This is a genomic window from Lysinibacillus sp. FSL M8-0216, assembly GCF_038595555.1.
Lineage (GTDB): Bacteria > Bacillota > Bacilli > Bacillales_A > Planococcaceae > Lysinibacillus > Lysinibacillus fusiformis.
The window spans coordinates 4611261-4806583 of the sequence record NZ_CP152007.1; the positions used below are offsets into that span (position 1 = coordinate 4611261).

Sequence of the window (195323 nt, forward strand, 5' to 3'; positions counted from 1 at the left end):
TTAAGCTTGTACAAAAGGATATAGATATTTATGAACAATATTTCAAGGAAAAGCCACTTTGGTTTGCTACTCGGAATCACCAGTATTCACAAGACTTACAAAAATCTCTGTTTCAGCAACAAATGAATTTGCTATCTCCATCCCTTATTTGGCAGGGTGAGAAAACACCAAAACTCCAAAAAGGGGACTTTGTCTTTGTTCCATTACACCAAGATAGCTCAATTACTTTTAAAGAACTTAATACTTTAATACAGCAACATAAGTTTATGTCAATTGAGGAAAATATATTTGGCTATAAAGTACAAACTAAAAAATCTCCATAAAAAAAATTGCCTCTATTTTGTAGGAGGCAATTTTTTTTGCATTTAAGCATTTTTTGCTTGTTCTTGGCGCGCTTTGCGACGTGCTTCTAAATTTTGACGATCCTCATCGGATTTTGCATTATATTTTGGCAATACTAGTAATTGATATGCATTAACCGCCAATAACGGGAATAATAATAACGCGACGTATTCATTGATATTTTCATCACGACCCATTAATGCAATTGTCCATTCCAGAGTTGTAATGACAATCATGAAGAACAGAGCAGAAATGAATACATGTTTTTTCCCTGTTAACTTTACTTTTTGAACGGCCGTAGCTATGGCTCCAAAAATGAGGACGATTAATAATCCAACATAAAACAACCAACTTTGTCCATCCTTTACACCAGGTACAAAACGGAAGAAAATAATATCAAAAATAGTAATTGCAATGAGTAAAAGCTGCACCCAATTCCACAATGTAAGTGTTCTAAAGATATTTACACCTACTTGATGGAGTGTTAAATAAGCGAAAAAGCCAGCCTGTGCAATAACACTCATTGTAAATCCTAAGAAGACCATCCATAACAGTCCAGCGAAAAATTCTCCCCAATGACCATTTGCTATGTATGGTTGGAAGAAATCCCAGCGAATAAATAAACTAAAAACTCCGTTGACTACCCCACCAACGAGCATTGCAAAGAAGAAAAACTTTGCCCAATTTCGTATCGTCACAACTAAAAGTCCCCCAATTTCTCAATATATCTGTCCTTATTTTATCAATGCATTGTTAAAAAAGCTATTTCTCATCTTTCCCAATACATAAAGTCATCAGAAATGTGAACAATAATTGAAAGAGTCTATCTATAGAAAGGACTGATTATTGATGCGAAAATTCACCTTATTACTGATTCTAATGCTATTTCTTTCTGCCTGTTCACAAGATAAATCCTCTACTATGTCCTATGATGAAATAAAAAAAATTATGATTGACTCTTTACAAACAGAGGACGGTAAAAAGGCATTGCGACAGCTTTTAGAAGAGCCAAGTTTCCGTGAGCTGTTGATTTTAGAGCATGATGAAGTGAAAAAAGCTACTGAGGAAACATTACTTTCCAAGGAAGCTGAAGACTTTTGGAAGAAAACCTTTGAAGATCCAAAGTTTAAGGAAACCGTTGCAAAAAGTATGCAAAAACAGCAACAGGATATTATGAAGGATTTAATAAAAGATCCAACTTTCCAAAAGGATATGGAAGCCTTTTTTGGACAGCCTGATATGCAGAAACAGCTAGAGACTATCCTTAAATCATCCAATATGCGAAAGCAAATGGAGGAAGTAGTGAAGGAAACGATCGAAAGCCCATTAATGCAATCAAAATGGCAAGAGTTAATTAAAAAGAGTGGCGAAACAACTTCATCTGGAAGTGGCGATAAGAAAGAAGCAAGTGGTGGAAGCGGTGGCAGCACTGATAAGGAGCAAAAAGGCACTGAATAACTGTGGATTAAAAAAACGGATTTCCTCCAAAAGGATGGAAATCCGTTTTTTATTATTTATTTAATTTTTCAATGATTGTCGTCGCGATGTCTAAATAAATTTGTCCGGTAGTATGGTTTTCAGCATATACAGATGGTGCAAAATCAGCATCAGTCCAATCTGGTTGACCAAGTGGAATTTGGCCAAGTAGTTCCGTACGAAGCTCTTCTGCTAGTTTAGGACCTCCGCCTTGCCCAAAGACAAACTCTTTTTCACCTGATTTCGATTGGAACCAAGCCATGTTTTCAATAACACCTAAAATTTCATGGTCCGTTTGTAGAGCCATGGCACCTGCACGGGCTGCAACAAATGCTGCTGTTGGGTGAGGCGTTGTGACTACAATCTCTTTTGATGAAGGTAACATTTGATGAATATCTAATGCAACATCGCCTGTGCCAGGTGGTAAATCTAATAATAGGTAGTCAAGCTCTCCCCACTCTACATCACGGAAGAATTGATCTAATACTTTACCTAGCATCGGGCCACGCCATACAATAGGAGCATTATTTTCTACAAAGAAGCCCATTGAAATCATTTTTACACCAAAGCGATCTACTGGGAAAATACGATTATCGACTACTTTAGGCATATCCGTTACACCCATCATATCGGGCACACTAAAACCGTAAATATCTGCATCGATTAAGCCCACTTTTTTGCCTAGACGAGCTAGGGCAACAGCTAAGTTAACCGAAACTGTAGATTTACCTACTCCACCTTTACCCGAAGCAATTGAAATCACTTGAACTGTGCTAAGCGGTGATAAAATATCCTGTGCTTCAGATTCTGTTGCTGTGCCACGGAAGCTTTGAAGCTTTTCTGCTGATAGCTCTTCAAAACGAATACCAACCGTATTTACACCCGCTTCTTTTAACAACTCAACAATCTTCATTTGTAGTTGTAATTGTTCAGGTGTATTCAATTTAGCAATCGCAACTTTTACACTGACATGATTTTTTTCTTCTTTTATTGCTACGTTTGTAATTCCATCTGTTTCTGCAAGCGATTTATGTAAAAATGGATCTTGTAGTTGTCCTAGTATTTCTCGTACTTGTTGTTCAGTAATCACGACGAACACTCCCCTTATATTTTCTCCATGTTAGTATATCATAAATGATTTAATTTACGTTGTGATGTTGCTCTACTCAACTTTGGCTAATAGATACTCTTCTATACCTTCAACAATTGCATCTGCCATTTTTTCTTGGTAGTTCTTATCTGTTAATAATGCTCGCTCTTCATCATTACTAATAAATCCTGTCTCTACTAATGCCGCAGGTACTTCTGCTTTTTTCAGTAAATAAATCTGCTTAATAGACAATGCTTCTCGGTCTGTATTTTTTAAATTAGTACGAATTGACTCTTGAATACTTTTTGCAAGTATCTCACCGTCAGCATGTCCTTCCTTATGATAAAACACCTGTGCGCCACGCCATTTTGTTTCCGGAATAGCATTGGCATGAATGGTAATAAACACATCTGGTTTTTCTTTCTCTACAATATCCTTTCTTAAAAAGATATCTTGTTTTTTACGCTCTCTTAACGTTCCATATTTTTCTGATGGCGCGTGTTCATCAATAACATCACCACTTTTTGTTCTTGTCATGATGACTGTTGCGCCTTTCTTCTTCAATTTCTTCTCCACATGCTGTGAAATTGCAAGTGTAATATCCTTTTCAATGACTTCGCCCTTTGAAGCTCCTCCATCCTCTCCACCATGCCCTGCATCAATGACAATTTTTATGCCACCAAGTGGGTCTGGTAAAAAGAAGTTACGGTCCGAAGCATTTGTTTCATATGCCACGAACACTATACTCATAAGCATAATTACTCCTAGTGCCAGCCAGCGCTTCACCCATATCCACCACCCTTTTACATTTAGTGTACGAAGTTAGTGGATAAACTATGCCAGAAAGAAAAAAAAACTCACAAGTATTCAACTTGAGAGTTTTTAATTTATTTTATATAGAGGGAGGATAAACAATTTTATTGCAGTGTAAATTCTGGTTTAAATTCCCCTTCATATGGTTCATGCTCAACAAACACAGTTATCTCATTTCCATCTTTATCTTTACCTGTTCGTTTATACGTAAACTTCTTCTCATTCATTTCAGTAATTTCTAGAGCCACACCATATTTATTATCACCAAGTGAAACGTGAGCTCTGATTTTATTGTCATGAATGACGTCAAAGTAGCCATAGTCGCCGCGACTCTCGCCTGTTTCAGGGTTAAAGAATTCATATTTATTCGTTTCTGCATCGTATTTTGCAATACTAATGAAATTTGAATTAAATTCGGTTACATCATTACCATCTTCATCTAAAGCAACTGTGCCCTGCCACAATGTATTCGCTAAAATTTCATCACCATCTACATCAGTTACGATATCGCCTGTAGTCGCATTAAGAGTTTTGTCTGGATCTGTAAATGTAAGCTCTTTTTCCTGATAAGGGATATGCTCTACAAAGACTTCTACATCGTTTCCAGCAGCATCTTTGCCCATTCGTTTATAAGTGAAAATATCTTTGTTTAATTCTGTGATCTCTACAAGCGCTTGATAATTTTTGGACTCAGAAATTAAGATTCTTTGTTTTCCATCATTTGTAATGAAAAATGTTCCCTTATCATCACGACTTTCACCAGTAGTAGCATCAAAGAATTCGTAATGACCTGTCTTCACATCATATTTAGCCAAGCCAATAAAGTTTGAGTTTTCCTCAGTTAAATCATTGTTATCTTTATCGTATACTTTTGTACCTTGCCAGTTTGTAGCACTAAGAATAGTAGCCATTTCTTGACCCTTTGTTAGTTCCTCCTGTGCTTGTTCTTTCGTTGTATTATCTGTAGCTGCACTTTCCGTTTTTGTTTCCTCACTATTTGTAGTGTTGCCTTTCGCAGGCTCCTTATCTTGACATGCTGCAAGTAGTGCCATTGCTGCAACAGATATAATCAATAATTTTTTCATACCTACTTACCTCCATTTTTGCTTTATTTTTTTAGTTACACCAGCCTATCTCTTGAAAGGCTTGCTGTAGCTTTCATAATTTATATTAAAATGAATTGTTAAACTCCCTCTAAATAATTTCTTAAAAAAGCATAAACTTATCCGAAAATATTTTTAATAATTTTAAATCTGTGCAGAATTAACAATTATTATGCTAAGAAGACTATTTAAACGTTTTATAAATATACTAAAGAACGTGTTCTACTATATGTAAAAGCTAAGCGTAGTATATTTTTTTCATATTATTCGGGCAAGATGTTACGTGTTACCATATTTTTATAATATGGAAAGAGAAGGTGATAGAGATGAGCGATCATTTGGTTATTGCCGCTGCGAATGGAGAAACTGATAAAGTCCTAACACTTCTACAAGAAGGGGCCGATATCAATGCCACCGATCAATTAGGCAGAACAGCGGTATTAGCAGCCACTTATTATAATCAGGTGGAAACAGTAAGGGCTCTTATTCAGCATGATGCGGACATAAATATTCAAGATAATCATCTAGAAAATGTACTCCTTCATGCAGGGGCATCAGGTTTTCTAGAAATCGTGAAACTAGCCATCGCTGCTGGTGCCAATACGAAATTGACGAATCGCTTCGGAGGAGTGGCCATTATCCCCGCTGCAGAACGGGGTCATGTAGAAGTAGTTCGTGTCCTTTTGAACCATTCAGATATTGATGTCAATCATATTAACAATTTACATTGGACAGCTTTAATGGAGGCCGTCATTTTAGGGAATGGCGGTGAGAGACATCAAGAAATCGTTCAACTATTAGTGGATTATGGGGCAAATTTGAATATTACTGATAGAGATGGAGTCACACCGTTACAGCATGCAAAACAATTAGGTTTTCATAAAATAGAGTTAATTTTAAAAGAGGCTGAGTCATAAAGTTCTAGGAAGAGTTAATATAAGCTGCGAATGGGTAGGTGTTAGCCGAAGATCGAAATCATGTGTCTGGTGGCGACCATACGCAACATCCTGAGTTTGCATTAGCACGTTGGGCAGCTAAACATATGTCCGCTAAGGAAAGAAGTATCACAACGGTTTATACTTCCGGTGAGCATTGCCCTATGTGTGCAGCGCACATGGTTGGGTTGGGTTGTTTTAGGGAGAATTGTTTATGCTAGCTCGTCCAAACAACTTGCACAATGGTTGAAAGATATGGGCATCACTACTGCATGACGTGTTCGTCATTTATCTATTCAAGAAGTGATTCGAGATACACCTATTGATGGTCCAGCTCCTGAACTAGCTGAACGGGTACATCAGCTCCATCGACAATTTCATCAGAAATAATATTGAGCAATCTTCGGACAACAACTCCAAAGATTGCTTTTTATAATGGCTACTCTTTTCATACAAAAAGACCCTTTCCACAAAAGTAGAAAGAGTCTTTGATAGAAAAATTTGAAATTAACGTTTTGAGAACTGAGGTGCACGACGAGCGCCGCGTAGACCTGGTTTTTTACGTTCTTTCATGCGTGAATCACGAGTAAGTAATCCAGCTGATTTTAATGCAGCACGGAAATCTGGGTCTACTTGAAGTAGAGCACGAGCGATACCGTGACGAACAGCACCAGCTTGACCAGTGTATCCACCACCGTTAACGTTTACGTGGATATCATAGCTTCCTGTAGTTTCAGTAGCTACTAATGGTTGTTTAATTACTTCACGTAATGCAGCGAATGGTACGTATTCTTCGATTTCACGTTTGTTGATAACAATTTTACCTGTACCTGGTACTAAACGTACGCGAGCTACAGAGCTTTTACGGCGACCAGTGCCGATGTATTGAACTTGTGCCAAAGTAATATCCTCCTCTTAATTTATATTATCCGCGAAGCTCGTATGCTTCTGGTTTTTGTGCAGCATGTGGATGCTCTGTTCCAGTGTAAACATTAAGTTTAGTGAACATTTTACGACCTAAAGAGTTTTTAGGAAGCATTCCTTTAACTGCTAATTCGATCATTCTTGTTGGGTACTTGTCTAGCATTTCACCAGCAGTACGAGTTTTTAAACCACCTGCGAATTGAGTGTGGTGACGGTAAAGTTTACCTTCTAATTTGTTACCAGTTAAATGGATTTTGTCAGCGTTGATGATGATTACGTGATCACCTGTGTCAACGTTTGGTGTGAATGTTGGTTTATGTTTACCACGTAAGATTGCAGCTACTTCAGAAGCTAAACGTCCAAGAGTTTGGCCTTCTGCATCAACTACTAACCATTTACGGTCTACTTCGTGACCTTTAGCCATGAATGTTGTACGCATGTATATATCCTCCTAATCGATTCGATTACCGTTATTTTTCATTAAACTACACTATAAGTTTTCGGGGCTTATTTGTGGTGGTAATGAAAATACCATCTGTTATCATATAATGAATGACTTTTAAAGTCAAGCAATTTCATTAAACACCTGGTAAAGTTGTTTCGAGGTTGAAAGTGACACTAATAGAACACTTTTTCTAAGTACAAACCTTGTGGTGGCGCGGTTTTTCCAGCTTTATCCCGATCTTCTGAAGCAACTACCAGTGCTATATTTTCAATCGTCCGGCGATCAATACCAACTTCCCACAATGTACCTGCAATAATTCGCACCATATTATATAAGAAGCCACTGCCTTCAATAACCATATGAAGCTCTTCCCCATGCCACTCAAATTGTAGTGAGGTTACTGTCCTTACTTTATCCTGAACACTTGTATTGGATGCGCAGAAGCATGAAAAGTCATGTGTCCCAATGATAGCTTGAGCAGCCTTCTGCATGGCAACTACATCCGGTTTGACCCCGTTTGTCTCAACTGTATAATGTCTCCTAAATGGATTTTGAATAGGCTCACAGGACCAAATATAACGGTATCGCTTCCCAGTTACACTATAGCGTGCATGAAAATCATGTTCTACTTCTTCTACAGACATTACGCGAATATCTCTAGGGAGCTGCACATTCAAAGCTTTGCGATACTTGTCAGCTGGAATGGCTAGTGGTGTATCAAAATGCAATGTTTGCCCTGTTGCATGAACCCTAGCATCTGTACGTCCACTTGCGGTTACCTTCACCTTTTCCTCTTTATGCATAATGGCTAATACACGTTCTATTTCTGCCTGCACGGTGCGTTCCCCAGGCTGTACTTGATAGCCTGAGAAAAGTGTGCCGTCATAGCTAATAATTACTTTTAATCGTCGCATAAAGCATACTCCTTTAGCTTCTATAGAAGAATAGCAATACACCTATTGCTACTAATAATACAAGCGCAAATGTATCACCCATATCCCATTTTAGCCTACGATATCTAGTACGCCCTTCCCCTCCGCGATAGCCTCTTACTTCCATCGCTGTGGCTAAATCTTCAGCCCGTTTAAATGCACTGACAAAAAGAGGTACTAGTAATGGCACTACAGCTTTAATACGGTCTTTTATTGGGCCTGAGGATAGATCAGAGCCTCGTGCCATTTGTGCTTTCATAATCTTATCTGTTTCATCCATTAAAGTTGGAATGAAGCGTAAAGAAATCGACATCATTAAAGCTAATTCATGGACAGGTACTTTCAATACCTTCAGAGGATTTAAAAGGACTTCAATACCGTCTGTAATGGAAATCGGTGACGTTGTTAAAGTTAAGATAGATGTTATAAATACTAATACTAGAAAACGTACTGAAATATAAATCCCTCGTCTAATCCCCTCATCGTATATGGTAATATACTTCGAGTCAAAAACGGGAACGCCTTCCTTCGTCATAAAAATATGAAGCAAGAAGGTAAAGGCCATTAAAAAGAGAACCGGTTTAAGACCATTTATCAAAAAATACAAGCGAATTCGTGATATTAATACAACAAGAAGCGTGAATGCCAAGAGCATAGCATACGTCACTGTATTATTGGCCAAAAATACTATAATAATAAAAGCAAAAACAAAGATTAGCTTAGAGCGTGGATCCAGTTTATGAACGGGAGAATCTCCAGGTAAGTAGCGTCCAAAAATCATTTTTTCCATCATGATTCCGCACGCTCCTCTCCTAGCACTTGAGCAATTTCAGCTGCAAGTTCTTCTTCGGTTAAGCAAACTTTTGATAAGGGTTTCCCCATCATTTGCTCTATCTTTTGTTGAAAGCGTACAATGCGTGGTGGCTCTAAGCGGAAGCTCTTTAATGTATCAACATCCTTAAATATATCTCGCGGTGTTCCACTTAAAACATTTTTACCTTCATGCATAATCACAATATTATCAGCATATCGAGCAGCATCTTCCATGCTATGCGTCACTAGAATTGTTGTCAGGTGACGTTCCTGATGAAGCTGATAAAACATATCCATAATTTCTTTCTGACCACGTGGATCTAAGCCTGCGGTAGGTTCATCCAACACAATTACTTCAGGCTCCATCGCTAAAACACCTGCTATCGCTACTCGACGCATTTGACCTCCCGATAAATCAAACGGAGATTTATCTAGAACGTCTTCTGGTAACCCCACTAAGCTGACAAGTTCTCGTGCCCGATCTTCGGCTTCCTTTTCTGGTACGCCAAAGTTCATGGGACCAAACATAATATCCTTTAACACCGTTTCTTCGAATAATTGATGCTCAGGGAATTGAAAGACGATGCCGACCTTTTGTCGTACAGCTTTTAAATCCTTTGCTTTTTTTCCGGCTACAACTACACGATCCCCGATATGTACTTCTCCTGAAGTAGGTTTTAAAAGCGCATTAAAATGCTGGAGAATAGTTGATTTACCGGAACCCGTATGACCAATAATTGCTTGATAGGTGTGTGATGGGATATCGAATTTTACATCGAATAGTGCCCGTTTTTCAAAAGGCGTCCCTTGTGCATAAGCATAGCTTACTTGTTGAAGTTTGATGTCCATAAATCATTCACCAACTCTTCTTCTGTCATATGTTGTCCCATTAATGGAACACCTTCCTTTTGCAATAGCTTTGATAACTTTAGTGCAAATGGCAAGTCTAGTCCAAATTCCACTAGCTTGTCCCCAAGAGCAAATATTTCAGCAGGGATACCTTCTGCAAACTTCTTCCCATCATTCATAAAGAGTACACGATCTGCTAGCATCGCCTCTTCTAAATCATGGGTGATGGATAGGACAGTAAGTCCTGTTTCAGCACGTAAAGTTTGAACAGTTTGTAATACCTCTCCACGTCCCTGCGGATCTAGCATAGAAGTAGCTTCATCTAATATAAGAAGCTTCGGCTTTAACGCAAGTGCTCCTGCAATCGCGACACGTTGCTTTTGCCCTCCCGATAAATGGTGTGGCTCATGATCTAAAAAGTGGCTCATTTTTACTTGTTCCAGTGCCGCATGAACACGCTGTACCATTTCTTCAAAAGGCACGCCGTTGTTTTCCAATGCAAACGCAACATCATCCTGTACGGTTGCACCGACGAATTGATTGTCTGGGTTTTGAAAAACCATACCCATGAGAGAACGGGACTCCCAAAGGTTTTCTTCACTTAATGGTTCTCGTAAAATGCGGACATCTCCTTTTTGAGGAAATAGCAAACCATTCATCAACTTTGCTATGGTCGATTTTCCAGAACCATTATGTCCTACTATAGCAATCCATTCTCCCTCTTCAACGGCGAAGCTAACATTTTCGACAGCATTACGACTAGTTGGTTCTTCTGGTGTATATGAAAAAGTCACATTATTTAAAGATAAAATTTCAGGCATTTCTAGAACTCCTCTCTACATGCTCAGCTCTACTAACTAACTTACACTTTTTTATGTATGAATTCTACTACAATCCTTATGTCGATAAAAGTAAAATACTAAAATAATGAAACGATCTCGTCATGCTGTGATTGGGGAAAACACGAAACCCATATATTAAAAAAAGCACCACAAATTGGCGCTATCCTTAGTAATAAAAAAGCGCGCACCTCATTCAATAGAAATGCGCTAGTCGTTACATTTTCAAGAAATAAGGGTGCTCAAGCCCTTATCTCTCCTGAATGAGGTGCGGAGAGCTAAACGAGACGCCACACCTTAGTGTCCGCTCATCATAACGCTCAGCTTAATTATTTGTCGTATAAATCATTTATAAAGAAAGAGGGTGGTGATTCCCACCCTCTTCACCACAAGTTTTCTCTTATGATTAAACTAGTTCAATCACAACTACAGGTGCACCGTCACCACGACGAGGACCTACTTTAAGAATACGAGTGTAACCACCTTGACGCTCCGCATAACGTGGTGCAACATCATCAAATAACTTTTGAAGTGCAAATGATGTTGATTCGTTACCTTCTGCATCAGTCGTTGTTACTAGTTCACGACGGATGAATGCAGCAGCTTGACGGCGTGCATGTAAATCTCCGCGCTTACCTAAAGTAATCATTTTTTCAACAGCTTTACGTACTTCTTTAGCGCGAGCCTCAGTAGTTTCGATACGCTCGTTGATGATTAAATCAGTAGCTAAGTCACGTAACATCGCTTTACGTTGAGAACTTGTACGACCAAGTTTTCTGTAACCCATGGATGTTTCCCTCCTTTATAGAAAAAAATCTGACCTTGTTAGTTTTGTTTAAATCGCTTAGTCTTCTTTGCGTAACCCTAAACCAAGCTCTTCTAACTTCGCTTTTACTTCTTCTAGTGACTTACGTCCAAGGTTACGAACTTTCATCATGTCATCTTCTGACTTATTCGCAAGTTCTAGTACTGTGTTAATACCAGCGCGTTTTAAGCAGTTATAAGAACGAACAGAAAGGTCAAGTTCTTCGATAGTCATCTCTAAAACTTTTTCTTTTTGATCTTCTTCTTTTTCAACCATGATTTCAGCAGTTTGTGCCTCATCTGTCATGCCAACGAAGATGTTAAGATGCTCGGTTAAAATTTTTGCTCCGAGCGAAATCGCCTCTTTCGGACCGATGCTGCCATCTGTCCACACATCAAGAGAAAGTTTATCGTAGTCAGAAGACTGACCTACACGAGTATTTTCCACTTGGAAATTGACGCGTGATACTGGAGTGTAAATAGAGTCGATCGGGATCACGCCGATAGGAAGATCCTCACGTTTGTTTTGATCAGCAGGAGTGTAACCACGGCCGCGTTGTGCGTACATACGCATACGTAAATGACCGTTTTTAGCGATTGTTGCAATATATAGATCAGGGTTTAAAATTTCTACATCACTGTCATGTGTAATGTCAGCAGCCGTAACTGTACCATCGCCTTTTACATCAATCTCAATAACTTTTTCTTCGTCAGAGTAGATTTTAAGAGCTAGTTTTTTCACGTTCAAAATGATTGAAGCTACATCTTCTACTACGCCTTCTACAGTTGAGAATTCGTGAAGAACGCCATCAATTTGAATGGACGTGACAGCAGCTCCTGGTAATGAAGACAGAAGGATACGACGTAAAGAATTACCCAAAGTGTTTCCATATCCGCGTTCAAGCGGTTCTACAACAAACTTTCCATACTTGGAATCTTCGCTGATCTCCACCGTTTCAATCTTTGGTTTTTCAATTTCGATCATTTTATTTACCCTCCTTCAAAACATCGAATGTATAGGTTCTTTCCATCATAGATTCGATCGTCAATGACGTATCGTTTATTATCTGCACAAGACAGTCTGTACAAAAAATGATGTTCTCATACAATATGAGACGCACCCATTACACGCGACGACGTTTTGGCGGACGGCAACCATTATGAGGAACTGGAGTAACGTCTTTAATAGCAGTTACTTCTAAACCAGCAGCTTGAAGTGCACGGATTGCAGCTTCACGACCAGCACCAGGACCTTTAACAGTTACTTCCAACGTTTTCAGACCATGTTCAAGGGATGTTTTAGCAGCAGTTTCTGCAGCCATTTGAGCAGCGAATGGTGTAGATTTACGTGAACCACGGAAACCAAGAGCACCAGCACTTGACCAAGATACAGCGTTACCTTGCATATCTGTAATCGTTACGATTGTATTGTTAAATGTAGAACGAATGTGTGCGATACCAGATTCGATATTCTTTTTCACACGACGTTTACGAGTTTGTTGTTTACGAGCCATGTTAAGAAGGAACCTCCTTTACCAATTATTTTTTCTTGTTCGCTACAGTTTTACGAGGACCTTTACGCGTACGCGCATTGTTCTTCGTATTTTGGCCACGAACAGGTAAGCCACGACGGTGACGGATACCACGGAATGAACCGATTTCCATCAGACGTTTAATATTTAATGAAGTTTCGCGACGTAAGTCACCTTCAAGTTTGTAAGAATCTAATTGTTCACGGATTTTGTTTAACTCATCTTCAGTTAAGTCGCGTACGCGTGTATCTTCTGAAATACCTGCGTCAGCTAGTACTTTCTGAGCTGTAGTTTTACCAATACCGAAAATGTACGTTAATGAAATTACCACGCGTTTGTCGCGAGGAATATCAACACCAGCAATACGTGCCATGTACGTTGTGCACCTCCTTTAGAATTAACCTTGTTTTTGTTTATGTTTAGGATTTTCACAGATTACCATTACTTTACCGCGTCGGCGAATTACTTTACATTTTTCGCAGATCGGTTTCACAGATGGTCTCACTTTCATCTAACCTAACCTCCTTAGTAGTCCGGAGCGCAAAAGATTATTTAAAACGGTATGTGATACGACCGCGAGTTAAATCATAAGGAGATAACTCGATAGTAACCTTATCTCCAGGTAGAATACGGATAAAGTGCATACGAATCTTACCAGATACGTGTGCTAGAATCACATGTCCATTTTCTAATTCTACCTTAAACATCGCGTTTGGCAAAGTCTCAACAACTGTCCCTTCGACTTCAATTACATCATCTTTCGCCATCTACTCTGTCTCCTCTCTATATGCAAATTAAAGTTCTCATCGTTACATCAAACGGATATCTGCTGCAACTATAGAAGCAACCTCGTTTCAACATATGTTTGGATTGTATGAGAGATGTTTGAAAGACGCTCGTCTGGTTTCGCTTCACACAATCCACGGAATATCCAGAACCTATAAGGGCACTGTAACTCCCATGTTTACACGAATACCGGAATGTCTTTGATGAGATATTCATACCCGTTACACAGATGCTTCCACGAAACCCATTATACTCCTCCAAAAGATATGTTGCACTTTTTAGAAGAAATATATACCGGGCACAATATGCTTTTGCAACTCTCAAAAAAATTATGTTTCGTTGTTGCTCCCGCATGCCTCCCGCGGAAGCAGTATTCTGCGCCCGGAGCCGGGTATCAGCTGCGGCTGCCCTGTAAAAGAGCATCAAGATCAGCAAACACTTTGTTTATATCTTGCTGTCCATCTATATTAGTTAACACACCTTTTAATTGATAGAAATCAAGTAAAGGTTGTGCTTGTTTCATATTAACTTCCAGACGGTTCGCAACCGTTTCAGGATTATCATCGGCACGTGTGTAAAGCTCGCCACCATCTTTATCACATTTTCCTTCCTCAGCTGGAGGATTGAAAACTAAATGATAGGATGCGCCACAAGTTTTACAAATGCGTCGACCTGAAAGACGAGCAATTAACTCATCCTTTTCAACTTGAATGTTTAAAGTATGTTCTATTGCCTTACCAAGATCAGCAAGAATGCTATCTAAAGCTTCAGCTTGAGGAACAGTACGTGGGAAACCATCTAATAGGAAGCCCTTTTCACAATCAGGTTTAGCAAGTCGCTCACGAACAATACCAATCGTTACTTCATCCGGTACTAGAGCACCTTGATCCATAAACGACTTAGCTTGTAAGCCAAGTTCTGTACCTTCTTTAATAGCAGCACGGAACATATCGCCTGTAGAAATATGAGGAATCGCGTACTTCTCAACAATTTTATCTGCCTGAGTACCTTTACCAGCACCTGGCAGACCCATTAAAACGATATTCATTAGGAAATATTCCTCCCACCAAAGGTTTGCTGATTTAAGGAAACGATGGAACGTTCCCTAAAAACCAACATTATTTCATAAAGCCTTTGTAGTGACGTTTAACAAGTTGAGATTCTAGCTGTTTCATCGTTTCCAGCGCTACGCCGACTACGATAATAATACTAGTACCACCGATTTGCACTGAGGCAGGTAAATTCATAAAGTTAATGAATAAAATCGGCATTACAGCAATAACAGTTAAGAATATCGCACCAACAAATGTTAGACGATATAACACGCTTGTTAAATACGCTTGAGTGTTTTCACCAGGACGAATACCCGGAATATAAGCACCTTGTTTTTTCAAGTTGTCTGCCACATTTTCAGGATTCACTTGTACGAATGCATAGAAATATGTGAACGCGACGATCAATGCAACGTAAATAATCATTCCAACAGGTTTCGTATAATCAAACGTGTTTTCAATGAAAGTTGTTACGTCATTTTGACCAAAGAACGTAGCTAACGTACGTGGTGTAACAATAAACGCTACTGAAAAGATTACCGGAATAACCCCTGCAGCATTTACTTTTAAAGGTAAATGTGTTTGTTGACCACCAGTTTGTTGATTACGTCCAGTAACTCGTTTTGCATATTGAATTGGAATTTTACGAAGTGCTTGTTGCACGTATATAACTCCAACTACAACTGCGAGTAAAACCAATACAAGCAATGCAAGGACTACAATATTGATAAATAATTTATCACCAGCACCCTCGATTTGCTGTGCAAAGATTTGGTTCATTCCTGTAGGCAATGCTGCGACGATACCTGCGAAGATTACAACAGATATACCATTACCAACACCATGTGCAGTAATTTGCTCTGCAAGCCATACAAGGAAAGCTGTCCCCGCTGTCAATACAATGGCGATTGTAACATATGTTAGAATCCCTTCTTCTTTAATCAATGATCCGCCATACATTCTATTAAAACCGAATGACATTGCGAATGATTGGATGAAAGCAAGAATAATAGTAAAGTAGCGAGTGAATTGTGCAAGTTTACGTCTTCCGACTTCACCTTGCTTTGCCCATTCAGCAAACTTCGGTACTACGTCCATTTGCAATAACTGAACAATAATTGAGGCTGTGATGTAAGGCATAATTCCCATCGCGAAGATAGAGAAGTTCTTTAAAGCACCACCGCCAAAAGTATTCAGGAAACCAACGAGGTTAAACTCATCAGTTGCCTTTAATACATTTGCGTCAACGTTAGGCACTGGAATGAATGTTCCAATACGGAAAACGATTAACATTAAAAGTGTGAAAATGATTTTATTTCTTATATCTCGAACACGCATAAAGTTAGAGATTGTCTGAAACATTAAATCACCTCAGTAGTTCCGCCGGCATTCTCGATTGCTTCTTTAGCTGAAGCTGAGAATTTATGAGCTTTTACAGTAAGCTTTTTGTTAAGAGTTCCGTTGCCAAGAACTTTAATTCCAGCTTTTTCATTACTCACAAGACCAGTTTCAAGTAATAATGCAGTTGTTACCTCTGCACCGTCTTCGAAACGGTTTAAAGCATCAAGGTTAACGATCGCGTATTCTTTACGGTTAATGTTCGTAAAGCCACGTTTTGGTAAACGACGGAATAATGGGTTTTGACCGCCTTCAAAGCCTGGGCGTACACCGCCACCAGAACGAGCGTTTTGACCTTTATGACCTTTACCTGCTGTTTTACCGTTACCAGAACCGATACCACGACCAACGCGGTTGCGTTGCTTACGAGAACCTTCTGCTGGTTTTAACTCATGCAGTTTCATAGTGGGTGGCACCTCCTTGTTCATTAATTAGAAATTAAATTTCTTTTATAGTAACTAAGTGAGCTACTTTATCAAGCATACCGCGAGTAGCTGCGTTATCAGCTTTCTCTACAGTTTGGTGTAATTTACGTAAACCTAGAGCTTCAACAGTTTTGCGTTGAGCAGGTTTAGTACCAATCACAGATTTAGTAAGGGTGATTTCTAATTTGTTAGCCATATTATCTTTCCCCCCTTATCCTAATATTTCTTCCACTGATTTACCACGTAATTTTGCTACGTCCTCTACGCGTTTTAATTCAGTTAAACCTTGAACAGTTGCACGCACCATGTTGATTGGTGTGTTAGATCCAAGAGATTTTGAAAGAATATCAGTAATACCAGCAAGTTCTAATACTGCACGTACTGGACCACCAGCGATAACCCCTGTACCAGGAGCAGCAGGTTTAATTAGGATTTCTCCTGCACCGAAGCGACCAAGCACTAGGTGTGGAGTTGTTCCACCAACACGTGGCACTTCTACTAAGTTTTTCTTCGCATCTTCAACAGCTTTACGGATAGCATCTGGAACCTCTTGAGCTTTACCAGTACCGAAACCTACATGACCGTTTCTATCGCCAACAACAACAAGTGCTGTGAAGCGGAAGCGACGTCCACCTTTAACAACTTTAGCAACACGGTTAATAGTAACTACGCGTTCTTCAAGTTCTCCAAGTTTGTTTGCGTCAATTCGACTCATGAAATGTGTCCCTCCTTCTTATTAAAATTCTAAACCATTCTCACGTGCAGCTTCAGCTAAAGCTTTCACGCGTCCATGATATAAGTAACCACCACGGTCAAAAACTACAGCAGTAATATTTTTTTCCGCAGCGCGTTTCGCGATTGTTTCACCGATTTTTGATGCAGTTTCAACATTGCTACCAGCACCTTCAAAACCTTTTTCTTGAGAAGATGCGCTAACAATTGTTACGCCTGCTACGTCATCGATAAGTTGAGCGTAGATGTTCTTGTTAGAACGGAATACGTTTAAGCGTGGACGCTCAGCAGTACCCGAAATTTTAGAACGTACTCGCGCATGACGTTTTTTACGAACTTGATTTTTATCCTGTTTCGTAATCACAAGGGTCACTCCTTTCTAATGCTTAAGCAGCATTATTTACCTGTTTTACCTTCTTTACGACGAACGTATTCGCCTTCGTAACGGATACCTTTACCTTTATATGGCTCTGGTGGACGAACGTCACGGATGTTAGATGCTAGAGCACCAACGCGCTCTTTGCTAATACCTTTAATGATGATTTTAGTGTTAGAAGGAACTTCAATTTCAAGACCATCTTCAGGTGTGAACTCTACTGGGTGAGAGTAACCTACGTTAAGTACAAGTTTTTTGCCTTGTAATTGCGCACGGTAACCAACACCGATAAGTTCTAAAGCTTTTTCGAAACCTGCAGAAACTCCAGTAACCATGTTCGCTAGAAGCGCACGAGTAGTACCGTGGTTTGTGCGGTGTTCTTTTGATTCAGAAGGACGTGATACTGAGATTACGTTACCTTCTTGCTCAATTTTCATATCTTGGTGGAAAGAACGAACAAGTTCGCCTTTAGGACCTTTAACAGTAACAGTGTTGTCAGCTGCAACAGTAACAGTTACGTTAGCTGGTACCTCGATAATTTTTTTACCTACACGAGACATTTAGTTGCACCTCCATTCATTTATTGCTAATTACCAAACGTATGCTAGAACTTCGCCGCCAACTTGTTTAGCGCGAGCTTCTTTATCTGTTAATAAACCTTGTGAAGTTGACACTAAAGCGATACCAAGACCGTTCAGTACTTTAGGAACTTCATTTGTTTTTGCGTATACGCGTAGACCAGGTTTAGAAATACGTTTTAAGCCAGTGATAACACGCTCGTTATCTTTACCATATTTTAAGAAGATACGGATAATACCTTGCTTGTTGTCTTCCACGTATTCTACGTCACGTACGAAACCTTCACGCTTTAAAATTTCAGCGATTTCTTTTTTCACGTTGGAAGCTGGTACTTCTAACTTCTCGTGACGAACCATGTTCGCATTACGAATGCGAGTAAGCATATCTGCAATCGGATCAGTCATTGTCATTACATTTACCTCCTTCCCAAATTAGGGGATTACCAGCTGGCTTTTTTCACGCCAGGAATTTGTCCCTTATATGCAAGTTCTCGGAAACAAATACGGCAAAGTTTGAATTTGCGATATACAGAGTGTGGACGGCCACAGCGTTCACAACGTGTATATTCTTGCACTTTAAACTTTTGCTTACGTTGTTGTTTAACGATCATAGATTTTTTAGCCACGTTTTCGCCCTCCTTGTTTGATTACTTTTGGAACGGCATACCGAATTGTGTCAATAACTCGCGAGCTTCTTCGTCAGAGTTCGCTGTCGTTACGATCACGATGTCCATACCGCGTACTTTTGAAACTTTATCGTAATCGATTTCTGGGAAAATTAATTGCTCTTTAACACCTAGAGTGTAGTTACCGCGACCATCGAATGCTTTTTTAGAAACACCACGGAAGTCACGTACACGAGGAAGTGAAATTGAGATTAATTTGTCCAAGAATTCATACATACGCTCACCGCGTAATGTAACTTTAGCACCGATAGGCATACCTTCACGTAAACGGAAACCAGCGATCGATTTTTTCGCTTTAGTTACTACTGGTTTTTGACCAGTGATAATTGTTAATTCTTCTACAGCTGCATCTAATGCTTTAGAGTTTTGAACAGCATCACCAACACCCATGTTGATAACGATTTTGTCAACTTTCGGCAATTGCATAACTGATTTATATCCAAATTTGCTCATAAGAGCAGGAGAAACTTCGTTTAAATACTTTTCTTTTAGGCGGCTCATGTGTGTACCTCCCTTCTTTTATTTACTAATTAGTCGATTACTGCACCTGATTTTTTTGCAACACGAACTTTTTTACCGTTTTCGATTTTATAACCTACACGAGTCGGCTCGCCAGATTTAGGATCGATTAGCATTACGTTCGAAACGTGAATTGCAGCCTCTTGGCTTACAATCCCACCTTGTGGATTCAATTGGTTAGGTTTAACGTGTTTTTTCACGATATTAACACCTTCAACAAGAACGCGATCTTGTTTAGGGAAAGCAGCTAGGATTACTCCTTCTTTGCCTTTGTCCTTACCAGTGATAACCTTAACCTTGTCACCTTTTTTTACATGCATGCTGTCGCACCTCCTTGATTGGCACTATCATGAAATTAAAGAACTTCTGGAGCTAGAGAAACGATTTTCATGAAGTTGCTGTCACGTAATTCACGTGCAACAGGTCCGAAAATACGAGTTCCGCGTGGTGATTTATCATCACGAATAATTACACAAGCATTTTCATCAAATTTGATGTACGTACCGTCTTTACGACGAACGCCTGATTTAGTACGAACGATAACAGCTTTAACAACGTCACCCTTCTTGACAACGCCACCTGGTGTTGCTTTCTTAACTGTACAAACAACGATATCACCGATGTTAGCAGTTTTACGGCCAGAGCCACCAAGCACTTTAATTGTAAGAACTTCACGTGCACCTGAGTTGTCAGCAACTTTCATACGACTTTCTTGTTGGATCACTTAGGTTACCTCCCTTCGGAAATGGTTGTTCCGAAATAGTTATTAAATAATAACCGCTTTTTCTACAACTTCAACTAGACGGAAACGTTTAGTAGCTGATAGCGGGCGAGTCTCCATGATACGTACGATATCACCGATTTTCGCTTGGTTTTGCTCATCATGAGCTTTAAACTTTTTAGAGTATTTTACACGTTTACCGTAAAGCTTGTGCTTTTTGTGAGTTTCAACTAAAACAGTAACAGTTTTGTCCATTTTATCTGAAACAACGCGGCCCGTGTAAACTTTGCGTTGGTTACGCTCAGTCATACTTGAAAACCTCCTTTATCAGTTATTTGCACTGATTTCTCTTTCACGAATAACAGTTTTCATACGCGCGATTGCTTTACGCACTTCACGAATACGAGCTGTGTTTTCTAATTGACCAGTCGCCAATTGGAAGCGAAGGTTGAAAAGCTCTTCTTTCAGTGATTTCACTTTTAATTCAATTTCAGAAGTGGCAAGGTCACGGATTTCATTAGCTTTCATTAGATTCACCACCAGTTTCTTGACGTTTTACGATCTTACATTTAACAGGAAGCTTATGTGATGCTAAACGAAGTGCTTCGCGTGCGATCTCTTCAGATACACCAGCAATTTCGAACATAATTTTTCCTGGTTTTACTACTGCTACCCAACCTTCAGGAGAACCTTTACCAGAACCCATGCGGACTTCTAGAGGTTTTTTAGTGTAAGGTTTATGTGGGAAGATTTTAATCCAAACTTTACCGCCACGTTTCATGTAACGAGTCATCGCGATACGTGCAGATTCGATTTGACGGTTAGTAATCCAGCTAGCTGTTTGAGCTTGTAAGCCCCATTCGCCGAAAGATACTTCCTTGCCGCCTTTCGCTTCGCCACGCATGTTTCCGCGGTGTTCACGACGGTATTTTACGCGTTTAGGCAATAACATATTATTTGCCTCCTTCCACAGATTTCTTCGTAGGAAGAACTTCACCACGGTAGATCCATACTTTAACGCCTAATTTACCGTAAGTAGTGTCAGCTTCTGCGTGTGCATAATCAATGTCAGCACGTAGAGTATGAAGTGGAACAGTTCCTTCACTATAGTGTTCAGCACGCGCGATATCAGCGCCACCTAAACGACCAGATACTTGTGTTTTAATTCCTTTTGCACCAGCACGGATTGTGCGTTGGATCGCTTGCTTTTGCGCACGACGGAATGATACACGGTTTTCTAATTGACGAGCGATGTTTTCAGCTACTAGACGAGCGTCAAGATCTGCACGTTTAATTTCAATGATGTTGATGTGTACACGTTTACCAGTTAACTCGCTAAGGTATTTACGAAGATTTTCAACTTCAGTACCACCTTTACCGATTACCATACCTGGTTTCGCAGTGTGAATTGTAATGTTTACACGGTTTGCAGCACGTTCGATTTCCACTTTAGAAACAGAAGCGTCTTTAAGAGCCGTTTCAATATATTTACGCACTTTGATGTCTTCGTGAAGTAGAGTTGCATAGTCTTTTTCAGCGTACCATTTTGACTCCCAGTCACGAATAATACCAACGCGTAGTCCTATTGGATGTACTTTTTGACCCACGGATTAACCCTCCTTCTTCTCAGATACCACTAGAGTGATGTGGCTTGTGCGTTTGTTAATTGCGCTTGCACGTCCTTGCGCACGTGGACGGAAACGTTTTAAAGTTGGACCTTCATCAACGAACACTTCAGAAACTACTAAAGAGTTGATGTCAAGATCGTAGTTGTGCTCAGCATTAGCAACTGCAGATTTTAATACTTTCTCAACGACTGGAGACGCCGCTTTTGGAGTATGACGTAAAATTGCAACTGCCTCACCAACTTGCTTGCCTCGGATTAAGTCTACAACTAGACGTACTTTGCGAGGAGCAATGCGTACTGTACGAGCGATAGCTTTAGCTTGTGTCATTAGGATTTACCTCCTCTCAAAATTAGCGTCTTGTTTTCTTGTCGTCTGCACCGTGACCTTTGTAAGTACGTGTCGGTGCGAACTCACCAAGTTTATGGCCTACCATATCTTCTGTTACGTATACAGGAACATGTTTACGTCCATCATATACAGCAATCGTTAAACCGATAAAGTTCGGAAAGATTGTAGAACGGCGTGACCAAGTTTTGATAACTTGTTTTTTCTCAGAAGCCTCTTGTACTTCCACTTTTTTTATTAAGTGGTCATCGACAAAAGGTCCTTTTTTCAAGCTGCGACCCATGTAGGAACCTCCCTCTGTGATTCCACCACGGCTCTCACATAGAACCGTAGTTTAACCACTTTATTTTTTACGACCACGGATGATAAATTTATCCGATTTGTTTTTCTTCTTGCGAGTTTTGTAACCAAGTGCTGGTTTACCCCAAGGAGTCATTGGTGATTTACGTCCGATTGGAGAACGTCCTTCACCACCACCGTGTGGGTGATCGTTAGGGTTCATTACAGAACCACGAACTTCTGGGCGTTTACCTAACCAACGGCTACGACCTGCTTTACCGATGTGTACAAGTTCGTGTTGTTCATTACCAACTTGACCGATTGTAGCGCGGCAAGTAGCTAACACTAAACGTACTTCACCAGATTGAAGACGAACGATTACGTACTTTCCTTCACGACCAAGTACTTGAGCAGAAGTACCAGCAGAACGTACTAATTGTCCACCTTTACCAGGTTTTAACTCGATGTTATGGATTGTAGTACCCATTGGAATGTTTGCTAATGGTAAAGCGTTACCTACTTTAATATCAGCATCCGGACCAGAAACGATTGTTTGACCAACCTCTAGACCTTTAGGTGCTAAGATATAAGCTTTTGCTCCATCAGCGTAATTGATTAATGCGATATTCGCAGAACGGTTTGGATCATATTCAATAGTAGCAACTTTTGCCGGAATGCTATCTTTAACACGTTTGAAATCGATAACACGGTATTGCTTCTTATGACCACCACCATGATGACGAACAGTGATTTTACCTTGGTTGTTACGACCAGCTTTGCGTTTAGTTGGTTCAAGCAATGATTTCTCAGGCTTGTTAGTTGTAATTTCCGCAAAGTCTAATGACGTCATGTTACGACGACCATTAGAGGTAGGTTTATACTTTTTAATCGCCATTGTGTTTTCCCTCCTTCTTGAGTGTTCAAATCATAAATCCACTATGGATTACATTTCGAATAATTCGATTTCTTTGCTATCAGCAGTTAATTTAACAATCGCTTTACGACGTTTGTTAGTGTAACCACCGTAACGGCCAACGCGTTTGAATTTACCTTTGTAGTTAAGAACGTTTACTTTCTCAACATTTACACCAAAGATTTCTTCTACAGCGTCTTTTACTTGAGTTTTATTAGCGCGAGTGTCTACTTCGAAAGTATACTTTTTCTCTGCCATAAGTTCTGAAGAACGCTCAGTAATGACCGGACGTTTTAAAATATCACGTGCTTCCATTATCCAAGCACCTCCTCAACTTTTTCTACTGCAGATTTAGTGAATACAACTTTTTCGTGACCTAAAAGATCAAGAACGTTGATTCCATTTGCAGTTAAAACTGTTACACCAGGGATGTTACGAGCAGATAATGCTACGTTTTCATCTAGGTCAGCAGTTACGAATAAAGATTTTTTCTCTAAAGAAAGATCTTTAAGGATTTTTGTGAATTCTTTTGTTTTTGGTGCTGCTAGAGTTAGAGCATCAAGAACTAAGAAGTTTTGTTCTACTACTTTAGCTGATAAAGCAGATTTAAGAGCTAAGCGACGAACTTTTTTAGGTAATTTATAAGAATAGCTACGTGGAGTAGGACCGAATACGATACCACCGCCGCGCCATTGTGGAGAACGGATAGAACCTTGTCGAGCACGACCAGTTCCTTTTTGACGCCATGGCTTACGACCACCACCAGCAACTTCAGAACGGTTTTTAACCTTGTGATTACCTTGACGTAGAGAAGCGCGTTGAGCTACTACTGCGTCGAATAATACTGCTTCATTTGGCTCGATTCCGAAGATCGCATCGTTTAATTCGATTTCACCAACTGAAGCACCTGTTTGACTAAGTACAGATACTTTTGTCATTCCTGTTTCCTCCTTTCCTTAAGTGATTACTTAGCTTTAATTGCAGTTTTTACTGTAACTAGAGCTTTTTTAGAACCAGGAACATTACCTTTAACAAGTAGTAAGTTACGATCTGTATCAACTTTCACGACTTCTAAGTTTTGGATTGTAACTACATTGCCACCCATTTGACCAGGTAATTTCTTTTGTTTAAATACGCGGTTCGGAGCAACTGGACCCATTGAACCAGGACGACGGTGGTAACGAGAACCGTGGGCCATAGGACCACGAGATTGTCCGTGGCGTTTAATTACACCTTGGAAACCTTTACCCTTAGTAACACCTGTTACATCGATTACATCGCCTTCTGCGAAAATTTCTACTTTGACTTCTTGACCAACTTCGTACTCTTCCACGTTCACGTTGCGGAATTCACGAATGAAGCGCTTAGGAGCAGTGTTCGCTTTTGCTACGTGACCTTGTTGTGGTTTGTTAGAAAGCTTAACGCGCTTATCTTCGAAACCAACTTGAATTGCTTCGTAGCCGTCTGTTTCAACAGTTTTCTTTTGAAGTACTACGTTTGGAGTAGCTTCGATAACTGTTACCGGGATTAAATCGCCGTTTTCAGCGAAAACTTGTGTCATACCAATTTTTCTACCTAAGATTCCTTTAGCCATTTGTCACACCTCCTGTAAGTTTTAAAAAGTTATATTGTTTTTACCATTAAAGTTTGATTTCGATATCAACGCCAGATGGTAAATCAAGTTTCATTAACGCATCAACAGTTTGTGGTGTTGGGTTAACGATATCGATCAGACGTTTATGCGTACGCATTTCGAATTGTTCACGAGAATCTTTGTACTTGTGAACAGCACGAAGAATTGTGTACACAGACTTCTCAGTTGGAAGTGGAATCGGACCTGATACACTTGCACCTGAACGTTTTGCAGTTTCCACAATTTTCTCAGCAGATTGATCTAAAATACGGTGATCATACGCTTTTAAACGAATACGAATCTTTTGTTTTGCCATTATTTTCCCTCCTTCTCGCCTATTTTCTAGACATTCTCCACGAAAATTTTCCCACACACCGCCATGGCAAAGCGGCCGGGTGTGTCGGCAACCTCTCGCTTCATCGCAGTCAAAGACCAACATTCAACATTATATACAATAAAAAAAGAATAAGCAAGTCTTTTCGCTAAATTCTTTTAAATGTTGCAGATATTCTTAGTACTACTATTACTTCGCTTTGTTAAGCCGTTTATTAGTATATAAAATTTCACTCCATATTGCAACACCTAAGGTTATCAAGCAACAATGTCGAACATTTCAAATAACTATGAAGTCTTTTTAAATAGTAGTACCCCTTTAGTACCCCTTCTTACTTCTATAGAAAGAACACACATGCAATCCAACCAAATAGAATTAGTGGAATGTTAATGAATATAAAAGTAGGAACACAGGTGTCCCAAATATGATGATGTTGTCCATCTACATTTAATCCTGCTGTTGGACCTAATGTAGAATCTGATGCTGGAGAGCCTGCGTCGCCTAAAGCTCCTGCTGTACCTATTAAACAGAGGATCGCTAATGGGCTCATTCCTAACCCTTGTGCAAGAGGAACAAATAGTGTCGCGATAATTGGCACTGTTGCAAAGGAAGAACCAATCCCCATTGTCACAACTAATCCTATGACTAACATAATAAATACCGCTAAACTTCTATTTCCTTTTAAAATAGTTATAGAGCTTGTAATTAAGCTATCCACATGTCCAGTAGCATTAATGACCGCAGCAAAGCCATTTGCGGCAATCATAACAAATCCTATAAAGGCCATCATCTTCATTCCTTCAGATAGAATGTCATCTGCCTCTTTCCATTTCAGCGCCCCTGTAAAATACATAACCATAATACCTGCAAAGGAACCAACAATCATAGAATCTGTTAACACTTGAGCACATAATGATACGACTAATGCAAAGGCTGTGGAAAACATCACAAATTTGCTGACATTAACATGAAGAGAATCAGCCTCTATTTCATTATTTTTATAATGCCTTGGCTTACGATATACAATAAAGGCTGTAAATAATCCAACCAACATACCTAGCACTGGAATCGCCATTGCCACTGGAACATCACGTGAGGATACTACCATCCCAGCCTCAGACACCTGTGTAGCAACGATATCTTGAAAGATCGCTCCAAAGCCAGCTGGTACAAAGCTATAAGTACCGATTAAGCCCACTGCAATTAAGGTTGCCACTAGACGTCGATCGACCTCTAGCATATTTAAAATTTTTAAAACAGGAGGAATCAATAGTGGAATAAAGGCGATATGAATAGGTATGACATTTTGAGATAAAATGGACATCAAGAAAATAAGGAAAAAAATTAAGACCTTTACTAAACCTTTGCGATTGCTTTCACTATTTAAAATCTTTAGCATCCCTGTAATCATCAATTCAGGTATCCCTGTTTTGGCAATGGCGATGGCAAAGGCGCCAAGTAAGCCATAGCTTAATGCTATCGTTGCACCTGCCCCTAACCCTTCTGTAAATGATTCTACTGTTGCCTCAATGCTCATTCCGCTTGTAAGGCCGCCTACAAACGCTCCTAGCACTAAAGAAAGAACGACATTGATGCGAAGTAGGCTTAATATTAACATAACGGCTACCGCCACTATTACTGCATTCATTGTTACACTCACTTTCATACACTAAATTACTAACATGTTAAAGATTATTATTCTAATAATTGAAAGTCAAGGTTTTTCATCGTTCGAAGCAATAAAAAAAACAGTATGATCTATTTAGCATCACACTGTTTCTAAGTTTTACTTATTTAATTGTTACAATGATTCTCGAACGACTTTTTTATAATAGCCTACCGACAGAATGGCAAAAATCGTATACAACGCTATATAACAGCACATTGCAATCCACAAGGGTGCCGTTAACTCTGTACCAAATAAAAACCATCCTGATTTAACAGCAAAATAACTATGCAATAGTCCAATTATTAAAGGGACTCCAAAATTAAAGGCTTGTTTCATATATATGCCTCTCATAATATCTTTTTCTGCAAAGCCAATTTTTCTGAGGATTGTATAGGAACCACGCTCTTCCTCTGCCTCAGACATTTGTTTGAAGTACAGAATGCTACCAGTTGTCATTAAGAAGGCTAATCCTAAAAAGGCAGTTGTAAAAATAGTGAGACCTAATGATTCAATATTATCTTTACGCTTCTCTTCATATGAAGATTGAGTATATTGCTGTGTTTTACCTTCATGATCTTTAGTTATAATCACCCCGGCATTTGTCTGTACATATAATTTTTCTGCCATTACTAAGTCTTCTTTTGAATTAATAGTAATAGATGATTGTTGATGCCAAGGGTAATGCTCTGATTGCGTAGTTAGACTTTTAAACAGGTCATCTGTTATAACAAAGATGGGCCCGCCACCTCCAGCTGTAACAATACCACTAATAATACTTTTATCGTGTACATCTACAACATGAAAAGTTTCTTCAAGCTCCCCTGCAGAAACTACTACATCACGATCTTTCTCTAATGGGAACATCTCAGCCATATACCCGCCATAGTTTGTTAAAATCACTTCATTTCCTGATAGCGAGGCTTCAGGAACACTCTTCTTGTAATCAGAAAGTGGAATCGTATAAATTGTTCCTTCCATATCATATAAAGGATTATCCTGCTGCTTTTTAGACATTAATTGTCCTACGGAAGCTGTTACTCCCTGCAAACGATAATCTATCTTATCGTAGACTATGTTATTTTCCTCTAACGCATGTAAGAAAGACATCCCCTGCTCTTCTAGCAAGATAAAATCACCTGGTACTTGGCTATACGCTGATGCTTCTGAGGAATAGTAGGAGATATAGGATAATGTCGTCACACCTAGAGATACACCTGTTAATACGGTTATAAGCGTTAATGACTTAGCATTGCTCTTCATACGATGCATAATAGGCGTTAATGCCAATACATCCTGAATGGAAAGATGGCCTTTTTTCTTTAAGCGAATTGTGTTCATAATAAACGCTACAGAGAATCGAAAGACCAGAAATGTTCCACCAATTGTAGTAGCTAGAATAATAATCATATTAATAAATAGGTTACCGGCTGATTCAATATCAAACAGCTTTGTTGAAGCATAGTAGCCATAAACAATTAAAACTAGCCCCATAAAGCCTATGGCCATTTGTAATGCACTAAAACGTCTTACACGTTCATCTGCTTGTTTAGCTGCTGTAAATAGTGATAGTAAAGAAACGCGATGGATCATCCAGGCCATTTGTATAAGGACAATCAACAAAAGTATAGTAAATACAATCATGGATTGCTGTAATGCCTGCGTACTAAATGTCATGGTTACAAGAGCTTCTTTCTCAAGTACACGCAATAAAATCATTGCAAACACACGTGAACTAAAGAAACCGGCCAGCATACCTAAAATTACAGCTCCTACAAATAGTAGAATATTTTCGATTGCTAATAGGCGTACAATCAATCCCTTGGTCATGCCAATCAATTGGTACAAGCCTATTTCCTTACTACGACGCTTCATAAATAAATGATTGGCGTACAAGACGAAGAACAAGACGATAAAATATAAAATATAAGTTGCTGCTTTAAATCCAGCTGTCGCCGTTCCACTCATTTGAACAGCATCCCATACTGCAGAATTATTTTGTAATGTTACAAAGGAAAAATATAAAGTAACGCTAAAAATAAGCGCAAAGAAATATAAATAGTAGTGCTTCATATTTTTCTTCATGCTTCTTAACACTAGCTTACTAAGACTCATAACCATCACCGCCTAGCACACTTTGCGTATGCATGATTTCCTGGAAAAAAGCCTGTCTTGATTTATCCCCTTTATAAAGCTCACTATAAATAAGACCATCCTTTAAAAATAAAACACGTGTACAGAAACTTGCAGCTACTGCATCATGCGTAACCATCATGATTGTCGCTTCTTTTGTCTCATTAATATTTTGTAGATTTTGAAGCAAGGCTGTTGCTGATTTGGAATCTAATGCACCAGTAGGCTCATCTGCAAATACCAATGATGGATTTGTAATAAGTGCACGCGCAGCGGAAGTACGCTGTTTTTGCCCTCCGGATATTTCATTGGGATATTTATTTAAAATTTCTGTTATGCCTAGTAAGGATGTTAACTCCTTTACACGGCTTTCAGCAACTGCTTTAGGCAATTTACTGATTGCTAAGGGGAGAAGAATATTTTCCTTTACGGTTAATGTATCTAATAAATTATAATCTTGAAATATGAAACCTAATTGCTCTCTACGGAAGTTGGCCAAAGCCTTTTCCTTCATTCCCCGTAAATTATGACCGTTTATTTCAATGACTCCTTCTGTTGCAAAGTCGATTGAACATAAGACATTTAAAAGTGTTGTTTTTCCTGATCCAGAAGGTCCCATAATACCTACAAATTCACCTTTATTTACTTCCAAATCAATACCCTTTAACACTTCCTGAGCCGTTGATTTCTTTCCATAAACTTTTTTTATTTTACGACCAATTAACACTGTCACTGATAAACGCCCCTCTCTATATTCCAAGTGTACCCTGTTGCACCTATTCATTCGTGCGTTTTACATGACAATATAAAAAGGTAGGTGACATTTTCGTCATCTACCTGTTAGTTTGACATATTCATTTTGTAATGGGAACCGTAGCGTAAATAATGAACCCTCACCTACATTCGATTGAACATTTATACGGATACCTATTTTTTGCGCCACATTATATGCTAAGTAAAGACCCATACCAGTAGACTGAGTAGATTCTCTCCCTACGTTACCTGTATATGACTTTTGAAAAATTCTAGGTAAATCCTCCGAAGGTATGCCAACACCCATATCTTTAATATGTAATAAAGTAGCACCTGCTGGGTCAAGTTCAGTAAAAATCGTTACCTCTGAATTGGCTGAACTATATTTTATGGCGTTCGAGAGAATTTGACGTACAATAAATGCTAGCCATTTACCATCTGTCATCACCTTTTCAGTCAGTTCATCTACTTCAAAACCAATTCCCTTTTCTATACACCAGGCTTGCATAGCTCGAATCTCTTTATAAACAATTGGTTTCAACTCAATTTCAGTTAAATAATTGTCCTTTTCTATAGAGGTAAGTCTAGTTTGGTGCAGCTGTTGATCGACTAACAGATGTAGTCTTAACCATTCATTTTCTAATTTTCGACGTGTGGATAAATCCTCCACATGGTCTAACATTAGATTAATAGTTGTTAAAGGTCCTTTTACTTCATGAACCCATGCCAGCAACTCATCTGAATACTCTTGGAGCTGCACTTTGGCCTGATTCAATTCCATATTCTTTTCATGAAAGACATCCTCCATTTTTCGAAAGCCCACTTCTTGAAAAGGTGATAATGATAAGCTACTTTTATGGGCTTCATCAAGATGACTATCCATATTTCCCAGGAAATCATTTAATTTCCCAACTTCAGCGAAAAAGCGCCATACGAAAAAGAGTGCGAAACTAACAAGCAAACTAACATTTACATACCAAATAGACACACTATTTAAACCAACATCTAAAGAAAATAGCATGTTTAATAGTACCATTATAAATGCAAAAAAACCGATCCATGCAAAGCGCTCTTTTATAAATAATAGTAACAAATTAGTTCACGTCCCTTGGGTTACTGCTATATAGCCAAGTCCCTTTTTGGTTAGAATCACTTCATGTAGGCCAATATCCTCTAGCTTTGCACGTAAACGGTTAACATTCACCGATAAAGTATTATCGTTTACAAAACGTTCATCATCCCACAGTTTTCGCATTAATTCATCTCTTGAGACGATATGATTAGCCTGTTCCACTAAAATGCGCAATATAAAGAGTTCATTTTTTGTTAAGGAAGCTATAGCTGCATCACACATAATTTCACTCCTTGCATAATCAATAACGGCTTCGTTAAAGCGTGTAACATCCATCTTTGCTTCAACATAGTCATATGTTCTTCGTAAAATAGCCTGTGCTTTAGCGAGTAATACTTCCATATGAAAGGGTTTTTGTATAAAATCATCTGCCCCCATTTGCATGGCCATCACCATATCCATTGGATGATCTCGCGAGGATAGAAAAAGGATTGGCACATTGGAGAGATGACGAATTTCTCGACACCAATGAAAGCCATCATAGGCAGGCAACTGAATATCAATTAGCACAAGATGTGGCTTCACTTCTATAAAATCATCCATCACCTTTTGAAAATTTTTAGGTCCAACAACTTGTAATGACCATTGTGCAAAACGTTCTTCTATCATACTAAATATCGACGGATCATCTTCTATCAGTAAAATTTTCATCTCCATATTCAATCCCTTTCTGCTTAATTATTTAACCTAGATGACATGCTGGCTGTTATGTATTCATACACTAATTAAAACCTTAATTAGTTTTATTTTAACATAAAAAACCAATCTGTAAGCGTCCCTACAGATTGGTTTGACTATTAGCGAAAGCTAAAATTATTTTTGGATAGAAGCAACTACGCCAGCGCCTACAGTACGGCCACCCTCACGGATAGAGAATTTAGTACCTTCTTCAAGAGCGATTGGAGCGATAAGTTCAACTGTCATTTCGATGTTATCACCAGGCATTACCATTTCAACGCCTTCTGGTAAGTTACAGATACCTGTTACGTCAGTTGTACGGAAGTAGAACTGAGGACGGTAGTTAGAGAAGAATGGAGTATGACGGCCACCCTCTTCTTTTGATAAAACATAAACTTCAGCTTTGAAGTTAGTGTGTGGAGTAATTGAACCTGGTTTAGCTAATACTTGACCACGTTGGATTTCTTCACGAGCAACACCACGAAGTAAAGCACCGATGTTGTCACCAGCTTCAGCATAGTCTAATAATTTACGGAACATTTCTACACCTGTTACAGTAGTAGATTTAGCTTCTTCAGCGATACCGATGATTTCAATTACGTCACCAACTTTAACTTGACCACGTTCAACACGGCCAGTTGCAACTGTACCACGACCAGTAATAGAGAATACGTCCTCTACTGGCATCATGAATGGTTTGTCAGTTTGACGTTCTGGAGTTGGGATGTAAGAATCTACAGCGTCCATTAATTCAACGATTTTTTCTTCCCATTCTGCTTCGCCTTCAAGAGCTTTAAGAGCAGAACCTTTGATTACAGGAATATCATCACCTGGGAAGTCATATTCAGATAGTAGGTCACGGATTTCCATTTCTACTAATTCTAATAATTCTTCGTCATCAACCATATCACATTTGTTCATGAATACTACTAAGTATGGAACACCTACTTGACGAGATAAAAGGATGTGTTCACGAGTTTGTGGCATTGGGCCATCAGCAGCAGATACTACTAAGATACCGCCGTCCATTTGTGCAGCACCAGTGATCATGTTTTTAACATAGTCAGCGTGTCCTGGGCAGTCAACGTGTGCATAGTGACGAGTTTCTGTTTCGTATTCTACGTGAGAAGTATTGATTGTGATACCACGCTCTTTTTCTTCAGGAGCGTTATCGATGTCAGCGTATGATTTAGCTGTACCACCCATTTTTTTAGAAAGAACTGTAGCGATTGCAGCAGTTAAAGTAGTTTTACCATGGTCAACGTGTCCGATTGTACCAATGTTAGCATGCGTTTTAGAACGGTCAAATTTTTCTTTAGCCATTAGAGATTGCCTCCTCAAAATTATATGTTTTATTTTTGAAATTTATAGAATGAATGCTGATAGAGAACGGGCCCATCCCCTATCCTGCAATCATAGCTTACAAATTAGTTATACTTTATGCAAGATGAAAATTCAATTATTCACCTTTATTTTTTTTGATGATTTCAGCAGCAATTGATTTTGGTACTTCTTCATAATGATCGAATGTCATTGAGAATACACCACGACCTTGCGTTGCAGAACGAAGAGTCGTTGCATAACCAAACATTTCTGCTAAAGGAACCATAGCACGAACAACTTGTGAGTTACCGCGAGCATCCATACCCTCAACGCGTCCGCGACGAGAAGTAATGTTACCCATGATATCACCAAGGTATTCTTCTGGAATTACAACTTCTACTTTCATCATTGGTTCTAAGATAACAGCATCACATTGTTTAGATGCTTCTTTAAGAGCCATAGATGCAGCAATTTTGAACGCCATCTCATTCGAGTCAACGTCATGGTAAGAACCGAATACTAATTTCGCTTTAATATCGATTAGAGGGTAACCAGCTACTACACCGCGGTCAAGAGAGTCACGAAGACCAGCTTCAACTGCAGGAATGTATTCACGAGGAATTACACCACCAACGATAGCGTTTTCGAATTCAAAGCCTTTACCTTCTTCATTTGGAGAGAACTCAATCGTTACGTCACCATATTGTCCACGACCACCAGATTGGCGAGTGAATTTACCTTGAACTTTTGCAGAGCCACGGAATGTTTCACGGTAAGATACCATTGGAGCACCTACGTTAGCTTCTACTTTAAATTCACGGCGCATACGGTCAACTAAGATATCAAGGTGAAGTTCACCCATACCTGAGATGATTGTTTGTCCAGTTTCTGTGTCAGTGTGAGCACGGAAAGTTGGATCCTCTTCTTGAAGTTTTTGTAAAGCTTGACCCATTTTATCTTGGTCAGCTTTTGATTTTGGTTCTACAGAAAGAGAAATTACTGGCTCAGGGAATTCCATTGATTCAAGAATAACTAGGTTTTTCTCGTCACAAAGAGTATCACCAGTAGTAGTATCTTTAAGACCTACTGCTGCTGCGATGTCCCCAGCGAATACTTTAGAAATCTCTTCACGAGAGTTAGCGTGCATTTGTAGGATACGACCTACACGCTCACGTTTACCTTTAGAAGAGTTTTGTACGTATGAACCTGAATCTAATGTTCCAGAGTACACACGGAAGAACGTTAATTTACCTACGAATGGGTCAGTCATAACTTTGAATGCAAGAGCTGAGAATGGCTCTTCATCAGAAGATTTACGTTCTAACTCTTCGTCACCATCAACAGAAGTACCTTTGATTGCTGGTACATCTACTGGAGATGGTAAGTAATCGATAACAGCATTTAACATTGGGCGTACACCTTTGTGTTTGAACGCTGTACCACAGATTACTGGGTAGAATTCTACTGCGATTGTAGCACGACGGATTGCCGCTTTAAGTTCCGCAACAGAAATTTCTTCGCCTTCTAAATATTTTTCCATGATATCTTCATCAACACTTGCAACAGCATCGATTAATTTTTCACGGTATTCTTCAGCTTGTGCGCGGTATTCTTCAGGAATTTCTCCCTCAGTTACTGCTGTACCTTTTTCGTCACCATAGAAAGTAGCTTTCATTTCAACCAAGTCAATGATTGCAGAGAACTGATCTTCAGCTCCGATTGGTAATTGAATAGGGTGAGCGTTTGCTTGTAAACGATCATGTAGAGTTCCTACAGAATATAAGAAGTCTGCTCCTGTTTTATCCATTTTGTTAATGAATACAATACGTGGAACACCATAAGTTGTAGCTTGACGCCATACAGTTTCAGTTTGAGGCTCAACACCAGATTGAGCATCTAGTACTGTAACAGCACCGTCAAGTACGCGTAATGAACGTTCTACTTCTACAGTGAAGTCTACGTGTCCAGGCGTATCGATGATGTTTACACGATGGCCTGCCCATTGGGCTGTTGTTGCTGCAGAAGTGATTGTAATACCACGTTCTTGCTCTTGCTCCATCCAGTCCATTTGAGAAGCGCCTTCATGAGTTTCACCGATTTTGTGAATCTTACCAGTGTAATAAAGGATACGCTCAGTTGTTGTTGTTTTACCAGCATCAATGTGAGCCATGATCCCAATATTACGAGTATTCTCAAGTGAGAATTCGCGTTTCATAGGAAATTTCTCCTTCCATATTGGGGTAAAGACGATAAAGACTGTATAAGAGACCTTGTGCTAACCAATCCGTTAACACATAGGTTATATTACCAGCGGTAGTGAGCGAATGCTTTGTTCGCTTCTGCCATTTTGTGCATATCTTCACGTTTCTTAACTGATGCACCAGTGTTGTTAGAAGCATCAAGAATTTCGTTAGCTAAACGCTCTTCCATAGTTTTTTCACCACGAAGACGAGCATAGTTAACTAGGTAACGAAGACCTAAAGTTGTACGACGTTCTGGACGAACTTCAACCGGTACTTGGTAGTTAGAACCACCAACACGGCGAGCGCGTACTTCAAGAACTGGCATTACGTTATTTAGAGCAGCTTCGAATACTTCAATTGGATTTTCACCAGAACGTTCTTTAACAATTTCGAACGCACCGTATAAAATCTTTTGAGAAGTACCTCTTTTACCATCAACCATCATTTTATTGATTAAACGAGTTACTAGTTTTGAACTATAAATTGGATCTGGTAACACGTCACGTTTGGAAACAGGACCTTTACGAGGCATGTGTTTTCCTCCTTTCGAATAAATATCGATTATTTTATAAGTTAGCCTTTTTATATTCGTCAATCAAATATCAAATCTGCTAGCAAGATTCGATATTTGTGACAATTAGTATAAGGCTCAGTTTTAAATAACGTTATTGAACGTTAAATTATTTTTTTTCTTTAGGGCGTTTTGTTCCGTATTTAGAACGTGATTGTAAACGACCGTTTACACCAGCTGTATCAAGAGCTCCACGTACGATATGGTAACGAACACCCGCTAAGTCTTTTACGCGTCCGCCACGGATAAGAACAACACTGTGCTCTTGTAAGTTGTGGCCTTCACCTGGGATATAAGCTGTAACCTCAATTTGGTTAGTTAAACGTACACGAGCGTATTTACGTAACGCTGAGTTTGGTTTACGAGGTGTCATTGTACCAACACGAGTACAAACACCACGTTTTTGAGGAGATTTAACATCAGTTAAAGATTTTTTAAATGAGTTATATCCTTTGTTTAACGCTGGTGATTTTGATTTCGTGCTTTTAGATTGACGAGGCTTACGTACTAATTGGTTAATTGTAGGCATCGATTTTTCCTCCCTTCATTTATTCCTTGTTAATACCACACATCCAGGTGGTTCATTTTTTGGGTAAAAACAAAGTCTTTGTGTTTAATACACAAAAACTACTCTCCAGTAATTGCAACTACCGCAGCTCCAACGTGGATTCCACAGGCCTTGCCCAGTTCCTTTTTGGACTCAACAAGAATAACTGGTATACCGATTTCTCTCGCGAAAGATATGGCCAAATCGGTTACCCAATTGTCTGCGTCAAGTGCCACAAGGAGTTCTTTCACTGAACCGGCTCGCATTGCTTTTACTGCTTGCTTTGTACCTATGATTGTTTGACTAGTCCTTACTTTATCATAAGACATTTTCATATCCTCCGAAGTATAGACAGTTAACTATCAACCTTCAATATATTATCATTACCATTTTATACTGTCAACTAATATCTTTAAAAAGTCCGAAGAGATGGCGTAATTCCATCTCTTCGGCACTATTTTTAATATTTATTCAGCAGAAACGACTTCTGTGTCAAGCTCATCTTTTTCGATGCGGATTTGACGGTAACGTTGCATACCAGTACCTGCAGGAACAAGTTTACCGATAATTACGTTCTCTTTTAATCCAAGAAGCTCGTCACGTTTACCCTTAATTGCTGCATCTGTTAACACACGTGTTGTTTCTTGGAACGATGCTGCAGATAAGAATGATTCTGTTTCAAGAGAAGCTTTTGTAATACCTAGGATTACAGGACGACAAGTAGCTGGGTTTTTGCCATTCATAACAGCATCTGCGTTAGCCTCTGCAAATTGGTGGATATCTAGTAATGAACCTGGTAATAAATCTGTATCTCCAGCTTCAATTACACGTACTTTACGAAGCATTTGGCGAACCATTACTTCGATATGTTTATCTCCAATTTCTACCCCTTGCATACGGTATACTTTTTGAACTTCTTTTAATAAATATTCTTGAACAGTTGAAACGTCTTTGACTTTTAACAATTGTTTTGGATCGATAGAACCCTCTGTTAGAACCTGACCACGCTCTACATTATCACCTTCGATAACTTTTAGACGTGCATTATAAGGCGCTTGATACTTACGAGTTTCTACGTCACCTTGAACAGTGATTTCTTTTAAGCCCTCACGGATTTCTGTGATATCTGAAACAGTACCTGCGATCTCTGAAATAACAGATTGACCTTTTGGATTACGTGCTTCAAAGATCTCTTGGATACGTGGAAGACCTTGTGTAATATCGTCCCCGGCAACCCCACCTGTATGGAATGTACGCATTGTTAACTGTGTACCCGGTTCACCGATTGATTGAGCAGCAATAATACCAACTGCCTCTCCTACCTCAACCTTTTCACCTGTTGCTAAGTTCATGCCGTAACATTTTTTACATACGCCATGTTTTGTATTACATGTAAATGCTGAACGGATAGTCACTTCTTCAATACCAGCTTCGATAATTGCTCGAGCCACATCTTGATCGATTAAACCATCTTTGTTTAGAATCACTTCACCAGTTTCAGGGTGTAAGATTGTTTTCTTCGTATGACGACCAACAATACGCTCATCTAGAGCCTCGATTAGCTCTGTGCCTTCCATTAATGCACCAATTGTTAAACCACGGTCAGTACCACAGTCATCTTCGCGCACAATTACATCCTGTGCAACGTCAACAAGACGACGTGTTAAGTAACCTGAATCGGCAGTTTTTAGGGCTGTATCGGCAAGACCTTTACGAGCACCGTGAGTTGAGATGAAGTACTCTAATACTGTTAAACCTTCACGGAATGAAGATTTAATTGGTAGTTCGATGATACGACCAGCCGGGTTGGCCATCAGACCACGCATACCTGCTAACTGTGTAAAGTTAGACGCGTTACCACGGGCACCTGAGTCAGACATCATGAAGATTGGGTTTGTTTTCTCAAGAGACTTCATCAGTTTCGCTTGGATTTCATCTTTGGCAGCACTCCAGCTTGAGATAACACGGTCATAACGCTCATCCTCTGTGATGAAACCACGGCGGAATTGCGCTTGAACTTTATCTACTTTTTCTTGAGCTACTGCTAAAATTTCACCTTTGTCAGGTAATACGACGATATCAGATACACCTACAGTAATACCAGCACGTGTTGAATACTTGAATCCAAGGTTTTTCATGCGGTCAAGCATTTTAGATGTTTCAGTAATGTGGAAACGTTTAAATACTTCAGCAATGATATTTCCTAAGAACTTTTTACGGAATGGATTTACAACTGGTACAGATTCAAAATGCTTGCGCAATACAGCTGTACGTTGTGCGTCAATTTTCCCTTTTTCATCAAGGCTATTATAAGCACTATCTGATTCAAGCTCTTTTAGTGTGTCTTCGTCAATTGTTAATTTCGCAAAGTATTTTTCTGGTGTCACTTGCTCTAAGTTAAAATCAGTCGGCTCATTGATATAAGGGAATGATTCAGGCAAGATTTCGTTAAAGATTACTTTACCGACAGTCGTTAATAGGAACATATTATTTTGTTCCTCTGTGAATGTTGGGTTATTTAACGAACTAGCTTTAATAGCAATACGTGTATGCAAATGCACATGACCTGTATCATATGCGATTAAAACTTCGTTTGGACCGTAGAAAATAGTACCTTCTCCACGTGCATTTTCACGTTCAAGCGTTAAGTAGTAGTTTCCTAATACCATATCTTGCGAAGGTGTTACTACTGGTTTACCGTCTTTTGGATTCAGGATGTTTTGCGCAGCAAGCATTAGAAGACGAGCCTCAGCTTGAGCTTCAGCAGACAATGGTACGTGAACCGCCATTTGGTCACCATCGAAGTCAGCGTTATATGCTGTACATACTAATGGGTGAAGACGAATAGCACGACCTTCTACTAGTGTTGGTTCAAATGCTTGAATACCAAGACGGTGTAGCGTTGGTGCACGGTTAAGTAATACTGGATGCTCACGGATAACATCTTCTAATACATCCCAAACGTCGTTGTTTAAACGTTCGATTTTTCGCTTAGCAGATTTAATGTTATGAGCAAGACCACGTTCTACTAGTTCCTTCATAACGAACGGCTTGAATAATTCAATAGCCATTTCTTTAGGTAGACCACATTGGTACATTTTTAAGTTTGGACCTACTACGATAACGGAACGACCAGAATAGTCAACACGCTTACCAAGTAGATTTTGACGGAAACGACCTTGTTTACCTTTCAACATATGTGAAAGTGATTTTAGTGGACGGTTACCAGGACCTGTTACAGGACGTCCGCGACGACCATTATCAATTAACGCGTCAACAGCTTCTTGTAACATACGTTTTTCGTTTTGTACGATGATGCTTGGAGCACCTAAATCTAATAAACGTTTTAAACGGTTATTACGGTTGATAACACGACGGTATAAATCGTTTAAATCTGAAGTTGCAAAACGTCCACCATCTAATTGCACCATTGGACGAAGCTCAGGTGGAATTACAGGAAGTACATCTAAAATCATCCATTCAGGTGAGTTACCTGAGTTACGGAATGATTCAACAACCTCTAAACGTTTGATAGCACGAGTACGTCTTTGACCTTGTGCAGATTTTAACTCTTCTTTTAAAGAATGCGTCTCATCCTCTAGGTCAATTTTGCCTAATAATTTTTTAATTGCTTCTGCACCCATTGCAGCTTCGAATGTATTTCCGAATTTTTCGCGGTATGCACGGTACTCTTTTTCTGAAAGTAACTGTTTGCTTTCTAAATTCGTCGCACCAGCCTCAATCACAACGTATGAAGCAAAATAAATAACTTCTTCAAGTGCACGCGGTGACATATCTAAAATTAGACCCATACGGCTAGGAATACCTTTGAAGTACCAGATATGAGAAACTGGTGCAGCTAATTCGATATGACCCATACGTTCACGACGAACTTTAGCACGCGTTACTTCAACACCACAGCGGTCACAAACTACACCTTTATAGCGAACACGTTTATATTTACCACAATGACATTCCCAATCCTTAGTTGGCCCAAAAATACGCTCACAGAATAAACCATCTTTTTCTGGTTTTAACGTACGGTAGTTAATTGTTTCAGGTTTTTTAACCTCACCATATGACCAAGAGCGAATCTTGTCAGGGGATGCTAAACCAATTTTCATATATTCAAATTCATTAACGTCTATCAAGGAGCCTACCTCCCTCTAGTATAGGTCTTTATAAAGACTCTTTACGCAGCTCGATAATCGTTTGCAAAGAATTTCCTCTTTGACAAAGGATTAGAAATAGAATGATTTATTAAAAGAAAAAGCCAGGCAGGGCGTTAAATCCTGCCCGGCTAATTTGAAAAATAAGTTTGACCTTATTCACAATTGTGAATGTTGGTTTCCATTATTCAAAAGACTCTACTGGCTCTTCTTGAGTATCTGGCTGTGGTGCGATGTTAAGTGCATCAGCTGGTTGAAGATCTTCTTCTTCGTCTAAATCACGAAGCTCTACTTCTTCATCATTAACTGTTAGCATCTTAACGTCCATACCAAGAGATTGAAGTTCTTTAATCAATACTTTGAATGACTCAGGAACGCCTGGCTCTGGTACACTTTCACCCTTAACGATGGCTTCATATGTTTTTACACGACCAACAACGTCATCGGATTTAACTGTTAAGATTTCTTGAAGGGTATAAGCGGCACCGTATGCTTCAAGTGCCCATACTTCCATCTCACCAAAACGTTGTCCACCAAATTGCGCTTTACCACCAAGTGGTTGCTGCGTAACAAGTGAGTAAGGACCTGTTGAACGCGCGTGAAGTTTATCGTCAACCATGTGAGCAAGTTTGATCATATACATGATCCCAACAGATACACGGTTATCAAATGGTTCACCAGAACGGCCATCATACAGGATTGTTTTACCGTCACGGTTCATCCCTGCTTCTTCCATCGTTTCCCAAACGTCTTCTTCATTTGCACCATCAAATACTGGTGTTGCCATGTGGACGCCTAGATAGCGAGAAGCCATACCTAAGTGTAATTCTAAAACTTGTCCGATATTCATACGAGAAGGTACACCAAGTGGATTTAACATGATATCTACAGGCGTGCCATCTGGCATGAATGGCATATCTTCTTCTGGCAAGATACGAGAGATAACCCCTTTGTTACCGTGACGTCCGGCCATTTTGTCCCCAACGCGAATTTTACGTTTTTGAACAATATAAGCACGAACTAATTGGTTAACACCTGGTGGTAATTCATCGCCATCTTCGCGGTTAAATACTTTAACATCCAGAATGATACCGCCAGCACCGTGTGGTACACGTAATGATGTATCACGAACCTCACGAGCCTTTTCACCGAAAATAGCATGTAATAAACGCTCTTCAGCCGTTAATTCTGTAACTCCTTTAGGCGTTACTTTCCCTACAAGAATATCACCATCGCGTACTTCCGCACCGATACGGATAATACCACGTTCGTCTAGGTTACGAAGTGCATCTTCACCGACATTTGGAATATCACGAGTGATTTCTTCAGGTCCAAGCTTTGTATCTCGAGACTCTGACTCATATTCTTCAATATGAACAGATGTATAAACATCATCTTTTACAAGGCGCTCACTCATAATAACAGCATCCTCATAGTTAAAGCCGTTCCAAGTCATGAATGCAACAAGTACGTTACGTCCAAGAGCTAATTCGCCTTTTTCCATTGATGGACCATCTGCTAAAATATCGCGAGGCTTCACGCGTTCGCCAACTTTTACAAGTGGACGTTGGTTATATGAAGTACCTTGGTTTGAACGAATGAATTTTTGTAATTTATATTTTGTTAAATCGCCTTTAACCTCTTTGCCATCTACAACTTCAATGCGGCGAACATGGATAGAGCGAGCCTCAACGTGCTCAACAATACCATCATACTTCGCTACTACAGCTGCACCAGAATCACGTGCATCCACATGTTCCATACCCGTACCAACGAATGGTGCTTCTGGGTTAAGAAGTGGAACTGCTTGACGTTGCATGTTTGCACCCATAAGTGCACGGTTAGAGTCATCGTTTTCTAAGAATGGGATACACGCAGTCGCTGCAGAAACTACTTGTTTAGGAGATACGTCCATGTAGTCCATTTGAGCTTTATTGAATACTGTGTTATCACCACGGAAACGACCTACTACTTCGTCCTTTGCAAAACTGCCATCTGGATTTAATAGTGAGTTTGCTTGTGCTACGTAGTAGTTATCTTCTTCATCAGCTGTTAGGTAATCAATTTGTTCCGTTACTTGACCTGTTTCGTGATCAATACGACGGTAAGGCGTTTCGATGAAACCAAATTTATTTACTTTAGCGAAAGAAGATAATGAGTTGATTAAACCAATGTTTGGACCCTCTGGTGTCTCGATTGGACACATACGACCATAGTGAGAGTAGTGAACGTCACGTACTTCGAAACCAGCACGCTCACGTGTTAAACCACCAGGCCCTAATGCAGATAATCGACGCTTATGCGTTAATTCTGCTAATGGGTTTGTTTGGTCCATGAATTGTGATAATTGAGAGCTTCCGAAGAACTCTTTAATTGACGCAATTACTGGACGGATATTAATTAATTGTTGTGGTACGATAGCCGCTGTGTCGTTAATAGACATACGCTCACGTACTACACGTTCCATACGAGACAAACCGATACGGAATTGGTTTTGCAGTAACTCACCTACAGAACGTAGACGACGGTTACCTAAATGGTCAATATCATCTGTTGCTCCTACTTGATAAAGCAGGTTGAAGAAATAGCTTACTGAAGACAGTACGTCAGCAGGTGTAATATTCTTCACTTCTTCATCGATATAGGCATTACTAATGATATTAATTTCTTTTTGTGCTTCATCTTTGGGTGCATAAATTTTAATAGATTGGATTGTTACATCATCCTCAAGTACTCCACCAACTTGTGATAAAGTACGGAAACCAATACCTTTCGAAGAATCTTCTAGGTAAGGTAGGATTTTATCTAAAGTACGGCGATCAAGCACTGTACCTTTCTCTACTAAAATTTCGCCTGTTTCTGGATCTACAAGCGTTTCAGCAATCGTTTGGTTGAATAAACGATTTTTAATATGAAGCTTTTTATTCATTTTGTAGCGTCCAACATTCGCTAAATCATAGCGTTTTGCGTCGAAGAAACGAGAGTATAATAAACTTTTCGCACTTTCAACTGTTGGTGGCTCACCTGGACGTAAACGCTCGTAGATTTCTAAAAGTGCTTTTTCAGTACTTTCAGAGTTATCTTTTTCTAACGTATTACGTAAATACTCGTTATCACCGATAATATCGATAATTTCTTGGTCTGAGCCAAAACCTAATGCACGAAGTAATACGGTTACTGGTAACTTACGAGTACGATCGATACGTACATAAACTACATCTTTTGCATCCGTTTCATACTCTAACCATGCACCACGGTTTGGAATCACTGTAGCTCCAAAACCTTTTTTACCGTTCTTATCCGTTTTATCATGGAAATACACACTTGGTGAACGAACTAATTGTGAAACGATAACACGTTCAGCACCATTGATAATGAACGTACCTGTTTCAGTCATTAATGGGAAGTCACCCATAAAGACATCTTGTTCTTTCACTTCGTCTGTTTCTTTGTTGTAAAGACGTACTTTCACGCGTAATGGAGCTGCGTAAGTAACATCTCGCTCTTTACACTCATCAACATCATATTTAGGATCACCTAATGAATAATCGATGAATTCTAATGAAAGATTACCTGTAAAGTCCTCGATCGGCGAAATGTCACGGAACATTTCACGTAAACCTTCTTCAAGGAACCACTCGTAAGACGCCGTTTGAATCTCAATCAGATTTGGAAGCTCAAGCACCTCTTTAATACGCGCAAAGCTTCTACGCTGGCGGTGTTGTCCGTACTGAACTAGTTGACCTGTCAACTCATTCACCCCTCAATAAAGCGATATTAGGTCTTTGCAAAATCATACAAATAGTGTATGATTTCGAAAGACAAAAAGAAAACGAGTCTTCAAAAAGATCTCATTTTCGGTTAACTAAACTTATCTTGGCAAGTATACCCATATTAAAACAATTCTATACAAAAAGGGCATACGACCTCAAAATAATATTTTTGCATTTTATCATATTATCATAGCCGATTTGTCAAGTCAATAAATTATACATATTTCATTTATTTTTTTGCACGTACTATCCAGTATCCTTTTTTCTTCTCTACAACATCGACTTCGGAAAATTTACCTTCTAGGTAACTTACTGTCGATGGCGCTCCTTGTTTCTTCTGAATCACTACCCAAAGCTCTCCAGATGACACTAGTCTATCATAAGCTCCATCGTAAAAGCGGAAAATCGTTTCCTTCCCTGCACGAATTGGTGGATTCGTTAAGATAGCTGCTGCTTCTATATCTTTATCAACCATCGATAGGCCGTCACTCACAAATATTCGCACATTTTGAACACCGTTCACTTGCGCATTTTTTTGCGAAAGCGCAACTGCACGTTCATTTATATCCATCATACAGACGGTACGGTCTGGATTTGCTTTGGCTATGGATAATCCTATCGGCCCATAACCACAACCTATATCAAAAATCGCACCATCAATATTAGGCATTTGAAAAGCGTCTATTAAAACACGGGATCCAAAATCTACTTCGCTTTTACTAAATACACCTGCATCCGTTTCAAATGAAAACGAATGCCCTAGTAATTTGAATGTCCAGTGACGAGGTTTACTCTCAGTTTGAGGATTACTTGTATAATAGTGATCTGACATTTTCACGCCTCCTCAGAATGAAGAAAAAAGCTCGCCAATATGACGAGCTTTCCTTTTGTTTAAAAGTAACGCGAGATTACTTAACTTCTACAGATGCGCCAACTTCTTCAAGTTTAGTTTTGATTTGTTCAGCTTCATCTTTAGAAACGCCTTCTTTAAGAGCTTTAGGAGCGTTATCTACTACTTCTTTAGCTTCTTTAAGACCTAAACCAGTGATTTCGCGAACCACTTTGATTACTTTAATTTTTTCTGCACCAGCAGATGCTAATACTACGTCGAATTCTGTTTTCTCTTCAGCTGCAGCAGCACCGCCAGCAACTACTGCTACAGGAGCAGCAGCTGTTACACCGAATTCTTCTTCGATAGCTTTTACTAAATCGTTTAATTCAAGAACTGTCATAGCTTTGATAGCTTCTAAGATTTGCTCTTTGTTCATTATAATTTCCTCCTAATTGGATAATGTTTTATTTTTTTGCGGTCAGGCCGCGGAAGTTTTTGGACGTATTAAATTACGCGCCTTGTTCTTCTTTTTGTTCTGCAACAGCTTTTGTTGCAAGTGCGAAGTTACGCACTGGAGCTTGAAGTACAGATAAAAGCATAGAAAGTAGACCTTCGCGTGATGGAAGTTCTGCAAGTGCTTTAACATCTTCAACAGAAGAGATTGTACCTTCGATAATACCAGCTTTAATTTCTAAAGCTTCGTTTTTCTTAGCGAACTCGTTGATGATTTTAGCAGGCGCTACAACATCTTCATTTGAGAACGCAATTGCGTTAGGACCAACTAATACGTCGTTGATTCCCGCAAGACCAGCAGCTTCAGCAGCACGACGAGTTAAAGTGTTTTTGTATACTTTGAACTCAACGCCAGCTTCACGAAGTTGTTTACGAAGCTCTGTTACTTGTGCAACATTAAGACCACGGTAATCCACTACTACTACAGAAGAAGCGCTTTGGAATTTCTCAGTAATCTCTTGAACTTGTACTTGTTTGTTTTCGATTGCTTTGCTCATGATGACACCTCCTATTAGAATGGGTCATTTATACCGACAAAAGAAAAGCCCCTACGTCAAATAGACACAGAGGCTGAAAGTCATCATCTTTAAATAAGAATCTGAATTCCGATGTCCTCGGTAGGAACATTAAGTGACAAGTCACTCCTACTGTCTACGGTACAAATGGATAATTCACAACAGCAATGATTATATCATGTAACCATTGCCATTGTCAATATATATATTTAAATTATTTTACTACTACGTTAGCAGCGTCAATTTTAACAGCTGGGCCCATTGTAGTTGTAATATTTACAGATTTCATGTAAGTACCTTTAGCTGCAGCAGGTTTTGCTTTTTGAACTACATCAAATACAGCTAAGAAGTTTTCTACTAATTTTTCTGCAGAGAAAGAAACTTTACCGATAGGAGCGTGGATGATACCAGCTTTATCAGCACGGTATTCTACTTTACCAGCTTTGATTTCTTCGATAGCTTTTGTTACATCGAAAGTAACTGTACCAGTTTTAGGGTTTGGCATTAAGCCTTTAGGTCCTAATACACGACCAAGTTTACCAACTTCACCCATCATGTCAGGAGTTGCTACGATTACATCGAAATCAAACCAACCTTGTTGGATTTTTTGGATGTACTCTGCATCACCTACATAGTCAGCACCAGCAGCTTCTGCTTCTTTAAGTTTTTCACCTTTTGCGAATACTAATACGCGTTGAGTTTTACCAGTACCGTTTGGTAGCACTACTGCACCACGGATTTGTTGGTCGTTTTTACGAGTATCAATACCTAAGCGAAAAGCAACTTCTACAGTAGCGTCGAAGTTTACTGTGCTAGTTTTTTGAGCAAGTTCGATTGCTTCTTGTGCATTGTATAGTGAGTTACGATCAATTAATTTAGCTGCATCTTGCAGTTTTTTACCTTTTTTAGCCATTATATATTTCCTCCTTGATTGTGGTTATAGCGGATTTTACCTCCCACGAATAAAGGTTGCGTGTTCACAAAGAAACTTCGCAACCTTCCAAAAAACAAAACATCAAGTAACTGGGATTAGTCTTCGATAACAATACCCATGCTTCGTGCAGTACCTTCTACCATTAACATAGCAGCTTCTACTGAAGCAGCGTTAAGGTCTGGCATTTTAGTTTCAGCGATTTCGCGAACTTTATCACGTTTAACCGTTGCCACTTTTTTACGATTTGGTTCACCAGATCCAGATTGGATACCAGCTGCTACTTTAAGTAGAACCGCTGCAGGTGGAGTTTTTGTAATGAAAGTGAAAGAACGGTCTTCGAATACTGAAATTTCAACTGGAATAATAAGACCAGCTTGATCAGCAGTACGCGCGTTGAATTCTTTACAGAATCCCATGATGTTCACACCCGCTTGACCTAATGCAGGACCAACCGGTGGAGCTGGGTTAGCTTTACCAGCAGGGATTTGAAGTTTTACAACTTTAATAACTTTTTTAGCCACGAGACACACCTCCTTAAGTCCGTGATGTGGTAATTGGGTTGCCCCTCCCACTCAATATCTGTCTGTCAGCTAAGTGCCGATAACATTAAAATTATCATTACAGACGTCAAACAAAAGTATGACAGTCTGACCTATGAAATGATACCACTTTTAATTTTTTTAAGCAAGTGGTAATTAACAAAATCTGCGAAACATCTACCAATTGGCATGTCACAGTTCTAGTAATTGTACTATAATTTTTGAATTTGTTCGAAGTCTAGCTCCATAATTGTTTCGCGACCAAACATATCAACAGACACTTTCACTTTTCCTTTTTCTGTGTCAATTTCTTCAACACGTCCTTGGAAATGAGCGAATGGCCCTTCTAATACTTCAACCGCTTCACCAATAGAGATATCTACTTCGACAACTTTATCAGTCATGCCCATTTGCTGTAGTAGACGATCCGCCTCTTCTGGTAGTAAAGGTGTTGGTTTTGCTCCTCCACCAGATGACCCGATAAATCCTGTTACACCCGGCGTATTACGCACTACATACCAAGAATCATCTGTCATAATAAGCTCTACTAATACATAACCTGGGAAAACTTTACGCATCATTGTACGCTTTTTCCCATCCTTCATTTCTGTTTCCTCGTGTTCAGGAACAATCACTCGGAAGATTTTATCTTGCATTCCCATTGTTTCTACACGTTTCTCTAGGTTTGCTTTTACTCGGTTCTCATACCCTGAATACGTATGAACAACATACCAATTTTTCTCCATAACTACTAGGACTCCTCGTCCGTCCCTCCCTTACAAATAAAAGTGAAAATGAATCGCGATATGCTAGATGCATTTCTTACTCTTTTCACAAACATCTCATGTAGACATAGCCCTTCCCTATTAAGAAAGCCTGATGATATGTATCGAAACTAGCATAGTCATCTATTGCTACTATCATACTTATCATAATGAGATTATCTTACTGCCATTCACTTCACCCATATCACTCGCCCATAAAGATGGAATTGTCTGCTGAATGAAGGTAAAACAAACGAAAAAACCCGTTATTGCATTGGACGGGCTATTTCATAAGTATTAACATGCTATTTACTAAATTATAAATCTAAGTACCAGCGGAATAATGATGAAATACCTAAGTCAACTAACACAAAAAATAAAGCCATAACGACAACAGTTGAAATAACAACGACTGTATATTTAGTCAACTCTTTACCTTTTGGCCAGCTTGTTTTGCGCATTTCTGACATTACATCACTGAAAAAGCCTTTGATCTTGCCCATTCTAGCTTAACCTCCGAATCAATCAATCTGTCTATTTACATATCATTTTATAGCGTTTGTTTATGCACTGTATGTTCATTGCAATGCGAGCAAAATTTTTTTAATTCGAGGCGTACAGTGGAGCCTTCTTTAGCCGGGAACGTGTAATTTCTCGATCCACATTTCTCGCAATTTAGCACGACTTTTTTTGCCATATACTCACCTTTTTCGGCACTTTGTCTTTTTAAGACTAACACCTATATTTGTCAATGTCAATAATGCCTCTGCCCTCTAAGACATTTCCTCAAGGACTAAATGTCGCTCTAATTTACGCTTCACTCGCTGCAAAGCATTATCAATCGATTTCACATGACGATTTAATTTTGCAGAAATTTCATGATACGATTGGCCATCTAGATATAGGGCTAAAACCTGTAACTCTAGTTCACTTAAAATCTCACTCATTTTCTCTTCTAAATAACCAAACTCTTCTCTATGAATTATTAATTCTTCTGGATCATCCATGATAGCGCCTGTTAAAACATCCATGAGCGTTCGGTCTGATTCTTCATCAAAAATGGGCTTGTCCAAAGAAATATAAGAGTTAAGAGGTATATGCTTTTGCCTAGTAGCCGTTTTAATAGCAGTAATAATTTGCCTTGTAATACATAACTCAGCAAAAGCTCGGAAAGAAGCAAGCTTATCCCCTTTAAAATCACGAATCGCTTTATACAAACCGATCATGCCCTCTTGCACGATATCTTCCTTATCAGCACCAATTAAGAAATAGGATCTTGCCTTCGCTCTAACTAACAAACGGTATTTCGTAATTAAATAATCCAACGCATCTGTATTACCTTGATGCACCATTTCAATAAGTTCTTCATCATTGAATCGTTCAAAATCTTGTGTCACTTGTACAATGCTATTTTTAAACATGGTATCACCTCAGCCACAACAGATAATTAGGAACAGTATAACGGAATTGGAAAATATGCGTCAATCAATCATTTCAATCCACGTCTCCATTTTTCGAATGCTATCGCCACATCTGGCTTTAATTCTATACGTGAAGGTGGTCTACTTTCTTGTTTCCTTTTCACATCGTGCGATATTTTATGCTGGATAATGCTTGTATCTATTTCTAGTTCTCTAGCTGATTTTCTCAAGGCTCCATTACCAAAAATAACACTTTGCTCTGCCATATCGGAAGTTGCTACGTGTATTTGTACATTTCTAGCCTTAAGTTCATGCGTCATTTTTTCAATACGTTCATCTGCCGTTTCATTTTTCCGAGTATAAATGACTTCAACATCACTTTCTAAATAAGATTGCTCTACGCCTGGAACTAGATGTGCGTCAAAAACAATAATTACGCGCCAACCCATAGCTGCTTTATATTCAGCCATAAGTTCTATCAACCTTTTGCGAGCATCCTCAAAATTTGTATCCCGCAATGGTCGAAGCTCTTTCCAGGACCCAATCATATTATAGCCATCCACTAGCAAAATGTTTTTCATTGTTACTCAATCGCTTCTTGACGTTTACGATACACTTCGTACATTAATAGCGCTGCAGCTACTGAGGCGTTCAACGATGTCACATGTCCTACCATCGGTAAATGATACAAGAAGTCACATTTCTCTTTTAACAAACGCCCCATTCCCTTACCTTCACTACCGATAATGATAGCCAATGGTAATGTTGCATCCATTTTTCGATAGTCTACAGAGCCCTTTGCATCTGTACCAGCAATCCATACACCTCGTTCTTTTAGTTCATCTACTGTTTGAGCTAAATTGTTTACACGGACTACAGGAACGTGTTCAATAGCGCCTGTTGATGCTTTCGCCACGACAGCTGTTAAACTCACTGAACGGCGCTTAGGAATAATAATACCGTGCGCTCCTATTGCATCAGCTGTTCTCATAATAGAACCTAGATTATGTGGATCTTCAAGCTCATCTAAGATTAAGAAAAAAGGATCCTCTTGTTTTTTTGCGGCTGCAGCAAATAAATCCTCTAGTTCAGCATACTGATAAGCTGCAACAGAAGCAACAATCCCTTGATGATTTGCACTTGATAATTGATCGACTTTCTTTTTCGGAACAAACTGAACGATCACTCCACGTTCTCTAGCTAAATCTAGCAGTTCGTTGACACCCGATTTTTTTACACCTTCTGCAATCCATACTTTATTCATATCGCGTCCTGAACGAAGTGCTTCTAACACTGGGTTTTTACCTGCAATAATTTCTCCATTTTGTTCTGTCATTATAATTCTACACTCCTTTCGATTCCTCGATGATTTGAATAGCATATGCAATGATTTCATAGACACGTTCAAGTTCATTTAATAAATATAAACTACCAAGTACCGCCTCAAAACCTGAGCTATTTCGATAAGTTTGAACATCTGTATTTTTTGGTACAGAGCCGGACTTGGCATTACGTCCACGGCGGAACACTGCCAACTCCTCCTCTGTTAAATAATTTTCATCCATCATACGATGAACAATCATAGATTGTGCTTTTGCCGAAACGTAACGTGTTGCCTCTCGATGAAGTGTATTCGGTTTAACTCGACCTGAACGTAGTAAGTGTTCTCGTATCTTTTGCTCCAATACGGCGTCACCCATATAGGCTAACGCCAACGCATTTAATTGCTTAACATCTTCATTGCGAAGTTTATCCAACTTAATTACCCTCGTTTCCATCTAGTTCCTTGTCGCGTATCTTCTAAAATGATACCTTGGGCTTGCAAATGGTCACGAATCTCATCAGAACGAGCAAAATCACGATTTTTACGTGCCTCTACACGTTCTTGTAGTAATGCATCAATTTCTTCGTCTAATAATTCCTCTTCTTTTGCAAATTTAATACCTAAGACGTCACCTAGTACTTCAAAAGTTTCAATAAAAGTTTCTAGCACTTTCTTGCAAGTATTCGTTTCGTTTAAATAAATATTAGCAATACGAGCTAACTCAAATAATACCGAAATTCCGTTAGCAGTATTAAAATCATCATCCATTGCCTCTTCAAATTGCGCTTTTTGTTCAGTAATTTTATTAAGCCACTCATCTGAGTGATCGCCTAAGCTTACCGTAGTCGTAAGGCGATGCTTCACATTGTTGTAGGCTGTACGAATGCGCTCTAAGCCAGCTGCAGCTGCCTCTACTAAATCCTTCGCAAAATTAATGGGATGGCGATAATGTACCGATAACATAAAGAACCGTAGTACTTGTGGATCAATTTGTTTACGAATATCATTCACCAGAATAAAATTCCCAAGAGATTTAGACATCTTTTCATTATCAATATTAATATAACCATTATGCATCCAATAACGTGCAAATGTTTTATCATTATGAGCTTCTGATTGTGCAATTTCATTTTCGTGGTGTGGGAAAGTTAAATCCTGTCCACCAGCGTGAATATCAATAGTATCTCCTAAATGCTCACGAGCCATTACAGAACATTCAATATGCCACCCAGGACGGCCATTCCCCCAAGGACTTTCCCAGAAAATTTCTCCTGGCTTCGCTGCCTTCCATAAAGCAAAATCCAATGCATCATCTTTTTTCTCGCCAGCTTCAATACGTGCACCAATTTTTAAATCATCCACTAATTGATGTGATAATTTACCATAGCCATTAAACTTGCGCGTGCGGTAATATACATCACCTGCTGACTCATAAGCATAGCCTTTTTCAATTAAGATTTGGATAAACTGAATGATATCAGTCATATGCTCCGTAACGCGTGGATGAACATCTGCCTTTTTGCATCCTAATGCAGTAACATCTTCAAAGTACGCAGCAATAAAGCGCTCTGTTAACTCATGCACTTCTTCACCAAGCTCATTGGCAGCCTTAATAATTTTATCGTCTACATCCGTAAAGTTGGATACAAACTTTACATCATAGCCTTTATATTGGAAATAGCGACGTACTGTGTCATAAACTATAACAGGACGTGAATTCCCGATATGGATATAGTTATAAACGGTAGGACCGCAGACATACATTTTCACTTTGCCTTCTTCTAGCGGCACGAAGGTTTCTTTTTGTCGTGATAATGAGTTGAAAATTTGAATACTCATTGTGTCTCTCTCTCCTTTTGTAAGCGTTCAATTTCTTGCTTTAATTCAATGATCTGCTTCTCAAAAGCTTGACAGCGATCTTCCACAGGATCAGGTATATTTTGATGATCTAGCTTTTTCTCTAGACGAACTCCATCCTTAATCACTATTTTACCAGGTATACCGACCACGGTGGCATTTGGCGGCACCTCTTTTAAAACAACTGACCCCGCACCAATTTTACTATTCTCGCCAACTGTAATAGAACCTAATACTTTAGCCCCGGTTGCTACAAGGACATTATCCTCTAATGTAGGGTGGCGTTTCCCCTTTTCTTTCCCTGTACCCCCTAGAGTTACACCTTGATATAATGTAACGTTATCACCAATTTCACATGTCTCACCAATGACAACACCCATTCCATGGTCGATAAAAAAGCGGCGGCCAATTTTCGCGCCAGGATGAATTTCAATACCAGTAAAAAAGCGGCTTATTTGTGAAATGGCACGAGCCATGAAATAAAAACGTTTCTTAAAGAACCAATGAGCCACTCGATGTGCCCATGTGGCATGCAAACCGGAATATGTTAATATCACTTCTAAAACACTACGCGCTGCTGGATCATTTTCAAAAATGGTTTCCACATCTTCTTTCATCCTTTTAAACACAAAAACTCCCCCTTTTTATGTTGGTCTTGCTCAAATTCCTAGAAATCCTTCACACAGAGCTGTCACTGTAGTCAATTTTCTGTAGAATTCTCTGCCTAAGATGATGTGGCATGTTTGTTTGAAATGCCTCCCTCTTCATCAATGAATGAATGAAGATAAAATAAAAAACGCCCCTATCATCCCTAAAAGGAATGACAGAGACGCTTGAATTTGCGTGGTTCCACTCTGATTGAAGGCAAAAAGCCTCCCACTCTGGACGTTCTTTAACGAGAACGAATCGATAAAGCCTACTATAGTTCAGCTTTATGCTCAAAGGTGCATTTCAGTTTTGCCTAGACTCAGACCACTTTCAGCCGGTGATGGTCCTCTCTTTAGAGCATGCGCCACTTACTTCTCCTTATCAACGCTTTACCAATGTAAATACATTTTACAACGAACGAATCAATTGTCAATGAATTTCTATTTATTGCGCAAATTTTTCTACACGATCAATTGCTTTCTCTTTACCAATTAAGCAAATAGCATTTGGGAGCTCAGGTCCATGTGTTTCACCCGTTGTGACAACACGGATTGGCATAAATAAATTTTTACCTTTATGACCTGTTGTTTTCTGCACAGCTTTTATAGCTGCTTTTACTGCATCTGGCGTAAATTCTTCTAATTCTTCAAGTTGCGTCTTGAATGCAGCCATTACCTCAGGTACTTGTTCTCCTGCTAAAACAGCTTTAGCTTCTTCATCATATTCAATATGGTCTTTAAAGAATAGGCTAGATAATTCAACAATCTCTGAACCAAAGCTCATTTGGTCATGGTAAAGCCCAATTAAATCCGTTGCCCATGCATGTTGCTCCGCTGTAAGTTCCTCTGGTAAGAGTCCAGCTTTTTGTAAATGTGGTAAAGATAAAGCAACCACTTCTTCTAAAGATAGTTTTTTAATATATTGATTATTCATCCATGTCAACTTTTGTTTATCGAACATAGATGGTGATTTAGAAAGACGCTTTTCATCAAAGATTTTAATAAATTCTTCTTTAGAGAAAATTTCCTCTTCCCCTTCTGGAGACCAGCCAAGTAAAGCAAAGAAGTTGAACATTGCTTCTGGAAGATACCCTAAATCCTTATACTGAGTGACAAATTGAATAATGGATTCATCACGTTTTGATAGCTTTTTACGGTTTTCATTAATAATTAATGTCATATGACCGAAGCGTGGATACTCCCAACCAAATGCATCAAAAATCATCATTTGTTTTGGCGTATTAGATAAATGCTCTTCACCACGGAAAACATGAGAAATCTCCATAAAGTGATCATCTAGAACTACAGCATAGTTATACGTTGGAATTCCGTTTGCTTTTACAATTACCCAGTCACCAATGTCTTTAGATTCAAATGTAACTTGTCCACGGACTAAATCTTCAAAATCATACGTTACATTTTCTGGTACGCGCATACGAATTGTGTATGGCTCACCTGCTGCTTCTTTAGCAGCAACTTCCTCAGCAGATAGATGACGGCATGTACCATCATAAGTAGGAGCTGCTACACCTCTCGCTTTTTGTTCCTCACGAGATGCTTCCAGTTTTTCTGAAGAACAGAAGCATTTATAGGCTGCACCTTGCTCTAATAGCTTTTCAGCGTGCTCTTTATAAATATCAAGACGCTCCATTTGACGATAAGGCGCATAAGGTCCACCTATATCAATGGACTCATCATATTCAATACCTAACCATTTTAGGTTATCTAGCTGAGATGCTTCTCCACCCTCTACATTACGTTCAATATCCGTATCTTCAATACGTACAATGAATTTACCGTTATGATGTTTTGCATATAAATAATTGAATAATGCTGTACGCGCCCCACCGATATGTAAAAAACCTGTTGGAGATGGCGCGTAACGAACGCGAACTTCTTTCGTCATATTAAAAGCCTCCTAAATTTTCGATCAAAATTGACTTTGTTCATTTTACCACTCTGTAACTGGAAATAAAAGCGGAGTTCACTCACATTTATTTCTTCATCAAAAGAATCGTTGCCATCGCTGCTATACCTTCCTCACGACCGGTAAAACCTAGACGTTCAGTTGTAGTCGCTTTGACATTTACCTGTGACGGCTCAGCATGTAACAATTCTGCAATACGATTTTGCATTTGCTCAATATATGGTGCCATTTTCGGTCGTTGAGCCATAATTGTACAATCGACATTGCCTAGAATATATCCTTTATCCTCAACAATTTTCCAAATGTATTCTAATAATTTAGCTGAATCCGCGTCCTTAAAAGCTGGATCCGTATCTGGAAAATGACGCCCAATATCTCCTTCTCCAATTGCTCCTAGCGCTGCATCTGTCACTGTGTGTAATAAAACATCTGCATCTGAATGTCCAACTAATCCTTTTTCATGTGGAATAGTAATACCACCGATAATTAATGGACGCCCTTCTTCAAATGCATGTACATCAAAACCTTGTCCAATTCGAAACATAAGATAGAGAGACTACGTTAGCAATACATGTGGATTTTATTGCTCCTAGATTGCCTATAATGCAGTCTCATTCACCTTCCTTCACTGTTATCTATTTACTCACTACTATACCCTCACATTTTAACATATTTCCTAGGAAATTGAGCTGATAGCAATTAGTGAGCATTTTCTTGTACCGTTAGATCCATTACACCTTACCACCTAGGTGTGATTGCTTCTAGTTTTTTCAAGCTAACACATCATTATTCGCATTGATGTCGCGGTCCATTATTACAACAGGGATTTGAACGACAGCTAAAAAACAAGCATATCCTCTTCATCATTTCTTGCTACATCAATATAAAATCTCATTAGCAACTATCACTAATGAGATGTTTAAACTAATAACTATTCGTTTAGTTGCAATGCGCGTTTTCGTAAAATAGCTTCTCCGAATAGTAAATCCTCTTGTGTCGTCATTTTCACATTTTCGTAGCTGCTTTCTACAATATGCACCGTGTGACCAAGACGCTCGACTAGCATTGCTTCATCGGTACCAAGAAAACCTACTTTTTCAGCAACATCCTCTGCCTCAACAATTAAATCAAACCGAAAGGCTTGCGGCGTTTGAATCATCCATAGGCTGTCCCGATCTACCGTTTCCTCAATGACACCATTTCGAACTTTTTTCATTGTATCTTTGGCTCGGACACCTGCAATAGCTGCACCAAAGTCGTGGGCACTTTGAACAAGATTTGCAATAATATCATGTGTAATAAAAGGCCGTGCCGCATCATGAACAAGTACAATGTCTACCTGTTGCATTTCCTTCATACATGAATGTACAGAATGCTGTCGTTCAGCCCCACCATCAGGTAAACCTTTGACTTTCGTAATGCGATATTCATCGAGTAATTCTTGAATATAGATACGCTCCTCCGGTTTTACCGCTAGCCAAATACCTGTGCAAAAGGGATCTTGTTGAAAGACCTCTAACGTGTGTATCAGTATAGGCTTCTTTAAAAGTTTTAAAAATAATTTATTTTGTCCTGCCCCCATACGTTTACCGCTTCCTGCGGCAGGTAAGACTACTTCATACTGCATTTTTTCACATCCTAATCGTCCTTCGGCTTCGCAAATATCATACGACCTGCTGACGTCTGCAATACACTCGTTACTGTTACTGTTATGGCCTGTCCTATATAGCTACGACCGCCTTCCACAACAATCATCGTACCATCGTCTAAATAAGCGACCCCTTGATTATGCTCTTTCCCATCCTTAATGACTACCACCTGCATATCTTCACCTGGAATCACGACAGGTTTTACGGCATTCGCTAAGTCATTTATATTTAATACTTTCACATGATGTAGCTCACAGACTTTATTAAGGTTAAAATCATTTGTGACAATCTGAGTATCGTTACCCATTTTTTTTGCCAGTCGTACAAGTTTTAAATCTACCTCTTGCACATCCTCAAAATCCTCATCTGTAATCTCTACATTTGTCTTACGTTCATCCTGTAACTTTTTTAATATATCTAAACCTCGACGACCTCTTGTACGCTTTAATGTATCTGAAGAATCGGCAATATGCTGAAGTTCTGTAAGGACAAACTGAGGCACCACTAGAACCCCTTCGATGAATCCTGTTTCAGAAATATCTGCGATACGACCATCAATAATGACACTTGTATCTAACAATTTGTAACTTCCTCGCACTTCTGGAATTTCAGCACCCTCAGCAGCTTTTTTCTTCGTATGATTACTACGTAAAGTAAAAAGCTGTATTAATTCATCCCTTTTTCTAAAACCTAGACGGAAGCCTAAATATCCTAATACAAATGACAGGATAATAGGGAGCACCTCTGTAACAACGGGGAACTGCACACTATTAATAGCAAAGCCTAAGAAATACGCTACAATTAGCCCTATTATTAGGCCAAGCGTACCGAATAATAAATCTCCGACAGGGACCTTAAACAGGACCTCTTCCATCCAGCTAATGAGCTTCACAAAATAATCGGAAAACGCAAATGACAATGTAAACAGTAAAAGCGCTCCTAATGCTACTGATACGTAAGGATTATCAAGCCAAGGATTAGATGATAAATGAAGCAATTCGTATAATGGCGGTAAGAAAACAAGGCCCAACGCTCCTCCAATCAGTAAAAAAGCAATTTGAACAAATTTTTTCACAAGCTGTCACCTCCTATTGTTAGTTAAGATTATACATAGTTTACTGTAGAAAATCCTTCATCAGCCCATCAAATTATCATTATTTAATCTCTATTTTCCATCTCACCTTCACCATGCATTAACTAGGACGCCTATCCCTTTACTTGAGTTTCCTCTTTTTCCTTCAAAAATGAAGGAAAATGCATGTCAGAATAATATCTAACATGCATGGTTTTTCCTATAACTCTCTAAAGCAGGCATTTAATGCATCCTTTATCGTTTCTACCCCGATAATTTCAATCCCTTGTGGAAAATCCCATCCACCTATATTGGATGTAGGAATGAATACTCTTTTAAAACCAAGCTTCGCTGCTTCAATGACACGTTGCTCAATACGGGATACTCGGCGCACCTCTCCTGTCAGACCTACCTCACCAACAAAGCAATCCGTTGCTCGCACAGCCTGATCCTTAAAGCTAGAAACGATGCTTGTCAGAACAGCTAAATCGATGGCGGGTTCGTCCAATTTCACACCACCAGCAACTTTAATATATGCATCCTGCGCTTGTAGCATGAGACCCATACGCTTTTCAAGTACGGCCATCAGTAATTGCACTCTATTTTGATCAACCCCTGTTGCCATCCGCTTAGGGTAATTAAAGCTGGTAGGCGTTACGAGCGACTGAATTTCAACGAGAATTGGCCTTGTTCCCTCCATTGAGGCAACAATCGTGGAGCCCGCAGCTCCTTGTGAACGCTCCTGTAAAAACAGCTCAGATGGGTTCAAAACCTCTTTTAGCCCACCCTGTAGCATTTCGAATATAGCAATTTCATTTGTAGAGCCGAAGCGGTTCTTTTGACTTCGTAAAATACGATGATTATGATGCCTTTCCCCTTCAAAATACAGGACTGTATCCACCATATGCTCTAAAATACGAGGCCCTGCTATTTGCCCCTCTTTCGTAACATGCCCAACTAAGAAGATCGCAATTCCTTTTGTCTTAGCAATTCGCATAAGCTCAGCTGTACACTCACGGACCTGTGAGACACTACCTGGCGCACTTGTTACCTCTGGATGAAAGACGGTTTGTATGGAATCAACAATGACAAATTTCGGCTGTACTTCCTCAATCGTTTGATTCAAAAACTCAAGATTTGTTTCAGAATAAATATACAGCTCTTGTGAAATTACCCCCAAACGCTCCGCACGTAGCTTCGTTTGACGGATAGATTCCTCACCAGAAATATACAGCACACGATGACCTTTATTAGAGAGCAAGGCTGAAACTTGTAGTAATAAAGTGGATTTCCCAATCCCTGGATCACCACCTATTAATACTAGAGAGCCAGGCACAATACCGCCGCCTAATACACGGTTCAGCTCGCCCATTTCTGTCGCTACACGGGACTCTTCACTAGCCTCCACCTGAATGATAGGGATTGCCTTTTGAGTAACAGTAGCAGAATGCTGGAAAGCCCCACGTGGTCCTTTCGCAATCACTTCTACTTCCTCCACCATCTTATTCCATTCCCCACACCCTGGACATCTTCCCATCCATTTTGCTGATTCATAGCCACAGCCTGAACATACAAATTTCGTTTTTTTCTTTGCCAACTTTCTTTCACCTCGAATATTTGTTCTTATATTAATTGTACAAAAAAAAAGACAGCTTGGCACTTAATGCCTCACTGTCTTTCGTTCGAAATTATTTAGAGATAGAAACTCCCTCTTTTTTCTTCACAATAAATTCATCGTTTACATAATCAATGACAACATGATTACCCTTCTCCACATTACCTTTTAGTAATTCTTCTGATAATCGGTCTTCCACTTGTTTTTGTAGTGCTCGACGTAGTGGACGTGCACCGTATTGAGGGTCATAGCCCTCCTGTGCGATTTTTTCAAGCGCTGCATCGGTTAATTCTAGTGAAATATCTTGTTCTTTCAAACGTTTTGTTAGAGCATTCCCCATCATCGCAATGATTTCTTTTAAATGCTCTTTTTCTAATGAATGGAAGACAATCATTTCATCGATACGGTTTAAGAATTCTGGGCGGAATGCTTTTTTCAATTCTTCAAGCATCGTACTCTTCATATCGTTATGTTTAGAATCTGCGCCACCAACATTAAAACCAAGACTTTTTTGATATTTAAGTGCATCCGCGCCAACATTTGAAGTCATAATGACTACTGTATTGCGGAAGTCTACTACACGACCCTTAGAGTCCGTTAATCGTCCATCTTCAAGAACTTGCAGTAGAATATTGAAAACATCAGGGTGTGCTTTTTCAATTTCATCTAGTAAGACAACAGAATATGGTTTACGACGGACTTTTTCAGTCAATTGACCACCATCGTCAAAGCCTACATAGCCTGGAGGCGAACCTACTAAACGAGAAGTCGAATGTTTCTCCATGTACTCAGACATATCGACACGAATCATAGCATCTTCGTCACCAAACATCACTTCAGCAAGTGCTCTTGCAAGCTCTGTTTTACCAACACCTGTAGGACCTAAGAAAATAAATGAACCGATTGGTCGTTTTGGATCTTTAAGGCCCGCTCTTGCACGACGGATCGCACGTGAAATAGCTTCTACCGCTTCGCCTTGCCCTACAACGCGTTTGTGTAGCTCTTCTTCAAGTTGTAATAATTTCGAAGATTCTTCAGAAGCGATTTTAGCTACAGGAATTCCTGTCCACATCGATACAACTGCTGCAACATCATCTACAGTCACTTTGGACTCGGCCTTGCCTTGCTCTTCTTTCCAATTCTTGCGTGTAGCTTCAATCTCATCTTTAAGCTTTTGCTCAGTATCTCTAAGTGCTGCAGCCTTTTCAAACTCTTGACCTGATACAGCAGCATTCTTTTCCGAGCGAACATTTTCAAGCTTATCTTCAAGTGCCTTTAAGTTTGGTGGCACCGCAAATGAACGTAAGCGAACCTTTGAACCCGCTTCATCGATAAGGTCGATTGCTTTATCCGGTAAGAAGCGATCTGAAATATATCGATCACCCATTTTTGCCGCTGCTTCAATTGCTTCATCTGTAATTTTCACTCGGTGATGTGCTTCATAGCGGTCACGTAAACCTTGAATAATGAGAATAGCTTCTTCCACCGTTGGTTCATCCACTTGGATCGGTTGGAAACGACGCTCTAATGCTGCATCTTTTTCAATATATTTACGATATTCATCAAGCGTTGTCGCACCGATACATTGAAGCTCACCACGGGCTAAGGACGGTTTTAAAATATTTGATGCGTCAATCGCACCTTCTGCACCACCTGCACCGATTAAAGTATGCAATTCATCAATAAATAAAATGATATTGCCGGCTTGGCGAATTTCATCCATTACCTTTTTCAAACGGTCCTCAAATTCACCACGATATTTTGTACCAGCAACGACAGTTCCCATATCAAGCGTCATCACTCGTTTGTCTCGAAGAATTTCTGGTACTTCATTATTAATAATTTGCTGTGCTAACCCTTCAGCAATTGCTGTTTTACCAACACCTGGCTCACCAATTAGGACAGGGTTATTTTTTGTACGACGCGATAATACCTCGATAACACGTGTAATTTCCTTGCTTCGACCAATAACAGGATCTAACGTACCTTCACGGGCAATTTGCGTTAAATCACGGGCTAAACTATCTAATGTTGGGGTATTCGCCGCTTGTGCCGCTTGTTGACCAGACTGCGCGTTATCATTATTTCCTAATAATAATAAAACTTGCTGACGTGCTTTATTTAAGCCTACACCTGCATTATTTAAGACGCGAGCTGCTACACCTTCACCTTCACGTATAAGTGCTAACAGTAAATGCTCAGTACCGATATACGAATGACCTAATTTACGTGATTCGTCAACCGATAGTTCAATTACTTTTTTCGCTCGTGGCGTATAGTGAACTATTGGACCAACATCTTCTTTCCCTTTACCGACTAATTCTTCAATACCAGCTTCAATCATTTGAGGACTAATATCAATAGCTTCTAACGCTTTTGCAGCAATACCGCCGCCTTCACGTATAAGCCCTAATAAAATGTGCTCTGTACCAATGGATTCGTGCTTCCAACGAATAGCCTCTTCCTGAGCAAGCTGTAATACTTTTTGCGCGCGTTGTGTAAAACGATTAAACATCATATAAATCCTCTCCTTTTTCCCCATTATTAGGCTTATTCGTGTGTGTTTGAAATAATGCCTCACGAAGCATTTCAGCTCGTACACGATCACGTTCAGCAGGCGGTAATGCCTCACCTGCATAATGCTGTAAAAAACCTGGTTGCATACTGACGACACACTCATTTAAAGTTGTTGCGAGTATACCGTCAATCAACTGTAGGTCGACTCCTAAACGAACATTCGAAAGACAGGTAGCCGCTTCCTCACTCGTTAAAATTCTTGCATACGTAAGGGTACCTAAAGCTCGATAAACTCGATCTTCTAAAGCCAGCTCGGCCTTTTCCATCAATCTACCTCTCGCGTGCCGTTCTTTTTGGATAATTTTTTCAGCAACACTTTGTATATCTGCTAAAATATCTTCTTCTGTCTTTCCAAGTGTAATTTGGTTGGACACTTGATAAACATTACCTAAATTTTCGCTTCCTTCACCATATATACCTCTTACGGTCATACCTAGGCGTGTCATCGCATTTATAATTTGATTCATCTGTCCCGTTAACGTAAGAGCAGGTAAATGCATCATCACAGATGCTCGTAGCCCAGTACCAATATTCGTAGGACAGCTTGTTAAATAGCCAAACGTATCTCGAAAAGCATAAGGTAATACCTTCTCTAGAATACGGTCAATTCTATTCGCTTGTTCATAGGCATTTTGAAGCTGGAAACTCGCTGTCATACATTGAATGCGTAAATGATCCTCTTCATTCACCATAATACTCACGGATTCATCTTGTGACAGAAGCACGGAGCCCACCTGCTCTTTTTTGGCAAGCTGCGGACTAATCAAATGCTTTTCTACAAGAATTTGACGTTGTAAAGGTGTTAGATCATTGATAGCAAAATATGCATAATCATTTTGAAGGGTTGGACTATCGCTTACTGCATGTGTAACTGCCTGTTCCACCTGTAAAGCCTCGTTCTCTGAAAACGATAGTGGAAAACGATAGCCATCTAAATTTCGAGCAAGGCGAATTCGTGTACTAATGACAATATCAGAATAATCGTCTTCGATACCCATCCAAGTAGGTGTCGCACGCTCTAAAAATGATTCAATTATCAAGACACATCACCACCTTCAAATTGTAGCTGCTTCTCAAGCTCTTTGACTTCATCTCGAAGCTTTGCTGCCTCTTCGAATTGCTCTTCATCTACAGCGAACTTCATACGTTTACGGATATCCTCTATTTGCTTTTTAATGACATACACATTGCTATGGGCACCAGGCATTTTCCCAATATGTTGGGGGCCCGCCTGTATGCGGTTAAAGAGCTTAGGTAAATGCTCACTAAAAGTGTCATAACAGCTTGGGCAACCAAACTTACCTTCTTTTAAAAATTGCTTATACGTAAATTCACATTGTGGGCATGTTTGCTGTTGTGGCTGTGTTTGTTGTTTTTCTCCTACCTTTTGCCATGTAGGTGAGCCAAACCAGTTTGATAATAACTGTTGTATGGAAACTGGCTCTTGTTTAAACTCTGCATGAAATGGATGGAACTGTGAGGCGCAGACGTCACAATAATGGTGCTCCACCTTTTGCCCATTTTGAACTTGTGTTACAGTAACTGTCGCATTACGTTGTTTACAATGTTCACATATCATTTCCATCACCTCACTATTTCTGTTGCTCATATTTTATAGTTGTCAGCATCGCCCGTAATATTTTTGCACGAATTATATCTCTTAGAGGGAGATGTAAATCGATTGTTGAGCGATCAATTGCTGCTAACATTAATTTCGCTTCTCGCTTTGAAATTACCTGCTCATCGATAAGTCGATATACTAAATCTTCTGCCATTGTTTGCGATGCTCCACCTTCAATATGCTGGAGAACATCGTCGATTAAATCAATCTGTGAATTCGCGCGGACACGTAAAATTCGAATGTATCCACCACCACCTCGCTTGCTCTCCACAAGGTAACCTCGCTCGGCGGTAAATCTTGTATTAATGACATAATTTATTTGTGATGGTACACATTGAAATTTGTCTGCAATTTCACTACGTTTTATTTCAATATGCCCTTCTCCACCTAATTCAAGTACTTGCTTTAAGTAACCTTCTATGATGTCTGATATATTACGCATTTTAGGAATACACCTCGCTTGCTTCACTGACTTTGACTATCTTTGACTTTCTTTGAGTATATTATACAAAACGCTTGAAAATAATTGCAATGATTTCGCCTAGAGAAAAATGAAAAGGCTAAAAAACTATATTCAAGCGTAGAAAATAGCACTAATTAGTCGTTATCGAGCATATCTTTTTGCTTCCTACACCTAATGTACCCTTTTTATCCATAGAAAAAACGCAAGAATATGCAACTAGCATATACTTGCGTCTATAAAAATTATACCCAACGACCCACAATTGGATAACGCCAAGGCTCATCAGTTAATGCTTTGACGATACCGATAATTGGTACTACAAATAGCATAATACCGAAAACAATTAAAAATGGAATGCCAATAATGAAAATGCTTAAGAATCCAGAAACAGCAAGTAAAATTGCCATGACAAGTTGGAAAAGAATAGCTTGAATAGAAATTGCCTTCACTTCCTCATCCGAACTAACTAAAAAGAAGATAATGGGAACTAACCATGGCGCAAAAAACGAACTTGCGTGTATGATTACTTTAGACCATTTACTCTCCATATATATCAACCCTTTCTTTATACGTTATCTATCGTTTTATGTACTACTATTTACGGAACTATACCCGTAATAGTTTCAATTTAAAGTGAGTTTTTTTAAAAATTTTTGAAAGGTCGTGATGAGAAATGGAATTCAACCACACATTAGCAAATGAATATGAAAAGGGGATTCGCCGTACTCTACCAAGCTATGATGCAATGCTTCGTTTAATACAAACTTTTTATCGTTCCACATTACATGAGCATGCGGATATATTGGTTGTTGGTGCAGGTAGTGGCAATGAAATTTTACAGCTAGCAGATGGAAGACCAAGTTGGTCATTTACAGGTATTGATCCGTCAGAATCCATGCTTGATATAGCAAAGGAGCGTCTCCAATCTTTACCGAATGATCTGTCATTCTATCAAGGAACCTTGCTGGATACCCATCTACCTGCTATAAAATTTGATGCAGCTAGTTGTGTACTCGTCCTTCATTTTATTCAAAGCTATGAAGATAAGCTATCGACCTTAAAAGAAATTTGGAACCATTTACAACCTGGCGCACCGTTTGTCCTAGTTTCGAAATACGGTCAACCCGGTACTATTGAAACGGAACTGCAATTCGATTTATGGCGTTCCTATTGGCTCCAACATACAAAGCTTTCCGTAGCTGATGTTGCAGAAATGGAAAAATCCATCCGGGCCCTGTCATTTATGCCCGAGGAAGCGATTTTAACATTATTACAAGAAGCAGGTTTTATAAAACCTTCTCGATTTTTTGCCACTACTTTGTTTGGTGGATGGGTATGCTTTAAAGAAGAACATTAAATATATTTTGTAGTAAAAACTTTGAGGTGAAAGCTGTGATAAGCACCATTGGCATTACAAAAAAACAACAATTACTAAAAGATTTCCCTTTGGAATCCATACATCAACAAGAATTCGAATGGTACTGGGTCGATTTTAATTGCCCTACTGCAGAGGAAGAATCTTTGCTAGATTCATTTTTTCATTTTCACCCACTAGCTATTGAAGATTGCTTAATGCGATTACAACGACCCAAACTCGATTTTTATGACGATTTCCATTTTTTCGTCATTCATCGATTAAACGAGCTGACCTTAGCTGCAGAAGAGGTTAATATTTTTGCCTCAAATAAGTATATTGTGACATTCCATAAGAACCCAGTTCCCGAAATTGAAAAGGTACAAAAGATGTTAGAAAGCCAGCCAAAAAACTGGGAACGTGGCACAGTCTACTTAACGTATCAAACCATTGATAAAATCGTTGATAGTTATTTTCCACTTGTTTATAAAATTGAAGATCATTTAAATGCACTTGAAGGCGAGCTTACATACCAAAGCAATGTAAATGCCATGAAGATTGTCTTCGAGTTTCGTAGTGATTTGCTCGATTTGCGGCGTGCCATTTTACCAATGCGTGACCTTTTATATCGAGTACTTAATTCTTACCGCTTTTCATTAAACAAATCTGAAAGAGCTTATTTTGGAGATATATACGACCATCTTCTTAAACTGACAGAAATGGTTGAATCAAATCGAGAGCTGACAGCAGATATGCGAGATAGCTATATGGCTATGAGCTCAAGCCGCATGAACGGCATAATGATGACTCTAACAATCGTCTCAACGATCTTCATTCCACTAACCTTTATTGCTGGTGTTTATGGGATGAACTTTGATAATATGCCCGAGCTGCATGGACGATACAGCTATTTTATTGTCCTCGGTATTATGATTATTGTTGTAATCGCTATGCTTACTATCTTTAAACATAAAGGCTGGTTTAAATTATTTAAGCCTTAATTCCCACAAAAAGCTGCTCGTTTAACAATCAAACGAGCAGCTTCATTTATTACTATTAGTAAGGACCTCGGTCGTCAATTTTATTGTCACCCTGCTGTGGGAATAAAAAGTATGCTAAAACCCCTGACCCTAGAGCGGCGCAAATTGTAATTAATAGCTGTTCAATATGTGGTACTTCCGCATAGTAGTTTCGTAGCATGTAAACGGAACCTATTGCAACAATGACCATGACTGGAATAACGAATTTAAAGCGTTTTTTCTCCATATAGTACCTCCTCCTATAATCTTTCACGTTCAATTTTTCTCACCTTAAACAGTTCGTATTTTACAGGTTTCCCAATTTAAATTCAAATTTACTTCGCCTCACTAATCGGACTGCCAATAAAGTAAAAAAATAAAGAAATAACCAAATTTTTAACCAAATATTCAGCAAATAATAGTAAAATAGATTTAATACCAATTATTTATCAAATTTACAGACCTAACAAATTCAGAAGTGCATTTTACTCACAATTATTATGGATATTAAGAATGGAGCAAACAATAATGAGTTGGTTTTCAAAAAACAGCAGTTCCAGCTACTCAATTACATTAACACCTGAAAATTTTAAGGGCCATGTACAATTAGATGTTTTAAGTCATCCAAACCTTCAAAAGCAATTACAGCTTTTAAATTTAACAATTGAGGATTTAGCCATTATTAAGCAACTACAACCGTTAGCTAAGGATCTAATTCCTGCAATGGTGGAGCAATTTTATGCAGCCATTAGCTTGAGCCAAGATTTAGTAGACATTATTAATAGAACCTCGCATATAGATCGTTTAAAAGTTACGTTACATAAGCATTTAAGCGATATTTTTGAAAGTCATATTAATGACGCCTATATCGCTGAAAGAAAAGCCATTGCTGAAACCCATGTTCGAATTGGCTTACAATCCAAATGGTATATAGCATCCTTCCAATCCCTTACTTCTACGTTCACAAATTTTGTGAATGAAGTGGATATCTCAAAGCATGATGCCATTCGTGCAATTAACGCGTTTTGCAAAATCATTAATTTTGAGCAACAGCTTGTGATCGAGGCATACGAAAAAGAGGAAGATCGTATTCGAACAGCCGCTGATCAAACGAAAAACGCCCTTGTTACGACAATTCAAAGTACAGCTGAGGAGCTTAACGCCATTAGTGAAGAGACAGCTGCATCGTTGTTAGTCATTTCCTCGCAAACGGATGATATTGCAGAGGCAACCAAGCAGGGATTAAGCTTCGTTGCAGATACACAGGAGAAATCAAGACGTGGGCAACATCAGCTGAAAGAGCAAAATGATTTAATCCAAGTTATTTTACAAAGTGTCAACAGCCTTGAGATAACTATGAATCAGTTACGTACCTCCTCTCAAAAAATTTCTGAGATTGTAGGACTTGTCACGGGCATTGCTGATCAAACAAATTTATTAGCTTTAAATGCGTCTATTGAGGCAGCTCGAGCAGGGGAACATGGAAAAGGCTTCGCGGTAGTAGCAGAGGAAGTACGGAAGCTTGCTGAAGAAACGAAAAATGCCGTGCAAAATGTGTCACATCTCATTAAAGAAACTGAAAGTAATATTACAACAATGGCAAATTCAGTTATTAATGTTGATCAAAAAATTCAACATAGCGTCAATACGCAAGAAAACCTATCTAAATCATTTAATGATATAGCTGATGCCGTATCCGGCATTCAACAACAGTATGTTCATACATCTAGAGATATTTCAGCCATTTCTAATTTAATTACTGAGCTATCACAAGGGGCTACACTTGTTTCCTCTTCTTCTGATTCACTTATTAATGTAGTTAATGAATTGAATATGTAATATAACAAAGGGAGCTTCACCTAAAGCGGTGGAGCTCCCTTTAACCTTAATGTGGCAATGCACGCTTTTGTTTACGATGCTCTCGTCTTGCAGGCCCTGTTTCAAATAAACGTTTTTCCTCATCTGTTTCAGGATAAATGGCAGGTACAGGTACCGGTTTTCCTTCTTCATTTACTGCAACCATTGTTACAAAGGATTCTGTCGTTAATTTTTCCTCACCAGTCTCTATATTGCGAGAAATAACGCGAACATAAACCTCCATTGAAGAACGTCCTGTAGAGGAAACTATACTTTCAATTTCAAGAATATCTCCTACATGGGCAGCCGATAAAAAATCAACTGAGTCTATTGAAGCTGTGACTACAAGTCCCTTCGCATGTTTCATCGCTGTAATAGCAGCAATTTCATCAATATAAGCTAACACTCTTCCACCGAAAATGGAATTGTGATTGTTTGTGTCTGGAGGTAATACGAGACGTGATTGAACCGTACGTGATTGGCTCATGGGTACAGCATTGTTTGTCATATTTCTTGTAACTTCCCTTCATGTATGTTCTTTCGTCATCGTATCGTAGAAAAAGAGCTTATGCAAATTTAGAACGATTTTTTCATCGTAATAAATTTCATGTCTGTCATTTCCTCAATGGCCCATTTAATTCCCTCTCGCCCATAGCCACTCATCTTCACACCACCATATGGCATATTGTCTACACGGAATGTCGGAACATCATTTATAATGACAGCACCTGCCTGTAATTCATCGGCTGCATATAAGGCATCTGGTAATACATTCGTGTAAATACCTGCATTTAAGCCAAGGTCCGACTCATTGACAAGTCGAATTGCGTCATCTAATGTTTCATATGAAACAATTGAGACGATTGGCGCGAAAGTTTCCTGACAAACAATTTTCATATCAGCCGTCACATTCGTCATAACAGTCGGCGTTAACGTCCGTTCTGTAAATACTCCTCCAGTTGCAATAACTGCTCCTTGTGCCTGTGCTTCTTCAATCCACTCTTTAATTCGTCCAACCTCATTCGGGTTGATCATAGCACTTACATCTGTGTTTTTATCTAAAGGATCTCCTACTACAAGCTTTTTAGTTTCCGCAACAAATGCCTCCGTAAATTCATCAATAATAGAAGAATGTACATAAATGCGTTGTAACGAAATACATACTTGTCCAGCAAAGTTAAAGGCACCGCTCACACACCGACTTATAATTTTAGTAAAAGGCGTCGATGGTTCGACAATGACAGCTGCATTAGAACCAAGCTCTAAAGTTACTTTACGTAAACCAACTTTTTCTTTAATGCCTAATCCAACTTTACCACTGCCTGTAAACGTCACCTTTTTGACGTGAGGATGTGTAACCAAAGTATCGCTAAGCTCACCACCACTTCCTGTCACAATTTGCAACGCTCCATCTGGCAAACCTGCTTCACGGAAAATCTCTGCCATAACGAGAGAACTTAATGGTGTTTGAGTTGCTGGCTTTAAAACAACTGTATTACCTACTGCAAATGCCGGCCCTAATTTATGGGCCACTAAATTAAACGGAAAATTAAACGGTGTAATAGCAGAAATTACCCCCAATGGCTCTCTCTTTGTCCAGCCTATACGATCTCCTGCTCCAGGTGCCGCATCCATCGGTACAGTTTCGCCTTTTGGTTGTTTGGCACCCTCTGCTGCAAATTGATAAGTGGCAATGGTACGATCAATTTCCGCTAACCCTGCCGTCAAAGGCTTTCCTGCCTCTAACGCTAAAATCTCTGCAAATTCTTCTTTTCGTTGTCGCATTAAATCGACAACTTTATATAAAATTTCGGCACGCTCGTAGGCTGTCGTCTTTTTAAACGAAAGGAATGCTTGCTGTGCACCATCGATTGCTCTCTCCACATCTTGTATAGATGCCTTTGCCACTTGAGCAATCACCTCACCACTATATGGTGATTTTAGCTCATAGCTTTCCTTTGCATCTTGCCATTGACCGTTAATCCACAGTTTTGTTTCCTTCATCCTTCAAATGCACCTCCAATAATTGTTCTCCCTCATTCTATCACGAAGAGCTCGAACTCGATGCAATAGCGGCTGCACTAACTGCCGCTATCATTGCAGCATGCTGAGCTTGAATTAATAATTCAATAGATGACATAATCGTCATAGACAGTGATTTTTGTACTTTCGCCATATCATAAATGGCGATTTGTACAGCCATAAAGAGAACAAATTCACGATGCCATTTTAATAATTTTAAATCCTTTAATTCATGATATAAATGTATAACTTCTTGCAATTGGTGATGAGTAAGATCTAGTAAGGCTAAAAATCCAAGTAAGGGATAATGCATGGCCTTTACTTTGACATCTTGATTTTTTAGCACATCTCGAATGGTCACGACATTGGGCACTAGTTGACGATCAAATTGTGGAGATAGGAAGGTTAATACTTGTGACAACCATTGCAGCTCATTTCCTGCATTAAAATTATATGTTCGTAATTCTTTATAATAGCGATTCATCGTTTCTGCACGTATTTCCACATCATCAGATGGACTACTTAGTAACACAGCGTATGGAATATCTTCATAGGATGTTAAAAATGGATGATGTTTACGAATGGCATCAAATAAAGCTCTAGCTGCATATGCATGCGCGTTTTTATCCTTTTCGTCCTCTGTCAAAAACTGAGCAGCAATATAACTAAAGTTACCGCTTCTAAATTTCGCTTCCTTTAATGCATTCACATTCGTTAATAAATTCATTACTGCTTTTTCAGCATCCGCATGCTCCATTAAATTAGCAGCTATGCTATAGCCTACCGTAGTTCTTAAGGGAGACATCCACGAGGATTGCTTCTTCATTTCCTGTAAAATATGTTTGTATTGGACCGCATCAAATGTTTTCCCTGACGCAACAAACGTACTAGCTATAGCTAAAACAATTTTACGATCCACTGTCCATCCCGCAGCCTTCGAAACATCTTCTACGGTATTTGTAAATTGATTTTCTATCATCACGTAATCCATATTTAGCACGCTCCTTTTCCCATTTTACGTTACATAATGCGAGAAAGATTAATCCCATTTGTAACAATTAACATAAAAAGTAAACTTAATTTAATATATGTTACCCCATTTTTTTGATTTAATAGGAAATATTAAACAAATACGAAAGGAGGAACTACTGTTGATCGCAAAAACCACTCGGAAGTTAATATTTACCGTGACCTTAAAAGAACGTTTACAGCTATTTTTATTTTTACGAAATTCGTCTAACAATATAGCTTTACATACCCTTTTTTCTAAAAATTAATGCAAAAAGACAGCGGCAAAGTTTTTTGCCGCTGTACAAATGACTCGTTATATTAATCCTAGCTCCTGTAACTCCTCTGATGTGAAGGCTCTCGATCTTGTTAAAAAACGTTTTCCTTCAACGCCCTCTAATGAAAACATCCCACCTCTACCTTCCACTACATCCAGTATGATTTGAGTATGTTTCCAATAATCATATTGATTTTTATGCATATAAAATGGAGCTCCACCTATTTCGCCCAAACATATATCCTGATCACCTAATAGCAAGTCTCCGTCTGGATAACACATAGGGGAAGAACCATCACAGCATCCGCCTGATTGATGAAACATAACAGGCCCATGCTTCTCTTTTAATAGCTCGATGAGTGCCAGCGCTTCTGCCGTGGCTAATACACGTTCAATCACGCTCATGCACCTCCCTATGGATTAGAAGAAACCAAGTTTATTTTCGCTATAGCTAACTAATAAATTTTTCGTTTGTTGGTAATGAGATAGCATCATTTTATGATTTTCACGACCAACGCCTGACATTTTGTAGCCACCGAATGCAGCATGTGCAGGATAAGCATGGTAGCAGTTTGTCCAAACACGACCTGCCTCTATTTCACGACCGAAGCGATAGGCTGTATTAATATCTCTTGTCCAAACACCTGAACCTAAGCCATACAGTGTATCATTCGCAATTTCTAATGCCTCTTCTTTCGTTTTAAACGTAGTAACAGCTACAACAGGACCAAAAATTTCCTCCTGGAAAATACGCATTTTATTATGTCCTTTAAAGACAGTAGGTTTAACGTAGTAGCCATTTTCAAAGCCTTCCCCTACATTATTTTTCTCCCCACCGATTAGACATTCTGCACCTTCTTGCTTACCGATATCTAAATAAGAAAGGATTTTTTCCAGTTGCTCGCTTGAAGCCTGCGCTCCCATCATTGTGTTTGGATCAAGCGGATTACCAACTTTAATAGCTTCTACTCGTTGTAGTACACGTTCCATAAATTTATCATAAATAGATTCTTGAATAATTGCACGTGAAGGGCATGTACATACTTCCCCTTGGTTCAGAGCAAATAATACGAAACCTTCGACTGCTTTATCTAAAAATTCGTCGTCCTTATCCATAATATCCTCAAAGAAGATATTAGGTGATTTACCACCAAGCTCTAATGTAACTGGGATCAGGTTTTGAGACGCGTATTGCATAATCAAACGACCAGTTGTCGTCTCACCAGTGAAAGCAATCTTACCGATACGTGGATTAGATGCAAGCGGTTTCCCAGCCTCTAAGCCAAAACCATTCACAATATTAATGACACCTGATGGTAATAAATCTTCTATTAGTTCCACAAGCACCATAATGGATGCTGGTGTTTGTTCTGCAGGTTTTAATACGACACAGTTTCCAGCAGCTAGTGCTGGCGCAAGCTTCCATACAGCCATTAATAACGGGAAGTTCCAAGGTATAATTTGACCCACTACCCCTATTGGCTCATGGAAATGATAAGCAACTGTATCGTTATCAATTTGGCTTACAGAGCCTTCTTGAGCACGTAAAGCTCCAGCAAAATAACGGAAATGATCAATGGCAAGAGGGATATCTGCATTTAAAGTTTCACGTACCGCCTTACCGTTATCCCATGTTTCGGCAACGGCTAGCTTTTCTAAATTTTGCTCGATACGGTCCGCAATTTTAAGTAAAATGTTTGCACGTTCTGTCGGTGATGTTTTTCCCCACGCATCTTTAGCAGCATGTGCTGCATCAAGTGCCAGTTCAATATCCTCAGCTGTGGAACGTGCTACTTGTGTAAAAACTTGTCCAGTAACAGGAGTGACATTATCAAAGTATTGACCCTTCACTGGAGGTGTCCATTCGCCACCAATATAATTATCATATTTCTGTTTGAATTGAACGACCGATCCTTCAGTGTTTGGAAATGCATAAACCATTTCACTTCTCCCCTTTACACAATTTAATGAGACTATCTACAAAAAACATTATTTTATAGCGAAATAACCATATTTTCATAGAAATCCTCTCATCTAATATATTGTCAGAAAAAAATAATAATTTCAACTTTTTAAAAAATTTTTCAAGCAATTTATTTTTACTAGAAAAGTATATAGAATTCACGGTTTGTATAACGTTAAGGTATACTTAAAAATAATATTAGATTTAGGAGAACAATATGCGTATTAATAAATATTTAAGTGAAACAGGCATTATATCACGTCGTGGCGCTGATAAGTGGATAGCCGAAGGAAAAGTTACAATTAACGGCGAACCTGCGACAGTTGGAAGTCAGGTTGAGAATGGCGACATTGTTTGCGTTGATGGAAAAGAGGTAAAGAAAGAACAAAAGCTTGTCTATATAGCTTTAAATAAGCCGGTCGGCATAACAAGCACAACGGAACGCCATATAAAAGGCAATGTCGTTGATTTTGTAAATCATCCTTTACGAATTTTTCATATTGGGCGTCTCGATAAGGAATCGGAGGGGCTATTGTTATTAACTAATGATGGCGATATCGTCAATAAAATTCTTCGCGCTGAAAACCATCATGAAAAAGAATATATTGTTCAAGTAGATAAACCTATAACAGAGCAATTTATTAACAAGATGGGCGCAGGTGTAGATATTCTAGATACAACGACCTTACCTTGTTATGTTGAAAAGATCTCAGACAAAGTTTTTAATATCATTTTGGAGCAAGGCTTAAATCGTCAAATACGCCGGATGTGTTCAGCTCTTGGCTACACGGTAAAGCGTCTACAGCGTATTCGTATTATGAATATTAAGCTTGGAAATTTAAAAGTAGGCCAATGGCGGGACCTAACTGATAAAGAGCAGGCAGAGCTATTCAAACTACTGAATTACACACCAAAATAAGTATTAGAGGAGGGCGAGGACGATGATTTCCATTCAAAGCACAGAACAGTTAACAGGTGTACAAATTTGCGGAGATTTTTGGGATTTAGATGAGCTAATCAACGCTATTTACAAAGTAACTGGTGATGCCAATAAATACTATGATTATCAAGGTCCTCGACTCCGTATTTTAAGCGTTTGCTATAAACTGAGACATGCTATGCTTGGGGAACACCAACTAGAGTTTGTGAGTAACGGTGTTAACAAGAACACCCTCACACAACATGAACTTATTTTCCCCAATAAAAACATCTATTTCGCTACAGATATTCTTTGGCCTGAAATTATCTTTAGCGCTATCGCTTTAAACGATTTCATCGATCTACACCTGACAATAAACAATGCATCTATTTGGAATCATGAGATAGCGACGATTCGTAAATTGCAAGCTGCTATTGCAGATTGTTTAGAACAGGAAGTGAAAGAAGAGGATTATGGAGTCTTTTTAACAATGCTACAGGCAAAAAGCCCTTTAACCTTCCTTTTCGCCACACAGTATGTGGATGTTCTGAATTTAGAATATATCCAATTAAATAAAGAAGAACGTAAAGCTCAGCTAGCTGCATTTGCATTACGCTTACTTGTAGAGGATCATGAATATGTAGCACTTAAATCACTCCTAATGGAAGCCGCGATTGCCACGAAACAACCTTTACACGCCATACAAATGCAGCTTAGCTATCCGGAAGAAATTTTATGGTAAACAAACAACGCCGTCTCACAATGAATGAGACGGCTTATTTATTATTTAATCGTTTGGTAAGCCATTTTACGAATTACAGCCTCATGCTGAGGGTAATCTGCTAAAAGCTCGTCCTGTGTAAACAATTCGAAATCCTCAAAGTCAAAGCCTGGGGCAACCATACATCCCACTAAACTAAACGTATCTGCTTCCTCCACCGATGATCCAAATATCGTATTTTTAGGGACCACAATTTGTGGTATCTCCCCCGCTACTACGTTCAAGCCAAGCTTCTTCGCTTCATATGTTCCATCTGGAAAAATCATATGGACTGTAAGCGGACTACCGGCATGGTAATACCATAGCTCATCTGACTGCAAACGATGTAGATGTGAAATGTCCTGTGAGCGAAGTAAGAAATAAATACTCGTATAAATAGGTCTCTGAACATCTCTTACTGCAATATCTTCTGCAGCCCGAAATGAAGAAATATAATATCCGCCTTCAGGATGTTCGGCTAAATTTAGTTGTTGAATAAAATATTGTGCTGAATAGTTCAAAAAACATCACTCCTTTTTTCCACCTTACCAAAGATGAATAGTAAAATGCTACCTTCGATTATTCAGTAGGAAGAACAACGAAAAAGGGCCTCTCCTTGTTGAGACGCCCCTCTCCATTATAAACCACCCAAATAAGCTGCTTTTACTTCTTCACTTTCTTGAAGCTCTTTAGCTGAACCAGATAAAACAATACGCCCTGTTTCGAGCACGTATGCACGGTTAGCGACAGACAGTGCCATATTGGCATTTTGCTCAACAAGCAATACTGTTGTCCCCTCTTTATTCACCTGTTCAATAATATTGAAAATATTTTTAACCATAAGCGGCGCGAGCCCCATTGAAGGCTCATCCATTAATAGCAATTTGGGCTTTGCCATTAAGGCACGACCCATCGCAAGCATTTGCTGTTCCCCACCAGACAATGTTCCTGATAGTTGTTTACGACGCTCCAATAGTCTAGGGAATAACTCAAAAACATGGTCCATATCTTTTTTAATTCCTGCTTTGTCATTACGCAAATAGGCACCAAGCTCTAAATTTTCTTCTACGGACATATTGGCAAAAACACGACGTCCTTCTGGAACGTGGGAAATCCCCGATTTAACAATAGTTTGGGCTGCTTTCCCCGCAATAGAGAAGCCTTCGTATTCAATAATGCCACCTTTTGGTTTTAATAAGCCTGACAATGTTTTTAACAATGTACTTTTCCCAGCTCCGTTTGCACCGATTAATGTGACAATTTCACCCTCATTTACTTCTAAAGAGAGGCCCTTCAATGCTTGAATGTTACCATAATAAACATCTATATTTTGTACTTTTAGCATTAGCCGATAACCTCCTCACCAAGGTACGCTTCAATTACCTTTGGATTGTTGCGAATTTCTTCTGGTGTCCCGTCAGCAATTAATTGTCCATGATCGAGTACATAAATACGCTCACAAATACCCATTACTAAGCTCATATCATGCTCAATCAGTAATATCGTTAAACCAAACTCCTTACGTATAAATGCAATTAATTCCATTAAATCATGCGTTTCCTGCGGATTCATCCCGGCAGCTGGTTCATCCAATAATAATAGCTTTGGATTTGCCGCTAATGCACGGGCAATCTCTAATCGTCTCTGCATTCCATATGGTAAATTTTTAGCTAACTCGTTCATATAGACATCTAAACCAAAGATTTTTAAAAACTCTATGGATTGAAGCTCCATTTCGGCCTCACCCATGAAATGCGTGGGTAAGCGAAAAATCGATGACCACATCGAATGCTTAGCAAGCGAATGGTTGGCTACTTTAACATTGTCTAGAACAGATAGCTCTTTAAATAGACGAATATTTTGGAATGTACGGCTTATTCCCTTTTGTGTTACTTGGTAAGGTGCAAGCCCGTTTAATTTCTGTCCGCCAAATGTGATGGTCCCCTCTGTTGGTGTATATACCCCTGTCAGCATATTAAAGCTAGTCGTTTTTCCAGCACCATTGGGACCGATTAAACCCACTAATTCACCTTGATTGAGATACATATTAACACCCTGTACTGCCTTTAAACCACCGAATTGAATCCCCATGTTTTCAACATTAATAAGAAGGTTTCCAGTCATTATTTTGTACCTCCTTTTTTACCAAACTTAAATAAATCCGTAATTTCTTTTGTTCCCATTAATCCTGTTGGGCGATAAAGCATTACGATAATTAGTACTAAACTGTAAATAATCATACGAGTCTCTGGGAAGTTTGCTAGATACGTCGATACGATCGTTAAGAAAACCGCAGCGATCACGGAACCTGAAAGACTTCCTAAGCCACCAAGTACAACGTAAATTAAAATATCAAATGATTTTAAGAAACCGAAAGTTGTCGGCTGAATAATGTAAAAGTTATGGGCAAAAATTGCACCTGCTAGCCCAGCAAAGAAAGATCCAATCGCGAACGCGACAACCTTATAGTAAGTTGTATTAATTCCCATCGCATCTGCTGCAATCTCATCTTCGCGAATAGAAATACATGCGCGACCATGACGCGAATTTGTAAAGTTTGAGATGACAAGAATCGTTAATACGACACCAAAGAATGCATACGTCCAGTTAGATAAATATTTAACCTGCATCCCTGCAGCACCGCCAACATAATCCGTATTTAAGAAAATAATACGAATGATCTCCGCAAATCCTAAAGTCGCAATTGCGAGATAGTCCCCTTTTAAACGAAGTGTCGGAATACCTACAATTAGACCTGCGATAGCTGCTGCCGCTGCTCCTAATAAAATCGCCAATGGGAATGGTAACATGAGCTTCGTCGTAATAATCGCTGACACATAGGCTCCAACAGCTAGGAACCCGGCATGCCCAATCGAAAATTGACCTGTAACCCCAATTACAATATGCAAACTAACAGCTAGCATAATGTTAATACACATCGTAATCAGCATATTTTTATAGTACATATCAATGACTTCGGTCGTAATCAATAATTGCACAACTGCATAGATGACTAGCGCTAATACGGCATAGCCCCAGAAAACTTTAGACTTTTTCATATAACCGCTCACCTACACTTTCTCACGGGCATTTTTACCAAAGATACCCGATGGTCTGAATATTAAAATCAAAATTAAAATAACGAATGCCGCTGCATCTCTCCATAAAGAGAAGCCAAGAGCACTTACTAAAGATTCTACAACGCCTAGTAACATACCACCGACCATAGCGCCAGGAATAATCCCAATCCCACCAAGAACAGCTGCGATAAACGCTTTAACTCCTGGTATAACACCCATTAACGGGTCAATTTTCGTATAATACACACCGAAGATAACACCGGCTGCACCAGCTAAAGCCGAACCAATTGCAAATGTTGCAGAGATTGTATTATCAACGTTAATCCCCATTAAACGTGCTGCATCCGCATCATGAGAAACGGCACGCATGGCTTTCCCGATTTTTGTTTTATGTACGATGAATTGTAAAAGAATCATCAGTACAACAGCGACTGATAAAATTAAAATAGAGGTACTACTAATTTGTACGCCTAAAATATCAAAAGACTTATTTTTGAACACTTCAGGATACGCTGCCGGTTGAGCCCCTCTGAAGAAAATCGTTGTATATTCAATTAATAACGATACGCCGATCGCTGTAATTAATGCCGCAATACGTGTTGCATTTCGTAATCGTTTATAGGCGATCCGTTCAATTAAAACACCAAAAATTGCGCAAATGAGCATCGCCAATAATAATGCTGGGAAAAAGCCAAGCTCCCATTTAGCAATTGCGTAAAAGCCGATAAATGAACCAATCATGAAAACGTCACCATGGGCAAAGTTAATCAGCTTGATAATACCGTATACCATCGTATACCCTAGCGCTATTAACGCGTAGATACTTCCTAGTGAAATACCATTCACAAGTTGCTGTATCCATTCCATACGCATTCACTCCTTTGAATTTTCTGAAAAATGAGAAATTTGTACATGCATCGATACTAAAAAGTTATGTTTTATGCTGCTATTCTAGTTATCTAAAACAGAAAAAAGGAAGGCGTGTTTACCCGCCTCCCCCTTGCTTACAAAACATTAAGGATTAACTTTAGAGTTGAACACTTGTTTACCGTCTTTAAATTCAAGAACTGTTGCTGTTTTAATTGGGTTATGGTTTTCGTCAACTGAGAAAGTACCTGTTACTAAAGAAAGATCTTTTGTTGCAGCTAATTCATTTTTAATAGCTTCCCCATCTGTAGAACCTGCACGTTTAATGGCATCAGCAATGTAGTAAATAGAGTCATATCCAAGTGCGTTGAACGCATCAGGTGCCTTATCACCATTTGCCGCTTTAAATGCCTTTACAAAGTCTTGAATTTTTGGGTCTGGATCTTCTGCAGAATAGTGGTTAGTAATATACGTATTATTTAATGCATCCTTGCCCGCTAGATCCACTAAAGTTGGTGAATCCCAACCATCAGCCCCCATTAAAGGTACATCAATACCCATTTCACGGGCTTGTTTAACAATTAAACCAACCTCTTCATAGTATCCAGGGATAAAGATAAAGTCTGGATTCGATGCTTTAATATTTGTTAATTGTGTACGGAAGTCTGTATCCTTGGCTACATAAGCTTCTTCCTTCACAATTTTTCCACCACTTTTAGTAATCGTTTCTTTAAAGGACTTTGCTAAACCTTTTGCATAATCAGATGCGTTGTCAGCAAAAATAGCTACGTTTTTTGCACTTAGCTCACCTGAAGCGAAGTTAGCTGCCACAATCCCTTGGAATGGGTCAATAAAGCATGTACGGAATGCATACTCGTTAACGCTGCCATCCTCATTTACCGTAATATTTGGGGCAGTCCCAGAACCAGTAACAATCGGGATTTTATTTTGATTGGCAATTTGAACCGTTGCTACTGTATTTCCTGAAGTTGCAGGAGCTAGCATTGCTACTACTTTATCTTGCGTTGCTAGTTTAATAGCTGCAGCTGTAGCCTCAGAGTTTTCGGATTTATTATCTACTTTAATCAGTTCAATCTTCTTACCATCAATACCACCAGCATCATTTATCTCTTTTACAGCCAATTCTGCGCCCAGACCGATTGAAGAACCATAAGATGCTACATTCCCTGAAAGCTCTAGGTTTGCACCAATTTTAATTGTATCGCCATCAGATGAACCACCGCCTGATGATGGGCCACCACCTGAACTTGAATCGTCTCCGTTACCACAACCAGCAAGTACACCAGCAAGTAAAGAAGATGCTACTAATAGTGAACCGAACTTCTTAAGCTTTTTACTCTCTTTCATAATTAGATTCCCCCTGAAGATTTCTAAAATATTAGATATTTCTGATAATTATAAACAAATAAATTCATTTCCTCAATAGCAAAAATAATTATTTATAACTACCTAAAAACGACAGAACAATATTATTCATTTATGACTTTTACATTGTAAAACATTCTTTATATTTAGTCTAGAGTGATTTTTCAGTATAATTAGTTATTTAAGAATTATCTTTCAATTCTTTTATAGTGTAGTACAAAACTATCATATGCAATTATTTTTTTAAGATAAGGTTTTGGCTGTCCTTCATTTTTATTAAATTATTTCCCTGAAAATAAGTGTAGAAAAGAGAAAAAAGCATGGAGACGATTGCCCCTATGCTTTCTTTAATTCGAACACACAAAGGCGTTCATTCATATTAGTTTCATTTTCTAAATGCACTTCATGGAGCAATTCAAATGGTGTCCCCTGATGTAAAAACTGTAAATAATCATAGGGAGGATAGTATAAAATTATATGAATATCTCGCATGTTTTGCTCATAGGATTGCCAAATGTTCTGAATAACTGTGCGGAAAATATGAATGGAAAAGGGATTAAAAAAGAAAAACACATTATCACGCGGCTTTATTTCATATGCCTCTGCTATCGTATGAATAAATGTAATAGGTGCATGTGAACGCTTTTTTTGAAGATAGCTTCGTTTATTTTCTTCTGCCTCAGCATAAAATCCAGCATCCATCTCTATTCCGATCGTTGGAATATGAAATTGATGATGAACATAAATGGGTACCCTTCCCTTTCCACAGCCCATATCAATAAACACAGGGTCGTTAGGCATCTCATAGATAGCAAATAATTGTTCAAGCCCATTATAAGGGGTTGGTTCATAACGGTGATAGTGGGCAAGCTTTGGGAAACCATATTGTTCTCCCACGGTCTTAATATGCAAATATTTATCAAACTGTTGTTCATTCATATGAAAGGACTCCTAAGAACAGAATGCTTTATTTTAGCACGAGAAAAAGCAAAAACCATACCCAAAAGTTTGGATATGGTCATTTTTTTATCGGCCTCTACGCTTAAATCTATAAACAAAGAGAAGTGAAAGAAGTAATAACACGAAGGATGCAATGATAGTAATCACTGTAGTCTTATCAATTGTAGCGGCTGGATCGGCGATTTCATTATTAGCACCAGGCATACCCATTGGCGCTCCGTTTTCATCCGGGCGCTGCATAGGCCCACCATTTTGACCTTCTCCCCCCATTGGTCCATTGCCTTCTTTGTTAAACGTAGGACCTTGTGATGGATCAAAATCCTCTGGTAGCTGACTCGGATCACTATTATCAGGCATCCCTTTCATTTCTCCATCTTCATTTGGAACCGGCATCGTATTATCTTGAGCAGTTATCGATGCCTCCACAACAAGCTCCCCAGAGAGCTGTTTTAAAATAGATTCAGAGCGCTGCTTTGCAAACTCAGGTAAACTATTCTCACCTTCAACTGCCTCTAAAAACTGTTCCGTCGTAGAAAATTTAGTTGGATCCGCTTCGACATAGGTTGTTAAAAGCACCGCTAATTTTTTTGTCCTGGATTGTACATAATCCTCTGTTAAATAATTCGTCGTTAACTCTTCTAAATAACCTTCATATTGAGCGCGATATTTCTCATTAGTAAGTAAGGCTTTTAGTAGTGGCCGTTCCTCCAAAGTTGTACCAGAGACAGGAGTAGTCACACTAAAATTAATAGCACTTTCGGCCATTAGGTTTCCTGACATGCCCATATCCATGTTAAACTGGCCATTCTGTTGTTGCCTATCGACACCCGCTTGATCCGTTTGTCCATTGTTCTCCATTGGTGAACTTTTTGAATTAGAAGCATCCACTGGCTTTTGACGATCTTCTCTACCCATTCCCATTCTACCGCCACCTGCTCCAAAGCCACCAAAGGACATATTGTAATCCCAAGGGATAATTGAAAAATTGCCATTCTGTTCGTATAAATAATAGTTATGCTTCATATTCCCTTGATAACTATCTAAATTTACAAGTGCCGTATTGACGGCGAAATAACGTAGCATTTCATCGACATCCAAATATTTTTCAATGTCTCCACCATTATTAATTGCATCCAGCATTTCCACAAATTTGGATTGATTAATATTATCTTTATTTGTTTTTAATCCAATACCTGTATAATCCGTCATATCGTCACTTATATATTTTAAATCACTGCCTGTCCCATCTGGCTTAAATAAAAAGCCATTATTGGAGCCATAGTTATTAGCTAGGAACGTTTCATCCACTGCTTCTACGCCTAAAAACAAACCCCGCTCCTCACCATTTACTGTGACATACATATAGGAATGTGCTGGCGTTGGTAAGCCCATTTGCTCCATTAATTCATAGGATATATACTCTCGCATTAATGTAGAGTCACTATAATTATTATTTAAATTTAACTTTTTCAAGCCATATAAGCTTTGAGTATCATCATAATAATCAAAATCAATTTTTAAGCTATAACGATCTGAGTCACTGTTGATGACGGATCGTAACGTTAAGTTTCCTTTAGTGCGTATAGCCACATTCTCAATTTTCTTGCCGTTTACTGTAATATCCGCCTGTTTTAACTCTTCATCTGCCGCATTTTCCAGCATGTCAGCCCAATCTTCCTCGGCTATCTCAATATCCACTGTAGTAACTTTGTTTTTATTAAAAACTATATTCTCATAAGAGAAATTGGTATTCTTAGTTTCAATGCCTACATTCGGAAGTACAGCATATATCACGACAAAGAGAAGGAGAAGAATTGCCATGCACAGGTAGACAATTCGGGTTTTAATCATCACTGACACCTCGCTTTGGAATCCTTTTTGTGAACGCAGTCATTATGCTGTAAAGTTCCCGTCATAGCTTAGCATAATGGCAGATTTTACACCCGGCACTTTTGTAAGCAGATCCATTAGTTTAGCATCGTTTTGTTTGACGCGAATTTCATACGTAGTTTCCATCTCCTCATTGTTCATAATCGACTTCGATTTGAGGGCGAATTTTTTTGTTTGTGCAGCTATAATTCGCTCCACCTCTTGAGATGCTAGCTCTTCCTCAAACTTTACAATTAATAAATAAGGATTTTCTACTGTGATTTTATTGACAAATACTAACAGCACAAGACCAATTAACACAGCTCCAATAATGACTAAAGGAATAAACCCTGCCCCACATAAAATACCTGAAACAATGGCCCAGAAAATGTAAACTAAATCCATAGGATCCTTAATAGGCGTTCGGAAACGCACAATGGATAATGCACCAACCATACCAAGAGATAGAAGAACATTCGAACTGATCCCCATAATCACGAGTGCTGTCGCCATTGTCATAATGAGCAATGCAATATTGAATGAATGAGAGTAAATCACTCCATTAAAGGTTTTCTTATAAACTGCGTAAATGAAAAGTCCAATGAAAAATGCTACGACCAAACCAATAATTGAATCGATTAATGAAAAAGATGTTGTTTTTTCTAAAAAATTAGATTTAAAAATATCACTAAATTTAATTGTATCCATCGTTCGTTCTCCTTTTATTAGCCATACATACGACTAAGTTGATATTTTGAATATGCCTCGGCACGTGTATCTACAGACTGAAGTAAATATTTGATGATGTCCGGTAAATAGTCATCGTATTTCACCTCTAAAATCACTAGGTTTTGCTCTAGTACATCCACCATGGGTAAGCTTGGATTAAACATATCTGTATTGCGTAAGCTGGATTGCACCTTACTATCAAAAGTTACTCGCACATTACCAAATGGGTAAATATACGCCTCTCGCTCATAATCTACTACTGTTGTTGGTCTAAGCTGGCTGTAACTCATCTCTTGATATAAGTCCCTAATCAGTCCTCGCTCATCCACCTCCATCCATGAAATATCTCCAAGGCGCATTTTTTCATATTCAGCTTGAGATATTGCACACTTCGTTTTAAAGGTTAAATTATTCCGTTTACTCTTACGCTCAAGATTGATAATGGCACTAGATTTACCGTATATTCGTACGCGGTATTTATCTCGATTAATATAGCCTTCCTTTTTCTCATTGAGCACTTTATTCGCAAAATTGTCGAAGTACGTACTCCGAATTAAATATTTCCCCTCCGCCCCCGCATGCATGTCCAGCTGCATAATATACTGTAGCTTTGCTTTTAATAACGCATAGTCTGGATAGGAAATCGCCTGTTTAATTTCTTGACGACCATTTGGATTAAATGAGGTTACTATAGGCATTTACATCACACTCCCTACTAAATTTCATTGTCGTATAGCGGCTGAAGCCCAACGATAGCAAAAGCATCTTTTTGCTCGTTTCTCGTCTACACTGTTTACTATAAAGAGCGTTTGTGTCAGGCAGATGTCAACTTTCCATTTTCTTCACTGATATTTTACAAATCATTTCTGGCCTGTTGTTTCCATGAAGCCCATTAAAAAAGCTACCACGCCTTTACGACGTAGTAGCTTTTTGCAATAGTAATTCAAAAGAAGTTCCTGTGGCGTGACTTTCGATTAATTTTAAGTCACCACCAATAGATTGTGCCATCATTTTACTAAGAGGTAATCCAAGACCTAACCCTCGAATGGCATATTTTTTATTCTCTCCTCTATAAAAACGCTCAAATACAAATGCCTGATCCTCTACAGGAATACCTCGCCCTGTATCCGTTACAATAATTGAGACCGTATCCCCTTGCTCTTTAAGTGTTAGCGTTACAGATCCTATATCCATCGACTGTTTCGCATTGGTTAATAAGTTGGTCATAATTTGCTGAATACGGACAATATCAACATGTACATGGATGGCAGGATCAACTAAGTGCAAGTTTACATGAACACTGTCATCTTCCTGCATTACTTCCCACTGTGCGACCGCCTCCCGCAGAAGCTGATTGACGTTTACAGGCTCAAGCTTCACCGGAATCGCATCTACTGCAAAGTGGTTAAAAGCAAGTAAATCACCAACCATTGTTTTCATTTTTGTCGTTTCGACCACAGCCATATCAATAAATTCCATTGCATCTTGTCCTGTTACAACGCCATCCTTTACAGCTTGTAATAGCCCACTTATAGAAGTGACGGGTGTTTTCAGTTCATGGGTGACGCCTGCCAATAATTCTGTTCTGGTTTTCTCCAGTTGTTCAAGTTTTTGAGCCATATTTTCAAAGGAAGTTACAAGCTCATATACCTCTTTTTCCTTACTATCCTGAGGTAAATCGACTGAATAGCTACCCTCCTGCACTTGTTTTGCTGCTGCTGCTACTTGTTTGATGGGACGTGCTAAACGTTTGGATAAAAAATAGATAGCAACCCAGCCTAATAAAGCCAACGCCCCAATCAAAATGGCAAGCTGACCATAGGCTTGATTCACTCTTGTTAAATTTTCTTTCTTCTCCACTACTAACACCCAGCCAATTAGCTCCTGACTATTTTCTATTTTTCTTTTGACCACATATTGAACGGGCTCTAATCCTATCGTTAATTCCTTTGTACCTTCTTCACCATCTAACATACTCACTACATTTTTAGCACTACCTGGTGGTACAGGGCGGTTACTTGTTATGATATTGCCCTTTGTATCGACTACATACAGGATAGGATCAATTTCTCTCATAGTAAAACGTTCCCGATCCCTAATGAAACCAGGAATACCGTTAAACGGCCCATTACTGAGTCCCGAATTATCGGTTAAACGATAGACCGTCTCATCCGCTAAAAACTCCATCATCTCTAGTCGATTTTCAAACGTCGTATGGCGAATCCAAGCTGCCGAAATCAAGGAAATTATAGCTAAACCTATAAATAGTGTAAGTAAGTAACGGCTTGTCCAATATTGAAGTAAAGATATTCTTTTATTTCTTTTGAACACTCAGCTGATACCCCAATCCACGTAGTGTCTTTATTTCGCCCTCTGCTTCATCCCAATCCATCAATGCTTTACGAAGCCGTTTCACTGCTAAGTCTACCGCTCGATCACTTCCGTCATACTCCCAGCCCCAAACATGATCAATGAGCTGATCACGCGTAAATGTTTGGTTCGGATGGTCAGCTAAAAATAAAAACACCGATAAATCTCTAGGCGTTAATAGTATTTCCTTCCCTCCTAGAAACACTCTATGTGCCTTCCTATCAATTTCGAGAGAACCGTAACGCTTTAAAGAGGATGAATCGGTGCTTCCTTCAGCCCGTCTTAAAACGGCCTTCACTCTCGCAACAACTTCATCTGCAATAAAGGGCTTTGCAATATAATCGTCTGCCCCTTGGTCAAATCCTTCTAAACGGTAATTCACCTCACCTAAAGCGGTCAACATTATAATGGGACAAGCACTGAATTCTCTAATTTCCTTTAAAATAATCCAGCCATTTTTCTCAGGCAGCATAATATCTAGTAACACTAAATCTGGTTGGGTCTCAATAAATTTATCTAAAGCCTCACCACCACTAAAGCATTGTGTTACATCATAGCCGACCTTTTTCAAATAAACGTTTAACACCTGGCTAATTGCATATTCGTCTTCTATTACTAATATTTGCGCCATTTTTGTTCACCTCGCGACTAACTAGCTCTTATGTTTATTATAGCACTGGATTATGTCAGTTAAATGTCAGCGTATAAGCAGAAGTATACTTACGATGAGAATATATTGAGGACTTCTATTGACAATGTCTTCTTAAGCCACTTATCATTGATTGCGAATGATAATCAGTGATAATTCATTCAAAAACCTAGTAAATGAAAATAAGGGGGGAAAAGCATGATCATTGTTACAAATCGTATTCAAGTGAAGCCAGGTTTTGCAGCAAGAATGGCTCCAAACTTTACAAAACCAGGTCCTCTACAACAATTTGAAGGCTTCCATAAAGTAGAGGTATTAATTTCAACGGATGATCCTACTTATGACGAAATGAGTGTTAATATGTATTGGGAATCCAAGGAGCATTTCCAAGCATGGCGTAATAGCGATGCATTTGCTGCAGCCCATCACCGTCCAAGTTCAGGCTCTGAAGGGGAAAAAACGGATAGCCCAATTATCGGTAGCAAAATAGTAGTTGCTGAATTAGCAACTTCCATCGAAGCTTTACGTTCATAAACACACTAAATATTTATACATGATCTTCTGATTCTATCTAAAAAGCCCTGCATGTTGGCATACAATGCAGGGTCTTTTTCATTAAGGTAGTTTGTACAACATCTTTTTATAAATGATTAGTCCTAATACAGGGAAATATTTTTCATCATCGTGCTAAAAAAATAACAAGAAAATAGCCTAACACGGATAGACAAACTGAACCAATTAAACCAGCAACAAACGCCCTTACTCCAAGCTCCTTAAACGTTTTAATCTCAACATTTAATCCAAGACCTGCCATCGCCATAGCAATTAAAATGTAAGCAATATTTACAAGGGCTTGCGCCACATTAGCCGGTATAATACCTAATGAATTAATCGCACTCATTGCTAAGAAACCTACTATAAACCACGGTATGATTGACAATGAAAATGCTTTTTTCTCTTCCCCTTTAGCCGTTTTTCGATAGAAAATACCGATTATAAGGGCTACTGGAACAAGCAGTGCGACACGCGTTAACTTTACAATGACCGCTATATCAATGGCTTCATCTCCACCTGCGGATGCCGCGGCAATAACATGAGCAATTTCATGTAAGGTACCACCTGCGAAAATGCCATACTCTGTTGGTGTTAAGTTCATTACAGCATAAAGTACTGTATAAACAAGTGTAAATACTGTACCTAATAATGCAACAATGGCTGCCCCCACAGCAGTTTCCTTTTCATTTGCTTTAATTTGAGGTGCAATTGCCACGACAGCTGCAGCTCCACAAATGGCGGTTCCACAAGCCGTTAGTATCCCTAGCTTTTGATCTACGTGGAAAATTTTTGTTAGACCATATACTACAATTAATGCAAATAATAAATTAATGACGGCAATCAAAAAAACATTAGCGCCAGCGTGATAAATATCAGCTAAATTTAAACGCATCCCCAATAAAATAATACCGAATCGTAATAGCTTCTTACTGGAAAATGAAATTCCCACTTGCCAGGAATCCTGCACTTTAAATGCTGCGCGCCAAGCCATCCCTAATATAATAGCAATGACCAATTGCCCTAATATTGAAAAGAAAGGAAAAGTAGCAATATATTTTGCAACTAAGGCTATCAAGAGTGTTAGTAATATTCCCTTTAGAAAGTTTGGATGAAGTGCGTATTTTCCTTTGTTCTGTCCATTAACCATGATGTTCACTTCTTTCTCCTTTGTTGATTACTACTTTATAAAAAAGCTCATGATTAGTAAAATACATATATATAATTGTTATTATTAATATTTCTAATTACAGGGGTGTAAAGATGCAATATGAGGCTTTAAAAACGTTCATCACACTGGTAGAGGTCAATAATTTTACAAAGGCCTCAGAAATACTTCATATTTCACAGCCGAGTGTCAGCCTACACATTAAGAACCTTGAGCAGGAATTACAAACTACTTTATTTATTCGTTCGCCAAAATCTGTACAAATTACACCAACTGGTGAAATTCTCTATAAACGGGCTAAGCAGATTATGGCGATAACTGAGGCAGCTAAGGATGACATTGCAGCCTATCATCAAGAAGTACAAGGGACACTTGTCATAGGTGCTAGTTTTACCATTGGAGAATATATATTGCCTCCCATTATCGCTAGCTTGCAACAACGCTTCCCACAACTTGAGCTTCAAATTATTATTGGTAATACGAAAGAAATCATTCAATATACAAAATTATTGCAAGTTGATATTGGCCTGATAGAAGGACAAGCCCACGACAATGAACTTTTGATTAAGCCATTTATGCAGGATGAGTTATTTATTGTCAGTGCAAGTAATCATCCATTGACAAAGCAATTGCCTATTACTGCGGACAAGCTTCAACAGCAAAGCTGGGTTGCGCGTGAGGAAGGCTCCGGCACACGTTATTATTTAGATCATTTATTTAGAGCTAATGGTTTACTGGTCCAATCACTGTTAACCATTAGCAGTAATCAGGGCGTTAAAGAAAGCGTTATGCAAGGACTTGGGCTTTCCCTACTGTCTGCGTGTGTCATTGAGCGTGAGTTGAAAAATGGTGATATGGCGATTCTCTCCCTTGAAGGACAGCATTTTATGCGGACATTTTCTTATCTTTGTTCGCCAACTATGAAAAATAAGCGGAATGTCGATATTTTAATTGAAGCATTATCAAAAAAAGCTTAGCTGACTTTTCCCGTCGCTAAGCTTTTTTGATGGTTCTTCTAGTATTAAAACGTTTATGTTCAATGATTTCGACAAATTTGGTCGCCGCTCGAGAAAGGGGTACGGTCTTTAAAAAGCACATACCTATACTCCTTGGCGGAATTTTCCCATTTAAAGATAATTCGTATAGAAGTCCTCGGTGGAGATAATCCTTTGAAAACTCCTTTGTAACACATGCGATTCCTAAATTACTACGGGCAAATTCTAATACAAGATCATGTGAACCTAACTCAAACTCAGGTTCAATATGGACCCCATTGGATAATAAGAAATCCTCTACGTATTTGCGGGAATTGGATTTTTTCTCCAGGAAAATAAGCGGGAATTTTAACAGGTCCTCATAGCTTAAACTTTTAGAAGCCAGTGTCTTATATTTCTCCCCACAGACAAAAATATCTTGAATATCCGTACATACCGTTAACTGTAATGTCGAATCCTCTATAGGAAAATTACAAAAACCGATATCCACCTCACCTGATTTAATAAAATTACAAATTTCTGAGGTAGTACCATTTAGCATTTCCAACTTAATATTCGGATACATCGTATGAAATGCCTCTAAATAAGGCATAAGGAAAAAACGTGAAATCGTATCTCCTACGCCAATCTTTAGTTGCCCAGTTGTTAAATTTTTAAATTCTAATAACTTTTCTTCACCCGCATCTAACAGTCCTAAAGCCGAATTTGTATATTCAAATAGCAGACTGCCCTCTGTTGTCAAAGTGACCCCCTTAGGCGTCCGATTAAAAAGACGTGTACCCAGCTCCTTTTCCAGTTGCATCATCGCTTGACTAACAGCAGGTTGAGTCATATATAAATCCTTGGCGGCTCTTGAAAAGCTATTATTTTTAGCTACAACACTAAAAACACGGTATAAATCTAATTTCCCTATCATATAAGCACCTCTTATAGCTAGTATATGAACTATTAATTTTACTTATATCATGAGTGAGGCGTATAGTAAAACCATATGGATTTTACATCACTTTACGAAAGTTAAATGAGGAGAGATTAAGTTGGAACGTGTAATCGGTACAGTTGTAAGAGGTCTTCGTGGTCCTATTATTAACGAAGGCGATCATATTGAACAAATCGTTTTAGATACGGTGTTAAATGCTGCGAAAGTAGAAGGTTACGCTATTGAAGATCGAGATATTGTGACCGTAACTGAGTCAGTTGTAGCACGTGCACAAGGGAACTACGCAACAATTGATGATATCGCTGTGGATGTGGCCGCGAAATTTGGCAATGATACTGTAGGAGTTATTTTCCCTATTTTAAGTCGAAATCGTTTTGCTAACTGTTTACGTGGTATTGCTAAGGGCGTTAAAAAGGTTGTCTTAATGCTAAGCTATCCATCTGATGAAGTTGGTAATCATCTTGTCGATATCGATGAGTTAGATGTAAAAGGCATTAATCCTTGGACAGATACATTAAATGAAGTGGAATTTCGCGAGCATTTTGGCTATAAAAAGCATACATTTACTGGTGTAGATTATATTGAATACTATAAAGAATTAATTGAAGCAGAAGGGGCTACATGTGAGGTCATCTTCTCCAATAACCCAAAAACAATTTTAGATTATACAAAGAGTGTTCTAGCATGTGATATTCACTCACGTTTCCGCACAAAGCGCATTTTAACAGCAAACGGTGCTGAAAAAGTTTACAGCCTTGATAATATTTTAGCTGAATCCATCAATGGTTCTGGTTTCAATGCTGAATATGGACTACTTGGCTCTAACAAAGCTACAGAAGATAGTATTAAGTTGTTCCCACATACTTGCCAGCCAATTGTTGACGGTATCCAAGCTAAAATCAAAGAAGCTACAGGAAAAACTGTAGAAGTTATGATTTACGGAGATGGTGCATTCAAAGATCCTGTGGGTAAGATTTGGGAGTTAGCAGATCCTGTTGTTTCTCCAGCATTCACAGCCGGATTAAACGGAACTCCTAACGAGGTTAAATTAAAATATTTAGCAGACAATGACTTTGCTGATCTTCGAGGAGAAGAGTTAAAAGCTGCTATTTCTGAATACATTCAAAATAAAGATGAAGATTTAACAGGTCAAATGGCTGCACAAGGAACAACACCGCGCCGCTTAACTGACCTTATCGGCTCTCTATCTGATTTAACATCAGGTTCAGGGGACAAAGGAACTCCTATGATTTATATTCAAGGATATTTCGATAATTACACTAAATAATATAAAAGAACTCTCGTACTAGTGACGGGAGTTCTTTTTTGGATGGAGGATGACAGGAATCGAACCTGTAATCCCTAGATGAAAGGGATATGCAGCCTAGCAACTTCCTCATATATACTATGGTTGATTTATTCTATAAAGTATTACATTTTTCTCAGTCCTTTTCATAAATGAGTGTAATTACGTTTATTTTAAACGGTTAGGTATTACTTTTTCTTGTAGCCAATGCTCACTTGTTTGAACATGGTGAGGTCTCACAAATTTGCCCAAATTATATTGGAAATCATCATAATGAAAGGATGCGGCATTTCGAATGACATAACCCTCTTGCTCACCATCAAACATTGATTTCCCAGTAAACATTCGTTTTATTTTACGCTCATCAAAAATCCCTCTGTATAAAACAGGCACCGTTTCAACACCTAATTTTTCCGCAAAGGCAACCGTCTCATCCCAACTCAAACAAATATTATCTTCATTCCAAATACTAAATAAATAAAAATAACTTGTTAATGCCTGATAATATATAGAATGCTTCGCGTACATATTTTCTCCACATAATCGCCAACTATCTGGGATCTGATAAGAAAAACTAGCATGGAATGTTTTGACCCAATGTCTAGAAGGATGGTTAGCTGAATGGATGCTTCTAGCATGCATATAGTCCTTGTACAGCGTTGTTCCTTCTCCATCTAACTTTTCAGTGACAACAACCTCTTTCCCAATAAAATGATTCACATTTTTAGCAACCTTGTCATCATGAGTATAGCTTCTGCTCCATGGTAAATGGTAGCTTCTTGGGTATTTCATTAATTTCGTCATATTTACACTTCCTTTCTTTACTGTTTATTTAGCAAATTGGTCGGCCTCACGGAAAAAGTAAAGCCTAGTTAATAAATCCCCATCTAATAAATGATAAATTTCACTTCCCCCTTGATCGCCACCATACTGGATTAGCATATGGAATTGTACTAAATAGACAACCTTTAATACAAAATCCTCTTCAAAACCCAATTCCAATAAAAAATGACAAGCCCTCTGTGCCGATACATTTTCATGGCCAAAATAGCCAAATCGTTGTTGCAACGGTTTATACTTCTTACAAAATGGCTTACCCACATCATGGAATAATGCTGCTATTTGTAATGCCAGCTTATCACTTTCCGAATAGTATTCATTGATATAGGCAAAGACAAAATAAGTATGTTGACATAATAGGAATTGGTGATGTGGATTTTCTTGATTGAAATGATAAATCTCTTTAAAAAGTGGGATTGCTCGAAGTGTTTGAAAAAGCTCCTCATAATTGGGCTCACGTTGAATAAGCGAAATAAATTGTTGTTTGGAAATTGCATAGGGGCTAGATTCATGTACGATATGCACTTCATCAAACCCTTCTCCCGCCGTCGGAAATTCTAAATGCTTACTCATTTTTTCCATTACCACTAACGGTACATTTCTCTTCCGTTGTTGGTTTCTAGCTACACATATGGAATAGGGCGTGTCAAAATAATAGCATTCCTTCCTAACCGAGCTTGGCAATTTACGTAGTGCAAATATCCTCCGCTCCCGTTCAATATTGGTAGCATCTACAATGACCGTATAACCCTTTGCCACAAGGTCATTAAGACGCTCATATAATGTACGAAAGACCTGACGTGATTTCTGTTTTGTTGCGTCACCAAATAACTCTTGACGTATAGCGTCACTAGAAAGAACAACGGCATTTTCTCTTTTCGCAAGCTGCTTCACAAATGTACTTTTTCCACTTCCAGGTAATCCAACTGTGAAAATTACCTTCATCTCTTCTCACCTCCCTTCCAGTTTCTATATCGTATAAGATAAACAATCCTTTAGTGCTTTTCAATATATCCTTACAAGCAATTTAAAAGGCATGAGTCATGTACTAAATCGCACTCATGCCTTCTATATGAATTATTTTTAGCTTACTTCACCCTTATGGACATAGTGTTCGTGCAATATTTTCAAAGTAACGAACACCATAAATTAGAGCTTCTTCATCAATTTTAAAACGAGGATGGTGTAATGGGTACGCTTCTCCAAACTCTTCGTTATGTACCCCTATAAATTGCATCGATGAAGGAACAACTTCTGAAAAATCTGCGAAATCCTCTGTACCAAACATTGGTCCAGGTAACTCCTTCACACCTGTATCTCCCACAATCTCTCCAGCTATACGGCGGGATAACCCTGTTAACTCTTTATCATTTGTAACAGAGGGACATCCTAGCTCCCATTTAATTTCTACCTTTGCACCGTGCATGGAAGCAATACTTGTAGCTATCTTTTCTAAATGTTTACGCGCATCTACACGAATCGTAGAATCTAGTGAACGAATCGTTCCACCAAGCTCTGCTGTATCAGCAATAATATTTAAGGCCGTTCCACAATGAAATTTTGCCACCGTTAAAACAGGCGCATGTGTACTCGGTACTTTACGTGACACAATTGTTTGCAGAGCTACAACTATTTCAGAACCAATAAGTAATGGATCTATAGCGACCTCTGGTGTAGACGCATGGCCGCCCCTACCGTAGATTTTAATTTCAAAATCATCTGCCGCTGCAGTAAATTTACCGTCTTTCATTGCAAATTGTCCTACCTCATAATCAGGGCTCACATGTAGAGCAAAGGCATAATCGACATTTTCTACAATTCCTAGGGCTACTAGTTGAGCAGCTCCTCCAGGAGTCACCTCTTCAGCATGCTGAAAAACAAATCGAATTTCTCCACAAAAATCAGTCCCACGCTCAGCCAATGCTTTTGCTGCGCCAAGTAGCATCGCTGGATGGGCATCATGACCACACGCATGCATGACTCCAGGATTGGTTGATTTAAAAAGTAAATCCGTTTCTTCTTCAATCGGCAATGCATCAATATCAGCTCGCAGTAAAATGGTATGCCCCTTATTTTCTTTTTTCGTCCCCTTTAAAAATGCACATACACTCGTCTCTGTTAAACGCTTCACCTCTAAATGTGGAAACGTTACTAGTTGATTATAAATATATCGGGCTGTCTCATGCTCCTGATGTGATAATTCTGGATACATATGCAAATGCCGACGCCATTTAATTACCTGTTGTTTTAAATCAATTGTTTCTACCAATCTAATCACTCCTACTATATGATTTATATTATTAAAATGGTCCATAGTTTATGAGATGTGCAATGACTAATAAGACAATTGCTAAGCATGTCTGTATAAGGAAATAAGGAAATACCCATCTAACCCATTTTGAAAATGGGATACCTGCAATTGCTAATCCTGCTAATAAAACCCCACTCGTTGGAATAACCATATTTGAAATACCATCACCAAATTGGAAAGCCAGTACAGCTGTTTGCCTAGTTACACCAATTAAATCTGCTAAAGGTGTCATAATCGGCATTGTTAACGCTGCTTGTCCACTTCCAGATGGTACTAAGAAATTTAAGCAGAGCTGAAGTAAAAACATCCCTACTGCATTTATTGAAGCTGGTAGAACACTTACGGCATTAGAAACAAAATGCAGAATAGTATCAATTAATCCTCCATTCGTCGTAATCACTAAAATGGTTTGGGCAAATCCAATGATTAGAGCCCCTTCTACCATATCTCGAGCTCCCGTAATAAAACCTTCAGCCATTTTATTCGGTCCAATCTTACATATAATAGACATAATAATACTGCTTAATAAAAAGATTCCGCCAATTTCACTTATATACCATTGGAATTTTATTACCCCTACAATTAATGCAACAAAATTACCTAATAGTACAAATAATGCTAGTAAATGTCGTGTACTTATTTTAAAGTCCAGATCAATCTTTATACTTTCCTCCGGATTAAACTTTCCATAAACCCCTTTCGATGGGTCGCTCTTTATTTTTTTAGCATGTCTATATATAAAAAGGACTGTCAAAATATAAAAAGCGGCAAACACGACTATTCGATATGACATCCCTGAATACATCGGAAGCTCGGCAATTGTTTGAGCGACACCAATGTTAAAAGGGTTTGTAATGCCCGATGTAAAGCCCGTTGCTAATGTACCGAGCATAACGATAGCAAAGCCTGTCATTGCATCCATACCGAGTGCCATTGTTAAAGGGATAATGATGGCTATATATACTAGCGTATCCTCTGCAGAGCCAATTAATGTTCCTAAACTAGCAAATATTAATACGAGAATAGGGATTAATACGTACTCCTTTTTCCCAAACTTAGAGGCCATCACTTTAATAAACGAATCAATGGCACCCGTTTTTTGCATGATCCCTAAAGCTCCACCAAATAGAAAGACAAATAAAATGATGGGAGCACCCTCAAGCATCCCCAAATGCACACTATTAAATATTTCTAGGAAGCCAACAGGATTTGAGCTTATGTATTGAAAGGATTCCGGATCAACAACCATTCTCCCATTACTCTCAACTCTTTCATACTGTCCCGCTGGTAAAATATACGTTAATAGCGACATCACTAAAATAATAATAAACATTAATACAAATGCATTAATTCCCTGTATACGTGGTTCAGCTTCTTTTTTTTCTTGATGCAGGTTTACCATAACCGTCTCCCCCTACTATTTATTATTCTTTAAACCGAGACATAGACAACGTAGCAATTAGGCAAGTGATTACACACCATATTTTCCGTCACACGGAAAACTGTTCCGATTAACGGAAACTTTATACACAAGAATAAAAAACAGAATTTAAAATGTCAATATATTTTGATAATTCTAATAAATATATTTCTACTAATAGGACACTTAATTAATAATCATTTCTTTAAAAACAGGAATAATTACGGACTTTTCTACATATAAAAAAGACTGCTCCACCTTTTCGTAGAGCAGTCCATGCATATCAATATTTTATTACCTTATACCATTATTGTATCATAAATTTACAAAAATTACTAGACTATACTTCTTACCGAAGTAGATGTATGATAAATTTCCTGATTCAATCACCATACAAAATCTCCTTGAGATAATTACGTTTGAAGACTTTCGAGTTATTCAAAGGATCAGTGTTCAGCCATTGAAAAGGAATCACAATTACCTACATCCCACCATCTATATAGGTAAGGGTTCATGCCGAGCGAAGATAAAAACTATGGAGAGGAATGTGAGTAGACATTGGAAAATCAAAATGAGTGGATGGAAGAAAAGCAGCACCTTAAGCATTGTTTAAATATCATTGATGACAAAATGAAGGAATTACTGCTTCAAGAAAAAGGCTTTAAAGAAAATGCTGTCGCCATCAAGAAAACTTTCTGGAACGATGTCAGAGTCAATTTAGATACTGCTGAGGATGTTGATGAAACATTTTTTGCTATTAAACAACAAGTAGAGCTACTTTCAGATTCAGAACTTGCACAGCAAAGGGCCATTCGAAATGTAAAGGTTTATGAACGTTTACAGCAGTCACCCTATTTTGCACGAATCGATTTTTTACAAAGTGAGCATCCTGAACCTCTAAAAATTTATATAGGTGTTGCCACACTTTTGGATGAGCAAGATGAAAACATCATCATTTATGACTGGCGTGCACCCATTTCCAGTATGTATTATGATTGCACTCCTGGTGAAGCTTCCTACGAAACTACAACGGAGGATATTCACGGTGAGATGCTGCTTAAACGGCAATTTATTATTAAAAATGGTCAGCTACAAACCATGTTTAATACAGGCCTAACCATTGGTGATGACTTATTGCTCGATATCCTTGCACAAAATGCAAACGAACATATTCGCAGTATCGTTGCAACCATTCAAGCGGAACAAAACAAAATTATTCGCCATATCCACTCACGTTACCTCATAGTAGAAGGTGTTGCGGGTAGTGGTAAAACGGCCGTCGCACTCCAACGAGTGGCTTATTTATTATACCGATATCGTAATGAAATGACAGCAGATCAAATTTTACTAATTACGCCTAATCAACTTTTTAATCAATATGTCCATACCGTCCTACCTGATTTAGGTGAAGACAATATGCAACAACTAACGTTTATTGAATATGCTGAAAAACGTTTAGGTCGTCAGTTCCAATTAGAATACCCTTATGAGCAGCTTGAAGATCTATTAACAGAAAAAGATGAAGCTCAATATGTAACAAAATTAAATAGCATTTCATTTAAAGCAAGCCTGACTTACAAACAATTGATCGACCAATATGTAAGCTATTTGTCGAATAAAGGCTTATTATTTAAAAATATTGTTTTTCGTGGAGAACGAATTATTACTGCACAGGAAATTACTGAATTCTTTTATTCTTTCCCATCCTCCTTGTCGATACCAAATCGCCTACAATTAGTGAAGGAATGGTTATTACAGCAATTAACGAAAATTGAAAGAGCTGAACGTACGAAGGATTGGGTAGAAGAAGCGACTGAGCTATTAGACAAGGAAGACTACTCCAAGTCTTACAGTGAGCTCTTATATGAAGGACGCTATACAGAAAACTCATTTGATGATTTTGATCATGAACGCAAAAAATTAGCGCGCCAAATTGTAAAAAAACATTTTAAACCTTTACGAAACTCTGTCAATCAATTAAGATTCGTTCATATATTAGGTACCTATCGTCAACTCTTTGATATATCTAATTCTCTCTATCAAGAATTTCAGCAGCTTGTCCCAGACAATTGGGAGGACATTTGCCAAAACACCCTTCCTAATTTAGCAAAACGATTAATTGCTTATGAAGATGCAGCTCCGTTTTTATATTTACAGGATAAAATTGAAGGTCAGCAAACAAATACGACAATTCGCCATGTATTAATTGATGAAGCACAAGATTATTCTCCATTCCAACTAACCGTCTTACAGCAATTATTTCCTAAAGCGCGTATGACAATCTTAGGCGATGGCCATCAAACTATACATCCGCATACCTTTGATAATCCTTCACTGCTCGACCCTCAATTATATGGTGAGCATGCTGAAAAGATGATTTTAACGAAAAGCTATCGTTCGACAAAGCAAATCATTCAGCTCACGGCTAAAATTTTAAATGATGGTAGTGAAGTAGAGGCGTTTAACCGAGATGGTCTAGAACCTTCGATTACAATTTTGCCAAATGAATTGGAGTTAAATAAACAAATTATCCAGAGCATCAACACCCTATCTCATAAATTTGAAACGATCGCTGTTATTTGTAAAACTGCAGCGGAATGCTCAGCAGTGTTTGAACAATTAAGCAATCACGTTGATATTCAACTTATTACACACAACACTAAGCAATTTAAAAAGGGTATATTATTACTCCCCGCCTATATGGCAAAGGGGATCGAATTTGACGCGGTCCTGATCTATAATGCATCAGCCGCCAACTATTCACGAGAAACAGAACGTAACTATTTCTATACAGCCTGTACAAGAGCTATGCACGAGTTACACATTTATTCCATCAACAAATTAACGTACTTCCTTCAATGATAGGGAAGTGTTGAATGTACGAAGTGATTTCCATTCAGGGCTACAAAGCTCCAGACGACACCCCTGTATACATTGGAGCTTAGTCCGAATGGAAATGATCCTCGTTAAATATAGAACGTATAGTCTTCTGGAATGACACGTTTTAAAAATTTCTTCGTCCGTTCCTCTTTCGGGCTAACAAAAATATCATGAGGGCTACCTTCCTCTACGACAACTCCTCCATCCATGAAGATAACACGGTTTGCTACGTCTTTTGCAAAACCCATTTCATGCGTCACCACAAGCATTGTTGTCCCCTCAGCAGCAATATTTTTCATGACCTGTAGTACCTCGCCTACTAGTTCGGGGTCAAGTGCAGACGTTGGCTCATCGAATAAAATAATATCTGGATTCAACGCTACCGCCCTTGCAATCCCTACCCGTTGTTGCTGACCTCCCGATAACTGACTTGGATATGCGTCATATTTTTCAGATAAGCCTACTTTATCAAGAGCCCTTTTGCCAATTTCTACTGCCTCTGTCTTAGGAACTTTTCGTCCAATAATTAGCCCTTCTGTGACATTTTCTAATGCCGTTTTATTCGTGAAAAGATTATAGTTTTGGAAGACAAATGCCACACGCTGGCGAATTGCATGTACGTCTTTTTTCTTTACATGTTGAAAATCCACTTCAATATCTCCAAATGTCGCATGTCCTTGATCCGCTTTTTCTAAAAAATTGATACAGCGTAATAATGTTGTTTTTCCTGAGCCACTAGGACCTAGAATAACGACTACATCACCTTGATCGATAGCTAAATCTACACCCTTTAAAATTTCATTTTCACCAAATGATTTATGAATATTTTTAATTTCTAACATGCTCATTCACCCCTTAGGCATTGGCCGCTTTGTATTTGCTTAAATATTTTTCATAACGCTTGAACAAGTATTCGACTGTGCTACATAAAATTAAATACACAATAAAGATATCAAGATAGGCTTCCACATAATTGTAGCCGACATTTGCAGCTACCTTTGCCTTCAATGTAATTTCAGGTAGAGACATTGCGTACCCTAAGGAAGTTGCTTTAATCAAATTGACTGTCGCTGTACAAATATTCGGTAGCGCAACAACTAATGCTTGTGGAATAATGATTCGGGTATACGCTTGGAATGTTGTCAAACCTACTGAGTATGCTGCCTCCAATTGTCCCTTTTCAATGGTACTTAACGCCGAACGAAATACCTCTATTAATATAGCTGTTGAACTGAATGCAAACACAATAAATGCATACCATATTGGATTGATTTTATATATATCATATGGAATTTGATATTTTTCAAAAATAATTTTTAACATAAGCGGAATACTACTATAAATAATGAAAATTTGTATAATAATTGGTGTTCCTCGCACAAAGGATACGTAGATCTTTGCTAAATGATGTACAACTGGAATTTTGTTAATCCTCGTTAACGCCAGTAAAAATCCTAGTGGAAGCGCAATGAACAGAGCAACAACTGTGACAAGGAGTGCGATGGGAACACCTGATAGTGCAATGAAAAATGTTTCAAGTAAAAATTGATAATTCATGGTTACGCCTCCTTACGTTGTTTCTAAGGTCTTTTTACCCCTGCCAAATATCTTTTCTAATATAGTAAATATCTTTTCAATAATAATAGATAATACCCAATAAATAATAGCCAAGGCGATATAAATCTCTAAGGCATGAGCATTAATATTACTAGCTATAATTAAATTGGCCTTCCCTACAATATCAATTAATCCGATCGTATAGGCCAAGGCACCTTCCTGTAATAAAGCAATCATGCCATTTCCAAAGTTGGGTAATGCAACGACAAGTGCCTGGGGGAAAATAATTCTTCGGTAGGCTTGTATGGGCGTTAACCCTACACTAACAGCCGCTTCAAACTGCCCTTTCGGAATGGCTAAATAAGCCGATCGCATCACCTCTGACATAATTGCTGCAAATTGTAATGTGAATGTTACTACCACGAAAATAGCCGTTTCAATGGAATGGAGATTGAGACCAAAGTTTTCAGCTAATGCGGGTACACCATAATAGACAAGAAATAATAAAACAATAGATGGTGTACATCGCATAATCGTCGTATACAGGTTCGCTAATTTTCTTAATAGCTTGACCGAAGAGAGCTTAGCTGCCGCTAGTAATAAGCCAAATATTGTGCCTAAGACGATAGAGGACCCTGCAACTAAAAACGTGATTTTTAAAAACGGTAATAAGACGGGGATCGCGCTCCAAATATAGGTCGCGTCAAAATATTTATCCATTTCCTCACCAACTTTTGTTTTATGAATAAAGACTGCTGAGCGTGCCAGCCTCAACAGTCCTAATAATGGTCAATATGCTTTAAATTAACGATTAACAGTTTCTAACACTTCAAATAAATCACGGCCATAGAATTTCGTGCTCAATTCGTTTGTTTTCTTCTGTTCTTTAATTTGAGCGATGGCTTTATCGTAAGCATCCGCAAATTCTTGTTCTTTTTTATTGAAAAGAGGCCATGTTTTAATCACAGAAAATTCATTATAGACTACTTCATCTTTTAAGTTATTATAGGGTCCATCTTCTGCAAGTACTTGCTGTTTAAATGGTCCTTCAATCATAACGCCACCATCGACGCGCCCTTCATTTACCCACTGCACAACGTCAACTGTAAATGCGTCACCCGCTTGAAGCTTTACTTTATTGTCAGGGTTGGCCGTATTATATTCATCAATAATTGTGTATTGCGCATTATTAGCTGCAATAGGTGCCAACGAATAGCCCTTTTTCGCAAAATCAGCTAATGTCTTTATCCCTTCATCTTCTTTACGTAATACTAGGCCTGCACTACTTAATCCTAAAAATTCCTTTGGGAAAATAAATTTCTCTGTCCGTTCCTGTGTAAAGAATGCGTTTTTCACCCCAACCTGATATTTCCCTTGCTCTACACCAATTAATAAATCATCACTTGTCGTTCCTACATATTCAAATTGATAGTCTGGTAATAATTCATCTACTAATTTCATTACCTCTACGTCATAACCTGTTGGATTTCCATTATCATCTATATAACTAATAGGCTTTGAGGCCTGATCATAGGCAACTTTGATTGTACGAACTTCGCCACCATCATCTGAATTCTTATCAGCTGACTTTCCAGAATTACAGCCCGCTAAAAGTGCGACAGAAGCCAATCCAATCGCAGCTAATTGAAATATCTTATTCTTCTTCATGTAACATTTCTCCTTATTATCCACATTATTATTGATGGTCATTTAATTTCTGCTGTTCGATAGCAGCCGTAGCTAATTTAATTATGGTCATATCATCCATTGGTGGGTTATGAAGCCCCGCACGTACGTTTCGATAATAGCGCTGTAGCGGATTTGACAATTGTAAGCTTTTCGCCCCGACTACACGCATCGCCTTATCAACAATGTCAATTGCGATATTCGTTACGGTATGTTTAGCAACAGCCATCTCATTTGTTAAAATGGCGCGTCTTGCTGGATTATCGTATGCCTCAGCTACCCCATATAAGACAAAGCGTGCTTGATGAAGCTTTAACTCGATGTCTCCTAAAAGCTGTTGAACATTTGGTAATGTACTGATCGGGGCATTCAAGCTATTAGGTTGATGATGATTAGCGAAATGTACCGCATAGTCACGGGCAGCTTGTGCAATTCCTAGGTATGTGGCCGGGATATGGAGAATCCAGCCATTTATTTTACCGCCACTAGGATGGTTTGGTAATTCGACTAAGTGATCTTTAGCCACAACGACATCATTTAATACGAGATCATGGCTGCTAGTACCTCGCATGGCAGACATTTCCCAGTTTTCCTCAATGGATAATCCTATTGAATCTTTATGGATGAGGAAGAACCCAATTTGTTGCTTCTCTTCAATCCAAGCCGAAGTGAGGAAATAATCTAATACTGGGGAAGCTGTAGTAAAGATTTTGCGTCCATTTATGCGCCATCCGTCTTTTATAGAAACAGCATTTGTTCCTGGTCTCCCCCCACGTGTTGGGCTCCCAGTTGCTGCTTCACTTACAGCCCTATTAATCATGGCACCTTTCTTTATTTCCTCTGCAAATGCCGTTAATAAATCCTCCGTCCATAATTTTGTGGCATATATTTCGCCCACAACGCCTAATGTCCATCCGAGGGAGAGCGAGGCATTCTCGTCATAGCTTGCTAATGTTTCTTGTATAAGCACCATGTCATAGACTGATAGACCCTCTCCTCCATATTGTTTCGGTAAAGTAAGTTGCGGATAACCAATTTGCTGGAGTAGTCGATGTGCTTCAAACGGGAAACGAGATTGTTCATCTACCTCAGCTGCCTCGGCCTTTATAGGATTTGAGATGGCTTCTAACTTATCTAACCAAAATCGCTGTTGCTCCGTTTTAACAAATAAATTCTTCAAAAAATCTCCTTCTTCCCAATATATATAAATCTTATATATTTACTAAGGATTAATGATAAAAAAAATCCCGCGCTACAAATTTGTAGTGAGATAACATGTGGTACTGAATTTTCTGATTCGTTGACATTTATATTACTTATCACCTTTAAAAATGTCAATGGGTGAAATTCAAGTTTTTTTGTCTGTTTAATATGGTTTAGATCTATTCGAATTTTTATGCACCAAGCTTTGTTTACAACATATGCTAAGACTATGAGAGAGGTGTATATATGACTAATAACATAAATTCTCCGCAAGGTGCGGGCATCGCATCCCATTTAGCACCACAGGTTATTCAAACTAAATTTGGAGATATTAATGGGGATGGCTTCTTTGAAACTATTTTTTTAATGGGGACTCAAAAGCCTGGTAGCCCTTTATGGGAAAACATAACCTTAACCATTTTTTATGGGCAAACAGGGCGAATCGAACAAATCCCACTAAAAGAAAATGTGGGCTATCACCCAACCATTTTTCTAGGAGATTTTACTGGTAATCATATTGAGGATATCATGGTTATTTCTGATACAGGAGGTAGCGGAGGAATTATTAACGGGGAAATATTCTCCTCTACGAATAATCAGGTGCATTCCATTTTTGACACAGAATCATTTAATACTAAGCTCCAATATACTGTCAATTATGCCAACAACTATAAGGCAGTTGTTCAAAGTAAGGCTCCTGCAAAAAAATATATACTTGATTTACAATATAAAGGCCCGGAATATTTAGCAGAAATCTATCATCCAGATGGGACATTAAAGCAACCGATTGAAGGCTGGGTTGACCCAATTAGCGGATTATATCCTGTTGATTATGATCGGGATGGGACCTATGAAATTTTAGCGTATCAAGAGATTGCAGGTAGGTACCATGCTGATGGCTTAGGATATGTGGAAAATATATTAAAATGGAATGGCCACGAATTTGTAGTAGATCGACAAACGGTTAGTATTTTCGGAGAAGATTTATCATAGAGGACTAACTCACATTTATATAAGAAGATATTAAACAGGAATCTGCTTATTTTTGCCTACTTCACGACAAAAATAAGCAGATTCATTCATTTATTATTATTTTTCAACTAATGCAAAGTAGTTGCTTTCTGGATCAGCAAAATTAAAAACTCTACCCATTGGCATCATGACTAAATCGCCCACTTTAATGCCCTTTGCCTGAAAATCCTGATACATTTCTTCAATTTGGTCAGCGTAAAACATAATAGAGGGTGTTCCTAAATTTAATTCTGGCTGCATTTTAGCAATGATTTCTTTATTGTGTAGCACAAAGGATGTTTGAGCTTCCTTCGACGGTGCAATTTCAATCCAACGCATTCCCGCCTCTTCCTGCTCGTTTTTAATAATAAACCCTACTTTTTCTGTCCAAAATTTCACTGCAGCATCTTGGTCGTTAACATATAACATGACTTGTCCAATTTGATGAATCATGACTCTATCCCCTCCTCTTTTATGAATTTAGTATACAACAAATCAAAGCATTATATAGCTTCTAACAAATCTGTTTAGCGAAATTTCTAAAAATTAATAATAATATCTATTAGGGCTTACCTTTTACTTTATTTCTGTTAGAATGAGAATTATTTACCTTATAGGGAAAAGTATAGAATAAAAAATGTTATGTGAGGATAATACAAGTGAAACAACTAAGTGTCAGAAAAAAGCTTATTTTTTCGTTTTTAGCAATGCTTCTCATTCCAACACTGTTAATTGGAATAGTGTCGTACCAAAGCGCTGAAAAGCAAATTTCAGAAGAACAGCAAGCTAGTGCAACTGAAAGCGTGCGCATACTCAATACAAATATTACGAACACGATTGAACCAAAATTGAAAGATGTGGAATATTTCTCAAAAAAGTTTAATCAATCTTATTTGCAGGAAAATAAAATTCCTGAGCTTAAATCCCTTCTACAGGAATATGTGAATATGCACCCTGAAGTTGACCTTATTTATATTGGTACTGCTGACGGGAAACTACTGGATGAACCTGTTCAAGTGTATGCGGATGACTTTGACCCTCGTACAAGACCTTGGTATAAGCAGGCTTTAGAAAATAATGGCCAAGTCTCAATTACCGCACCTTATGTTTCAAAATCTACAGACGATATTGTCATTACCATCACTCAAGCTCTACCAGATGGTTCAGGTGTAATAGGAATAGATTTAAATATCTCTACATTAAGCGACATTACGAATGAAATACGCATCGGCGAAACAGGCTATGCCTCTCTTTTAGATAACAATAAAATCTATATTGCTCAGCCTGATACGGAAAGTGGTACTGAGGCAACAGAAAACTATATCGCGAAAGTTTATGAACAAGAAAGCGGGACGATTATTGAAAGAGATCGTCATTTACAGTTTGTTACTAATGAGCTTACAGGTTGGAAGGTTATTGGTACAATGTTTACCGCAGAAGCAGCAAAAGCAGCTGCCTCCACATTAAATATCAACTTAATAATCATTGTTGTCTCAATTGTAGTTGGTGTGATTTTCATGCTCTTTATGATTAAATCTGTTGTTAATCCAATCAATAAGCTGAAACATAGCGCCTTAAAAATTAGTGAAGGCGATTTAACTGAGTTTATAGATATTCATTCTAAGGATGAAATTGGACAACTTGGTGAAGCCTTTATCTCTATGAAGGTGAGCTTGAAAAAACTGATTCGCAACGTGGACCAAAGCTCGCAGCATGTACAAACATCTGCTCAAGATTTATCTGCAAATGCTGAGCAAAATATTGCTGCCTCTGAGCAGGTTGCTGACGCCGTACAACAGATGGCTATCAGTACAGAGAAACAAACTACTGCTATTGACCAAAATGCGATTTCCGTGGAGGAAATTGCTAAAGGGGTTGTGGAAGTTGCAGATAGTTCTATGCAGGTATCTGATCTTTCTAGCCACGCTATCCAATTGGCAGAGGAAGGCGGTCAAGCTGTCGAACAAACCGTTAGGCAGATGAATTCGATTCATGAGTCTGTTACACAATCAGATACAATGATTAAGACACTTTATGATCGCACAAAAGAAATTGGCTCCATTTTGGAAATGATTAGTGCGATTTCAGACCAAACAAATTTACTTGCCCTGAATGCTGCTATAGAGGCAGCAAGAGCAGGAGAGCATGGAAAAGGCTTTGCCGTAGTGGCTGACGAAGTTCGAAAGTTAGCAGAGCAATCACATCACTCAGCAGAACAAATTTCTGCACTCATTACAACTATTCAACAAGATACCGCTAAATCTGTACAAACAATGGTAAAAGCATCTTCAGATGTCCAAGAAGGTTTACAACTAACGGAGGAAACGAATAAAAAATTTGCGAATATTATTGCAAGCCTTCGAAACATCGCACCAAAAATGGAGGATATTTCGGCTTCCGCTCAAGAAATGTCAGCAGTCGTGGAGGAAGTCTCTGCTACAGCCATTGAACTATCAGACCATGCTAAATTAAATGCAGCAGCTACAGAGGAAGTTGCAGCTTCAACTGAACAAACTTTATCCTCGATGCAGGACATAGCTTCTGCTGCTAAAACGTTACTTGATATGGCTGATGAATTACAGGGTCATGTAAATCGTTTTCACTATTAAGGTACCTCATTTAAAAATCTGGGTTCAGCACTTCTTGAGCCCAGATTTTCCTTTTGTCTAAAACTACAAAATAGGACATTTTTCTTTAAATATCCCCAAAACATAACTTTATTTTCCAGATTTTTCAGAAAATTATGTTGATTATTCTCCATTTTCCTCTTAGAATCAGATTACAACATGAAAGACTAATTCCATGTACAACCATCATTAGCCTTCGTTGTCCCATGATCTACAAACTAATCATGACTTATTAAGGAGGAATACCCTATGAAACAACTTAGCTTAAGAAAGAAACTCATCTTTGCATTTTTAGTCATCCTTCTCGTTCCTGCACTTATGATCGGCTATACCTCCTTTAAAAGTACTAAAAGTCAAATTTTAAATGAGCAACAAGCAAGTGCTATGGAAAGTGTCAGAATGCTTAATACCAATATTACAAATATGATTGCGCCTAAAGTACATGATATTGAATATTTTGCAAAAAAGTTAAATCCATCTCATTTACAGCCAGAGAATCGTCAGGAATTGAATAATCTTTTCCAAGAATATGTTCATACACATCCGGAGGTAGAATTGCTATATATAGGTACTGCAGATGGTGGCATGATTGATGCACCTGTCCATGAGTATGCTAGTGATTATGATCCGCGTGTTCGACCTTGGTATACGGAATCGATTGAAAACAAGGGACATGCATCGATTACTTCTCCTTATCTATCAAAATCTACAAATAATATCGTAGTGACCGTTATGCAAGCTCTCCCTGATGATTCAGGTGTTATTGCCTTAGATTTAAATATCTCTGTTCTAAGTGCACTAACAGATGATACACGTATTGGGAAAACTGGCTTTGCGGCCATACTGGACAGTAATCAGCTATATGTAGCACAAAGGGATAAAGAAAGCGGAACCGAAGCTACAGAAAAATATATATCCAAGGTTTATGAACAACAGGAAGGCATCATTATTGAAAAAAGCCGTCATTTACGCTTTGAGACAAACGAACTGACAGGATGGAAGGTTATCGGAACAATGTTTACCGTAGAGGCTACAGATGCTGCCTCCGCAACCTTTAATATCACCTTACTAATCATTGCAGTTTCCATCATTGTTGGCATTATTTTTATGCTTGCTATGATTAAATCCATTGTTAGCCCTATTAAGCGATTACAGCAGAGCGCACTTAAAATAAGTGATGGGGATTTAACGGAATATATTGATATTCATACGAAGGATGAAATTGGACAGCTTGGTGAGGCATTTGTCTCCATGAAAGTAAACTTAAAAAAGCTCATTCGCAATGTTGATCAAAGCTCTCAGCATGTTCAAAGTGCTGCACAAGGTCTTTCAGCAAATGCTGAGCAGAATATCGCTGCTTCTGAACAAGTGACAGAGGCAATGCAGCAAGTAGCTATTAGTACAGAAAAACAAACAACAGGAATCGATCAAAATGCTATTTCCATAGAGGAAATTGCAAAAGGAGTTGTAGAGGTAGCAGATAGTGCACTACAAGTCTCTGATTTATCCAGTCAGGCTATCCATTTAGCAGTGGAGGGTGGACAATCTGTCGAACAATCGGTGAATCAAATGGTATCCATCCATGAATCTGTAGCACAGTCTGATAGCATGATTAAATCACTATTCGATCGTACAAAAGAAATAGGCTCCATCATCGAAATTATTAGTAACATTTCAGACCAAACAAATCTTCTTGCTTTGAATGCAGCGATTGAAGCAGCACGAGCTGGCGAAAATGGCAAAGGCTTTGCAGTTGTGGCAGATGAAGTACGTAAATTGGCAGAACAATCTCATCAGTCAGCAGAGCAAATTGCCTTGCTAATTACAGGCATTCAACAAGATACGGCTAAATCTGTTCAAACCATGATGAAGGCTTCTGCAGATGTCCAAGAGGGCTTACAGCTGTCTGAGGACACAAAGAAGAAATTTATAAGTATTATTGAGAGCTTACGAAACATTGCTCCTAAAATGGAGGATATATCTGCTTCTGCTCAGGAAATGTCTGCTGTAGTGGAAGAGGTTTCGGCAACGGCCATTGAACTGTCGGATCATGCTAAACTCAATGCAGCAGCATCTGAAGAAGTAGCCGCTTCAACTGAACAAACATTGTCCTCGATGCAGGAAATCGCATCATCTTCTAAAGCATTACTCGATATGGCGGATGAATTACAGGGCTATGTCAATCGTTTTCATTACTAAAAATAAAGCACGGTGAATGATCACCGTGCTTTGAATTGTATTAATTATTCATTTACCTCATGGCTAAACTGCCACTCTACACCAAATTTATCTGTAAGGGAGCCGTAACATTTGCTCCAAAAAGTTTCTTGAAGCTCCATAACAACTTTCCCACCATCTTTAAGCTTATCAAATGCTTTTCGCATCTGCTCTTCATCATCAGAAACAACTGCTAATGTAACATTGTTTCCAACCGCATATGGTGAGCCTGGAAATGTATCTGAGAACATAATTCTACTACCGAATACGGAAAGTCGTGTATGCATTACAAGATCTTTTGCTTCCTCTGGTAATGGATAATCAGGGTTTTGTGGTGAATCCCCAAACGTCATAATTTCAGCCTTGTCCGTACTAAAAGCATCTTCGTAAAACGCTACAGCTTCTCGACAATTCCCGTTAAAAATTAAATATACCTCTACCGCCATTTCCAACACTCCCTTGACATTTTTTGAAACAATTATATTGTACATGGATTATAAATCATAACACAAACTAAAAGATAAATAATTCATCTATATCATAAGAAATATAGCCTTATCTTCAAATTTTTTATTTATTTTAGCAAAAGCTTTGACATTTCCTCAAAAATCATGTAAATTACCAAATGGCGAACAATTTAAAATAAATCTTTAAAAATATTCGTATTTTAGGAGTGTATATAATGGATAACGTATTTGACTATGAAGATATTCAACTAATTCCCGCAAAATGCATCGTAGAAAGCCGTTCAGAATGTGATACTTCCGTTACTTTAGGAGGGCATACTTTTAAACTTCCTGTAGTACCTGCTAATATGCAAACAATTATTGATGAAACTCTTGCTAAGAAGCTGGCTGAAAACGGTTACTTTTATATCATGCACCGCTTCCAACCAGAAGCACGTATCAACTTTATTCAAGATATGCATGGCAGTGGTCTAATTGCTTCTATTAGCGTTGGTGTAAAAGAAGAAGAATATGCGTTTATTGAAGAATTAGCAGCTACAAATGTAGTACCTGATTTCATTACAATTGATATTGCACATGGCCATTCTAATGCTGTTATTCGTATGATTCAGCATATTAAAAAACACTTACCAAATAGCTTTGTTATTGCTGGTAACGTGGGAACACCAGAAGCTGTACGTGAGCTTGAAAACGCTGGGGCAGATGCGACAAAAGTTGGAATTGGACCAGGTAAAGTTTGTATTACTAAAATTAAAACAGGCTTTGGTACAGGTGGCTGGCAGTTAGCTGCACTTCGCTGGTGTGCAAAAGCTGCTACAAAGCCAATTATTGCTGATGGTGGTATTCGTACACACGGTGATATTGCTAAGTCTGTACGTTTTGGCGCTTCAATGGTGATGATCGGTTCTTTATTCGCGGGTCACGAAGAGTCACCTGGTCAAACAATCGAAGTCGAGGGTAAAAAGGTAAAAGAATACTTCGGCTCTGCTTCAGAATTCCAAAAAGGCGAACGTAAAAACGTCGAAGGAAAGAAAATGTATGTTGAGCATAAAGGAAGCATTAAAGATACATTAATTGAAATGCAGCAAGACTTACAATCTTCTATTTCTTATGCAGGTGGCACAAAGTTAGAAGCTATTCGAAATGTTGATTATGTAATCGTGAAAAACTCTATCTTCAATGGCGATAAAGTGTACTAATACGTTACAACCCCACTTCAGGACAGAACAATCTGAAGTGGGTTTTTTTAGATCATTTCATTATCCCCATTTCTTTATAAACACCGTGCCTACAATACAAAACAAAATACTCTATTTATTATCAGAATTTTCTATTTTATTAGATAATTTTATATTATACTATAACTATACTGTATTACTTTAGAGGAACGGAGGTCTTTTCTATGATTAAATCAGTGCGTAATAAGTTGGTCGCTTTAGCCATTATTGTTATTCTCATATCTACAGTGCTGGTTGGAACAGTGAATTATTTTGTAGCAAAAGGCGAGATGGATCAGGTAGGTAGACAAAGTCTTAAGAATGGCACACTAGGCATACTTGAATTAATTGCACAATTAGATGGACAGGTTCAAAATGGAAAATTAACATTAGAAGAAGCACAGGAAAGTGCCAGAACACAGATTGTTGGTAATAAAATTGAAGATCAAAAGCGATCTATCGATAACCCTGTAAAATACGGTGATAATTTTTATTTCTATGCCTTTAAGGATAATGGTATGGTTGAAACACACCCCTCTCTTGAAGGTCAAAATATATCCGACTTACAAACGAGTGATGGACGCTATTTTGTAAAGGAAATGATTGAAACGGCACAAGCAGGTGGCGGATATGTGCGGTATGACTGGGCACTACCCTCCAATCCAGATATTATTGCTCCAAAAATTACTTATGTTGAAATGGACAAGCATTGGGGATGGATCATCGCGGCTGGTACATATGAAATGGATTTTAATGCAGGCACTAAAAATGTTTTATATTACACATTTGGTACAACCATCCTAGCTACTATAATTGGTGTCATGCTTTTTTGGTTCTTCTCTGGACAGATGACCGCCTACATACGAAAAATTATGGTGATCACATCGGATATTGCGCAAGGTAAGCTCACAGGAGAGGACATTCCCGTTACGACAAAGGATGAACTTGGCACACTAGCGAAGAATGTCAATAATATGAAGCAAAGCTTGCATGAGATGGTCAACAATACAAAGGACAGTGCCTCCCAAATGAGAGTTTCTTCAGAAATGCTTAGTGCGATTACAGAGGAAACGACCGCCTCAGCTGATGAAATCCATCAAGCTATCAACGACATTTCTAAAGGGGCTGTTGTGCAAGCAGAGGAGGCAGAAATGGCTAGTAGTAAAGTGGAAACACTATCATCTCTGATTTCCAATGCTACAAGTAAATATAATGACATTACCGAAAATATGAATACTATTAATCAATCACAAGAAAATGGTAGACAAAAAGTAGATCTATTACTGCAAAATTCTCATGAATTCACGCAAGTAATCGAAGAGTTAAGAACTAATTTTTCAAGTTTAACAAGCCAGATGAAAGAAATTCATCAAGTAGTACAAACAATAACTTCCATTTCAGAGCAAACAAATTTATTAGCGCTAAATGCAAGTATCGAAGCAGCTCGTGCAGGTGAACACGGTAAAGGATTTGCTGTAGTAGCAGAAGAAGTACGAAATTTATCAGAGGATACAAATGAAGCTACTAATCGTGTCAAAAATCTATTACAGCGCATTGAGATTGATACGGTCAATTCAGATACAAAAATGATACACACTCTTCAGCTTTCACAAAGTCAGGCAATGTCGATTACAGAAGTAAAAGGAGCTTTTACTTTCCTAGCCGATTCTATTCAGGACATAACCGAGCACCTTGTTTCTCTTAATGAGGGTATGAGTGAAATGGCAGAAAACCGTGTAGTGGTCATTCATGCTATTAATGAAATAGCAAGCGTGGCCACAGAATCTGCTGCTGCAACAGAACAAATTAATGCATCCATTGATGAACAAAAGTCAGCCGTTACGTCTATCATGCACTCCTCACAGGAGCTCCATACAGAGGCCGAGCGCATGTATGAATTAGTAGAACGCTTTACATGACATGTGACATCCTATAAAAAAGAATGCTACGAATTGGTCGTAGCATTCTTCTTTTCATTATAGTTTGTTAATAACTGCGTGGATTGTTTCCTTTAGTTCTGCATCATAGCTAGAAAGATCAACAAGGTTTCCTACACGCTCACGTAATACTGGGCGTTCAATTACTAGCTTCTCATCAAGTACTTGAACAAGTAGTTCGATAATAAGACGATCACGAACAACTAACGCTTCTTCTAAACGCTCTGGTGTAATTTTCGCATCTGTTTTTGCTGATTTTGCCATTTCAAAAACCCCTTTTAAATTTTATATTCATGCACATCTATTTTAGCATACCACTAAATTATTTTAAAAACTTTCTTTCGCAAAAAATACCAAAACTTTACAATTACTAAAAGAAAGATTTACGACAATTTGTTATATTCATATCATAATACACTCGTATTTTGCCATATGATAAATATGTTTAGGCTCACTATACAAATACGATTGGAGGAGTTATATGAATCAAAAAAATTCAACCTATATACAGCTCATTAAAGCTGTACCAAAGTCTTTGCAACTTTTTCTGAATGTTTGCCTAGTCCTCTTAGCACTCATACTAGCGTTTTTACTCTTTAAGGAGCTAATAGAATTTCTTAAAATATTGCTCTTCTCTAACGAAGGTGGCGATTACAAGCTATTCCTTGCCAACATCCTTATATTTTTCTTGTACTTTGAGTTCATTACGATGATTATTAAATATTTTAAAGAGGATTATCATTTTCCGCTTCGATACTTTATATATATAGGTATCACAGCTATGATTCGATTAATTATCGTTGAGCACGATCATCCTCTTAATACGTTAATTTATTCAGTTATTATTCTCATACTCATCATTAGTTACTTTATTATTAATATTACACCACTTGAAAGACCGACACGATCATCTCTATTTATGAAAAAGGAACATTAGCCCAGCACAACTATTCTAAAACGCCGTCATACATTTTGGTTTTTCAAATACAAAGAAAAATTGCTGTAAAGCCTGTAGATATTGCTCCTGACTGATTTTTATTTGCTGCAGCATATACAGTTCTTGGACCGTTATGACTCCCATTACCAGTGAGGAAAGCTCAGCCACATCTACAACTACTTCCACATCATAGTGACCACTTTCAATAATGTTCATCGTGCCTTCAACCACCTCGATAATGAGTTGCTGATTATTTTCAGCAAGTAATGAGTCCGAAACTGTTAATTTAAATGTCAGTGTTACACCATTAAAATGGTGTGCCGTTAACTCTTCAAAAAAACCTTTTACATTAATAATGCGGTACATCAGTCCAACCCCTGACACGGCATTTTCATGGTAAACACTAGGAATTAAATGATTTGTACCATTTCTGACATCGCCTAAAAAGAAATGAACATTGTCTTCTTGTGTATTCCACTCAATGCGGTTTACTTGATCTGCCTGACTGTTTAAAAATGTACTCAGCTCTAACAATGCCTGCGGTGTCTCATATATCCATTCTTTAATGACTAAATTATTCAACATAAAATTGCTCTCACCTTGCTTTTTAAATGAAAAAACGATATAGCCTTGTACGGTATCATCCTCTTTCATCGCAATCACATAGTTTTCGTCGTTTTTAAAAATAAAGGAAAGCTCTGATTTTGTTTTGAGAAACATTCCATGCTTTTGAGACGCTACCCTGTTATAACAATCTGTTAGCTGCTGTTGATCTTGCACTGTTAAATATGAAAGGTGCTTCTTCGTTGGGCCTTTAGGAAAGCTTAAGGGCTCTACTAAATATTGATACATTCTCGGTCCATATCCAAACCCCATTTTTTTATAAAAATCTGGCCTAAACGGATACAAAGCGACAAAGTGAATATCCTTTGCTAAAAAAAAGTGAAAGAATTGATGGATTAACTCCTTCGCAACTTTTTCCTTTTTATGTAGTAAATCAACTGCAACAAGCCCTACTCCGCCAATCGGTATCATTTTAGAGAAAAGGTTCATTTGAAAATCATGTAATCGCATGCCGCCAATTAGTTTGTCATCATCCCAAAGTCCAAAATAATTTAGGGATTCATCATGATTCTGATTATCCATAAAAAGATTTTTTAACTGCTCTTTTGTTGTCTGAGCTCCGTTCATTCTTCCAGGGTAGGCTCCTACAACGATACTCGCAAAAGTTAAAAAATCTTGCTCTTTTACTAATCTCTCTACCACTCTCATTGTTTCCCCTCCATTTTCAAAGTATGATATGACGTTCATATTCATTTTCCACCCATAATAACATATATTACCACGTCATATAAATGAACAATGAACATGATTAAAGGAGGAATAAAGAAATGACTTTAATTGATGCGTATATCGATGAAGTATCTAAAAAACTACATAAAAATAAACGTGAAAACATAAAGCTTGAGCTAAAAGCTACTATTGAAGATATGTTGCCAGAGCCATATTCAGAAGCAGATATAATGGAAGTGCTAAAAAAGCTTGGTAGCCCTGCAAAAGTGGCAGCAAGCTATCAAGATACGCCACGTTATTTAATTGGTCCAAACGTGTTTGATCTATACACTAGAACCATTAAACTCGTATTTCCTTGGGCAATTTTTATAACGATCATTGTTCAAGTAATTCAGAGAATTTTCCTCTATTCAGGAGAAGAAGCCTTGCTCTCCACTATCATTTCAGCATTCTCCATGACGATTGTGGCCATTATTTCTGTATCATTTCATGTTTTGTTTTGGATCACCATTTTTTTCATCGTCATCGAACGCTCTAATACGGATAAAATTCAAATATTGCCTTTCCTGAATGACCCTAAGGAGTGGACACCTGAAAGTTTAAACATTAAAAACATTCCTAAAGACAAACTCATCACTTTAAGTGATATAATTTTTAGCTTTGTAGGGATTATTATTTTTACCTTTGTTTATTGGAATGCCAATCGTCTTTTAGGTATATATACAACAAATGGGAATGGTAGCTTAAAGTTTGTTATGCCAATCTTTAATCAAAATATTTTACAATCCTATGCTCTTTTCTTTATGCTCTGTGTCATTCTTAGTCTTACTTTAACATTTTTAAAATGGCGTACGGGGCAATGGACCATGACGATTGCTATCATCAATGCATTGCTTCAAAGTGCGGGAACTATTGTATTTATTGTCATCGCTGTTCATCAAGATTTTATCCATAGTGCCTCCATTCCGTACATTGCCGCAATCGTAGAAAGCAACACAGCAAAGGTCTCCTCTATTATAGATAAGATCCTACTTGCCAGTATGTGCATTGCTGTTTTAGCCAATGCATTTGATATATATCAAGGATTTAGAAAAGCTAAAATACCAGCCTCTAAAAGTGATAAATTGAAAATTTATGATTGAAAGCTCTTCTTTCAAATCGCGAAAATACCTTTCTCCTCTAATGTTTTGTATAATAATAAAGTTGGAAGTAATTTATATACACGAATAATAATCTGCACAATTCAATTAGAGTAAGGGGAAATAACTATGACCATTCTTCTAGTAGATGACAATCAAGTCAATTTATTTGTCATTGAAAAAATACTGAAAAATGCAGGTTATGAGCACTGTGTTTCTCTTTCATCTGCTAATGAGCTATTTGATTATTTACAATTAAATGAACCAAATCCAACAGGAAGCTCAGTTGATTTAATTTTATTGGATATTATGATGCCTGAAGTAGATGGTATAGAGGCCTGCAAACGTATTAAACAAATTGAAAGATTGAGAGATATTCAAATTATCTTTGTTACAGCGCTCGAAGATAAAAACAAACTCGCAGAAGCATTAGATATCGGGGGCGTAGATTATATTACAAAACCGATTAATAAAACGGAATTGCTTGCTAGAATACGAGTTGCCCTACGTTTAAAAGCTGAATTAGATTGGCACACTCAACATGAAAAAAAAATACAATACGAATTGGATTTAGCTACTCATGTGCAAAGAAGCCTGCTTAGTCCACCGTTAAATGAAAAGGATATTCGTCTAGAAGTCTCTTACCTACCATCCTCTAACTTGGCAGGTGATATGTACTATTGGCATAAAATAGATGATCATCGTTATGCCATTATTTTATTGGACATGATGGGCCATGGTATATCTGCAGCGCTAGTTTGTATGTTTATCTCCTCGGTTTTAAGAGAGGCTGTTAAACAATTAAACGACCCTGAACTTGTTATTAAAGAACTGAATCGTTATATGACCCTGTTGCAAGATGGCAAGGATGAAAATCTTTATTATTTCACAGCGATTTATTTAGTGATTGATACGAAACAAAAAACAATCGAATACATAAATGCTGGTCATCCTGCGGGGTACGCATTAATTGATGAGGAAACTTGTGTTCCATTAAATCAAGGTAGCTGTGCAGTCGGCTTTTTCGATGAAATTAATGTCAAAAAACAATATATACAATACGAAAAAAATGTACAAATTGTTATGTTTACAGATGGTGTCTTAGAGGCAATGGGACCTTGTGAAATAGAATCAGAAAAGCATTTGCAAACGCTAACATCCTCTAAATGGGACTATGCTCAACCCCTCATCGACAACCTATTACCTAAGGACAAACAAAACAATCAACCGGATGATATGTGTGTCTTAATGATCCAAGCCCGTGCTGCTGATTAAATAAAAAGAAAGAGGCTACCTCCATCCTAGGTAGCCTCTTTCTCTTTAATCTATTTTTTGATAAATCCTTTCATTCCCAACAACTTCCCTATAATTCGAAATAACCTCTTCAAAGCGCAATGTTTCCTTATCGCCTAAACATAAAAACCCCTTGTCACTTAGGCTTTCATAAAACAAATGATGGACCTGACTTTGCAGCTGAGGTGAAAAATAAATAAGGACATTTCTACATAAAACAACATGAAATTCATTAAATGATTGATCTGTCACTAGGTTATGCTGGGCAAAAATAATATTCTTCAATAATGTTGGATGGAAATAAGCATATTGATAATCTGTCTTATAGTATTCCGAAAAAGCATGGGCTCCTCCTGCAAGCATATAGTTTTTCGTATATGCCTGCATTTTATGAATTGGAAAGACACCCTTCTTCGCCTTTTCTAATACTTGCTCATTCATATCTGTTGCATAAATTACAGCCTTGTCTATAAGCCCTTCCTCTTGAAGCAAGATGGCCATAGAATAAACTTCCTCACCAGTTGCGCAGCCAGCATGCCAAATCCGGATTTCTTGGTATTCTCGTAAGGCGGGGATCACTTTTTCACGAAATGCCTTAAAAAAACTAGGGTTGCGGAACATTTCCGTGACATTGATTGAAAAATCATTTAACAGCTGCTCTAAAAATTCCTGCTCATGAATAACCTTTTCCTGAACACGAGAAATGGTTGGAATGCTATTTATTCTCATCCTATTAAAAATTCGACGTGAAATGGAAGAACGGTTATATTGCCGAAAATCATAACCTGATAAACGATAAATAGCCTCTAATAACAAATCAATTTCTAAATTTGTTTGCTTATTCAATTGTATATTTTGCTCCAATGGCTCAAAATGTTCCATCTTTATAAACTCCCTTTAGAAACTAACCATACTCTTAAAACGGATATTAATTGATCTAAATTTAATGGTTTACTAATATAATCAGATGCACCAGCTTGCAATGATTTATCACGATCATTCTTCATAGCCTTCGCCGTCAGAGCGATAATCGGTAGATCTGTCCGCTTCATTTGTTGGCGAATAATAGTCATTGCTTCATAACCATCCATATTCGGCATCATAATATCCATAAGCACTAAATCAATCTCATGATGAGCTTGCAAAACCTCTAAACATTCCAGTCCATCTTTAGCCACTAAAATGTTCATACCTCTTGTTTCAAGTGCCGTTTTCAAGGCATAAATATTACGGTTATCATCGTCGACGATTAAAATATTTTTCCCTTGGAAAACCTCTACCTCATGTTTTAAAGCTTCCCTATTATCCTGCGCCGGCTCTTCTCTAGGTGCCTCTTCCTCCATTGTCACAGCTACCTCATTTAAAGCAGCAAGCTTATCGCAATGATCTTCTTCAACTCCATTTGGTAAGCTTGGAATCGTTAACGTAAAGATACTACCTTGTCCCTCTTCACTTTGCAGTGTAATCCAACCACCGAGTAGTTTCGCAAACTCCTTACAAATTGAAAGACCCAGTCCTGTTCCACCATATTTTCGAACAGTAGCCCCATCTGCTTGCTGGAATGACTCAAAGATCAATTGATGCTTGTCTTTTGGAATTCCTATACCGGTATCTGAAACAGTAATTTCTAGCCAATCAGCGCTAATATCTTGCATATTGCTTGTAAGCTGGCTCTGTGCAAGCTGGTTAATGGCTAAAGTTACAGATCCATGTTCCGTAAACTTAAAGGCATTTGATAATAAGTTCTTTACTATTTGCTGGAATCTCTTTTCATCTGTATAGAATACATCGACAACATTATCTGCCTTTGAAATATGGAAATCTATATTTTTCTTCATTGCGACAGGTGCAAAAGTATGCTCAATTTGAACAGGTACTTCGCTCACATTTACTTCATTAAAAATGATATCTAGCTTCCCTGCCTCCACTTTTGATAAATCTAAAATATCATTAATCAACGCAAGCAAATCCTCACCTGATGAATGGATTACCTTCGCAAATTCAGCTTCCTCATCTGTTAAGTGGTCTTGGTTATTTTCTGCGAGCATCTCTGACAAAATTAATATGCTATTTAAAGGCGTTCTAAGTTCATGTGACATATTCGCTAAAAACTCCGATTTATAATTAGAATTAAGTATAAGCTGTTCTGCACTTTCCTCTAATTCCTGCTTCGCCTTCTCTAGCTCGCGTGATTTGGTCTCTGCCTCTTTCGTTCGCTCTTCAAGCTGCTCGTTAATCATCGTCAGCTCTTCTGTCTGCATTTGTAATTCCTCAGATTGTGTTTGAAGTTCTTCTGATTGAACTTGTAACTCCTCGGTCATCGCTCTTGATTCATTCAATAATCGAACAATTTCCATCCGCCCTAATACACCGTTGACGGTTAAGCCAAAGGTTTCAGTAACCTGCTTCATTAGCTCCTGCTGTAATGCATTAAATTTTGTCATTGTAGCTAACTCAACAACGGCAATGACTTCATTTTCAAAAATAACAGGAATCAATAAAATATGTTGTGGTCTTATTTCACCTAGCCCTGTTCTAATTAAACGATAATCTTGCGGAATATTATCATAAAATAACACTCTTTTTTCTAATGCACATTGACCAATTAAACCTTGTCCTACCTTAAAGCTCTCCCTACCGACACCATCTTCTCCGTCAGCAAAAGCAGCCTTTTTCATAAATAGTACTTGTTCCTCTGCCTCTTCCCGAACATAGAATGCTCCAAGAGATGCCTCAGTTTTCTGTGCCATTTCTGATAGGAAAGTTTCAGCCAATTTCGTAATAGCTGAAATACCTTGATATTTTGTTACGATATCAGCAATATTCGTTTGTAACCATTCTCTCTTCTCGACCGATTCCAATAATAGATTGGTCGCATCGGCGAGCTCATTAATTTCATCATTTGTATTAACATGTATCCTTCTTTTAAAATCGCCCTTCGTAGCAGCCATTTCCTGAATCGTTTGTGTGACCTCTGTTATAGTTTTTACAATGGAACGAGAAATTCCACTTGCTATGACAATAGCAATTACAGAAACAAAAATTAAAATCCCAAATAGACCACTAGTTAATTGACTATTTTGTTTGTCTAACTGAGCAGCCTTTGCTTGTGTGTAAGTATTTTCAGTTGCACGGAATGCATCGAATAATTTGCGCATCTTCTCCATATCTTGGCGTCCATTATCCACTTTAAAAAATTCCGTTAATGCTTTTGTATTCCCGTCCTTTTTATATTGAATAGTTGGTCCACCCGTTGTTTCAATCCAATGCTCGATCGTTTCCTCAATCTCTTTTAATTTTTCCTGCTGGGTTGGTTTATCTTTCATTTGCTGATAAAGATCATTAAAATCTATTTTCCAGTTTTCCGCTCCATTATCATACGGCTCCAGATAACTAGGTTCACCCGTAATAATAAACGCTCGCTGACTTGATTCCATATCCAATATATATTTTTCAATATCATTGGTTAAAGTTTTCACATTAGAGTCGTACTTAATAATAAAATTTCTTTCCTTTTGCAAAGAAGTAATTTGATTATTTAGGATGATCACTGATGCAAGTAAGCAAAGTATAATGATGATATAACCTAATGTAATCTTGGAGCGTATACCCAATTTAAATTTATTTAACATTTGGTTTTCCTACCTTTACCTTTCTTGTACTCTATTTTTGTTATAAATGTGACTAGAATATTAACTTAAACTCTCCTATAAAGAAATTTTGCAGCCTGCGCATTAATAAGTCTTAGTTTCTCACATATACATTTTATATTGAACCATTTTTAATTAAGGAGAGAATGCATGTGGACATATTCGTAAGGCCAGGAGATTCCCTTTGGCATTTCAGTGAAGTGTTTAAAATACCTCTTCCACTCATTTTAGATTCCAATCCCAATATAAATCCTCAATTTTTAAGAGTCGGGCAACGCGTTCGTATTCCTGGATTTGTGACCATTGACTATCAAGTAAAACAAGGGGATTCTCTTTGGCAAATTGCACAAAGATATAATCTCACACTTGTTGCCTTATTACTCGTAAACCCAGGTGTTAATCCAAGTCAATTACAAATTGGCCAGATGATTCACATACCTCAACGCATAACATGGCGCTTAATTGACGGTAAGCAAAATTATACGTACAACATCATGATGAATGATATTCAAAGGCTCGTTAACGCCTATCCATTTCTTCGCAATTCTATCATTGGTAGCTCTGTGTTAGGTAAGGAATTACCCGAGCTATTAATTGGTAATGGAGCTAAACGTGTTCACTATAATGGCTCCTTCCATGCAAATGAATGGATTACCACACCTATTATTCTAACATTTTTAAATGACTATTTGCTCGCTCTCACGAACCAAAATAATATGAATGGACTTTCTTTATTCCCTCTTTATCAGCAAACGACCCTATCCGTAGTACCAATGGTGAATCCTGATGGCGTCAATTTAGTCATACAAGGCCCCCCAAATGATGAATCATTAAAAAATCAACTTATCTCATGGAATAATGGTAGCTCTGATTTTTCTGGCTGGAAAGCAAACATCCATGGTGTTGATTTAAATGACCAGTTTCCTGCTGAATGGGAATTAGAAAGCGCCCGTAACCCGAAAACTCCTGGGCCTAGAGATTATGGCGGAGAAAAACCTTTGTCTGAGCCTGAGGCCATTGCAATGGCAGATTTGACCAAGCAGCGTGATTTTGCTAGAGTACTAGCCTTTCATACACAGGGCCGCGTTATTTATTGGGGCTTTGAAAATCTTGAACCACCTGAATCAGAGGTGCTTGTGAATGAGTTTAGTCGAGTGAGTGGCTATGAACCCATACAATCTGCTGGGAGCTATGCAGGCTATAAAGATTGGTTTATCCAAGATTGGCGTAGGCCAGGTTTTACCGTTGAATTAGGAAGTGGCACAAACCCTCTACCGATAAGTCAATTTGATGATATTTATGAGGAAGCTAAGGGAATCTTTCTTGCAGGATTATATATGTAGAACAATATGATCGATAACTCCACTCGCTATACAGCGAATGGAGTTCTTTTTTCGAGCTCTAAAAAAAGAAAATAAATTACTTTGACAGGCAGAGTAATGTTTGCTAATATTACTCTGACAGATAGAGCAATAAAATGAAGTAGGTGACTTATGGTTCGCAGTGATATTATCCGAGGACACTTGGATTCGATTATTTTACGGCTCATTTCAGAAAAAGACCGCTATGGCTATGAAATTTCTCAGGAAATAAGTCTCCGTACAAATAATCGATTTCAGATTAAAGAAGCAACTTTGTATGCTGTTTTTCAACGTCTTGAGAAAAAAGAAATTATTGAAGCCTATTATGGAGATGTTTCACATGGTGGCAAAAGAAAGTATTACCGCATTACCTCATTAGGAAAGGCCTATTTAAATGAGTTAGTGAAAGAATGGTCGGAAGTAAAAGAAATTATTGATTTATTTATGGAGGGCGTCGAATGAAGAGAATAAAAAACCATATTGATGAGCTGTTTAAGGATATTCCTCACAACAATGAAACGGAAATGGTTAAACAAGAAATTATTGAAAACCTTGAAGAGAAAGTATTTTATTTGATGGACCAAGGAAAGGAACAAGAGGATGCCATCAATAAAGCAATTGTAGAGTTTGGAGACATAGAAGATTTAAAAAAAGAACTGGGCGTTAAGGTGCCTGCTAAGAAAAATATGGCTAAATTAAATTTAGAATTCTCTCTTTGGGGTAGTGGCTTAATTATTGCATTCTTTATATTTATTAATCTTTATTACACACCACAAACAATTTGGGCAATCTATCCAATCTTCGCCATCCTTTGGTGGCCATTGTCTATGTACTTTGTATGGTCTCGTAAGAGATGGGGTGAATAAACATGAAGAATTTTATTAACTTCTCACTAGCTGGGAGCATCATGACAATGATTTTTTTAGGTATCGTCAATTTCACGACATCGTCCCAAACAATGTGGTTTATCTATCCTTGCCTACTGCTATTGCTTTGGCCAATTACGATCATCTGTATGTATAAAAGAATGTATAAACAATATTCAATTATTTGTAGTACGGTGATTATCGTGTTTCTTATTATAGAAAACTATATTTACACACCAGATCATCTATGGTTCATTTACGCCATTTACCCTATTCTCTGGTGGCCAATTCTGATGTACTTAGATGAAAAAGCAAAAACGCTAAAAGTCGCACTGATCGGCTGTGCTTCTACTATTATTTATTATGCTTTAGTAAACATCATTTTATCACCTCAATACCCTTGGGCAATCTATCCTGCATTTTTAGTTATGTGGTGGCCCCTAGCTTTATACCATGCTCAACGAAAAACATTTGTGGCTTTCTCCGTCACTGCTACATTATTAATAAGTATCTTTTTTATCATCGTCAATATTGTTTCTTCCCCAGGAGTTATATGGGCAATCTACCCTATTTTTGTTACGCTTTGGTGGCCTCTGAGTATGTATTTCTATGTGTATAAAAGAAGAATGTATCAAGGAACATTCGCGAAACGCATGTAAGGAAGGAAGGAATACGATGAAGACATATATTCATTTTATTAAATATTTTATTATAGTCATTGTACTTTTACTCGTATTGATGCTTCTCTTCCCAACGTGGACCTCCTCCTTAAAAGGCTCTAACAGCATTAGCGTTTTAGAGCAAGTCGAAATTAATGGCACTGGTCATGAAATGATGATCCGTGGTTATGACAAAGAAAACCCTGTTATTATTTTTGTTCATGGCGGACCTGGTTGCTCTGAAATACCCTATGCAGAAAAATACCAACATTTACTAGAAACTGAGTTTACTGTGGTCCATTATGATCAGCGAGCTAGTGGGAAGTCCTATCATTTTTTCGAGGACTATTCTAATCTCTCTTCAGATTTGCTTGTGGAGGATTTATTGGCACTGACTGATTATATAGCGAAACGACTAGACAAAGAAAAAGTCATCTTAATTGGTCATTCCTATGGCACATATATTGCTACACAAGCAGCCGCTAACGCCCCTGAAAAATATGAAGCTTATATTGGGGTAGGACAAATGAGCAATACAATCGAAAGTGAGATCGATAGTTTAAATTTCACTATCCATCAGGCCCAACTGCAAGGTAACAAGGAAGATGTTGTACATTTACAACAGTTAGCTAATGAAATTAAGGCTGGTACAATGTTTACGCCTCGAAATTATGTCAATAAATATGGTGGTGCTACTAGATTAATTGATAATCCTGATGGAAATATGCTAGGGATGCTATTCAGCAAAGAATATAATTTATTAGATATTATCCGTTACAACTATGGCTTATCCTTGTCTCAAGAAGCTTTATTAAAAGAGGTCATGCAGCACCCCCTACCAGCAAAGGTCCAAAAGCTTGATTTACCCTTCTATTTTTTAATGGGCAACTATGATTATCAAACATCCTCACAAGCAGCCAAAAATTACTTCGACCAAATTAGCGCAGAGAAAAAAGAATTTATAGCTTACGAGCAATCTGCACACTATCCACAATTCGAAGAAAAGGAAAAATTCTTTGAATGGATGCACGCAACTTTTAAACAATAAATGCTTATTTCTTTAGAGGTATAGTATTCTTGGAAAGATATATTCACTTGCTATATAATTCAATTATTAAATATTTTAACGGACGTGATTATATGGCTGACAGTCTACTTAATGTAGAAATCATTATGAAAGAAATGCTAGAAATACAACAAAAATCGAAAATGTTTGTAGACCTTTTATCTGAAGGAGAAGCGTTATCGCAAAACCAGCTAATCCTACTTCTACAACTTAAAATAAATAACGGTATGAAAGCGACAGAAATTGCAGATTTTTTTAGTGTGACACCTGGAGCTGTAACCTCTATGTGCGATAAACTGGAAAAACTAGCGCTCATACAACGGATAAGAGAAAATAATGATCGTCGTGTGGTCAAAATGGTTTTAACAAGTACTGGTGATGAAAAGGTCCAAGAAATCTTTTTAAAATTTCCCCAAGAAAAACTTATAGACATGGCCACTATTTTAAGCGAAGTAAACAAGCTAATGAATAAAATCTTTTAGGATTTCAATAAACTTGAAATCCTTTTTTTATTGGTTAGTTCTTGACAAATGGAAGTCGCATATAATTTAATTAATATATATTTTAATAATTAAAATATATATTAATTAAATTATAATGAGGTGACTTTTTATGTTTCAAAACCTTCGTACCCTTACCCTAACAAATGGTCGTATTAAAAATCTAGATGCTGATTACGAGCAATTAAATATCCGAGGAGCTGTAGCAATCCAACAAGAAGTACGTCTAAAAAAGGTATCTACTCATGGCCATAGTTCCTTTTATTTCCCTGTTATCGTCCAATCCTTTACTAGTACAGGTTCTTGTACTTTAAAGGATTATTGCGAAATGGAGGAGCTAATGAATGCGGGTAACATAAAAATACGTAGTGGTCATATTCAAAAGATTAATAGCTCTGGAAAATTGGTAGCTGAAGAGAAATTACAGTGCGAGAAGCTCGATGCTATTGGAATTGTAAAAGCTGCAGAAATAACGGCTGAGCATTTTCACTTAAAATTGTCAGGAGAGAGTGAAATTCACCTGTTATCCGCTGAAAATATTTTTGTGGAAAAGGATAGGGTCACACTACTTTCATTTTTGAAGAAAAAATTAAGTTGCCATACTATTAGCGGCAAACACTTGAAACTAGCCTATACCAAAGCAAAAATTGTGGAAGGTGATTTTGTTACAGTTGGAGAAAATTGTCATATTGAAACACTGTACTATTCAGATGACTATACTATTGCTTCTAACGCAAAGGTGCAGCACATTATACGGAGGGAAAAAGAGTGATATTGCTAAAATGGCTACAAGCTTTTTTTGGCTCATTAGCACTAGTTGTATTGTCCGTATTGTACGCTGGCTTATTGTTAAGTGGCATTCTTTCCCTATTAGCTGGCTTTTTAAGAACATTTGGATTTCATCAAATTAAGATGAACGTTTGGTATGGTGTAGAATTACCCGTTACATTAAGCATTCCTCTAGCATTGCTAGTAGCCATACTGCTATTCTTTTGTGCAAGGTATGTCAAACGTTCTATAGCTTTTTGCTTCTCGAAAATCAGAAATTAATATGGAAGAGCGTTAAAGGAATAGTACTTTAACGCTCTTCTACTAGCTTATTTTGTATGACTTGACCGCTTATCATGAAATAGGGAACGCACGAAGTAAATTTTACTGTATTATGAGAGTTCCCCTTCAAGAAATTGAATGAGATACATTTCTGGCCTAGCGCGGAAATCTGTAAAACTACTTAAATCTGCATATACCTCATGCTCCAAATCGTAACAACCTACCTGTCCCTTTGGGTTCCATACTAATTGCAAATCAGAGTACTGATCGATAGTAGCTGAAATACGGAGCAGTTTTTGACCGCCAACTTTCATCTCAATTGTTTCCGTCAGTTTGAAAAAATCGATGTATTGAATATTATAATTATTGACTGCAAGCTTAAGTTGTAATTGATCATCTGTCAGAAAATTGAGCAGCTCACTCGGTAATTTATATTTTTTTAATTCATATTTTTTATTTTCTATATGATGAAGCTCAGCAGGTTCTAACGCCTTCAAATATTGAGCTATCTCTATATTTTTTATACTTACTGCAATGTTGTACGCTCTTTCCCCATCCTTCTCTGTTAATGAAATATCAGCCCCCCGCTCAACTAAATACCTCACCATAGCTATATGACCCATACGTGTCGCAATCGTTAATGGTGTAGGCTCATACGGATAAACCATATCAGGCTTTTGATAATTAATATCTACCCCTTGATCAAGTAAATAGGTAACCATATTTTTGTCATAATTTGATACAGCCTGACGTAATACTGCCCCACCATATTGTTTTATATCAAGCCCAAGTTCATGAATGAGCGGGATATTTTTCTTATTACCATAGTAGGCCTGCGAGTAGGCACCAGATCCAACGCGATTATGTCCATCTAATTTTGCCCCATGTGAAACGATATAGCGGATTATATTCTCCTTACAATATCGAACAGCTCTTAAAAAAGAAGGATTTTGATCAACATTCAAATTAACATGATAGTCGATTAATAGCTTTACAACATCCAACTTTTGAGCGATCAATGCTAGATCTAAGGGACTTAATGATATGTGCTTACTTAAAATAATATCTTCTTCAATATCCCAGCCATTTACTTTTGCAACTTGTAATGCAGCTATATTACCAGTATAAATATGCATGGCAATTTCGGGCATTTCCTGAAATGTTCCAATATCTTTTAATTTAATCATCTAATGCTCGGCTCCCTTCCTATGCTTATAAAAAGTATAGAAAATAACATCCTATTAAACAACGGGGCATAATACTTACAATGAATACCAAACAATAAAATTTATATTAAAAAGGGAGCTTTTTATTGAAAATTTCCCAGGAAAAGATGACCATAAAAAAGCTCCTAATCGCAAATGGATTAAGAGCTTTTTAAACATCTATATAATTGATTTTTATTTCAAACGAAGTGCTTCATCTGTTGTTGCATTAATTTCTTTCAGAAGCTCTGGGTGTTCTGCTAATGATAAACCGTAAGAAGGAATCATTTCTTTAATTTTTGCTTCCCACTCTTTAATATGTTGAGGGAAACATTTATTAATAACTTCTAGCATTACATGTACAGCTGTAGAAGCACCTGGTGAAGCTCCAAGTAAAGCTGCAATTGATCCATCGGCTGCACTTACAACCTCTGTACCAAATTGAAGTGTTCCTTTACCGCCTGCTTCAGTGTCTTTAATAACTTGTACACGTTGACCCGCTACGATAATATCCCAATCATCACTCTTTGCATTTGGAATGAATTCACGTAATTCTTCCATACGTTGCTCTTTTGAAAGCATAAGTTGTTGGATTAGATATTTTGTTAATCCCATTTCTTTAACGCCTGCCGCTAATAAAGTTGTAATATTATGCGGTTTTACAGAGGCAAATAAATCCATGTTTGAACCTGTTTTTAAGAATTTCGGTGAGAAACCTGCAAATGGTCCAAATAGTAACGACTTCTTATTATCAATATAACGTGTATCTAGATGCGGAACTGACATTGGTGGAGCACCCACTTTTGCTTTTCCGTATACTTTTGCATGATGCTGTTCAGATACTTCTTGGTTATTACATGATAGGAATAAACCGCTAATTGGGAATCCACCAATATGTTTACCTTCAGGAATACCTGATTTTTGTAGTAATTCTAGGCTTCCTCCACCAGCTCCAAGGAAGACAAATTTTGCTGAATGATATTCCATTTTACAGCCGTCTAAATCATGCACACGTACTTCCCATGAACCATCACTAGCTTGTTTTAAACTTTCAACACTATGATTGTAGTTAACATCCACGTCATTTGCTTTTAAGTGGTCAATTAACATACGTGTTAAAGCACCAAAGTTAACATCTGTACCCGTGTCAATTTTTGTTGCAGCAATGTCTTCACCATCAGGACGATCTTCCATAATAAGTGGAATCCATTTTTTTAGTGTTTCAGGGTCATTTGAAAATTCCATTCCTTCAAATAAAGGATTTTGGATCATTGTCTCATGACGTTTTTTAAGAAACTCAACATTTTCTTTCCCTTGCACTAAACTCATATGTGGTAAAGGCATAATGAAGTCTTGTGGATTATTGATCAGCTTATTGTTTACAAGATAAGACCAAAATTGTCTTGAAACCTGGAACTGTTCATTAACATTAATCGCTTTTTTGATATCGATTGATCCGTCTTTTTTCTCTGAAGTGTAGTTCAGCTCACATAGTGCAGCATGTCCAGTCCCCGCATTGTTCAATTCGTGAGAACTTTCTTCTCCTGCTTTCTCAAGCTTTTCAAACACTGTAATTTTCCAATCTGGTGCTAATTCTTTGAGTATTGTTCCCAAAGTTGCACTCATGATTCCGGCACCAATTAAGATAACATCTGATTTTATTTGTCTGTTACTCATTTTTACCTTCCTTATATGTTAAGATTTGCAGAAAGGATGTAAGCACTCCTGCTTTAGAAGTACTGTAAGCCATGGAGCAACCTCGGAGCACACCATTTCTGTATCAATTATTACCTTATTGCAGTTTATCACAATTAGTTCAAGAATAAAATATCAACTATTTATATGAGAGTTATCAGCTTTTTTCGAGCCTTTATCATCATAATTCAAGCAAAAAACTCATTTTTTATTAGACACAAAACTAGGATATTTTAAGTTTTATGGAATAACGGACCTAAAAATGGTTGACATTTTCATAAAAAATATATTCTCTTTTATTATTATATCTGTATAGTAACATAAAAACTGACACGCGTCTCATATCAGAATGAGGCAGATTAACCTTCTATTGGGCTTTTTACATGCCAGCCATCTATACAAAAACCACCCATTTGTTTTAACACATAACTAACCAATGCCTCCAATGATTCCAACATCTGTTCAGTATTGCTCTCTTTCAGAGCATGCAGAAACATTTGTTTAAAGTACTCATCAGGAAAGGCTGACTTCATATACTTTTGCAGGTAGATAGGATCTACAAGATAGGCATGGATTTGATAAGTAGGAATCGTATCCACATTTAAAAACTGTCCATACTCCATAAACAAAGTCGCTAATGCATGATGATAAACAAAGATAAAGTCTCCTCTCTTTTGCTCATAACAGTCTTTTGTATTATCCAACATATCCCATAATCCATATTTTTTTAATTCTAGAACCGTTTTATTAATTGTTTCATAATTTTTCTCTTGCCATGCATATGCCTCTAATTTTAATTCATTTATTATTCCAGTATAATCAAATAAAATTTGCCCTGTTTGAAATTGTACCATCGACATTGTCCTATGTTTATTAAAATCATCTTGGAAATATCGCCGAATTTGACCTGGTGGATTAGCAAAGTATTCAATCAAAAAGCCATCAACTATTTGATTACCTCTTTCTCGCCATTTCACATCATTTGATAAAATAATATGTACATCTATATCAGATCGTTCGGAAGGATGTCCTGTAACATAACTCCCACATACTAACGCGCCAACTACTTCATCTCTGCCCTGCCAATCGTTCAAAAATGTTTCGAGTGCTTTTCTCCAATTTGCCAACGTCATCCATTTCCCCTCTTTATTATGTATTTCCTTCAAAACCTAGCAATCCCCCGACAATTGCTTTTGAATGATTGCTGCAACTTCCTATAAATAACGAATGTATTCAATAAAATCCTTCGAGAGTGTATTTCTTGAAGGATTTTGATATGGAGCCACTATTAAAATAGATCAGATAAAAAACTTTGCATGGATGTTGGCAAAAATTGATAGAATAATCCTTCATATTTGATATCGAGTATACCCGCAATGATCATTACAACAACTGCTACTGCTAAAAAGACTTTCTTATTTTTAGAAATCCACTTCAATAGATTCCACTCCTCTAACTTTATAGTAAACATATTTAAGTATAGATGAGGATCATGCAAAATAGTAATCCCTATTTATGTGTGTCACCTCAGTCTGCAATGCGACATAAATTAAATGAAGGAACAAGAATGATTTTAGAAGGGAATGGCTATGGTAAATTTTAAATCTTTTCGTGGTGTCATTACACAAATTAGTGATTTTCCCGTGGGGCAAAATGGGGACAGGGATGGTTGTTATAAAATGATGAGTGTGGAAGATGGTGTAGGCGGAGTTGTCAACTTTGTCATTTCTCCTTCTACTTATTTTGTGAATCAAGAAGTGGTTACGGCTGGTGAATGGGTCACTGGGTATTATGATGGGGATGCACCTGTACCTATGATTTATCCACCACAATATCGTGCATTAATTGTAGTTAAAGAAAATAACTTCCAAAACGTAAAGGTAGATTTTTTTAATCAACAATTGGTGAGTAGCGATGGGCAATTACAATTAAACCTGTCCCCTTCAATCGTTATGTCACTTAAAAATGGGCAACCTTTTACCAAAAGCCCTGCTAATCGAAACCTGATTGTTATGTATGGTCCTACTACTAGAAGTATACCTGCCCAAACTACCCCATATGAGATTATCGTTTGGTGTTAAGAAAAAGTTTGACGGCTTAAGTCCATCCACTTGAACTTAAGCCGTTTTTGTTTGCTACTGTCCAGACATATTTTCTTTCATTTCATGTAGCTGCTGCTTGATTTGCTCTAGATATTCTTTATTTTGCTGCACTGTATCCAAATGCTCGCCATATTGCTCTGCATTGAGACGTGCATTTTCTGCATGTTTGATTTGATCAAAGGCATGCTCGATAGCCATTTCCTCAGGGTGTGATTTCGCATGCTTTAACATACGATCCGCCTTTTGCACCGAGTTACTAAATAATGTACTTGGATGATCCTGCTTCCAACTTGTATCTGAGTGTTTTGCCAATCTACTCTCTTCCCTTCTTTAAAAAGTTTTCATTGTTCAAATGTAGTATTATGAAATGCTCAGAAAATATGTATGGAAAGTATATTAGATAACACAATATTTCCCAGGCTATAAGTGAAGAACTAAGGTATCTACCCTAGTTCTTCTCGATGTGTTGAATAGTTGTCAAATATAAACTAGTGCCACGCAGTACGCTCACTGACTGGTTGTTTGATACCTGTTTTTCCTTTAGTTTCAGCAAAATTATTAACCTGTGCTGAAGATGTATCAAGTTCAAATTCAGAACCAAACTCTTCCTGGAGCTTTTGTCGAGGTTGGTTTGTTATGCTTGCACTTCTCGTTTTATTTGCTTTAGCATCTTTACGATTTGTATTCATATTTGACATAACCATCCTCCACTAATTATTTGAGAAGCTTTTAAACATTCATGCGTTTTAAAACTTCTCACTGTAAAGTTTGTCCATGTAAAAAGAATGCATGTACAATAAATTTTTTATTTTTACGAAGATTATCGTGAAGGCTCTTTCCTCGACGTCTCATTGTTATTCCTTTTATGTCGCTTGCAATCTTATTTTCTTTCTGACTATAATACTTGTATACAAGTATACTGAAATTAAAAAAGGTGATATTATGAGCGAATCTAATGATTATTTATATCCTCAAAAATGGCTTTCTAAGGCTTCAACTGGCGATCGTGTAGCTTATGAGCTTAGAATGCGTATTATTTCAGGATTAATTGAAAGCGGTACCATTCTTTCTGAAAACAAATTAGCAGCCGATTTTGAAGTAAGTCGTTCACCCATTCGTGAAGCATTAAGGACATTGGCATCTGAGAACATCATTAGACTTGAGAAAATGGGCGCTGTTGTCATTGGTTTGTCAGAGAAGGAAATAGAAGAAATATATGATGTTCGTTTACTGATTGAGACATTTGTGTTTGAGCGCCTCATTAAAATGGATACAACTAACCTAGCGCTAGAACTTAGCAAAACATTAGAAATGATGAAGGTTGCCATAAAATATAATGATGCAGATGAATTTTCTTATCAGGATGTTATGTTCCATGAAGCTATTATTCGCTCCATTGGACATTCCTATATCGGTATGATCTGGAATAATTTAAAACCAGTAATGGAAGGATTAATACTACTATCCATGCGCATGCGCTTTATTGAAAAATACGATGATTTCACTCGTATTGTAAACAATCACGAGCTATATATAGATGCTATCCGAGCTAAAGATAGAAAGCTCATGATTAAATCTTTACATGACAATTTTGACGATGTTCAAGGGACTGTGGAGGACCTATGGAGGTCTCAGCAAATGCTATCTAAAGGGGTTGAGTCACAGGATGACTAACTATATGTTAGGTGTAGATATAGGGACTACTAGCACAAAAGCTGTATTATTCAGCGAGCAAGGCAAAGTTATTCAACAAGAAAATATTGGGTATCCACTATATACACCTGATATTTCGACAGCGGAGCAAAATCCAGAAGAGATTTTTCAGGCAGTACTGCAAGCAATGTCAAATATTATGAAAGTCCATTCGGGCAAACCATTATTATTTGTATCCTTTAGTAGTGCCATGCATAGTGTAATTGCGATAGACGAAAATGACCGACCGTTAACTCCTGTCATTACTTGGGCGGACAATCGTAGTGAAGCATGGGCACATAAAATTAAAGACGAATGGAACGGGCATGAGATTTATAAAAGAACGGGGACCCCAATTCATCCCATGTCCCCGCTAAGTAAAATTACATGGCTTGTAAAGGAACACCCTGAACTAGCTAGTAAAACAAAAAAATATATCGGCATTAAAGAATATATTTTTAAAAAGTTCTTCAATGAATATGTCGTGGATTATTCATTAGCCTCCTCTATGGGGATGATGAATCTTCACACTTTAGAATGGGATGAAGAGGCCTTAACGGTGGCTGGAATTACAAGTGCACAATTATCAACACTCGTACCAACAACTAAATATTTCACCGACTGTCACCCAATTTTAGCTGAGCAAATCGGCATTGATCCTCAAACACCTTTTGTGATCGGTGCAAGTGATGGTGTGCTTTCAAATTTAGGAGTTAACGCCATTAAGGAAGGCGAAATTGCCGTTACAATTGGGACAAGTGGTGCCATTCGTACGATTATTAATAAACCCAAAACAGATGTAAAAGGAAGAATTTTTTGTTATGCATTAACAGAAAACCATTGGGTTATTGGGGGCCCCGTAAACAATGGAGGCATGGTTCTTCGTTGGATTCGTGATGAGTTTGCCTCTTCTGAGATTGAAACCGCTAAAAGATTAGGCATTGATCCGTACGACGTGTTAACGAAAATTGCCGAGCGTGTAAGACCCGGTGCTGATGGATTACTCTTCCATCCCTATTTATCAGGGGAGCGCGCTCCTTTATGGAATCCAGATGTACGTGGTTCATTTTTTGGTTTAACCATGTCCCATAAAAAAGAGCATATGATACGAGCTGCTCTTGAAGGGGTTATCTACAATTTATATACCGTATACCTAGCCTTACTTGAATGTATGGAAAGTCCCGTTACACGTATTCAAGCAACAGGTGGTTTTTCACGATCAGAGATTTGGCGACAAATGATGGCTGATATTTTTGAATCAGAGGTAGTAGTACCTGAAAGCTATGAAAGTTCCTGTCTTGGTGCTTGTATTTTAGGCTTATATGCAATCGGCAAAATTGATTCCTTTGAAGTGGTTGCGGATATGATTGGTGACACTTATAAACATACCCCTTTAGAAGAGGCAGCTAAAGAATATAGACAGCTACTTCCTATTTTCATTCGTTTATCAAGGGTATTAGCAGACGATTATGCATCTATTGCTCAATATCAGAGGAGCTTAATAAAGCCCGACTAAAAAGGAGGAAAATATATGCCTTTAGTTATTGTAGGTATTGGTATTATTGCACTGTTAATTTTAATAATGGTCTTTAAATTAAATACGTTTATCTCTTTAATCATTGTTTCATTTGGTGTGGCTTTAGTTCTTGGAATACCTGTAGATAGTATTGTGAAAACGATTGAAGCAGGATTAGGTGGTACACTAGGTCACTTGGCATTAATATTTGGACTTGGCGCAATGCTAGGTAAATTAATAGCCGATTCAGGGGGCGCACAGCGCATTGCTATGACCCTTGTGAACAAATTTGGAGAAAAAAATATTCAGTGGGCCGTGGTAGCGGCATCCTTTATTATCGGAATTGCCCTTTTCTTTGAGGTAGGACTAGTACTATTAATACCTATTGTTTTCGCTATTTCAAGACAATTGAAGGTATCTATTTTGTATCTAGGTATTCCGATGACAGCCGCTTTATCGGTTACACATGGATTTTTACCCCCACATCCAGGCCCTACAGTGATTGCAGGTGAATATGGGGCAAACATTGGGGAAGTATTGCTTTATGGTTTTATTATCGCCATTCCAACTGTAATTATAGCTGGGCCATTATTTACAAAGGTAGCTAAAAGATTAGTGCCTGAATCATTCAATAAAACTGGGAATATTGCCTCTTTAGGAGAGCAAAAAACCTTTGAGTTGGAGGATACTCCTAGCTTTGGCATCAGTGTTTTCACTGCATTGTTACCCGTTATTTTAATGTCCATCGCTACTATAATTACACTGCTACAAAAAACAATAGGCTTCGAGGATAACAGCTTATTAGCCGGAATCCGCTTCATCGGAGAGGCTGGTACCGCCATGTTAATTTCCTTATTAGTAGCCGTTTATACGATGGGTATAGCAAGAAAAATTCCAATTAAGCAAGTAATGGAATCCTGTACAACAGCAATCTCACATATTGGCATGATGCTGTTGATTATTGGTGGTGGCGGTGCCTTCAAACAAGTATTAATCGATGGGGGCGTCGGTGATTATGTAGCTGAGCTATTCCATGGAACTACCTTATCACCCATTCTATTAGCATGGATCATTGCTGCTATTTTACGTATTTCATTGGGATCAGCTACGGTTGCCGCTTTAACAACAGCTGGGCTAGTAATCCCTATGTTAGGCCAACATGATGTGAACCTTGCATTGGTGGTTCTTGCGACAGGTGCGGGAAGCTTAATTGCTTCACATGTTAATGATGCTGGATTTTGGATGTTTAAAGAATATTTCGGATTAAGTATGAAAGAAACGTTTGCTACATGGACGTTGCTAGAAACCATTGTATCTGTAGCTGGTTTAGGATTTATTTTATTACTTAGTTTATTTGTTTAAAAAATAGACAAGAAGGAGCGAGCATAAATGTTAAATACAATAGGCGTTATTGGTTTAGGTGTTATGGGCAGTAATATCGCCTTAAACATGGCTAATAAGGGCGAGCAAGTAGCAGTTTATAACTATACACGCGATCTAACGGACAAACTTCTACAAAAGGTCGAAGGACAAGCGCTTACTCCTTACTATGAAATAGAAGATTTTGTGCAATCTTTAGAAAAGCCAAGAAAGATCTTTTTAATGGTGACTGCTGGTAAAGCCATTGATTCAGTCATTGATTCCTTAGTGCCTTTCCTTGAAACAGGCGATGTTATTATGGACGGCGGTAACTCTCACTATCAAGATACCGAGCGTAGACATGATGGACTGATGGCTCGAGGTATCGGCTATTTAGGCATTGGCATTTCAGGTGGTGAGGTTGGAGCTTTGACAGGTCCTTCTATCATGCCTGGTGGCGATCGTGAGGTCTACGAAAAAGCGGCTCCTATTCTTACGAAAATAGCAGCGCAATTTAAGGGCACTTCATGCTGCACGTATATGGGGCCTAAAGGGGCAGGCCATTTTGTCAAAATGGTCCACAATGGTATCGAGTACGCTGATATGCAGCTTATTGCCGAGGCCTATACATTTTTAAGAAATAATGTTGGATTGTCTGTTGAGGAGATCGCTGAAATCTTTGAAACATGGAATGAAGGTGAATTAAAAAGCTATTTAATTGAAATTACAGCTGAAATTTTACGAAAAAAAGATGATGTCACAGGCTTACCTCTGATCGATATGATTCTTGATAAAGCTGGTCAAAAAGGAACTGGCAAATGGACGAGTATGCAATCCATCGATAATGGTATTCCTACTTCAATTATTACAGAGGCTTTATTCGCTCGCTATATTTCATCATTAAAAGAAGAACGAGTTCGTGCAGAAGTAGTATTAGCAGGTCCCAGCAGTACTCAGCCAAATCTCGATAAAGATATGTGGGTAGAATATGTCAGACAAGCCCTCTATATGGGGAAAATCTGTGCCTATGCACAAGGCTTTACGCAATATAAAATGACTTCAGAGCTCTATAATTGGAACTTACCATTAAAGGATATTGCGCTCATTTTCCGTAGTGGCTGCATTATACGTGCAGAGTTTTTAAATGTTATAAGCGATGCTTATGAGAAACAACCTACACTCGCTAACCTATTAATCGATCCTTACTTTGCAGAAAAAACAAAGGATTATCAAAGTGGATTGAGAAAAATTGTGTGTGAAGGTATACAGGCAGGTAATGCATTCCCATGCTTAAGTGCATCGCTCACATATTATGATAGCTATCGAACTGGTTCATCTAATGCTAATCTGCTACAGGCACAGCGCGATTATTTTGGTGCTCATACATATGAGCGAACTGATTTAGCAGGTTTTTTTCACACAGATTGGTAAGTAAAAAGCTAAAATATACATCATTGTTCAATGATTGTATATTTTAGCTTTTTCATTATCTCTATACACATGTACTCGATTACGTCCTGCTTGTTTTGCTGAGTACAGTGCTTTATCTGCTTTGTTCAAGAGTTGATATAAGGTCTCTTCCCCATTTGTCCCTTCAGCTACCCCACAGCTAATCGTAGTCGTAATGATGCCCTCTGTAGTCTTAAGCGGTTGTAGCTCTATACTCTGACAAAGCTTATTTGCTAAAGCCTCTCCCTCTACTAATGTGCATCCTCGTAACGCAAGAACAAATTCTTCACCGCCATATCTTGCAAAAAGTTCACCACGTTTTAATTCATCCTGACAAGCCTTAACGACATGAACAAGTACTTGATCACCCACTGCATGACCATACGTATCGTTGACATGTTTAAAATGATCAATATCCATTAGCACCACGGTAAATGAGGATGACATCCCTTTCGCCTCAACGTATGCTTGATTACATTGTTGAAAAAATGCACGGCGATTATAAATTTGTGTAAGCTCATCATAATAGGCCTGTTTTTCTAACATTCTTTGGAGATTTTTTACCTCCGTCATATCGGTGAAAATTAGTAATAGTCCACTACCATGATTCACATGCTGTAGTGCTGAAATACGCACTTGATATGTACGATTAGTAAGATCTAGCTCAAATTCCTGTGTCTTCACCACTCTCTCCCCTGTAAAGGGAATCGACTGCCCCGTTACCTCAAGCCATACCTTCGCAAAGTCCATGCCGAACATCGATCTCGTTAAAGATGGGATCATCTTATTACAAGCTTGATTAAATTCTATTAATCGATAACTTTCATCTAATACGATAACGCCATCATTGATACTATGAAAGATAGCATCTTTAGCGACCGGCATTACTCTAAACAAGCGCGAGGAATGAATAGACCATAAATATAACAGGGAGGAAGCCCATAAAACCATTGGAACTGGATCAATTCCTTGTGGTGTTAAGCCCAGCAAATAGACAAATGCTGTTATAATGGGAATCAACTGCCCACACATTAACGCAATTAATTGTGGTCGATAAGACTTAGCTGTTTCCTTCCAATGGGTCAGCACTAATAAAAATGCTACCAGCATGCTGGAAAATGTGAAGATGCCGTGAAGGATATACCATAAACCAATTTCCTGATGAATATAAGGAGCCCCTAAAACAGGGTCAATTTCAAATACTCGATAATGTAAATGATGGATATCATTCGTAGCAACCAACACTATACTAATAGCAGGAATAACAAGAATTCCAATGAGTTTTTTCTTTGATAATTGAAAGCCCAAATACTGCATGATAAACAATAAGCCTAAGGGTGCTGAAGTTGCCATGCCGATATATAAAATAGTTGTCCAAATCTTTATAGCCTCAAGTGATGTAGCTATTATGCAAAACGCAGAAGCAAAACAGTACACCGTTATTAAAGCTGTATAACCAATAAACAATTGAGCAATTTTTGTATAATTAAAACGTTGTAGAAAGACATATAAACATAAATACAAATTTAGTACACCTGATGTACAGCAAAGAGTAATAAAAGCGGTCAATTGCGAATCCATGTCTATGTACCTCTTTAAATTTTTATTTTTAATGTAGCATACATGCAAAACTTTGTGGATGTATTTATCACCACTAGCAGGCAAAAATCGAAGGAGTTTCAGGAGGGCAATATGACTAATCAAGACAGCCTAGACATCATCTTTTCAGATCCAACCGAAAGCCTTCCCCACCCCTTTTATCATAAACAAATTGTGTTTACAGGCGCTCTTTCCACGATGACTCGTTCAGAAGCAGCCAAACAAGTAAAGGCTTGTGGTGGATTTTTACAAGGCACCGTCACACAACAAACGGATTTTGTTATCCTTGGAGATAAACGTCGTGGCATCAGTACTAAACAACGCAAAGCTGAGCAACTAATGAACTATGGTGAGGATATTCAAATACTTATAGAGGACGATTTTTTATGGCTTATTTCGATACCAAAGGAAGTTGGAGGATAAGGGTATATACGAGGTTATACGCACATATAAAAGGCTAAATCCTAATTGATTTAGCCTTTTTAATGTCTACTTATTTACTTTAGGTGCTGGGTAATCAAAGCCCTTCGTATCCACCTCTACTTTTTTCATTTGCTGATCTTCTAATGGTTTATCGGTAGCATCTCGCTCAGCCGCAACTATAGCATCTACCGTTTCCATACCTTCAAGAACTTTCCCAAAAGCAGCGTAGTCTCCATCTAGATTCGTCGATTCTTTTACCATAATGAAAAATTGTGATCCTGCAGAGTTTGGATCTTGCGAGCGTGCCATTGAAATGACACCACGTTCATGTTTCAGGCTATTGTCCCAACCGTTTGAGGAAAACTCGCCATCAATTGAATAGTCAGGTCCACCTGTCCCATTACCTGAAGGGTCTCCACCTTGAATCATAAAATCAGGAATGACACGATGGAATATAAGACCATCATAAAATCCTTCTTTCACTAATGAAATAAAGTTCGCTACAGTATTGGGTGCTATAGTAGGCTCTAATTCAATGACAATTTTTTCATCATTGCTCATCGTAATTGTTACAATGGGATTTTCTTTCACCTTTGATGCGTAATTTTCTTCTGATTCCTTCGTTGTACTTCCCTCTGTTTTCTTATTGTCCTTAGCTGTACCACAGCCCGCAAGTACAAAAATGATTGCTAGCAACGATAACACTACATAAAAACCTTTGTTACGTGTGAACATCTTTTCAACTCCTCTTATTTTCCATCTATTCATTATAAAACTATCCCATGCTTGACCACAATCATTCACCCATCATGTCGAGGTGATTTCTTGTACCCTAAATTAGAATATGTTTTGGATATATAACAATTTAATAATCAGAATATTTCATTATTTAGGAGGTGAATGCATGTTTAGAGAGAGGAATTTTTATTGCACTGTAGAATAAAATTAGGAAGCTCTCTTAAATTGAATATAATTCCATGTTTGTCATTTTAACTTTAGACCTTTGGAAAAGGGGCTGAAGATTATTTAGATAGTTAGCGGTCAAATAGAACATCATAATATTTCAATATTCTTCCATTAAAGTTGAGCAAACCCATTTTTGAACTGGCACATAATTTTCCCGTGAAAATGCTACAAAGAGCCATACAAGATTGTTGCATTTTTTTTGATGAACATTTACTTTTCATTCCTAGTAAAAACCTAATAGATCATTATCGCCACTGTAGAATGTATTTAATTTTATACAAAGGATTCTAGTCCTATATAAAAATGGTAATGGCTAAAACCGAGAAATACTCTTAAGAAATTTTAACTAATTTCTACATTTTTTTACCTACCTGATTATTACTACTGTAAAATAAAATAATAAGACATTCGATACGAATAAAGCAAAAATTTAACATTTTTTCTACAGGACAATGACAAAAAATTGGGGGTTCATTTACATGTCTATAGAACAAACGAGATATTCTCGACTGGCCAATATAACGAAAATGATAAACATGAAGCTAGATTTACGTGAAGTATTGGAGCAGGTAACAATCGCAATATCTGAAGAAATCGTCAACTGTGATTCAGTGGGAATTTATTTACCACAAGAAGATGGAACATTCAGAGGATATGTAGGAAAACCAGAAGTGATTAACGGCTGGACATTGAATATGCATGTCATTGAGACTGAAATAGATTTACTTGCGAAGGAAGTGATTGAAACAAAGAAAACAATCTATATTCCTGATACTTCAAGAGACAATCGCCCTGACCCTAGAGCCGTTGAAGGATTTCATATTAAATCTTTATTAGTACTTCCTATTTCGTTTGAACAAGAGTTATTTGGACTTGTTTTTTTATTTGATTATGGAATTCCAATGAACTTAACAGAGGAAGAAATTCAAACGGTTGAGGCCTATGTAAATATGGCTGCGGTGGCCATTCAAAACGCAAACAACTTAACTTATAAAGAGCATCTTATAAATGAAAAGCAGTTACTGCTCGATGTTACACGCGACTTATCCATGTGCTCTTCGCTACAGGAAAGCCTTGATAAATGCTTTTTCTACTTAGAAAAGGTTTTAGATAATAAAAATATAGGTGTTCATTTATTAGATCCTTTAGCAGAAAAAAGTATTAAACCGGCTAAGTTGAGTAAGGATAGCGATTGGACCGAAGAAAATTGGCTTAAAACGCATAACAAAATAAAAATTGATGAGAGCAATGATCCTGTCATGCAAGAGGTTTTTAAAACAAAAAAAGCGATTCTTATTCCAAATGTATTTGAGGATGACAGGCCAAATCATGAAGTTTGTCGTAATTTCGGTATAAATGGTTTAGTTATGTTTCCTTTGATTTCAATGGGTGAAATTTTAGGACAAATTTCGATTGTGAATCTTGAAAATAAACCTTTTTTCTATTCTGAGACTCAATTACAGTTAGCTCAATCCATTGTTGATACTACTGCATCTGCCTTATCCAACCAGTTATATATGGAAAAACAAGAGATTATTATTGAGGAGAGAACATCAGAAGTAAGAGACAAAAATAAAGAGCTTGAACGAGTAGTCGCGGAGTTACAACAGCTTAGCCGTGAAAAAGAGTTAATTCTCAACTCGGCAGGTGAAGGGATTTTTGGATTGGATCTTGACCGTAACATTACATTTTGCAATCCAGCAGGTGCGCTCATGCTGGGGTATGAAACAGATAGAGAATTGATTGGACAATCAGTTGAAATTATTATGAGTGGTTGTGAAGCAGAGGACAACATGACTGTTTCACCCTTTTTAAATGCAAATTTTAACAGCTATGAAGTATTTTTCAGAAAAGATCATTCCAACTTCCCTGTTGAATACGTCACTTCTTTAATAAAAGAAGGGGATAAAGTCGTAGGCGAAGTTATTACATTTAAAGATATAACGCAAAGAAAGCAATTAGAAGAGAAAATTAAATACCACGCCTACTTCGATAGTTTAACGGATTTGCCCAATAGAGTTCTTTTAATAGACAGACTAACGCAAGGACTAAAGTATGCGAAAGTAAATGGTGAAAAATTAGCTGTGCTTTACTTGGATTTAGATCGTTTCAAGTTAGTAAATGATTCGCTAGGTCATAGTTATGGTGATTTATTGCTTCAAAGTGTTGCCAAACGTTTAAGTGCTTGCGTCCCAGAAGATGCAACTGTATCAAGGCAAGGTGGAGACGAGTTTACAATCTATTTACCTAATATTAAGTGTGAGAATGACATTTTAAAAGTTATTAATTGTATCAATGCTTCTTTCTCGCAACCTTTTAATTTAATAGACAATGAAATATATATTAAAACAAGCATTGGTATCAGTTTATTTCCTGAAAACGGTGATACTACAGAAACGTTAATCAAAAATGCCGACACTGCCATGTATAAATCAAAGGAGACGCCCGGCACTAGCTACCATTTCTTTAGTGAAGGAATGGATACAAGAACTTTTGAGAGTATCAAACTTGAAAATGATTTATATAAGGCTTTAGAGCGAGATGAATTGATTATCTTCTATCAGCCACAAATCAATTATAAAACAAATAAAATTAAAGGTGTGGAAGCTTTATTAAGGTGGAATCATCGAGAACATGGCATGATAACGCCCGATAGGTTTATTCCACTTGCTGAAGAAACAGGGTTAATCGTTCCAATCGGTGAGTGGGTTCTTAAGGAAGCATGCAAGCAATTAAAAGAGTGGCATAATCAAGGATATCCTTTAATTAGTATGTCTGTGAATTTATCTGTCCATCAGTTCGAACAGAATAATTTATTTTCTATTATTGAAAATGTCTTATATGAAACAGATTTGTCTCCTGAATATTTACAGCTAGAGCTCACAGAAAATCTAATTGTAAAAAATACAGAGGTAACATTAAAGACAATGACACAATTGAATGGTCTTGGGGTCAATTTAGCTATTGATGATTTCGGTACCGGTTATTCATCTTTAGGCTATTTGAAAAATTTACCGATTTCCACATTAAAAATTGATAAATCCTTTGTACAAGAAATGTTAACGGATGATGCAGCAGCTATTACTAATACAATCATTACCCTAGCTCAAAATTTGAAACTGGAGGTTATTGCTGAAGGGGTCGAAACAAAGGAGCAAGCAGACTATTTATTGGAACAAAATTGTCATTTAATGCAAGGATATTTTTTCAGTAAGCCTATGAAAGCTGGGGAAATTATGAAAAAATATTTCTGTTAGCCTATTAAATAAATATGCAAAGGAGAAATGATGATGAAAGCAGCTCGCACAGTCTTAGAGTATTTAAAAAATAGTGGTGTGCAATATATTTTTGGTATTCCAGCAGGCTCCGTCAATGCATTTTTTGATGAACTCAATGATATGAGTGAATTAACACCTATTGTCACAAAACATGAGGGAGCAGCATCCTATATGGCTGCGGCTTACGCAAAATACACCAACCATCTAAGTGTTTGTATTGGTTGTAGTGGACCTGGTGGAACAAACCTAATAACAGGTGCCGCAAATGCTATGCGGGAGCATTTACCGGTTTTATTTTTAACCGGTGCTGTTCCTGTTAACACGATCGGTTTAAATGCCTCTCAAGAGTTAGATGCTGAACCTATCTTCCGACCAGTTACCAAATATAGCGTAACGGTGAAAGAATCGAAGGATTTACTAACAGAAATAGTAAAAGCATCAGAAATTGCTCTATCTGGCGTGCCAGGTCCTGTACATATCGCTATACCAATAGATGTTCAACATGAAACCGTTCCAAACGTAGAAATACCAGCTCCACCAAAGGGAACAGCTATTGTTCCTGAATTAGATACCATTAAAAGTGTAGCTGAAGAGCTATTAGCAAGAAGAAGTGGCTATATTTTGGTAGGACAAGGGGTAAGAAACTCTGTTGAACAACTATTAGAGTTAGCAGAAATTTTAAATTGGCCAATTATCACAACACCACAAGCTAAAGGGTATATTCCAGAGGATCATCCTCTCCTAGTTGGTGTGTTCGGTTTTGCTGGCCACGAGGCTGCCTCGCAATTAATAGCTGATGGCGATGGACAAGTTTTATTCATTGTCGGTTCAAGTTTAGGTGAGACAGCTACGAATAACTACAACTTAAATCTTACGAAAAATCGTTTTTCAATACAGCTGGACTTTGATCAATCCGTGTTCAACCGTAAATATGAAATCGATCTACCCGTTCTAGGTGACATCCATAGTAGTTTATTATTGCTTATTGAAGAACTAAGAGCTAAAGGTCTAGCAAGAACTTCGTTTGAGGTTACACAAAATAAAGGGATTTATGAAGCAGACACAGGGGAATATAACACGAAAAATGTATTGTTAACTATTCAAAAATATTTACCTGCCTCTACAAGATATGCTATTGATATTGGTGAATTTATGTCCTATGTCATTCATCATATGAAAGTAGTAGATTATGATACATTTAATATAAATGTCCATTTTGGAGCTATGGGAAGTGGAATTGGATCTGCCATTGGTTCAAAGTTAGCTGAACCTGAACGTCCTGTTGCATGTATTACAGGAGATGGTTGCTTTTTCATGCATGGGATGGAGATTTTAACAGCAAAAGAATATAATCTACCCATTTTATTTATTGTCATGAATAATGCTCGTTTAGGGATGGTATACCATGGACATGCTTTACAGTTTAAGCGTACGCATCCATCCTTTGAACAACATCCAATTAATATTAGTGCTATGGCTTCAGCGATGGATATACCAAGCTTCCAAGTAACAGAGTTGCAAGAACTTAACCAAGATATGCTTCATAACTTGATGAATTTAAATGGTCCGGCTGTATTGGAAGTAGTGTTAACCGACAATAATACACCTCCTATGGGAGATCGAGTTAAATTTTTATCCTCTTTTGGAAAGTAAATTTTATCACTAATAATGAAAAGTCATATAGATAGGATGAATAACCCCTCTATATGACCTTTTTAATTTATAAATGTGCAAATGATTGTTGAATAACCCCGAGTATCGCACCTATTGTTTTTCCTTTAAAAGCATCTGAAACAGCTTCACCCGTCGGATTTGAGTAATAGTAGCTATCCTTTGTATCATCGAAGTAATATCCGATACTTGCTAGCTCCTGCTGTAAATTAGTTGGTAATTGCTTAAGCCCAGTTTGTTCTAAGAAATAATTTGTAGGATAGACCTTCACGTCTATATCTCCTGCTCCTGTATGTACGACAAATAAATCCTTTTCATGTTGAACAATCCATTGACCCTTTGAATATAAAGCTAGCCTTGCTCCCTCTAGTGAGGAAATGGCATCCAAATTAACACCAAACATTTCATTTAGAATACTTCGAGCCTTTGCCCCTGTTATAGTTCCCTCATATTGTTGTAGAAGGGAATCTATGGCCTCTCTTCCTGATAATGAAGACATTCCTTCCATCTCTTTATTGACAATAGGAGCCTCATCCAAGTTAATTTTATAAATTAAATCTACAGTATGCCAAATCTCCGTGCTACTAATCTTTTCTTCATACGTCTCTAAATGCTGATCCATCATTTCTGCCTTCTTCATCTTTCGGCCCTCCCATAAAGCTATTTTATCGCCTCTCATATTGTAATAACCTAAAAATCCACATTTCTAATGTTTTAAATTACGCATGACCTTAATAAACTATAATTTCCTTGTTTAGAGCAGATTGATTTTGTACCGGATTTCCTAAAATATAAAGCTTTTTCAAATTCGGTAGATTCACTAAAGGCTCTATATTTGAAATAGCGTTGTTTTCCAAGTGAAGCACCTCAATTTGTTGCCAATTCTCCAAAAAACTTAACGATTGTAATGAACTATCTTGTAAAGTAAATGAACGTAGAGCTGAAAAACCAGCAAAGAAAGGCATCACCTTATCAACCTCATGCACCCAATCACCATTCCCTACTCGCATCGATACATCATTTAAAGTTAAATGCAACAGCACATTGTTCGTTAAAGGATGTTCATTAATAAATTGAAAATTACATTTAGAACATTTTAATGTTTTTACATGTTTTAGATTGAATAGCTCCCTCGTTCCCTCTTCAAAAACTGTCTCGTCAAAATGTAGTGTTTGCAAATTGGGTAGGTCATTTAAAGAACTAATCTCTGTAAAAATTCCATACTCCTTCGCTGTGAGTTGTTCGAGCTTTGGGTATTTCCGTAATTGTGCACCATTTAATGTCGAATCCGCTCCACTTATGTCCACAATCAAATCTTTTAAACTAGGTGCCTCTAGCTTCGGTATAAAAGAGCCTGTTATTTCCGCCTTTTTCAAATGGGGCGCTACTATCGGTGAAGTGTCGCCATAGTAACCTGTTAGCGTTAACTCTGTGAGTGACGTTAGGCTGTTCACAATATCAAGTAATTCCAATTGACCTGGAGAAGATAAGCGTAGCTTTGTTAAAGACGACTTATTTCTTAATTTTTCTAAATTAGCAATGTTCATATTTTCAAGATCAAGTGATTGGAGATTAGGCATGTTTTGTATGAAATCAAGAGCTTTTAAATTTCTTACCGAAGTAAGCTTCAATTCCTGTAATTGATTCAATGAATAAAAAGAGCTAAAATCTGTCGCATCACTATTATCGATTGTTAATGATTCTAAATTTGTTAAAGTAGATAGCCATTTAAAATCATTGGTAAATTTTAAAGACAGTGATTTTAGCGGCAATTTATTTAGAAGCTGAAAATCTGTGACCTCTTCCGTCAAATAAGATATTTCTAGTGATTGGAGATTGGGAAACTCTACTAATAAAGCAAGCTCATTATTACTTCGAATTTGGATAGAGAGTTCTGAAACCGTAGATTTATCGCTAAAGTATTCCGCAATTTTACTAAAAGATTCATTAAAGCTCCCTGTATAGCTTTTCAAGTTTTTCAAATGTCGAAAGCTTACTTTTTCACTTTGCGATATTTCATAATCATTCATCAGCTTCAATACAGTCAATCCAGTAAATGCTTCGAAGTCCTTTTGTTCAATTTTTTGTGTGTTTAATAACTTATCCTTCATAGTATAGGTCACAATTTCTGCTTCCTTATTTGTAAACGGATCATCCAGACTGTAATCAAAATGCCATTGATCCTCAGAAAAATAGGCAGCCAAATAACGGATGCTTGCAATCTCTTCTTCACTTGGCATTACATCCCCCTTTTCAAAAACGTCTTTTAAAAAGAGTAGTAAAACCTCGCTTTCTGGTATTGTTCGTACAGCTGTCCCTCCATAATTTCCTTCTTCTTTTTGATGGTTGCTTAACAGCAAATATCCAAAAAATACACATAGAAAGACAATCGGAATAAGAAGTAATACTTTTAAATTCGATTTTGGACGTGTCGCTGTTTGAGGAGCAGTTGTACCATAATAATTATTAATCGTTTGATCTACATAGTAGACTTTATTTTCTTTTAACATTATTTCAGTATCACAAAATGGACATTTGAATGAATGCCCCTCTTTAAATTCAATGTTTCCATTACAATTAGGACATTTCAATGTAACAAATTCCACTGGCAATCCCCCTCCCTGTCTATTTCCAATTAAGCTTAGTGGTCTGAAAAATAAATGTCAATATTTCTAAGAAATACTAATGGTATCCCTCCTTTAGATTAACAATAAAAATGCTGTGAAGACCTATAATCATTCCCCATTAATGTAAAGAGGACCACTTCGAACTTTCTTATAGGTGCCTAAGCCAATTAGTTGTGAAGAAATAAACGAAATATGTTATCTTTTTGCAAGGTAGTATTTTGGAAAGAGAGGATATTCATCAATGAATCAAAATAATTTCTGGCTTGATTTACCACGGCCATTTTTCATTTTAGCACCTATGGAGGATGTGACAGATGTTGTATTTCGTCATGTCATTAGTGAGGCAGGTCGTCCCGACGTATTTTTCACGGAATTCACCAATACGACAAGCTATTGTCATCCAGACGGTATGGATAGCGTGCGTAACCGCTTAGCTTTCACAGAAGATGAACAGCCGATTGTTGCCCATATTTGGGGAGACAACCCTGAACATTTCCGTCAAATGAGTATCGGCATGAAAGAGCTGGGCTTTAAAGGGATCGATATTAATATGGGTTGCCCAGTCGATAATGTAGCTGAACGTGGTAAAGGAGCCGGCTTAATTCTTCATCCTGAACTAGCATCAGAGATTATCCAAGCCGCTAAAGCTGGTGGTTTACCTGTTAGCGTAAAAACAAGACTTGGCTTTACAGATGTAGCTGAGTGGCGTGAGTGGCTCACCCATATTTTAAAACAAAACATCGCTAACCTTTCTATTCATCTACGTACACGAGAAGAAATGAGTAAGGTCCCCGCACATTGGGAATTGATTGCAGATATAAAAAAACTACGGGATGAAATAGCTCCTGATACATTGCTAACGATCAACGGAGATATTCCTGACCGAGTAACAGGTTTAAAATTAGCTGAGCAATACGGTATTGATGGAGTAATGATTGGGAGAGGCGTGTTTTCAAACCCATATGCCTTTGAGCAAGAGCCGAAGGAGCATAGTGCAGAGGAATACCTGAGCTTGCTATCCCTTCACCTTCAGCTTCATGATCAGTATTCTAAGGAATTTGAAACTCGTTCATTTAAAGCATTACAACGATTCTTTAAAATATATGTGCGTGGCTTCAAGGGAGCTAATCAATTACGAATTCAATTAATAAATGCCCATTCAACCGATGAAGTACGTGAACTACTTGCAGCGTTTGCTGGAAACCAATTAACAAAGTAAGCTTTCATAATAAAGGAGACTGGCTATTGCAAGCCAATCTCCTTTTTGGTTGCATTGTCATACATTTCGATGCATTCTAGAAGACTACAAATGCTCTTCTAAACTTTCTTTACAGATCATCTCTTTATTGTCAGTATGAATGCTTTTCATTCCCTCAAAAAATGAATACTCGCTCCTTAAATAATTCTCTAACTCTCCTTTATCTTGTGGAAGCTGAGTTAAGTAATATCTTGAGCTATCAATTCTTTTTTGAATTTCTTGTTGATTTTGGGTCGTCATTCCGTGACCGGGTATATGGGTTGTTATGGCATGATTATGTAAAATTTTTTCAGCCTTATTCATCGTATTCACATAATCCTTATAGCTGCTAAAGATGAACGGAAATTCAACATCGGACAAGTAATCGCCCGAAAGGAATAAACCGTATGGCTCTATCACTGTAAATAAACCATCATCTGTATGGCCAGGGGCTTGATAAAAGGTCATCGTAATCGAATCTAACTCTACTGTATATCCATCCTCTGAAACGACAATATCAACTGTAGGATATACAGGGGAATAACTCCTATGTAAATAATATTTCTGATCAAATTGATGAACTTTTTGAATGCTTTCTGCTTTATTCGAATTGTCATCAAATCGTTTAGAGGCAATTACCTTGGCCTCTGGAAACGCTCCTGAACCAATTATATGGTCAAAATCACTATGGGTATAAATAATATAAAGTTGTTTGTCACCCTGAATGTTATTTATAAAATCTTGAATTTCTTGAATTTCGCTAGGCAACCAATTAGGATCTGTCATAATGATTGCTTCATTCGTTTGAATGATTGCCGAGGTAGTCATATATAATGCACTTTGAAAAACTGTAATAGTATGGTTTTGAAATTGAATCATCAGGAATCTTCCCTTTCCTTTTTTAAAGGTAGTTAGTACGGCAGAATTTGAACAAGCTTTCTTCATGTTAAATTTCGACCAAACTTAGTAAATTCCTCCTTTAATAAAAAATGTAAGGAAGCAGGATTAATGTTTAACCATAGTTGGTGTAGCTATTAAAATTAGTAGCCTTATCGAAAGTGGAAATCCAATAATTCCATGCAATCTAGAAAGATTTTTCTTGTAAAAATATTTTATGATATGATGTTTAGGTTGTTTATCTACTCTGTGACACATTTATATTCATCTAAGAAAGAGGTATTTATGCACCACACTCAATTATCCAAGCGACATTGGTTACTTATTTTCACACTTACTTCATTAACATTCGTGTTGGGGACAAGTGAGTTTGTCATAGTCGGAATCTTAACTGATATTTCTTCAAGTCTACAAATGACAAATGCAAAAGCAGGCACACTCGTTTCTGCATTTGCCATTACATTTGCCGTTGCTACACCACTCGTGATGTCCGCAACAAGTCACTTTCCAAAGCGTAAATGGATGTTGTTTTTAATAGCAGCTTTCATCGTCTTTAATGCTTTGTGTATCATTTCTACGAACTACATTATGCTGCTGCTACTTCGTATTATGACAGCGGTTGTAACAGGCGTTTTAATTTCTCTAGCCATGATTGTGGCAAGCGAAACCATGCCGAGTAACAAACGTGGACTTGCCATCTCATTCGTTTTCGGCGGTTTCACACTGGCAAATGTCGTGGGAGTACCAATTGGTATTGTAATTTCCAACTCGTATGGATGGAATGCCACTTTCATGTTAACCACTTTACTAGGAGGGGTTGCTTTTTTGGCATCCTTCTTCGTCTTGCCAAAAGGGCTCAGTCAAGTACGTAGCTCCATACGGGATCAGTTTTCTCTCATAATCAAGCCACGTATTTTAATGGCCTTTTTCATTCCTGCTCTAGGATTTGGTGCAACTTACGCGGTCTTTACGTACCTTGTTCCTATTTTGAACGCAATGGGAGCTCCAAATAATTCTATTAGTCTTATCCTTTTTGGATATGGGTTTATTTCGATATTCAGCAATATTCTCGCTGGTAAAATTGCCAATCACAATGCTATCGGTCGCCTTCGTTTTGTTTTTCTCGTGCAGGCAATTGTGCTAATTTGTTTATTTTGGACCACCAATCATTTTATTTTAGGACTAGTCAACATCGGATTAATGTCGTTAATGGCAATCCTGTTAACAACATCTACTCAGCTATATTTAATTGATCTTGCTGAAATTTTCCAACCAAGCGCTAAAGGATTGGCCGCTTCTCTTATGCCAGTTGCGAGTAACGTAGGTATTGCCTTTGGATCTGCATTAGGCGGAATTGTTTATCATCAAGGGAATTTAATGAATGTAACATGGGTCGGTGGGCTCGTTGCAATCTGTGCAAGCCTATTAACATTTTTTAGTCATCACTTAGACCAAAAACAATCTGCATAAAAAATCAAATGACATTTACTGATGAAGTAGTTTACCACATACTTTTAGCTGGCGATTTGTAAAAAAATCGCCAGTTATTTTTATTTTTAAGCTATAAAATAATCCGCCCAATCACTCCTCCTATTGGCCTCCCTCTTTTTCTATAAGCTACTACAGCCATCTATACCTACTTTATCTGTTTGGATAGGATTAATTAAGGAAATTCCGATAGGTATTTCTCATTCTAAAGTTCCCCTTTTTTATTCCATTACTAGGAAGATGGATTTAATCTATATTTCATAAAATGATACTAATTATCAATATTTCAGAATATTTAAATATTCCGATTCTCGAATTAGTTCAATTGTGATAAATTGGAAATATCACACTAAACTGAAAAGTGTGACAATTAAAGGTAGGGGAGGAAATGAGATTTGAAAAATTTTAAGTTTATGAAGTTTTTAAGTAGTATTCTAGTTTTCGTTATGGTGCTCTCTTTATTGGTTCCATTGTCGAGTGCTAGTGCTGAAGAATCGAAACCATTCAAGCAGGATAGTCAAAGTGAAAGTATTATCCAACTAAAGGCGGCTATTGCTGAACAGCTAAGCTTGTCTAAAGATGGTCCAACTCTCCACGAAAGCTTGCAAAATGTATCAGGCAATCAACAGGTTGCAGTCATTGTTCATTTATCTGAAAAGCCTGTTGCACTAGAGCAAGGTATAAGCGAAATCAAAGGCCAAAAATTCTCTAATGCCCAAGCAAAAGTAGTTCGCTCCAATGTAAAAGTACAGCAAGCACAAGTTAAAAAAGAGTTAGCTACTAAAAAGGTTCAAATGACTCAAGGATATACATTTGATACTGTTTTAAACGGTTTTGCGGCAACTGTGAAAGCAAACGATCTCCCGAAACTGCTTACAGTAGAAGGAATTACATTAATAGAACCTGATGTCATTGTTCACGCATCAGAAGATGATTCGACGAAATCATCAGAACTTATAAAGGAAGATCAATTAGAAGCTCAAATGAATACAAGTAATTCTTTTCTTGGCATCGAAGAGCTTTGGAAGGAAGGGCTTGAAGGACAAGGAATAAAAGTAGCTGTATTAGATACGGGTATTGATACAGATCACCCTGAATTCGCTGGAATTTATAAAGGCGGAAAGAACTTTATTCCAAACTCTTCGACTTACACGAAGCCTCGGGCTGATAATGATGCCTCGGAAACATCGCCTTCAGAGCGTCCAGCTGGGACACCTGAATTTAATGAAAAAGGAAGCGCGTTCTATACATCTCACGGTACACATGTTGCTGGAACAATTGCGGCAATCGGCGCTAACGAATACGGCATTAAAGGGATCGCTCCAAAAGTAGACCTTTATGCTTACCGTGTTCTTGGGGCATATGGAAGTGGTGCTACCTCAGGTATTGTTAAAGCAATTGAAACAGCTGTCATTGAAAAAATGGACATTATCAACCTTTCACTTGGCGGGGGAGCTAACACTGAAACGGATGCTGGTTCATTTGCTATAAATAATGCGATGATAGCTGGAACAATCGGAGTAGTTGCAACAGGGAACTCTGGCCCGAATCGCGGAACAATGGGGACGCCTGCAACCGCTCGTCTAGGAATTGCTGTTGGTAACACAACAAATCCTGAAATCATGTACAACGGGGAAGTGAAAGTGACAATTGGCAACTACAATTTAACTAAACAGCTTCCATTAATGGGAACTACTTTCGGAAAAAATGTAGCTACACAGCTTCAAGGAGAATTTGATGTAGTTGCTGTTCCAGGAAATGGAGAAGTAAAAGACTTTGAAGGAATTGATGTAGACGGTAAAGTGGCATTGATTTCTCGTGGCAGTATCGCCTTCGTTGATAAAATTGCGAATGCAAAGGCAAATGGAGCTGTAGCAACCATTATTCATAACTTTGCAGGTGGATCAAATGCACCGGATATTTCAGGCACATTCCTGGGTGATGCATTCGAATATCTACCAACATTTGATATGTCTCAAACGGATGGCAATGCCATGCGCGCTGCATTAGCAGGCGGAACGGGCAAAATAAGCTTCAGTAAATTTGCTTCCACAAAGACACTGGGGGATGATGTAAACTCTTCAAGTTCACGTGGACCATCTACTCCAAACTTTGATATTAAACCAGATGTAAGTGCACCTGGAACAAATATTATGTCAACAATTCCAATGTATAAAAAAGATTTCCCTGATGCGGATTATGCAGAAGCTTATGGCCGTAAAACAGGAACTTCTATGGCAACACCGCATATTGCAGGTATAGTGGCATTAGTTAAACAAGCCAATCCTAATTGGAATGCGTTTGATGTAAAAGTGGCGCTTTCTAATACGGCACAGGTATTAGATAAAACAACATACGATGTGTTTTCTCAAGGTGCGGGGCGTGTAAATCCGTATGCTGCAGCGCACCCAGAGATTCTTGCTTATGCACTTGATACCGCAATTTTAGATGGAACAGGTGCCATTACTGAAAACTTGAAAGGTACAGTTACTTTCGGTCCACAATCACTGAAGGACCAGGATATTTCTGTAACGAAACAAGTTCTAGTAAAAGACATGAAAGGAAACGGTGGTAATTATAGCGTTTCAGTTGATGTGACCAAAACATTTGGTGATGCAACGGTTACAGTCGATCAGCCGACATTTAATTTAAACGGGGAGCAAGTGTTAAATATTACATTAACTGCTTCACAAGCTACAGCACCAAACGGCTCTGAAATACTAGGCTATATTTATATCAATGGAGGAGATACAGAAATTTCATTACCATTCGCAGCTGACCTTGGCGGCGAGGCAGTAACGGAAATTAAAGATTACAAGATTACAGAAACAGACCTATCCTTTAACGGAGATGGCGTGAAAGATTCAGCAGTCCTTTCATTCACAATAACTGGAGATGTAACAACTAACTATATCGAGCTATGGGATATTATGAATCCTGAAGGTGGCGAATACGGAGACGGTTACATTGGTTATCTCCATGCAGGTACTGCGCTAGGAAAAGGCTCTTACACACTGAATATTGGTGGGCAGTACAAACCATGGGGAACAGAACCTGCCACAACGATTCCAGATGGTCTCTATACAATTGACTTTACAGGTCTTGCAGCATCAGGTGCAATTTCCGACTATGTTGGACCAATTATTGTGAAAACGACTAAACCAGAAATTTCGGGTTCAGTAGCTGATGGCGTCGCTACAGGACAAGTAACAGATAAATATATAGACTACAATGAAGAATTAGCTTTATATGATTTACATTACAATTTAAATGATAAATTAAAAGCTTCCTATATTTCGACGGTAAATGGCCAAGTAAAAGCACCTGTTGCTTTTGAATTAAATCAAGATGGTAGCTTCACATTCCCAGTAACAGCGGAAACTAATGCTGTATCTGTAGTCATTACGGATGCTGCCGGGAATGTTGGGGAAGCAAAAATATATGAAAAAGAAATAGTTGAACCAGTAGTAACACTTTCTGTAAATCCAACTGAGCTAGACCTTACAGCTGGGGAAACTGCACAGCTTAAGGTAACGGAAACATCAACACCTGCAGAAGGTGATGCAACAGAGGAAGACGTAACATCAAAAGCTACGTATGCTGTTGGAGATGAAAATGTTGCAACAGTAGTAAATGGATTAGTCACTGCAGTAGGTGAAGGTACGACTACCATTACTAGTTCATACGGTAAAAATACTGTTTCGGTAAATGTTACAGTTAAAGCACCTGTTGTAGAACCAAAAGTAACACTAGAAATTGACCAAGCACAGGTTGAAACAAGAATCGGTAAAGAAGTTACCGTGAAGATTACTGAAGTAACTACTGTTAATGGTCAAACAACAGAAAAAGATGTTACCAAGCTTGCAACCTATGAAGTAGCAAATACTAAAATAGCTACTGTCAATGCAGGCGTTGTAAAAGGAAAAGGTCAAGGTACTACGACGATTACGGTAACGTATGGTAACCACACACTAACATTTGATGTGTTAGTTGAAAAGCCAGGTAATGACAATGGCAGTGGTAACGGTAATGGTAACGGCAATGGCAATGGTAACGGTAATGGTAATGGTAATGGTAATGGTAATGGCAATGGCAATGGCAATGGTAATGGCAACGGTAATGGTAACGGTAACGGTAATGGTAATGGTAATGGTAACGGCAATGGCAATGGCAATGGCAATGGCAATGGCAATGGCAATGGTAACGGCAATGGTAATGGTAACGGCAATGGCAATGGCAATGGCAATGGCAATGGTAATGGTAATGGTAATGGTAATGGTAATGGTAATGGTAATGGTAATGGTAACGGCAATGGTAATGGTAATGGTAATGGTAATGGTAATGGTAATGGTCATGGTAATGGTAATGGTAATGGTAATGGTAATGGTAATGGTAATGGTAATGGTAATGGTAATGGTAATGGTAATGGTAATGGTAATGGTAATGGTAACGGCAATGGTAATGGTAACGGCAATGGTAATGGTAACGGTAACGGCAATGGTAATGGTAACGGCAATGGCAATGGCAATGGCAATGGCAATGGCAATGGCAATGGCAATGGTAATGGTAATGGTAATAAAAATAATACTGAAGTTATCATGCTTAAGGCATAATTTACCTCAATTCAAGCAAAAAGAGAAATTGCTCTGTGCAATTTCTCTTTTTGGCTGTTGTTATAAGGTCATTGATATTCTCGCCATTTTTGATAAAAAATCTGTACCTCTTTATCTATCATAAATAACATCATTTACATATGATGAGGATCTTCGTAACGCTGCCAAGTGTGGCTTTTATTTATGAACATTACTCAATAATCCCTAATAACATCACTGATGCTAAAATTTATATTAATGGCACGGCACATAAAGAAAAATTTTTACTTTTATTAAGCTTCTAATGTTTTATAAATCTTTTTGACTCTTTTTAATTGTGGTGCTGTTAGGTATTTTTCTCTTTTTCGTAACACTTTCAATAATTCATTTTTATTTTCATCTGTTACGGCTAACAGCGTACTTTCCGAGTGCTGAGGAATTTCCTTTGGTCTGCAATTCTCAAGGTGATGAAGTAATATTGGAAAAATCACATCATTGTTTTCTTTACTGACAGCTGCTAGCTTCGCAAGAGTGAGGACACCTTTATCAATTGTAATAACTGAACCCACTTTCATCGCACTTTTTAATATAGCTAGATGAGCCATAATGGTTTCTGATGCTACCTCGGCAATCGTTGCCAATGCCATCATCCCGCCCCAGACCAAACGATTATTAGGGCTTTTTAACAACTCTATAAAAGTCAGGACATACTTACTGATTAGTTCTGGTTTAGCTTGCCCAATTTCGTACGCTACTTTCATACAATCGTATTGAATTTTTTTATCTTGGCACGTTAGGTTTTCAATTATTTCTTCTATACCCGCATCATTTTCTTCATGAATCAATTTATGTGCCAGCTCTATATTTGGCTCTTCATCGTTTCGACCTAGTTGAGAAGCTAACAGATCCACAACTGACATGATTATCCCCCACTTACGAAATTTATTTAATGTAGAAACATTATCACATTTAGCTCTTAACAAATCAGCTATCTTCATTACGGAAATCGTCTCATTTAATAGTAGAAATATTATTGCAATATAAATGCCATGGACGAAATCAAATTAACATCTCCTTGTTCTTTTTCTCAAAAAAATCTATGTTACGATGATTCTACATTAACAACTAAGAACGCACACGGAGGATTAATACATGCTTAAAAAAATAATTTCAATTGTACCAGTTGCAATGCTTTCGGCAACTTTAGGTGCTAATGCTCAAGCTGCAACAATTAACGTACAAAAAGGTGATACTCTTTGGGATTTATCTCGTACACACCATACTTCTGTAGAAAATATTAAAACATTGAATCATATGACTACTAACCTTATTCACCCTGGTGATGTCCTTACCATTGCACAACAATATACCGTTAAGCAAGGAGATACACTATGGGACATAGCCCTAGATCATCAAGTCTCTGTTTCACAAATTAAAGAATGGAACCAATTACAGACGGACCTTATTCATCCCGGTTTACATCTATCCATTATCGATGGTACGAAAACGAGTAAGGCTGTAACTGACAAACCAATAAAGCCTGCAGCTAATGCAGCAAAGGAAACAACAACTTCAATAACAAATAATACAACTGCAGTAGAAAGTAAACCTGAAGAAACTGTTTCATCAACAAGTAATACAGCTCCAAAGGATAGTGCACCTGAAGCGACCGCTCCATCAACAAGTACTACTGCTTCAAAGGATAGTGCACCTGAAGCAAATGCTCCATCAACAAGTACTACCGCTTCAAAGGAGAATGCTCCTGAAGCCAATAAAACTGCCTCAAAGGAAATTATAGTGGAAGCTTCAGCCTATACGGCTTCATGTGAGGGATGTTCCGGTATTACCGCTACTGGAATGAACCTTAAAGCCAACCCAAATGCGAAGGTCATCTCAGTTGACCCAGCTGTAATTCCATTGGGTAGTAAAGTTTATGTGGAAGGCTATGGTGAAGCAATTGCAGGGGATACCGGTGGTGCCATTAAAGGAAAACGAATCGATGTCTTTTTCCCTTCTCAACAAGATGCCATTAATTTTGGAGTAAAACAATTAAAGGTCACAATATTAGACTAACTTAACCATCCTAATAAACGACGGTGTAATTAATATGGCTACCGAGTCACAAGTCACAGTGAATGTTAAATTGTCAGAAGATGAGAAAGATGGGTATAAGTTATCCATTAACTTACAGATTAATCGTAAAAATATGGAATTAACTAATTGAAACATTAAACCACTAGAGAAATGGACCCTGAAGTATTGTTCTACAGGGTCTATATTTCGTTCATTTTATACATTACATCAAATAAAAAATGTTTAATACATTTCCCTTAAAACATAAGCCTCTCTATAAAAACTTAATACATATGACTTTTAACTATTTAATAGGTTTATATCTGCATATTGTTAAAAAAACGAATGGAGTTGATAGCTTGGGAAAGTTCTACCCAGAAAAACTATTCGTTCAATTCAGGAATGGTATGACTACAATGAAACCTGTCATTCCAAGACGTTACACACTTACTCACTCAGATGATACTGGCGATCTATTTTTAACGATAGGAAATGAGTTCGCTTGGGATAAAGTGAATACTAAGATGAGAGATGAGGTCTTAGGTGAATGGATTACTAATGGGGAATGCTTTTATTTCTATTTATATTTATATATAGAACAAGGAGAATACAATCAAAATGCATCTGCAAAACGCAATGAAATATTTAGGCGTGAGTTACCACTTGCACTAACAGCCATTCGATATGGCGATAGATCATTATTTGATCAATACCCTAAACTTGATCGGGCTAATATTATCGTTAACTTTCTATCTACTTATCCTCAATTTGCTAGGCAAGAGAATTGGGGTTCATTCAGTAGTTATAGCAATCATTGAAGAAAATTTGCTATATTGATTTCAACATGTCAGGTGGAAAAGTATCTAAACCTCGTATTATGAAACTGATAAGGAGATCCACTTCCACCAACACAAGAAAAAGGACATAAATGCAAAAAACAATGATAAATAAAATTAAACCACCTAAAATGCTGACATCCCAACTCTCTAGGTGGTCTTTTCGAAACCGCACTTACTTATGATACGGTTCACCCTTCATAATTCTAAAGCTTCGATAAACCTGCTCTACGAGTACGAGCTTCATGAGCTGGTGCGGTAAGGTCATTTTGCCGAAGGATTGTTGCTCGTCGGCTCTTTTTAGGACGTCTTCGTGTAGGCCTAGGGAGCCGCCGATGACGAAGGCAATTTTGCTTTTGCCGTAGGTCATGAGAGATTCAAGATCAGCAGCCATTTGTTCAGAGGTTTTCATTTTTCCATTGATAGCGAGGGCAATTACATACGTGTCTGCACTAATTTTGGCTAGTATCCGTTCTCCCTCTTTTTTCTTCACAATATCCATTTCAGCATCACTAAGTTGTTCGGGTGCTTTTTCGTCAGGTACCTCAATCAAATCCATTTTTGCATAGCCGCCTAGTCGTTTTACGTACTCATCAATCCCCATTTTTAAGTACTTTTCTTTTAACTTGCCGACTGATACAATCGTTATATTCACACGTTATCCACCTTTACAATTCATTTACAAACAAGTTATCCACAAAAGTTATCAACATATCCACATGTCATTGCTATATATTGTGTAAAGTTATTTACTTGATACAATATATTCTGCTGGCTGTTCACAGTAGCTACACTTTGTGGATAACTTTTTTTCCTCTTCGATTTTATCCATAATTGGGAACACTTTTTGCTCAGCTACAAACATGTCTAAAGCGTGTTCTATATGGCTTTCACAGCTGTATTTTTCCATTTTTTGATGTCTCCTTATTTTCCGAAATTTCCACAAACTTATTCACATTTCGGTGTATGTTATCCACAACCTATTGTATCAAAGGAATAGCATGTATGGAAGAAGTACCTTTCCTCACTGTTTATTGTATAAAGTCAGTATTCATAATTTTCTAGTTATCCACAATATTTTATTAAAGGACTCTCCATCTCCACAAAAAAGCAGCGGAGATTTTACAATCCCCACTGCTATTCACTCTTTTTACAATGAATTACCGTTTGTTAATGTAAGTGTAAGTTCTACCAATTTACCTTGGCGATAAACTTTTAATGTTAATTGATCACCGATTTTTTTCTCATTATATAGATGTTTACGTAAATCAATGGCTGTTTCTATTTTTTGACCATCCATTTCCACAATAACATCATATTGTTGGACTCCTGCTTTTGATGCTGGTGAGTTATTCATTACATCTGTAATCACAACTCCTGTTGTCACCTCAGCTGGTAATTTTAATGTTTGTTGTTGGTAGAAGGCTGGAACATCTGTTAAGTCAGCTAATGAAATTCCCATTGTTGGACGTTTCATTTCACCATTTTTCTCTAGCTCCTCAATAATTGGAATGGCTGAATTAATTGGAATAGAGAATCCTAAACCTTCCACTGAGGATTCTGCAATTTTCATGGAGTTAATCCCTATTAACTCTCCAGCTAAATTGACAAGTGCCCCTCCGCTATTCCCTGGATTAATGGCTGCATCCGTTTGTAATACTTCTTGCTGCCAGTCTTCTGTTCCATCACCGTTTAAGTCTACGGGTACAGAACGATCCTTACCTGAAACAACCCCTGTTGTCACAGAGCCATAGAAATCTAAGCCAAGTGGATTACCTATTGCTATAACTGTTTCACCTTGTTTTAACACATCGGAGTTACCAAATGTCGCTACTGTTTTGACATTTTTTGAGCTAATTGAAATAACGGCAAGATCTGTCCAAACATCATGGCCCACTAGTTCGGCTTGCTCTTTTGTTCCATCAGGCATTGTGACCTCTAATTGTTTAGCCCCTTCAATAACGTGATTATTTGTTACGATAAAGGCTTTGTCACCTTCAATTTTATATACAACACCTGAACCGCTTCCCGCTTCTTTTGTTGTTGTTGATTGCTGACTCCAAAATCCTCCGCTTGTTACTTCCTGAATGTTAGTAATACCTACAACGGCTGGAGAAGCTTTATCAACTGCTTTTGTAACATCCGTCGTTACCTCCGTGGCAACTTGATCAATGGTCGTATCATTTTTCCCTGTATTACTTGATGTTGTACCAGGCATTTGATTAACCAGACCAGGCAACATCAGCCAAACAAGTAAGGCACCAATAATGACGCCGACCAAGCCACTAAAGAAATAGCCACCTTTTCCTCCGCCTCCACCTTTCTTTTTATGACGCTTGGCCTGCATTTCTTGCTCCTCGCGCTCTAGTCTTTCTTGAAGAGGTGATTTCGGTATTTCATCATTTTTTAGGAAATCACTGTTTTTATCATCATCTTGAAAGTAACTCATGTTCCTCATCCTTTCCTTTACTGCTTTTGTTAATTGTTACCCTAATCTTACGATTCAAACATTAAAATCAGATGAAAAACAAATAAAATGGACATAAAAATAGCTGCCCAACGCATTTATTAAAATGCGTCGAACAGCTTTAAGTTTTACCTAAATAACGAGTCGTTAAACCGTTACTAATTTTGTTGGCTCCTCTGCATCGGTATCAAAAAGATGAACATGCTCACCAACCATAATGCCACAGGACTGTAAGGTTTGTGACACGCTCATGCGCGCCAGCTCTTTCATATTATTATCCTTACTTAAATGCGAAAGATAGATATTGGTCGTCTTATCAAATACAACCTCACTCATTGCAATCGCTGCATCCTCATTGGACACATGTCCTACATCGCTTAAAATACGGCGTTTAATGGACCAGGGATAACGTCCCATTTGAAGCATATTAACATCATGATTACTTTCAAAAACGAAGGAATCTGCTCCACGTATAATACCCTTCATACGATCACTGACATACCCTGTATCTGTAATAATAACAAGCTTGCGACTACCCTCATGGAATGTATAGAACATTGGATCTGCTGCATCATGTGAAACAGCAAAAGATTCAACGGCTAAAGAACCAAAATGCTTCACTGTATCCATGTCAAATTCAAAACGTTGCTCCACAGGAATATCACCAACTAGCCCGTCCATTGCCTGCCATGTTTTGGCGTTTGCATAAATCGGTACATTATATTTTCGTGCCAGTACACCTATCCCTTTAATATGATCACTATGCTCGTGTGTGACGAAAATTCCACTAAGCTTCTTCATATTACGATCGATTTTTGTAAATAGCTGCTCCATCTTTTTCCCACTAAGACCAGCATCAACGATAAAGGCATAATCGTCATTCTCTACATAAATCGAATTCCCTGTACTGCCACTTGCTAAAACACTAAATCGCATTATTCAACTCCCCAGTCTTCTTCTTCGCCCTCTTGCTTGTCCTCCTGGATTTCAATGACTTTGCCTTCTACTGCATTGACAAAATACTCTTCTGTTTCTCCATCCGATAATTTCACTCGTACTTCCCATGTTGGCACTAATACCTGAGTACGAGTCAATTTAACAAGTGTTGAGTAACCTAACTTCATTTGCGTAATACGTGAGTCTGGCTTGAGCGGTCCTTTTGCATATAAAGTTTGAATAATTTGAAGGGGAGGAATGACAGTTTCCTGTTGTTCCATTTCTTCAATATTATCAATCATTGTTTGCTCATACATAGTTACTTCATTATTGGTATTCCATTTAATTTTTAATGAACCATTGTAATAGAACATCCGGTTATTAGTCTTCTGGAAAAAAATTGCGATTCGTTCTTCGCGATCTACTTTCCATAAGGCATACGATGCTCCTTCATTTACGTTTGCAACAGCAAAATCCGTAAAGCTTGCATCATCACTCACATTCCGTAATTTAACAGGCTTTAAGAAAATAGCACGAACTTTAGTATTCGTATTATCCCTAAATGTAATTTGTTGGTTACTATTACTAAATTCATCTGTGGTGAATTTATGCACTTGAGCTGTCATATACGAAGCAAACTCAATATTATTTGGTAAGGAGCCATACGTTATATTATCATCTTTTAAACGAGCTTCAATTGTTTTTTCACCCGGAACCTCAATATCTTTCGCCTCATTATAGCGATTTACATAAAGGGAATATAAGAAGATGTTTAGAATTAAAAAAACGAATATAAAAATAGATTTCGTTCTATTCCAATCCATTTTTAACACCTCCTAAAACTTCAGGAGTTAGTTTAATCCAAGATCCATTACGGATGACAAACCAACAAGGTTCAAATGTAAATATATTTAGTTCTTGATTTTGTGTTAAATAATAACCTAAAACAATTTCATCGATATCTGCTAGGGCAATATTATTCCCAACTTTTAATCTCTCAGCAATATCTGCTCCCGATGATAATTCTTTGATTTCCTTTTCTGCTTCAATATCCATATCTAATGAGAAGTATGGACGCTTATAATGGAAAATCCGGCTATCTCCCCAAATTGTCGTCATTCGGGTAATGACATGATTGCTATAGACAGGTAAACCTTGCAAATATAATTGATAATCCATTTGATTTTTATTTGTATTCGTTGAAGCATAACGGAAATCGGCAGTATATCCACCATGCTCGTTGATAAATTCAAAGCTATCTTTTAGCAATTTTGAAGGCTCAATTCTAATACTGCTTTCTGCAGCTGGATAAACATAGTTTAATGATTTTAGATTTGTATCTAATGTCATTAATGACATACCATCTGTATATTTTTCAGAAGATGCACTTTCAACATTGCGTCGCACTATATTTGGATCTGTAAATAACACATTTTTAAATAATTCTGGTGTGATTTCTTCAATATAGTACGTAAATTTTACAGATTCCATTTTATTGTTATCTACATAAAGCGATGTCTGATTTTCTCGCTCAATTTCTTTAAACGTGCCATATTTTTTTGCAGGCTCTATGACTTCCTGTATAAATTGGTTCATGTTTGGCACGCTTACATGTGAGCGGAATAATGATTGATTATTACTACTAATGTAATAAACCATTAACTCTTTGGTGCTTGAATTACTCCAGTCAATAATCATACGATTGAAGGTTGTTTCTGGTAACTCTTTATCAGCAAATTGAAAAATGGTGTTAAAGGATGAAAATGGAACCTCACCAGTGAAAAAAATCGTCATTCGATGGTCTGCGCCAATAATTTGATTTACATAGTTTGGCGAAAGATTGTTGTTAACAGGCTCTAAATCTAGAACGTTCCAGCCTTTAAATGTTTTCATCAAACTCTTCATGGCATTATTAGATACTGTGCCTGTAAAACCCTCATCAAAACGGAAAATAGCCTTGTATGGACGAATAATATCCTCCATTTCCTTTTGCGGCTTAATTAAAATTTCCTTCCGCTCCGTATTTTCAATATATTTATAATCTGGTGTGTAAGTCCAAATCAAAAAAGTTAGAATCACACTTAGCATGACAAGTAGAAATAAAACAACAGATTTAACTGGCTCTATATATTTCATTCCCACTCACCTGCCTCACCAAATTCATCTGCATCATATGGTAATGTGAAGAAAATTGTCGTGCCTTGCCCTTCCTCACTCTCTGCCCAAATCTTTCCGCCATGCGCTTCAATCATTTCCCGCGCAATAGCAAGCCCCAAGCCTGTTCCTCCCATGGAACGAGCACGGGCCCGATCGACACGATAGAAGCGATCAAAAATGCGGCCTACATTTTCTTTAGGAATCCCCATGCCATCATCTGAAATCATGACTTTTAGCATGTCACCTTGCCCTGTGAAGCCAAAGCGAATATTTCCGCCATCTGGAGAATATTTGATGGCATTCGAAATGATATTATCAATGACCTGTGTCACCTTATCCGTATCAATTTCTACATAAAAGGAGGTTTCAGGGAATAATCGTGCAAACTGTACTTTATCAGACTTAGACATTTCAAATCGATCGATAATTCGGTTAAAGAATGAATTAAATAAGACAATATCTTTGTTTAACTCATAGTCTGAACTATCCATTCGTGATAATTGCAATAAATCATTGACTAGTCGAATCATACGTTCTGTTTCAGTTTGCGTTACGTTTAAAAATGTAGGAGCAATATTTTCATCCTTCCATGCCCCATCCGCTAGTGCCTCTAAATAACTACGCATAGTTGTTAATGGCGTTCTTAATTCATGGGATACATTCGATACAAACTCGCGACGATCCATTTCTATCTTTTCCTGCTCTGTTATATCGTGTAATACAGTAATAAGACCATTAATAAAGCCTGTCTCTTTTTGAATAACCGAGAAATTGGCACGTAATATATAAGGTGCATCTGATGTACTGAAATTTAAATTAATAGCATCACTCATATGAATTAAATCTTCAAAGCTATATTCCTGATCAATCCCCAATACCGAGGCAATGGGACGACCTAGTGTAATATCCCTTGAAATATGCAGTAACTCCAACGCAGGGTCATTAATTAATATAATACGTCCCTTACGATCTGTCGCAATAACGCCATCTGTCATATTACTAAGGACTGAATCTAGCTTTCGCCGCTCCGCATCAGTAGTGGATTGTGCCTCTTGCAAACGATTGGTTAAATGATTAAAGGTAACGGCAAGCTGACCTATTTCATCTGTACCGTATACCCTTACTTTGCGAGAATAGTTGCCCTTTGCCATCGCTTGAGCTTGCTTTCGCATATCAGCAATTGGTTGTGTAATTGTTCGAGCAACGAGAATACCTAAAAAGATAGTAAAGACTAACGACATAGCTGTGCCGCCAAGGAAAATACGGTTAATTTCGTTCATTTGTTCAAAAACGGACTCAATATTCGCTTCAATATATAGAACGCCTATAATTTCATCATCCGGCCCTGCACCAGCTCGAATCGGGTTCGCTAATACCCATACTCGATTCCTCGTTTTGTTATCGAGTTTTATAATATCAAAGAGCGTTTCAGCAGATATCGCACGACGCACAAGGTCTGTGTTAGAGCGTTGTCCTATTAAATTTTGATTCTCGAGCTCAGATGTCGCAAGTATTCTTTGTCTATCATCAATGACACGAATTTCTAAAATATCACCATTGGAAACGTCTCTTAAACCAGTTGAAAACTCCGTAACGATTGACTTCAAGCTTTCCTCTAGTTTAGGCATGCTTTCGTCACGTTCCTTTAAAATTTCCTCACGAAGACTATATTGCATCAGGTCAACTCGCTGAAAAATAGAATCTTGGAAGTTGCTCTTCAAATTTTGTTCTAACTGGCGGGCAAAATAAATACCGATAATTTGTAAAGCAAGCAATATTAATAAAATATAAATCAGCACTAGTTTGACATGAATGGATTTAAAGAAGCTCACTTTCTGCATTCCTATTACTCCTGTTCAGGATTTCGTAAATAATAACCTACACCACGTCTTGTGACAATCCAAGCAGGGTGACTAGGATTATCCTCGATTTTTTCACGTAAACGACGAATTGTTACGTCAACAGTACGAACATCTCCAAAGTAGTCATAGCCCCATACCGTTTGTAAAAGATGTTCACGTGTCATTACTTGTCCAATATGTTTACCTAAATAATGTAGTAGCTCAAATTCTCGATGAGTAAGCTCAATAGCCTCATCACGCTTCATTACTAAATAAGCATCTGGCTGGATAACAAGGGAACCTACAACAATTTCGTTTGATTCCTCTTCTGCTTCTTCTGCTGCAGGTGCAGCAACCTGTAAACGTCGCATATTTGCCTTTACACGAGCAATAAGCTCTCGTGTACTGAATGGCTTAGTGACATAATCATCTGCGCCCATTTCTAAGCCTAATACTTTATCAATCTCAGAGCCTTTAGCCGTCAGCATTATAATAGGGAAATCATATTTTTTCCGTATCTCTCTACATACTTCCATACCATCGCGCTTTGGTAGCATGATATCTAGTAGCATTAAATCTGGTTGCTCTTCCTCAACCTTCTTTAGTGCCTCATCACCATCATACGCACATATCACTTTATATCCTTCTTTTATTAAATTAAATTGCAGAATATCTGCGATTGGTTTTTCATCATCAACAACTAAAATTGTTTTGTTCATTCATTCTCTCCCTTTCGTTTTTTATCTATTCTTAAACATGTTGTATTTGTAAGTTCACTACTCTTAACTCTATCATGCTTTCAGTTTCCTTGCATTAATCGTTCATCAATCACTTTAAATACTTTGACAAAATGGGCTATATTTCAACAAGTATTTCTCGGGAAATAATAGAAAAGACAGCCCACTATTTGGACTGTCTACTATTCAAAATGTTTATCGGCCTACATATGATAACGGATTAACTAATGAACCGTTCTTTTCAACTTCAAAGTGTAAATGTGTGCCTGTCGAATTTCCAGTAGAACCCATAATACCGATAACAGAGCCCTTTTCCACTACTTGTCCTACTTCAACATTAATAGAAGATAGATGTCCATAAAGCGTTGTATAACCATTATTGTGATTAATTACAATGCGATTACCATAAGTACCAGACGTACCAGCTGCACTAACTACACCATTATCGGCCGCCAAAATATTATAATTACTTGGACGAGCAATGTCGATTCCACGGTGGAAGGCGCCCCAACGTTCGCCCATACCGCTTGAGATATAGCCTCCTACAGCTGGCCATGAAAATTCACCTGTGCCACGTGAAGAGATTACCTTTGTCCCAACTACTTCAATTTGTTCCACTGGTTCTTGGGTAACTTTTTCTTCTAATGCAACTTTTGCTGTTTGTTTACCATTTTCAGACGTTAGGGCGTATGTTGTTTCTTTTTTACCATTAGCGCCTTCTTGCTTGATGACCTTTTCACCTTTATACATAGTAGGATCTTCTTCCACTACTTTTTTGAATGGAATCACATCTGCTACTTTCTTTTTCTTTTTAACCTCAAGATTTACAAATGGCTTTGCAACCGTTACATTCAATTCCTGTCCAACTTGTAAAACAGTATCAACTGTTACATCAGGGTTTAAATCTAGCAGCTCACTCGTTGTTAAATTATGTTTTTTTGCGACAGAACCTAATACATCACCTGATTGAATTTTATAGCTATCTTGTTCAAGGTAGCCTGTCATTAAATAGTTTACGGCTTGCTCAGGTGTTAAGATTTGAGTTGGTGTAACTTTTTGAGATATTCCTGAAACATCCTGTTTAAATGAAATATCTAAAAGTCGTGATTCGCCTGCTTGTAATTCTGGTAAATTAATTGTAGATTGTTGGTTTTTCGCTAATTTATCTAACTCTGGCTGAGAAATATATTGTAGCTTCAACAGTTGAACCGTTTTTTCATAGGCTTCCGTATTTTTTAATGATACGACTGGCTTATGATTTACTAGTAATGTAAAAGCATCCGATTTCGCTACTAAAGATTGCTTAAGTTTGGATAATGTTTCTGCATCTTTTGTTTCATTCGTAAAAACTTGTTCTGGGATTATTTTAACAGATGAGCTAGCATCCATAGATAACTCTTTGAATTGCTGACTTGCTTCTTTTTCTTTTGATGTAATAACTTCTTGAATAGCTTTCTCGTCAGATACTGCACCAATATAATCATTTCCCACATAGACATGGTATATTTTATTTAAATTTTCTTTCGTATGTTCTTTAGCAAAACCCATATTTATCGTTAGGCTCGTCATTAAAACTGCCATGATCGAAACCTTTTTAAAAGAAGAAAAATTGTAGGTGAATCTATTGTTTTCTTCTTTTTTATTCCAAAACGAATTCATCAATAAAGCCCCTTCCAACTTTCCCTTGTAATAGGATGATTTACCCACAAGGAATTTTTGCACCCTTATAATGTATCATAAAGAAAATAGCGTTTGAATGATTTCACTCTTTTGTAATGTAAATGTATTATTTATCTACTAATTGTTACATAGAATATATTTTATATAGTTGATAAACACTGTATTTTTATTCATAAAATGGGTATGGAACAACGTTATTTACCGTATTAAAAATCATATACTAAGCCATTGGTATAGTATTCTATTATTTTTTTCAAGTGAATTTAGGCATAATACTTTTTACTTTTTTAATATTCCGATAAAATATAAAGGAAGGCACATTATGGATTGGAGCGATTAAATTGAGTGATTCACAGACCTCTGATATGGCAGCAAAAATGTTGCGGCATCAGAAAAGTAACATGCGTAAAACATTTCTAAGGATTATTATGGTGCCGTTAGGTGCAATCATTATGGCTTTGGGCTTAGAGTTATTTTTAGTACCCAACCACATTATGGATGGAGGCATCGTAGGTGTTTCCATTATTACATCTCATTTATTAAATTTACCCCTTGGTATCTTCATCTTCATTTTAAACTTACCTTTTATTTTTTTAGGCTACAAACAAATTGGTAAAACCTTCGCGCTGTCCACAGGGCTAGGTATTACTGTACTCTCTACTGCAACTCTTGCTTTACATAACCTACATCCATTTACGGAAGATACATTATTGGCCACAGTTTTTGGTGGGATGATTTTAGGAGTTGGTGTCGGTATTGTCATTCGTTATGGCGGTTCTTTAGACGGAACTGAAATATTGGCAATTTTATTTAATAGTAAAACTCCTTTTTCAGTTGGAGAAATCATTATGTTCTTCAACATTATTATTTTTGCAGTAGCAGGATTTGTATTTAACTGGGAACAAGCTATGTACTCCATCATTGCATATTATATTGCTTATAAAATGATTGATATTGTAATTCAAGGGTTGGAAGAATCAAAATCAGTTTATATCATAAGTGATGCTATTGATGAAATTGGACAAACCATTATGGATCGACTTGGTCGTGGTGTCACTTTCCTTCATGGTGAAGGGGCTTATACAGGAAATGATAAAAAGGTCATCTTTACTGTTATTACTCGCTTGGAAGAATCGAAGCTGAAAACCATTGTTGCGGATATCGATGACAATGCATTTTTAGCCATTGGTAATATAGCAGAGGTAAAAGGTGGTCGTTTCAAGAAGAAGGATATTCACTAAGAAAAGGGCGTACCATCTATGGCACGCCCTTTTTATTGTATTTATTTTATTAGGCTTCCCAAACATCTACTAATACGTTTGTTTGCTCACGAGCAGGACCAACTGAGAAAGTAGCAATTTGAATACCTGTTAATTCACTAACACGCTCTACATAGCGTCGTGCATTTTCAGGTAGCTCTTCTAAAGTACGGCATGCTGTAACGTCCTCAGACCATCCTGGAAGCTCTTCATAGATTGGTTCACATTGTTCAATAATATGAAGATTTGCTGGGTATTCTGTAATTGTTTCACCTTTATAGTTATAGGCTGTACAGATTTTTACTGTCTCTAAACCAGATAAAACATCAATTGAGTTAAGTGCTAGATGCGTAATACCACTTACGCGACGTGAGTGACGAACAACTACCGTATCGAACCAACCTACACGACGTGGACGGCCTGTTGTTGTACCATATTCACGACCAACTTCACGAATTTGCTGACCTACTTCATCAAATAATTCTGTAGGGAATGGACCATCACCTACACGAGATGTATAAGCTTTAGATACTCCAATAACGCTTGTTACAAGTGAAGGACCAACACCAGCACCAATTGCTACACCACCTGCAACAGGATTTGAAGATGTAACATATGGATACGTACCTTGATCGACATCAAGCAAAATACCTTGAGCGCCTTCAAATAATACTTTACCGCCTTCATCAAGTACATCATTCAAAATTTTAGATGTATCTGTCACATATTTTGCGATTTCTTGGCCATAACCATAGTATTCCTCAAAAATCTCTTCGAAAGTAACACCTTCGACTTCATAGAATTTCTCGAATAATTTATTTTTAATGGCTAAATTATGACGTAGTTTTTCTTCAAAAATATCCTTATCAAGTAAATCAGCCATACGGATACCAATACGAGCTACTTTATCTTGATAGCATGGTCCAATCCCTTTACAAGTTGTCCCAATTTTATTATCTCCGCGGCTTTCTTCATCCGCAATATCTTGCTTTATATGATACGGCAGAATAACATGTGCACGATTAGAAATACGTAAATTATCTGTATTAATGCCACGCTCTTGTAAGCCTTTTAGTTCTGTTACTATTGATTTTGGATTGACAACTAATCCATTGCCAATAACTGAAGTTTTTTCTTTATAGAAGATACCTGATGGAATTAAATGTAGTTTATATGTTTCACCATCTATTTTAATGGTATGTCCTGCATTATCTCCACCTGCAAAACGAGCGATTGCATCGGCTTTTTGCGAAAGGAAATCCGTAATTTTACCTTTTCCTTCGTCTCCCCACTGTGTTCCTACAACTACTACTGATGTCATAATCAGCACCTCCGTTAGATACCTGTGTATCTCAATTTTTTAGCCTCAATCATTGTAACAATGATAGAAACACCTCGTCAATAAAAAAAGTGTAAAAAACACGAACATAAAATCAAAAAATCTGATTCAACGTTCGTGTTTAATAACAGAATGGTATGAATATTATCGAACATTCAGATTAATTCAGTCTAAGGTTAATTTGTAGAGGCAATTTATCTGAATGACGCACATGATTAATCACGTGACGGTGGCGGTGGCATTTGTGACCAATCCACATTAATGAATTTATTGAACTCTTTTTTAAAGGCAAGTGTAACTGTCCCCGTCGGACCATTACGTTGCTTTGCAATAATAATTTCGATCATATTTTTACTTTCAGACTCTTTATCGTAATAGTCATCACGGTATAAAAAGGCTACAATATCAGCATCTTGCTCAATACTTCCCGATTCACGTAAGTCACTCATCATCGGACGTTTATCTTGTCTTTGCTCCACTCCACGAGATAGCTGCGATAAGGCAATAACAGGCACCTTTAATTCACGTGCTAGTCCTTTTAGCGATCGTGAAATCTCCGATACCTCTTGTTGACGGTTCTCGCCTGGCTTCCCACTACCTTGAATAAGCTGTAAATAATCAATCAGGATCATTCCAAGCCCATTTTCTTGAGCTAAACGTCGACATTTTGCACGAATCTCATTAATACGTACACCCGGTGTATCATCAATAAAGATCCCTGAATTCGATAAACTCCCCATTGCCATAGTTAGTTTACCCCAATCTTCCGTAGTTAAAGCACCTGTACGTAAAACTTGTGCATCAATATTTCCTTCTGCACATAGCATACGCATGACAAGTTGCTCTGCACCCATCTCTAAAGAGAAGATTGCAACATTCTCTCGTGCCTGTACGGCAACACTTTGCGCAACATTCAAGGCAAAGGCAGTTTTCCCTACGGATGGACGGGCAGCTACAATAATTAAATCATTGCGTTGGAAGCCAGCAGTAATGTTATCCAAATCACGGAAGCCTGTCGGTATCCCCGTTACATCTCCCTTTTGTGATTGAAGCTGCTCAATGTTATCGAAGGTTTCCACTAGCACGTCTTTCACATGCTTAAAGTCCCCCGCATTCTTCCTATTGGCAACCTCCATCATTTTTTTCTCTGCTTCGCCTAGTAATGCCTCTACTTCGTCTTCTCGTGTGTAGCCATCCTCAACAATTTTAGTAGCAACACGAATTAAGCGACGTAATAGTGCCTTTTCCTCAACGATCTTAGCATAGTGAGCGACGTTGGCAGCTGTAGGGACAGCATTGGCGAGCTCTAGTAAATAGGATAGCCCGCCAACGTCTTCAATCTCTTTTTTAGCTGATAATTCTTCTGTAACTGTAACAACATCTATCGCTTTTCCTTGATCGCTTAACCGCAGCATTGTTTCAAAAATCTTCTTGTGGGCGTTTAAATAAAAATCATCTGCCAATAAAATTTCCGATGCTGTGATTAAAGATTGTGGCTCAAGGAAAATTGCACCGATAACCGATTGCTCCGCCTCCCGGTTATGCGGTGGAACGCGGTCCATCATCGGTTCGTTCATGGATCGTCGCTCCTTATTCTTCCGTTACATGTACTTTTAATGTAGCTGTTACTTCATGATGTAGTTTTACAGGAACATTTGTAAAGCCTAGTGCACGAATTCCATCATTTAAAGTCATTTTACGTTTATCAATTTTAATGCCATGCACTTTTTGTAGGGCATCAGCAATTTGCTTGGTAGACACTGAACCAAATAGACGACCGCCTTCACCAGACTTTGCTTTTAGCTCAACTGTTAATGTTTCTACTTTTTCCTTTAACGCTTGTGCTTCTGCTAGTTCAGCTGCAGCATTTTTTGCTTCTAATTTTTTCTGACCATCTAATTGACTTAGTGCTTGAGCGTTTGCTTCTGCTGCATAGCCATTTTTAATTAAGAAATTTTGTGCGTAACCATCTGCTACGTTTTTAATTTCACCTTTTTTTCCTTTTCCTTTAACGTCTTTTAAAAATACTACTTTCATTAGTCAGAACTCCCTTCAAAGACCTCTTCTATGGCCTCTTCTAATTGTGTTTTCACGTTATCAATGGTTTTGGCTTCTACTTGGCAGGCGGCGTTCGTTAAATGACCACCACCGCCAAGTCTTTCCATAATAAGCTGGACATTGACTTCGCCTAGTGATCGGGCACTAATTCCTATTTTTCCATCTGCCCGATGTGCAATAACAAAGGATGCACCAACATCCTTCATAGTTAGTAAAATATCTGCTGTTTGTGCAATTAAGACAGAGTCATACACTTTCGATTCCTCACCTACAGCTACAGCAATTCCTGGCTTTACGAATTTAACCGTTTGCACTATTTTTGATCGTTCAATATAGGTGTCTACATCTTCTTTTAAAAGACGTTGCACTAATACTGTATCGGCACCATTCGTCCGTAGATACGAGGCAGCTTCAAACGTACGTGCTCCCGTTCGAAGTGTAAAGCTCTTCGTATCGACAATAATACCCGCTAGTAGTGCAGTAGCCTCTAGCATATTAATCTTTGCTCGCTTCGGCTGATATTCTAATAACTCAGTTACCAGCTCAGCAGTTGATGAGGCATACGGTTCCATATAAACAAGTGTTGGATTTTCAATAAAATCCTCACTTCGTCGATGATGGTCGATTACAACAACCTTTTCAGCTAGCTTTAATAGGTGTGCATCAATAACTAAATTGGGTTTATGTGTATCCACAATAACAAGCAAGGATTTTTCAGTCATTTTCCCTGCTGCTTCCTCTGGTGTTAGGAAGTTTTCATAGAAATCTGATTTACTCTCTATTTCATTCATTAAACGTGTAACGCTACCATTTAACTCATCAAAATTTATGATGACATAGCCCTTCACATCATTCATTTGTGCCATTTTCCGAACACCGACAGATGCACCAATCGAGTCCATATCAGGGCTTTTATGTCCCATAACAAATACTTGATCACTATCTTGAATTAAATCACGTAATGCATGTGAGATGACACGAGCTCTAACACGTGTGCGTTTTTCAACTGGATTAGTTTTCCCGCCATAGAATTTTAGCTTTCCTGTAGGTTGCTTAATGGCAACTTGGTCACCACCACGTCCTAATACGAGATCCAGACTTGATTGTGCCAATTCACCAAGCTCCACTAGGGAGGATGAACCCGCTCCTACACCAATACTTAATGTTAAAGATAAATTCTTTTGCGCTGTTTTTTCTCGGATAACATCTAAAATAGCAAATTTTTTCTTTTCAAGCTCTGTTAAAATTGATTCATTTAATACTGCTAAAAAACGATCTGATGATATTCTTTTTACAAATACACCATGCTCAGCAGCCCATTCATTGACGATTGAAGTAACCATTGTATTTGTTAAACTACGTGGTTGGTCATCCATGGCCTGTGTGATTTCATCGTAATTATCAACAAATAAAATAGCGATAACTGTACGATCTGCAAAGTATTGCTTCTCAATAGCAATCTGCTCAGTAATATCAAAGAAGTATAGTAATCGTTCCTCTTTTTTATAATAAACACGATATTTACGATCACGTAATGTAATTGTAGCCTCATTTGTTTCTTCAGTCTTCATTAGTACGTAGATGTCATCAGAAATATTAACAATTCCTTCTCCGACTAATGATTCCATATTTAAGATTCCTTGCATATATGGATTCGACCATTCTATTTCATATTGCTCGTTCACCAACAGTATCCCAATTGGCATTTCAAGCAATGCTTCTTCCCCTACTTTTTTCATACGGAATGAAATGGATTCTATATGCTTTTCAGTTTCTTCAAAAGCAATCTTTTCCACCTTCCATGTGTAGACCATCAGTAAAGCAAAACCTATTCCATAACCGATACCTATCCCGATATTCCAAATACATAGAAGTACGAACGTCACAATTCCAAAAATGGAAAGAACAAAAAGCGGATAGCGAATTGGTCGTTTTCTAAAAGTCCCCATTACAATCAGCCCCTTATTCTTTAGTCTTCCCCTTTACAAGTGAACGTACGTCAAAACCCAAATCAACGATACCTAGTAAGATCATGAAGGATGATAATGGAATAGCTAACACGGTAGCAACCCATTTAACCCCATTTGGCATCCCTTTTCTAGAAATGAAATAATGGATAAATGATATCCCTTGTAGAATGAGTAGCACCCATAAAATATAAGAAACATTCAATACGATTATATCTAGTGTAGAACCAGCCTCTGGACGCATAAATAAATTAATGCATAAAACGATCATGTAGTACCATAAAATAGATCGTGGTAAGCGCATATTTTGGAATGGTGCAAACTTTGGAACATCCACGCCAAGTCGTTTTAAAGCTGGCAAATTTAGCGCTATGATAATAAATGCAGCAAAAAATGCTGATATTGTTATTGTGGCAGGCATTGTCAGCTCGATCGTGTTAAACATAGCCTCTAGCTGTTCCGGCTTTATCGCCACTTGCCCTGTAACGTTTTTCGCAAATTCATTTGATTGCTCATAATTTTTGCGAGCCAACTCTAAGCTCATGCTGATGAAGTCAATTCCTGCAAATCTTACATAGGCGACATAAACAAGCGCCATCGAGATTAGATTGGCAATCCCCGTTGACATAAATAAATAAAGCTTACTCTTCTTCTGATAAATAGCGTTACCCATTACGACACCCAGTAACCCCAAAACAAAGGCAAATGGTAGCATCGATAGTCCACTCGCTATACTAGTTAAAATACAGCCTACTATTGCTACGAGTATTGATGAGGAACGTTTGTAATTTGCACTATACCAAGCAATCGGTAGTGGAGCGAATATTAAAGCTACTATAAAAACAAATGGTACATATGCGGAAATCAGCATTAATACTGTAAAAATTGCAACCACCATTGAGCCTTGGACAAGCGCTTTTGTTTGATTATTCGGCATTGAAAACCTTCCTTTTTTTCAGTCAAACTTACTACCCTTTATTGTACCATTTTTTCATAGTATTGAACAAAAATCGCTTAGATCACTATATGCTTTATTATGAATTTTATCTAAAAAACGTCTACTTCAATTTTCGATAAAAAAAACCAGCATACCCGATACGAATATCGTAATATGCTGGTATTCAAAATTGATGTAAGGTCAATTCCTTAACGATCAATCTTATTTGTCTTCTGCTACGAATGGAAGTAATCCCATGATACGAGATACTTTAATAGCTGAAGTTAATTTACGTTGGTACTTTGCACTTGTGCCAGTTACGCGACGTGGTAAAATTTTACCGCGCTCAGAGATGAATTTTTTTAATAAATCTACATCTTTGTAGTCGATGTGCGTAATATTGTTTGAAGTGAAGTAGCAAACTTTACGGCGTTTGCGGCCTCCGCGACGTGGTGCCATAGTGTGTCTCCTCCTTATCTTTTTTTATTGTAGAAGCATTAGAATGGAAGATCATCCTCAGATACTTCTATCGGTCCTTTGCTATTAGCAAATGGATCCTCATCTACACGTGTATAGTTTGGCTGATTCATAGGTGGTTGATTTTGCTGATAAGCATCGCCGCCATAGGAACCCTGTCCTGGCATAGCGCCACCAAACTGCTGTTGTGGTTGACCGCCGCCATATGACGGTTGGTTATTACCGTAAGTTTGTCCACCACCGTATTGAGGAGCAGGAGCACCGCTACCATTACGTGGTTCTAAAAACTGTACGCTATCCGCCACAACGTCTGTTGTATATACTCGCTTACCGTCTTGTCCTTCATAACTGCCTGTTTGGATACGACCTTCTACCCCAATTAAACTTCCTTTTCGCATGAAGTTCGCTAGGTTTTCAGCCTGTTTTCGCCATGCAACACAGTTAATGAAATCAGCTTCACGTTCACCTTGTTGATTTGAGAATGCACGATTCACAGCAACTGTAAATCTTGTAGACGCAATTCCATTTGGTGTATAACGTAGCTCAGGATCTTTTGTTAGTCTTCCAACTAATACGACACGGTTTATCATCAGAATGCAACCTCCTTTTCAGCGTTTTGTTAAAAAATTATTCAATATTAAGCTTCTTGGCGAACTGCAATGTGACGAATGATGTCTTCGCTGATGTTAGCTAGACGTGTATACTCGTTGATTGCATCTGAAGTAGCGTTTACTTTTACGATTTGGTAGTAACCTTCGCGGAAGTCTTGAATTTCATAAGCTAAGCGGCGTTTGCCCCACTCTTTTGATTCGATGACTTCTGCACCGTTAGAAGTTAAAGCTTCGTTGAAACGTTCAACTAGAGCTTTCTTCGCTTCGTCTTCAATGTTCGGACGTACGATGTACATTAATTCGTATTTTCTCATCTGTTTACACCTCCTTATGGACTAGGCTCTCCTATATTAAGGGAGCAAGGAGCAAGTAATAAATTATTACTCACATCAATGAATTGTAACATATAGGTACTTTTCTTTCAAGTCGCAAACTTACAATTCATTTTATATAATGAACGTAACCTGTTTAATTCTTGAAAGGAGAACTTTCGTGCTACCGAATAAAGAACCTATTGTTATTGAATTAAATATAAAAAAATTAATGATCGACAATATTGTGATCACAGTTGGTCTTGTCATATTATTTATAGCCATTCAATATATTTGCTTTAAAGATTTTCACTTTTCTTTTTGGGCTATCATTGGTGGTACAGTACTGTTTGTAATTCTGTATGTAATTTTTATTATTTTGCATGAAGCTTTTCATTTACTTGGCTTTATGCTCTTTGGCAAAGTACCTTTGAAGTCTTTACAATATGGCATAAACTTAGAGCTAGGTGTTGCCTATGCAACTACTACAAAGCCTCTATATAATCACGCCATGAAACGGGCATTATTGCTGCCATTTTGGACGACTGGCGTTCTTCCTACTATTGCAGGGTTTTATTTTAATAATACCATTTTAATACTGGTAGGAGCCTTTTTAATAGCAGGTGCAGTAGGTGACTTTGCTATGTATAAGGAATTACGAAAATATCCTAATAACGCCTTAGTGCAAGATGACCCTAAATTACCGAAGCTTTATGTTTATATAGAAAATGACCGTTCACCAAGGCAAGATACATACGAAAATTAGACTCTGTCATTCGTAAAAATAACAGAGCCTAGTCATAACTCTTAAGGAGTTAAAAAGCCATGCTGTGCAGCTGTATATAAATTTCTCCAAATGCGGTTTATTGGGGCAGTCTCTGTAATAGCATCCATGCCAAGATTACGTATTAATTTATTGGCAATCTCTATACAAGCAGCAGCAATCTCTTTACTCATTTGTGTAAATTGTGTTAGTTCTTCCTCTGTCAATGATTCATCTCGCTGATGCTTTTGCCAATATACCGACAAGGTTGTATAGAACTGCTTTTCAAATTGTTTAAAATGCTTTTGTTGCTGCATGAGTAAAAATTGTAATGCTCCCATACGCTCAGCTCGATGGGCATCATGATTGCGTTGCTTGATTAAAATAAATGCTTCTTCTAAAAAATTTTCAGTTATCCCTAGACAAACGCTTAAAAAGGAAGCCTCTGCAAAGGTTGTAAATGGAAAGGTATGTACAGCATTCCCATAGCTATTTCTGATCTTACCTATTTGGAAAGTAGCCTCCTGAGGTACCCATACGTTGTTTACGCGAATAGTATGGCTTGCCGTCGCCTTCAAGCCCATTGCGCGCCAATCATTTAAAACTTCAACATCTTGACGGTCTAAGCAACAACTAATGATTTTTTCTGTTTTCACGCCATCTTGCTCTATCAAACAATTCATTGTAAAGGTTGTAGCATAGTCCGATCCACTACAATATTTCCATTGCCCTGTTACTACATAACCATCTTCTACTTTTACAGCTACACCCGTTGGATAACCACTACCTGCGATAACTGCATTTTTAGGGGTAAAGATTTTTTCGCACATTTCTTGGCTAAATGCTGGAATAAATGCATTACCTCCAGTCCCGATTGTCACAAGCCAACCAACATTCCCATCGAGGGCAGCTATTTGTTGAAACACTTTTATTCCCTCTACTAAATCTAGATTCTGACCTCCTAGTTCATTTGCAGTGAACAATTTGAACAATTTCTGTTCATACATAAACTCTAAGACATCATGGGGTAAACTTTCTAGCTGCTCAAACTCTAGACCGCGCTCTTTTATTTCCATTACGTTCATTTGATGTCGCTCCCATACACTAAAAATTCAGATAAAACAATAATTGAAAAAAGGCAATCACTAAGATTGCCCTCTGTTCGTCTTATACATTAAAGCGGAATAACATAATATCGCCATCTTGAACTTCATACTCTTTACCTTCAAGACGTACCTTACCAGCTTCCTTAGCCGCTGCTTGAGAACCTGCCTCTAATAGATCATCATAAGCAACTGTTTCAGCACGAATGAAGCCTCGTTCAAAGTCTGTATGGATGATCCCTGCACATTGCGGTGCCTTCATCCCTTTACGGAACGTCCATGCACGAACTTCTTGTACACCAGCAGTGAAATACGTAGCTAAGCCTAATAAGTCATAAGAAGTACGGATTAGCTGATCTAAACCAGACTCTTTAATTCCTAATTCTTCTAAGAACATAGCCTTTTCCTCATCGTCTAGCTCTGAGATTTCTTCCTCGATTTTTGCACAAATTGTAATGACTTGAGCACCTTCAGCTGATGCATATTCACGTACCTTTTTGACATATTCATTATTGTCAGCATCCGCCACTTCATCTTCTGAAACATTGGCAACATACAGCATTGGTTTAATTGTTAGCAAATGAAGACCTTTAATTACCTTTAGTTCATCATCTGAAAGCTCGGCAGCACGCGCTGGTTTACCGTTCTCTAACTGCTCTTTAATTTTTAAAAGTACTGGCTCTTCAATCATGGCTTCTTTGTCTTTTTGTTTGGCCATTTTGCTAACACGTTGGATACGTTTATCTACTGATTCTAAATCGGCTAGTGCTAGCTCTAGGTTAATAACCTCGATATCATCAATTGGATCCACTGCACCCGATACGTGTGTAATATTTTCGTCTACAAAACAACGTACAACTTGGCAAATGGCATCTACTTCACGGATATGCGCTAAAAATTTATTCCCTAGACCTTCACCTTTGGAAGCACCTTTTACAATCCCTGCGATATCTGTAAATTCAAATGCTGTTGGTACTGTTTTTTTAGGTACAACTAATTCTGTTAATTTATCTAAACGTGCGTCTGGTACTTCAACGATACCGACATTTGGATCAATCGTTGCGAATGGATAGTTTGCAGCCAATGCGCCCGCTTTTGTAATTGCGTTAAATAATGTTGATTTTCCAACGTTAGGTAAACCAACGATTCCAGCTGTTAATGCCATGAATGGACACAACCTTTCTATAATCAGTTCAAATTTTCTCTCATATAACCTTTTCTATTATATTGATTCACTTACAAAAAGTCTAATATGCCTGAAGTTATGCCTCACTAGCAGAAAGTAAAACCTTTTTCATTTTTTTCTCAAATTCTCGACGTGGAATCATTACGCTATGTTGGCAACCTTCACATTTAATTCGAACATCGGCACCCATACGAATAATCTTCCATTTATTCGTACCACAAGGATGTTGCTTTTTCATTTCAACAATATCATTTAAACCATATTTCTTTTCTTCCACCTTACTCACTTCTCCCCTCACCTTTGTCATAGAACATCATTTTTGGATGGGCCATTGGTATACGATGCTCCTCAAAAAGCTTTGTCACATCTCGGCGTATACTACGAGCCACTCCATATTGTTGCTGTGGTAATGTTTCAGCAGCAATACGGATCGTTACCTCTGTACCTTTGACATTTTGTACACCTAAAAACACCGGTGCCGCTATTAATTCTTTATGTTTTTCTGGTAATGATTCTAGATATTGATTAATAACCATCTCAGCTTTTTCAAAGTCAGCATCCGCGGTCATTTGTAAATCTATAAAAATTTTGGAGTTGTTAACAGAGTAATTGACGACCTCACCAATTGCACCATTAGGAATGATAAATTGCTCTCCAGTCCCCCCATTAATTTTCGTAGTACGTAAACCAATTTCTACAACTGTACCTTCTGCTCCATTAATTTTTATATAATCCCCTACACCAAACTGATCTTCAAAAATAATAAAGAAGCCCGTGATAACATCCTTCACTAAACTTTGGGCACCAAAACCGACAGCTAATCCTACAATCCCTGCCCCTGCTAAAAGACCCGCTACCTTTATATTTAAAGAAGATAGAATGCCAATGATTGCAGAGAAATAAACAACATAGGAAATCACACTTTGTAATAATCTCGAAATCGTACGTTGACGTCGCTCTGAATGATTTAATGGGGATCGCATACGGATTAAAAATAATTTTTTAATCAATTTTTTACCCATTCTTACAGCTATCCAGGATACTAGTAAAATTAGCATAATCTCAATAGAAGAATCTATGACACCTTCCCAAAGTTTGTCAGATGTGAGCTTTTCCCAGTATCTCTCCATTAATTTCTTATTCCATTCCATCGTTTCCACCTCTTGAATAACTTGCTAAAAATTTGCGTATACTGCATAAAAATTGAGCACTTCTAAAAATAAAAAGAAAGTGAGTTTTTTTATGAATACTATACCAAATTTGTTACTACCTTATTCCCTTCATCACGAAAGTAAAAATGCTGTTTGGCAATTAAGTACATTATTTTTAGAATATATACCGTTTCATCATGAACGACTAATTTTTTGCTGCATTGGCAGCGACCGTTGTACAGGTGATACGCTTGGACCGTTAACGGGTAGCTTTTTAAATAAGTCAGTTAGCTTCCCCTATGAAATTGTCGGTTCTTTAGAAGATCCGCTACATGCTCTAAATCTAGATTCTACTATTCAACAGCTACACAATCATACTACAAAACCATTCATTATTGCGATTGATGCCTGTCTTGGTAGTGAACAAAATGTCGGTCATATTTCCGTTCAAAGCGGTCCTATTTTTCCTGGGAAGGCTGTAAAAAAAGAATTACCCCCAATCGGTGACATTTCCATTAAAGGAATCGTCAATATTGGAGGTTTTATGGAAATGCTTGTTTTACAAAATACAAGGCTTCATATTTCTTATGCTATGGCTGAAAAGCTTTCAAGAGCATTATTACTGGCCGCCCACCGTTATTCATTAAAAAATGTAGAAGAAAGCAACCATAATACCAACAATGACGATACCTGGCAGCAAGTTAGCAGCCTTGATCTTAGTTAAACCAGCTATATTTAACCCTATTGCCATAATCATAACGCCGCCAACGGCTGTCATTTCGGTAATATACATTTGTAGCGCAGCATCAGGTATAAAAGAACTAATGACCCCTGCAAAAACTGCAATTAATCCTTGATAAATAAAAACAGGTATCGCCGAAAGCAATACACCTATACCTAATGTGGATGCTAGAATAATGGATGTAAAACCATCAATTAATCCTTTAGTAATCAATACATTATGATCATTACGAAGACCGCTATCAAGTGCACCAATAACAGCCATGGAGCCAACAACAAAGATTAATGAAGCTGTGACAAACCCTTCTGCAATGCTAATTTGATTTTGATCATTTCGTTTTGTACGAAATAATGACTCTACCCATTTGCCAAGGCGATTCATTTGCTTATCTAAATCTAACCACTCACCTACTACAGTACCCACCACTAAACTTACGATTAAGATAATAAAATTATCACTTTCAAATCCCATTTTTATCCCTAATAGTGCGACTGCTAAACCAATTATGGATAGGACAGTAGACTTCATAGATTCAGGAATATTTTTGAAAATCCGCCCCACTAATGCACCTGCTATAATTAGCACAGCATTAATCAATGCCCCTAGTATTACCACCCTTTTGCCTTCCTTCTCTCTAAAAAATAGAGAGCGCCTGTTTGCTTGGCGCTCTGATTAAATTATATAAATATCATTTATTCTTCTTGTACATTTAGGATTTCTAAGATGCGCTCTAAATCATCTTCAGAGTAAAATTCTATTTCAATTTTCCCTTTATTATTATTCTTTCTAATTTGAACATTTGTTCCAAAATAATCTCTTAATTGAGATTCTTTCGCCGCCACAAATATATCTTTTTTCTTGGGCGGAATTGTTTCACGTGAAACTTCCTCATTTAAGGATTGTACTAACATTTCAACTTGGCGAACATTTAAACCTTGCTTCATTACCTTCATAGCTACTTCAGAGATTCGTCTTTTATTTTTTAAGCCGAGTAATGCCCTGCCTTGTCCCATAGATAGTGTCCCATCATTCATAAAATTTCGGACATCTTCTGGTAAAGCAAGGAGACGAACATGGTTAGCTATATGTGGTCTACTTTTTCCTAAACGCTTTGATAGCTCTTCCTGTGTTAAATGTAAGTTTTCCATTAAGCTTTGGTAGGCCTCTGCTTCTTCAATGACTGTTAGATCCTCACGCTGAAGGTTCTCTAGAATAGCTAGTTCCATCATTTGTGCGTCTGATAATTCTTTAATGATTACAGGAATAACATCTAAACCTGCTAGTAAACACGCTCGATAACGACGTTCCCCTGCAACGATTTCAAATTTACGCCCCTTTTTCCGTACAGCAATTGGTTGCAAAATGCCATGCTCATTAATCGAATCTGCTAATTCTTGTAAAGCTTCTTCATCAAAAATTTTACGAGGCTGAAATGGGTTCGCAACAATTAAATCTAATTGAATTTCTTCCACTAGCCCACTTTGTTCTAATGACTCTCCTGGAAATAGTGCACCAATGCCCTTTCCTAAACCTTTAGCCATTTTTAATCACTTCCCTCGCCATCTCCAAATAAACTTCTGCACCTCTAGATCTTGCGTCATAAGTGATGATTGGTTGCCCATGACTAGGTGCTTCACTTAAACGCACGTTACGAGGAATTATTGTTTTATATACTTTATCTTGGAAATATTTTTTCACTTCATCTATAACTTGTAAGCCAAGGTTTGTTCTTGCATCTAGCATTGTTAGTAAAACACCATCAATATATAACTGTTGGTTCAAATGCTTTTGTACAAGACGAACAGTAGATAGCAATTGGCTTAGACCTTCCAATGCGTAATATTCGCATTGTACTGGAATAATCAATGCATCTGAAGCTGTTAAAGCATTAATTGTTAAAAGTCCTAAAGATGGTGGACAGTCAATAATTATATAATCGAAATCTTCTTTTACATTTTGTAATGCATGTTTCAAACGTACTTCCCTTGAAATAGTCGACACCAATTCAATTTCAGCGCCTGCAAGCGAAATTGTGGCTGGTACAATTGATAAATTATCTACATTTGTTTTTTGAATGACATTTTCAACATCTTCATCATCAATGAGCACATCATAAATACAACTTTGAATGTCTCCTTTATTAATACCAAGGCCACTTGTTGTATTCCCTTGCGGATCAGTATCAATAAGTAGCACTTTCTTACCTAAATAGGCTAGGCAAGCGCTCAAATTGACTGAAGTTGTTGTTTTTCCTACGCCACCCTTTTGATTGGCGATTGCTATAATTCTACCCATTTAAAAGCACCTGCTTTCATTTATCAACGTTTACTTTGACAAATCATTTGTAAAATCAATGTATTTAACCCGCTATCTAACTTTCATTCTATCAAAAAAACAGTTAGAAGTTGTATAAAATATTAAGAATATATACAAAAAAGGAGACACCTCATTCAACTTTCTGAGATATCTCCTTTTTACAGTGAGAGAAAAGTTACTAATAAATTATTCCGAGATAATTTATTACACCTTTTTCTTTTTAGGTATCTTCACCGTAATTTGATAATATTCTTCTGTATCTTCTTCTTCCGTATTTACCGTAATACCACTTTTCGTTACCATCGTTAATGATTGCTTAATAGTATTTAAGGCTATACGGACATCTTTACTAATGGCTTTGCGCTTCGGCCTTGCTTTCTTTGGTACCGACTCCTCCTGCTCGTCTGTTACCGGATGCAAGATGACCTGAATCTGTTCCTCTAACTGGCGAACATTCCAATCATTATCAACTGTTTGTTGTAAAATTTCTAGTTGTAATGGTTGATCTTTAATAGCAATTAATGCACGTGCATGTCGCTCAGAGATCTTGCGCTGTAATATGGCTTGTTGCACTTCATCTGGAAGCCTTAATAAACGTAATTTATTGGCTACAGTGGATTGTCCTTTTCCAAGTCTTTGGGCAAGAGCTTCTTGTGTGAGCTCATGTAGCTCCAACAATTTTTGATAGGCTACCGCTTCTTCAATTGCAGTTAATTCCTCACGCTGTAAGTTCTCTATTAACGCAATAGAAGCTGTCTCCTTATCGGTTAAATTACGTACAATAGCAGGAACCTCTGTCCATTGTAGCTTTTTCATAGCTCGATAACGACGCTCACCGGCAATGATTTCATATTGATTTTCTGATGTTTTACGTACAACAATTGGCTGAATCACACCATGCGTATGAATGGTTCTTGATAATTCTTCAATTTTTTCATCATCAAAAATAGTACGTGGCTGAAAACGGTTAGGTACAATTTCATCAATAGGCAATTTTATGACTTCTTCTGCTGTTTGAACCGCCTCTGCTTGTTCTACTTCATTTTTCACAATAGGCTCTGTTTTACTTCCGCCTCCAAAAAAACGTGAAAAAGGACTTTTCATCCAAGTGGCACCACCTTTAAGTAACTATCTTGCTCTGTCTCATTCTATTATTATTTATTATATTTCCTCAAATGTATATAGTTCATAGATGACTTTTGCGTGAACCATCCATAACTAGTATGTATGCTCAAAATAGAAAAAATATATTCTACTTTGAGAAAGTTTCACATGAAACACTAATTATTGAATTGGTGTTTTATTTGGTACACCTGGCTTACGCGGGTATTTTTTCGGTGTTCCTTTTATTTTATCAAATATATATAAAGTGCGGTCACTTTCTTCCACAGGTAGCTTGAAAGAATATTCTTCTTTCAGTTTAACACCTAGTGTTGTTAATGCTTTTTTAGCATCTTTTAATTCTTCTGCACCTGCAGCTGCTTTTAAGGCAACAAAATAGCCATCTTGTTTTGCTAATGGCACACATAGCTCCGATAAAACAGATAAACGAGCTACTGCACGTGCTGTCACCACATCATATTGTTCACGATATTTTAAATTTTGACCAAACTCTTCTGCGCGGGCATGCACAAAATTCATATTTTCTAATTGTAACTCATCACTTAAATGGTTTAAAAATGTAATTCTTTTATTTAAGGAGTCGACAATTGTGACATGTAAATGTGGGAAACAGATTTTTATTGGGATACTGGGGAAACCAGCACCTGCTCCTACATCACAAACAGTTATTACTTTTGAAAAATCAAAATAAAATGAGGCACTGATTGAGTCAAAGAAATGTTTTAAATAAACACCTTCTAAATCTGTAATAGCAGTCAGGTTCATCTTTTCATTCCACTCGACTAGTAATTCAAAGTATTTTTTAAATTGAGCAATTTGCTTTTCGGAAAGCTCGATGCCCTTTTTTTTAAGTGCCTCAATAAATTGTTGTTCGTTCATGTAAAGTCTCCTTTATTAATCTAGCCATACTAGTACATCTTAACAATAGTATTGCTTTAAAAATAGGAAGCGGGCACAATGGTATGCCCGCCCCTTATTCACTTTACTGTTCTTATTAACCGCTTATTTTCGCGATTTTACCTTGTTCAATGTAAACAAGCAGAATAGAAATATCTGCTGGGTTCACACCAGAAATACGAGAGGCTTGTGCAATGGAAAGCGGTGTAACTTGTTTTAATTTTTGACGCGCTTCTGTCGCTAAACCAGAAATCGCATCATAATCAATGTTTTCAGGGATTTTTTTATTTTCCATTTTATGCAGCTTCTCTACTTGTAGCAATGCCTTTTCGATATAGCCTTCATATTTAAGCTGAATTTCAATTTGCTCTTTTATTTCTTCTGTAAATTCAATATCTGCCGGGATTAATGAGGAAATCATCTCATAATGCATTTCTGGGCGTTTTAGTAAATCAGCGCCCCGAATTCCATCTTTTAATTCACTACCTCCAGCAGAACGAATAACAGCTTGTGTAGCTTCATTCGGTTTAATAATTATTTCACGAAGACGTGCAATTTCATTGTCAATCAATGCTTTTTTCTCAACGAATTTTTCATATCGTTCTTGTGGAACCATGCCGATTTTATAGGCTAACTCTAATAATCGTAAATCAGCGTTATCATGACGTAACAATAAGCGATACTCTGCACGAGATGTTAGTAAACGATAAGGCTCGTTTGTTCCTTTTGTCACAAGATCATCGATGAGTACCCCAATATAGGCATCCGAACGACTAAGGATTAACTCCTCTTTACCAAGTACATTAGCTGCAGCATTCATTCCTGCCATTAATCCTTGGGCAGCCGCTTCCTCATAGCCCGATGTACCATTAATTTGGCCAGCTGTATATAAGCCTTTAATGCGCTTTGTTTCTAGTGTTGGCCACAATTGTGTAGGTACAATTGAATCATATTCAATGGCATAGCCAGCACGCATCATTTCTGCGTTCTCTAAGCCTGGGATTGATTTTAGTAAACGTGTTTGAACATGCTCTGGTAGGCTTGTTGATAAACCTTGAACATAAACCTCACGTGTATTACGTCCTTCTGGCTCTAAGAAAATTTGATGTCTCGGCTTATCGTTGAAGCGTACTACTTTATCTTCAATTGAAGGGCAGTAGCGTGGACCTGTCCCTTTAATCATCCCAGAATACATCGGTGAAAGATGTAAATTCGCCTCAATTATTTCATGTGTTTCAGGGCTTGTATACGTTAACCAGCAAGGTAGTTGGTCCATAATGAATTCCGTTGTTTCAAAACTAAATGCACGAGGAATTTCATCTCCTGGTTGAATTTCAGTTTTATCATAATCAATTGTACGATTATTAACACGTGGTGGTGTACCTGTTTTAAATCGAACAAGGTCAAAACCAAGCTCTTTTAAATTATCAGCTAAGCGAATTGACGGTTGTTGGTTATTAGGACCACTTGAATATTTTATATCCCCAATAATAATTTCACCGCGTAGGAAGGTACCTGTTGTGACAACTACTGTTTTGGCACGATAAATAGCACCGATTTGTGTAATAACCCCTGTTACTTCTCCATCCTCAATGATAAGTTCTTCTACCATTCCTTGATGGATTGTTAAGTTTTCGGTTTCCTCTAATATGCGTTTCATCTCTTGTTGATACAAAACTTTGTCAGCTTGCGCACGTAATGCACGTACAGCTGGGCCTTTTCCTGTATTTAACATTCGCATTTGAATATGTGTTTTATCTATAACTTTCCCCATGACGCCACCTAAAGCGTCTATTTCACGTACGACGATTCCTTTGGCAGGACCACCAATGGATGGATTACATGGCATAAATGCAATCATATCTAAGTTGATCGTTAACATCAGTGTGTTAGCACCCATTTTAGCCGCAGCATGTGCAGCTTCTGAACCTGCATGACCTGCGCCAATGACGATCACATCAAACGTGCCTGCCTCATATTTTGTTGGCATGCTCGTATCTTCCTTTCTTTCTTAAAGTTATTTTCCTAAACAAAACTGAGAAAATAGCTGGTTGATTAGGCTTTCTTGCACAGTGTCACCTATAATCTCACCAAGTAATTCCCAAGTTCTTGTGACATCAATTTGTACCATATCAACTGGAACTCCAGCTTGAGCAGCCGCTATTGCATCCTCAACTGTTGCCTGTGCTTGATGCAATAGTGCAATATGTCTTGCATTTGAAACATATGTTAAATCGCCCGCTTCAAGTTGCCCTTCAAAGAACAATGCAGCTATCGCTTCTTCTAGCTCTGTAACACCCTCCTCCTGTAAGAGAGAAGTTGTTACAATGCGATGTTTACCTGCTAGCTCTTTGACACGCGCTAAATTAATTTTTTGCGGTAGATCTGTTTTATTGATAATAACGATGTAGTCCATCGCCTCAATAGTTTCGAATAAACGCTCGTCCTCAGCAGTTAACTCATCTGCATAGTTTAATACAAATAATATTAAGTCTGCACCTCGAAGCGCTTCTCTCGAACGTTCTACGCCAATTCGTTCAACAATGTCTTCTGTCTCACGAATACCCGCTGTATCCACTAAACGAAGTGGAACACCGCGTACATTGACGTACTCTTCTATAATATCACGAGTAGTACCAGCAATATCTGTCACTATGGCCTTATTTTCCTGTACCAAGCTATTTAAAAGAGAAGATTTCCCTACATTTGGACGCCCCAAAATAACAGTCGATAAACCCTCTCGTAATATTTTCCCTTGAGAAGATGTTTGAAGAAGTTTAATAATTTCATCTCGTACCCATGTACATTTTTCTACTAAAACAGGTACAGTCATCTCTTCTACATCATCATACTCTGGATAATCTATATTAACCTCTACTTGCGCTAATGTCTCTAGTAAAGCTTGGCGCAAGTCACCAATAAGTCTTGATAATTTTCCATCCATCTGACCTAAGGCAACATTCATTGCTCGGTCTGTTTTGGCTCTTATCAAATCCATTACTGCTTCAGCCTGAGATAAATCAATACGCCCATTTAAAAACGCACGTTTAGTAAATTCACCTGGCTCTGCTAGTCTTGCTCCATTCGTTAATGCTAGTTGTAAAACACGATTAACTGAAACTAATCCACCGTGACAATTTATTTCAACTACGTCCTCGCGTGTGAAAGTTTTTGGACCACGCATTAATGATAGCATTACTTCCTCTACTACCTCTTTTGTTTTAGGATCCACTAAATGACCATAATGAATAGTGTGCGAATCCTTTGTCGTTAAACTTTTTCCACCTGGTGATTTAAATATTTTATCTGCAATCGCCACTGCTTCGTCCCCACTTAAACGAACGATGGCTATGGCACCTTCACCCATAGGTGTGGATATCGCAGCAATTGTATCAAACTCCATTTAATGACCTCCTTAACGTTATCCACATGTGGATAATCGAAACCGACCAATACTTACTAACACCTTAGACTAACATATTTTCAACAAAATCTAAAGTAAGGATCATTTCCAAATGTGGATAACAACCATTTTTTTATAGGACTGAATTTCGACAAAAATACTTATTCTTTGTCTCATAAAAAAAGGTCACTTTATCGCGAGGGATAAAATGACCTTTAAAACTATAGTGTCTGTATGTTTTTGAAAATAATCTAATTGTTTTTGACAGGCTCAATGACTAAATAACGATTAGGTTCTGAGCCTTCTGAATACGTCTCAAGATCAAGACGATTAGCTAATTGATTATGAATTATTTTTCTTTCGTATGACGGCATTGGTTCAAATGCCACACGTTGATTTGAACGTAATGCTTTATCCGCCATTCGATCAGCAAGTAACTCTAAAGCTACTTGTCGACGTTCGCGATAGTTTTCCACATCTAATTTCACCATTAAGAACTGCTTAGCGCTTTTATTGAGCACTAGCTGCGTTAATTGCTGTAAGGAATTTAATGTTTGACCACGTTTCCCGATAAGTAGAGCAGCTTTCTCACTTTTCAGCTGAAAATAAACGTATTTCCCTTCACGTGTCGTAGTTATTTCAAGATCATCAATATCCAATTGCTCAGCAATCGTTACTAAATAAGCTTTTGCCTCCTCAATTGGGTTTGCTGAATCTTCTTCCTCATTTTGTTCGTTTACAACTTTTTGAACAGCTTCGATTTCATTTGGTTGATCAGAAACTTGTGAACTGATTGTTTCAACATCATCTACTGCTAATTGTTTGTCTAATTGAGTCGTTATTTGCGATTCGGCTTCTTCACTTTCAATTACCGGAATCTGAACTTCCTTTACAGTTACACGAACTTCTGCGGAACGTGCACCAAAACCTAAAAATCCTTTTTTACCTTCTTGTAAAACTTCAACATCTACTTGTTCACGGGTTTTGCCAAGTTTCTGTAACGCCAATGAGATCGCTTCTTTTGTTGTTGCGCCTATTTGCGTAAGTTGTTTCACTTTTTAGCCCCTCCATTTTGAGCAGGTTGTGTTTTATCTTTATTCCAAGGCTTATAAATATACAGGTTTTGGAAAATCGAAATAATGTTCCCGATTACCCAATATAGTGATAATGCAGCTGGTAAGGCCATACCAAAAGCAATGATCATGAATGGCATAATATACATCATAATTTTCATTTGAGGATTATCCATTGCTGGTCCTGTACGTAATACGATAAATTGCATTAAACCTGCTGTAATTGCTAATGCAGGTGCAGGATCCGCTAGAGGGAAGATAAAGAAATTCCCTAAATCAAATGTAGATGTAGCATTCATACGGCTAATTGCATGATAGAAACCAATTAAAATTGGCATTTGAATGATTACTGGTAAACACCCTGCAAGTGGGTTTACACCTGATTCACTCATCAGCTTCATCATTTCTTGCTGATATTGTTGTTGTGTCTGAGCATCCTTAGAAGCATACTTCTTTTGCAGTTCCTTCAATTTTGGCTGAATTTCTTGCATCTTTTTAGAACTCTTTGTTTGTTTAATCATTAGTGGCAAAATTGCTAAACGAATAATAATCGTTACGGCAATGATCCCCCATGCGTACGTGCCAAGTAGCTCAGCAAAGTATTTTATCGCTGATACCAACGGCCAAACAATGAATTCATTCCAGAAGCCAGTGCTGTCTTTGGAAATTGGTTCATTGAATTCTGTACAACCAGATAGTAGTAGAGCTACTGATACTAGTGACAAAATTACCCAATGTTGTTTTTTCAACCTTCTTCCCCCTACAATTACTATTCACTTTTTCTAAATCTATATGCATCTTCTTTATTCACTGACTGACAGTTTCCTGCCCTAAAATCTGTGACATCTGACAGCAGCTTTATCTCAGCTTAAACAAAGATAAAGTTATCAGCTATTTTATCATGCCTATAACGTTTCACTCTACTAAATATTCTCACAATATACACTTATTCCTGAGTTTTGTGGCGAATTTAACATATTTTTAAGTGAAATCTAACGTTAAAAATACCCCTATACGTATACTTCCCTAGGTTATGGTATGCAATCTCACTCTCATTCTTAAAGCTAATAATACAGGCGCATTTTACCACTCGGTTGCATACATTACACTTTCTTCAATACCTTTGCGATTTTTAGTACATGTTGCAAACTTTGTTTCACTTCATGAAAATCCATAGTGGCCGCCGGTTGTCTGGCGATAATAACATAATCCATATTCGTCTTTAGATCATCCTTTAAGTCAAGAATACTATGTCGAATATAGCGTTTTATTTGGTTGCGTTTTACCGCATTCCCAAGCTTTTTACTAACCGATAAACCTACACGAAATTCTGTTTGTTCCTCTTTTGATAAAAAGTAAACAACAAACTGACGATTAGCGAAAGATTTACCTTTTTTAAACACCTTTTGAAAATCATCATTCTTCTTCACTCTTTGGCGTTTTTTCATTTCTTTCACCTGCTAATAGATAATATCTTTTGATCCTCATTTCTAGGTTTACCAAAAATAAAGAAAAAAAAGACCACTGATGTGGCTCAGTGGACTTATTTTATGCTGATAAAACTTTTCTTCCTTTACGACGACGAGCAGCAAGAACTTTGCGACCGTTTTTCGTGCTCATACGTGCGCGGAAACCGTGAACTTTACTGTGTTTACGTTTCTTTGGTTGGTAAGTACGTTTCATTTATATAGACACCTCCTGATATATGAGTTGAATTTTTCAACATACAGACTCGAATATTATATAAAGTAACTAGTTATTTTGTCAATGTATTTCACAAATTTCTTTTAGGTAGTCATTCTATGTATCTTAATGAATCTACTTCATCTTCCCCAATGACCATTCCAATACTCCGAAAAAAACAATATTACTAACTTTTTTTTAAAATATTTATCCACAGAATACTTGTTTTTTTTGCACAGAGTTGTGTATAGTGTTTTTTGCATATTTTTTTATCCACAACATTTATCTACAGTTTTTTCACATACGCAGTGCTTGTGGACAACTCTAAAGTGCATAACTACAAGCTATGTGGATAAGTTTCATAAACTATTGAAATAGCTTTGTTTTTCTGATACGATTACTGTGCTTCACTTTGTTGAAAACTGAAATGAACATTTTAATTATCCACAACTGTTAATATGCTGTGGATAATTTTTATCACAGCCTTTGGTTAACTTTTATCCACAACTTGTGATTATGTGGACGAGTTGTAAAATGAACGTATTTGCCATTTCTATAAATGCAATTTTTTTTATGTATTGAACACTGTAAAGGAGATTAGTAGC

General features: G+C 37.8%; 198 protein-coding genes, 2 pseudogenes and 2 other annotated features (1 of these 202 only partly in view). Of the genes and pseudogenes, 45 read left to right on the forward strand and 155 right to left on the reverse strand.

The features are described from left to right. Nucleotides 1–323 carry the 3' portion of a hypothetical protein gene (locus MKX57_RS22980; RefSeq protein ID WP_090002635.1) on the forward strand. The gene continues 334 nt to the left of window position 1, outside the view, so only the last 323 of its 657 coding nucleotides appear in the window; its start codon lies beyond the left edge, outside the window; the stop codon is at nt 321–323. Between the two features lie 42 nt (nt 324–365). Here the strand turns inward: MKX57_RS22980 and MKX57_RS22985 are convergent, their stop codons facing one another. Beyond that, nucleotides 366–1040, reverse strand: a complete 675-nt coding sequence (locus MKX57_RS22985; RefSeq protein ID WP_090002636.1) for a KinB-signaling pathway activation protein — start codon at nt 1038–1040, stop codon at nt 366–368. Between the two features lie 151 nt (nt 1041–1191). On the opposite strand from MKX57_RS22985, the gene gerD reads away from it, so the two are divergent. Further along, complete coding sequence (gerD, locus tag MKX57_RS22990) at nt 1192–1800, forward strand: spore germination lipoprotein GerD (RefSeq protein ID WP_043989959.1); 609 nt, start codon at nt 1192–1194, stop codon at nt 1798–1800. 52 nt (nt 1801–1852) lie between these two features. On the opposite strand, the gene MKX57_RS22995 is transcribed toward gerD, so the two are convergent. From MKX57_RS22995 to MKX57_RS23005, 3 genes are all read right to left on the reverse strand, one after another. Continuing rightward, nucleotides 1853–2908 carry a P-loop NTPase gene (locus MKX57_RS22995; protein ID WP_043989963.1) on the reverse strand — a complete coding sequence of 352 codons (1056 nt, stop codon included), beginning with the start codon at nt 2906–2908 and terminating at the stop codon, nt 1853–1855. Between the two features lie 72 nt (nt 2909–2980). Continuing rightward, nucleotides 2981–3694: an N-acetylmuramoyl-L-alanine amidase gene (locus MKX57_RS23000; protein WP_008175554.1), complete on the reverse strand. Its 714-nt coding sequence runs from the start codon at nt 3692–3694 to the stop codon at nt 2981–2983. Between the two features lie 131 nt (nt 3695–3825). Further along, on the reverse strand, nt 3826–4773 hold the full coding sequence (locus MKX57_RS23005; protein WP_043989974.1) for a DUF4822 domain-containing protein: 948 nt from the start codon (nt 4771–4773) through the stop codon (nt 3826–3828). Between the two features lie 377 nt (nt 4774–5150). Here MKX57_RS23005 and MKX57_RS23010 point away from each other — a divergent pair, with 377 nt between their 5' ends. Together MKX57_RS23010 and MKX57_RS23015 are read left to right on the forward strand one after the other, a co-directional pair. Continuing rightward, nucleotides 5151–5741: an ankyrin repeat domain-containing protein gene (locus tag MKX57_RS23010; RefSeq protein WP_089986387.1), complete on the forward strand. Its 591-nt coding sequence runs from the start codon at nt 5151–5153 to the stop codon at nt 5739–5741. A 14-nt stretch (nt 5742–5755) separates the two neighbouring features. Further along, nucleotides 5756–6149, forward strand: a pseudogene (locus MKX57_RS23015) (nucleoside deaminase); the annotation flags it as partial. Nucleotides 6150–6266: 117 nt separating this feature from the next. Here the strand turns inward: MKX57_RS23015 and rpsI are convergent. The 72 genes and pseudogenes from rpsI to MKX57_RS23375 form a co-directional block, all read right to left on the reverse strand. Next, nucleotides 6267–6659 carry a 30S ribosomal protein S9 gene (gene rpsI / locus MKX57_RS23020; protein ID WP_004233744.1) on the reverse strand — a complete coding sequence of 131 codons (393 nt, stop codon included), beginning with the start codon at nt 6657–6659 and terminating at the stop codon, nt 6267–6269. A 25-nt stretch (nt 6660–6684) separates the two neighbouring features. Next, nucleotides 6685–7122, reverse strand: a complete 438-nt coding sequence (gene rplM / locus MKX57_RS23025; protein WP_004233742.1) for a 50S ribosomal protein L13 — start codon at nt 7120–7122, stop codon at nt 6685–6687. 179 nt (nt 7123–7301) lie between these two features. Further along, entirely contained in the window at nt 7302–8042 is a 741-nt protein-coding gene (truA, locus tag MKX57_RS23030; RefSeq protein ID WP_090002638.1) for a tRNA pseudouridine(38-40) synthase TruA, read from the reverse strand. 13 nt (nt 8043–8055) lie between these two features. Further along, nucleotides 8056–8853: an energy-coupling factor transporter transmembrane protein EcfT gene (locus tag MKX57_RS23035; RefSeq protein WP_008181921.1), complete on the reverse strand. Its 798-nt coding sequence runs from the start codon at nt 8851–8853 to the stop codon at nt 8056–8058. Next, nucleotides 8850–9722, reverse strand: a complete 873-nt coding sequence (locus MKX57_RS23040) for an energy-coupling factor ABC transporter ATP-binding protein (RefSeq protein WP_008181920.1) — start codon at nt 9720–9722, stop codon at nt 8850–8852. Before MKX57_RS23040 ends, MKX57_RS23035 begins: the two co-directional genes overlap by 4 nt. Next, the gene (locus MKX57_RS23045; protein ID WP_036121589.1) at nt 9698–10543 is read right to left on the reverse strand and encodes an energy-coupling factor ABC transporter ATP-binding protein; all 846 of its coding nucleotides are present in this window, start codon (nt 10541–10543) and stop codon (nt 9698–9700) included. Before MKX57_RS23045 ends, MKX57_RS23040 begins: the two co-directional genes overlap by 25 nt. 424 nt (nt 10544–10967) lie before the next feature. Continuing rightward, entirely contained in the window at nt 10968–11348 is a 381-nt protein-coding gene (gene rplQ, locus MKX57_RS23050; RefSeq protein WP_008181938.1) for a 50S ribosomal protein L17, read from the reverse strand. Nucleotides 11349–11405: 57 nt separating this feature from the next. After that, complete coding sequence (locus tag MKX57_RS23055; RefSeq protein WP_004233733.1) at nt 11406–12350, reverse strand: DNA-directed RNA polymerase subunit alpha; 945 nt, start codon at nt 12348–12350, stop codon at nt 11406–11408. Nucleotides 12351–12489: 139 nt separating this feature from the next. Then, entirely contained in the window at nt 12490–12879 is a 390-nt protein-coding gene (rpsK, locus tag MKX57_RS23060) for a 30S ribosomal protein S11 (protein ID WP_004233731.1), read from the reverse strand. Nucleotides 12880–12904: 25 nt separating this feature from the next. After that, nucleotides 12905–13270, reverse strand: a complete 366-nt coding sequence (gene rpsM / locus MKX57_RS23065; RefSeq protein WP_004233729.1) for a 30S ribosomal protein S13 — start codon at nt 13268–13270, stop codon at nt 12905–12907. Between the two features lie 24 nt (nt 13271–13294). Next, entirely contained in the window at nt 13295–13408 is a 114-nt protein-coding gene (gene rpmJ / locus MKX57_RS23070) for a 50S ribosomal protein L36 (protein ID WP_000868344.1), read from the reverse strand. 37 nt (nt 13409–13445) lie between these two features. Next, nucleotides 13446–13664: a translation initiation factor IF-1 gene (gene infA, locus MKX57_RS23075; protein WP_004233690.1), complete on the reverse strand. Its 219-nt coding sequence runs from the start codon at nt 13662–13664 to the stop codon at nt 13446–13448. Between the two features lie 86 nt (nt 13665–13750). Beyond that, a pseudogene (locus MKX57_RS23080) lies at nt 13751–13828 on the reverse strand (type I methionyl aminopeptidase); the annotation flags it as partial. 249 nt (nt 13829–14077) lie between these two features. Then, complete coding sequence (locus MKX57_RS23085) at nt 14078–14731, reverse strand: adenylate kinase (RefSeq protein WP_008181705.1); 654 nt, start codon at nt 14729–14731, stop codon at nt 14078–14080. A gap of 70 nt (nt 14732–14801) precedes the next feature. Next, nucleotides 14802–16097 (reverse strand): preprotein translocase subunit SecY, encoded by a 1296-nt coding sequence (gene secY / locus MKX57_RS23090; protein WP_008181706.1) that lies wholly within the window; start codon nt 16095–16097, stop codon nt 14802–14804. Further along, nucleotides 16097–16537, reverse strand: coding sequence for a 50S ribosomal protein L15 (rplO, locus tag MKX57_RS23095; RefSeq protein ID WP_008181708.1), 441 nt, complete (start codon nt 16535–16537; stop codon nt 16097–16099). The genes secY and rplO overlap by 1 nt, the downstream gene beginning before the upstream one ends. Before the next feature lie 34 nt (nt 16538–16571). Continuing rightward, entirely contained in the window at nt 16572–16754 is a 183-nt protein-coding gene (gene rpmD / locus MKX57_RS23100) for a 50S ribosomal protein L30 (protein WP_090002639.1), read from the reverse strand. A 15-nt stretch (nt 16755–16769) separates the two neighbouring features. Continuing rightward, the gene (rpsE, locus tag MKX57_RS23105) at nt 16770–17273 is read right to left on the reverse strand and encodes a 30S ribosomal protein S5 (RefSeq protein ID WP_008181711.1); all 504 of its coding nucleotides are present in this window, start codon (nt 17271–17273) and stop codon (nt 16770–16772) included. Between the two features lie 21 nt (nt 17274–17294). Continuing rightward, complete coding sequence (gene rplR, locus MKX57_RS23110; RefSeq protein WP_008181713.1) at nt 17295–17654, reverse strand: 50S ribosomal protein L18; 360 nt, start codon at nt 17652–17654, stop codon at nt 17295–17297. Nucleotides 17655–17686: 32 nt separating this feature from the next. Next, nucleotides 17687–18226, reverse strand: coding sequence for a 50S ribosomal protein L6 (rplF, locus tag MKX57_RS23115; RefSeq protein ID WP_008181715.1), 540 nt, complete (start codon nt 18224–18226; stop codon nt 17687–17689). A 30-nt stretch (nt 18227–18256) separates the two neighbouring features. Continuing rightward, nucleotides 18257–18655, reverse strand: coding sequence for a 30S ribosomal protein S8 (gene rpsH, locus MKX57_RS23120; protein WP_008181717.1), 399 nt, complete (start codon nt 18653–18655; stop codon nt 18257–18259). A gap of 29 nt (nt 18656–18684) precedes the next feature. Then, on the reverse strand, nt 18685–18870 hold the full coding sequence (locus MKX57_RS23125) for a type Z 30S ribosomal protein S14 (RefSeq protein WP_004233656.1): 186 nt from the start codon (nt 18868–18870) through the stop codon (nt 18685–18687). 21 nt (nt 18871–18891) lie between these two features. Next, on the reverse strand, nt 18892–19431 hold the full coding sequence (gene rplE, locus MKX57_RS23130) for a 50S ribosomal protein L5 (RefSeq protein WP_008181719.1): 540 nt from the start codon (nt 19429–19431) through the stop codon (nt 18892–18894). 29 nt (nt 19432–19460) lie between these two features. Beyond that, nucleotides 19461–19769: a 50S ribosomal protein L24 gene (gene rplX, locus MKX57_RS23135; protein ID WP_004233652.1), complete on the reverse strand. Its 309-nt coding sequence runs from the start codon at nt 19767–19769 to the stop codon at nt 19461–19463. A 35-nt stretch (nt 19770–19804) separates the two neighbouring features. Next, nucleotides 19805–20173, reverse strand: a complete 369-nt coding sequence (gene rplN / locus MKX57_RS23140; protein WP_004233650.1) for a 50S ribosomal protein L14 — start codon at nt 20171–20173, stop codon at nt 19805–19807. Between the two features lie 42 nt (nt 20174–20215). Continuing rightward, the gene (gene rpsQ, locus MKX57_RS23145; protein WP_008181723.1) at nt 20216–20479 is read right to left on the reverse strand and encodes a 30S ribosomal protein S17; all 264 of its coding nucleotides are present in this window, start codon (nt 20477–20479) and stop codon (nt 20216–20218) included. An 18-nt stretch (nt 20480–20497) separates the two neighbouring features. Continuing rightward, a complete protein-coding gene (gene rpmC, locus MKX57_RS23150) occupies nt 20498–20698 on the reverse strand; it encodes a 50S ribosomal protein L29 (protein WP_004233646.1) in 201 nt (66 codons plus the stop codon). Next, nucleotides 20688–21122 carry a 50S ribosomal protein L16 gene (gene rplP / locus MKX57_RS23155; protein WP_025116437.1) on the reverse strand — a complete coding sequence of 145 codons (435 nt, stop codon included), beginning with the start codon at nt 21120–21122 and terminating at the stop codon, nt 20688–20690. Before rplP ends, rpmC begins: the two co-directional genes overlap by 11 nt. A 1-nt stretch (nt 21123) precedes the next feature. Further along, on the reverse strand, nt 21124–21777 hold the full coding sequence (gene rpsC, locus MKX57_RS23160; protein WP_025116438.1) for a 30S ribosomal protein S3: 654 nt from the start codon (nt 21775–21777) through the stop codon (nt 21124–21126). 3 nt (nt 21778–21780) lie between these two features. Beyond that, nucleotides 21781–22125 (reverse strand): 50S ribosomal protein L22, encoded by a 345-nt coding sequence (gene rplV, locus MKX57_RS23165; RefSeq protein ID WP_004233639.1) that lies wholly within the window; start codon nt 22123–22125, stop codon nt 21781–21783. Between the two features lie 22 nt (nt 22126–22147). Continuing rightward, nucleotides 22148–22426: a 30S ribosomal protein S19 gene (rpsS, locus tag MKX57_RS23170; RefSeq protein WP_089986390.1), complete on the reverse strand. Its 279-nt coding sequence runs from the start codon at nt 22424–22426 to the stop codon at nt 22148–22150. A gap of 60 nt (nt 22427–22486) precedes the next feature. Then, nucleotides 22487–23317, reverse strand: a complete 831-nt coding sequence (gene rplB, locus MKX57_RS23175; protein ID WP_008181913.1) for a 50S ribosomal protein L2 — start codon at nt 23315–23317, stop codon at nt 22487–22489. A 48-nt stretch (nt 23318–23365) separates the two neighbouring features. Further along, entirely contained in the window at nt 23366–23650 is a 285-nt protein-coding gene (gene rplW / locus MKX57_RS23180; protein WP_008181914.1) for a 50S ribosomal protein L23, read from the reverse strand. After that, nucleotides 23650–24273 carry a 50S ribosomal protein L4 gene (rplD, locus tag MKX57_RS23185; protein ID WP_012296062.1) on the reverse strand — a complete coding sequence of 208 codons (624 nt, stop codon included), beginning with the start codon at nt 24271–24273 and terminating at the stop codon, nt 23650–23652. The genes rplW and rplD overlap by 1 nt, the downstream gene beginning before the upstream one ends. 26 nt (nt 24274–24299) lie before the next feature. Further along, nucleotides 24300–24929, reverse strand: a complete 630-nt coding sequence (rplC, locus tag MKX57_RS23190) for a 50S ribosomal protein L3 (protein WP_025116441.1) — start codon at nt 24927–24929, stop codon at nt 24300–24302. A gap of 46 nt (nt 24930–24975) precedes the next feature. After that, nucleotides 24976–25284, reverse strand: a complete 309-nt coding sequence (rpsJ, locus tag MKX57_RS23195) for a 30S ribosomal protein S10 (RefSeq protein ID WP_004233624.1) — start codon at nt 25282–25284, stop codon at nt 24976–24978. Between the two features lie 355 nt (nt 25285–25639). Continuing rightward, nucleotides 25640–26950 carry a Na+/H+ antiporter NhaC family protein gene (locus tag MKX57_RS23200; protein ID WP_036147910.1) on the reverse strand — a complete coding sequence of 437 codons (1311 nt, stop codon included), beginning with the start codon at nt 26948–26950 and terminating at the stop codon, nt 25640–25642. Nucleotides 26951–27103: 153 nt separating this feature from the next. Continuing rightward, a complete protein-coding gene (locus tag MKX57_RS23205; RefSeq protein WP_239355205.1) occupies nt 27104–29083 on the reverse strand; it encodes an ABC transporter permease in 1980 nt (659 codons plus the stop codon). Next, the gene (locus MKX57_RS23210) at nt 29073–29834 is read right to left on the reverse strand and encodes an ABC transporter ATP-binding protein (RefSeq protein ID WP_090002640.1); all 762 of its coding nucleotides are present in this window, start codon (nt 29832–29834) and stop codon (nt 29073–29075) included. The genes MKX57_RS23205 and MKX57_RS23210 overlap by 11 nt, the downstream gene beginning before the upstream one ends. Nucleotides 29835–29930: 96 nt before the next feature. Beyond that, nucleotides 29931–30947, reverse strand: coding sequence for a sensor histidine kinase (locus MKX57_RS23215; protein ID WP_342550648.1), 1017 nt, complete (start codon nt 30945–30947; stop codon nt 29931–29933). 6 nt (nt 30948–30953) lie between these two features. Continuing rightward, nucleotides 30954–31643, reverse strand: a complete 690-nt coding sequence (locus MKX57_RS23220; protein ID WP_342550649.1) for a response regulator transcription factor — start codon at nt 31641–31643, stop codon at nt 30954–30956. Nucleotides 31644–31799: 156 nt separating this feature from the next. Next, nucleotides 31800–32987 (reverse strand): elongation factor Tu, encoded by a 1188-nt coding sequence (tuf, locus tag MKX57_RS23225; protein WP_008181778.1) that lies wholly within the window; start codon nt 32985–32987, stop codon nt 31800–31802. A 136-nt stretch (nt 32988–33123) separates the two neighbouring features. Further along, a complete protein-coding gene (gene fusA / locus MKX57_RS23230) occupies nt 33124–35202 on the reverse strand; it encodes an elongation factor G (protein WP_025116447.1) in 2079 nt (692 codons plus the stop codon). An 89-nt stretch (nt 35203–35291) separates the two neighbouring features. Next, the gene (rpsG, locus tag MKX57_RS23235; protein ID WP_025116448.1) at nt 35292–35762 is read right to left on the reverse strand and encodes a 30S ribosomal protein S7; all 471 of its coding nucleotides are present in this window, start codon (nt 35760–35762) and stop codon (nt 35292–35294) included. Between the two features lie 148 nt (nt 35763–35910). Beyond that, the gene (gene rpsL, locus MKX57_RS23240; RefSeq protein ID WP_008181595.1) at nt 35911–36330 is read right to left on the reverse strand and encodes a 30S ribosomal protein S12; all 420 of its coding nucleotides are present in this window, start codon (nt 36328–36330) and stop codon (nt 35911–35913) included. Between the two features lie 98 nt (nt 36331–36428). After that, nucleotides 36429–36677, reverse strand: coding sequence for a ribosomal L7Ae/L30e/S12e/Gadd45 family protein (locus tag MKX57_RS23245; RefSeq protein WP_025116449.1), 249 nt, complete (start codon nt 36675–36677; stop codon nt 36429–36431). 138 nt (nt 36678–36815) lie between these two features. Next, nucleotides 36816–40499 (reverse strand): DNA-directed RNA polymerase subunit beta', encoded by a 3684-nt coding sequence (gene rpoC, locus MKX57_RS23250; protein ID WP_008181592.1) that lies wholly within the window; start codon nt 40497–40499, stop codon nt 36816–36818. Nucleotides 40500–40701: 202 nt separating this feature from the next. Further along, a complete protein-coding gene (gene rpoB, locus MKX57_RS23255; RefSeq protein ID WP_008181590.1) occupies nt 40702–44277 on the reverse strand; it encodes a DNA-directed RNA polymerase subunit beta in 3576 nt (1191 codons plus the stop codon). A gap of 242 nt (nt 44278–44519) precedes the next feature. After that, nucleotides 44520–45122, reverse strand: coding sequence for a methyltransferase (locus tag MKX57_RS23260; protein WP_008181588.1), 603 nt, complete (start codon nt 45120–45122; stop codon nt 44520–44522). A gap of 76 nt (nt 45123–45198) precedes the next feature. Continuing rightward, nucleotides 45199–45558, reverse strand: a complete 360-nt coding sequence (gene rplL / locus MKX57_RS23265) for a 50S ribosomal protein L7/L12 (protein ID WP_008181586.1) — start codon at nt 45556–45558, stop codon at nt 45199–45201. Nucleotides 45559–45631: 73 nt separating this feature from the next. After that, nucleotides 45632–46132 carry a 50S ribosomal protein L10 gene (gene rplJ, locus MKX57_RS23270; RefSeq protein WP_036121626.1) on the reverse strand — a complete coding sequence of 167 codons (501 nt, stop codon included), beginning with the start codon at nt 46130–46132 and terminating at the stop codon, nt 45632–45634. 32 nt (nt 46133–46164) lie between these two features. Then, nucleotides 46165–46310 (reverse strand) — a sequence feature (ribosomal protein L10 leader region). A 54-nt stretch (nt 46311–46364) separates the two neighbouring features. Next, entirely contained in the window at nt 46365–47063 is a 699-nt protein-coding gene (rplA, locus tag MKX57_RS23275) for a 50S ribosomal protein L1 (protein ID WP_089986396.1), read from the reverse strand. Between the two features lie 116 nt (nt 47064–47179). After that, nucleotides 47180–47605, reverse strand: a complete 426-nt coding sequence (gene rplK, locus MKX57_RS23280) for a 50S ribosomal protein L11 (protein ID WP_004233593.1) — start codon at nt 47603–47605, stop codon at nt 47180–47182. 230 nt (nt 47606–47835) lie between these two features. Beyond that, nucleotides 47836–48369 (reverse strand): transcription termination/antitermination protein NusG, encoded by a 534-nt coding sequence (nusG, locus tag MKX57_RS23285; protein ID WP_036121629.1) that lies wholly within the window; start codon nt 48367–48369, stop codon nt 47836–47838. 335 nt (nt 48370–48704) lie between these two features. Further along, nucleotides 48705–48890, reverse strand: a complete 186-nt coding sequence (gene secE / locus MKX57_RS23290) for a preprotein translocase subunit SecE (RefSeq protein ID WP_089986398.1) — start codon at nt 48888–48890, stop codon at nt 48705–48707. A gap of 47 nt (nt 48891–48937) precedes the next feature. Further along, nucleotides 48938–49084, reverse strand: coding sequence for a 50S ribosomal protein L33 (gene rpmG, locus MKX57_RS23295; protein ID WP_075807303.1), 147 nt, complete (start codon nt 49082–49084; stop codon nt 48938–48940). A 76-nt stretch (nt 49085–49160) separates the two neighbouring features. After that, entirely contained in the window at nt 49161–49808 is a 648-nt protein-coding gene (sigH, locus tag MKX57_RS23300; protein WP_054610143.1) for an RNA polymerase sporulation sigma factor SigH, read from the reverse strand. 68 nt (nt 49809–49876) lie between these two features. After that, entirely contained in the window at nt 49877–50389 is a 513-nt protein-coding gene (locus MKX57_RS23305) for an NYN domain-containing protein (protein ID WP_008181857.1), read from the reverse strand. Between the two features lie 2 nt (nt 50390–50391). Continuing rightward, nucleotides 50392–51144 (reverse strand): 23S rRNA (guanosine(2251)-2'-O)-methyltransferase RlmB, encoded by a 753-nt coding sequence (rlmB, locus tag MKX57_RS23310; RefSeq protein WP_008181856.1) that lies wholly within the window; start codon nt 51142–51144, stop codon nt 50392–50394. A 7-nt stretch (nt 51145–51151) separates the two neighbouring features. After that, nucleotides 51152–51565 carry a Mini-ribonuclease 3 gene (locus MKX57_RS23315; protein ID WP_012296087.1) on the reverse strand — a complete coding sequence of 138 codons (414 nt, stop codon included), beginning with the start codon at nt 51563–51565 and terminating at the stop codon, nt 51152–51154. A 5-nt stretch (nt 51566–51570) separates the two neighbouring features. Beyond that, complete coding sequence (cysS, locus tag MKX57_RS23320) at nt 51571–52971, reverse strand: cysteine--tRNA ligase (protein ID WP_089986399.1); 1401 nt, start codon at nt 52969–52971, stop codon at nt 51571–51573. Then, on the reverse strand, nt 52968–53618 hold the full coding sequence (epsC, locus tag MKX57_RS23325; RefSeq protein ID WP_089986400.1) for a serine O-acetyltransferase EpsC: 651 nt from the start codon (nt 53616–53618) through the stop codon (nt 52968–52970). The genes cysS and epsC overlap by 4 nt, the downstream gene beginning before the upstream one ends. A gap of 193 nt (nt 53619–53811) precedes the next feature. Further along, nucleotides 53812–54031 (reverse strand) — a binding site (T-box leader). Between the two features lie 50 nt (nt 54032–54081). Next, nucleotides 54082–55542 (reverse strand): glutamate--tRNA ligase, encoded by a 1461-nt coding sequence (gltX, locus tag MKX57_RS23330; protein ID WP_089986401.1) that lies wholly within the window; start codon nt 55540–55542, stop codon nt 54082–54084. An 88-nt stretch (nt 55543–55630) separates the two neighbouring features. Continuing rightward, nucleotides 55631–56107 (reverse strand): 2-C-methyl-D-erythritol 2,4-cyclodiphosphate synthase, encoded by a 477-nt coding sequence (ispF, locus tag MKX57_RS23335; protein WP_008180601.1) that lies wholly within the window; start codon nt 56105–56107, stop codon nt 55631–55633. Nucleotides 56108–56494: 387 nt separating this feature from the next. After that, nucleotides 56495–57190 (reverse strand): 2-C-methyl-D-erythritol 4-phosphate cytidylyltransferase, encoded by a 696-nt coding sequence (gene ispD, locus MKX57_RS23340; RefSeq protein WP_008180603.1) that lies wholly within the window; start codon nt 57188–57190, stop codon nt 56495–56497. Between the two features lie 11 nt (nt 57191–57201). Beyond that, nucleotides 57202–58287 carry a PIN/TRAM domain-containing protein gene (locus MKX57_RS23345; RefSeq protein ID WP_008180605.1) on the reverse strand — a complete coding sequence of 362 codons (1086 nt, stop codon included), beginning with the start codon at nt 58285–58287 and terminating at the stop codon, nt 57202–57204. A 217-nt stretch (nt 58288–58504) separates the two neighbouring features. Further along, entirely contained in the window at nt 58505–59881 is a 1377-nt protein-coding gene (gene radA / locus MKX57_RS23350) for a DNA repair protein RadA (protein WP_008180607.1), read from the reverse strand. A 91-nt stretch (nt 59882–59972) separates the two neighbouring features. Beyond that, nucleotides 59973–62417, reverse strand: a complete 2445-nt coding sequence (locus MKX57_RS23355; RefSeq protein ID WP_008180611.1) for an ATP-dependent Clp protease ATP-binding subunit — start codon at nt 62415–62417, stop codon at nt 59973–59975. Then, nucleotides 62407–63516, reverse strand: a complete 1110-nt coding sequence (locus MKX57_RS23360) for a protein arginine kinase (protein WP_089986402.1) — start codon at nt 63514–63516, stop codon at nt 62407–62409. The genes MKX57_RS23355 and MKX57_RS23360 overlap by 11 nt, the downstream gene beginning before the upstream one ends. Further along, nucleotides 63513–64055 (reverse strand): UvrB/UvrC motif-containing protein, encoded by a 543-nt coding sequence (locus MKX57_RS23365; protein WP_025116467.1) that lies wholly within the window; start codon nt 64053–64055, stop codon nt 63513–63515. Before MKX57_RS23365 ends, MKX57_RS23360 begins: the two co-directional genes overlap by 4 nt. Nucleotides 64056–64068: 13 nt before the next feature. Beyond that, nucleotides 64069–64539 carry a CtsR family transcriptional regulator gene (locus tag MKX57_RS23370; protein ID WP_025116468.1) on the reverse strand — a complete coding sequence of 157 codons (471 nt, stop codon included), beginning with the start codon at nt 64537–64539 and terminating at the stop codon, nt 64069–64071. A gap of 263 nt (nt 64540–64802) precedes the next feature. Beyond that, nucleotides 64803–65108, reverse strand: a complete 306-nt coding sequence (locus MKX57_RS23375) for a DUF4870 domain-containing protein (protein WP_008180618.1) — start codon at nt 65106–65108, stop codon at nt 64803–64805. 125 nt (nt 65109–65233) lie between these two features. On the opposite strand from MKX57_RS23375, the gene MKX57_RS23380 reads away from it, so the two are divergent. Both MKX57_RS23380 and corA read left to right on the forward strand, forming a co-directional pair. After that, a complete protein-coding gene (locus tag MKX57_RS23380; protein WP_089986403.1) occupies nt 65234–65917 on the forward strand; it encodes a class I SAM-dependent methyltransferase in 684 nt (227 codons plus the stop codon). A 35-nt stretch (nt 65918–65952) separates the two neighbouring features. Next, entirely contained in the window at nt 65953–66915 is a 963-nt protein-coding gene (gene corA / locus MKX57_RS23385) for a magnesium/cobalt transporter CorA (RefSeq protein ID WP_025116470.1), read from the forward strand. A gap of 55 nt (nt 66916–66970) precedes the next feature. Here corA and MKX57_RS23390 read toward each other — a convergent pair whose 3' ends face one another. Continuing rightward, entirely contained in the window at nt 66971–67180 is a 210-nt protein-coding gene (locus MKX57_RS23390) for a hypothetical protein (protein ID WP_008180623.1), read from the reverse strand. A gap of 281 nt (nt 67181–67461) precedes the next feature. On the opposite strand from MKX57_RS23390, the gene MKX57_RS23395 reads away from it, so the two are divergent. Beyond that, nucleotides 67462–68772, forward strand: coding sequence for a globin-coupled sensor protein (locus MKX57_RS23395; RefSeq protein WP_090002642.1), 1311 nt, complete (start codon nt 67462–67464; stop codon nt 68770–68772). A gap of 46 nt (nt 68773–68818) precedes the next feature. Here MKX57_RS23395 and MKX57_RS23400 read toward each other — a convergent pair whose 3' ends face one another. The 5 genes from MKX57_RS23400 to adh form a co-directional block, all read right to left on the reverse strand. Continuing rightward, nucleotides 68819–69298: an acyl-CoA thioesterase gene (locus MKX57_RS23400; RefSeq protein WP_089986405.1), complete on the reverse strand. Its 480-nt coding sequence runs from the start codon at nt 69296–69298 to the stop codon at nt 68819–68821. A 68-nt stretch (nt 69299–69366) separates the two neighbouring features. Further along, on the reverse strand, nt 69367–70794 hold the full coding sequence (locus MKX57_RS23405) for an aldehyde dehydrogenase family protein (protein ID WP_036147902.1): 1428 nt from the start codon (nt 70792–70794) through the stop codon (nt 69367–69369). 40 nt (nt 70795–70834) lie between these two features. Then, nucleotides 70835–71803 (reverse strand): DUF4003 family protein, encoded by a 969-nt coding sequence (locus MKX57_RS23410; RefSeq protein ID WP_089986406.1) that lies wholly within the window; start codon nt 71801–71803, stop codon nt 70835–70837. Nucleotides 71804–72136: 333 nt separating this feature from the next. Continuing rightward, a complete protein-coding gene (locus tag MKX57_RS23415) occupies nt 72137–72496 on the reverse strand; it encodes a DUF779 domain-containing protein (RefSeq protein WP_036121675.1) in 360 nt (119 codons plus the stop codon). A gap of 21 nt (nt 72497–72517) precedes the next feature. Continuing rightward, nucleotides 72518–74038 carry an aldehyde dehydrogenase gene (gene adh, locus MKX57_RS23420; protein WP_069483192.1) on the reverse strand — a complete coding sequence of 507 codons (1521 nt, stop codon included), beginning with the start codon at nt 74036–74038 and terminating at the stop codon, nt 72518–72520. A 239-nt stretch (nt 74039–74277) separates the two neighbouring features. Here adh and rluF point away from each other — a divergent pair, with 239 nt between their 5' ends. Continuing rightward, nucleotides 74278–74979 (forward strand): 23S rRNA pseudouridine(2604) synthase RluF, encoded by a 702-nt coding sequence (rluF, locus tag MKX57_RS23425; protein ID WP_342550650.1) that lies wholly within the window; start codon nt 74278–74280, stop codon nt 74977–74979. 22 nt (nt 74980–75001) lie between these two features. Continuing rightward, nucleotides 75002–75721: a hypothetical protein gene (locus tag MKX57_RS23430; RefSeq protein WP_342550651.1), complete on the forward strand. Its 720-nt coding sequence runs from the start codon at nt 75002–75004 to the stop codon at nt 75719–75721. A gap of 41 nt (nt 75722–75762) precedes the next feature. On the opposite strand, the gene MKX57_RS23435 is transcribed toward MKX57_RS23430, so the two are convergent. From MKX57_RS23435 to MKX57_RS23490, 12 genes are all read right to left on the reverse strand, one after another. Then, a complete protein-coding gene (locus MKX57_RS23435) occupies nt 75763–76260 on the reverse strand; it encodes a cupin domain-containing protein (RefSeq protein ID WP_239355209.1) in 498 nt (165 codons plus the stop codon). 116 nt (nt 76261–76376) lie between these two features. After that, nucleotides 76377–77084 carry an ABC transporter ATP-binding protein gene (locus tag MKX57_RS23440; RefSeq protein ID WP_025116481.1) on the reverse strand — a complete coding sequence of 236 codons (708 nt, stop codon included), beginning with the start codon at nt 77082–77084 and terminating at the stop codon, nt 76377–76379. Next, nucleotides 77084–77863: an ABC transporter ATP-binding protein gene (locus MKX57_RS23445; RefSeq protein ID WP_171365832.1), complete on the reverse strand. Its 780-nt coding sequence runs from the start codon at nt 77861–77863 to the stop codon at nt 77084–77086. Before MKX57_RS23445 ends, MKX57_RS23440 begins: the two co-directional genes overlap by 1 nt. Next, on the reverse strand, nt 77863–78798 hold the full coding sequence (locus tag MKX57_RS23450; RefSeq protein WP_089986409.1) for a branched-chain amino acid ABC transporter permease: 936 nt from the start codon (nt 78796–78798) through the stop codon (nt 77863–77865). The genes MKX57_RS23445 and MKX57_RS23450 overlap by 1 nt, the downstream gene beginning before the upstream one ends. Nucleotides 78799–78810: 12 nt before the next feature. Next, nucleotides 78811–79686, reverse strand: coding sequence for a branched-chain amino acid ABC transporter permease (locus MKX57_RS23455; RefSeq protein WP_012296114.1), 876 nt, complete (start codon nt 79684–79686; stop codon nt 78811–78813). 147 nt (nt 79687–79833) lie between these two features. Further along, complete coding sequence (locus tag MKX57_RS23460) at nt 79834–81054, reverse strand: ABC transporter substrate-binding protein (protein WP_089986410.1); 1221 nt, start codon at nt 81052–81054, stop codon at nt 79834–79836. Nucleotides 81055–81408: 354 nt separating this feature from the next. Then, complete coding sequence (locus MKX57_RS23465) at nt 81409–82011, reverse strand: methyltransferase (RefSeq protein WP_107922756.1); 603 nt, start codon at nt 82009–82011, stop codon at nt 81409–81411. Between the two features lie 87 nt (nt 82012–82098). Then, nucleotides 82099–83883: a CotH kinase family protein gene (locus MKX57_RS23470; RefSeq protein WP_342550652.1), complete on the reverse strand. Its 1785-nt coding sequence runs from the start codon at nt 83881–83883 to the stop codon at nt 82099–82101. 42 nt (nt 83884–83925) lie between these two features. Then, nucleotides 83926–84609, reverse strand: a complete 684-nt coding sequence (locus tag MKX57_RS23475) for a DUF4956 domain-containing protein (RefSeq protein ID WP_031416746.1) — start codon at nt 84607–84609, stop codon at nt 83926–83928. A gap of 17 nt (nt 84610–84626) precedes the next feature. Then, on the reverse strand, nt 84627–85328 hold the full coding sequence (locus tag MKX57_RS23480) for a polyphosphate polymerase domain-containing protein (protein ID WP_089986413.1): 702 nt from the start codon (nt 85326–85328) through the stop codon (nt 84627–84629). Between the two features lie 214 nt (nt 85329–85542). After that, nucleotides 85543–86961, reverse strand: coding sequence for a HAMP domain-containing sensor histidine kinase (locus tag MKX57_RS23485; protein ID WP_090002648.1), 1419 nt, complete (start codon nt 86959–86961; stop codon nt 85543–85545). Further along, nucleotides 86945–87631 carry a response regulator transcription factor gene (locus MKX57_RS23490; RefSeq protein ID WP_090002649.1) on the reverse strand — a complete coding sequence of 229 codons (687 nt, stop codon included), beginning with the start codon at nt 87629–87631 and terminating at the stop codon, nt 86945–86947. Before MKX57_RS23490 ends, MKX57_RS23485 begins: the two co-directional genes overlap by 17 nt. Nucleotides 87632–87847: 216 nt before the next feature. On the opposite strand from MKX57_RS23490, the gene MKX57_RS23495 reads away from it, so the two are divergent. Beyond that, a complete protein-coding gene (locus tag MKX57_RS23495) occupies nt 87848–88183 on the forward strand; it encodes a heme oxygenase (protein WP_036121712.1) in 336 nt (111 codons plus the stop codon). Between the two features lie 145 nt (nt 88184–88328). Here the strand turns inward: MKX57_RS23495 and MKX57_RS23500 are convergent, their stop codons facing one another. Beyond that, nucleotides 88329–89351, reverse strand: coding sequence for a YeiH family protein (locus MKX57_RS23500; protein WP_342551142.1), 1023 nt, complete (start codon nt 89349–89351; stop codon nt 88329–88331). A gap of 113 nt (nt 89352–89464) precedes the next feature. On the opposite strand from MKX57_RS23500, the gene MKX57_RS23505 reads away from it, so the two are divergent. Next, nucleotides 89465–90346 carry a LysR family transcriptional regulator gene (locus MKX57_RS23505; RefSeq protein WP_089986417.1) on the forward strand — a complete coding sequence of 294 codons (882 nt, stop codon included), beginning with the start codon at nt 89465–89467 and terminating at the stop codon, nt 90344–90346. A 16-nt stretch (nt 90347–90362) separates the two neighbouring features. Here the strand turns inward: MKX57_RS23505 and MKX57_RS23510 are convergent, their stop codons facing one another. Further along, nucleotides 90363–91280 (reverse strand): LysR family transcriptional regulator, encoded by a 918-nt coding sequence (locus tag MKX57_RS23510; RefSeq protein ID WP_008180625.1) that lies wholly within the window; start codon nt 91278–91280, stop codon nt 90363–90365. A 121-nt stretch (nt 91281–91401) separates the two neighbouring features. Here MKX57_RS23510 and MKX57_RS23515 point away from each other — a divergent pair, with 121 nt between their 5' ends. Then, nucleotides 91402–92592: a coenzyme F420-0:L-glutamate ligase gene (locus MKX57_RS23515; RefSeq protein WP_008180626.1), complete on the forward strand. Its 1191-nt coding sequence runs from the start codon at nt 91402–91404 to the stop codon at nt 92590–92592. Between the two features lie 186 nt (nt 92593–92778). Here MKX57_RS23515 and MKX57_RS23520 read toward each other — a convergent pair whose 3' ends face one another. The 4 genes from MKX57_RS23520 to MKX57_RS23535 all read right to left on the reverse strand — a co-directional run bounded on the left by MKX57_RS23520 (nt 92779) and on the right by MKX57_RS23535 (nt 97163). Further along, nucleotides 92779–93414, reverse strand: coding sequence for an RNA ligase family protein (locus tag MKX57_RS23520; RefSeq protein WP_090002650.1), 636 nt, complete (start codon nt 93412–93414; stop codon nt 92779–92781). A gap of 24 nt (nt 93415–93438) precedes the next feature. Continuing rightward, a complete protein-coding gene (locus MKX57_RS23525; protein ID WP_089986419.1) occupies nt 93439–94395 on the reverse strand; it encodes an AAA family ATPase in 957 nt (318 codons plus the stop codon). 154 nt (nt 94396–94549) lie between these two features. Continuing rightward, on the reverse strand, nt 94550–95719 hold the full coding sequence (locus MKX57_RS23530) for an amidohydrolase (protein ID WP_342550653.1): 1170 nt from the start codon (nt 95717–95719) through the stop codon (nt 94550–94552). 31 nt (nt 95720–95750) lie between these two features. Continuing rightward, nucleotides 95751–97163 carry a C4-dicarboxylate ABC transporter permease gene (locus tag MKX57_RS23535; protein WP_342550654.1) on the reverse strand — a complete coding sequence of 471 codons (1413 nt, stop codon included), beginning with the start codon at nt 97161–97163 and terminating at the stop codon, nt 95751–95753. Nucleotides 97164–97739: 576 nt separating this feature from the next. On the opposite strand from MKX57_RS23535, the gene helD reads away from it, so the two are divergent. Further along, a complete protein-coding gene (helD, locus tag MKX57_RS23540; protein ID WP_342550655.1) occupies nt 97740–100043 on the forward strand; it encodes an RNA polymerase recycling motor HelD in 2304 nt (767 codons plus the stop codon). A gap of 104 nt (nt 100044–100147) precedes the next feature. On the opposite strand, the gene MKX57_RS23545 is transcribed toward helD, so the two are convergent. From MKX57_RS23545 to MKX57_RS23565, 5 genes are all read right to left on the reverse strand, one after another. Next, a complete protein-coding gene (locus MKX57_RS23545) occupies nt 100148–100903 on the reverse strand; it encodes an amino acid ABC transporter ATP-binding protein (protein WP_008180632.1) in 756 nt (251 codons plus the stop codon). A 13-nt stretch (nt 100904–100916) separates the two neighbouring features. Beyond that, on the reverse strand, nt 100917–101618 hold the full coding sequence (locus MKX57_RS23550; RefSeq protein ID WP_107922762.1) for an amino acid ABC transporter permease: 702 nt from the start codon (nt 101616–101618) through the stop codon (nt 100917–100919). Between the two features lie 12 nt (nt 101619–101630). Then, on the reverse strand, nt 101631–102338 hold the full coding sequence (locus tag MKX57_RS23555) for an amino acid ABC transporter permease (RefSeq protein ID WP_025116503.1): 708 nt from the start codon (nt 102336–102338) through the stop codon (nt 101631–101633). An 84-nt stretch (nt 102339–102422) separates the two neighbouring features. Continuing rightward, nucleotides 102423–103286: a transporter substrate-binding domain-containing protein gene (locus tag MKX57_RS23560; RefSeq protein ID WP_107922763.1), complete on the reverse strand. Its 864-nt coding sequence runs from the start codon at nt 103284–103286 to the stop codon at nt 102423–102425. A gap of 28 nt (nt 103287–103314) precedes the next feature. After that, nucleotides 103315–104484: an acyl-CoA dehydrogenase family protein gene (locus MKX57_RS23565; protein WP_008180637.1), complete on the reverse strand. Its 1170-nt coding sequence runs from the start codon at nt 104482–104484 to the stop codon at nt 103315–103317. A 269-nt stretch (nt 104485–104753) separates the two neighbouring features. Between MKX57_RS23565 and MKX57_RS23570 the strand changes: the two genes are divergently transcribed. Then, entirely contained in the window at nt 104754–105500 is a 747-nt protein-coding gene (locus tag MKX57_RS23570; protein ID WP_008180638.1) for a hypothetical protein, read from the forward strand. Between the two features lie 96 nt (nt 105501–105596). Here MKX57_RS23570 and MKX57_RS23575 read toward each other — a convergent pair whose 3' ends face one another. Beyond that, the gene (locus MKX57_RS23575) at nt 105597–105971 is read right to left on the reverse strand and encodes a VOC family protein (RefSeq protein ID WP_008180639.1); all 375 of its coding nucleotides are present in this window, start codon (nt 105969–105971) and stop codon (nt 105597–105599) included. Between the two features lie 206 nt (nt 105972–106177). Between MKX57_RS23575 and MKX57_RS23580 the strand changes: the two genes are divergently transcribed. Together MKX57_RS23580 and MKX57_RS23585 are read left to right on the forward strand one after the other, a co-directional pair. Beyond that, a complete protein-coding gene (locus MKX57_RS23580; RefSeq protein WP_008180640.1) occupies nt 106178–108127 on the forward strand; it encodes a methyl-accepting chemotaxis protein in 1950 nt (649 codons plus the stop codon). Between the two features lie 267 nt (nt 108128–108394). Next, nucleotides 108395–110344, forward strand: a complete 1950-nt coding sequence (locus tag MKX57_RS23585; RefSeq protein ID WP_342550656.1) for a methyl-accepting chemotaxis protein — start codon at nt 108395–108397, stop codon at nt 110342–110344. A gap of 44 nt (nt 110345–110388) precedes the next feature. On the opposite strand, the gene MKX57_RS23590 is transcribed toward MKX57_RS23585, so the two are convergent. Beyond that, a complete protein-coding gene (locus MKX57_RS23590) occupies nt 110389–110808 on the reverse strand; it encodes a VOC family protein (RefSeq protein WP_025116510.1) in 420 nt (139 codons plus the stop codon). A 236-nt stretch (nt 110809–111044) separates the two neighbouring features. Between MKX57_RS23590 and guaC the strand changes: the two genes are divergently transcribed. Next, nucleotides 111045–112028, forward strand: a complete 984-nt coding sequence (gene guaC / locus MKX57_RS23595; RefSeq protein ID WP_008177848.1) for a GMP reductase — start codon at nt 111045–111047, stop codon at nt 112026–112028. Nucleotides 112029–112231: 203 nt separating this feature from the next. Beyond that, nucleotides 112232–113965 carry a methyl-accepting chemotaxis protein gene (locus MKX57_RS23600; protein WP_008177849.1) on the forward strand — a complete coding sequence of 578 codons (1734 nt, stop codon included), beginning with the start codon at nt 112232–112234 and terminating at the stop codon, nt 113963–113965. 57 nt (nt 113966–114022) lie between these two features. Here the strand turns inward: MKX57_RS23600 and MKX57_RS23605 are convergent, their stop codons facing one another. Next, the gene (locus tag MKX57_RS23605) at nt 114023–114247 is read right to left on the reverse strand and encodes a hypothetical protein (protein ID WP_008177853.1); all 225 of its coding nucleotides are present in this window, start codon (nt 114245–114247) and stop codon (nt 114023–114025) included. A gap of 217 nt (nt 114248–114464) precedes the next feature. Here MKX57_RS23605 and psiE point away from each other — a divergent pair, with 217 nt between their 5' ends. Then, the gene (gene psiE / locus MKX57_RS23610) at nt 114465–114920 is read left to right on the forward strand and encodes a phosphate-starvation-inducible protein PsiE (protein WP_342550657.1); all 456 of its coding nucleotides are present in this window, start codon (nt 114465–114467) and stop codon (nt 114918–114920) included. Nucleotides 114921–114935: 15 nt separating this feature from the next. Here psiE and MKX57_RS23615 read toward each other — a convergent pair whose 3' ends face one another. Continuing rightward, on the reverse strand, nt 114936–116231 hold the full coding sequence (locus MKX57_RS23615; protein WP_342550658.1) for a GNAT family N-acetyltransferase: 1296 nt from the start codon (nt 116229–116231) through the stop codon (nt 114936–114938). An 80-nt stretch (nt 116232–116311) separates the two neighbouring features. Here MKX57_RS23615 and MKX57_RS23620 point away from each other — a divergent pair, with 80 nt between their 5' ends. Further along, entirely contained in the window at nt 116312–117355 is a 1044-nt protein-coding gene (locus tag MKX57_RS23620) for a hypothetical protein (RefSeq protein WP_008177858.1), read from the forward strand. Between the two features lie 126 nt (nt 117356–117481). Beyond that, nucleotides 117482–118627 (forward strand): fused response regulator/phosphatase, encoded by a 1146-nt coding sequence (locus MKX57_RS23625; protein WP_008177860.1) that lies wholly within the window; start codon nt 117482–117484, stop codon nt 118625–118627. Between the two features lie 45 nt (nt 118628–118672). Here the strand turns inward: MKX57_RS23625 and MKX57_RS23630 are convergent, their stop codons facing one another. Together MKX57_RS23630 and MKX57_RS23635 are read right to left on the reverse strand one after the other, a co-directional pair. Continuing rightward, complete coding sequence (locus tag MKX57_RS23630) at nt 118673–119527, reverse strand: protein-glutamate O-methyltransferase CheR (RefSeq protein ID WP_089986426.1); 855 nt, start codon at nt 119525–119527, stop codon at nt 118673–118675. Nucleotides 119528–119529: 2 nt separating this feature from the next. Beyond that, the gene (locus tag MKX57_RS23635; protein ID WP_107922765.1) at nt 119530–122277 is read right to left on the reverse strand and encodes an ATP-binding protein; all 2748 of its coding nucleotides are present in this window, start codon (nt 122275–122277) and stop codon (nt 119530–119532) included. A 170-nt stretch (nt 122278–122447) separates the two neighbouring features. Between MKX57_RS23635 and MKX57_RS23640 the strand changes: the two genes are divergently transcribed. The 8 genes from MKX57_RS23640 (at nt 122448) to MKX57_RS23675 (ending at nt 127797) form a co-directional block, all read left to right on the forward strand. Further along, nucleotides 122448–123638, forward strand: coding sequence for a M14 family metallopeptidase (locus MKX57_RS23640; RefSeq protein ID WP_089986428.1), 1191 nt, complete (start codon nt 122448–122450; stop codon nt 123636–123638). 150 nt (nt 123639–123788) lie between these two features. After that, nucleotides 123789–124118, forward strand: a complete 330-nt coding sequence (locus MKX57_RS23645) for a PadR family transcriptional regulator (protein WP_008177869.1) — start codon at nt 123789–123791, stop codon at nt 124116–124118. Next, entirely contained in the window at nt 124115–124522 is a 408-nt protein-coding gene (locus MKX57_RS23650) for a permease prefix domain 1-containing protein (RefSeq protein WP_008177870.1), read from the forward strand. Before MKX57_RS23645 ends, MKX57_RS23650 begins: the two co-directional genes overlap by 4 nt. A 2-nt stretch (nt 124523–124524) precedes the next feature. After that, a complete protein-coding gene (locus tag MKX57_RS23655; RefSeq protein ID WP_008177871.1) occupies nt 124525–125181 on the forward strand; it encodes a hypothetical protein in 657 nt (218 codons plus the stop codon). A 16-nt stretch (nt 125182–125197) separates the two neighbouring features. Beyond that, on the forward strand, nt 125198–126229 hold the full coding sequence (locus MKX57_RS23660) for an alpha/beta hydrolase (RefSeq protein WP_342550659.1): 1032 nt from the start codon (nt 125198–125200) through the stop codon (nt 126227–126229). A gap of 92 nt (nt 126230–126321) precedes the next feature. Continuing rightward, nucleotides 126322–126729 (forward strand): MarR family transcriptional regulator, encoded by a 408-nt coding sequence (locus MKX57_RS23665; RefSeq protein WP_342551143.1) that lies wholly within the window; start codon nt 126322–126324, stop codon nt 126727–126729. A gap of 130 nt (nt 126730–126859) precedes the next feature. After that, nucleotides 126860–127519 carry a hypothetical protein gene (locus tag MKX57_RS23670; protein WP_089986430.1) on the forward strand — a complete coding sequence of 220 codons (660 nt, stop codon included), beginning with the start codon at nt 126860–126862 and terminating at the stop codon, nt 127517–127519. Continuing rightward, the gene (locus MKX57_RS23675; protein ID WP_089986431.1) at nt 127516–127797 is read left to right on the forward strand and encodes a hypothetical protein; all 282 of its coding nucleotides are present in this window, start codon (nt 127516–127518) and stop codon (nt 127795–127797) included. Before MKX57_RS23670 ends, MKX57_RS23675 begins: the two co-directional genes overlap by 4 nt. Before the next feature lie 110 nt (nt 127798–127907). On the opposite strand, the gene MKX57_RS23680 is transcribed toward MKX57_RS23675, so the two are convergent. From MKX57_RS23680 to MKX57_RS23695, 4 genes are all read right to left on the reverse strand, one after another. After that, nucleotides 127908–128984, reverse strand: coding sequence for an ankyrin repeat domain-containing protein (locus tag MKX57_RS23680; RefSeq protein WP_089986432.1), 1077 nt, complete (start codon nt 128982–128984; stop codon nt 127908–127910). 213 nt (nt 128985–129197) lie between these two features. Next, nucleotides 129198–130679, reverse strand: a complete 1482-nt coding sequence (gene mqo / locus MKX57_RS23685; RefSeq protein WP_342550660.1) for a malate dehydrogenase (quinone) — start codon at nt 130677–130679, stop codon at nt 129198–129200. Nucleotides 130680–131056: 377 nt separating this feature from the next. Then, nucleotides 131057–131830 carry a nucleotidyltransferase domain-containing protein gene (locus MKX57_RS23690; RefSeq protein WP_342550661.1) on the reverse strand — a complete coding sequence of 258 codons (774 nt, stop codon included), beginning with the start codon at nt 131828–131830 and terminating at the stop codon, nt 131057–131059. Nucleotides 131831–131985: 155 nt separating this feature from the next. Further along, a complete protein-coding gene (locus MKX57_RS23695) occupies nt 131986–132135 on the reverse strand; it encodes a hypothetical protein (RefSeq protein WP_237068916.1) in 150 nt (49 codons plus the stop codon). Nucleotides 132136–132286: 151 nt separating this feature from the next. Here MKX57_RS23695 and MKX57_RS23700 point away from each other — a divergent pair, with 151 nt between their 5' ends. Next, nucleotides 132287–132778: a hypothetical protein gene (locus tag MKX57_RS23700; protein ID WP_008177884.1), complete on the forward strand. Its 492-nt coding sequence runs from the start codon at nt 132287–132289 to the stop codon at nt 132776–132778. A 54-nt stretch (nt 132779–132832) separates the two neighbouring features. On the opposite strand, the gene MKX57_RS23705 is transcribed toward MKX57_RS23700, so the two are convergent. Together MKX57_RS23705 and MKX57_RS23710 are read right to left on the reverse strand one after the other, a co-directional pair. Continuing rightward, complete coding sequence (locus MKX57_RS23705) at nt 132833–133111, reverse strand: hypothetical protein (RefSeq protein ID WP_089986434.1); 279 nt, start codon at nt 133109–133111, stop codon at nt 132833–132835. Between the two features lie 176 nt (nt 133112–133287). Next, on the reverse strand, nt 133288–133497 hold the full coding sequence (locus MKX57_RS23710; protein ID WP_342550662.1) for a hypothetical protein: 210 nt from the start codon (nt 133495–133497) through the stop codon (nt 133288–133290). A 244-nt stretch (nt 133498–133741) separates the two neighbouring features. Between MKX57_RS23710 and MKX57_RS23715 the strand changes: the two genes are divergently transcribed. The 4 genes from MKX57_RS23715 to gnd are packed head-to-tail and all read left to right on the forward strand — an operon-like array spanning nt 133742 to nt 138797. Continuing rightward, complete coding sequence (locus MKX57_RS23715; RefSeq protein WP_008177887.1) at nt 133742–134473, forward strand: GntR family transcriptional regulator; 732 nt, start codon at nt 133742–133744, stop codon at nt 134471–134473. Further along, nucleotides 134466–136007 carry a gluconokinase gene (gntK, locus tag MKX57_RS23720; RefSeq protein ID WP_008177888.1) on the forward strand — a complete coding sequence of 514 codons (1542 nt, stop codon included), beginning with the start codon at nt 134466–134468 and terminating at the stop codon, nt 136005–136007. The genes MKX57_RS23715 and gntK overlap by 8 nt, the downstream gene beginning before the upstream one ends. A 15-nt stretch (nt 136008–136022) precedes the next feature. Further along, entirely contained in the window at nt 136023–137369 is a 1347-nt protein-coding gene (locus tag MKX57_RS23725; RefSeq protein WP_089986435.1) for a GntP family permease, read from the forward strand. 27 nt (nt 137370–137396) lie between these two features. Continuing rightward, nucleotides 137397–138797, forward strand: coding sequence for a decarboxylating NADP(+)-dependent phosphogluconate dehydrogenase (gnd, locus tag MKX57_RS23730; RefSeq protein ID WP_090002660.1), 1401 nt, complete (start codon nt 137397–137399; stop codon nt 138795–138797). 27 nt (nt 138798–138824) lie between these two features. Here gnd and MKX57_RS23735 read toward each other — a convergent pair whose 3' ends face one another. After that, nucleotides 138825–140396, reverse strand: a complete 1572-nt coding sequence (locus MKX57_RS23735; protein WP_342550663.1) for a diguanylate cyclase — start codon at nt 140394–140396, stop codon at nt 138825–138827. Nucleotides 140397–140507: 111 nt separating this feature from the next. Between MKX57_RS23735 and MKX57_RS23740 the strand changes: the two genes are divergently transcribed. Then, on the forward strand, nt 140508–140837 hold the full coding sequence (locus MKX57_RS23740) for a BRCT domain-containing protein (protein WP_342550664.1): 330 nt from the start codon (nt 140508–140510) through the stop codon (nt 140835–140837). Nucleotides 140838–140903: 66 nt separating this feature from the next. On the opposite strand, the gene MKX57_RS23745 is transcribed toward MKX57_RS23740, so the two are convergent. Then, the gene (locus tag MKX57_RS23745) at nt 140904–141572 is read right to left on the reverse strand and encodes a peptidylprolyl isomerase (protein ID WP_342550665.1); all 669 of its coding nucleotides are present in this window, start codon (nt 141570–141572) and stop codon (nt 140904–140906) included. A 710-nt stretch (nt 141573–142282) separates the two neighbouring features. Between MKX57_RS23745 and MKX57_RS23750 the strand changes: the two genes are divergently transcribed. Together MKX57_RS23750 and MKX57_RS23755 are read left to right on the forward strand one after the other, a co-directional pair. After that, complete coding sequence (locus MKX57_RS23750; RefSeq protein ID WP_342531366.1) at nt 142283–145060, forward strand: EAL domain-containing protein; 2778 nt, start codon at nt 142283–142285, stop codon at nt 145058–145060. A gap of 33 nt (nt 145061–145093) precedes the next feature. Further along, on the forward strand, nt 145094–146734 hold the full coding sequence (locus MKX57_RS23755) for a thiamine pyrophosphate-binding protein (RefSeq protein ID WP_174804745.1): 1641 nt from the start codon (nt 145094–145096) through the stop codon (nt 146732–146734). A 67-nt stretch (nt 146735–146801) separates the two neighbouring features. Here MKX57_RS23755 and MKX57_RS23760 read toward each other — a convergent pair whose 3' ends face one another. Both MKX57_RS23760 and MKX57_RS23765 read right to left on the reverse strand, forming a co-directional pair. Next, nucleotides 146802–147392 (reverse strand): hypothetical protein, encoded by a 591-nt coding sequence (locus MKX57_RS23760; RefSeq protein ID WP_237068915.1) that lies wholly within the window; start codon nt 147390–147392, stop codon nt 146802–146804. Nucleotides 147393–147483: 91 nt separating this feature from the next. Then, nucleotides 147484–149358: a leucine-rich repeat domain-containing protein gene (locus tag MKX57_RS23765; RefSeq protein WP_090002665.1), complete on the reverse strand. Its 1875-nt coding sequence runs from the start codon at nt 149356–149358 to the stop codon at nt 147484–147486. Between the two features lie 262 nt (nt 149359–149620). Between MKX57_RS23765 and MKX57_RS23770 the strand changes: the two genes are divergently transcribed. Next, a complete protein-coding gene (locus MKX57_RS23770) occupies nt 149621–150598 on the forward strand; it encodes a tRNA-dihydrouridine synthase (protein WP_342550666.1) in 978 nt (325 codons plus the stop codon). An 84-nt stretch (nt 150599–150682) separates the two neighbouring features. Here the strand turns inward: MKX57_RS23770 and MKX57_RS23775 are convergent, their stop codons facing one another. Then, a complete protein-coding gene (locus tag MKX57_RS23775) occupies nt 150683–151495 on the reverse strand; it encodes an MBL fold metallo-hydrolase (protein WP_090002678.1) in 813 nt (270 codons plus the stop codon). Between the two features lie 303 nt (nt 151496–151798). Between MKX57_RS23775 and MKX57_RS23780 the strand changes: the two genes are divergently transcribed. After that, nucleotides 151799–152983, forward strand: coding sequence for an MFS transporter (locus tag MKX57_RS23780; protein ID WP_043990415.1), 1185 nt, complete (start codon nt 151799–151801; stop codon nt 152981–152983). A gap of 413 nt (nt 152984–153396) precedes the next feature. Beyond that, nucleotides 153397–157614, forward strand: coding sequence for a S8 family serine peptidase (locus MKX57_RS23785; RefSeq protein WP_342550667.1), 4218 nt, complete (start codon nt 153397–153399; stop codon nt 157612–157614). 272 nt (nt 157615–157886) lie between these two features. Here MKX57_RS23785 and MKX57_RS23790 read toward each other — a convergent pair whose 3' ends face one another. Beyond that, nucleotides 157887–158513 carry a hypothetical protein gene (locus MKX57_RS23790; RefSeq protein WP_043990417.1) on the reverse strand — a complete coding sequence of 209 codons (627 nt, stop codon included), beginning with the start codon at nt 158511–158513 and terminating at the stop codon, nt 157887–157889. Between the two features lie 232 nt (nt 158514–158745). Between MKX57_RS23790 and MKX57_RS23795 the strand changes: the two genes are divergently transcribed. Next, on the forward strand, nt 158746–159666 hold the full coding sequence (locus tag MKX57_RS23795; protein WP_342550668.1) for a LysM peptidoglycan-binding domain-containing protein: 921 nt from the start codon (nt 158746–158748) through the stop codon (nt 159664–159666). A gap of 359 nt (nt 159667–160025) precedes the next feature. Beyond that, on the forward strand, nt 160026–160484 hold the full coding sequence (locus MKX57_RS23800) for a staygreen family protein (protein ID WP_090002669.1): 459 nt from the start codon (nt 160026–160028) through the stop codon (nt 160482–160484). 193 nt (nt 160485–160677) lie between these two features. Here MKX57_RS23800 and rlmH read toward each other — a convergent pair whose 3' ends face one another. The 9 genes from rlmH to MKX57_RS23845 all read right to left on the reverse strand — a co-directional run bounded on the left by rlmH (nt 160678) and on the right by MKX57_RS23845 (nt 170299). Beyond that, nucleotides 160678–161157: a 23S rRNA (pseudouridine(1915)-N(3))-methyltransferase RlmH gene (gene rlmH / locus MKX57_RS23805; RefSeq protein WP_008177921.1), complete on the reverse strand. Its 480-nt coding sequence runs from the start codon at nt 161155–161157 to the stop codon at nt 160678–160680. A 90-nt stretch (nt 161158–161247) separates the two neighbouring features. Continuing rightward, on the reverse strand, nt 161248–161412 hold the full coding sequence (locus MKX57_RS23810) for a CxxH/CxxC protein (RefSeq protein ID WP_008177923.1): 165 nt from the start codon (nt 161410–161412) through the stop codon (nt 161248–161250). A gap of 240 nt (nt 161413–161652) precedes the next feature. After that, a complete protein-coding gene (locus MKX57_RS23815; protein ID WP_008177925.1) occupies nt 161653–162951 on the reverse strand; it encodes a trypsin-like peptidase domain-containing protein in 1299 nt (432 codons plus the stop codon). Between the two features lie 165 nt (nt 162952–163116). Continuing rightward, nucleotides 163117–163905, reverse strand: a complete 789-nt coding sequence (locus tag MKX57_RS23820) for an MBL fold metallo-hydrolase (RefSeq protein ID WP_008177927.1) — start codon at nt 163903–163905, stop codon at nt 163117–163119. Then, nucleotides 163905–164729: a two-component system regulatory protein YycI gene (gene yycI / locus MKX57_RS23825; protein WP_008177929.1), complete on the reverse strand. Its 825-nt coding sequence runs from the start codon at nt 164727–164729 to the stop codon at nt 163905–163907. The genes MKX57_RS23820 and yycI overlap by 1 nt, the downstream gene beginning before the upstream one ends. Then, the gene (yycH, locus tag MKX57_RS23830) at nt 164716–166041 is read right to left on the reverse strand and encodes a two-component system activity regulator YycH (RefSeq protein WP_008177930.1); all 1326 of its coding nucleotides are present in this window, start codon (nt 166039–166041) and stop codon (nt 164716–164718) included. Before yycH ends, yycI begins: the two co-directional genes overlap by 14 nt. Continuing rightward, nucleotides 166038–167903, reverse strand: a complete 1866-nt coding sequence (gene walK, locus MKX57_RS23835; protein WP_008177932.1) for a cell wall metabolism sensor histidine kinase WalK — start codon at nt 167901–167903, stop codon at nt 166038–166040. Before walK ends, yycH begins: the two co-directional genes overlap by 4 nt. A 5-nt stretch (nt 167904–167908) precedes the next feature. Beyond that, nucleotides 167909–168622 (reverse strand): response regulator YycF, encoded by a 714-nt coding sequence (gene yycF, locus MKX57_RS23840; protein WP_008177934.1) that lies wholly within the window; start codon nt 168620–168622, stop codon nt 167909–167911. A gap of 213 nt (nt 168623–168835) precedes the next feature. Beyond that, a complete protein-coding gene (locus MKX57_RS23845; protein ID WP_043990419.1) occupies nt 168836–170299 on the reverse strand; it encodes a M23 family metallopeptidase in 1464 nt (487 codons plus the stop codon). Nucleotides 170300–170697: 398 nt separating this feature from the next. Between MKX57_RS23845 and MKX57_RS23850 the strand changes: the two genes are divergently transcribed. Further along, nucleotides 170698–171561: a YitT family protein gene (locus MKX57_RS23850; protein WP_164908776.1), complete on the forward strand. Its 864-nt coding sequence runs from the start codon at nt 170698–170700 to the stop codon at nt 171559–171561. 49 nt (nt 171562–171610) lie between these two features. Here MKX57_RS23850 and MKX57_RS23855 read toward each other — a convergent pair whose 3' ends face one another. From MKX57_RS23855 to rpsF, 8 genes are all read right to left on the reverse strand, one after another. Continuing rightward, a complete protein-coding gene (locus MKX57_RS23855) occupies nt 171611–172900 on the reverse strand; it encodes an adenylosuccinate synthase (RefSeq protein WP_008177939.1) in 1290 nt (429 codons plus the stop codon). 233 nt (nt 172901–173133) lie between these two features. After that, on the reverse strand, nt 173134–174495 hold the full coding sequence (dnaB, locus tag MKX57_RS23860) for a replicative DNA helicase (RefSeq protein ID WP_008177941.1): 1362 nt from the start codon (nt 174493–174495) through the stop codon (nt 173134–173136). A 13-nt stretch (nt 174496–174508) separates the two neighbouring features. After that, a complete protein-coding gene (rplI, locus tag MKX57_RS23865) occupies nt 174509–174955 on the reverse strand; it encodes a 50S ribosomal protein L9 (protein ID WP_008177943.1) in 447 nt (148 codons plus the stop codon). Next, nucleotides 174955–176925, reverse strand: a complete 1971-nt coding sequence (locus MKX57_RS23870) for a DHH family phosphoesterase (RefSeq protein WP_008177945.1) — start codon at nt 176923–176925, stop codon at nt 174955–174957. The genes rplI and MKX57_RS23870 overlap by 1 nt, the downstream gene beginning before the upstream one ends. Nucleotides 176926–176938: 13 nt before the next feature. Continuing rightward, the gene (locus tag MKX57_RS23875) at nt 176939–177880 is read right to left on the reverse strand and encodes a YybS family protein (RefSeq protein ID WP_089986460.1); all 942 of its coding nucleotides are present in this window, start codon (nt 177878–177880) and stop codon (nt 176939–176941) included. Between the two features lie 222 nt (nt 177881–178102). Continuing rightward, nucleotides 178103–178339 (reverse strand): 30S ribosomal protein S18, encoded by a 237-nt coding sequence (rpsR, locus tag MKX57_RS23880; protein ID WP_004233359.1) that lies wholly within the window; start codon nt 178337–178339, stop codon nt 178103–178105. Nucleotides 178340–178377: 38 nt separating this feature from the next. Beyond that, on the reverse strand, nt 178378–178947 hold the full coding sequence (ssb, locus tag MKX57_RS23885) for a single-stranded DNA-binding protein (protein ID WP_008177953.1): 570 nt from the start codon (nt 178945–178947) through the stop codon (nt 178378–178380). Nucleotides 178948–178994: 47 nt separating this feature from the next. Beyond that, entirely contained in the window at nt 178995–179282 is a 288-nt protein-coding gene (rpsF, locus tag MKX57_RS23890) for a 30S ribosomal protein S6 (protein ID WP_008177955.1), read from the reverse strand. Nucleotides 179283–179460: 178 nt separating this feature from the next. Between rpsF and MKX57_RS23895 the strand changes: the two genes are divergently transcribed. Continuing rightward, nucleotides 179461–180045, forward strand: coding sequence for a DUF3267 domain-containing protein (locus MKX57_RS23895; protein ID WP_008177957.1), 585 nt, complete (start codon nt 179461–179463; stop codon nt 180043–180045). A gap of 41 nt (nt 180046–180086) precedes the next feature. On the opposite strand, the gene MKX57_RS23900 is transcribed toward MKX57_RS23895, so the two are convergent. The 4 genes from MKX57_RS23900 to MKX57_RS23915 all read right to left on the reverse strand — a co-directional run bounded on the left by MKX57_RS23900 (nt 180087) and on the right by MKX57_RS23915 (nt 183482). Further along, nucleotides 180087–181127 (reverse strand): acyl-CoA dehydrogenase, encoded by a 1041-nt coding sequence (locus tag MKX57_RS23900; RefSeq protein ID WP_089986461.1) that lies wholly within the window; start codon nt 181125–181127, stop codon nt 180087–180089. 82 nt (nt 181128–181209) lie between these two features. Then, complete coding sequence (ychF, locus tag MKX57_RS23905; protein WP_008177960.1) at nt 181210–182310, reverse strand: redox-regulated ATPase YchF; 1101 nt, start codon at nt 182308–182310, stop codon at nt 181210–181212. A 97-nt stretch (nt 182311–182407) separates the two neighbouring features. Next, entirely contained in the window at nt 182408–182608 is a 201-nt protein-coding gene (locus MKX57_RS23910; RefSeq protein WP_008177961.1) for a DUF951 domain-containing protein, read from the reverse strand. Nucleotide 182609: 1 nt separating this feature from the next. Then, nucleotides 182610–183482: a mechanosensitive ion channel family protein gene (locus MKX57_RS23915; RefSeq protein WP_043990424.1), complete on the reverse strand. Its 873-nt coding sequence runs from the start codon at nt 183480–183482 to the stop codon at nt 182610–182612. 91 nt (nt 183483–183573) lie between these two features. Between MKX57_RS23915 and yyaC the strand changes: the two genes are divergently transcribed. Then, the gene (gene yyaC / locus MKX57_RS23920; RefSeq protein WP_036121907.1) at nt 183574–184206 is read left to right on the forward strand and encodes a spore protease YyaC; all 633 of its coding nucleotides are present in this window, start codon (nt 183574–183576) and stop codon (nt 184204–184206) included. Here the strand turns inward: yyaC and MKX57_RS23925 are convergent. From MKX57_RS23925 to rpmH, 11 genes are all read right to left on the reverse strand, one after another. Then, entirely contained in the window at nt 184126–184839 is a 714-nt protein-coding gene (locus MKX57_RS23925; protein WP_342531391.1) for a DUF554 domain-containing protein, read from the reverse strand. The genes yyaC and MKX57_RS23925 overlap by 81 nt on opposite strands. Nucleotides 184840–184916: 77 nt before the next feature. Beyond that, nucleotides 184917–185765: a ParB/RepB/Spo0J family partition protein gene (locus tag MKX57_RS23930; RefSeq protein ID WP_008177969.1), complete on the reverse strand. Its 849-nt coding sequence runs from the start codon at nt 185763–185765 to the stop codon at nt 184917–184919. Then, nucleotides 185758–186519 carry an AAA family ATPase gene (locus MKX57_RS23935; RefSeq protein WP_008177971.1) on the reverse strand — a complete coding sequence of 254 codons (762 nt, stop codon included), beginning with the start codon at nt 186517–186519 and terminating at the stop codon, nt 185758–185760. Before MKX57_RS23935 ends, MKX57_RS23930 begins: the two co-directional genes overlap by 8 nt. A gap of 225 nt (nt 186520–186744) precedes the next feature. Then, nucleotides 186745–187644 (reverse strand): nucleoid occlusion protein, encoded by a 900-nt coding sequence (gene noc, locus MKX57_RS23940; RefSeq protein WP_008177973.1) that lies wholly within the window; start codon nt 187642–187644, stop codon nt 186745–186747. A 180-nt stretch (nt 187645–187824) separates the two neighbouring features. Then, complete coding sequence (rsmG, locus tag MKX57_RS23945) at nt 187825–188541, reverse strand: 16S rRNA (guanine(527)-N(7))-methyltransferase RsmG (protein WP_008177975.1); 717 nt, start codon at nt 188539–188541, stop codon at nt 187825–187827. 115 nt (nt 188542–188656) lie between these two features. After that, nucleotides 188657–190549, reverse strand: coding sequence for a tRNA uridine-5-carboxymethylaminomethyl(34) synthesis enzyme MnmG (gene mnmG / locus MKX57_RS23950; RefSeq protein ID WP_342531395.1), 1893 nt, complete (start codon nt 190547–190549; stop codon nt 188657–188659). Nucleotides 190550–190576: 27 nt separating this feature from the next. Continuing rightward, the gene (gene mnmE, locus MKX57_RS23955) at nt 190577–191962 is read right to left on the reverse strand and encodes a tRNA uridine-5-carboxymethylaminomethyl(34) synthesis GTPase MnmE (RefSeq protein ID WP_008177979.1); all 1386 of its coding nucleotides are present in this window, start codon (nt 191960–191962) and stop codon (nt 190577–190579) included. A 251-nt stretch (nt 191963–192213) separates the two neighbouring features. Next, the gene (gene jag, locus MKX57_RS23960; RefSeq protein WP_008177981.1) at nt 192214–193017 is read right to left on the reverse strand and encodes an RNA-binding cell elongation regulator Jag/EloR; all 804 of its coding nucleotides are present in this window, start codon (nt 193015–193017) and stop codon (nt 192214–192216) included. After that, entirely contained in the window at nt 193014–193784 is a 771-nt protein-coding gene (yidC, locus tag MKX57_RS23965; protein WP_008177983.1) for a membrane protein insertase YidC, read from the reverse strand. The genes jag and yidC overlap by 4 nt, the downstream gene beginning before the upstream one ends. Before the next feature lie 354 nt (nt 193785–194138). Beyond that, the gene (rnpA, locus tag MKX57_RS23970; protein ID WP_043990425.1) at nt 194139–194483 is read right to left on the reverse strand and encodes a ribonuclease P protein component; all 345 of its coding nucleotides are present in this window, start codon (nt 194481–194483) and stop codon (nt 194139–194141) included. A 100-nt stretch (nt 194484–194583) separates the two neighbouring features. Next, complete coding sequence (gene rpmH, locus MKX57_RS23975; RefSeq protein WP_004233310.1) at nt 194584–194718, reverse strand: 50S ribosomal protein L34; 135 nt, start codon at nt 194716–194718, stop codon at nt 194584–194586. Nucleotides 194719–195323: the final 605 nt, after the last annotated feature.

Coding starts and splice junctions, on each gene's coding strand:
- MKX57_RS23780 (WP_043990415.1), top strand. CDS start 151,799: ATGCACCACACTCAATTATCCAAGCGACATTGGTTACTTATTTTCACA.
- rpsL (WP_008181595.1), bottom strand. CDS start 36,330: ATGCCTACAATTAACCAATTAGTACGTAAGCCTCGTCAATCTAAAAGC.
- rplC (WP_025116441.1), bottom strand. CDS start 24,929: ATGGCTAAAGGAATCTTAGGTAGAAAAATTGGTATGACACAAGTTTTC.
- MKX57_RS23545 (WP_008180632.1), bottom strand. CDS start 100,903: ATGTTAGAAATTAAAAATATTCATAAATCATTTGGTGAAAATGAAATT.
- rnpA (WP_043990425.1), bottom strand. CDS start 194,483: ATGAAAAAACGCCAAAGAGTGAAGAAGAATGATGATTTTCAAAAGGTG.
- rplL (WP_008181586.1), bottom strand. CDS start 45,558: ATGAACAAAGAGCAAATCTTAGAAGCTATCAAAGCTATGACAGTTCTT.
- rpmH (WP_004233310.1), bottom strand. CDS start 194,718: ATGAAACGTACTTACCAACCAAAGAAACGTAAACACAGTAAAGTTCAC.
- MKX57_RS23635 (WP_107922765.1), bottom strand. CDS start 122,277: ATGTTAAATAAATTTAAATTGGGTATACGCTCCAAGATTACATTAGGT.
- MKX57_RS23520 (WP_090002650.1), bottom strand. CDS start 93,414: ATGACGAAATTAATGAAATACCCAAGAAGCTACCATTTACCATGGAGC.
- MKX57_RS23085 (WP_008181705.1), bottom strand. CDS start 14,731: ATGAATATCGTTTTAATGGGTCTGCCAGGTGCTGGTAAAGGTACTCAG.
- MKX57_RS23810 (WP_008177923.1), bottom strand. CDS start 161,412: ATGGAAAAATACAGCTGTGAAAGCCATATAGAACACGCTTTAGACATG.
- MKX57_RS23700 (WP_008177884.1), top strand. CDS start 132,287: ATGGTAAATTTTAAATCTTTTCGTGGTGTCATTACACAAATTAGTGAT.
- rplB (WP_008181913.1), bottom strand. CDS start 23,317: ATGGCGATTAAAAAGTATAAACCTACCTCTAATGGTCGTCGTAACATG.
- MKX57_RS23750 (WP_342531366.1), top strand. CDS start 142,283: ATGTCTATAGAACAAACGAGATATTCTCGACTGGCCAATATAACGAAA.
- MKX57_RS23590 (WP_025116510.1), bottom strand. CDS start 110,808: ATGGCGGTAGAGGTATATTTAATTTTTAACGGGAATTGTCGAGAAGCT.
- MKX57_RS23710 (WP_342550662.1), bottom strand. CDS start 133,497: ATGTCAAATATGAATACAAATCGTAAAGATGCTAAAGCAAATAAAACG.
- MKX57_RS23220 (WP_342550649.1), bottom strand. CDS start 31,643: ATGGAGATGAAAATTTTACTGATAGAAGATGATCCGTCGATATTTAGT.
- MKX57_RS23375 (WP_008180618.1), bottom strand. CDS start 65,108: ATGGAGAGTAAATGGTCTAAAGTAATCATACACGCAAGTTCGTTTTTT.
- MKX57_RS23760 (WP_237068915.1), bottom strand. CDS start 147,392: ATGAAGAAGGCAGAAATGATGGATCAGCATTTAGAGACGTATGAAGAA.
- rpsH (WP_008181717.1), bottom strand. CDS start 18,655: ATGACAATGACTGATCCGATTGCAGATATGCTTACTCGCATTCGTAAT.
- rplV (WP_004233639.1), bottom strand. CDS start 22,125: ATGACACAAGCTAAAGCTATCGCTCGTACAGTACGCATTGCTCCTCGC.
- fusA (WP_025116447.1), bottom strand. CDS start 35,202: ATGAAACGCGAATTCTCACTTGAGAATACTCGTAATATTGGGATCATG.
- MKX57_RS23055 (WP_004233733.1), bottom strand. CDS start 12,350: ATGATCGAAATTGAAAAACCAAAGATTGAAACGGTGGAGATCAGCGAA.
- psiE (WP_342550657.1), top strand. CDS start 114,465: ATGAATCAAAAAAATTCAACCTATATACAGCTCATTAAAGCTGTACCA.
- MKX57_RS23450 (WP_089986409.1), bottom strand. CDS start 78,798: ATGAAAAAGTCTAAAGTTTTCTGGGGCTATGCCGTATTAGCGCTAGTC.
- MKX57_RS23505 (WP_089986417.1), top strand. CDS start 89,465: ATGCAATATGAGGCTTTAAAAACGTTCATCACACTGGTAGAGGTCAAT.
- MKX57_RS23665 (WP_342551143.1), top strand. CDS start 126,322: ATGGCTGACAGTCTACTTAATGTAGAAATCATTATGAAAGAAATGCTA.
- adh (WP_069483192.1), bottom strand. CDS start 74,038: ATGGTTTATGCATTTCCAAACACTGAAGGATCGGTCGTTCAATTCAAA.
- rpmG (WP_075807303.1), bottom strand. CDS start 49,084: ATGGCAAAAAAAGTCGTGCTAAATTGCGAGAAATGTGGATCGAGAAAT.
- MKX57_RS23040 (WP_008181920.1), bottom strand. CDS start 9,722: ATGGACATCAAACTTCAACAAGTAAGCTATGCTTATGCACAAGGGACG.
- MKX57_RS23845 (WP_043990419.1), bottom strand. CDS start 170,299: ATGAATTCGTTTTGGAATAAAAAAGAAGAAAACAATAGATTCACCTAC.
- rplO (WP_008181708.1), bottom strand. CDS start 16,537: ATGAAACTGCATGAGTTAAAACCAGCAGAAGGTTCTCGTAAGCAACGC.
- mqo (WP_342550660.1), bottom strand. CDS start 130,679: ATGAGTAACAGACAAATAAAATCAGATGTTATCTTAATTGGTGCCGGA.
- MKX57_RS23600 (WP_008177849.1), top strand. CDS start 112,232: ATGATTAAATCAGTGCGTAATAAGTTGGTCGCTTTAGCCATTATTGTT.
- rplA (WP_089986396.1), bottom strand. CDS start 47,063: ATGGCTAAAAAAGGTAAAAAACTGCAAGATGCAGCTAAATTAATTGAT.
- MKX57_RS23400 (WP_089986405.1), bottom strand. CDS start 69,298: ATGACAAACAATGCTGTACCCATGAGCCAATCACGTACGGTTCAATCA.
- mnmE (WP_008177979.1), bottom strand. CDS start 191,962: ATGGAGTTTGATACAATTGCTGCGATATCCACACCTATGGGTGAAGGT.
- rpsF (WP_008177955.1), bottom strand. CDS start 179,282: ATGAGAAAATACGAATTAATGTACATCGTACGTCCGAACATTGAAGAC.
- MKX57_RS23930 (WP_008177969.1), bottom strand. CDS start 185,765: ATGGCTAAAGGTTTAGGAAAGGGCATTGGTGCACTATTTCCAGGAGAG.
- rpsR (WP_004233359.1), bottom strand. CDS start 178,339: ATGGCACCACGTCGCGGAGGCCGCAAACGCCGTAAAGTTTGCTACTTC.
- yycF (WP_008177934.1), bottom strand. CDS start 168,622: ATGAACAAAACAATTTTAGTTGTTGATGATGAAAAACCAATCGCAGAT.
- MKX57_RS23645 (WP_008177869.1), top strand. CDS start 123,789: ATGGTTCGCAGTGATATTATCCGAGGACACTTGGATTCGATTATTTTA.
- dnaB (WP_008177941.1), bottom strand. CDS start 174,495: ATGAACGAACCGATGATGGACCGCGTTCCACCGCATAACCGGGAGGCG.
- MKX57_RS23510 (WP_008180625.1), bottom strand. CDS start 91,280: ATGATAGGGAAATTAGATTTATACCGTGTTTTTAGTGTTGTAGCTAAA.
- MKX57_RS23475 (WP_031416746.1), bottom strand. CDS start 84,609: ATGGATACAATTAAATTTAGTGATATTTTTAAATCTAATTTTTTAGAA.
- MKX57_RS23690 (WP_342550661.1), bottom strand. CDS start 131,830: ATGACGTTGGCAAATTGGAGAAAAGCACTCGAAACATTTTTGAACGAT.
- rpsE (WP_008181711.1), bottom strand. CDS start 17,273: ATGAGTCGAATTGACGCAAACAAACTTGGAGAACTTGAAGAACGCGTA.
- MKX57_RS23460 (WP_089986410.1), bottom strand. CDS start 81,054: ATGAAAGAGAGTAAAAAGCTTAAGAAGTTCGGTTCACTATTAGTAGCA.
- rpmD (WP_090002639.1), bottom strand. CDS start 16,754: ATGGCTAACAAATTAGAAATCACCCTTACTAAATCTGTGATTGGTACT.
- rplW (WP_008181914.1), bottom strand. CDS start 23,650: ATGGAAGCACGTGATATTTTAAAACGTCCGGTCATTACTGAGCGTTCT.
- MKX57_RS23495 (WP_036121712.1), top strand. CDS start 87,848: ATGATCATTGTTACAAATCGTATTCAAGTGAAGCCAGGTTTTGCAGCA.
- MKX57_RS23755 (WP_174804745.1), top strand. CDS start 145,094: ATGAAAGCAGCTCGCACAGTCTTAGAGTATTTAAAAAATAGTGGTGTG.
- rplI (WP_008177943.1), bottom strand. CDS start 174,955: ATGAAAGTAGTATTTTTAAAAGACGTTAAAGGAAAAGGAAAAAAAGGT.
- MKX57_RS23900 (WP_089986461.1), bottom strand. CDS start 181,127: ATGAACGTAATGGAAATAAAAGAGCGCGGTCTAGAGTTTGAGCAGCTA.
- MKX57_RS23535 (WP_342550654.1), bottom strand. CDS start 97,163: ATGGTAAACCTGCATCAAGAAAAAAAAGAAGCTGAACCACGTATACAG.
- rplF (WP_008181715.1), bottom strand. CDS start 18,226: ATGTCTCGTGTAGGTAAAAAAATTATCGAGGTACCAGCTAACGTAACT.
- MKX57_RS23200 (WP_036147910.1), bottom strand. CDS start 26,950: ATGAATGCAGTAATAGTGGCGGTAGCCGTTATGTTAATATTAAGCCTA.
- MKX57_RS23630 (WP_089986426.1), bottom strand. CDS start 119,527: ATGGAACATTTTGAGCCATTGGAGCAAAATATACAATTGAATAAGCAA.
- MKX57_RS23820 (WP_008177927.1), bottom strand. CDS start 163,905: ATGCGATTTAGTGTTTTAGCAAGTGGCAGTACAGGGAATTCGATTTAT.
- MKX57_RS23305 (WP_008181857.1), bottom strand. CDS start 50,389: ATGAAAAACATTTTGCTAGTGGATGGCTATAATATGATTGGGTCCTGG.
- MKX57_RS23735 (WP_342550663.1), bottom strand. CDS start 140,396: ATGGATTCGCAATTGACCGCTTTTATTACTCTTTGCTGTACATCAGGT.
- gnd (WP_090002660.1), top strand. CDS start 137,397: ATGTTAAATACAATAGGCGTTATTGGTTTAGGTGTTATGGGCAGTAAT.
- ispF (WP_008180601.1), bottom strand. CDS start 56,107: ATGTTTCGAATTGGACAAGGTTTTGATGTACATGCATTTGAAGAAGGG.
- MKX57_RS23455 (WP_012296114.1), bottom strand. CDS start 79,686: ATGGAATGGATACAGCAACTTGTGAATGGTATTTCACTAGGAAGTATC.
- rpmC (WP_004233646.1), bottom strand. CDS start 20,698: ATGAAAGCTAATGAAATCCGTGACCTTGCCACTTCTGAAATTGAATTA.
- MKX57_RS23405 (WP_036147902.1), bottom strand. CDS start 70,794: ATGAAGGAAACAAAACTGTGGATTAACGGTCAATGGCAAGATGCAAAG.
- MKX57_RS23655 (WP_008177871.1), top strand. CDS start 124,525: ATGAAGAATTTTATTAACTTCTCACTAGCTGGGAGCATCATGACAATG.
- rplX (WP_004233652.1), bottom strand. CDS start 19,769: ATGCATGTAAAAAAAGGTGACAAGGTTAAGGTTATCACTGGTAAGGAC.
- MKX57_RS23490 (WP_090002649.1), bottom strand. CDS start 87,631: ATGGCGCAAATATTAGTAATAGAAGACGAATATGCAATTAGCCAGGTG.
- sigH (WP_054610143.1), bottom strand. CDS start 49,808: ATGTTTAAAAATAGCATTGTACAAGTGACACAAGATTTTGAACGATTC.
- MKX57_RS23745 (WP_342550665.1), bottom strand. CDS start 141,572: ATGTTCACACGTAACAAAGGTTTTTATGTAGTGTTATCGTTGCTAGCA.
- MKX57_RS23850 (WP_164908776.1), top strand. CDS start 170,698: ATGTTGCGGCATCAGAAAAGTAACATGCGTAAAACATTTCTAAGGATT.
- truA (WP_090002638.1), bottom strand. CDS start 8,042: ATGCGACGATTAAAAGTAATTATTAGCTATGACGGCACACTTTTCTCA.
- rpsQ (WP_008181723.1), bottom strand. CDS start 20,479: ATGACTGAGCGTAACCAACGCAAAGTTTACACGGGCCGCGTTGTTTCA.
- rpsK (WP_004233731.1), bottom strand. CDS start 12,879: ATGGCTCGTAAACAACAAACTCGTAAACGTCGTGTGAAAAAGAATATC.
- MKX57_RS23465 (WP_107922756.1), bottom strand. CDS start 82,011: ATGAATGAACAACAGTTTGATAAATATTTGCATATTAAGACCGTGGGA.
- cysS (WP_089986399.1), bottom strand. CDS start 52,971: ATGAGTATTCAAATTTTCAACTCATTATCACGACAAAAAGAAACCTTC.
- MKX57_RS23660 (WP_342550659.1), top strand. CDS start 125,198: ATGAAGACATATATTCATTTTATTAAATATTTTATTATAGTCATTGTA.
- MKX57_RS23440 (WP_025116481.1), bottom strand. CDS start 77,084: ATGCTAAAAGTACAAAATATAGATGTTTATTATGGTAACATTCAAGCA.
- MKX57_RS23205 (WP_239355205.1), bottom strand. CDS start 29,083: ATGAGTCTTAGTAAGCTAGTGTTAAGAAGCATGAAGAAAAATATGAAG.
- noc (WP_008177973.1), bottom strand. CDS start 187,644: ATGAAAAGTCCTTTTTCACGTTTTTTTGGAGGCGGAAGTAAAACAGAG.
- MKX57_RS23575 (WP_008180639.1), bottom strand. CDS start 105,971: ATGATTCATCAAATTGGACAAGTCATGTTATATGTTAACGACCAAGAT.
- rpsM (WP_004233729.1), bottom strand. CDS start 13,270: ATGGCACGTATTGCTGGTGTTGATATTCCTCGCGACAAACGCGTGGTA.
- yycI (WP_008177929.1), bottom strand. CDS start 164,729: ATGGATTGGAATAGAACGAAATCTATTTTTATATTCGTTTTTTTAATT.
- MKX57_RS23395 (WP_090002642.1), top strand. CDS start 67,462: ATGAGTTGGTTTTCAAAAAACAGCAGTTCCAGCTACTCAATTACATTA.
- ychF (WP_008177960.1), bottom strand. CDS start 182,310: ATGGCATTAACAGCTGGAATCGTTGGTTTACCTAACGTTGGAAAATCA.
- MKX57_RS23550 (WP_107922762.1), bottom strand. CDS start 101,618: ATGAATTATCAATTTTTACTTGAAACATTTTTCATTGCACTATCAGGT.
- MKX57_RS23525 (WP_089986419.1), bottom strand. CDS start 94,395: ATGAAGGTAATTTTCACAGTTGGATTACCTGGAAGTGGAAAAAGTACA.
- MKX57_RS23870 (WP_008177945.1), bottom strand. CDS start 176,925: ATGGGGACTTTTAGAAAACGACCAATTCGCTATCCGCTTTTTGTTCTT.
- MKX57_RS23555 (WP_025116503.1), bottom strand. CDS start 102,338: ATGGATAAATATTTTGACGCGACCTATATTTGGAGCGCGATCCCCGTC.
- rluF (WP_342550650.1), top strand. CDS start 74,278: ATGCGTATTAATAAATATTTAAGTGAAACAGGCATTATATCACGTCGT.
- MKX57_RS23035 (WP_008181921.1), bottom strand. CDS start 8,853: ATGATGGAAAAAATGATTTTTGGACGCTACTTACCTGGAGATTCTCCC.
- ssb (WP_008177953.1), bottom strand. CDS start 178,947: ATGATAAACCGTGTCGTATTAGTTGGAAGACTAACAAAAGATCCTGAG.
- MKX57_RS23260 (WP_008181588.1), bottom strand. CDS start 45,122: ATGTCAGATCACTATTATACAAGTAATCCTCAAACTGAGAGTAAACCT.
- tuf (WP_008181778.1), bottom strand. CDS start 32,987: ATGGCTAAAGAAAAATTTGACCGTTCTAAAACGCATGCTAACATTGGT.
- MKX57_RS23620 (WP_008177858.1), top strand. CDS start 116,312: ATGACTTTAATTGATGCGTATATCGATGAAGTATCTAAAAAACTACAT.
- MKX57_RS23410 (WP_089986406.1), bottom strand. CDS start 71,803: ATGGATTACGTGATGATAGAAAATCAATTTACAAATACCGTAGAAGAT.
- yyaC (WP_036121907.1), top strand. CDS start 183,574: ATGAATACTATACCAAATTTGTTACTACCTTATTCCCTTCATCACGAA.
- MKX57_RS23560 (WP_107922763.1), bottom strand. CDS start 103,286: ATGAAGAAGAATAAGATATTTCAATTAGCTGCGATTGGATTGGCTTCT.
- rplD (WP_012296062.1), bottom strand. CDS start 24,273: ATGACAAAAGTATCTGTACTTAGTCAAACAGGTGCTTCAGTTGGTGAA.
- rplJ (WP_036121626.1), bottom strand. CDS start 46,132: ATGAGCAAAGCAATCGAAAACAAACAAGTACAAGTTCAAGAGATTACT.
- walK (WP_008177932.1), bottom strand. CDS start 167,903: ATGCAGAAAGTGAGCTTCTTTAAATCCATTCATGTCAAACTAGTGCTG.
- MKX57_RS23795 (WP_342550668.1), top strand. CDS start 158,746: ATGCTTAAAAAAATAATTTCAATTGTACCAGTTGCAATGCTTTCGGCA.
- MKX57_RS23500 (WP_342551142.1), bottom strand. CDS start 89,351: ATGGTTAATGGACAGAACAAAGGAAAATACGCACTTCATCCAAACTTT.
- gltX (WP_089986401.1), bottom strand. CDS start 55,542: ATGACGAAAGAAGTTCGCGTTCGTTACGCGCCATCTCCAACAGGTTTT.
- MKX57_RS23650 (WP_008177870.1), top strand. CDS start 124,115: ATGAAGAGAATAAAAAACCATATTGATGAGCTGTTTAAGGATATTCCT.
- MKX57_RS23670 (WP_089986430.1), top strand. CDS start 126,860: ATGTTTCAAAACCTTCGTACCCTTACCCTAACAAATGGTCGTATTAAA.
- MKX57_RS23855 (WP_008177939.1), bottom strand. CDS start 172,900: ATGACATCAGTAGTAGTTGTAGGAACACAGTGGGGAGACGAAGGAAAA.
- MKX57_RS23790 (WP_043990417.1), bottom strand. CDS start 158,513: ATGTCAGTTGTGGATCTGTTAGCTTCTCAACTAGGTCGAAACGATGAA.
- MKX57_RS23915 (WP_043990424.1), bottom strand. CDS start 183,482: ATGGAATGGAATAAGAAATTAATGGAGAGATACTGGGAAAAGCTCACA.
- MKX57_RS23045 (WP_036121589.1), bottom strand. CDS start 10,543: ATGCCTGAAATTTTATCTTTAAATAATGTGACTTTTTCATATACACCA.
- secY (WP_008181706.1), bottom strand. CDS start 16,097: ATGTTTCAGACAATCTCTAACTTTATGCGTGTTCGAGATATAAGAAAT.
- MKX57_RS23470 (WP_342550652.1), bottom strand. CDS start 83,883: ATGATTAAAACCCGAATTGTCTACCTGTGCATGGCAATTCTTCTCCTT.
- infA (WP_004233690.1), bottom strand. CDS start 13,664: ATGGCGAAAGATGATGTAATTGAAGTCGAAGGGACAGTTGTTGAGACT.
- MKX57_RS23935 (WP_008177971.1), bottom strand. CDS start 186,519: ATGGGTAGAATTATAGCAATCGCCAATCAAAAGGGTGGCGTAGGAAAA.
- MKX57_RS23725 (WP_089986435.1), top strand. CDS start 136,023: ATGCCTTTAGTTATTGTAGGTATTGGTATTATTGCACTGTTAATTTTA.
- ispD (WP_008180603.1), bottom strand. CDS start 57,190: ATGCAGTATGAAGTAGTCTTACCTGCCGCAGGAAGCGGTAAACGTATG.
- MKX57_RS23815 (WP_008177925.1), bottom strand. CDS start 162,951: ATGAGTTACTTTCAAGATGATGATAAAAACAGTGATTTCCTAAAAAAT.
- MKX57_RS23875 (WP_089986460.1), bottom strand. CDS start 177,880: ATGCCGAATAATCAAACAAAAGCGCTTGTCCAAGGCTCAATGGTGGTT.
- MKX57_RS23605 (WP_008177853.1), bottom strand. CDS start 114,247: ATGGCAAAATCAGCAAAAACAGATGCGAAAATTACACCAGAGCGTTTA.
- guaC (WP_008177848.1), top strand. CDS start 111,045: ATGGATAACGTATTTGACTATGAAGATATTCAACTAATTCCCGCAAAA.
- MKX57_RS23380 (WP_089986403.1), top strand. CDS start 65,234: ATGGAATTCAACCACACATTAGCAAATGAATATGAAAAGGGGATTCGC.
- gerD (WP_043989959.1), top strand. CDS start 1,192: ATGCGAAAATTCACCTTATTACTGATTCTAATGCTATTTCTTTCTGCC.
- yycH (WP_008177930.1), bottom strand. CDS start 166,041: ATGAAATATATAGAGCCAGTTAAATCTGTTGTTTTATTTCTACTTGTC.
- MKX57_RS23715 (WP_008177887.1), top strand. CDS start 133,742: ATGAGCGAATCTAATGATTATTTATATCCTCAAAAATGGCTTTCTAAG.
- rplE (WP_008181719.1), bottom strand. CDS start 19,431: ATGAGCCGCCTAAAAGAAAAGTATTTAAACGAAGTTTCTCCTGCTCTT.
- mnmG (WP_342531395.1), bottom strand. CDS start 190,549: ATGCCAACAAAATATGAGGCAGGCACGTTTGATGTGATCGTCATTGGC.
- rplM (WP_004233742.1), bottom strand. CDS start 7,122: ATGCGTACAACATTCATGGCTAAAGGTCACGAAGTAGACCGTAAATGG.
- secE (WP_089986398.1), bottom strand. CDS start 48,890: ATGGGCAAGATCAAAGGCTTTTTCAGTGATGTAATGTCAGAAATGCGC.
- MKX57_RS23480 (WP_089986413.1), bottom strand. CDS start 85,328: ATGCCTATAGTAACCTCATTTAATCCAAATGGTCGTCAAGAAATTAAA.
- MKX57_RS23770 (WP_342550666.1), top strand. CDS start 149,621: ATGAATCAAAATAATTTCTGGCTTGATTTACCACGGCCATTTTTCATT.
- rpsS (WP_089986390.1), bottom strand. CDS start 22,426: ATGGGTCGCAGCTTGAAAAAAGGACCTTTTGTCGATGACCACTTAATA.
- MKX57_RS23365 (WP_025116467.1), bottom strand. CDS start 64,055: ATGATATGTGAACATTGTAAACAACGTAATGCGACAGTTACTGTAACA.
- MKX57_RS23370 (WP_025116468.1), bottom strand. CDS start 64,539: ATGCGTAATATATCAGACATCATAGAAGGTTACTTAAAGCAAGTACTT.
- rpsJ (WP_004233624.1), bottom strand. CDS start 25,284: ATGGCAAAACAAAAGATTCGTATTCGTTTAAAAGCGTATGATCACCGT.
- MKX57_RS23005 (WP_043989974.1), bottom strand. CDS start 4,773: ATGGCACTACTTGCAGCATGTCAAGATAAGGAGCCTGCGAAAGGCAAC.
- MKX57_RS23625 (WP_008177860.1), top strand. CDS start 117,482: ATGACCATTCTTCTAGTAGATGACAATCAAGTCAATTTATTTGTCATT.
- rsmG (WP_008177975.1), bottom strand. CDS start 188,541: ATGAACGAACAACAATTTATTGAGGCACTTAAAAAAAAGGGCATCGAG.
- MKX57_RS23445 (WP_171365832.1), bottom strand. CDS start 77,863: ATGACTGGAAACCTTCTTATTAATGTTGAAAACATGGGGATTCAATTC.
- rpmJ (WP_000868344.1), bottom strand. CDS start 13,408: ATGAAAGTGAGACCATCTGTGAAACCGATCTGCGAAAAATGTAAAGTA.
- MKX57_RS23585 (WP_342550656.1), top strand. CDS start 108,395: ATGAAACAACTTAGCTTAAGAAAGAAACTCATCTTTGCATTTTTAGTC.
- MKX57_RS23430 (WP_342550651.1), top strand. CDS start 75,002: ATGATTTCCATTCAAAGCACAGAACAGTTAACAGGTGTACAAATTTGC.
- MKX57_RS23775 (WP_090002678.1), bottom strand. CDS start 151,495: ATGATTCAATTTCAAAACCATACTATTACAGTTTTTCAAAGTGCATTA.
- MKX57_RS23355 (WP_008180611.1), bottom strand. CDS start 62,417: ATGATGTTTAATCGTTTTACACAACGCGCGCAAAAAGTATTACAGCTT.
- rplP (WP_025116437.1), bottom strand. CDS start 21,122: ATGTTATTGCCTAAACGCGTAAAATACCGTCGTGAACACCGCGGAAAC.
- MKX57_RS23740 (WP_342550664.1), top strand. CDS start 140,508: ATGACTAATCAAGACAGCCTAGACATCATCTTTTCAGATCCAACCGAA.
- nusG (WP_036121629.1), bottom strand. CDS start 48,369: ATGGAGAAAAATTGGTATGTTGTTCATACGTATTCAGGGTATGAGAAC.
- rplQ (WP_008181938.1), bottom strand. CDS start 11,348: ATGGGTTACAGAAAACTTGGTCGTACAAGTTCTCAACGTAAAGCGATG.
- rpsG (WP_025116448.1), bottom strand. CDS start 35,762: ATGCCTCGTAAAGGTCCTGTTTCCAAACGTGACGTGTTACCAGATCCA.
- rlmB (WP_008181856.1), bottom strand. CDS start 51,144: ATGACAGAACAAAATGGAGAAATTATTGCAGGTAAAAACCCAGTGTTA.
- MKX57_RS23010 (WP_089986387.1), top strand. CDS start 5,151: ATGAGCGATCATTTGGTTATTGCCGCTGCGAATGGAGAAACTGATAAA.
- gntK (WP_008177888.1), top strand. CDS start 134,466: ATGACTAACTATATGTTAGGTGTAGATATAGGGACTACTAGCACAAAA.
- MKX57_RS23680 (WP_089986432.1), bottom strand. CDS start 128,984: ATGATTAAATTAAAAGATATTGGAACATTTCAGGAAATGCCCGAAATT.
- MKX57_RS23390 (WP_008180623.1), bottom strand. CDS start 67,180: ATGGAGAAAAAACGCTTTAAATTCGTTATTCCAGTCATGGTCATTGTT.
- MKX57_RS23570 (WP_008180638.1), top strand. CDS start 104,754: ATGACTAATAACATAAATTCTCCGCAAGGTGCGGGCATCGCATCCCAT.
- MKX57_RS23245 (WP_025116449.1), bottom strand. CDS start 36,677: ATGTCTTATGATAAAGTAAGGACTAGTCAAACAATCATAGGTACAAAG.
- MKX57_RS23615 (WP_342550658.1), bottom strand. CDS start 116,231: ATGAACGTCATATCATACTTTGAAAATGGAGGGGAAACAATGAGAGTG.